The organism is Streptomyces sp. PA03-3a, assembly GCF_033792735.1.
Taxonomy (GTDB): Bacteria; Actinomycetota; Actinomycetes; order Streptomycetales; family Streptomycetaceae; genus Actinacidiphila.
In genome coordinates this window covers 1-226,457 of record NZ_JARAVM010000007.1, presented here as the reverse complement: position 1 = coordinate 226,457, position 226,457 = coordinate 1, and the positions used below count along the sequence as shown (strand labels likewise).

Annotated in this window: 205 protein-coding genes, 4 tRNA genes, 3 pseudogenes and 1 riboswitch (1 of these 213 running past the window's edge); of the genes and pseudogenes, 123 read left to right on the top strand and 89 right to left on the bottom strand. The window is 72.6% G+C overall.

Features of this window, described 5'->3' with window-relative positions; translation table 11 throughout:
* Both PV342_RS11370 and PV342_RS11365 read left to right on the top strand, forming a co-directional pair.
* A protein-coding gene (locus PV342_RS11370) for a LysR family transcriptional regulator (protein WP_361002559.1) crosses the window boundary here: on the top strand, positions 1 to 537 show its 3' portion. 360 nt of this gene lie to the left of the window's left edge; 537 of the gene's 897 nt are visible here — the last part of the coding sequence; its start codon lies beyond the left edge, outside the window; it ends in the stop codon at positions 535 to 537.
* A gap of 103 nt (positions 538 to 640) precedes the next feature.
* On the top strand, positions 641 to 1,168 hold the full coding sequence (locus PV342_RS11365) for an NUDIX domain-containing protein (RefSeq protein WP_400799660.1): 528 nt from the start codon (positions 641 to 643) through the stop codon (positions 1,166 to 1,168).
* Positions 1,169 to 1,223: 55 nt separating this feature from the next.
* Here PV342_RS11365 and PV342_RS11360 read toward each other — a convergent pair whose 3' ends face one another.
* From PV342_RS11360 to PV342_RS11345, 4 genes are all read right to left on the bottom strand, one after another.
* A complete protein-coding gene (locus tag PV342_RS11360; RefSeq protein ID WP_400799663.1) occupies positions 1,224 to 1,883 on the bottom strand; it encodes a pyridoxamine 5'-phosphate oxidase family protein in 660 nt (219 codons plus the stop codon).
* Between the two features lie 39 nt (positions 1,884 to 1,922).
* Complete coding sequence (locus PV342_RS11355) at positions 1,923 to 3,362, bottom strand: globin domain-containing protein (protein ID WP_400799666.1); 1,440 nt, start codon at positions 3,360 to 3,362, stop codon at positions 1,923 to 1,925.
* Positions 3,363 to 3,616: 254 nt separating this feature from the next.
* Positions 3,617 to 4,249, bottom strand: coding sequence for an HAD family hydrolase (locus PV342_RS11350; RefSeq protein WP_400799668.1), 633 nt, complete (start codon positions 4,247 to 4,249; stop codon positions 3,617 to 3,619).
* Positions 4,210 to 5,163 carry a LysR family transcriptional regulator gene (locus tag PV342_RS11345; protein WP_392607382.1) on the bottom strand — a complete coding sequence of 318 codons (954 nt, stop codon included), beginning with the start codon at positions 5,161 to 5,163 and terminating at the stop codon, positions 4,210 to 4,212. The genes PV342_RS11350 and PV342_RS11345 overlap by 40 nt, the downstream gene beginning before the upstream one ends.
* An 84-nt stretch (positions 5,164 to 5,247) precedes the next feature.
* On the opposite strand from PV342_RS11345, the gene PV342_RS11340 reads away from it, so the two are divergent.
* Positions 5,248 to 6,123: a GNAT family N-acetyltransferase gene (locus tag PV342_RS11340; RefSeq protein ID WP_500316830.1), complete on the top strand. Its 876-nt coding sequence runs from the start codon at positions 5,248 to 5,250 to the stop codon at positions 6,121 to 6,123.
* Between the two features lie 391 nt (positions 6,124 to 6,514).
* Here the strand turns inward: PV342_RS11340 and dnaB are convergent, their stop codons facing one another.
* Positions 6,515 to 7,990, bottom strand: coding sequence for a replicative DNA helicase (gene dnaB / locus PV342_RS11335; protein ID WP_018558172.1), 1,476 nt, complete (start codon positions 7,988 to 7,990; stop codon positions 6,515 to 6,517).
* Positions 7,991 to 8,425: 435 nt separating this feature from the next.
* On the opposite strand from dnaB, the gene PV342_RS11330 reads away from it, so the two are divergent.
* Entirely contained in the window at positions 8,426 to 9,769 is a 1,344-nt protein-coding gene (locus PV342_RS11330; RefSeq protein WP_400799673.1) for an MATE family efflux transporter, read from the top strand.
* An 82-nt stretch (positions 9,770 to 9,851) separates the two neighbouring features.
* On the opposite strand, the gene rplI is transcribed toward PV342_RS11330, so the two are convergent.
* The 4 genes from rplI to rpsF form a co-directional block, all read right to left on the bottom strand.
* Entirely contained in the window at positions 9,852 to 10,301 is a 450-nt protein-coding gene (gene rplI / locus PV342_RS11325; RefSeq protein ID WP_018558170.1) for a 50S ribosomal protein L9, read from the bottom strand.
* Positions 10,302 to 10,318: 17 nt separating this feature from the next.
* Positions 10,319 to 10,555, bottom strand: coding sequence for a 30S ribosomal protein S18 (rpsR, locus tag PV342_RS11320; RefSeq protein WP_026250812.1), 237 nt, complete (start codon positions 10,553 to 10,555; stop codon positions 10,319 to 10,321).
* Between the two features lie 44 nt (positions 10,556 to 10,599).
* Positions 10,600 to 11,181, bottom strand: coding sequence for a single-stranded DNA-binding protein (locus tag PV342_RS11315; protein ID WP_018558168.1), 582 nt, complete (start codon positions 11,179 to 11,181; stop codon positions 10,600 to 10,602).
* A 61-nt stretch (positions 11,182 to 11,242) separates the two neighbouring features.
* A complete protein-coding gene (gene rpsF / locus PV342_RS11310) occupies positions 11,243 to 11,533 on the bottom strand; it encodes a 30S ribosomal protein S6 (protein ID WP_018558167.1) in 291 nt (96 codons plus the stop codon).
* Positions 11,534 to 11,824: 291 nt separating this feature from the next.
* Between rpsF and PV342_RS11305 the strand changes: the two genes are divergently transcribed.
* The 3 genes from PV342_RS11305 to PV342_RS11295 all read left to right on the top strand — a co-directional run bounded on the left by PV342_RS11305 (position 11,825) and on the right by PV342_RS11295 (position 14,544).
* On the top strand, positions 11,825 to 12,160 hold the full coding sequence (locus PV342_RS11305; protein ID WP_018558166.1) for a hypothetical protein: 336 nt from the start codon (positions 11,825 to 11,827) through the stop codon (positions 12,158 to 12,160).
* A 173-nt stretch (positions 12,161 to 12,333) separates the two neighbouring features.
* Positions 12,334 to 13,455 (top strand): lipid II:glycine glycyltransferase FemX, encoded by a 1,122-nt coding sequence (locus tag PV342_RS11300; protein ID WP_089225421.1) that lies wholly within the window; start codon positions 12,334 to 12,336, stop codon positions 13,453 to 13,455.
* A 57-nt stretch (positions 13,456 to 13,512) separates the two neighbouring features.
* On the top strand, positions 13,513 to 14,544 hold the full coding sequence (locus tag PV342_RS11295; RefSeq protein WP_089225422.1) for an alanine racemase: 1,032 nt from the start codon (positions 13,513 to 13,515) through the stop codon (positions 14,542 to 14,544).
* 13 nt (positions 14,545 to 14,557) lie between these two features.
* On the opposite strand, the gene PV342_RS11290 is transcribed toward PV342_RS11295, so the two are convergent.
* Positions 14,558 to 16,105: a glycosyltransferase family 87 protein gene (locus PV342_RS11290; protein ID WP_500316825.1), complete on the bottom strand. Its 1,548-nt coding sequence runs from the start codon at positions 16,103 to 16,105 to the stop codon at positions 14,558 to 14,560.
* A gap of 142 nt (positions 16,106 to 16,247) precedes the next feature.
* Positions 16,248 to 18,986 carry a transglycosylase domain-containing protein gene (locus PV342_RS11285; protein ID WP_500316823.1) on the bottom strand — a complete coding sequence of 913 codons (2,739 nt, stop codon included), beginning with the start codon at positions 18,984 to 18,986 and terminating at the stop codon, positions 16,248 to 16,250.
* Positions 18,987 to 19,333: 347 nt separating this feature from the next.
* On the opposite strand from PV342_RS11285, the gene PV342_RS11280 reads away from it, so the two are divergent.
* The 4 genes from PV342_RS11280 to PV342_RS11265 all read left to right on the top strand — a co-directional run bounded on the left by PV342_RS11280 (position 19,334) and on the right by PV342_RS11265 (position 23,121).
* Complete coding sequence (locus PV342_RS11280; RefSeq protein WP_018558161.1) at positions 19,334 to 19,984, top strand: PadR family transcriptional regulator; 651 nt, start codon at positions 19,334 to 19,336, stop codon at positions 19,982 to 19,984.
* 23 nt (positions 19,985 to 20,007) lie between these two features.
* Positions 20,008 to 21,090 carry an inositol-3-phosphate synthase gene (locus tag PV342_RS11275; RefSeq protein ID WP_361000397.1) on the top strand — a complete coding sequence of 361 codons (1,083 nt, stop codon included), beginning with the start codon at positions 20,008 to 20,010 and terminating at the stop codon, positions 21,088 to 21,090.
* A gap of 99 nt (positions 21,091 to 21,189) precedes the next feature.
* On the top strand, positions 21,190 to 22,479 hold the full coding sequence (locus PV342_RS11270; RefSeq protein ID WP_400799690.1) for an MFS transporter: 1,290 nt from the start codon (positions 21,190 to 21,192) through the stop codon (positions 22,477 to 22,479).
* A gap of 132 nt (positions 22,480 to 22,611) precedes the next feature.
* Positions 22,612 to 23,121 carry an LppU/SCO3897 family protein gene (locus PV342_RS11265; protein ID WP_500316821.1) on the top strand — a complete coding sequence of 170 codons (510 nt, stop codon included), beginning with the start codon at positions 22,612 to 22,614 and terminating at the stop codon, positions 23,119 to 23,121.
* Between the two features lie 84 nt (positions 23,122 to 23,205).
* On the opposite strand, the gene PV342_RS11260 is transcribed toward PV342_RS11265, so the two are convergent.
* Complete coding sequence (locus PV342_RS11260) at positions 23,206 to 24,621, bottom strand: CCA tRNA nucleotidyltransferase (RefSeq protein WP_329186722.1); 1,416 nt, start codon at positions 24,619 to 24,621, stop codon at positions 23,206 to 23,208.
* Positions 24,622 to 24,782: 161 nt separating this feature from the next.
* Here PV342_RS11260 and PV342_RS11255 point away from each other — a divergent pair, with 161 nt between their 5' ends.
* The 7 genes from PV342_RS11255 to trxA all read left to right on the top strand — a co-directional run bounded on the left by PV342_RS11255 (position 24,783) and on the right by trxA (position 34,178).
* Complete coding sequence (locus tag PV342_RS11255; protein ID WP_500316819.1) at positions 24,783 to 27,185, top strand: DUF6049 family protein; 2,403 nt, start codon at positions 24,783 to 24,785, stop codon at positions 27,183 to 27,185.
* A gap of 33 nt (positions 27,186 to 27,218) precedes the next feature.
* Entirely contained in the window at positions 27,219 to 29,273 is a 2,055-nt protein-coding gene (gene murJ / locus PV342_RS11250; protein ID WP_400799699.1) for a murein biosynthesis integral membrane protein MurJ, read from the top strand.
* Between the two features lie 120 nt (positions 29,274 to 29,393).
* Entirely contained in the window at positions 29,394 to 31,130 is a 1,737-nt protein-coding gene (locus tag PV342_RS11245) for a protein kinase family protein (protein WP_400799702.1), read from the top strand.
* A gap of 19 nt (positions 31,131 to 31,149) precedes the next feature.
* Complete coding sequence (gene sigM, locus PV342_RS11240; RefSeq protein WP_400799705.1) at positions 31,150 to 31,842, top strand: RNA polymerase sigma factor SigM; 693 nt, start codon at positions 31,150 to 31,152, stop codon at positions 31,840 to 31,842.
* On the top strand, positions 31,839 to 32,705 hold the full coding sequence (locus tag PV342_RS11235) for an RsmA family anti-sigma factor (protein WP_500316817.1): 867 nt from the start codon (positions 31,839 to 31,841) through the stop codon (positions 32,703 to 32,705). Before sigM ends, PV342_RS11235 begins: the two co-directional genes overlap by 4 nt.
* A 109-nt stretch (positions 32,706 to 32,814) precedes the next feature.
* Positions 32,815 to 33,801 carry a thioredoxin-disulfide reductase gene (gene trxB, locus PV342_RS11230; protein ID WP_400799710.1) on the top strand — a complete coding sequence of 329 codons (987 nt, stop codon included), beginning with the start codon at positions 32,815 to 32,817 and terminating at the stop codon, positions 33,799 to 33,801.
* Between the two features lie 47 nt (positions 33,802 to 33,848).
* Positions 33,849 to 34,178, top strand: a complete 330-nt coding sequence (gene trxA / locus PV342_RS11225; protein ID WP_018558151.1) for a thioredoxin — start codon at positions 33,849 to 33,851, stop codon at positions 34,176 to 34,178.
* Between the two features lie 56 nt (positions 34,179 to 34,234).
* Here trxA and PV342_RS11220 read toward each other — a convergent pair whose 3' ends face one another.
* From PV342_RS11220 to rpmH, 9 genes are all read right to left on the bottom strand, one after another.
* Positions 34,235 to 34,852 (bottom strand): GNAT family N-acetyltransferase, encoded by a 618-nt coding sequence (locus PV342_RS11220; RefSeq protein ID WP_018558150.1) that lies wholly within the window; start codon positions 34,850 to 34,852, stop codon positions 34,235 to 34,237.
* A gap of 305 nt (positions 34,853 to 35,157) precedes the next feature.
* Positions 35,158 to 36,267 carry a ParB/RepB/Spo0J family partition protein gene (locus PV342_RS11215; RefSeq protein ID WP_386989996.1) on the bottom strand — a complete coding sequence of 370 codons (1,110 nt, stop codon included), beginning with the start codon at positions 36,265 to 36,267 and terminating at the stop codon, positions 35,158 to 35,160.
* A complete protein-coding gene (locus tag PV342_RS11210; RefSeq protein ID WP_078619815.1) occupies positions 36,264 to 37,313 on the bottom strand; it encodes a ParA family protein in 1,050 nt (349 codons plus the stop codon). The genes PV342_RS11215 and PV342_RS11210 overlap by 4 nt, the downstream gene beginning before the upstream one ends.
* Positions 37,314 to 37,564: 251 nt before the next feature.
* Entirely contained in the window at positions 37,565 to 38,281 is a 717-nt protein-coding gene (gene rsmG, locus PV342_RS11205; RefSeq protein WP_361000432.1) for a 16S rRNA (guanine(527)-N(7))-methyltransferase RsmG, read from the bottom strand.
* 103 nt (positions 38,282 to 38,384) lie between these two features.
* Positions 38,385 to 38,882, bottom strand: a complete 498-nt coding sequence (locus tag PV342_RS11200) for a Jag family protein (RefSeq protein ID WP_400799715.1) — start codon at positions 38,880 to 38,882, stop codon at positions 38,385 to 38,387.
* 15 nt (positions 38,883 to 38,897) lie between these two features.
* The gene (yidC, locus tag PV342_RS11195; RefSeq protein WP_391576824.1) at positions 38,898 to 39,947 is read right to left on the bottom strand and encodes a membrane protein insertase YidC; all 1,050 of its coding nucleotides are present in this window, start codon (positions 39,945 to 39,947) and stop codon (positions 38,898 to 38,900) included.
* A 2-nt stretch (positions 39,948 to 39,949) separates the two neighbouring features.
* Entirely contained in the window at positions 39,950 to 40,270 is a 321-nt protein-coding gene (gene yidD / locus PV342_RS11190) for a membrane protein insertion efficiency factor YidD (RefSeq protein ID WP_037731476.1), read from the bottom strand.
* Positions 40,267 to 40,641, bottom strand: a complete 375-nt coding sequence (gene rnpA, locus PV342_RS11185; protein WP_078619814.1) for a ribonuclease P protein component — start codon at positions 40,639 to 40,641, stop codon at positions 40,267 to 40,269. Before rnpA ends, yidD begins: the two co-directional genes overlap by 4 nt.
* 26 nt (positions 40,642 to 40,667) lie before the next feature.
* Positions 40,668 to 40,805: a 50S ribosomal protein L34 gene (gene rpmH / locus PV342_RS11180; protein WP_003975051.1), complete on the bottom strand. Its 138-nt coding sequence runs from the start codon at positions 40,803 to 40,805 to the stop codon at positions 40,668 to 40,670.
* A gap of 383 nt (positions 40,806 to 41,188) precedes the next feature.
* On the opposite strand from rpmH, the gene dnaA reads away from it, so the two are divergent.
* The 12 genes and pseudogenes from dnaA (at position 41,189) to PV342_RS11120 (ending at position 56,976) form a co-directional block, all read left to right on the top strand.
* The gene (dnaA, locus tag PV342_RS11175) at positions 41,189 to 42,928 is read left to right on the top strand and encodes a chromosomal replication initiator protein DnaA (protein WP_400799721.1); all 1,740 of its coding nucleotides are present in this window, start codon (positions 41,189 to 41,191) and stop codon (positions 42,926 to 42,928) included.
* An 838-nt stretch (positions 42,929 to 43,766) separates the two neighbouring features.
* A complete protein-coding gene (gene dnaN, locus PV342_RS11170; protein WP_329186736.1) occupies positions 43,767 to 44,897 on the top strand; it encodes a DNA polymerase III subunit beta in 1,131 nt (376 codons plus the stop codon).
* Between the two features lie 79 nt (positions 44,898 to 44,976).
* A pseudogene (gnd, locus tag PV342_RS11165) lies at positions 44,977 to 45,858 on the top strand (phosphogluconate dehydrogenase (NAD(+)-dependent, decarboxylating)); the annotation flags it as partial.
* A 32-nt stretch (positions 45,859 to 45,890) separates the two neighbouring features.
* Positions 45,891 to 47,021, top strand: a complete 1,131-nt coding sequence (gene recF, locus PV342_RS11160; protein ID WP_400799723.1) for a DNA replication/repair protein RecF — start codon at positions 45,891 to 45,893, stop codon at positions 47,019 to 47,021.
* Positions 47,018 to 47,563 (top strand): DciA family protein, encoded by a 546-nt coding sequence (locus tag PV342_RS11155; RefSeq protein WP_018559215.1) that lies wholly within the window; start codon positions 47,018 to 47,020, stop codon positions 47,561 to 47,563. The genes recF and PV342_RS11155 overlap by 4 nt, the downstream gene beginning before the upstream one ends.
* Before the next feature lie 269 nt (positions 47,564 to 47,832).
* Positions 47,833 to 49,875, top strand: a complete 2,043-nt coding sequence (gene gyrB / locus PV342_RS11150) for a DNA topoisomerase (ATP-hydrolyzing) subunit B (protein WP_018559214.1) — start codon at positions 47,833 to 47,835, stop codon at positions 49,873 to 49,875.
* Between the two features lie 43 nt (positions 49,876 to 49,918).
* On the top strand, positions 49,919 to 52,528 hold the full coding sequence (gyrA, locus tag PV342_RS11145) for a DNA gyrase subunit A (RefSeq protein ID WP_018559213.1): 2,610 nt from the start codon (positions 49,919 to 49,921) through the stop codon (positions 52,526 to 52,528).
* A gap of 6 nt (positions 52,529 to 52,534) precedes the next feature.
* Positions 52,535 to 53,251: a DUF3566 domain-containing protein gene (locus PV342_RS11140; protein WP_433421844.1), complete on the top strand. Its 717-nt coding sequence runs from the start codon at positions 52,535 to 52,537 to the stop codon at positions 53,249 to 53,251.
* A gap of 53 nt (positions 53,252 to 53,304) precedes the next feature.
* Positions 53,305 to 53,378, top strand: a tRNA-Ile gene (locus tag PV342_RS11135).
* 155 nt (positions 53,379 to 53,533) lie between these two features.
* The gene (locus tag PV342_RS11130; RefSeq protein ID WP_018559211.1) at positions 53,534 to 53,674 is read left to right on the top strand and encodes a DLW-39 family protein; all 141 of its coding nucleotides are present in this window, start codon (positions 53,534 to 53,536) and stop codon (positions 53,672 to 53,674) included.
* A gap of 165 nt (positions 53,675 to 53,839) precedes the next feature.
* Positions 53,840 to 55,744, top strand: a complete 1,905-nt coding sequence (locus tag PV342_RS11125) for a VWA domain-containing protein (RefSeq protein ID WP_400799728.1) — start codon at positions 53,840 to 53,842, stop codon at positions 55,742 to 55,744.
* The gene (locus PV342_RS11120; RefSeq protein ID WP_400799731.1) at positions 55,741 to 56,976 is read left to right on the top strand and encodes a hypothetical protein; all 1,236 of its coding nucleotides are present in this window, start codon (positions 55,741 to 55,743) and stop codon (positions 56,974 to 56,976) included. The genes PV342_RS11125 and PV342_RS11120 overlap by 4 nt, the downstream gene beginning before the upstream one ends.
* Here PV342_RS11120 and PV342_RS11115 read toward each other — a convergent pair.
* Together PV342_RS11115 and PV342_RS11110 are read right to left on the bottom strand one after the other, a co-directional pair.
* Positions 56,962 to 58,212: a serine/threonine-protein kinase gene (locus PV342_RS11115; protein WP_400799734.1), complete on the bottom strand. Its 1,251-nt coding sequence runs from the start codon at positions 58,210 to 58,212 to the stop codon at positions 56,962 to 56,964. The genes PV342_RS11120 and PV342_RS11115 overlap by 15 nt on opposite strands.
* Positions 58,205 to 58,771, bottom strand: coding sequence for a helix-turn-helix domain-containing protein (locus tag PV342_RS11110; RefSeq protein WP_400799737.1), 567 nt, complete (start codon positions 58,769 to 58,771; stop codon positions 58,205 to 58,207). The genes PV342_RS11115 and PV342_RS11110 overlap by 8 nt, the downstream gene beginning before the upstream one ends.
* A 111-nt stretch (positions 58,772 to 58,882) precedes the next feature.
* On the opposite strand from PV342_RS11110, the gene PV342_RS11105 reads away from it, so the two are divergent.
* The 3 genes from PV342_RS11105 (at position 58,883) to PV342_RS11095 (ending at position 64,098) form a co-directional block, all read left to right on the top strand.
* Positions 58,883 to 58,955 (top strand) — tRNA-Ala (locus PV342_RS11105).
* Positions 58,956 to 59,080: 125 nt separating this feature from the next.
* On the top strand, positions 59,081 to 62,440 hold the full coding sequence (locus PV342_RS11100) for an AfsR/SARP family transcriptional regulator (RefSeq protein WP_500316809.1): 3,360 nt from the start codon (positions 59,081 to 59,083) through the stop codon (positions 62,438 to 62,440).
* Between the two features lie 56 nt (positions 62,441 to 62,496).
* Positions 62,497 to 64,098: an MFS transporter gene (locus PV342_RS11095; protein ID WP_500316807.1), complete on the top strand. Its 1,602-nt coding sequence runs from the start codon at positions 62,497 to 62,499 to the stop codon at positions 64,096 to 64,098.
* 96 nt (positions 64,099 to 64,194) lie between these two features.
* Here the strand turns inward: PV342_RS11095 and PV342_RS11090 are convergent, their stop codons facing one another.
* Positions 64,195 to 64,962 (bottom strand): DUF5324 family protein, encoded by a 768-nt coding sequence (locus PV342_RS11090; RefSeq protein ID WP_018559201.1) that lies wholly within the window; start codon positions 64,960 to 64,962, stop codon positions 64,195 to 64,197.
* A 218-nt stretch (positions 64,963 to 65,180) separates the two neighbouring features.
* Between PV342_RS11090 and PV342_RS11085 the strand changes: the two genes are divergently transcribed.
* Positions 65,181 to 65,708 (top strand): peptidylprolyl isomerase, encoded by a 528-nt coding sequence (locus tag PV342_RS11085; RefSeq protein ID WP_329191117.1) that lies wholly within the window; start codon positions 65,181 to 65,183, stop codon positions 65,706 to 65,708.
* A gap of 71 nt (positions 65,709 to 65,779) precedes the next feature.
* Positions 65,780 to 66,634: a rhomboid family intramembrane serine protease gene (locus tag PV342_RS11080; protein ID WP_400799751.1), complete on the top strand. Its 855-nt coding sequence runs from the start codon at positions 65,780 to 65,782 to the stop codon at positions 66,632 to 66,634.
* A gap of 241 nt (positions 66,635 to 66,875) precedes the next feature.
* Here PV342_RS11080 and crgA read toward each other — a convergent pair whose 3' ends face one another.
* Complete coding sequence (crgA, locus tag PV342_RS11075) at positions 66,876 to 67,130, bottom strand: cell division protein CrgA (RefSeq protein WP_018559198.1); 255 nt, start codon at positions 67,128 to 67,130, stop codon at positions 66,876 to 66,878.
* A 136-nt stretch (positions 67,131 to 67,266) separates the two neighbouring features.
* Between crgA and PV342_RS11070 the strand changes: the two genes are divergently transcribed.
* Genes PV342_RS11070 through PV342_RS11045 form a run of 6 tightly spaced genes read left to right on the top strand, consistent with a single transcriptional unit; the run spans position 67,267 to position 71,839 of the window.
* Positions 67,267 to 68,034: a DUF881 domain-containing protein gene (locus tag PV342_RS11070; RefSeq protein WP_391576813.1), complete on the top strand. Its 768-nt coding sequence runs from the start codon at positions 67,267 to 67,269 to the stop codon at positions 68,032 to 68,034.
* Positions 68,035 to 68,036: 2 nt separating this feature from the next.
* On the top strand, positions 68,037 to 68,768 hold the full coding sequence (locus PV342_RS11065) for a class E sortase (RefSeq protein ID WP_500316869.1): 732 nt from the start codon (positions 68,037 to 68,039) through the stop codon (positions 68,766 to 68,768).
* Positions 68,769 to 68,808: 40 nt separating this feature from the next.
* Complete coding sequence (locus PV342_RS11060; RefSeq protein ID WP_018559195.1) at positions 68,809 to 68,985, top strand: hypothetical protein; 177 nt, start codon at positions 68,809 to 68,811, stop codon at positions 68,983 to 68,985.
* Entirely contained in the window at positions 68,982 to 69,617 is a 636-nt protein-coding gene (locus PV342_RS11055; protein ID WP_400799756.1) for an aminodeoxychorismate/anthranilate synthase component II, read from the top strand. The genes PV342_RS11060 and PV342_RS11055 overlap by 4 nt, the downstream gene beginning before the upstream one ends.
* Positions 69,618 to 69,621: 4 nt before the next feature.
* A complete protein-coding gene (locus tag PV342_RS11050; protein ID WP_500316805.1) occupies positions 69,622 to 71,082 on the top strand; it encodes a class E sortase in 1,461 nt (486 codons plus the stop codon).
* Between the two features lie 31 nt (positions 71,083 to 71,113).
* Entirely contained in the window at positions 71,114 to 71,839 is a 726-nt protein-coding gene (locus PV342_RS11045) for a class E sortase (protein ID WP_500316803.1), read from the top strand.
* Between the two features lie 210 nt (positions 71,840 to 72,049).
* On the opposite strand, the gene pknB is transcribed toward PV342_RS11045, so the two are convergent.
* From pknB to PV342_RS11015, 6 genes are all read right to left on the bottom strand, one after another.
* Positions 72,050 to 74,044, bottom strand: coding sequence for a Stk1 family PASTA domain-containing Ser/Thr kinase (gene pknB, locus PV342_RS11040; protein WP_400799765.1), 1,995 nt, complete (start codon positions 74,042 to 74,044; stop codon positions 72,050 to 72,052).
* A 151-nt stretch (positions 74,045 to 74,195) separates the two neighbouring features.
* Positions 74,196 to 75,656, bottom strand: coding sequence for a peptidoglycan D,D-transpeptidase FtsI family protein (locus PV342_RS11035; protein WP_018559190.1), 1,461 nt, complete (start codon positions 75,654 to 75,656; stop codon positions 74,196 to 74,198).
* Positions 75,653 to 77,065 (bottom strand): FtsW/RodA/SpoVE family cell cycle protein, encoded by a 1,413-nt coding sequence (locus tag PV342_RS11030; protein ID WP_400799771.1) that lies wholly within the window; start codon positions 77,063 to 77,065, stop codon positions 75,653 to 75,655. The genes PV342_RS11035 and PV342_RS11030 overlap by 4 nt, the downstream gene beginning before the upstream one ends.
* Before the next feature lie 25 nt (positions 77,066 to 77,090).
* The gene (locus PV342_RS11025; RefSeq protein ID WP_361000586.1) at positions 77,091 to 78,641 is read right to left on the bottom strand and encodes a PP2C family protein-serine/threonine phosphatase; all 1,551 of its coding nucleotides are present in this window, start codon (positions 78,639 to 78,641) and stop codon (positions 77,091 to 77,093) included.
* A gap of 57 nt (positions 78,642 to 78,698) precedes the next feature.
* Complete coding sequence (locus tag PV342_RS11020; protein ID WP_018559187.1) at positions 78,699 to 79,223, bottom strand: FHA domain-containing protein FhaB/FipA; 525 nt, start codon at positions 79,221 to 79,223, stop codon at positions 78,699 to 78,701.
* A gap of 10 nt (positions 79,224 to 79,233) precedes the next feature.
* Positions 79,234 to 80,088, bottom strand: a complete 855-nt coding sequence (locus tag PV342_RS11015) for an FHA domain-containing protein (RefSeq protein ID WP_500316801.1) — start codon at positions 80,086 to 80,088, stop codon at positions 79,234 to 79,236.
* A 363-nt stretch (positions 80,089 to 80,451) separates the two neighbouring features.
* On the opposite strand from PV342_RS11015, the gene PV342_RS11010 reads away from it, so the two are divergent.
* From PV342_RS11010 to PV342_RS10980, 7 genes are all read left to right on the top strand, one after another.
* Positions 80,452 to 80,535, top strand: a tRNA-Leu gene (locus PV342_RS11010).
* A gap of 604 nt (positions 80,536 to 81,139) precedes the next feature.
* A complete protein-coding gene (locus PV342_RS11005; protein ID WP_400799778.1) occupies positions 81,140 to 82,084 on the top strand; it encodes a hypothetical protein in 945 nt (314 codons plus the stop codon).
* The gene (locus PV342_RS11000) at positions 82,081 to 83,547 is read left to right on the top strand and encodes a peptidoglycan-binding protein (protein ID WP_500316799.1); all 1,467 of its coding nucleotides are present in this window, start codon (positions 82,081 to 82,083) and stop codon (positions 83,545 to 83,547) included. The genes PV342_RS11005 and PV342_RS11000 overlap by 4 nt, the downstream gene beginning before the upstream one ends.
* On the top strand, positions 83,544 to 84,284 hold the full coding sequence (locus PV342_RS10995) for an ABC transporter ATP-binding protein (protein ID WP_400799783.1): 741 nt from the start codon (positions 83,544 to 83,546) through the stop codon (positions 84,282 to 84,284). Before PV342_RS11000 ends, PV342_RS10995 begins: the two co-directional genes overlap by 4 nt.
* Entirely contained in the window at positions 84,281 to 85,513 is a 1,233-nt protein-coding gene (locus tag PV342_RS10990) for an ABC transporter permease (protein ID WP_400799786.1), read from the top strand. Before PV342_RS10995 ends, PV342_RS10990 begins: the two co-directional genes overlap by 4 nt.
* Positions 85,514 to 85,563: 50 nt before the next feature.
* A complete protein-coding gene (locus tag PV342_RS10985) occupies positions 85,564 to 86,130 on the top strand; it encodes a SigE family RNA polymerase sigma factor (protein WP_400799789.1) in 567 nt (188 codons plus the stop codon).
* Positions 86,131 to 86,146: 16 nt separating this feature from the next.
* The gene (locus PV342_RS10980; RefSeq protein ID WP_400799792.1) at positions 86,147 to 86,866 is read left to right on the top strand and encodes a hypothetical protein; all 720 of its coding nucleotides are present in this window, start codon (positions 86,147 to 86,149) and stop codon (positions 86,864 to 86,866) included.
* Positions 86,867 to 87,183: 317 nt separating this feature from the next.
* On the opposite strand, the gene PV342_RS10975 is transcribed toward PV342_RS10980, so the two are convergent.
* Positions 87,184 to 87,705 carry a MarR family winged helix-turn-helix transcriptional regulator gene (locus PV342_RS10975; RefSeq protein ID WP_400799797.1) on the bottom strand — a complete coding sequence of 174 codons (522 nt, stop codon included), beginning with the start codon at positions 87,703 to 87,705 and terminating at the stop codon, positions 87,184 to 87,186.
* A 160-nt stretch (positions 87,706 to 87,865) separates the two neighbouring features.
* Here PV342_RS10975 and PV342_RS10970 point away from each other — a divergent pair, with 160 nt between their 5' ends.
* Positions 87,866 to 88,441 carry a TerD family protein gene (locus PV342_RS10970; RefSeq protein WP_089227558.1) on the top strand — a complete coding sequence of 192 codons (576 nt, stop codon included), beginning with the start codon at positions 87,866 to 87,868 and terminating at the stop codon, positions 88,439 to 88,441.
* Between the two features lie 95 nt (positions 88,442 to 88,536).
* On the opposite strand, the gene PV342_RS10965 is transcribed toward PV342_RS10970, so the two are convergent.
* Positions 88,537 to 89,151: an FMN-dependent NADH-azoreductase gene (locus PV342_RS10965; protein ID WP_329186768.1), complete on the bottom strand. Its 615-nt coding sequence runs from the start codon at positions 89,149 to 89,151 to the stop codon at positions 88,537 to 88,539.
* 114 nt (positions 89,152 to 89,265) lie between these two features.
* Between PV342_RS10965 and PV342_RS10960 the strand changes: the two genes are divergently transcribed.
* Positions 89,266 to 89,655: a winged helix-turn-helix transcriptional regulator gene (locus tag PV342_RS10960; RefSeq protein ID WP_018559180.1), complete on the top strand. Its 390-nt coding sequence runs from the start codon at positions 89,266 to 89,268 to the stop codon at positions 89,653 to 89,655.
* Between the two features lie 27 nt (positions 89,656 to 89,682).
* Here the strand turns inward: PV342_RS10960 and PV342_RS10955 are convergent, their stop codons facing one another.
* Together PV342_RS10955 and PV342_RS10950 are read right to left on the bottom strand one after the other, a co-directional pair.
* A complete protein-coding gene (locus PV342_RS10955) occupies positions 89,683 to 90,120 on the bottom strand; it encodes a MarR family winged helix-turn-helix transcriptional regulator (RefSeq protein WP_400799802.1) in 438 nt (145 codons plus the stop codon).
* 56 nt (positions 90,121 to 90,176) lie between these two features.
* Complete coding sequence (locus tag PV342_RS10950; protein WP_500316793.1) at positions 90,177 to 92,648, bottom strand: ATP-binding SpoIIE family protein phosphatase; 2,472 nt, start codon at positions 92,646 to 92,648, stop codon at positions 90,177 to 90,179.
* Between the two features lie 153 nt (positions 92,649 to 92,801).
* Here PV342_RS10950 and PV342_RS10945 point away from each other — a divergent pair, with 153 nt between their 5' ends.
* From PV342_RS10945 to PV342_RS10935, 3 genes are all read left to right on the top strand, one after another.
* The gene (locus PV342_RS10945) at positions 92,802 to 94,220 is read left to right on the top strand and encodes a DUF2252 domain-containing protein (protein WP_400799808.1); all 1,419 of its coding nucleotides are present in this window, start codon (positions 92,802 to 92,804) and stop codon (positions 94,218 to 94,220) included.
* Between the two features lie 79 nt (positions 94,221 to 94,299).
* Entirely contained in the window at positions 94,300 to 95,130 is an 831-nt protein-coding gene (locus PV342_RS10940; RefSeq protein ID WP_386990049.1) for a hypothetical protein, read from the top strand.
* A gap of 49 nt (positions 95,131 to 95,179) precedes the next feature.
* Positions 95,180 to 95,512, top strand: a complete 333-nt coding sequence (locus tag PV342_RS10935) for a rhodanese-like domain-containing protein (RefSeq protein ID WP_386990051.1) — start codon at positions 95,180 to 95,182, stop codon at positions 95,510 to 95,512.
* Between the two features lie 29 nt (positions 95,513 to 95,541).
* On the opposite strand, the pseudogene PV342_RS10930 reads toward PV342_RS10935, so the two are convergent.
* Positions 95,542 to 96,674 (bottom strand): annotated as a pseudogene (locus PV342_RS10930) (acyl-CoA dehydrogenase family protein).
* A gap of 203 nt (positions 96,675 to 96,877) precedes the next feature.
* Here PV342_RS10930 and PV342_RS10925 point away from each other — a divergent pair.
* The 3 genes from PV342_RS10925 to PV342_RS10915 are packed head-to-tail and all read left to right on the top strand — an operon-like array spanning position 96,878 to position 99,698.
* The gene (locus PV342_RS10925) at positions 96,878 to 97,561 is read left to right on the top strand and encodes a DUF5819 family protein (protein WP_361000513.1); all 684 of its coding nucleotides are present in this window, start codon (positions 96,878 to 96,880) and stop codon (positions 97,559 to 97,561) included.
* A complete protein-coding gene (locus PV342_RS10920) occupies positions 97,558 to 99,021 on the top strand; it encodes an HTTM domain-containing protein (protein ID WP_500316790.1) in 1,464 nt (487 codons plus the stop codon). Before PV342_RS10925 ends, PV342_RS10920 begins: the two co-directional genes overlap by 4 nt.
* Positions 99,018 to 99,698 (top strand): TrmH family RNA methyltransferase, encoded by a 681-nt coding sequence (locus PV342_RS10915; protein ID WP_329186778.1) that lies wholly within the window; start codon positions 99,018 to 99,020, stop codon positions 99,696 to 99,698. The genes PV342_RS10920 and PV342_RS10915 overlap by 4 nt, the downstream gene beginning before the upstream one ends.
* Before the next feature lie 43 nt (positions 99,699 to 99,741).
* On the opposite strand, the gene paaN is transcribed toward PV342_RS10915, so the two are convergent.
* Complete coding sequence (gene paaN, locus PV342_RS10910) at positions 99,742 to 101,418, bottom strand: phenylacetic acid degradation protein PaaN (protein ID WP_329186779.1); 1,677 nt, start codon at positions 101,416 to 101,418, stop codon at positions 99,742 to 99,744.
* Between the two features lie 131 nt (positions 101,419 to 101,549).
* Here paaN and PV342_RS10905 point away from each other — a divergent pair, with 131 nt between their 5' ends.
* The 3 genes from PV342_RS10905 to PV342_RS10895 are packed head-to-tail and all read left to right on the top strand — an operon-like array spanning position 101,550 to position 104,452.
* Positions 101,550 to 103,070 carry a 3-hydroxyacyl-CoA dehydrogenase gene (locus tag PV342_RS10905; protein ID WP_500316788.1) on the top strand — a complete coding sequence of 507 codons (1,521 nt, stop codon included), beginning with the start codon at positions 101,550 to 101,552 and terminating at the stop codon, positions 103,068 to 103,070.
* A gap of 2 nt (positions 103,071 to 103,072) precedes the next feature.
* Complete coding sequence (locus tag PV342_RS10900; RefSeq protein ID WP_018559168.1) at positions 103,073 to 103,690, top strand: TetR/AcrR family transcriptional regulator; 618 nt, start codon at positions 103,073 to 103,075, stop codon at positions 103,688 to 103,690.
* A gap of 33 nt (positions 103,691 to 103,723) precedes the next feature.
* Positions 103,724 to 104,452: an alpha/beta hydrolase family protein gene (locus PV342_RS10895; protein WP_400799824.1), complete on the top strand. Its 729-nt coding sequence runs from the start codon at positions 103,724 to 103,726 to the stop codon at positions 104,450 to 104,452.
* Positions 104,453 to 104,495: 43 nt separating this feature from the next.
* Here the strand turns inward: PV342_RS10895 and PV342_RS10890 are convergent, their stop codons facing one another.
* Positions 104,496 to 105,038, bottom strand: coding sequence for an Lrp/AsnC family transcriptional regulator (locus tag PV342_RS10890; protein WP_078619887.1), 543 nt, complete (start codon positions 105,036 to 105,038; stop codon positions 104,496 to 104,498).
* Positions 105,039 to 105,187: 149 nt separating this feature from the next.
* Between PV342_RS10890 and pdhA (PV342_RS10885) the strand changes: the two genes are divergently transcribed.
* The 9 genes from pdhA (PV342_RS10885) to PV342_RS10845 all read left to right on the top strand — a co-directional run bounded on the left by pdhA (PV342_RS10885) (position 105,188) and on the right by PV342_RS10845 (position 114,178).
* Positions 105,188 to 106,288 (top strand): pyruvate dehydrogenase (acetyl-transferring) E1 component subunit alpha, encoded by a 1,101-nt coding sequence (gene pdhA / locus PV342_RS10885; protein WP_329186784.1) that lies wholly within the window; start codon positions 105,188 to 105,190, stop codon positions 106,286 to 106,288.
* Positions 106,285 to 107,310, top strand: a complete 1,026-nt coding sequence (locus PV342_RS10880; RefSeq protein WP_391576789.1) for an alpha-ketoacid dehydrogenase subunit beta — start codon at positions 106,285 to 106,287, stop codon at positions 107,308 to 107,310. Before pdhA (PV342_RS10885) ends, PV342_RS10880 begins: the two co-directional genes overlap by 4 nt.
* Positions 107,310 to 108,650 (top strand): dihydrolipoamide acetyltransferase family protein, encoded by a 1,341-nt coding sequence (locus tag PV342_RS10875; RefSeq protein ID WP_386990069.1) that lies wholly within the window; start codon positions 107,310 to 107,312, stop codon positions 108,648 to 108,650. Before PV342_RS10880 ends, PV342_RS10875 begins: the two co-directional genes overlap by 1 nt.
* A 28-nt stretch (positions 108,651 to 108,678) precedes the next feature.
* Entirely contained in the window at positions 108,679 to 109,593 is a 915-nt protein-coding gene (locus tag PV342_RS10870; RefSeq protein WP_400799830.1) for an NTP transferase domain-containing protein, read from the top strand.
* A complete protein-coding gene (locus tag PV342_RS10865; protein WP_500316785.1) occupies positions 109,590 to 111,014 on the top strand; it encodes a molybdopterin molybdotransferase MoeA in 1,425 nt (474 codons plus the stop codon). The genes PV342_RS10870 and PV342_RS10865 overlap by 4 nt, the downstream gene beginning before the upstream one ends.
* Before the next feature lie 44 nt (positions 111,015 to 111,058).
* Positions 111,059 to 112,081 (top strand): potassium channel family protein, encoded by a 1,023-nt coding sequence (locus PV342_RS10860; protein ID WP_400800066.1) that lies wholly within the window; start codon positions 111,059 to 111,061, stop codon positions 112,079 to 112,081.
* Positions 112,082 to 112,091: 10 nt separating this feature from the next.
* On the top strand, positions 112,092 to 113,063 hold the full coding sequence (locus PV342_RS10855; RefSeq protein ID WP_361000540.1) for an NAD(P)H-quinone oxidoreductase: 972 nt from the start codon (positions 112,092 to 112,094) through the stop codon (positions 113,061 to 113,063).
* A gap of 77 nt (positions 113,064 to 113,140) precedes the next feature.
* Positions 113,141 to 113,497: a hypothetical protein gene (locus PV342_RS10850; RefSeq protein WP_392613910.1), complete on the top strand. Its 357-nt coding sequence runs from the start codon at positions 113,141 to 113,143 to the stop codon at positions 113,495 to 113,497.
* A gap of 117 nt (positions 113,498 to 113,614) precedes the next feature.
* Positions 113,615 to 114,178, top strand: coding sequence for a bacterial proteasome activator family protein (locus tag PV342_RS10845; RefSeq protein WP_386990081.1), 564 nt, complete (start codon positions 113,615 to 113,617; stop codon positions 114,176 to 114,178).
* Between the two features lie 107 nt (positions 114,179 to 114,285).
* Here PV342_RS10845 and PV342_RS10840 read toward each other — a convergent pair whose 3' ends face one another.
* Positions 114,286 to 116,049 carry a Stk1 family PASTA domain-containing Ser/Thr kinase gene (locus tag PV342_RS10840; protein ID WP_500316783.1) on the bottom strand — a complete coding sequence of 588 codons (1,764 nt, stop codon included), beginning with the start codon at positions 116,047 to 116,049 and terminating at the stop codon, positions 114,286 to 114,288.
* A 245-nt stretch (positions 116,050 to 116,294) separates the two neighbouring features.
* On the opposite strand from PV342_RS10840, the gene PV342_RS10835 reads away from it, so the two are divergent.
* Positions 116,295 to 117,845, top strand: coding sequence for a protein kinase domain-containing protein (locus PV342_RS10835; protein ID WP_386990085.1), 1,551 nt, complete (start codon positions 116,295 to 116,297; stop codon positions 117,843 to 117,845).
* 31 nt (positions 117,846 to 117,876) lie between these two features.
* Here PV342_RS10835 and PV342_RS10830 read toward each other — a convergent pair whose 3' ends face one another.
* The 3 genes from PV342_RS10830 to PV342_RS10820 form a co-directional block, all read right to left on the bottom strand.
* Positions 117,877 to 118,905, bottom strand: a complete 1,029-nt coding sequence (locus tag PV342_RS10830; protein ID WP_500316781.1) for a phosphotransferase — start codon at positions 118,903 to 118,905, stop codon at positions 117,877 to 117,879.
* The gene (locus PV342_RS10825; RefSeq protein WP_500316780.1) at positions 118,902 to 119,270 is read right to left on the bottom strand and encodes a pyridoxamine 5'-phosphate oxidase family protein; all 369 of its coding nucleotides are present in this window, start codon (positions 119,268 to 119,270) and stop codon (positions 118,902 to 118,904) included. Before PV342_RS10825 ends, PV342_RS10830 begins: the two co-directional genes overlap by 4 nt.
* Before the next feature lie 91 nt (positions 119,271 to 119,361).
* On the bottom strand, positions 119,362 to 120,162 hold the full coding sequence (locus PV342_RS10820) for a carbon-nitrogen family hydrolase (RefSeq protein ID WP_018559153.1): 801 nt from the start codon (positions 120,160 to 120,162) through the stop codon (positions 119,362 to 119,364).
* Positions 120,163 to 120,294: 132 nt separating this feature from the next.
* Between PV342_RS10820 and PV342_RS10815 the strand changes: the two genes are divergently transcribed.
* Entirely contained in the window at positions 120,295 to 121,125 is an 831-nt protein-coding gene (locus PV342_RS10815; protein ID WP_361000551.1) for a maleylpyruvate isomerase family mycothiol-dependent enzyme, read from the top strand.
* A 15-nt stretch (positions 121,126 to 121,140) separates the two neighbouring features.
* Here PV342_RS10815 and PV342_RS10810 read toward each other — a convergent pair whose 3' ends face one another.
* The 3 genes from PV342_RS10810 to PV342_RS10800 form a co-directional block, all read right to left on the bottom strand.
* Positions 121,141 to 122,445, bottom strand: coding sequence for an MFS transporter (locus PV342_RS10810; protein ID WP_386990090.1), 1,305 nt, complete (start codon positions 122,443 to 122,445; stop codon positions 121,141 to 121,143).
* Positions 122,445 to 123,125 (bottom strand): GntR family transcriptional regulator, encoded by a 681-nt coding sequence (locus tag PV342_RS10805; RefSeq protein WP_329186796.1) that lies wholly within the window; start codon positions 123,123 to 123,125, stop codon positions 122,445 to 122,447. The genes PV342_RS10810 and PV342_RS10805 overlap by 1 nt, the downstream gene beginning before the upstream one ends.
* A gap of 93 nt (positions 123,126 to 123,218) precedes the next feature.
* Positions 123,219 to 123,917 (bottom strand): response regulator, encoded by a 699-nt coding sequence (locus PV342_RS10800; RefSeq protein ID WP_361000557.1) that lies wholly within the window; start codon positions 123,915 to 123,917, stop codon positions 123,219 to 123,221.
* Positions 123,918 to 124,227: 310 nt separating this feature from the next.
* On the opposite strand from PV342_RS10800, the gene pdhA (PV342_RS10795) reads away from it, so the two are divergent.
* The 5 genes from pdhA (PV342_RS10795) (at position 124,228) to PV342_RS10775 (ending at position 129,974) form a co-directional block, all read left to right on the top strand.
* Entirely contained in the window at positions 124,228 to 125,379 is a 1,152-nt protein-coding gene (pdhA, locus tag PV342_RS10795; protein ID WP_018559148.1) for a pyruvate dehydrogenase (acetyl-transferring) E1 component subunit alpha, read from the top strand.
* Positions 125,380 to 125,381: 2 nt separating this feature from the next.
* Complete coding sequence (locus tag PV342_RS10790; protein WP_400799853.1) at positions 125,382 to 126,356, top strand: alpha-ketoacid dehydrogenase subunit beta; 975 nt, start codon at positions 125,382 to 125,384, stop codon at positions 126,354 to 126,356.
* 52 nt (positions 126,357 to 126,408) lie between these two features.
* Positions 126,409 to 127,806, top strand: coding sequence for a dihydrolipoamide acetyltransferase family protein (locus PV342_RS10785; RefSeq protein WP_400800069.1), 1,398 nt, complete (start codon positions 126,409 to 126,411; stop codon positions 127,804 to 127,806).
* Positions 127,807 to 127,910: 104 nt separating this feature from the next.
* On the top strand, positions 127,911 to 128,105 hold the full coding sequence (locus PV342_RS10780; protein WP_018559145.1) for a hypothetical protein: 195 nt from the start codon (positions 127,911 to 127,913) through the stop codon (positions 128,103 to 128,105).
* Between the two features lie 51 nt (positions 128,106 to 128,156).
* The gene (locus PV342_RS10775; RefSeq protein WP_500316778.1) at positions 128,157 to 129,974 is read left to right on the top strand and encodes an NHL domain-containing thioredoxin family protein; all 1,818 of its coding nucleotides are present in this window, start codon (positions 128,157 to 128,159) and stop codon (positions 129,972 to 129,974) included.
* 16 nt (positions 129,975 to 129,990) lie between these two features.
* Here the strand turns inward: PV342_RS10775 and PV342_RS10770 are convergent, their stop codons facing one another.
* From PV342_RS10770 to PV342_RS10755, 4 genes are all read right to left on the bottom strand, one after another.
* Positions 129,991 to 130,212: a hypothetical protein gene (locus PV342_RS10770; protein ID WP_018559143.1), complete on the bottom strand. Its 222-nt coding sequence runs from the start codon at positions 130,210 to 130,212 to the stop codon at positions 129,991 to 129,993.
* A gap of 132 nt (positions 130,213 to 130,344) precedes the next feature.
* A complete protein-coding gene (locus tag PV342_RS10765) occupies positions 130,345 to 131,634 on the bottom strand; it encodes a M18 family aminopeptidase (protein ID WP_329186814.1) in 1,290 nt (429 codons plus the stop codon).
* Between the two features lie 95 nt (positions 131,635 to 131,729).
* Positions 131,730 to 133,559 (bottom strand): acyl-CoA dehydrogenase, encoded by a 1,830-nt coding sequence (locus PV342_RS10760; RefSeq protein ID WP_500316777.1) that lies wholly within the window; start codon positions 133,557 to 133,559, stop codon positions 131,730 to 131,732.
* 109 nt (positions 133,560 to 133,668) lie between these two features.
* A complete protein-coding gene (locus PV342_RS10755; protein WP_500316775.1) occupies positions 133,669 to 134,745 on the bottom strand; it encodes an AI-2E family transporter in 1,077 nt (358 codons plus the stop codon).
* A gap of 136 nt (positions 134,746 to 134,881) precedes the next feature.
* Here PV342_RS10755 and metG point away from each other — a divergent pair, with 136 nt between their 5' ends.
* Positions 134,882 to 136,609, top strand: a complete 1,728-nt coding sequence (metG, locus tag PV342_RS10750; protein WP_500316774.1) for a methionine--tRNA ligase — start codon at positions 134,882 to 134,884, stop codon at positions 136,607 to 136,609.
* On the top strand, positions 136,609 to 137,154 hold the full coding sequence (locus tag PV342_RS10745) for a hypothetical protein (RefSeq protein WP_400799868.1): 546 nt from the start codon (positions 136,609 to 136,611) through the stop codon (positions 137,152 to 137,154). Before metG ends, PV342_RS10745 begins: the two co-directional genes overlap by 1 nt.
* A 115-nt stretch (positions 137,155 to 137,269) precedes the next feature.
* On the opposite strand, the gene aspS is transcribed toward PV342_RS10745, so the two are convergent.
* Entirely contained in the window at positions 137,270 to 139,039 is a 1,770-nt protein-coding gene (gene aspS, locus PV342_RS10740) for an aspartate--tRNA ligase (RefSeq protein ID WP_361002947.1), read from the bottom strand.
* A gap of 108 nt (positions 139,040 to 139,147) precedes the next feature.
* On the opposite strand from aspS, the gene PV342_RS10735 reads away from it, so the two are divergent.
* From PV342_RS10735 to PV342_RS10720, 4 genes are all read left to right on the top strand, one after another.
* A complete protein-coding gene (locus tag PV342_RS10735) occupies positions 139,148 to 141,256 on the top strand; it encodes an ATP-binding SpoIIE family protein phosphatase (protein ID WP_500316773.1) in 2,109 nt (702 codons plus the stop codon).
* A 21-nt stretch (positions 141,257 to 141,277) separates the two neighbouring features.
* Positions 141,278 to 141,721, top strand: a complete 444-nt coding sequence (locus tag PV342_RS10730; RefSeq protein WP_018559133.1) for an SseB family protein — start codon at positions 141,278 to 141,280, stop codon at positions 141,719 to 141,721.
* A 105-nt stretch (positions 141,722 to 141,826) separates the two neighbouring features.
* Entirely contained in the window at positions 141,827 to 142,780 is a 954-nt protein-coding gene (locus PV342_RS10725) for a pirin family protein (protein ID WP_361002941.1), read from the top strand.
* 232 nt (positions 142,781 to 143,012) lie between these two features.
* Complete coding sequence (locus PV342_RS10720; RefSeq protein ID WP_026251013.1) at positions 143,013 to 143,252, top strand: DUF397 domain-containing protein; 240 nt, start codon at positions 143,013 to 143,015, stop codon at positions 143,250 to 143,252.
* A 22-nt stretch (positions 143,253 to 143,274) separates the two neighbouring features.
* On the opposite strand, the gene PV342_RS10715 is transcribed toward PV342_RS10720, so the two are convergent.
* Positions 143,275 to 143,760, bottom strand: coding sequence for an ATP-binding protein (locus tag PV342_RS10715; protein WP_500316771.1), 486 nt, complete (start codon positions 143,758 to 143,760; stop codon positions 143,275 to 143,277).
* Between the two features lie 193 nt (positions 143,761 to 143,953).
* Here PV342_RS10715 and PV342_RS10710 point away from each other — a divergent pair, with 193 nt between their 5' ends.
* Together PV342_RS10710 and PV342_RS10705 are read left to right on the top strand one after the other, a co-directional pair.
* Positions 143,954 to 144,823, top strand: coding sequence for a Sco1979 family transcriptional regulator (locus tag PV342_RS10710; RefSeq protein WP_089227505.1), 870 nt, complete (start codon positions 143,954 to 143,956; stop codon positions 144,821 to 144,823).
* Between the two features lie 140 nt (positions 144,824 to 144,963).
* On the top strand, positions 144,964 to 145,311 hold the full coding sequence (locus tag PV342_RS10705; protein WP_400799881.1) for an STAS domain-containing protein: 348 nt from the start codon (positions 144,964 to 144,966) through the stop codon (positions 145,309 to 145,311).
* Between the two features lie 31 nt (positions 145,312 to 145,342).
* Here PV342_RS10705 and PV342_RS10700 read toward each other — a convergent pair whose 3' ends face one another.
* Positions 145,343 to 145,765 carry a CBS domain-containing protein gene (locus PV342_RS10700; protein WP_018559127.1) on the bottom strand — a complete coding sequence of 141 codons (423 nt, stop codon included), beginning with the start codon at positions 145,763 to 145,765 and terminating at the stop codon, positions 145,343 to 145,345.
* Positions 145,766 to 145,885: 120 nt separating this feature from the next.
* Here PV342_RS10700 and PV342_RS10695 point away from each other — a divergent pair, with 120 nt between their 5' ends.
* Positions 145,886 to 146,155: a DUF1876 domain-containing protein gene (locus PV342_RS10695; RefSeq protein WP_400799884.1), complete on the top strand. Its 270-nt coding sequence runs from the start codon at positions 145,886 to 145,888 to the stop codon at positions 146,153 to 146,155.
* Between the two features lie 27 nt (positions 146,156 to 146,182).
* Here PV342_RS10695 and PV342_RS10690 read toward each other — a convergent pair whose 3' ends face one another.
* Positions 146,183 to 147,358, bottom strand: a complete 1,176-nt coding sequence (locus tag PV342_RS10690; RefSeq protein ID WP_400799887.1) for a magnesium and cobalt transport protein CorA — start codon at positions 147,356 to 147,358, stop codon at positions 146,183 to 146,185.
* A 556-nt stretch (positions 147,359 to 147,914) separates the two neighbouring features.
* Here PV342_RS10690 and PV342_RS10685 point away from each other — a divergent pair.
* Positions 147,915 to 150,461 (top strand): SpoIIE family protein phosphatase, encoded by a 2,547-nt coding sequence (locus tag PV342_RS10685; RefSeq protein WP_500316768.1) that lies wholly within the window; start codon positions 147,915 to 147,917, stop codon positions 150,459 to 150,461.
* Positions 150,462 to 150,681: 220 nt separating this feature from the next.
* Positions 150,682 to 152,328, top strand: coding sequence for a glycosyl hydrolase family 18 protein (locus PV342_RS10680; RefSeq protein WP_500316766.1), 1,647 nt, complete (start codon positions 150,682 to 150,684; stop codon positions 152,326 to 152,328).
* A 93-nt stretch (positions 152,329 to 152,421) separates the two neighbouring features.
* Here the strand turns inward: PV342_RS10680 and PV342_RS10675 are convergent, their stop codons facing one another.
* The 5 genes and pseudogenes from PV342_RS10675 to PV342_RS10655 all read right to left on the bottom strand — a co-directional run bounded on the left by PV342_RS10675 (position 152,422) and on the right by PV342_RS10655 (position 157,355).
* Positions 152,422 to 153,909 (bottom strand): cellulose-binding domain-containing protein, encoded by a 1,488-nt coding sequence (locus PV342_RS10675; RefSeq protein WP_400799896.1) that lies wholly within the window; start codon positions 153,907 to 153,909, stop codon positions 152,422 to 152,424.
* Between the two features lie 188 nt (positions 153,910 to 154,097).
* Positions 154,098 to 154,850: an energy-coupling factor ABC transporter ATP-binding protein gene (locus tag PV342_RS10670; RefSeq protein ID WP_329186837.1), complete on the bottom strand. Its 753-nt coding sequence runs from the start codon at positions 154,848 to 154,850 to the stop codon at positions 154,098 to 154,100.
* Entirely contained in the window at positions 154,847 to 155,608 is a 762-nt protein-coding gene (cbiQ, locus tag PV342_RS10665; protein ID WP_386990116.1) for a cobalt ECF transporter T component CbiQ, read from the bottom strand. Before cbiQ ends, PV342_RS10670 begins: the two co-directional genes overlap by 4 nt.
* Positions 155,609 to 155,610: 2 nt before the next feature.
* Positions 155,611 to 156,626: pseudogene (locus PV342_RS10660) on the bottom strand (energy-coupling factor ABC transporter permease).
* A gap of 165 nt (positions 156,627 to 156,791) precedes the next feature.
* Positions 156,792 to 157,355 carry a histidine phosphatase family protein gene (locus PV342_RS10655; RefSeq protein WP_386990118.1) on the bottom strand — a complete coding sequence of 188 codons (564 nt, stop codon included), beginning with the start codon at positions 157,353 to 157,355 and terminating at the stop codon, positions 156,792 to 156,794.
* 297 nt (positions 157,356 to 157,652) lie between these two features.
* Here PV342_RS10655 and PV342_RS10650 point away from each other — a divergent pair, with 297 nt between their 5' ends.
* Positions 157,653 to 157,874 (top strand): CbtB domain-containing protein, encoded by a 222-nt coding sequence (locus PV342_RS10650; protein WP_406266615.1) that lies wholly within the window; start codon positions 157,653 to 157,655, stop codon positions 157,872 to 157,874.
* 16 nt (positions 157,875 to 157,890) lie between these two features.
* A complete protein-coding gene (locus tag PV342_RS10645; RefSeq protein WP_400799906.1) occupies positions 157,891 to 158,679 on the top strand; it encodes a CbtA family protein in 789 nt (262 codons plus the stop codon).
* 50 nt (positions 158,680 to 158,729) lie between these two features.
* Here PV342_RS10645 and PV342_RS10640 read toward each other — a convergent pair whose 3' ends face one another.
* The 7 genes from PV342_RS10640 to PV342_RS10610 all read right to left on the bottom strand — a co-directional run bounded on the left by PV342_RS10640 (position 158,730) and on the right by PV342_RS10610 (position 166,078).
* Positions 158,730 to 159,977 carry a Tm-1-like ATP-binding domain-containing protein gene (locus tag PV342_RS10640; RefSeq protein WP_500316763.1) on the bottom strand — a complete coding sequence of 416 codons (1,248 nt, stop codon included), beginning with the start codon at positions 159,975 to 159,977 and terminating at the stop codon, positions 158,730 to 158,732.
* A gap of 40 nt (positions 159,978 to 160,017) precedes the next feature.
* Positions 160,018 to 162,138, bottom strand: a complete 2,121-nt coding sequence (locus tag PV342_RS10635; protein ID WP_400799912.1) for a SpoIIE family protein phosphatase — start codon at positions 162,136 to 162,138, stop codon at positions 160,018 to 160,020.
* Positions 162,139 to 162,304: 166 nt separating this feature from the next.
* Entirely contained in the window at positions 162,305 to 162,832 is a 528-nt protein-coding gene (locus PV342_RS10630) for a universal stress protein (protein ID WP_500316761.1), read from the bottom strand.
* Between the two features lie 100 nt (positions 162,833 to 162,932).
* A complete protein-coding gene (locus tag PV342_RS10625; RefSeq protein ID WP_500316759.1) occupies positions 162,933 to 164,015 on the bottom strand; it encodes an ABC transporter ATP-binding protein in 1,083 nt (360 codons plus the stop codon).
* A complete protein-coding gene (modB, locus tag PV342_RS10620; RefSeq protein WP_400800072.1) occupies positions 164,012 to 164,833 on the bottom strand; it encodes a molybdate ABC transporter permease subunit in 822 nt (273 codons plus the stop codon). Before modB ends, PV342_RS10625 begins: the two co-directional genes overlap by 4 nt.
* A 29-nt stretch (positions 164,834 to 164,862) precedes the next feature.
* The gene (modA, locus tag PV342_RS10615) at positions 164,863 to 165,654 is read right to left on the bottom strand and encodes a molybdate ABC transporter substrate-binding protein (protein WP_500316757.1); all 792 of its coding nucleotides are present in this window, start codon (positions 165,652 to 165,654) and stop codon (positions 164,863 to 164,865) included.
* Positions 165,655 to 165,691: 37 nt separating this feature from the next.
* On the bottom strand, positions 165,692 to 166,078 hold the full coding sequence (locus tag PV342_RS10610; RefSeq protein WP_400799924.1) for a TOBE domain-containing protein: 387 nt from the start codon (positions 166,076 to 166,078) through the stop codon (positions 165,692 to 165,694).
* A 231-nt stretch (positions 166,079 to 166,309) separates the two neighbouring features.
* On the opposite strand from PV342_RS10610, the gene PV342_RS10605 reads away from it, so the two are divergent.
* The 4 genes from PV342_RS10605 to PV342_RS10590 all read left to right on the top strand — a co-directional run bounded on the left by PV342_RS10605 (position 166,310) and on the right by PV342_RS10590 (position 168,761).
* Positions 166,310 to 166,693 carry a hypothetical protein gene (locus PV342_RS10605; protein ID WP_500316755.1) on the top strand — a complete coding sequence of 128 codons (384 nt, stop codon included), beginning with the start codon at positions 166,310 to 166,312 and terminating at the stop codon, positions 166,691 to 166,693.
* A 21-nt stretch (positions 166,694 to 166,714) separates the two neighbouring features.
* A complete protein-coding gene (locus PV342_RS10600) occupies positions 166,715 to 167,119 on the top strand; it encodes a pyrophosphohydrolase domain-containing protein (RefSeq protein WP_386990137.1) in 405 nt (134 codons plus the stop codon).
* A gap of 149 nt (positions 167,120 to 167,268) precedes the next feature.
* Positions 167,269 to 167,667 (top strand): DnaJ family domain-containing protein, encoded by a 399-nt coding sequence (locus PV342_RS10595; RefSeq protein WP_400799931.1) that lies wholly within the window; start codon positions 167,269 to 167,271, stop codon positions 167,665 to 167,667.
* 146 nt (positions 167,668 to 167,813) lie between these two features.
* Positions 167,814 to 168,761: a YhjD/YihY/BrkB family envelope integrity protein gene (locus PV342_RS10590; protein WP_400799934.1), complete on the top strand. Its 948-nt coding sequence runs from the start codon at positions 167,814 to 167,816 to the stop codon at positions 168,759 to 168,761.
* On the opposite strand, the gene PV342_RS10585 is transcribed toward PV342_RS10590, so the two are convergent.
* Together PV342_RS10585 and PV342_RS10580 are read right to left on the bottom strand one after the other, a co-directional pair.
* Entirely contained in the window at positions 168,731 to 169,174 is a 444-nt protein-coding gene (locus tag PV342_RS10585; protein ID WP_400799937.1) for a DUF7144 family membrane protein, read from the bottom strand. The two genes, PV342_RS10590 and PV342_RS10585, sit on opposite strands and share 31 nt — an antisense overlap.
* 26 nt (positions 169,175 to 169,200) lie before the next feature.
* Positions 169,201 to 169,686: a hypothetical protein gene (locus PV342_RS10580; protein WP_500316752.1), complete on the bottom strand. Its 486-nt coding sequence runs from the start codon at positions 169,684 to 169,686 to the stop codon at positions 169,201 to 169,203.
* 95 nt (positions 169,687 to 169,781) lie between these two features.
* Here PV342_RS10580 and PV342_RS10575 point away from each other — a divergent pair, with 95 nt between their 5' ends.
* The 6 genes from PV342_RS10575 (at position 169,782) to PV342_RS10550 (ending at position 175,962) form a co-directional block, all read left to right on the top strand.
* A complete protein-coding gene (locus PV342_RS10575) occupies positions 169,782 to 171,074 on the top strand; it encodes a hypothetical protein (RefSeq protein WP_500316750.1) in 1,293 nt (430 codons plus the stop codon).
* A 117-nt stretch (positions 171,075 to 171,191) separates the two neighbouring features.
* The gene (locus PV342_RS10570; protein WP_500316748.1) at positions 171,192 to 173,006 is read left to right on the top strand and encodes an APC family permease; all 1,815 of its coding nucleotides are present in this window, start codon (positions 171,192 to 171,194) and stop codon (positions 173,004 to 173,006) included.
* A gap of 61 nt (positions 173,007 to 173,067) precedes the next feature.
* Positions 173,068 to 173,805 carry a response regulator transcription factor gene (locus tag PV342_RS10565; protein WP_500316747.1) on the top strand — a complete coding sequence of 246 codons (738 nt, stop codon included), beginning with the start codon at positions 173,068 to 173,070 and terminating at the stop codon, positions 173,803 to 173,805.
* Complete coding sequence (locus tag PV342_RS10560) at positions 173,802 to 175,310, top strand: sensor histidine kinase (RefSeq protein WP_500316745.1); 1,509 nt, start codon at positions 173,802 to 173,804, stop codon at positions 175,308 to 175,310. The genes PV342_RS10565 and PV342_RS10560 overlap by 4 nt, the downstream gene beginning before the upstream one ends.
* Positions 175,311 to 175,357: 47 nt before the next feature.
* Positions 175,358 to 175,756: a hypothetical protein gene (locus PV342_RS10555; protein ID WP_500316744.1), complete on the top strand. Its 399-nt coding sequence runs from the start codon at positions 175,358 to 175,360 to the stop codon at positions 175,754 to 175,756.
* On the top strand, positions 175,753 to 175,962 hold the full coding sequence (locus PV342_RS10550; RefSeq protein WP_329186862.1) for a hypothetical protein: 210 nt from the start codon (positions 175,753 to 175,755) through the stop codon (positions 175,960 to 175,962). The genes PV342_RS10555 and PV342_RS10550 overlap by 4 nt, the downstream gene beginning before the upstream one ends.
* Before the next feature lie 65 nt (positions 175,963 to 176,027).
* Here the strand turns inward: PV342_RS10550 and PV342_RS10545 are convergent, their stop codons facing one another.
* Positions 176,028 to 177,242, bottom strand: a complete 1,215-nt coding sequence (locus PV342_RS10545) for a threonine synthase (protein ID WP_500316743.1) — start codon at positions 177,240 to 177,242, stop codon at positions 176,028 to 176,030.
* A 102-nt stretch (positions 177,243 to 177,344) separates the two neighbouring features.
* Between PV342_RS10545 and cbiE the strand changes: the two genes are divergently transcribed.
* Together cbiE and cobM are read left to right on the top strand one after the other, a co-directional pair.
* Positions 177,345 to 178,583 carry a precorrin-6y C5,15-methyltransferase (decarboxylating) subunit CbiE gene (gene cbiE / locus PV342_RS10540; RefSeq protein ID WP_400799961.1) on the top strand — a complete coding sequence of 413 codons (1,239 nt, stop codon included), beginning with the start codon at positions 177,345 to 177,347 and terminating at the stop codon, positions 178,581 to 178,583.
* Positions 178,580 to 179,350, top strand: a complete 771-nt coding sequence (gene cobM / locus PV342_RS10535; protein ID WP_400799966.1) for a precorrin-4 C(11)-methyltransferase — start codon at positions 178,580 to 178,582, stop codon at positions 179,348 to 179,350. Before cbiE ends, cobM begins: the two co-directional genes overlap by 4 nt.
* Before the next feature lie 602 nt (positions 179,351 to 179,952).
* Here cobM and PV342_RS10530 read toward each other — a convergent pair.
* Positions 179,953 to 181,053 (bottom strand): cobalt-precorrin-5B (C(1))-methyltransferase, encoded by a 1,101-nt coding sequence (locus PV342_RS10530; protein ID WP_500316742.1) that lies wholly within the window; start codon positions 181,051 to 181,053, stop codon positions 179,953 to 179,955.
* 21 nt (positions 181,054 to 181,074) lie between these two features.
* Here PV342_RS10530 and PV342_RS10525 point away from each other — a divergent pair, with 21 nt between their 5' ends.
* On the top strand, positions 181,075 to 181,833 hold the full coding sequence (locus PV342_RS10525; RefSeq protein WP_386990162.1) for a cobalt-precorrin-6A reductase: 759 nt from the start codon (positions 181,075 to 181,077) through the stop codon (positions 181,831 to 181,833).
* A gap of 16 nt (positions 181,834 to 181,849) precedes the next feature.
* Here PV342_RS10525 and PV342_RS10520 read toward each other — a convergent pair whose 3' ends face one another.
* Genes PV342_RS10520 through cobG form a run of 3 tightly spaced genes read right to left on the bottom strand, consistent with a single transcriptional unit; the run spans position 181,850 to position 185,312 of the window.
* Positions 181,850 to 183,346, bottom strand: coding sequence for a precorrin-2 C(20)-methyltransferase (locus tag PV342_RS10520; RefSeq protein WP_500316741.1), 1,497 nt, complete (start codon positions 183,344 to 183,346; stop codon positions 181,850 to 181,852).
* Positions 183,343 to 183,975, bottom strand: a complete 633-nt coding sequence (locus tag PV342_RS10515) for a precorrin-8X methylmutase (protein WP_386990166.1) — start codon at positions 183,973 to 183,975, stop codon at positions 183,343 to 183,345. Before PV342_RS10515 ends, PV342_RS10520 begins: the two co-directional genes overlap by 4 nt.
* Positions 183,972 to 185,312 carry a precorrin-3B synthase gene (cobG, locus tag PV342_RS10510; protein WP_400799977.1) on the bottom strand — a complete coding sequence of 447 codons (1,341 nt, stop codon included), beginning with the start codon at positions 185,310 to 185,312 and terminating at the stop codon, positions 183,972 to 183,974. The genes PV342_RS10515 and cobG overlap by 4 nt, the downstream gene beginning before the upstream one ends.
* A 127-nt stretch (positions 185,313 to 185,439) precedes the next feature.
* A riboswitch (cobalamin riboswitch) is annotated at positions 185,440 to 185,524 on the top strand.
* A 52-nt stretch (positions 185,525 to 185,576) separates the two neighbouring features.
* Here cobG and cobN point away from each other — a divergent pair.
* Entirely contained in the window at positions 185,577 to 189,188 is a 3,612-nt protein-coding gene (cobN, locus tag PV342_RS10505; protein WP_400799980.1) for a cobaltochelatase subunit CobN, read from the top strand.
* Positions 189,189 to 189,192: 4 nt separating this feature from the next.
* On the opposite strand, the gene PV342_RS10500 is transcribed toward cobN, so the two are convergent.
* A complete protein-coding gene (locus tag PV342_RS10500; protein ID WP_361002834.1) occupies positions 189,193 to 189,930 on the bottom strand; it encodes a DUF4142 domain-containing protein in 738 nt (245 codons plus the stop codon).
* 222 nt (positions 189,931 to 190,152) lie between these two features.
* Here PV342_RS10500 and PV342_RS10495 point away from each other — a divergent pair, with 222 nt between their 5' ends.
* From PV342_RS10495 to ppk2, 3 genes are all read left to right on the top strand, one after another.
* Entirely contained in the window at positions 190,153 to 190,617 is a 465-nt protein-coding gene (locus PV342_RS10495) for a DUF4442 domain-containing protein (protein WP_400799986.1), read from the top strand.
* A gap of 174 nt (positions 190,618 to 190,791) precedes the next feature.
* The gene (locus PV342_RS10490) at positions 190,792 to 192,261 is read left to right on the top strand and encodes a PstS family phosphate ABC transporter substrate-binding protein (RefSeq protein WP_500316866.1); all 1,470 of its coding nucleotides are present in this window, start codon (positions 190,792 to 190,794) and stop codon (positions 192,259 to 192,261) included.
* Between the two features lie 132 nt (positions 192,262 to 192,393).
* Entirely contained in the window at positions 192,394 to 193,290 is an 897-nt protein-coding gene (gene ppk2, locus PV342_RS10485; RefSeq protein WP_018559086.1) for a polyphosphate kinase 2, read from the top strand.
* Here the strand turns inward: ppk2 and PV342_RS10480 are convergent.
* Positions 193,200 to 193,856 carry a YncE family protein gene (locus PV342_RS10480; protein ID WP_500316738.1) on the bottom strand — a complete coding sequence of 219 codons (657 nt, stop codon included), beginning with the start codon at positions 193,854 to 193,856 and terminating at the stop codon, positions 193,200 to 193,202. The two genes, ppk2 and PV342_RS10480, sit on opposite strands and share 91 nt — an antisense overlap.
* A gap of 326 nt (positions 193,857 to 194,182) precedes the next feature.
* Complete coding sequence (locus PV342_RS10475; protein WP_500316737.1) at positions 194,183 to 194,662, bottom strand: hypothetical protein; 480 nt, start codon at positions 194,660 to 194,662, stop codon at positions 194,183 to 194,185.
* A 232-nt stretch (positions 194,663 to 194,894) separates the two neighbouring features.
* Between PV342_RS10475 and PV342_RS10470 the strand changes: the two genes are divergently transcribed.
* From PV342_RS10470 to PV342_RS10450, 5 genes are all read left to right on the top strand, one after another.
* On the top strand, positions 194,895 to 195,701 hold the full coding sequence (locus PV342_RS10470; protein ID WP_500316736.1) for a MerR family transcriptional regulator: 807 nt from the start codon (positions 194,895 to 194,897) through the stop codon (positions 195,699 to 195,701).
* Positions 195,698 to 196,573 carry a hypothetical protein gene (locus tag PV342_RS10465; RefSeq protein WP_500316734.1) on the top strand — a complete coding sequence of 292 codons (876 nt, stop codon included), beginning with the start codon at positions 195,698 to 195,700 and terminating at the stop codon, positions 196,571 to 196,573. The genes PV342_RS10470 and PV342_RS10465 overlap by 4 nt, the downstream gene beginning before the upstream one ends.
* A 211-nt stretch (positions 196,574 to 196,784) precedes the next feature.
* The gene (locus tag PV342_RS10460; protein WP_361002819.1) at positions 196,785 to 197,588 is read left to right on the top strand and encodes a putative protein N(5)-glutamine methyltransferase; all 804 of its coding nucleotides are present in this window, start codon (positions 196,785 to 196,787) and stop codon (positions 197,586 to 197,588) included.
* A gap of 335 nt (positions 197,589 to 197,923) precedes the next feature.
* The gene (locus PV342_RS10455) at positions 197,924 to 198,385 is read left to right on the top strand and encodes a transglycosylase SLT domain-containing protein (RefSeq protein WP_326573924.1); all 462 of its coding nucleotides are present in this window, start codon (positions 197,924 to 197,926) and stop codon (positions 198,383 to 198,385) included.
* A gap of 166 nt (positions 198,386 to 198,551) precedes the next feature.
* Entirely contained in the window at positions 198,552 to 199,355 is an 804-nt protein-coding gene (locus PV342_RS10450; RefSeq protein ID WP_400800002.1) for a maleylpyruvate isomerase family mycothiol-dependent enzyme, read from the top strand.
* Here the strand turns inward: PV342_RS10450 and PV342_RS10445 are convergent.
* Positions 199,352 to 199,930, bottom strand: a complete 579-nt coding sequence (locus tag PV342_RS10445; protein WP_400800005.1) for a histidine phosphatase family protein — start codon at positions 199,928 to 199,930, stop codon at positions 199,352 to 199,354. The two genes, PV342_RS10450 and PV342_RS10445, sit on opposite strands and share 4 nt — an antisense overlap.
* Positions 199,931 to 199,955: 25 nt before the next feature.
* Entirely contained in the window at positions 199,956 to 200,900 is a 945-nt protein-coding gene (locus PV342_RS10440) for a GlxA family transcriptional regulator (RefSeq protein ID WP_037731625.1), read from the bottom strand.
* A gap of 70 nt (positions 200,901 to 200,970) precedes the next feature.
* Between PV342_RS10440 and PV342_RS10435 the strand changes: the two genes are divergently transcribed.
* Positions 200,971 to 201,927: an NADP-dependent oxidoreductase gene (locus tag PV342_RS10435; RefSeq protein ID WP_500316731.1), complete on the top strand. Its 957-nt coding sequence runs from the start codon at positions 200,971 to 200,973 to the stop codon at positions 201,925 to 201,927.
* A gap of 27 nt (positions 201,928 to 201,954) precedes the next feature.
* Here PV342_RS10435 and PV342_RS10430 read toward each other — a convergent pair.
* Positions 201,955 to 202,029, bottom strand: a tRNA-Pro gene (locus PV342_RS10430).
* A gap of 93 nt (positions 202,030 to 202,122) precedes the next feature.
* Between PV342_RS10430 and PV342_RS10425 the strand changes: the two genes are divergently transcribed.
* From PV342_RS10425 to PV342_RS10415, 3 genes are all read left to right on the top strand, one after another.
* Positions 202,123 to 202,848, top strand: coding sequence for a Clp protease N-terminal domain-containing protein (locus PV342_RS10425; RefSeq protein WP_500316730.1), 726 nt, complete (start codon positions 202,123 to 202,125; stop codon positions 202,846 to 202,848).
* A gap of 67 nt (positions 202,849 to 202,915) precedes the next feature.
* Positions 202,916 to 204,172: an SLC13 family permease gene (locus tag PV342_RS10420; RefSeq protein ID WP_500316864.1), complete on the top strand. Its 1,257-nt coding sequence runs from the start codon at positions 202,916 to 202,918 to the stop codon at positions 204,170 to 204,172.
* Positions 204,173 to 204,177: 5 nt separating this feature from the next.
* Positions 204,178 to 204,663: a universal stress protein gene (locus PV342_RS10415; protein WP_400800078.1), complete on the top strand. Its 486-nt coding sequence runs from the start codon at positions 204,178 to 204,180 to the stop codon at positions 204,661 to 204,663.
* 7 nt (positions 204,664 to 204,670) lie between these two features.
* On the opposite strand, the gene PV342_RS10410 is transcribed toward PV342_RS10415, so the two are convergent.
* From PV342_RS10410 to PV342_RS10370, 9 genes are all read right to left on the bottom strand, one after another.
* Positions 204,671 to 205,786 carry a CU044_5270 family protein gene (locus PV342_RS10410; protein WP_400800012.1) on the bottom strand — a complete coding sequence of 372 codons (1,116 nt, stop codon included), beginning with the start codon at positions 205,784 to 205,786 and terminating at the stop codon, positions 204,671 to 204,673.
* On the bottom strand, positions 205,783 to 206,412 hold the full coding sequence (locus PV342_RS10405) for an RNA polymerase sigma factor (protein WP_449707486.1): 630 nt from the start codon (positions 206,410 to 206,412) through the stop codon (positions 205,783 to 205,785). Before PV342_RS10405 ends, PV342_RS10410 begins: the two co-directional genes overlap by 4 nt.
* 46 nt (positions 206,413 to 206,458) lie before the next feature.
* Positions 206,459 to 207,310, bottom strand: coding sequence for a class II glutamine amidotransferase (locus PV342_RS10400; protein ID WP_386998040.1), 852 nt, complete (start codon positions 207,308 to 207,310; stop codon positions 206,459 to 206,461).
* Between the two features lie 64 nt (positions 207,311 to 207,374).
* The gene (locus tag PV342_RS10395; protein WP_500316727.1) at positions 207,375 to 209,801 is read right to left on the bottom strand and encodes a SpoIIE family protein phosphatase; all 2,427 of its coding nucleotides are present in this window, start codon (positions 209,799 to 209,801) and stop codon (positions 207,375 to 207,377) included.
* 111 nt (positions 209,802 to 209,912) lie between these two features.
* Positions 209,913 to 210,467: a hypothetical protein gene (locus PV342_RS10390; protein ID WP_400800024.1), complete on the bottom strand. Its 555-nt coding sequence runs from the start codon at positions 210,465 to 210,467 to the stop codon at positions 209,913 to 209,915.
* Complete coding sequence (locus tag PV342_RS10385) at positions 210,464 to 211,933, bottom strand: sensor histidine kinase (protein WP_386998029.1); 1,470 nt, start codon at positions 211,931 to 211,933, stop codon at positions 210,464 to 210,466. Before PV342_RS10385 ends, PV342_RS10390 begins: the two co-directional genes overlap by 4 nt.
* Before the next feature lie 7 nt (positions 211,934 to 211,940).
* Positions 211,941 to 212,621 carry a response regulator gene (locus PV342_RS10380; protein ID WP_361002781.1) on the bottom strand — a complete coding sequence of 227 codons (681 nt, stop codon included), beginning with the start codon at positions 212,619 to 212,621 and terminating at the stop codon, positions 211,941 to 211,943.
* A 17-nt stretch (positions 212,622 to 212,638) separates the two neighbouring features.
* Complete coding sequence (gene murJ, locus PV342_RS10375; protein ID WP_500316726.1) at positions 212,639 to 214,318, bottom strand: murein biosynthesis integral membrane protein MurJ; 1,680 nt, start codon at positions 214,316 to 214,318, stop codon at positions 212,639 to 212,641.
* Positions 214,315 to 215,523, bottom strand: a complete 1,209-nt coding sequence (locus tag PV342_RS10370; RefSeq protein WP_500316725.1) for a lipid II:glycine glycyltransferase FemX — start codon at positions 215,521 to 215,523, stop codon at positions 214,315 to 214,317. The genes murJ (PV342_RS10375) and PV342_RS10370 overlap by 4 nt, the downstream gene beginning before the upstream one ends.
* Positions 215,524 to 215,736: 213 nt before the next feature.
* On the opposite strand from PV342_RS10370, the gene PV342_RS10365 reads away from it, so the two are divergent.
* Together PV342_RS10365 and PV342_RS10360 are read left to right on the top strand one after the other, a co-directional pair.
* Positions 215,737 to 216,948 carry a L,D-transpeptidase gene (locus tag PV342_RS10365; protein WP_400800032.1) on the top strand — a complete coding sequence of 404 codons (1,212 nt, stop codon included), beginning with the start codon at positions 215,737 to 215,739 and terminating at the stop codon, positions 216,946 to 216,948.
* A gap of 86 nt (positions 216,949 to 217,034) precedes the next feature.
* Positions 217,035 to 217,964 carry an SDR family NAD(P)-dependent oxidoreductase gene (locus PV342_RS10360; RefSeq protein ID WP_400800035.1) on the top strand — a complete coding sequence of 310 codons (930 nt, stop codon included), beginning with the start codon at positions 217,035 to 217,037 and terminating at the stop codon, positions 217,962 to 217,964.
* A 25-nt stretch (positions 217,965 to 217,989) separates the two neighbouring features.
* Here PV342_RS10360 and PV342_RS10355 read toward each other — a convergent pair whose 3' ends face one another.
* Positions 217,990 to 218,955, bottom strand: coding sequence for a DUF1152 domain-containing protein (locus PV342_RS10355; RefSeq protein ID WP_400800038.1), 966 nt, complete (start codon positions 218,953 to 218,955; stop codon positions 217,990 to 217,992).
* Positions 218,956 to 219,065: 110 nt separating this feature from the next.
* On the opposite strand from PV342_RS10355, the gene PV342_RS10350 reads away from it, so the two are divergent.
* From PV342_RS10350 to PV342_RS10340, 3 genes are all read left to right on the top strand, one after another.
* A complete protein-coding gene (locus tag PV342_RS10350) occupies positions 219,066 to 219,926 on the top strand; it encodes an alpha/beta fold hydrolase (RefSeq protein WP_500316722.1) in 861 nt (286 codons plus the stop codon).
* A 439-nt stretch (positions 219,927 to 220,365) separates the two neighbouring features.
* On the top strand, positions 220,366 to 222,042 hold the full coding sequence (locus tag PV342_RS10345) for an LCP family protein (protein WP_400800044.1): 1,677 nt from the start codon (positions 220,366 to 220,368) through the stop codon (positions 222,040 to 222,042).
* Positions 222,043 to 222,144: 102 nt separating this feature from the next.
* Positions 222,145 to 222,555 carry an ester cyclase gene (locus PV342_RS10340; RefSeq protein ID WP_386998017.1) on the top strand — a complete coding sequence of 137 codons (411 nt, stop codon included), beginning with the start codon at positions 222,145 to 222,147 and terminating at the stop codon, positions 222,553 to 222,555.
* 101 nt (positions 222,556 to 222,656) lie between these two features.
* Here the strand turns inward: PV342_RS10340 and PV342_RS10335 are convergent, their stop codons facing one another.
* Positions 222,657 to 223,709 carry an alpha/beta fold hydrolase gene (locus tag PV342_RS10335; RefSeq protein ID WP_391576718.1) on the bottom strand — a complete coding sequence of 351 codons (1,053 nt, stop codon included), beginning with the start codon at positions 223,707 to 223,709 and terminating at the stop codon, positions 222,657 to 222,659.
* A gap of 228 nt (positions 223,710 to 223,937) precedes the next feature.
* Here PV342_RS10335 and PV342_RS10330 point away from each other — a divergent pair, with 228 nt between their 5' ends.
* From PV342_RS10330 to PV342_RS10315, 4 genes are all read left to right on the top strand, one after another.
* Positions 223,938 to 224,162, top strand: coding sequence for a hypothetical protein (locus tag PV342_RS10330; protein WP_018559058.1), 225 nt, complete (start codon positions 223,938 to 223,940; stop codon positions 224,160 to 224,162).
* Positions 224,163 to 224,258: 96 nt separating this feature from the next.
* Entirely contained in the window at positions 224,259 to 225,152 is an 894-nt protein-coding gene (locus PV342_RS10325; RefSeq protein ID WP_500316719.1) for a DUF4232 domain-containing protein, read from the top strand.
* A 196-nt stretch (positions 225,153 to 225,348) separates the two neighbouring features.
* The gene (locus PV342_RS10320) at positions 225,349 to 225,792 is read left to right on the top strand and encodes a GntR family transcriptional regulator (protein WP_179280066.1); all 444 of its coding nucleotides are present in this window, start codon (positions 225,349 to 225,351) and stop codon (positions 225,790 to 225,792) included.
* A 13-nt stretch (positions 225,793 to 225,805) separates the two neighbouring features.
* Positions 225,806 to 226,457: ABC transporter ATP-binding protein (locus PV342_RS10315; RefSeq protein ID WP_500316862.1), on the top strand; the 652-nt coding region annotated here is incomplete at its 3' end.

Below are 226,457 nucleotides of genomic sequence, written 5' to 3'. Positions count from 1 at the left end.
ATCGCGCTGGCCGGGGAGGACGAGGCCCTGGCCGGCCTCGCCGCGGGCCACCACGACCTGTCCATCGGCACCGTCAGGCCGCGCGACCGGCTGCTGACCGCCACCGCCCTGTGGGACGAGGAGCAGATACTCGTGGCCGCCCCCGCCTGGCAGGAGCGGATCGGCGGCCCGCTCGCGGTGCGCGCCCACGGCGCACGGGTCCTCGACGACATCCCCGTGATCTCCTACGACGAGGGCATGCCGCTGATCGACCACTACTGGTCGGCGGTCTTCGACGCCACCCCCGCCATCGTCCCCGCCGTGGTCGTGCCCGACCTGAGGGCCGTCCTGGAGTGCGTGGTCGCCGGGGTCGGCATGGCCGTCCTGCCCCGCTATCTGTGCTGTGAGGCGATCACGGCAGGTGCCGCCAAAGCGCTGCTGGAGCCGCCGGTGCCGCCTCTGCGCACGTACTTCGTCTCGGTGCGCGCCGGGACACTCGCGCTGCCGCACATCGCGCGGGTGCACGAGCAGCTGATGCGCTCCTCCGCCGCCTGGTGACCGCGCGCCCGGCGTACGGCGGGTGACCTCCGCGAGAACGGGACCTTCCGATTCGCCGTCCCGGAGGCGTTTGCCGCCTCCCGCGCCGCGGCAGATCTCAGGCATGCCCCCGGACATCGAAGGACCTGCCACACCCGGTGCACCGACCGCCCCGGCCACCCGGCCTGTGGTCAAGCGCACCGCCCGTGCCATCCTGCTCGACGGCGACTCCCTCGTGCTCATCAAGCGCACCAAGCCCGGGCTCAACCCGTACTGGGTCACCCCCGGCGGCGGCGTCGAGGCCGAGGACGGCACCATCGTCGAGGCGCTCCACAGAGAGCTGGACGAGGAGCTCGGCGCCAAGGTCACCGATGTCGTCCCGGCCTTCGTCGACACCGTCGAGCACATCGGCGAGGACGGCTCGCACGGGGTGAAGGTGCAGCACTTCTTCGTGTGCCGGCTGGCCTCCATGGACCCCTCACGGCGGCACGGCCCGGAGGTGGACGAGCCCTCGGGCACCTACGACGTGGTCCGTGTGCCCTTCAGCCGGGTCGGACTCGCCTCCGTGGAGATCGTGCCGCTCACCCTGCGGCACTACCTCGACGGCAACATCGAAGGGGTGCTGGGACTGCTCTCGGCCGACCTGGGCTGACCCGGTCCTGCACCGGTGCCGACCCGGGGCTGCCCCGGGTCGGCCCGAGGCGCCCTCAGGCACCGAACCAGCCCGGACGGGCGCCTCCGGCCCGCCCCGTGCGCGCCTGCGCGGCGTCGGCGGCCGCCCCGAAGTAGTCCCCGCCCTTGCGCCGCGCGTCGTCGGTCCCCCAGGCCCGGCCGCCCTGCAGGGGCACCCTCGCCATCCGCGGGATGTGCTTCGAGCAGTGGACGTACGCCTCCTCGACGGTCACCCGCACCCACAACTGCGGCCTGCGGCCGGGCACCGCGTCCACCGGGAGCGAGGGGTACAGGGCGCGCATCGCGCCGTCGGGGACGGTCCGCGCGCGGCCGTTGACGTGCAGCCCGATCCGGTCCCGGGTGAAGTCGATCATCAGGATGCCCACGTGCGGGTTCTCGCGTATGTTGCCGAGCGAGGCCGTCACACCGTTCCCCCGGTACTCGGGGTAGACCAGGGTGCGCTCGTCCAGGACGGTCAGGAAGCCGGGCGGGCCCGCTCTGAAGGTGCTGTCGCACTCCCCCCGGGCGTCCGCCGTGGACAGGAAGAACATCTCCTGCCGCTCGGTGAACTCGCGCATCCGCGGGTTGAGGTGGTCCAGCACCTGCTCGGCGTAGAAGCGGTCCGCGCGGTCGGCCGTGCCCATCTCCTCCTGGACGCGGTGCTCTCCCGCACTGCCGGGACGTTCCTGCGGCAACGTTTCTCCTCGTTGGGGGGTGGGGGCGTGGGGGCCGGGTCATGGACCTGCCGCGACCAGTTCCTCGATCAGGTCGTGCCGGATGCGCTGGGAGGGCATGCCGCCGCGTACGAGGGTGTCGACGCCGCTGCGGATCATGCCGGGCGGCCCGCTGAGGTACGCGTCGTACTCGGGCCAGGGGCCGTACTGCTGCACGATCTCGGGGAGCGGTCCGTGCAGCCCTCCTTCGCCGCGGCCGTGGGAGACCACGGGGCGCACCGAGAGCCAGGGGTGGCTCCGCGCGAGCCCCAGCAGGGTGTCCAGGTCGTACAGGTCGTGGTCGCTGCGGGCACCGTAGAAGACGTCCATGGCCCGGCGGCGGCCGTGCTGGGCGACGTCCTCGACCAGGGCCTTGATGGGGGCGATGCCGGTGCCGCCGCCCAGGCAGAGCAGCCCGTTGTCGGCGCTGTGGTCCACGACCATGGACCCGCCCGGGGGGCCGAGGCGCAGGACGTCGCCGGGCCGGGCGCGATGGACCAGCGCCCCGCTGACCCAGCCGGCCGGGACGGCCTTCACATGGAAGACCAGCAGGCCGTCCGAGCGGGGCGCGCTGGCGAAGGAGTAGTGCCGCCAGACCCGGGGCCACCAGGGCGTCTCCAGGGTCGTGTACTGGCCGGCGAGGAAGGGGTAGGGCTGGTCGGGGCGGACGCTGACCACCGCGATGTCGGACGTGCGCGGTTCGTGGCTGACGACCTCGGCCTGCCACCAGGGCGGCGCGTGCTTCTCGTCGGCCGCCGCCGCGTCGATCATGATCTGCGAGATCGCCGTGTAGGCGCGCACCCAGGCGCCCTCGACCTCGTCGTTCCAGACCGCCGAGGCGTACCGGGTCAGGGCCCCGATCAGACATTCCCCCACGGCCGGATAGTGCTCGGGGCGCGTGCCGTATTTGCGGTGGCCGCGGCCCAGGTGGGACAGGTATTCGGTGAGTATCTCGGCGTCGTCTATGTGTTCCGCGGCGGTGAGGAGCGCTTTCAGCAATCGATCGCGCTGCGCGTCCATCGCGGCGGGAAAGAGTTCGCGCAACTCCGGATGCCGTATGAACAAAAGTGCATAGAAATACGACGTCGTCTTGTCGGCGACGGGCGCGACCTCTTCCATCGTCCGCCGGATGAGCTGCGCGTCCGCGCTCGGCTGCCGGGACCGCGGCCGGACCCCCGCCCGCGGCGGGGGCTGCTGGGCCGGCGGCTCCGGATGGTGCCGCGCCCCGGCGGCGTCCTGCGCGGGGCCGGGCCGCGGCAGCGCGGGCCCCGGGTCGCCGTTCCGCCCGGCTCCCGTGCCCACCGGCCGTATCGGCCGTACGGGGCGGCTCGGCGCGGCCGCGCCGTCGCCCTCGCGGTGGGGTCTCGGCCCGTCAGGGGGTGTGTGCGGCTCGAACCATCCGGAGGAGCCGGCCCCGGCTCCCTTGCCCGGTTCGGCCGCGTTCGTGATCAGAGCGTCCATGGTCAGCTTCGCCTCGAGCTTCTCCCGGTCGGTTTCCGTACGTCGGCCACACATCCTGCGCGGAAAGCCTGCCAGGGCTTCACGCCGCCCGGGCAAATAGCCGGAAGTACGGGAAACAGCGGGACCGATCCCGTTAAGCTCAGCCGAATGTGAAGCCCCGCTGTCGCGGAACCCTGTCGACCCTACCCCGAGTCACTGTTTTCACAACCGTCACTCAATTCCGTGACGATCATCACCGTTCAATCGTCACGTATTCAGCCCATGACCAGCGCATATGCTTCACGCAAATCGCGTCCCGTGTACGCATGGCTCGCCAGCCCGCTCACGTGGTGGTCCCCGTTGACCGCGACCGACACCGGCACCGCGGCGAAGAGCGCGGTGTCCGAGAGGGAGTCCCCGTACGCCACGCACTCCCGGCGGCTCACCCCGTACCGGGCGCACAGCTCGTCCGCGGCCGTCACCTTCGTCTCCGGCAGCAGGATGCCCGCCACGTCCAGTCCCACCGCCGCGCCGAAGGGGAACTCCGGGAAGACCGACGCCCGCACCTCGTGCGCCCCCCACTCCAGCAGCCGGCGCACGAAGAAGTCCGGGGAGAGCGACACCACCGCGCAGTGCTCCCCGCGGGCGGCGATGTCCGCCCACACCTCCCGTATCCCGGCCAGCCACGGGGCGCCCTCGAACGCCGTCGCCACCTGCGCCGGGGTGAGCGCCCGCCACAGCTCGTACGCCCGCTCCGCGTAGCCCGGCGGGTCCAGCAGGCCGCTGCCGAGCGCGTGCTCCAGCTCGCGGAACTCCGCCACCAGCCCCAGCTCCCGGGCGAGTTCCATGCTCGCTGAGGAGCCGTGCATCAGCGTCCCGTCCATGTCGAAGATGTGCAGCCGTCCCATGCGGTCCCTCCCTCGTCCCCCGCCGCCCGGCCGGTCCCCGGCGGCGTCCCTCCGAACAGCCGGGCGGCGTCCTCCGCCACCCCGCGGACCGCCGGTCTGCGGTCCGCCGTCCGCCAGGCCAGCGCGACCGTGCAGCGCACGTCCCCGGCCAGCGGCACGATCACCACGTTCGACCGCGCGTAGTGCTCGTCGGTCGACGTGCTCGCCAGCGCGCACCCCCGGCCCGCCGCCACGAGTTCGAGCGTCTCCTCCAGCGACCCCGACGGCACCGTCCCGGCGACGTGGGCGACGCCCACGGCCGACGGGTGGCGAAAGCCCGCGTAGGCCGCGTCCCCGGTCCGCGGCACCACCCAGGTCCTGCCGCCCAGTTCGGCGGGCGCGACCTCGCTCCGGCGGGCCAGCGGGTCCGTCGCGGGCAGCGCCACACAGCGCCGGTCGCTGGAGACGGTCACCATCCCCAGGCCCGGGGCGTCCAGCGGGGGCCACACGATGGCCAGGTCGCAGTGCCCGTCCAGCAGCCCGCAGGAGGGGTCGTCGAAGTCGTAGCGGCGCAGCCGCACGTCGCCGGTGACACGGGCCTGCACCAGGTCCAGCAGTTCCCGGGTGCGGCCGGCCGCGGCCTCGCCCAGGAAGCCCACGGTGAACGGCCGGGACGCCCCGTCCAGCAGCCCCTCGAGCTCGTCCGCGGCGTCCACCGCGGCCACCGCGTGGGCCAGGATCCGGCGCCCCAGGTCGGTCAGTTCGGCCCTTTCGCGGTTGCGCACCAGAAGCGGCCGCCCCGCCGCGGCCTCCAGCCGGCGCACCGACTCGCTCACCGTCGGCTGCCGTACGTCGAGTTGCCGCGCGGCCGCCGAGAACGAGCCCGTACGCGCCACCGCCACGAACGCCCGCAGGCCGGGCAGGGTCAGCGTCACCCCGGGAGGATAACCAGGCACCGGCCGATGGCCATAGGGGAAAACTATGGCCGCCCTCCGCCGCCGCCACGGCACGCTGCCCGTATGACATCCCCGACGGCCCCCGTGCGCCGCCTCACCCCCGCCGACCTCCCCGCCTGCAGCGCGCTGGCCGTCAGCCGCGACTGGGGCGCCGAGGAGCACAAGTGGCGCTTCCTGCTCACCCACGGCACCGGCTACGGCGTCGACGCCCCCGACGGCGACGGCCTGGCCGCCACCACGGTCCTCACCCGCTACGCGGGCGGCCTGGCGGCCGTCAGCATGGTCCTCGTGGCGGCCCGGTACGAAGGGCGGGGCCTGGGACGGCGCATCATGAGCCACGTCCTGGCCGAGGCGGACGACGACACCGTCACCCTGCACGCCACCGAACGCGGCCGCCCGCTCTACGAGAAGCTCGGCTTCCGGGCGACGGGCACCGTCGTCACGCACCGCGGCCGCTTCACCCCGCCGGCGCCGGCCGGGAACACCCGGAGCACCGGTCCCAGCGCCGGGGAGCCGCGGCCCTTCACCGAGGCCGACCTGCCGGCCCTGCTCGCCCTGGACGCCGAGGTGTTCGGCGCCGACCGCTCGCCCCTCCTGCGCGACCTGCCCCGGTTCGCCGAGCGCGTCGTGGTCGCCGAGGAGGACGGTGTCCTGACCGGCTACGCGTCCGCCTGGCTGAACGCCGACACCCTGGTCGTGGGTCCCGTCGTCGCCGGGGACGCCGCCGGGGCCCGGCGGCTGATCACCGCGATCGCCCGGGACGCCGGCACCGCGGTCCGTCTCGACCTGCGCACCGGCATCCCCGACGGCCTCGACGGCTGGGCCGCGGAACACGGCGTTGCCCCCGTCTTCCCCAACACCCTGATGATGCTGGGGGACCGCGACCTGCCCGGCGACGAACACCGCCGCCACGCACCGCTGATGGTGGCCCTGGGCTGAGCCCGGCGGGCCCGCGCGGGCCCGCCGTCCGGCCCTTGGGCCGCGCGTCACCCCGCGAGGCGGGCCTCGATGCCGTCGAGCCGGAAGTCGAGGCCGATCCGGAAGGTGGGGTCGGCGTCCAGGTGGGCGGCATCGCGCACCACCGTGGCGAGCGCGGGGCCGGCCGGTGGCGAAGGTCCGCTCCGGATACGGCCCGAGCGAGGCCTGCCAGCGCTTCTCGTCCGTCCCGGTGGCCCGCTCGGCACGCCGCTCGGCGACCTCCCGGCGCACGAAACGCTGACGGCGCCGGACGCCGCCAGGAAGATGCTCTCGTTCTTCCGGCCCGGCTGACTCGACCCCGGCACGACCGGGCGCGGCAGCGGCCGTTGGAACACCCCGCGGGGGTCGCGGATCAGGTCTGGGCCATGTCCACGAAGCGCGAGTAGTGGCCCTGGAAGGCGACGGTGATGGTGGCCGTCGGGCCGTTGCGGTGCTTGGCGACGATCAGGTCGGCCTCTCCCGCGCGCGGGGACTCCTTCTCGTAGGCGTCCTCGCGGTGCAGCAGGATCACCATGTCCGCGTCCTGCTCGATGGAGCCCGACTCACGCAGGTCGCTGACCATCGGCTTCTTGTCCGTACGCTGCTCGGGACCACGGTTCAGCTGCGACAGCGCGATGACCGGCACCTCGAGCTCCTTCGCCAGGAGCTTGAGGTTACGGGACATGTCGGAGACCTCCTGCTGACGGCTCTCGGGGCGGCGCGAGCCGCCCGCCTGCATCAGCTGGAGGTAGTCGATGACGACCAGGCGCAGGTCGTTGCGCTGCTTGAGCCGGCGGCACTTGGCGCGGATCTCCATCATCGACAGGTTCGGCGAGTCGTCGATGTAGAGGGGGGCCGCCGAGACGTCGGGCATGCGGCGGGCCAGCCGCGTCCAGTCGTCGTCGGTCATGTTGCCGGAGCGCATGTGGTGCAGGGCGACCCGGGCCTCGGCGGACAGCAGGCGCATCGCGATCTCGTTGCGGCCCATTTCGAGGGAGAAGAAGACGCTGGGCATGCCGTTGGTGACCGAGCAGGCACGGGCGAAGTCCAGCGCGAGCGTGGACTTGCCCATCGCGGGCCGGGCGGCGATGACGATCATCTGACCCGGGTGCAGGCCGTTGGTGAGGGAGTCCAGGTCGGCGAAGCCGGTCGGCACACCGGACATCTGGCCGCTGCGCGAGCCGATGGCCTCGATCTCGTCGAGGGCTCCCTCCATGATCTCGGAGAGCGGGAGGTAGTCCTCGCTGGTGCGCTGCTCGGTGACGGCGTAGATCTCGGCCTGCGCGGAGTTGACGATCTCGTCGACGTCGCCGTCCGCCGCGTATCCCATCTGCGTGATGCGCGTACCCGCCTCGACGAGCCGGCGCAGGACCGCGCGCTCGTGCACGATCTCCGCGTAGTACTCGGCGTTGGCGGCCGTCGGCACCGCGTTGACGAGGCTGTGCAGATAGGGGGCGCCGCCGACCCGGGCGAGCTCGCCGCGCTTGGTCAGCTCGGCCGCCACGGTGATGGGGTCGGCGGGCTCACCGCGGGCGTAGAGGTCGAGGATCGCGGCGTAGACGGTCTCGTGGGCGGGCCGGTAGAAGTCGGCGCCCTTGAGCACCTCGACGACGTCGGCGATGGCGTCCTTGGACAGCAGCATGCCGCCGAGCACCGACATCTCGGCGTCCAGGTCCTGCGGCGGTACGCGCTCGAAGCCGGACGCCCCGCGGTCGTCGTCGCGGTCCCGGTCGCGGTCCCGCTCGTCCTTCCGGCGGAAGCGGGAGACGGGCAGACGGTCGCCGGGACCGTCCGGCGGGAACGGCGGCTCGCTCCCCCAGTGGTCGTCCGCGGGTTCGGGCTGGCTCACCCCCTGCCACCTCCTCCCCTCCGGCGCGGACCGCTGCGTCGTGTCCCTTTTCCTACGCCACGGCTCTGACATTCAGCCGCCGGACACACCTGTGGCACGTCGGGCGACGCCCCACGGTAGGGGTCCGCGGGGCTCACAGCCAAGACGGTTATCCACAGGGGCTGGGGATGACCTGTTGAAGAACCGCCCCTACCTGTGGAGAAGCCCGCTCCAGCTGTGTACAGGGCGGGGGACAGCGCGGTGGACAAGCACACAATCACCCAATGATCACGCCGCTGACCTGCGCTTTCTTCATCCACCCACTGTGGACAAGAAAAACTTGCCCGCTCGGCCCAAGATCACGACAAACGGCACGGAGGAGATCACCCTGCGCAGCGGAAAGTAAGAGGCAGTATCATCTTGCATCCCTTACATGTGGATGATTACCCTGACCGGGTGCCCCAGGTCGCCGAACTCTCACCCCAGCAGACCGTACGCCGCCACGACCGCGAGATCATCGGTCTCGCGCTGCCCGCTTTCGGCGCACTCGTCGCCGAACCGCTCTTCCTCCTGGCCGACAGCGCGATCGTGGGCCATCTCGGCACGTCGCAGCTCGCCGGCCTCGGCGTCGCGGGTGCCCTGCTCACCACCCTCGTCGGCGTATTCGTCTTCCTCGCGTACGCCACCACGGCCGCCGTCGCCCGCCGGGTCGGCGCGGGCGACCTGCCCGCGGCGATCCGCCAGGGCATGGACGGCATCTGGCTCGCCCTCCTCCTCAGCGTCGCCGCGGTCGCGGTCGCGATCCCCGCGGCGCCCGCCCTGACCGACCTCTTCGGCGCCTCGGGCACCGCCGCGCCCCACGCCGTCACCTACCTGCGGATCAGCGCCCTCGGCATCCCCGCGATGCTCGTCGTCCTGGCGGCCACCGGTGTGCTGCGCGGGCTGCAGGACACCCGTACCCCGCTCTACGTCGCCGTCGGCGGCTTCGCCGTGAACGCCGTGCTCAACGTGGCGCTGGTGTACGGCGCCGGCCTCGGCATCGCCGGTTCGGCCTGGGGCACCGTGATCGCCCAGAACGCGATGGCGGCCGTCTACGTCGGCGTCGTGGTCCGCGGGGCGCGGCGGCACGGCGCCTCCCTCCGGCCCGACCTCGCCGGCATCCGCGCGTGCGCCCAGGCCGGGACACCCCTGCTGATCCGCACGCTGAGCCTGCGGGCCGTCCTGATGCTCGCCACCGCCGTCGCGGCCGGGCTCGGGGACGCCTCGATCGCCGCCCACCAGATCACCACCACCCTCTGGTCGCTGGCCGCCTTCGCCCTCGACGCCATCGCCATCGCCGGCCAGGCCATCATCGGCCGCTACCTCGGCGCCGACGACACGGCCGGGGCCCGGGCCGCCTGCCGCCGCATGGTGCAGTGGGGCATCGCCTCGGGCATCGTCATCGGTCTCGTCCTGGCCGTCTCCCGGCCGCTGATCGCCCCGCTGTTCACCTCGGACCCGGCCGTGCGCTCCGAGCTGATGACCGTCCTGCTGGTGGCGGCGCTCTCCCAGCCGGTCTGCGGTGTGGTCTTCGTCCTGGACGGGATCCTCATCGGCGCGGGCGACGGCACCTATCTGGCCTGGTCGATGGTCGTCACCCTGGCCGTCTTCGCCCCGGTCGCCCTGGCCGTACCGGCCCTGGGCGGCGGACTCACCGCCCTGTGGTGGGCGATGGGGCTGATGATGCTCACCCGGCTGGCCGCCCTCCACTGGCGCGCCCGCTCGGGGAAGTGGGCCGTCACCGGCGCCGTTCGCGCCTGAACCGCGGCCCCTCCCCGGACGGCAAGACGCCGGGCCCGGAACCTCGCGGTTCCGGGCCCGGCGTTCACGCGGTGCGTGCGGGTCAGGCGGCGACGACCTCGACGTCGAGAGCGGCCTCGACCTCGGGGTGCAGACGCACCGACACCTTGTGGGAGCCCAGCGTCTTGATCGGGGAACCGATCTCGATCCGGCGCTTGTCCACGTCCGGACCGCCCGCGGCCTTGACGGCGGCGGCGATGTCGGCCGGGGTCACCGAACCGAACAGCCGGCCGGCGTCGCCCGCGCGGGTCGACAGCTTGACCTTGACGCCCTCGAGCTGCGCCTTGAACGCGTTGGCCTGCTCGACGGTCGCGATCTCACGGATCCGGCGCGCGCGGCGGATCTGCTCGACGTCCTTCTCGCCACCCTTGGTCCACGCGATCGCGAAACCGCGCGGGATCAGGTAGTTGCGGGCGTAACCGCTCTTGACCTCGACGACTTCGCCGGCGGCACCGAGGCCGCTGACCTCGTTGGTGAGGATGATCTTCGCCATTGCTCGGTCACCCTTCCTTAGCGAGCGGTCGAGGTGTAGGGCAGCAGCGCCATCTCACGGCTGTTCTTCACGGCCGTGGCGACGTCACGCTGGTGCTGGGTGCAGTTGCCGGTGACCCGGCGGGCACGGATCTTGCCGCGGTCGGAGATGAACTTCCGCAGCAGGTTCGTGTCCTTGTAGTCGACGTACGTGATCTTGTCCTTGCAGAACACGCAAACCTTCTTCTTAGGCTTGCGAGCAGGCGGCTTCGCCATTGTCTCTCTCCAGTGTGATCAAGAAGTTTGGTGCGCTGCCGCCCTTAGAAGGGCGGCTCGTCCGAGAAACCGCCGCCGCCACCGGAGCCACCGCCCCAGTTGCCGCCGCCGCCCTGGCCGCCACCGGCAGGAGCGCCGGTCGCCCACGGGTCGCCGTCGGGCGCGCCGCCCTGGCCGCCACCGGAGCCACCGCCCCAGTTGCCGCCCTGGCCGCCACCGCCGCCGTAGCCGCCCTGGCCGCCGCGCGAGGCGCCGCCGCCACCGCTGGCGCGGGTGACCTTGGCGGTCGCGCTGCGCAGGCTGGCGCCGACCTCGTCGACGTCCAGCTCGTAGACCGTCCGCTTGACGCCCTCGCGGTCGTCGTACGAGCGCTGCTTCAGACGGCCCTGCACGATGACGCGCATGCCCTTCTGGAGCGACTCGGCCACGTTCTCCGCCGCCTGCCGCCAGACCGAGCACGTGAGGAAGAGGCTCTCGCCGTCCTTCCACTCGTTGGTCTGCCGGTCGAAGGTGCGGGGAGTGGACGCGACACGGAACTTCGCGACCGCCGCACCCGAGGGGGTGAAGCGCAGCTCGGGGTCGTCGACGAGATTGCCGACGACCGTGATGACGGTCTCGCCTGCCATGGTGAGTGACCTCTCGGCTTTGCTTGGCTTCTCGGTTTCCCGACTGCCTGAGCCGTCAGGCTCAGTGGGTCTCGGGACGAAGGACCTTGGTCCGGAGGACCGACTCGTTCAGGTTCATCTGACGGTCGAGCTCCTTGACGACCTCAGGAGTGGCGTTGAGGTCGATGACCGAGTAGATGCCCTCGGGCTTCTTCTTGATCTCGTACGAAAGACGACGACGGCCCCAGGTGTCGACCTTCTCGACCTTGCCGCCCGCGTTGCGGACGACGCCGAGGAAGTTCTCGATCAGCGGGGAGACAGCACGCTCCTCGAGATCGGGGTCGAGGATCACCATCACCTCGTAGTGACGCATGTGGAACCCACCTCCTTTGGACTCAACGGCCACGGCGTTTCCGTGGCAGGAGGGTTTGCATCGCGTCGCAACGGTATCGCGGCCCACCGACAAGGCCCGCGGCGTTCCGGGGATCGATCCCCGGAGGCCCTGCGGGACCGTCGTGTGGGCCTGCACAGACACCGGTGCAGACGGTACACACTACCCGCCTCGTGGCTTCCGGTTGAAATCCGCCCTCGGAAGCCCGCAATCTGTACACATCGGGTGTGTCCGGCGCTACGATGCGCCACCTCTCCATCACGGAGGTGCCTCATGGCACAGGCAGTGCGACCCACGACCGGCAGCCGTCTCTACCAGCGAGTCCTCAGCACCCTCAACTCCGACGGCAGGCCCCACCCGGTCGAGAACACCCTGGCCGTCGTGACCCTCGTACTCGGCCTGGCCGCCGCCATCGCGGCGTTCTGGGACCACCTCCACCTGCTCAGCTCCTGGGCGGGGCTGGTGGGCATCCTCGTGGGCGCCTTCGGCCAGTACCGCTCCGCCACCACGGCAGAGCGCTTCTTCTTCATCATCGGCATGGGACTGGCCGCGATCGGCTTCTACCTCGGCATGGCCCACGGCGGCCTCTTCGGCGGCGTGGTGTCGTAGGCCGTGTCCGGCCCGGGGCCCGCCGTCGCCCGGCCGTCCACCCGGCACCCGCCGGGCGAAGCCGCGGACCGAGTTGTCCACAGCCCTCGTGGGGGCGTTCACCGTTCGCAGTAGGCTTCGGCGAAGTAATGCAGTCAGCAATGCCGTAGCCGCAGCGATGGGGAGCGCCCCGCATGAGCTTGACCCTGAGGACCATCAGTCGGGAACAGCACCTGGCGTACATCCAGAGCCTGCCCTCGGCAAGCCACTGCCAGGTTCCCGCCTGGGCGGACGTCAAGACCGAGTGGCGCTCGGAGAACCTCGGCTGGTTCGACGACAGGACCGGCGAGCTGGTCGGCGCCGGCCTGGTGCTCTACCGGCAGCTGCCCAAGGTGAAGCGCTACCTCGCCTACCTCCCCGAGGGCCCGGTGATCAACTGGTACGCCCCCAACCTGGAGGAGTGGCTGCGCCCGATGCTGGCGCATCTGAAGCAGCAGGGCGCCTTCTCCGTGAAGATGGGCCCGCCGGTCGTCATCCGCCGCTGGGACGCGGCCGCCATCAAGTCCGGCATCGCCGACCCGGACGTCAAGCGCCTGCGCGACGTCGAGGCGACGGTCATCGAGCCCCGCGCCTTCGAGGTGGCCGACCGGCTGCGCCGCATGGGCTGGCAGCAGGGCGAGGACGGCGGCGCCGGCTTCGGTGACGTGCAGCCCCGCTACGTCTTCCAGGTCCCGCTGGAGAACCGCAGCCTGGACGACGTCCAGAAGGGCTTCAACCAGCTGTGGCGGCGCAACATCAAGAAGGCCGAGAAGGCCGGCGTCGAGGTCGTCCAGGGCGGCTACGACGACCTTCCCGTGTGGCAGCAGCTCTACGAGGTCACCGCCGAGCGCGACCGCTTCCGCCCGCGGCCCCTCTCCTACTTCCAGCGCATGTGGCAAGTCCTCAACACGGAGGACCCCAACCGCATGCGGCTGTACTTCGCCCAGCACGAGGGCGAGACCGTCGCCGCCGCGACCATGCTCGTCGTCGGCCGGCACGTCTGGTACTCGTACGGCGCCTCGGCCAACCACAAGCGCGAGGTCCGGCCGAGCAACGCCATGCAGTGGCGGATGCTGCGGGACGCCTACGCCCTCGGCGCGAGCGTGTACGACCTGCGCGGCATCAGCGACTCGCTCGACGAGAGCGACCACCTCTTCGGTCTCATCCAGTTCAAGGTGGGCACCGGCGGGCAGGCTGCCGAATACCTGGGCGAGTGGGACTTCCCCCTCAACAAGCTGCTGCACAAGGCCCTCGACATCTACATGTCCCGTCGCTGACCCACGTGCACGTGCCCGACTGACCGCAGACACCGCAGAAAGGTCCCCGTTCCGGCCATGGCGCTCACCCTGTACGTCGACACCGCGCGCTGGCGTGCGCACCAGCAGTCCGTGGCGGAGCAGTTCCCCGGGCTGGTACCCGTCTGCAAGGGCAACGGGTACGGCTTCGGCCACGAGCGCCTGGCCGAGGAGGCGATCCGGCTCGGCTCGGACATCCTCGCCGTGGGCACCACGTACGAGGCCGCCCGGATCAAGGACTGGTTCGGCGGGGACCTGCTGGTGCTGACCCCGTACCGGCTCGGCGAGGAGCCGGTGCCGCTGCCGGACCGCGCCATCCGCTCCGTGTCCTCCGTGGAGGGCGTGCGCGGCCTGGTCGGCGCCCGGGTCGTCATCGAGGTCATGAGCAGCATGAAGCGCCACGGCGTCGGCGAGGACGACCTGGTCAAGCTGCACTCGGCCATAGACGACGTCCGCCTGGAGGGCTTCGCCATCCACCTGCCGCTGGACCGGACCGACGGCTCCGACGCGGTGGAGGAGGTCCACCGCTGGATGGAGCGGCTGCGCGCGGCCCGGCTCCCGCTGCACACCATGTTCGTCAGCCACCTGAAGGCAGGCGAGCTGACCCAGCTGCGCAACCAGTTCCCGCAGACCCGCTTCCGCGCCCGGATCGGCACCCGGCTGTGGCTCGGCGACCACGAGGCCACCGAGTACCGGGGCGCCGTCCTGGACGTCACCCGCATCGCCAAGGGCGAGCGCTTCGGCTACCGCCAGAACAAGGCGTCCGAGGACGGCCACCTGGTCGTCGTGGCGGGCGGCACGTCTCACGGGGTGGGCCTGGAGGCCCCCAAGGCCATGCACGGCGTCATGCCGCGCGCCAAGGGCGTCGCCAGGGCCGGCCTGGCCACCATCAACCGCAACCTGTCGCCCTTCGTGTGGGCCGGCAAGCAGCGCTGGTTCGCCGAGCCCCCGCACATGCAGGTGTCGATCCTCTTCCTACCGGGCGACGTGGCGCCCCCGGCGGTCGGCGACGAGCTCGTGGCGCACCTGCGGCACACGACGACGCAGTACGACCGCGTCGTCGACCGCTGAGCCCCTCCCGGGGTCAGTGGGGCGAGGCCGGCGGCGCCGGGTCCACGCCCCACTGCACCGGGCGCGCCTCGCCGTAGCCGTAGCCGTCCTCAGGTCCGCCCTGCAGCGGCGCGGCGTGCCGCGGCTGGTGCGAGGGCCGCCCGAGCACGAACGCGTCCTGAGCCCCGTCCAGCACGCCCCCGGAGGGGTCGTCCGAGCCGTCCCGGCGGACCGGGTCGCGCTCGGGGAGGACGATGTCGCGGACGACGACCGCGCACAGGTACAGCGTCCCGATCAGGTGCGCCGCGATGGCCAGGTGGTAGCCGTCCTGCGGCAGGCCCTTGCTGTTGCCGCCCGTCGTGTACGCCAGGTACGACCAGATCCCGAGGAAGTACATGACCTCGGCGGCCTGCCAGATCAGGAAGTCCCGCCAGCGCGGCCGGGCGAGCGCCGCGAGGGGGACCAGCCAGAGCACGTACTGCGGTGAGTAGACCTTGTTCGTCAGGATGAAGGCGGCCACGACGAGGAAGGCCAGCTGCGCGAAGCGCGGGCGTCGAGGGGCGTACAGGACCAGTCCGGCCATGCCCGCACAGAACAGCAGCATCAGCGCGATGGCGTAGGTGTTCGCGGCGTCCATGCTGCTGTGGGTCTGCTGGGAGATGATCAGCCAGATGGAGCCGTAGTCGACGCCCCGTTCCTGGCTGAAGGTGTAGAACTTCGCCCAGCCATCCCAGGCGAGCACCATCACCGGAAGGTTCACCACGACCCAGGCCGCGGCGGCACCGCCCACGGCCGCGCCCCAGGCCTTCAGCTTCCCGGCCCTGAGGCACAGCAGGAACAGCGGCCCCAGCAGCAGCAGCGGGTAGAGCTTGGCGGCCGTCGCCAGCCCGATCAGGATGCCCGCGGCCAGCGGCCGGTTGCGCGACCAGAGCATCATCCCGGCCGCCGCGAGGGCGACCGCGAACAGGTCCCAGTTGATCGTCGCGGTCAGCGCGAACGCGGGTGCCAGCGCGACCAGCAGCGCGTCCCACGGGCGGCGCCGGTTGGTCCGGGCCGTGCAGACCGCGATGACGGCCGTGCAGACCAGCAGCATCCCGGCGTTGACCAGCCAGTACACCTGCTCCCGGTGCTGGATCGTGCCGCCGTGCGGGGTCAGCCAGGAGGCGACCTCCATGAAGAGCCCGGTCAGGACCGGGTACTCCAGGTAGCCCATGCCGCCGGAGACCGTGTCCGGGATGCGGTCGAAGTACGGGACCAGGTCGTCGGCGAAGCCCCGGCCGTAGTACAGGTGCGGGATGTCGGAGTAGCAGGCGTGGCTGTACTGGGCGTTCGCCCCGAAGAACCAGCCGCTGTCGTAGCACGGCACCTTCTGCACCATGCCCAGCGCGAACATCCCGATCGCGACCAGCACGACGACGCGCAGGGGGTTCCACCAGCCCCGCCGCCCCACGGCCGCGAAGCGGCCGAGCGGGCCGCCGATGACCTCGCTCCCGGCCACCGCGACCGGATCCTCGCGGGTCGGGGGCACGACCGCCTCGGCCTCCGAGGCCTCGTGGTGGGGGTCTTCGCGCACGATCGTCATGGGCCACATCCTGCCCTACATCTTTGTGCGCGGAGCGTCGGATCCCCACGACGCCTCCCAGCCGCCCGGGAACGGCCGCGGCCGCGGAGGGCACGATGCCCTCCGCGGCCGCGGACCGACTGCTCTGCTCAAGGCGGGGCGGTCAACCGCCCGGGCCTCCGAGGAGCCCGCCGTTGTTGCCACCGCCTCCGTTGCCCTTGCCGGTGGTACTGGACGACGGGGTCGACGAGGGCGTCCCACCCGTGCCACCGTCCGTGGTGCCGCCGTCGGTGGTACCGCCGGCGTCCTGGCAGTCCCACTGCCAGGGCTTGCAGTTCCCCGACTCGGTCGGGGTCGGCGGTGCCTGCGGCCGCGAAACGGTCGGGGTCGGCGTCGAGGACGGCGTCTCGCTCGGGGTGGCCGAGACCGAGGGGGTCGGGCTGGCGGCGCCACCACCGTAGACGACCTTGCCGAGCGGTTCCGGCGTCGGGAACGACTGGACCGGCTTGCCCTTCATCGCGTCCACCATGTAGTCGTGCCAGATCTCGGCCGGGAACGACGCACCGTGGATCTTGTCCTTGCCGTACGTCCCGTACATCTCCAGGAACTTGCGGTCCTTGGCCTTCGCGTCGTCGTTGAAGCGGAACATCACGATGGACGTGGTGAGCTGAGGCGTGTAACCAACAAACCACGCCGACTTGTTGCCGTCGGTGGTACCCGTCTTGCCGGCCACCTCGCGGCCCGGAAGCTGGGCCGAGGTGCCAGTACCGCTCTGGACGACGGTACGCAGCACGTCGGTCACGTTGTCCGCGACGGCCCGGGGGAATGCCTGTTTGGGCGCGGACTTGTGCTCGTAGACGTTCACACCCTCGTGCACGGCCTTCCTGACCGAGTACGGGTCGTTCTGCTTCCCGCGGTTGGCGAAAGTGGAGTAGGCGTCGGCCATGCGAATGGCACTCGGAGTCGAGGTACCGATGGAGAAGGTCGGGCTGTTGGTGGTCGCCAGGCTGCCCTCCAGGAGACCTGCCTTGAGCGCCGCCTCCTTCACCTTGTCCGTGCCGACGTCCATGCCCAGCTGCACGTACGGCGAGTTCGCCGAGACGCGCATGGCCTCACGCAGCGTGATGTTGCCGTACGACTCGTTGTCGTCGTTCGTCTGGAGCCACTGGCCTTCCTTGCCCTCCCAGACACGGCCGTCGTAGTACCTGATCTTCAGCTTGTTCTTGCCGTTGTAGATGCTCTTCGGCGAGACGATCGTCCGGTCCTGCAGGTCGTCGCCGTCGGTCCAGTCAGCGTTCCGCTTGCCGTAGGTCATACCTGCGGCGAGGACGAACGGCTTGAACGTCGATCCGACACCCGCGCCGGTCTCGTCGGCGTTGTTCGTGAAGTGCTGCGTCGCGTTCACACCACCATAGATAGCGACGATCTTCCCGTCCTTCGGGTCCACCGAGGCTCCGCCGAACTGAACGTGCTTGTCGACACCGCCCGCGCGCTTGAGGTTCTCGTTCTTCTTGCGGACCTTCTTCACCGCGTCCTCCAGCTGCTCCACCTTCTTCTTGTTGAAGGTGGTGTAGATGCGGTAACCGCCCAGCTGAAGCTTTTCCTGCGTGATCTTTCCGTCGCTGTTGTTGATGACGGTCTTGTTGGCGAGGCCGACCAGGTAACCGATCTGGCCGCCGAGCTGCGCGTCGTTCTGCGGCTTCAGCGGCTTGGGGAACCCCTTGGCGATCCACTTGTCGTGTTCCGCCTTGGTCATCCGGCCGTCCTGCAGCTCCTGGTCGAGAATCCAGGCCCAGCGGTCCGTAGCGCGCTTGGTATTGGCCTCGGCGGTCGCGGAGCTGTCGATGTCGGTGTTGCCGTAGGGGTCGTAGTAGGTGGCGCCCTTGAGCAGCGAGGCGAGGAACACACACTGGCTCGGGTTGAGCTCCACGGCGTCGACGCCGTAGTAGGAGCGGGCAGCGGCCTGCAGACCGTAGGAACGGCGACCGAAGTAGGAAGAGTTGAGGTAGCCCGCCATGATCTCCTTCTTGTCGACCGTGGCACCCACCTTCACCGAGATGAACAGCTCCTTGAACTTACGGCTCACCGTCTGCGACTGGTCGCCGAGACGGGCGTTCTTCACGTACTGCTGGGTGATGGTGGAACCACCCTGCGTCTCGCCGCCCTTGGCCATGTTGACCAGGGCACGAGCGATACCCATGGGGTCGACTCCGGAATCGGTCTCGAAAGTCTTGTTCTCCGCGGACATGACGGCGAACCGCATCTCCTTGGGGATCTCCGAATAGCCCAGATTCTGCCGGTTGACCTCACCGCCGGTCGCCACCATCTCCTGGTCGTTGTCCCAGAAGTAGACGTTGTTCTGCGCCTTGGCGATGTCACTCTCCTTGGGGATGCCCACCATCGCGTACCCGACGCCGGCGACGGCGACCAGGCTTCCGAAGAAGAACAGGCACAGTCCGGAGACGAGCTTCCAGGACGGCATCCAGCGACGCCATCCGTCCTTCCCCCAACGGGGGTAGTCCACGATGCGCTTCTTCGGGGGCTGGCCCCCGCCACGCCCGCCCTGCGCGTCCGTGGCGGACCGACGGCGGCCGCCCTTCTGCGAGGACTGGGCGGCACGGCGTGCCGCGGCACGCCCCTGGTACGGCGGCTCGGCCCCCCGGGCCCGGCCGCCGGTGCTCGCGCGGCCCCCCGTCCCCGCCCCCGCATCCTGGCGGGGGGGTTGTCCCATTCCCTGGCGCGGGCCGTGGCCCTGCCCCGAACCGGTTCCATGCGGCTGCGGCCTCGGCGGCCCAGCGGCCCGCCGACCGCCTGGCGGCGGGGGCTGCTGCTGCGCGCCGCGCCGGGCGGCTGCCCGGCCGTCGCCGGGCGACTGCGGCGGCTTGCGACGGTGCTCGCTCATGAACAGCTACTCCTAGGACAGGCGGAATCGCCTGAAAGCGGCAGTTGATTTCCGGTCCCCCCGGCGTGCGATACCCGCACTGCACCAGGGACAAGGACGCTCACTGAGGTCACACGGTTCCCGGTGCTCTGCATGGCGAACAGAGTACGCATGGCCAAAAGAGGTTCTAGCCAGATGTTCATCACATTCCGGGCGGTTGACGGTGAACAGATTTCGTGATGTGACGCCGGTCACCGTGAGCCGTCTTGCCGTACCCCGGAACTCGTTCTATCGTCTCGATGTATCGAGTCGATACATCACGGCGAGATAAGAGGCGACGACGGCACGGACGGGAGGGAGACGAGGGCATGAGCAAACGCTCCGGCATCCTCGAGTTCGCCGTCCTGGGCCTGCTGCGCGAATCCCCGATGCACGGTTACGAGCTGCGCAAGCGGCTCAACACCTCGCTCGGTGTGTTCCGCGCGTTCAGCTACGGCAGCCTCTACCCCTGCCTCAAGACACTGGTCACCCAGGGCTATCTGGTCGAGGAGACCGGCCCTGAACCCGATCCGCTCGCCGCGCCGCTGGCCGGCCGACGGGCCAAGATCGTGTACCGGTTGACGGCGGCCGGCAAGGAGCACTTCGAAGAGCTCCTCGCCCACTCCGGGCCTGACGCGTGGGAGGACGAGCACTTCGCGGCTCGTTTCGCCTTCTTCGGCCAGACGTCCAGGGACGTACGGATGCGTGTCCTCGAGGGGCGGCGCAGCCGCCTCGAGGAGCGCCTGGAGAAGATGCGCGCGTCCCTCGCGCGTACCCGTGAGCGGCTCGACGACTACACGCTCGAGCTGCAGCGGCACGGCATGGAGTCGGTGGAGCGTGAGGTCCGCTGGCTGAACGAGCTGATCGAGACCGAGCGGGCGGGGCGCGGCAAGCAGCCCCCGGCCGCTCCGTCCGCCGATGCCGAGCAGGACAACCAACAGGAAAACGGCGGACCCGGCACGCGCCGGGGACCCGCGTGACGATCAAACAGGGAGCAACCGGAATGGGTTCGGTTCGCGTAGCCATCGTTGGCGTGGGCAACTGCGCCGCTTCGCTGGTGCAGGGTGTCGAGTACTACAAGGACGCCGACCCGGCCAGCCGCGTGCCTGGCCTCATGCACGTGCAGTTCGGCGACTACCACGTGCGTGACGTCGAGTTCGTCGCTGCCTTCGACGTCGACGCGAAGAAGGTCGGTCTCGACCTCGCGGACGCCATCGGTGCCAGCGAGAACAACACCATCAAGATCTGCGACGTGCCGCAGAAGGGCGTGACCGTCCAGCGCGGCCACACCCTGGACGGTCTCGGCAAGTACTACCGCGAGACCATCGAGGAGTCCGCCGAGGAGCCGGTCGACGTCGTGCAGGTCCTCAAGGACCGCCAGGTCGACGTGCTCGTCTGCTACCTGCCCGTGGGTTCCGAGGACGCGGCGAAGTTCTACGCGCAGTGCGCCATCGACGCCAAGGTCGCCTTCGTCAACGCCCTCCCGGTCTTCATCGCCGGCACCAAGGAGTGGGCGGACAAGTTCACCGAGGCCGGTGTGCCGATCGTCGGTGACGACATCAAGTCGCAGGTCGGCGCCACCATCACGCACCGCGTGCTCACCAAGCTCTTCGAGGACCGCGGTGTCATCGTCGAGCGCACCATGCAGCTGAACGTCGGCGGCAACATGGACTTCAAGAACATGCTCGAGCGTGATCGCCTGGAGTCCAAGAAGATCTCCAAGACGCAGGCCGTCACCTCCCAGATCCCCGACCGCGACCTGGGTGAGAAGAACGTCCACATCGGCCCCTCGGACTACGTGGCCTGGCTGGACGACCGCAAGTGGGCGTACGTCCGCCTCGAGGGCCGTGCCTTCGGCGACGTCCCGCTGAACCTGGAGTACAAGCTCGAGGTCTGGGACTCCCCGAACTCCGCGGGTGTCATCATCGACGCGCTGCGCGCGGCGAAGATCGCCAAGGACCGCGGCATCGGCGGCCCGATCCTGTCGGCGTCCTCCTACTTCATGAAGTCCCCGCCGGTGCAGTACTTCGACGACGAGGCCCGCGAGAACGTGGAGAAGTTCATCCGCGGCGAGGTCGAGCGCTGAACAGCGGCTTAACCCCCGTCACCACTCGTCGTACGACGCGACCGCGCAGGCCCCCGGGTATGACACCCGGGGGCCTGCGCGTCATGTGAGGCTGTGCGCATGCCCGTTGTCCGTGATCTCCGTGTGCTGCTGCGCTTCCGGGACTTCCGCCGTCTGCTGGCGGTGCGGTTGCTGTCCCAGCTCTCCGACGGGGTCTTCCAGGTGGCGCTGGCGGCCTACGTGGTCTTCTCCCCGGAGAAGCAGGCCTCACCGGCCGCCATCGCCTCCGCTATGGCGGTCCTGCTGCTGCCGTACTCGCTTCTGGGGCCGTTCACGGGCGTCCTGCTGGACCGCTGGCGGCGCCGGCAGGTCCTTCTCCACTGCAACCTGCTGCGGGCGGCGCTCTCCCTCGGCACGGCTGTGCTGATGCTGCTGCGCGTTCCGGACTGGCTCTTCTACCTGTCCGCCCTCTCGGTCACCGGCATCAACCGCTTCGTGCTCGCCGGCCTTTCGGCCGCCCTGCCCCGCGTCGTCGACGGGGAACGTCTGGTCATGGCGAACGCGCTCTCCCCGACGGCGGGCACGCTCGCGGCCACGGCGGGCGGCGGGGCGGCCTTCCTGATGCACCTGGTGGTGCCCGAAGGCGTCCGTTCCGACGTCATGGTCGTGGTGCTGGGCGCCGTCCTCTATCTCTGTGCCGGGCTGACCGCGCTCACCCTGGGGCGGGACCTGCTGGGGCCGGATCCGTCCCGCGTCCAGCCGCGGGTGGGCGAGGCGCTGCTCAGCACCTTCCGCGGCCTGGTGCACGGCCTGAGGCACCTGCGCCGGCGACCTCGCGCGGCACGCGCCCTGGCCGCGATGACGGCAATGCGCTTCTGCTACGGCGGGCTGACGGTGACGGTGCTGATGCTGTGCCGCTACGCATGGTCGGGGTCCGACGGTACGGATCACGGCACGACGGACGGCCTCGCGCTCCTCGGCCTGGCGGTCGCCGTCTCGGGTGCCGGCTTCTTCACGGCGGCCGTCGTCACCCCCTGGGCAACGGGCCGCTTCGGCACCTTCGGATGGATCACCGTCTGCGCGGGTTCGGCGGCCGTCCTGCTTCCCGCGCTGGGCCTGCCCTTCGAGCCGGCCCCGGTACTGGCGGCGGCCTTCGTGCTGGGGCTGGCCACCCAGGGGGCGAAGATCGCCACGGACACCGTGGTCCAGTCCTCGATCGACGACGCCTACCGGGGGCGGATCTTCTCCATCTACGACGTGCTGTTCAATGTCGCCTTCGTCGGCGCCGCGGCCATCTGCGCTCTGGTCCTCCCACCGGACGGCCGCTCCGCGGGCCTCCTCCTCGGACTCTCGGCGATCTACGCCGCGGTGGCGTTCGGCACCGCCAGAACCCCGCGACGTTTCACGTGAAACATGAAGATCAATCCGACTCCGCCTGTTTCACACGAAACAACCGCCCCGGCGGATGGCCTGTCCGACCCCTCGAGTAGCGTTCGCGCGTTCACAGGAACTGACAGGTTCATCCCAGGGAGGGGAACAACCATGGCGACTCCGCCACCCCACGACACGAACTACCCGACCCCGCAGGGCCAGCCCGGCGCCTTCCCGCCGCCGCAGGGCCAGCCCGGCGCCTTCCCGCCGCCGCAGGGCCAGCCCGGCGCCTTCCCGCCGCCGCAGGGCCAGCCCGGCGCCTTCCCGCCGCCTGCCGCCCCGCCGCGGCGCGGCAGGAACATCGGCAAGCGCATCATCGGCGTGATCATCACCATCGTGGTCATCATCGGCGTGCGGTTCGCCTTCTCCCAGTTCGACCAGACCGACGCCGAGACGTCGAAGGTCGGCGGCTGCCTCCACAACAAGGGCACGGACAAGAGCCCGGACCTGGTGGACGTCGACTGCTCCTCCGGCGACGCCCAGTTCAAGATCGTCAAGAAGTTCGGCGACTCGACCGACCAGAAGCAGTGTGAGTCCGTCACCGAGTCGGACGTCTACTACACCCAGTCCGGGACCGACTTCAACAACGTCGTGCTCTGCCTGCAGAGCATCACCAAGTAATGGGGTCGCCGTTATGGCCGAGGGGGTCATGTTTCACGTGAAACATGACCCCCTCGATGCGTCCGGTGCCCGGACGGAGTGCGCTCAGACCTGCGCGGCCCACCACTCCTTCAGCGCTGCCACGGCGGCCTCCTCGCCCAGCGGGCCGTTCTCCAGACGCAGCTCCAGCAGGTGGTTGTACGCCTTGCCGACCTCGGGCCCCGGGGAAATACCCAGGATCTCCATGATCCGGTTGCCGTCCAGGTCCGGCCGGATCGCGTCCAGCTCCTCCTGCTCCTTCAGCTGCGCGATCCGCTCCTCGAGCCCGTCATAGGTTCGCGCCAGGGCCGCGGCCTTGCGCTTGTTGCGGGTCGTGCAGTCGGAGCGGGTCAGCTTGTGCAACTGGTCGAGCAGCGGTCCGGCGTCCCGGACGTAGCGCCGGACGGCGGAGTCGGTCCACTCCCCGGTCCCGTAGCCGTGGAAGCGCAGATGCAGCTCCACCAGCCGGGCGACGTCCTTGATGATGTCGTTGGGGTACTTGAGCTTGGTCAGCCGCCCCTTGGTCATCTTGGCGCCGACCACCTCGTGGTGGTGGAAGGAGACTCGCCCGTCGGACTCGAACCGCCGGGTGCGCGGCTTGCCGATGTCGTGCAGCAGGGCGGCAAGGCGAAGGACGAGGTCCGGCCCCTCGGTCTCCAGCGCCATCGCCTGGTCCAGGACGGTCAGCGTGTGGTCGTAGACATCCTTGTGGCGATGGTGCTCGTCCCGCTCCAGGCGCAGCGCCGGCAGCTCCGGGAGGACCCGTGCGGCCAGGCCGGTCTGCACCAGCAACTGCAGGCCCTTGCGGGGGTGGTCGGAGAGGATCAGCTTGTTGAGCTCGTCCCGGACGCGCTCGGCGGAGACGATCTCGATGCGGTCGGCCATCTCCGTCATGGCCGTGACGACCTCGGGTGCCACCTCGAAGTCCAGCTGGGCGGCGAAGCGCGCGGCACGCATCATCCGCAGCGGATCGTCGGAGAAGGACTCCTCCGGGGTGCCCGGAGTACGCAGAAGCCGCTGTGCGAGGTCGCCGAGCCCGCTGTAGGGGTCGACGAACTCCGCCTCCGGCAGCGAGACCGCCATCGCGTTGACGGTGAAGTCCCGGCGGACCAGGTCCTCCTCGATCGTCTCCCCGTAGGAGACCTCCGGCTTGCGCGAGGACCGGTCGTAGGCCTCGGACCGGTACGTGGTCACCTCGATCTGGTAGCCGCCCTTGCGGCACCCGACCGTGCCGAAGGCGATGCCCACCTCCCAGACGGCCTCCGCCCACCCGCGGATGATCTTCAGTACCTGGTCGGGCCGGGCGTCGGTGGTGAAGTCGAGGTCGTTGCCGAGCCTGCCGAGCAGGGTGTCGCGGACCGAGCCGCCGACGAGGGCAAGCCGGAATCCGGCGTCCTGGAAGCGGCGACCGAGGTCCTCGGCCACCGGCGCGATCACGGGCGCGGACTTCAGGGTCTGGGGGGCGTTGTTGGCATTCGGCACAACAGAAAAGGGTACGTGCCCATGCGCCCCGCGGCGGACCGGTTTACCGGCTCCCGTGATCATGGCCGAGGCCCTCTCGCCCCCGGACTGTATCGATCTTGTGGCCCACTCACAGCACTTAGGGTCATCGAGCATCGTTACCATTCCAGGACGCACATCCGATGACGACGAGGGACGGCCAGCGCGTGGGCGAGGCGGCACAGCACCCCGGAGGAACTCCGGCCCGTTCGAGGCTGCGCCGGGCCACGGCGCTGCTCGTGGGCGCCACCCTCTTCACCGGCCTGGTCCAGGCCCGTACGGCCCCCGCGGCGTACGCGGAGACCTCCAGCGGCCGGACCGTGGACGTGTCGGTGAACTCGCTGTCCCCCACCGCCCCGGCCAAGGGCGACACCCTCACGGTGACGGGCACCGTCACCAACAAGAGCAAGCACACCGTCAGCGGCGCCCACGTCGGCGTGGAGATCGCCCCCCAGGGCCCGCTGGACAGCCGCAGCGCCATCAACGACGTGTCCACCAGTGCGCCCCACACCCTGGCCGACGGCGGGGAGATCGCCGGGCACACCGTCCCGGTCGACGACCTGCCCGCCGGCATCAGCCGCAGTTTCACCCTGAAGGTGCCGGTCAAGGATCTCGGCCTGGGCGCGGACGGCGTCTACCAGCTCGGGGTCTCCCTGACCGGGCAGACCCGTGACCGCGGCTACGACGAGTACCTCGGCATCGAGCGGACCTTCCTCCCCTGGTACCCCGACGGGGATGCCAAGCCGACCCGCTACACCTTCCTGTGGCCGCTGATCGACCGCCCGCACCTCGCCGTGCGCAGCGAGAGCGACGACCAGCAGAGCCCGATCTTCCTCGACGACGACCTCGCCGGGGACCTGGCGCCCGGCGGCCGTCTGCAGCAGATGGTGGCCCTCGGCCGGGATCTGCCCGTCACCTGGGTCATCGACCCGGATCTGCTCTCCACGGTCGACGCGATGACGCGCCGGTACCAGGTCGCCGGCCCCGGCGGTGATCTCGATCACACCACGGCGGGCACCGGCACCGAGAACGCGAAGCGCTGGCTGAGCAGCCTCAAGGAGACCGTGGTCGGGAAGGAGGTCGTCGCGCTGCCCTTCGCCGACCCCGACATCGCCTCCATCGCCCACCGCGGCAAGAGCGTCCCCGGCACCCTCAACCACCTCAAGACCGCCACGGAACTCGCGACGACCACCGTCGAGGTCGTCCTCAACGGCCAGGTCACCCCGGACACGGACGTCTCCTGGCCCGTCGAGGGCGCCGTCGACCGCTCCATCGTCGCCGTGGCCACCTCGGCCGGCGCCGACAAGGTGATCGCCAGCAGCGACAGCCTCGGCGAGCCCGGCGGCCTCAACTACACCCCCACCTCGGCGCGGCCCATCGGCGGGGGCACCACGGCGGTCGTCGCCGATTCCGGGCTCTCCAAGGCTTTCCGGGGCGACATGACGTCGGCCGGTTCCTCGACCCTCGCGATCCAGAAGTACCTGGCGCAGACCCTGATGATCACGATGCAGGCGCCCGACCGGCAGCGCAGCGTCGTGGTCGCCCCGCAGCGGATGGCCAAGGCCTCGCAGGCCCAGGCCATGGCCCAGGCCATCACGGAGGTCGCCGGCAGCGGCTGGGCGGAGACCGCGGACTTCTCCGCGGCGGCGAAGGCCACCCCCGACCCGAGGGCCAACCGCAAGGTCCCCGGCACCGGCGCCTACCCCAAGCGTCTGCGCAAGCAGGAGTTGAGCACCGCGGCCTTCCGCCAGATCCAGGCGACCCAGGGCGAGCTCGACGACTTCATGGCCCTGCTGAGCAAGCCCGACCGGGTGCGGACCCCCTTCGGCAACGCGCTGATGCGCTCGATGTCCACCGAGTGGCGCGGCTCCTCCCACAGGTCGGCCGCCTACCGCACGGCCATCTCCGACTACCTGTCCGACCTGATGAGCCTGGTGTACCTGCTCCCCAAGACCGGGACGCTCACGCTCTCGGGCCGCAGCGGCACCATCCCGGTCACCGTGAAGAACGAGCTCGGCCAGACGGTGAAGGGCCTGGAGCTGCGTCTCACCTCCAGCCAGGGCAACAGCCTCGACCCGGGCGACGCGCAGCCCGTGACCGTCGAGGGCGGCCACACCCGCTCCCTGAAGTTCGAGGGCACCGCCGCCCGCAACGGCCTGAACACGATCACGGCCCAGCTCTACACGGCCGACGGCGCCAAGTTCAGCACGCCCATCACCTTCCAGGTGGATGTCACCTCCATCACATCCTCCGTCATGCTGGTGATCGCCGCCGGGCTCCTGCTGCTCGTGCTGGCGGGTGCCCGGATGTACCACCAGCGCAAGCGCCGCGCGGCGTCCGGGGGCGGGGACGACGACGCCGACCCCTCCGGGGACGACGCGGACCCGTCGGCCGACGGGGAGACGGGCGAGGACGAGGACGACGCCGGTGAAGGCACCATGGGTGACCGGGACGGCGTCCGTGACGAGCAGCCGGGTGACCTGGCGCCGGACACCTCCCCGGAAAGTACGGACCCGTCCGGGACGGGTGAGAAGGTGGACCGATAGCCAGCGAGCCATGGCCGATGAGGTGGGGCAGAGATGAACGCACCGTACGACGGTGAGCGCGAACGGGAAGCCGGGGAGCGGTTCCCCGAGCAGCACCCTGCCGCGCCCGACCCGTACCTGCAGGACACCTACGCCCGCGATCCGTACCGGCGGCAGGATCCGACCGTTGAGGACCCGGTGGGCGAGGCGCTCTACGACCGCGCCGCGCACCCGCCGGCCCAGCCGCATGCCTACGGGCCGCCGTACGCGCACCAGGAGCCGTACCGCATGCCGTACGCCGACGACGCCAACACGCGGTACGTCGGCGTCGACGAGCTGGTCTCCAACGCGCCGGACGAGGACGGCAGGCCCGCCCGGCCGGACGAGTACGCCCACCTCTTCCGCGACGAGCCGGTGGAGACCGCCCCCGCGGAGCCCGAACCCGCGGCGGCGCCCGCGGCCGGGAAGTCCGGCGGACGGGCCGGCAGCATCCTCAAGTCCAGCGCCCTCATGGCGGCCGGCACCCTCGTCTCCCGGGTCACCGGATTCCTGCGCACCCTGGTCATGGCGGCCGCGATCGGCGTCGGCACCCTGAACGACGGCTACCAGGTCGCCAACACCCTGCCCACGATGATCTACATCCTGGTCGGCGGCGGCGCGATCAACGCGGTCTTCATCCCGCAGCTCGTACGCGCCATGAAGAACGACGAGGACGGCGGCGAGGCGTACGCCAACCGTCTGCTCACCCTGGTCGCCGTCGGTCTGGCGGCCGTCACCGCCGTCTGTGTGGTCGCCGCACCGCTCTTCATCCGGGCGATGTCCCACGACATCGCCTCCGACCCGGTCAGGTTCGAGGTCGCGGTCACCTTCGCCCGCTACTGCATCCCCACCATGTTCTTCATGGGGGTGCACGTCGTGCTCGGGCAGATCCTCAACGCCCGCGGCCGCTTCGGCGCGATGATGTGGACCCCGGTCCTCAACAACGTCGTCATCATCGCCACCTTCGGCGCCTTCATCTGGGCCTTCGGCTCGTTCACCAGCACCGGTGTCTCCTCGCAGACCATCACCCCCGAGGGCGTCCGCCTGCTCGGCCTCGGCACCCTGCTGGGCCTGACCGTGCAGGCCCTGGCGATGGTCCCCTACCTGCGTGAGGCCGGATTCCGGATCAGGCCGCGGTTCGACTGGCGCGGCCACGGCCTCGGACACGCGGCGAAGCTGGCCAAGTGGACCTTCTTCTTCGTCCTCGCCAACCAGATCGGCCTGATCGTCCTCACCCAGTTCGCCACGGCGGCCGGTTCGACGGCCGAGCAGGGCGGCCACGAGGGCACCGGCATCACCGCCTTCAACTACGCGCTGCTCCTGTGGCAGATGCCGCAGGCCATCATCACCGTCTCCGTCATGACGGCCGTGCTCCCGCGGATCTCCCGCGCGGCGGCCGACGGGGACGCCGCCGCGGTCCGCGACGACCTCTCCTACGGCCTGCGGACCTCGGGCGTGGCCATCGTGCCCGCCGCCTTCGCCTTCCTCGCGCTCGGCCTCCCCATCGCCACCCTGCTCTACAGCAGCTCCGGTGAGGGCGCGGTGAACATCGGCTTCGTGCTGATGGCCTTCGGGCTGGGCCTGATCCCCTTCTCGGTGCAGTACATCGTCCTGCGCGGCTTCTACGCGTACGAGGACACCCGCACCCCCTTCTACAACACCGTCATCGTCGCGATCTGCAACGCCACCGCGGCCGCCGCCTGCTACTTCCTGCTGCCCGCCCGGTGGGCGGTGGTGGGCATGGCCGCCGGCTACGGACTGGCCTACGCGATCGGCGTCGGAGTGGCGGTCAAGCGGCTGCGCAGGCGCCTCGGCGGCGACATCGACGGCAAGCGCGTCGTCCGCACCTACGCCAGGCTCTTCGGCGCGTGCATCCCCGCCGCAGCGGGTGCCGGGGCCGTCGTCTACGGTGTCTGGCACTCGCTGGGTCACGGCGCTGCCGCCTCGTTGCTGTCGCTGGTGCTCGGCGCCGCTGTGCTGGGCGGAATCTTCTTCATCGCCGCCAAGCGCATGCGCGTCGAGGAGATGACGGCCATGGTCGGCATGGTCAGGGGCCGGCTGGGCCGCTGACGGCGCGTACCGCGCAACCTTCGGGGGCCGTCGTGTGTCGTGCATAGCGGTGGACTGTTGGCACAATTGTCCTCGGCTGTGTTGTCAGATCTTGCAACGGATGGGGAGGCAGGAACGACGGTGGCGGAACGGAGCACGGCTGCCGTCGGAGTGGCCAACGAGGGCGGCGACAAGCAGCTCGCCGCCCAAGCGGAAAGTGCCACGGCCGACGAGGCGACGGACCGAAGCGAAGAGCAGGACGCGCCACAGCAGACCCCCCCTGAGGAGACAGCACCGACCAATTCCGAGCCGCCCGAGCTCCACAGCGGCCACAAGCTCGCCGGGCGCTACCGCCTGGAGGAGTGCCTCACCCGTGCCGACGGCTTCAGCAGCTGGAGGGCCGTCGACGAGAAGCTGCGCCGGGCCGTGGGCATCCACACCCTGCCCGCCGACCACAGCCGGGCCCGCTCGGTGCTGGCGGCGGCCCGCTCCGCGGCCCTTCTCGGCGACCCGCGCTTCGTGCAGGTCCTCGACGCGGTCGAGGAGAACGACCTCGTCTACGTGATCCACGAGTGGCTCCCTGACGCGCGGGAACTCACCACCCTGATCGCCGCCGACCCGCTGGAGCCGCACGAGGCCCACCAGATGGTCAACCAGATCTCCCAAGCCATGGCCGCCGCCCACCGCGAGGGCCTGGCCCATCTCCGTCTCGGCCCCGACGCGGTCCTGCGCACCGAGGCCGGCCAGTACCGCATCCGTGGTCTGGCGGTCGCCGCCGCGCTGCGCGGCATCTCCTCGGAGCGCCCGCAGCGCGAGGACACCGAGGCCATCGGGGCCCTCCTGTACGCCTCGCTCACCCAGCGCTGGCCGTACCCGAAGGACGAGCACGGGCTCACCGGCCTCCCCAAGGACGTCGGCCTCGTCGCGCCCGACCAGGTGCGGGCGGGCGTCCACCGCGGGCTGTCGGAGGTCGCCATGCGCGCCCTCGTCAACGACGGGGCGACGGCCTCCCGCGAGCCGGAGCCGTGCACCACCCCCGAGGAACTGGCCAAGGCCGTCGCCGCGATCCCAAAGATCCGGCCGCCCGAGCCGACCATGACGTCCTTCTCGGGCACCACGTACCAGCAGGGCTCCTACCGCCAGAACTCCGGGGGGCCCACGTCCCCCGGCGTCACGACGGTCCTCCCCTCCCCGCCGCCGCCGGCCCTGCCCGGCCGCACCGGCAAGGCCCTCAAGTGGTCCGTGTCGGCCCTCCTCATCGTCGCTCTGGGCCTCGGCAGCTGGCAGCTCGCGGAGACGCTCATGGACCGCGAGCACCAGGCGAAGTCCGGTGGCACCTCCACGTCCCACAACACGGGCGGCGAGGGGGGCAGCGACAACGGCGGCGCGAACCAGGTGACGCTGAAGCCGCTCCCCGTCCAGGGGGCGGCCGAGTACGCGCCCTACGGCGGGGCCCAGCACCCGAACGACGTCGATGCCACGTACGACAGCAAGACGTCCACGTACTGGCGCACGAACAGCTTCGCCGACGGCCCCGAATTCGCCCCCTCCGTCAAGAAGGGCGTCGGCATCGCCTACGACCTGGGAGCGGCGAGGAAGCTCGGCCAGGCGTCAATAGAGTTCTACTACGGCGGCGACCACACGACGGTCACCCTCTACGCGGCCGACTCGCTGGCCTCCACGGCCGAGCCGGGCCAGCTGAAGAAACTGGCCACCGTCACCACCGACGGCAAGGCGGCGAAGCTCACGCTGAAGGCACCCGTGGAAACGCGTTACGTCGTGGTCTGGCTGACCGCTCTCCCCTACTCGGAGACCGACGGATACTCCGGCGCCGGCCACAAGCAAGCCATCACCAATGTGAGGTTCGAGGGGCAGTAGCCCCGCGGGGAGGGGGACGGTGGCCACGCAGGGCACGGGCGGGGAGATCAGCGACAGCGACCTCCTCGCCCGCCATGTCGCGGGGGACCCGAACGCGTTCGGGGAACTCGTCCGCCGGCACCGCGACCGGCTCTGGGCGGTGGCGCTGCGGACCCTGGGGGACCGCGAGGAGGCCGCCGACGCCGTGCAGGACGCGCTCGTCTCGGCCTTCCGCTCCGCCCACACCTTCCGCGGGCAGTCGGCCGTCACGACCTGGCTGCACCGCATCACCGTGAACGCGTGCCTCGACCGGGCCCGCAAGGCCGCCTCGCGCCGTACCGCCACGGTCACAGACGAGAAGCAGTTCGAGGAACTGCTCGAACCGCACGAGTCCGCCGCCGCCCCCGCCGAGCGGGGCGAGCTGCACCGGGAACTGCTGCGGGCGCTCGCGACGCTCCCCGTGGAACAGCGGGCGGCCCTGGTTCTGGTCGACATGCAGGGCTACCCCGTGGCCGAGGCCGCCGCCGTTCTCGACGTGCCGGCGGGGACGGTCAAGAGCAGATGCGCCCGAGGCAGAGCACGGCTGCTGCCGCTCCTGTCCCACCTGCGGGACGCGCCGGGGAGTAGGCGAGATCGGGCAGGGGGAAGGAACCGGACGGAGAACGCATCCGTCCCAGAGACGGAGACCCGGCCGGGCCACGGCTTCACACAGGGCGGAGGTGGACACCCATGACGTCGACGACGGGTACGGACGAGCACCCCGAGGTCGCCGAGATCTCGGCACTCACCGAGGGCATCCTCCCGCCCGAGCGCTCGGCCGACGTCCGCGGGCACATCGACGGCTGCGCGCTCTGCGCCGACGTACGTGCCTCACTGGACGAGATCCGCGGGCTGCTGGGCACGCTGCCCGGCCCGCCGCGGATGCCCGCCGACATCGCCGGCCGGATCGATGCCGCGCTCGCCGCGGAGGCGCTGCTCGCCTCGGCCGGCGATGCCGATGTTTCACGTGAAACAGAAGCCGCGGGACCTCCTCGTGTTTCACGTGAAACATCCGCGCCGGTCGCCGGACGGCCCTCCGGCCGCGGCGCCGGCCCCAGCGGCCCCGGCCGCCCCGGCGCCCGATCCCGCCGCCGCTGGGGGAAGGCGGTCCTCGTCGCCGCCTCCGCGGCCGTCGTGGTCGGCCTCGGCTCCTTCCTCGCCCAGTCCACCTGGGACGCCGGGGGAACGGCCGACCGTCAGTCGTCGGCGGACTCCGGCGTGGGTGCCAAGGCTGACGCCGACACGCTCGGCGTGCAGGTACACGATCTGCTGACACGCGGCACGAGCAGCCGCCCGGAGAGCAAGCCCTCCCAACAGTCCCCGATGGTCGGTATGGAGAGCGCCACGCCGTCGTGTGTCCTGGAGGCCGTGGACCGCCGGGAGGCCCCTATCGCCGTCCGACGGGGCAGGTACGAGAGCATGGACTCCTATCTGGTCGTGCTGCCGCACAAGGGCGACCCCGCACTGGTGGACGCCTACGTCGTGGACGCCTCGTGCACCAGCGCACAGCCGGCCGCCACGGGCACCCTCCTCCGTGAGGAGACATACCCTCGCTAGCGCCACGCCGACGGGAATGCCCGGACCGTAGGATCCGTTAGGCGGGATGACAATGGTCCCGCCGCCGAGGCACCCGGCGAATCGGTACAGCAGAGACGAGGAAGAACCCGTGAGCGACGTCCGAAACGTGATCATCATCGGTTCCGGGCCGGCGGGATACACAGCCGCGCTCTACACCGCCCGCGCCTCCCTCAAGCCCCTGGTCTTCGAAGGTGCGGTCACGGCCGGCGGTGCCCTGATGACCACGACCGAGGTGGAGAACTTCCCGGGCTTCCGTGACGGCATCATGGGCCCCGACCTCATGGAGAACATGCGGGCCCAGGCCGAGCGCTTCGGTGCCGAGCTGATCCCGGACGACATCGTCGAGGTCGACCTCGAGGGCGACATCAAGACCGTCACCGACTCCGCGGGCACCGTCCACCGGGCGAGGGCCGTCATCGTCGCCACCGGTTCCCAGCACCGCAAGCTCGGGCTCCCCAACGAGGACCAGCTCTCCGGTCGCGGTGTCTCCTGGTGCGCCACCTGTGACGGCTTCTTCTTCAAGGACCACGAGATCGCCGTCATCGGCGGTGGCGACACCGCCCTGGAGGAGGCGACCTTCCTCTCGCGCTTCGCCAAGAGCGTGCAGGTGGTTCACCGCCGGGACACCCTGCGCGCCTCCAAGGCCATGCAGGAGCGTGCCTTCGCCGACCCGAAGATCTCCTTCCTCTGGGACAGCGAGGTCGCCGAGATCAACGGTGACGGCAAGCTCTCCGGCCTGGTCCTGCGGAACACCAAGTCCGGCGAGACCTCCGAGCTGCCGGTCACCGGACTGTTCATCGCGATCGGCCACGACCCCCGGACCGAGCTGTTCAAGGGCGTCCTCGACCTGGACGAGGAGGGCTACCTCAAGGTCGAGTCGCCCAGTACGCGTACGAAGATCCCCGGTGTCTTCGCCGCGGGTGACGTCGTGGACCACACCTACCGCCAGGCGATCACCGCCGCGGGCACCGGTTGCTCCGCCGCCCTGGACGCCGAGCGCTACCTCGCCGCTCTGAGCGACGCGGGCAGCGAGCACACCCGCGAGCCCGAGCAGACCGCCGCCGCGGTCGTCTGACCGCACCGAAAAATCAACTACCCGTCCTACACACCGAGGAGACAGCCGTGGCCGGCAACACCAAGACCGTGACCGATGCGACCTTCGACGAGGAGGTCCTGTCGAGCGACAAGCCCGTGCTCGTCGACTTCTGGGCCGAGTGGTGCGGTCCGTGCCGCCAGATCGCCCCGTCCCTCGAGGCGATCGCCGCGGAGCACGGCGAGCAGATCACCATCGTCAAGCTGAACATCGACGAGAACCCGGTCACCGCCGCCAAGTACGGCGTCATGTCGATCCCGACCCTCAACGTCTACAAGGGCGGTGAGGTTGTGAAGACCATCGTCGGCGCCAAGCCGAAGGCCGCCATCGAGCGCGACCTGGCCGACTTCATCGGCTGAGCACCGCAGACGGATGCGAAAGGGCCCGCCCCCGTGAGGGGCGGGCCCTTCGTCGTTCACAGGGGGCGCAGCGCCGGTTCCTTCTGCACGGCGCCGAGCAGCCGGTCGATCGCCATCTCGACGTCCTCCTTCCAGGAGATCGTCGTCCGCAGTTCAAGCCGCAGCCGCGGGAACCGCGGGTGCGGCCGCACCGTCTTGAAGCCGACGGCCAGGAGGTGTTCGGCGGGCAGGACGCACGCGGGCTCCTCCCAGCGCGCGTCACCGAAAGCCTCGATCGCCCGGAAGCCCCGCCGCACCAGGTCCTTGGCCATCGTCTGCACCAGCACCCGGCCCAGCCCCTGTCCCTGGAAGCCCGGGAGGATCCTGGCGGTCATCAGCTGGACCGCGTCGGCGGAGACGGGGCTCGTGGGGAAGGCCGTCGAGCGCGGCACATAGGCCGGCGGAGCGTAGAGCACGAAGCCGGCGGGCACCTCGTCCACGTAGACGACACGGCCGCAGGATCCCCACTCCAGCAGCACCGCGGAGATCCAGGCCTCCTTCTCCAGCTCCGGCTTGCCGGCCTGGACGGCGGCTTCTCCGCTTACCGGGTCGAGTTCCCAGAAGACGCACGCACGGCAGCGGTTGGGGAGATCCGGGAGGTTGTCCAGCGTGAGCGGAACGAGCCGACGGCCCATGAGGTCTGACCCTCGTTTCTGTCGTGGACCCAACTGCCGACGAAGCCACCCACGGCGCCCAGCCCGAGCCCCGCTGCGAGAAGGGCGGCCCTCTGCCAATCGTGCTCCACTCCAACGCGCCGCACCGATCGCATGAGCCCCTCCTCGGAGGTAGTGCTCCATCCCGTACGCATCGTATCCGCGGGCGGACAAGTCCGACACCGGAGCAACGCGAACGGCCCAGCAAAAAAGCGGGTCACATCCCTCTCGGGATGCGACCCGCTCCGAAGTCGTGGTCCGTCACAGGACGGTGAGGAGCTCGGCGGTCACTCCTCCTCGTCGGTCTCCTCGGTGAGCGACCGCTGGAGGACCGTGCCCTCGCCCGGCGCCATCGAGCCGAGGATGCGCTCCAGATCTTCTATCGAGGCGAACTCCACGACGATCTTCCCGCGCTTCTGTCCCAAGTCCACCTTCACCCGGGTCTCGAAGCGGTCCGAGAGCCGAAGCGCGAGATCGGTCAGGGCCGGGGCCATCCGCTTGGCGGCCCGGGGCGCGGGCGCCTTCCGGGCAGGCTGGGACTCGGAGTTCATCACATGCACGATCTCCTCGACCGCGCGCACCGAGAGGCCCTCGGCCACGATCCGGCTGGCGAGCCGGTCCTGGTCCTCCACGTCCTCCAGGGCGAGCAGGGAGCGGGCGTGCCCAGCGGAGAGCACGCCGGCCGCCACACGCCGCTGTACGGGCGCGGAGAGCTTCAGCAGGCGAAGGGTGTTGGAGACCTGGGAGCGGGACCGGCCGATGCGGTCGGCGAGCTGCTCGTGAGTGCAGGCGAAGTCCTTGAGGAGCTGGTCGTAGGCGGCCGCCTCCTCCAGCGGGTTCAGCTGGGCACGGTGCAGGTTCTCCAGGAGGGCGTCCAGGAGAAGCTTCTCGTCGTCGGTGGCCCGCACGATCGCGGGGATGGCCTCCAGGCCCGCCTCACGGCTGGCCCGCCAGCGCCGCTCGCCCATGATGAGCTCGTAGCGCTCCGACCCGACCTGACGGACGACGACCGGCTGCAGAAGGCCGACCTCCTTGATGGAGGTGACCAGCTCGGCCAGCGCGTCCTCGTCGAAGACCTCTCGCGGCTGCCGCGGGTTGGGGATGATCGCGTCCAGCGGCAGTTCCGCGAAGTACGCCCCCGCCACCATGGGCGGCTCCTGGGGTGCGATGGCCTCCGGCGTTTCACGTGAAACCGGGATCGTCGCGGTTCCCTCACGGCCCTGCTGATCCACCAGGGCCGCCACCTTGGCGGCGGCGACACCTCGTTCCGGCGCCAGGACCGGCGTGGCGGTCGCCGCCGTCGCCACCGCGGTCGCGGCTGCCGCGTCGGCACCGTTCGGTGCGGCGGGAATCAGCGCGCCGAGACCACGGCCGAGTCCTCTGCGTCGCTCACTCACTGGTTCCCCTCCGAGGTGTTCAGCTCTTTGAGCTCTTGGGTGCGTCCCAGGCCACGCATGGCCATCTCGCGTGCCGCTTCAAGGTACGACAACGCTCCACTCGAACCCGGATCGTAGGTCAGCACCGTCTGACCGTAGCTGGGGGCCTCCGAGATGCGAACCGAGCGCGGGATGCTCGTGCTCAGCACCTCCTTGCCGAAGTGGGTACGGACCTCCTCGGCGACCTGCGAGGCGAGCCGGGTCCGGCCGTCGTACATGGTCAGCAGGATGGTGGAGACATGGAGCTTGGGGTTGAGGTGGCCTCGGACCAGCTCCACGTTGCGGAGCAGCTGTCCCAGGCCCTCCAGTGCGTAGTACTCGCACTGGATCGGGATGAGAACCTCGGCGCCGGCCACCATGGCGTTGACGGTCAGCAGACCGAGCGAGGGCGGGCAGTCGATGAGGATGTAGTCCAGCGGCTGCTCATAGGCCTCGATGGCCCGCTGCAGCCGGCTCTCCCGGGCCACCAGGGAGACCAGTTCGATCTCGGCACCCGCCAGGTCGATGGTGGCGGGAGCGCAGAAGAGGCCCTCCACGTCCGGCACCGGCTGGACGACATCGGAGAGAGGCTTGCTCTCCACCAGCACGTCGTAGATGGACGGGACCTCGGAGTGGTGGTCGATCCCGAGGGCGGTGGAGGCGTTGCCCTGGGGGTCGAGGTCGACGACCAGCACCCGGGCCCCGTGCAGGGCCAGGGAGGCGGCCATGTTGACCGTGGTGGTGGTCTTGCCGACCCCACCCTTCTGGTTGGCGACCACGACCACTCGGGTCTGGGGTGGGCGGGGGAGTCCTTCACCGGCCCGCCCCAGTGCCTCCACGGCCAGTTGGGCGGCGCGGCCGATGGGGGTGTCGTCCATCGGGGGCGGTGTTTCACGTGAAACATCGTCCCCGAACGGCTCGGTGCGGGGACCGGGGACCGGATCGGTCATCGGTCCCGCGATGTTGGCGTCGGACCGCAAGGATTCACTCTCCTCGACTACAAGCTCGCAATGAACAGAGCCTGCCATGCTTTCGGGGTCGCGAACCAGTGAGGACCGTTCTCCTGTGGATGAATCCACCGGTTGAGTCACCGAATGGGTCATCTCGGCGGTCCGATGAGAGAGCGATTCGGCCGCGGCACGGGCCCGGCCAAGGATTCCTGGAAGCAGAAAGCGCCGTTTCACGTGAAACACGATGCGCAGCGCCGCGACCGTTTCCTACACGACACTCCGGATTATGTACGTATGGCCGTTTGTATGGAGCACAGCGCGGGCCGCGGTCAGTGCTGGCGGCGACGGCTCGCCCGGGCCGCCTTGGCCCGCCGGGTCGCCCCGCGCACACCTCCGGGGCTCTCCCCCGCGAGCACCCGCACCACGGTCGACAACGGTTCCACGATCCCCTCGCCGACCTGCACCACGGAGGTCTCCACCGCCCCGAGGCGGCTCAGTGCGGCACGCGCGGCCTTCAGCTCCTCCTCGGCCGTGTCCCCCTTGAGGACCGTCATCTCCCCGTGCGGACGCAGCAGCGGAAGCCCCCAGCCGGCGAGCCTTTCCAGCGGTGCCACGGCACGCGCCGTCACCACGTCCACCGGCGGCACCTTGCCGACCATCTCCTCGGCGCGGCCACGCACCACCACGACGTTGGACAGCCCCAGCAACCGCACGGCCTCCTCGAGGAAGGTCGTCCGGCGCAGCAGCGGTTCCAGCAGGGTGATGCTGAGGTCCGGCCGGGTCAGTGCCAGCGGAATGCCCGGAAGCCCCGCGCCCGAGCCCACGTCGCAGACCGAGACGCCCTGGGGGATCACCTCGGCGAGCACCGCGCAGTTCAGCAGGTGGCGCTCCCACAACCGGGGCACCTCCCGCGGACCGATCAGCCCGCGGCGCACGCCCGCGTCGGCCAGCAGTTCCGCGTACCGCACCGCGTCCGCGAAGCGCTCCCCGAACACCTCACGTGCCGCCTCCGGCGCCGGGGGAAGCTCCGCCGCTGCCTCCGTCACGAGAACCGTCCTTCCGTTGTTACGGGCTTTCACCAGGCTGACAAGGTTCGGCCCCGCCTGCGAACAGACGGGGCCGAGTGAGTACCGCTGAGACCGGGGGAGGTCAGGAAGCCGGGAGAACGACCACCCGGCGCTCGGGCTCCTCGCCCTCGGACTCGCTGCGCAGCCCCGCGGCGGCCACGGCGTCGTGGACGACCTTGCGCTCGAAGGGCGTCATCGGCTTGAGCTTGATTGGCTCGCCGGAGCCCTTGACCTCCTCGGCCGCCTTCTCGCCCAGCTCCGTCAGCTCGGCCCGCTTCTGCGCCCGGAAGCCGGCGATGTCCAGCATCAGCCGGCTGCGGTCGCCGGTCTCCCGGTGGACCGCGAGCCGGGTCAGTTCCTGGAGCGCCTCCAGCACCTCGCCGTCCCGGCCGACGAGCTTGTTCAGGTCGCGGCTCGACGAGTCGCCGACGATGGAGACCGAGGCCCGGTCTCCCTCGACGTCCATGTCGATGTCACCGTCGAGGTCGGCGATGTCCAGCAGCCCCTCGAGGTAGTCGGCCGCGATCTCGCCCTCCTGCTCGAGGCGGGTGAGCGCGTCCGTGGTGTTGCCGTCCGTCACGGCGGGACTCCTCTGCTACTTCTTCTTCGACAGGTTCGGCTTGTCCGCGCCGCTGCTCGGCTTGGGCTTGGGCTTGGTGCTCGCGGCCGCCCCGCCTCCCGGCTTGGGCTTGGTGCCACCCGCACCGGCCGGCTGCGCGGGGCCGCCCGTCTGGCGCTGGGACTTGGTCTGGCGCTTGGGCTGGGAACGCTTCACCGGCGCCGCGTCCTGCGGCTCCTGGGCGGCGGCGGGCTCGACCTTCAGCTTGCCCTTGGCCTTCAGTCGCTCTTCGCGCTGCTTGAAGGCGAGGCTGCCAGGGGTCGGGTTCCGGCGGATGACGAACATCTGCTGCCCCATGGTCCACACGTTGGTGGTCAGCCAGTAGATGAGGACACCGACGGGGAAGTTGATGCCGAAGACGGCGAACATGATCGGGAAGACGTACATCAGCATCTTCTGCTGCTGCATGAACGGCGTCTTCACCGTCATGTCGACGTTCTTCGTCATCAGCTGGCGCTGCGTGTAGAACTGCGAGGCCGACATCAGGACGATCATGATGACCGTGACCACGCGGACGTCGGTGACCGAGGCGCCCAGCGAGGCGAGCTTGTCGGCGCTGTCGGTGAACTTCGCGGCGAGCGGGGCACCGAAGATGTGCGCCTTCTGGGCGCTGTTGACCAGGTCCTGGCTCATCACGCCGACCTGCTTGCCCTGAGCGATGTAGCTCAGCACGTGGTACAGCGAGAAGAAGAAGGGGGACTGCGCCAGGATCGGAAGGCACGAGGAGAGCGGGTTGGTGCCCGTCTCCTTGTACAGCTTCATCATCTCTTCGGACTGACGCTGCTTGTCGTTCTTGTAGCGCTCCTGGATCGCCTTCATCTTGGGCTGGAGCGCCTGCATGTTCCGGGTCGACTTGATCTGCTTCACGAACAGCGGGATCAGGCAGATCCGGATCAGGACCACCAGGGAGACGATCGACAGGCCCCAGGCCAGGCCGCCGTCCTTGTCAAAGACGAGGCCGTACAGCGAGTGGAACTGGACAATGATCCACGAAACGGCATCGTAGAGGGGGTTCAAGATCCCCACGGTCAGGCTCCTTGGGCATGAGGCGTCTCGACGGGCTCGGGAGTAACGGACCCGCCCGGTGCGTCACCCCGGAGGGCTTCGCGCAGGCGAGCGTGCCACGGCGGGCGCTTGCGCGGCGGGACATGGTCCACACCGCCCAGCGACCACGGGTTGCAACGCAGGATCCGCCACGCGGTCAGGGCAGTGCCCTTGATCGCGCCGTGCCGATCGATCGCCGTATACCCGTAGTGCGAACACGAGGGGTAGTACTTGCAGACCGGACCGAGCAACGGGCTGATGGTCCACTGGTAAATCTTGATCAAGGCCAGCAACGGGTACTTCATAGCGCCACCCCCAGGAGCCTCCCGAGGGCGGCATCCAGGTCTCGGGCCAGCTGTGAATGGTCTGCGTCACCCGCACCGGGCAGCGCTCGTACGACTACCAGGCTACCGGGGGGCAGCACGGACAGACGTTCGCGGACCAGGTGACGAAGCCGACGCTTGACCAGGTTCCGGGTCACCGCGCCACCGACGGCCTTGCTCACGACGAAACCCGCACGCGCCGGGGAGGCAGTCCCCCCCGCTGCGTGCGGGTCCCTTGTGTCACTGTCGGTGCGCAGGTGGACGACCAGGAGTGGACGTCCGGCCCGGCGTCCTCGACGCACCGCGATCGCGAAGTCCTGCCGCCGCCTCAGCCGATTCTCGGTGGGCAGCACGACTCACACCTCGCGCTTCGGTGCGATCAGGCGGACAGGCGGGCGCGGCCCTTGCTGCGGCGGGTCGCGAGGATGGCGCGGCCGGCACGCGTACGCATACGCAGCCGGAAGCCGTGGGTCTTGGCGCGACGACGGTTGTTCGGCTGGAAGGTGCGCTTGCTCACTCGGGGGCTCCAGGATGAATCGTGTGTGGGCGTCGCCTGGCTGTCACCGTGCGCCCACGAGAGAACTCGCGGAACATTCAGGTGTGCACCGCTTGACGATCACCTGAGTGATCCTCGCCCATCGGTAGGCAGGCGGCAGCAGCCATCGACAACTCGACCTGGTTACGGTACGCGGGGCCGCGCCGTCAGGTCAAACCAGCACCGGCGACGGACGTGGAGCGCCGCCATCCGGACGTGGTTTTGCACACCCTGTGGACAACGACTTGAACCAGGCAGGCCGCGCTGACTACCGTGGCTGAACTCCGAAACATTCCCGTCCGTCCCAAGAACCACACCTTCGTGGGACCCATCGGCACCAACCAGCGACCGAGAGAGCGTGCACTGTGGCTGACGTAACTGCCGATCTTGCCTCAGTGTGGCCCAGGGTCCTGCAGAAACTGCTCGCCGAGAGCGACGACATCAAGCCGAAGGACGCGGAGTGGCTGCAGCGGACCCAGCCGCTGGCGCTCGTCGCGGGCACGGCCGTGCTGTCGGCCCCCAACGAGTTCGCCAAGAGCGTGCTGGAGGGACGGCTCCTCCCGCTGATCACCGATGTCCTCAGCCGTGAGTTCGGTCACCCCGTGGGCATCGCCATCGCCGTCGCATCCGGCGCCGAACCGGAGGCGGCCCCCGCGCCGCCGGCCCCGGTCGCCCCCGAACCGCAGCCCCAGGCCCAGCCGCAGCCCCTCGGGTACGGGGTGGAGCCCCCCCGGTACGGCGAGCGGCCGCACGGCTACGGCGAGGTCCCGCGGATGCGCCCGGCCTACCCCGAGCACGCGGTCGGGCCCGGCGCCGGTGCCGGCGGCTGGCCGCCCCATGACCCCGAGGACCGCTGGCAGCAGCAGCGGTTCGGCGACTACCAGGAGCGCGAGCCGTACCAGCCGCCCGCCTCCCGCTACGAGATGCCCCCGGCCCACCAGGCCCCCGCTCGCCCGGAGCCGGCACCGCCGCAGATGCCGACCATGCCGACGCCGCGCACCGGTGGCGGCAGTGGTGCCGGTTCCCCCTCGGGCGCCGGGACGGGAACGGGCGGCTCCGGCGGACCGGCCGAACCCACCGCGCGGCTGAATCCCAAGTACCTCTTCGACACCTTCGTCATCGGCGCCTCCAACCGCTTCGCGCACGCCGCGGCGGTCGCCGTCGCCGAGGCCCCGGCCAAGGCGTACAACCCGCTGTTCATCTACGGGGAGTCCGGCCTCGGCAAGACGCACCTGCTGCACGCGATCGGGCACTACGCGCGCAGCCTCTACCCGGGCACGCGGGTGCGCTACGTGAGCTCCGAGGAGTTCACCAACGAATTCATCAACTCCATCCGCGACGGCAAGGCGGACGCGTTCCGCAAGCGCTACCGCGACATGGACATCCTGCTCGTCGACGACATCCAGTTCCTCGCGAGCAAGGAGTCGACGCAGGAGGAGTTCTTCCACACCTTCAACACCCTGCACAACGCCAACAAGCAGATCGTGCTCTCCTCGGACCGGCCGCCCAAGCAGCTGGTGACGCTGGAGGACCGGCTGCGCAACCGCTTCGAGTGGGGTCTGATCACCGACGTCCAGCCGCCCGAGCTGGAGACCCGGATCGCGATCCTGCGCAAGAAGGCGGTGCAGGAGCAGCTCAACGCCCCGCCGGAGGTGCTGGAGTTCATCGCCTCCCGGATCTCGCGGAACATCCGCGAGCTGGAGGGCGCGCTGATCCGGGTGACGGCCTTCGCGAGCCTCAACCGGCAGCCGGTGGACCTGCAGCTCACCGAGATCGTGCTGAAGGACCTGATCCCGGGCGGGGAGGACTCCGTCCCGGAGATCAGCGGGCAGGCGATCATGGCGGAGACGGCCTCGTACTTCGGGCTGGACGTGGAGGACCTCTCCGGCTCCTCCCGCAGCCGGGTGCTCGTCACGGCCCGGCAGATCGCCATGTACCTGTGCCGTGAGCTCACGGACCTGTCGCTGCCCAAGATCGGCGCCCTGTTCGGCGGCCGCGACCACACGACCGTCATGCACGCGGACCGCAAGATCCGCTCCCTGATGGCCGAGCGGCGGTCCATCTACAACCAGGTCACCGAGCTCACCAACCGCATCAAGAGCTGACGCGGGAGCCCTCCCGCACGCCTTCTCGTCCGTCCACAGCGCCCCGGGCCAACTCCCGGGGCGCTTCTCGTTGTTCGAAAGCGCCGGCCGCGGCCTGGGGACAGGAACGTCTCTCCACAGGACGGGGCGGTTTTCCCCCGTCCACAGCCTGGGGATGCCCGAGTTGTCCAGAACGTGTCCACAGGCGAGGCCGGCGGACACGCATTCGGGCTGCTGGGGGCCATGTGGATTTGTGGGCAACAGGGATCCACAGACTGTGGACGTTCCGGCCGCCCACAGGGCCGCCCTCCCGGTTGTCCACCGCTCGCCCACAGGATGGGGCACGTTGTCCCCAGCCGGGGGCCGCTTCTCCACAGTCCTGTCCACTGTTCGGCAACGGAACGCACCCGCTCACCGGTCGGAGTGAACCGCATCACACCAACGTGGTGGGTTGGGCTGGGGAGAACCCGGGTATTCCTGGGGACAGCGCTGGGGAGAACCGGGGGTCTCCTGTGCATCGCGTGTGCACAACTTTCGGCCGTCCACAGATCGGGCCGGTTGTCCACGGGCTCCGCCCACAGGCGCGGTGGACAAAAAACAGGGCCTGACCTGCACCGGAACCACTTATCCACGGTATCCACACCCCCTATTACTACGACCAGGGATAGTTACCGGGGAATCTGCTTCGAAGTGGGTCCTGTGCACAACCGAGCCGCGGGCCGCCGGCCTCCCCGCCCCCCGGCTTGACCCCAACCCGCACCGCATGTCCGCGGCGGCTGTCAGACTGTTCCCGGCAAGAGGGCCAGCAGGGCCAAGAGAGTCGGCCACAGACAGCCAGCAACAGCAGGAGGCGGTTCCGGTGAAGATCCGGGTGGAGCGCGATGTACTCGCGGAGGCAGTGGCCTGGGCGGCCCGCAGTCTCCCGGCCCGTCCCCCGGTGCCGGTCCTGGCGGGCCTGCTGCTGAAGGCCGAGTCGGGCCAGCTGAGCCTGTCCGGCTTCGACTACGAGGTCTCGGCCCGGGTGTCCGTCGAGGCGGACGTGGAGGAGGACGGCACCGTCCTCGTCTCCGGCCGGCTGCTCGCCGACATCTCGCGCGCACTTCCCAACAGGCCTGTGGAGATCTCCACCGACGGCGTGCGGGTCACCGTCGTGTGCGGCAGTTCGCGATTCACACTCCACACCCTGCCTGTGGAGGAGTACCCGGCGCTGCCCGCGATGCCGACCGCCTCCGGCACCGTCCCCGGCGAGGTCTTCGCCGCTGCCGCCGCCCAGGTCGCCATCGCCGCAGGCCGCGACGACACCCTGCCGGTGCTCACCGGTGTGCGGATCGAGATCGAGGGCGACACCGTCACCCTGGCCGCCACCGACCGCTACCGCTTCGCGGTCCGCGAGTTCCTGTGGAAGCCGGAGACCCCGGACATCTCCGCGGTCGCCCTGGTGCCCGCCAAGACGCTGCTGGACACCGCCAAGTCCCTCACCAACGGCGACTCGGTCGCCATCGCCCTGGCCGGCTCCGGCGCGGGCGAGGGCCTGATCGGCTTCGAGGGCGCGGGCCGCCGCACCACCACCCGCCTGCTCGAGGGCGATCTGCCGAAATACCGGACGCTCTTCCCGACCGAGTTCAACTCCGTCGCGGTGATCGAGACCGCCCCCTTCGTCGAGGCCGTCAAGCGCGTGGCCCTGGTGGCCGAGCGCAACACGCCGGTCCGGCTGAGCTTCGAGCAGGGCGTGCTGACCCTGGAGGCTGGTTCCAGCGACGATGCACAGGCTGTGGAGCGGGTGGACGCGAAGCTGGAGGGCGACGACATCTCGATCGCCTTCAACCCCACGTTCCTGCTGGACGGCCTGAGCGCGATCGACTCGCCGGTGGCGCAGCTGTCGTTCACCACCTCGACGAAGCCCGCGCTGCTCAGCGGCCGTCCGGCCGTCGACGCCGAGGCCGACGACGCGTACAAGTACCTGATCATGCCGGTCCGGCTGTCCGGCTGACGCGAGGCCTGTCCGGTCGCGTCGCCCTGCGGGAGCCGACGTAGGCTCGACGTAGGTCAGGCAGGCTTCGAACGAAGGATCAACGATGGAGCTCGGTCTCATCGGTCTCGGCAAGATGGGCGGGAACATGCGCACGCGCATCCGCCAAGCCGGTCACACCGTCATCGGCTACGACCGCAACCCGGATCTCGCCGATGTCCACAGCCTGCAGGAACTTGTGGACAAGCTCGCGGCCCCGCGTGTGGTGTGGGTGATGGTGCCGGCCGGCGCCGCGACCCAGTCGACGATCGATGAGCTCGGTGAGCTGCTCTCCCCCGGTGACGTCGTCGTCGACGGCGGCAACTCCCGCTGGACGGACGACGAGAAGCACGCCGAGGAGCTGGCCGCCAAGGGCATCGGCTTCGTCGACTGCGGCGTCTCCGGCGGCGTCTGGGGCCTGGAGAACGGCTACGCGCTGATGTACGGCGGCGAGGCCGAGCACGTCGAGAAGGTGCAGCCGGTCTTCAACGCCCTCAAGCCGGTGGGGAACTTCGGTTCCGTGCACGCGGGCAAGGTCGGTGCCGGCCACTTCGCGAAGATGGTCCACAACGGCATCGAGTACGCCATGATGCAGGCCTACGCCGAGGGCTGGGAGCTGCTGGAGAAGGTCCACTCGGTCACCGACGTGCGCGAGGTGTTCCGCTCCTGGCAGGAGGGCACCGTCATCCGCTCCTGGCTGCTCGACCTGGCCGTCAACGCCCTCGACGAGGACGAGCACCTCGACAAGCTCAAGGGCTACGCCGAGGACTCGGGCGAGGGCCGCTGGACGGTCGAGGCCGCCATCGACAACGCCGTGCCGCTGCCCGCGATCACCGCGTCCCTCTTCGCCCGCTTCGCGTCCCGCCAGGACGACTCCCCGCAGATGAAGATGATCGCCGCGCTCCGCAACCAGTTCGGCGGCCACGCCGTCGAGAAGCACTAGTCGCACCCACGGGAAGGAGGCGGCGCGCAGCCATGCACGTCGCGCATCTGTCGCTCGCCGACTTCCGCTCCTACGCCCGGGTCGAGGTCCCGCTCGACCCGGGCGTCACCGCCTTCGTCGGCCCCAATGGCCAGGGCAAGACCAATCTGGTCGAGGCCATCGGCTACCTGGCGACCCTCGGCAGCCACCGGGTCGCGAACGACGCCCCGCTGGTGCGGATGGGCGCGGACCGGGCGATCGTGCGGGCGTCCGTGGTGCAGGGCGAACGGCAGCAGCTGATCGAGCTGGAGATCAACCCGGGACGCTCCAACCGGGCCCGGCTCAACCGTTCCTCCCAGGTCCGCCCGCGCGACCTGCTGGGGATAGTCAGGACGGTGCTCTTCGCCCCCGAGGACCTGGCCCTGGTCAAGGGCGACCCGGGGGAGCGCAGGCGCTTCCTGGACGAACTGCTCACGGCCCGGGCACCACGGCTGGCGGGCGTCCGCAGCGACTACGAGCGGGTCCTCAAGCAGCGCAACACCCTGCTGAAGTCCGCCGCCGTGGCCCGCCGCCACGGCGGGCGCGGGGGCGACCTGTCCACGCTCGACATCTGGGACCAGCACCTGGCCAAGGCCGGAGCCGAGCTGCTGGCCCAGCGCCTGGACCTCACCCACGCCCTGCAGCCGCTGGCGGACAAGGCGTACGAGCAGCTGGCACCGGGCGGCGGCCCGGTCGTCCTGGAGTACCGCAGTTCGATCGGCGAACGGATCGCCGGGGCGTCGGGCCGCGAGGAGCTGTACGGACTGCTGCTGGAGGCCCTGGGCGAGGCACGCAGGCAGGAGATCGAGCGGGGGGTGACCCTGGTCGGCCCGCACCGGGACGACCTCTCCCTCAAGCTGGGCCAGCTCCCCGCCAAGGGGTACGCGAGCCACGGCGAGTCCTGGTCCTACGCGCTGGCGCTGCGCCTGGCCTCGTACGACCTGCTGCGTGCCGACGGCGGTGAGCCGGTGCTGGTGCTGGACGACGTCTTCGCCGAGCTCGACGCCCGGCGCCGGGCCCGGCTGGCGGAGCTGGTGGCCCCCGGTGAGCAGGTCCTGGTGACGGCGGCGGTGGACGACGACGTGCCGGACGTGCTGATCGGTGCCCGGTACGCGGTGGAGGACGGCGGCGTGGAGCGGGCATGACGGATCAGCAGCAGCCCGGGCAGGGGACGGGCGCCGGGGACAAGCCGGTGACCGGCGTCGACCTGGCCAGGGTCGCGCTGCGCGCCGCCAAGGAGCAGGCCCGCGCGAGGGGCGCGGCCGCGCAGCAGAAGAAGCAGGCCCGGCGCGGAGGGTTGCGCAGCGGTGCGCGGGCGGACGGGCGGGATCCGCTGCCCCTGGGCGCCGCGATCAGCCGGCTGATCACCGAGCGCGGCTGGGAGGCCCCGGCGGCGGTGGGCGGCGTGATGGGCCGCTGGCCGGAGCTGGTGGGCGACGACGTGGCCCTGCACTGCCAGCCCCAGCGGTACGACGAGGAGGAGCGGGTCCTCACCGTGCAGTGCGACTCCACGGCCTGGGCGACGCAGCTGCGGCTGCTCGCCCCGACGCTGGTGGCCAGGCTGAACGCCGACCTCGGGCACGGCACGGTGAAACTGATCAAGGTCCTGGGGCCGGGGGGACCGGTGCGTTCGTACGGGCGGCTGCGTGCTCCCGGGAGCCGCGGGCCGGGCGATACGTACGGATAGGCCGGAAACCTGCTGTGCGTAATCGGGTCGAAGCCCTGTGCGCCCGCGTGAGCCGTTCTGAGACCCGGTCCGCGTGTGGGGAGTCGGCAGGAGGTACTTCAGTCGGGCACACGGGAACTCAGGTACCGCCAAAGCCCCATCTATGTCGGCGCTACCGGTAGACTGATGGCAGTACCGCCCGCCCCTGGCCTCCGGCACCGGGGGACCCCAGCGGGACCAGTCGAAGATGTCGAGTGATGAAGCCGGTTCCGCCCCGCGGGACCCGGCTCATGCTGTGCCAGAAAGGGCGCTTCGTGGCCGATTCCGGCAACCCCAACGAGATCAATACGTCCGCAGCTGACGGCTCCGCCGCGCCCGCCCCAGGCGCGGCGTACGACGCCAGCGCGATCACCGTCCTGGAGGGCCTGGACGCGGTTCGCAAGCGCCCGGGCATGTACATCGGCTCGACGGGCGAGCGCGGCCTGCACCACCTGGTGTACGAGGTCGTCGACAACTCCGTCGACGAGGCGCTGGCCGGTCATGCGGACACCATCAACGTCACGATCCTCCCCGACGGCGGCGTGCGCGTCATCGACAACGGCCGCGGCATCCCCGTGGACATCGTGCCGTCCGAGGGCAAGCCCGCCGTCGAGGTCGTGCTGACCGTCCTCCACGCCGGCGGCAAGTTCGGAGGCGGCGGCTACGCCGTCTCCGGCGGTCTGCACGGCGTCGGCGTCTCCGTGGTGAACGCCCTGTCGACGAAGGTCGCGGTCGAGGTCAAGCGTGAGGGCTTCCGCTGGACCCAGGACTACAAGATGGGCGTCCCGACCGCCCCGCTGCAGAAGAACGAGGAGGTCTCGGAGAACGGCACCTCGGTGACCTTCTGGGCCGACGGCGACATCTTCGAGACCCTCGAGTACTCCTTCGAGACGCTCTCGCGCCGCTTCCAGGAGATGGCCTTCCTGAACAAGGGCCTGACCATCTCGCTGACCGACGAGCGCCCCGAGCACGCGGACGTGGAGAACGAGGGCCAGCCGCGCTCGGTCACGTACCACTACGAGGGCGGCATCGTCGACTTCGTGAAGTACCTCAACTCGCGCAAGGGCGAGACGGTCCACCCGTCGGTGATCGACATCGACGCGGAGGACAAGGAGCGGATGCTCTCCGTCGAGGTCGCGATGCAGTGGAACACCCAGTACAGCGAGGGTGTCTACAGCTTCGCCAACACCATCCACACCCATGAGGGCGGCACCCACGAAGAGGGCTTCCGCGCCGCGCTGACCACCCTGGTCAACAAGTACGCGCGCGAGAAGAAGCTGCTCCGTGAGAAGGACGACAACCTCACCGGCGAGGACATCCGCGAGGGCCTGACCGCGATCATCTCGGTCAAGCTGGGCGAGCCGCAGTTCGAGGGACAGACCAAGACCAAGCTCGGCAACACCGAGGCGAAGACCTTCGTCCAGAAGGTCGTGCACGAGCACCTGACGGACTGGCTGGACCGCAACCCCAACGAGGCCGCGGACATCATCCGCAAGTCGATCCAGGCGGCCACCGCCCGTGTCGCCGCCCGCAAGGCGCGCGATCTGACGCGCCGCAAGGGCCTGCTGGAGACGGCGTCGCTGCCGGGCAAGCTGAGCGACTGCCAGTCCAACGACCCCGCCAAGTGCGAGATCTTCATCGTCGAGGGTGACTCCGCCGGCGGCTCGGCCAAGTCCGGCCGCAACCCGCAGTACCAGGCGATCCTCCCGATCCGCGGCAAGATCCTGAACGTGGAGAAGGCGCGGATCGACAAGATCCTGCAGAACACCGAGATCCAGGCGCTGATCTCGGCCTTCGGCACCGGTGTGCACGAGGACTTCGACATCTCGAAGCTGCGCTATCACAAGATCATTCTGATGGCCGACGCCGACGTGGACGGCCAGCACATCAACACCCTGCTGCTGACCTTCCTGTTCCGCTTCATGCGGCCGCTGGTCGAGGCGGGCCACGTGTACCTCTCCCGTCCCCCGCTCTACAAGATCAAATGGGGCCGGGACGACTTCGAGTACGCGTACTCCGACTCCGAGCGCGACGCCCTGATCGAGCTGGGCCGCCAGAACGGCAAGCGCGTGCGCGAGGACTCGATCCAGCGCTTCAAGGGCCTCGGCGAGATGAACGCCGAGGAACTGCGGGTCACCACGATGGACGTCGACCACCGCGTGCTCGGCCAGGTCACCCTGGACGACGCGGCCCTCGCCGACGACCTGTTCTCGGTGCTGATGGGCGAGGACGTCGAGGCCCGGCGCTCCTTCATCCAGCGCAACGCCAAGGATGTCCGCTTCCTCGACATCTGAGTCGGCCCCCATCAGCCGCCGCCCGAAAGGACTTTGACCAGCAATGGCCGACGAGAACCCCCCCGTCCCCGGCGGGGAGAACCCCACCCCTGCCACGCCCGAGGGCCCCGAGGGCGCAGCCGCGGTGACGGACACCATGCGTATCGAGCCCGTGGGCCTCGAGACGGAGATGCAGCGCAGCTACCTGGACTACGCGATGTCCGTCATCGTGTCCCGCGCGCTGCCCGACGTCCGGGACGGCCTCAAGCCCGTCCACCGCCGTGTGCTGTACGCGATGTACGACGGCGGCTACCGCCCGGAGCGCGGCTTCTACAAGTGCGCCCGCGTCGTCGGTGACGTCATGGGTACCTACCACCCGCACGGCGACTCCTCGATCTACGACGCGCTGGTGCGCCTGGCCCAGCCGTGGTCGATGCGCATGCCGCTGGTCGACAGCAACGGCAACTTCGGTTCCCCGGGCAACGACCCGGCCGCCGCGATGCGGTACACCGAGTGCAAGATGGCTCCGCTGTCGATGGAGATGGTCCGGGACATCGACGAGGAGACCGTCGACTTCCAGGACAACTACGACGGCCGCAACCAGGAGCCGACGGTCCTGCCGTCGCGCTTCCCCAACCTGCTGATCAACGGCTCCGCCGGCATCGCGGTCGGCATGGCGACCAACATCCCGCCGCACAACCTGCGCGAGGTCGCCGAGGGTGCCCAGTGGTACCTGGCCAACCCCGAGGCGTCCAACGAGGAGCTGCTCGACGCGCTCATCGAGCGCATCAAGGGCCCCGACTTCCCGACCGGCGCCCTGGTGGTGGGCCGCAAGGGCATCGAGGAGGCGTACCGCACCGGCCGCGGCTCCATCACGATGCGCGCGGTGGTCGAGGTCGAGGAGATCCAGGGCCGGCAGTGCCTGGTCGTCACCGAGCTGCCGTACCAGGTCAACCCCGACAACCTGGCGCAGAAGATCGCCGACCTGGTGAAGGACGGCCGGGTCGGCGGCATCGCCGACGTCCGGGACGAGACCTCCTCCCGGACCGGGCAGCGCCTGGTGATCGTGCTCAAGCGCGACGCCGTCGCCAAGGTCGTGCTGAACAACCTCTACAAGCACACCGACCTGCAGACGAACTTCGGCGCCAACATGCTGGCGCTGGTCGACGGCGTGCCGCGCACCCTGTCGCTGGACCAGTTCATCAAGCAGTGGGTGACCCACCAGATCGAGGTCATCGTCCGCCGGACGCGCTTCCGGCTGCGCAAGGCCGAGGAGCGCGCCCACATCCTGCGCGGTCTGCTGAAGGCCCTGGACGCCATCGACGAGGTCATCGCACTGATCCGGCGCAGCGCCACGGTCGACGTGGCGCGAGAGGGCCTGATGGGCCTGCTGGAGATCGACGAGATCCAGGCCAACGCGATCCTGGAGATGCAGCTCCGCCGCCTGGCGGCCCTGGAGCGGCAGAAGATCGTCCAGGAGCACGACGAACTCCAGGCGAAGATCAACGAGTACAACCGCATCCTGGCCTCCCCCGAGCTGCAGCGCGGCATCATCAGCACGGAGCTGACGGCGATCGTCGAGAAGTTCGGCGACGACCGGCGCTCGGCGCTGGTGCCCTTCGACGGCGACATGTCCATTGAGGACCTGATCGCCGAGGAGGACATCGTCGTCACGATCACCCGCGGCGGCTATGTCAAGCGCACCAAGACGGACGACTACCGCTCCCAGAAGCGCGGCGGCAAGGGCGTGCGCGGCACGAAGCTGCGGGAAGACGACATCGTCGACCACTTCTTCGTCAGCACCACCCACCACTGGCTGCTGTTCTTCACGAACAAGGGCCGTGTCTACCGCGCCAAGGCGTACGAGCTGCCGGACGCCGGCCGTGACGCCCGCGGGCAGCACGTGGCGAACCTGCTGGCCTTCCAGCCGGACGAGCAGATCGCCCAGGTGCTGGCCATCCGCGACTACAACGCGGCGCCCTACCTGGTGCTCGCCACCCGGTCGGGCCTGGTGAAGAAGACCTCGCTGAAGGACTACGACTCCCCCCGCTCCGGCGGTGTCATCGCGATCAACCTGCGGGAGACCGACGACGGCAGCGAGGACCTGCTGATCGGCGCCGAGCTGGTCGGTCCGGCCGACGACCTGCTGCTGGTCAGCCGCAAGGCGCAGTCCATCCGGTTCACCGCGACGGACGAGTCGCTGCGCCCGATGGGCCGTGCCACTTCGGGTGTGAAGGGCATGAGCTTCCGCGAAGGGGACGAACTGCTCTCGATGAATGTCGTGCGACCGGGTACGTTCGTCTTCACCGCCACCGACGGCGGGTACGCCAAGCGCACCAGTGTGGACGAGTACCGGGTCCAGGGGCGCGGCGGACTCGGCATCAAGGCGGCCAAGATCGTCGAAGACCGGGGCTCCCTGGTCGGGGCGCTGGTGGTGGAGGAGACCGATGAGATCCTCGCCATCACCCTCGGCGGCGGCGTGATTCGCACCCGTGTCAACGAGATCAGGGAAACCGGGCGTGACACCATGGGCGTCCAACTGATCAACCTCGGTAAAAAGGATGCAGTTGTGGGCGTCGCCCGCAATGCCGAGGCGGGGGCGGAGGCCGAAGAGGTCGTCGCCGCCGAAGAGGCCGAGGGCGAGCAGCCCGTGGCCGCCGAGTCGGAGGAGTAGAAGACCGTGAGTGGAGCCGAGGGCGCCGCGGGTGGGACGGGCGCGGACGGAGGGCAGCCGATGCCGGCCGCCCTTCCGGACGCGATCGGCGGTGCCCCTGGCCCACGTACGGACAACGGCCCGCACCAGGGGGGAATCACCGTGACTGACACCCGTCCATCGCAGCACCAGCACGCCGTGCACCAGCAGACCTACGGGGGCGCGCCCGGCGCCCCGGTCGCCGAGCAGCCGCCGCAGCCCCAGCACCAGCCGGAGGGGCCGCACCAGCCGCCTCAGGCGTACGCGCCGCCGGCCGGGGGCCCCGCGACCGCGGGCGTCCGCCAGCCGCGTCCGGCGGCCCGTACCGTCCCGCGTACGCGCAAGGCGCGGCTGCGGGTGGCGAAGGCCGACCCGTGGTCGGTGATGAAGGTGAGCTTCCTGCTCTCCATCGCGCTGGGCATCTGCACGGTCATCGCGGTCGCGGTGCTGTGGATGGTGATGGACGCCATCGGCGTCTTCACGACGGTGGGCGGCACGCTCAGCGAGGCCACCTCGTCCGGCTCGGACGGCGGCTTCGACCTGGTGTCGTTCCTGTCGATGTCGCGCGTGCTGACCTTCACGGCGGTCATCGCGGTCATCGACGTCGTGCTGGCCACGGCGCTGGCCACGCTCGGGGCCTTCATCTACAACATGTCGGCCGGCATGGTGGGCGGCGTGGAGCTGACGCTGGCGGAGGACGAGTAACCGATTTTGGGCCACGGCCCCGTGTGCGCTAATCTTTCAACGCAACGCAGCGCGGGGCTATAGCTCAGACGGTTAGAGCGCTTCCCTGATAAGGAAGAGGCCACAGGTTCAAGTCCTGTTAGCCCCACCGCGTGAACGGCCCGTACGGATCATCCGTACGGGCCGTTTCCTTGTCCGCGTCGGCGGAGTTGGATCCGGTGGCAGGTCACCGTTCGATATCGACCGGTGTGTATAGTCGGGCCCGTCGGAGGACCCCCAACGCAAGAAGGACGAGGTCGCGCGGTGAAGAAGTTTCTCCTGGTCGCACTGGCCGCCATCGGCGGTCTCCTCGTGTACCGCCAGATCCAGGCGGACCGCGCCGAGCAGGACCTGTGGACGGAGGCCACGGACTCCGTTCCGGCGGGTTCCGGCGCGAGCGTCTGAGACGGCACAGCCCGGACGAAGGATTCCCGAGGCCCCGATCACGATGTGGTCGGGGCCTCGTCATGTTCGCGTCGTTGTTGCCCGACCGTGACGTGATCCGCTTGTATTTGCTGTCGCAAATCAATAGCTTCGCTGAGGCCGGAGATGTGCGAGGGGGAACAGCACATGCGACGAGGAAATGCGCTGCCACGCGGGCTTGCGGGGCCCCTGGGGGCCGTGTGCGGGCTCGCGGTGCTGGGCGCCCTGCTGGGCCCGGCCGGGACGGCGCAGGCCGCCGGCGCGGCGGCCGGCGCTGCCGGCGACGGCAACCGCGACGGACTGGTCATGGTGCTGGACTCCTCAGGCTCCATGGCGGGCGCCCGTATGGCGGCGGCCGGGCGGGCCGTCGGAGCCGTCGTGGACGCGCTGCCGGACGGCTACCCCACGGGACTGCGGGTCTACGGCGCGGGCAAGGAGCACGGCTGCGACGACACCCGGCTGCTGGAGCCCGTGCGGCCCCTGGATCGGGAGGCCCTGAAGCAGGCCGTGGCAGGCGTGCGGCCCAAGGGGGACACCCCCATCGGGCTGTCGCTGCGGAAGGCGGCCGCCGATCTGCCCGAGGGCGGGCGGCGGACGATCGTGCTGGTCTCCGACGGCGAGGACACCTGCGGGGCGCCCGAACCCTGCGAGGTGGCGGCACGGCTCGCCGGGCAGGGGGCGGACCTGCGGATCGACACCGTCGGCTTCCAGGTGCGGGGCGGCGCCCGCGAGCAGTTGGAGTGCATCGCCGCGGCGGGTCACGGCAGCTACTACGACGCCCCCGACGCCGCCTCGCTCGTGCGGCAGTTGACGCGGGCCTCCCGGCTGAGCGCGGACGCGTACCGCCTCCAGGGCCGGCGCGTGACCGGCGGGACGGGTGCCACCGGTGCTCCGGCCCTGTCCCCCGGCCAGTACGTCGACGACATCGGGCCCGGCGAGACCCGCTGGTACGCGGTGACCCTGGACGCGGCCTCCACCGCCGACCTGGCGGTGACCGCGGTGCCGCGGCCGGGTGTGAGGGCCGCGTACGGGGACGGTGTCGAGCTGCGGCTGGCAGGTACGGGAAGGTATCCCCTCACCTGCGGCTCGGACGCGGCGCACTTCGGGCAGGACGAGGGCGCGATGGTGATCGGCGGCGCCGTCAGCCGGATCCCCACTGACGACCGGGACGGTGCCTGCGACAAGGCCGGGCGCTACGTGCTGTCCGTGCACCGCACCAGCGCCGCCGGCTCCGACCGGGCCCGCTGGCCCCTGGAGTTGCGGTACGGCTCGGAGCGGCCGTTCCCGGCGGGCGCCACCCCGGCACCGGCCGCGACCCGCTACGGGGACCCGCCGGCGGCTCTTACGGGCGCACCGCACGACGTCGAGGGCGGTACGGGGTTCAACGACGCCCGCAGGCTCGGCACGGGCGTCTGGCGCGACACGCTGCTGCCCGGGCAGACGCGCTTCTACGCGGTGCGGGTGGGCTGGGGACAGCGTCTGACCTACTCCGCCGACTTCGCCAACGAACCGCTCCTGGAGGGGGGTTCCACGGCATTCTCCTTCGTGGCGACGGCTGCGTACGGGCCGGGACGGCAGCCGCTCGGCGATGCCTCCGGGGCCTCGCAGCGCCGCGGCTACTACGGGCGGCCGCTGTCCGTGGGGCTCGGCACCGTGCCGGTGACGTGGACCAACCGCTGGGCCGCGGGCGGAAGCGCCCGGGGCGCCCGTACGGCGGGCGAGCACTACGTCGCGCTGTCGCTCGGTCCGGGTGCGGCGGGGCTGGCGCGGAACGCGGCGGTGCGGGTCGTTCTCCGCGTGGACGTGACGGGTACGGAGCTGGCCGGGCCGGAGTACGGGGCATCGGCGCGCGGCGAGCCGGGCGCCGGCCGGGGCGAGGGGGAGCGGGCGGCCGCCGGGGACACGGACAGCACCGCGGGCGGCGCCCCCGCGGACACGGGAGGCTTCATGACGGCGGGCGACGCGGTCGCGGCGGCCGCGGGCGGCGCGGTGGCGCTCGCCGGGGTCGCGGCGGTGGTCCTGCTGGGCCGCAGACGGAGGGACGGGGCATGATCCGCAGGGCACTCGCATCGGCCGCGGCGCTCGCGCTGCTGGCGGGAGCGGCGGGATCGGCGTCCGCCGACCCGGCGGTCCCGGCCTGGCAGCCGCAGGGCGAGCCGATACAGGGGCGGGCGAGCACCGCGGACGCCCCACGGCTCGAACCGGGCGTCCTGTACCGGGACACCCTGGCGGCGGACGAGGGCGGCAGGAACTACGCCCTCGACCTGGACGCGGTGAGCTCGTCCTACGTCGCCGTCTTCGCGCTGCCCCGCCCGGGCACCGAGGTGGCGTACGGGGACGGCATCGAGCTGACGCTGACCAGCACCGACGGCACCCGCTGCGACAGCGGCCACCGGACGTTCTCGGCCGACGGGGCGGCGCGGCCGATCGGCACCTGGGTCAAGCGCACCATCGCCGAGGACGGGCCGTGCCAGGAGGCGCACGCGTACGTTCTGGAGGTGACGCGCACGTCGAAGGGCACCTCGGACGCCGCGCCCTGGCCCCTGCAGATCCGCCTCACCGACGAGCCGGGGCTCACCGACGGTGCCGCGCCGGGCCCCGCCCTCAGCCCCGGCACGCGGACGCCGGTGCCCGCGAGCGGCACCGCCCGCGCCACCGACGGGGGCGCGGACTTCGTGCACGCCGGGGCTCTGGGCAATGGGGTCTGGAGGGACGAGGTGCTGCCCGGTCAGACGCGCTTCTACCGGGTGCCGGTCGGCTGGGGACAACAGGCCTGGGTCGCGGCGGACTTCGCCAACGCGGATGTGACGAAGCCGGGCGGCTACAGCGGCTCCGGTGTGCGCGTGGAGGTCTACAACCCCCGCTGGGCCTTCATCGGCACCGACACCGCCTCCTACTCGGGCGAGCAGACCTCCGTCACCGCCACGACCGGCCGGGTCGCCTACGCCAACCGCCTCGAGAGCGGCGACGCCGTGACGGCGGCCCGTTTCGACGGCTCCTACTACCTGGCGGTGTCGGTGCACCCGGAGGTCGCGGGCTTCGTCGACGGGGCCGTCCCGGTCACCCTGCGGGTCGACGTCGAGGGCACCGCGCGGCCCGGGCCGTCGTACGACGGTGACCCCGGCGAGGACCTGGGCCTGCCCGGTGAGCCCGGTGCGGGGAACCCGCTGCTGCGGGCCCTCGGCTTCGCGGCGCTCGGCGCCGGCACCGTGCTGCTGCTGTCGCTCGCGGTCTGGACCGTGGCCGCGCGGCGCCGTCCAGCCGAGGTCTCAGGAGGACGCTGACAGCGCCCAGAAGCCGAAGGCGAGGCAGAGGGCCGCGACCAGCAGCATCGGCACGACGACCCTGGCGGGAGGGCCGGGGCGACGCGCGGGTGCCGGCGCGGCGGCATGGGCGGCGGTCACGGCCGGGGCGACGGCCGGGGGCGGTGGTACCGGCGGAGCGAGGGGGGCGGCGGGAGCGGCCATCGCGGGGCCGGCACCCGTCGTGGCACCCGTCGTGGTGGCCGTGTACGGACGGGTGGGCGCCGGGGCGACCGGCGCCCGCGTCGGCGGTGTGGGAGGCGTAGGGGCCGTCCCGGCCGGCCGTGGCGCGGGCGGCGGCAGGCGGAAGCTCCCGGTCTCCTCCACGGACGGCGCCGGATCCACCGGGCCGTCGGGGGAGAAGCCCGCGGGGAGCGGCCCGATCTGGTCGAAGACCTCGACGGCCTCCTCGTCCGGCTCCGGGTCCGGCAGCAGCTCGACCGCCGCAGCCAGGGCCTTGCGGGCGCCCGAGGCGGTGCGGAAGCGGGCCTCCGGGTCCGGCTGCAGCAGGGTGCCGATCACCTCCCACAGCGGCCCGGGAACGCCCTGCGGGGCCCGGGGCATGCCGTGGGCGTACTGGGTGACGACCGCCTCCGCGTCGGGTTTGCTGCCGCTGAGCAGATAGAGGGCGACCAGCCCCGTCGCGTACAGGTCGGCGGGGAAGTCCGGCTCGGCGCCGAGGAGCTGCTCCGGGGCGAAGTAACCCGGGGTGCCCACCACATAGTCGGCCGCGGTGAGTCGGGGCTCCCCCTTGCGCATGGCGATCCCGAAGTCGGACAGGCGCAGGTGCGGGCGCCCGGTGCCGGTCGCCTCCATCAGCAGGTTCGCGGGCTTGATGTCCCGGTGCACCACGCCCTCGGCGTGCACCGCCGTCAGACCGGACAGCAACTGGTCGAGCAGGCCGCTGACATAGCGCGGCGGGAGCGGGCCGTAGTCGCCGATGAGGTGCGACAGCGAGCCGCCGCGCACCAGGTCCATGGTGAACAGCACCTTGTCGTCGTCGGCCGCCCAGCTCGTGGGGGCGAGCACGTACGGGTGGTCGATGCGCAGCGCCTGCTCGCGGACGAAGCGCAGCAGGGCGTGGGCGTCCCGCTGCAGCAGCACCTTGGCCGCCACGTAGCGCCCGCGCCGCCGGTCCCAGGCGCGCCACACCTCGCCCACCCCGCCGCGGCCGATCGGATCGACCAGTTCGTACCGGCCCGCGAAGACCTCACCCATGGTGTGCGTCCGCCCCCCGCTTCCGCGCCTCGTAGTCCCGGACCGCCGCGTCGGACGGGCCGGCACCGTACACCTGGAGGAACTCTGCCAGTTGGGGGTGGCGGTGGGCGAGGGAGTCGGCCGCCTCGGCGATCTCGGCCGGTGAGGCGACCGTGTGCAGCAGCGCGCGGACCTCGTGGACGACCCGGCGTGCGGGCGGCAGCGGCGTTCCGGTCGCGCTCTGGGTGGTGCCGAGCAGCGGGGAGCCGGCCGATCCCCGGATCTCGTCCATCCGCGGCACGGCGTCCGCCGCGGTCACCGCTCCTGCGGACACCTCCGAGGCGAGGTCCTGCAGCGCCTGGAGCCGCTGCACCACCGCGGGGTTGCCGATCTTCGCGCGCTGTCCGCTCATCAGCTGGGACAGCATCGGCGCCGACAGCCCCAGCACCCCCGCCAGCCGCGCCTGGTTCAGCCCCAGGGTCTCCATGAGCCGGCGGAACAGCACGCCGAGCGGCTCGCCGTACCAGGTGCGCTGCATGTCCTGGACGCGGGTGGTGGCGTCCGGCTGCGAGGTGTCCATTGCGGGCTCCTGACGGGGGACCTTTGCGGCCGCGAACTTGCCCGTCATCCTACGGACCCCCGATACTCGGTCGGTGATCGTCTCCGCAGCCGGTACGCTGGTCTGCGGCACGGGGCCTTAGCTCAGTTGGTAGAGCGCCGTCTTTGCATGGCGGATGTCAGGGGTTCGACTCCCCTAGGCTCCACACCGTCCGACCGGGCCGGGAACCTCATCGAGGTCCCGGCCTGTCGTGTGTCCGGAGCCGGGTGCGGGGTCGCCCTTCCGGTCCTTGCGGGAGCGCCGGAGTGAATCTGGGGCAGAATCGGCGGCGTGCGTTTCGGCATTCTGGGGGAGACGAGAGCGCTGCGGGACGACGGGGGCACCGCCTCCGTCGGAGGCCCGGGACGGCGGGCGCTGCTGGCGATGCTGCTGCTGGAGGCGGGCCGGATCGTCAGCACCGAGCGGCTGATCGACGGGCTGTACGGGGACGAGCCGCCGGCCGGGGTCGGCAATGCGCTGCAGTCCCAGGTCTCACGGCTGCGCGCGGCCGTCGGCGTGCCGATCGAGCGCCCTCCCGGGGGCTACCGGCTGGTGGTCGCCCGGGACGAGGTGGACGTGCACCGCTTTGAACGCCTCGCGGCCGAGGGCCGGGAGGCGCTGGCCGCCGGTGAGCCGGGGAAGGCCGCGGGTCTGCTGCGCGGTGCGCTGGACCTGTGGCGGGGCTCCGCCCTGGCGGACGTGGGCGAAGCTCCCTTCGCGCGGGCGCAGGCGACACGGCTGGAGGAACTGCGGATCGCGGCGGTGGAGGACCGGATCGCGGCCGAGCTGGCTCTGGACGCACGGCACCACCGGGAACTCGTCGCCGAGCTGCAGGAGCTGGTCGTCCGTTATCCGCTGCGGGAACGGCTGCGGGCCCAGTTGATGCGCGCGCTGTACAGCTGCGGCCGCCAGTCCGAGGCGCTGCGGGTGTACGAGGACGCGCGGCGCGAGCTCGCCGAGTCCCTCGGCGCGGACCCCGGCCCGGAGCTGGCCCAGGCCCATCTGGCGGTGCTGCGCGGCGAGCCGGGCCCGGCTCGTCCCGCGCCGGCCTCCGTCTCCGGGGGCGCGCCGGATGGCGGGGCGTCGGTTGTTTCACGTGAAACACCGTCCGCGGGCGACCCGGCCGCGTCTTTCCTCCGGTACGGCCTGCCCGCCCAGCTGACCAGCTTCATCGGACGTGAGGAGGAGCTGGCACGGATCGGCGAGCGGCTCGCCGACGTCCGGCTGGTCACCCTGATCGGCCCGGGCGGCGCGGGAAAGACGCGTGTCGCCGTGGAGGCGGCCGGACGGCACAGGGGGGAGGTCTGCTTCGTGGACCTCTCGGGGCTGACCCATGGCTCCGAGGTGCCGCAGGCGATCGCCGGGGCCCTGGGCCTGCGGGAGGCGGGCCCGCTCGCCGGGGCCGCGGGGCGTGAGGCAGCCGGCCCGGAAGGCGCTCCGCTCGCCCGCCTGGCGGCCGCCCTGGCCGACCGGGACCTGCTGCTCGTGCTGGACAACTGCGAGCACCTGATCGCCGACGCGGCCCGGATCACCGCGGAGCTGCTGGCCGCCTGCCCGCGGGTAAGGGTGCTGGCGACCACCCGGGAGGCGCTCGGCGTCAACGGCGAGACGCTCTGCCCGCTGGAACCGCTGCCCCTGCCGCTGCCCGGTGCGCCGGAGAAGGACGTGCTCGGCTCCCCCGCCGTCCGGCTGTTCCTGGAGCGTGCTGCCGCCGTGAGCCCGTCCGGTCGGCTGCCCGACGCCGAGGCCGCCGCCCGGATCTGCCGTGCCCTGGACGGCGTCCCGCTCGCCATCGAGCTGGCCGCCGCCCGCCTGCGGTCGCTGTCGGCCGCCGACATCGCCGCCCGGCTCGGGGATGGGCTCGCCGGGCCGGGTGACCGCTTCAGGCTGCTCTCCCGGGGCAGTCGCACCGCCCAGCCGCGCCAGCGGACCCTGCGCGGTGTCGTGGACTGGAGCTGGGAGCTGCTGCCCGAGGACGAGCGCACCGTGCTGCGCCGCGCCTCCGTCTTCGCCGGGGGCTGGACCCTGCCGGCCGCCGAGGCGATCTGCGCGGGGCCGGTGGACGGTCCGGCGGGCGGGGAGAGTATCGACGCCGAGGACATGCTCGATCTGCTCGCCTCCCTCGCCGACAAGTCGCTGCTGGTGGTGGACCGTCCGGACGGGGACAGGGACGGGGACGGGGACGGAGAAGGCGCGGGCGGTGTCCGCTACCGGCTGCTCCAGACCATCAGGGCGTACGCCGCCGAACGCCTGGCGGAGACGGGCGAGTCGGAGGCGCTGCGTGAGGCGCACGCCGCGTACTTCCTCGATCTTGCGCTGACCGCCGACCCGTGGCTGCGTCGCGCCGAGCAACTGCAGTGGCTGCGCCGCCTCACCGCCGACCACGACAACCTGCACGCCGCGCTGCGCGGTTCGGTGGCCGCGGGCGACACCGCCCTGGCGCTGCGGCTGCTCGCCGCCCTGTGCACGTACTGGATGCTGCGCGGCATACGGTACGAGGGCGCCCGGCCCGCCCGCGAACTGCTGGCGGCGACCGGGCCCGGCGGGCCGCCGGGGCTGGCGGAGGAGTACGCGCTGTGCGTGATCACCGCCGCCTCCGTCACCGCCGACCAGGCCGAACTCGCCGTCCACCTGGCGGCCGCCACGGACGTCGTCGCCGGGCTCGGCGGGATGGCCCGCCGCTACCCGGTGCTGAACCTGCTCTGGGCGCCCTTCGCCGGGGTGCCGGACGACGAGACGTACGCCCGGTACGCGACGAGCGCGGCGACCCTCGTCGAACCCTGGCAGCAGGCACTGGTCCACGTCGGCTCGGGATTCCGCGCGTGGATGGTCGGCGGGGACATCGCCGCCGCCGACACGGAGTTCGGCCGGGCCCTCGCGGGGTTCCGCGCCCTGGGCGACCGCTGGGGGGCCACGATGGCCCTCACCCAGCTCGCCTGGCTGTCCGGCGCCCGCGGTGACGTGGCGCGGGCCGTGGGGCTGATCGACGAGGCCCTCGGCCACGCCGCCGAGCTGGGCGCCACCGAGAGCGTCGCCGAACTGCTCGGGGAGCGCGGCAGATGCGGTCTGCGGGCCGGACGGTACGAGCAGGCCCGGGCCGACTTCACGCGCGGTCTGGAACTCGCCCGCGGCTGCGGCGCCCGGGAGATGTTCGCCGGGGCCCACCTGGGCCTCGGCGAGTGCGCCCGGCTGACCGGCGACCTCGTCGAGGCGCGGCGGCTGTCGGGGCTGGCCCTGTCCGAGTCGCTGGACGGCTGGTACACCGGCGAGAGCGCCCGCGCCGAGGCGTACATCGCCCTCGGCAGGATCGCCCTCGAGGAGGGCGGCACGGCCGCCGCCCGCGGGTATTTCCGTGAGGCGGCCGACGTGGAGCACGGAGCCCGCGACCTGCCGCTCGCGGCGAACCTCGCCGACGCCTTCGCCGGGCTCGAACTCGCCGAGGGGGAGCCGGCTCGGGCCGCCGAACTCCTGGGCCTGGGCCGCGCGCTGCGCGGTCCGCAGGTGCCGGCCGGTCCCGACGCCGCCCGCACCGGGGACGCCGTGCGGGACGCCCTCGGCGAACCGGCCCACGACGAGGCGCTGGCGCGCGGTGCACGGCTTCCCTCCGACCGGGCGCTGCGGGCGCTGACCGCGCTGACCGGGCACCCGTAGCCGCCGGTCAGCGCGCGGTGCGTGGGCGGTCAGCGTCCACGCGCACCGTGTCGGCCATGACGAATCCCGCAAGCACACACGACGCCGCGGCCTCGGCCCCCGCGGCCCCCGCCCGGCACCGGTGGGCGGCACTCGCCGTCTGCTGCCTGGCCGCCATGCTCCTCGGCGTCGACAACAGCGTGCTCAACTACGCCATCCCCTCGCTGCTGCGGGACATGGGCCCCTCCGGCACCGAGATCCTGTGGATCTCCGACGTCTACGGCTTCGCCATGGGCGGCCTGCTGGTCGTCATGGGCAACCTCGGCGACTGGCTCGGCCGCAAGCGGATGATGCTGCTGGGCGCCGCCGCCTTCGGTGTGGCGTCGCTGCTCACCGCCTACGCCCCCACTCCCGGGACACTGATCGCCGGCCGCGCGCTGCTCGGCGTCGCCGGGGCGGCGATGGTCCCCTCCACGCTCTCCGTCGTTCGGCACGCCTTCACCGATCCCAGGGAGCGCACCACGGCGATCGGGATCAGCAGCGGCGTCGGCGCCGCGAGTTTCGCGCTCGGCCCGGTCGTCGGCGGCCTGCTGCTGGACCACTTCTGGTGGGGCTCGGTCTTCCTGATCAACGTCCCGCTCATGGCCGTCGTCCTGGTGGCCGGTGTCCTGGTGCTGCCCGAGTCCCGCAACCCGCGCCCGGGCCGGCTCGACTGGATGGGTGTGCCGCTGTCGGTCGTCGGTGTCGTGGGCGCCGTCTACGCGATCAAGGAGGGCTTCCGGGACGGCGCGGACCACGCGCCCGTGTGGATCGCCGCGTCGGTCGGGGCGGCGGCCCTGACGCTGTTCGCCCGCCGCCAGGTGCGCGTCGAGGAACCCCTGATCGACCTGCGGCTGTTCCGCAACCCGGCCTTCAGCGGCGCGGTCGGCTCCAACCTGGTCATGATCTTCGCCTCGTCCACGCTGTCGCTCGCCTTCTCCCTGTACTTCCAGGTCGTCCGCGGCTGGTCGCCCCTCACCGCGGGGCTGGCACTCCTCCCCGGCCCGCTGGCCGCGGCCTTCGCCGCTCCGGCGGCCACCGCGCTGATCCCCCGGCTGGGCCGGGCCCGGGTGGTGGCACTCGGGCTGGTGCTGCTGTCCGCGAGCACCGCGGCGCTCGGCTCGCTGTCCTCGCCGGGGACGCCGTACTGGGGGCTGCTGGCGCCGCTGGTCGTCAACGGCGCGGGCATCATCCTGATCGTCTCCGTCACCAACGACACGATTCTGGCGAGCGCCCCCAAGGCGCGGACCGGCGCGGCCGCCGCCGTCTCGGAGACCGCCATGGAGATGGGCGGCTCGCTGGGCATCGCGGTCCTCGGCTCGCTGCTCGGCGCGGTCTACCGCGACGCCCTCGTCCTGCCCCCTGGGCTGCCGGCGGGCACCGCGGACTCCGCCCGGGAGTCGGTCGGCGGGGCCGCCGAGGCGGCCGCGCGGGTACCCGGGGCGGACGGGATCGCGCTGCTGACGGCCGCGAAGGACGCCTTCTGCCACAGCGTGCAGGTCACCGCCGTGGTGGGGGCGGTGCTGCTCGCCGTGGGCGCCGTCGCGGCGCTGTACACCCTGCGCGGGGTGCCGGCGGAGATCCCCGACCCGGAGGCCGAGGAGGAGGTCCTGCCGCCGGCCGTGCCGTCCCGACGGTGACCTGCGACGCGTACGGCGGAGGGCGGCGGACCCGTCACGGGTCCGCCGCCCTTCTGCCTGCCGTGTCGCACCGCCGCCGGTGCCCGGGCCGTCACGTCACGGGTAGGTGTCCCCGCGGTCGCGGCGGTCGTCGGCGTCCGACTCGGCCTGCTTGGCCTGCACCTCCGGGTCGAGGGCGTCCACCGGTGAGCCGTCGACCTTGCCGAACGAGGCGTCTGCCTCGACGCCGCCGTTGAGGGAGGCGCGGTCGGCGACCTCGGTGGCGGGCGCGGGCTCCACCAGCCAGTCGGGGTTGGTCTGCTTGCTCCACCACTTCCAGGCCGCGAAGCCAGCCCCGGCGACGAGGCCCGCCAGCAGCAGGCCCTTGGCGAACCGCCCGTTGCGGGCCCGGCGCTCGCGGCGGCGCTCCAGCTTGCGGATGTCGTCCGCCGTGACGTGGCTGCGCAGCACGGCGACGGCGGCGGCGCTGCGGGCGGCCGCCTCCTCCGCGGCCGGGGCCGCGACACTGCGCACGGTGGTCACCGCCTGGCCCATCCGCGGCGCCGTGAACTCCGCCGCGAGACGGGCGGTGTCACGGGTGCGCCGGGCGGCGGTCCCCACCTTCTGCTGGACGCCCGGCGGCACCGCCGCCAGGGCTTGGTCGAGACGCGCCGCCAGGTGCGCGTCGTACTGAGACCGGGCCGCCGCGCGCGCCTGCCGCCCGGCCGCCGACACCCGCGGTGCCAGGTAGATCCTGGCCTCGTCCGCGTAGTGCACGGCGTTGACCTTCGCTGTGTCGGCGTACGGCGCCACCACGTCCGCGGCGTGCCGCACGCTGTCCCTCGTCCTCTCGGCTGCGTCGCGCACGCTGTCGATGCGGGTCACGAGAACCTCCTCCTCGGTGGCGTTCGGTTTTCGCCTTTCCACCCGGTTTGAAATCATGCCCGCCGCCGCTGGGTACGGCATGTGCGTACGGGCATCCGGGTCAAGGGGGGCCTTCACCGACGATGCCACCGGAGGACCTGCGGCGCGACAGGTGCCTGCGGGATGCCGCGGCATGCGAGGATTTGCCCCTGTCAGTGAGGACTATGGAAGGCAAGATCGTGGCCGAGCAGCTCTACGCCACCCTGAAGACCAACCACGGGGACATCACCGTCCGGCTGCTGCCGAACCACGCGCCGAAGACGGTCAAGAACTTCGTGGAGCTCGCCGAGGGCGGCAGGGAGTGGACGGACCCGCACACCGGCCGGACCTCCCACGACCCCCTCTACGACGGCACGGTCTTCCACCGGGTCATCTCGGGTTTCATGATCCAGGGCGGCGACCCGCTGGGCAACGGCACCGGCGGTCCCGGCTACCAGTTCCCCGACGAGTTCCACCCGGACCTCGGCTTCACCAAGCCCTACCTCCTGGCCATGGCGAACGCCGGCCCGGGCACCAACGGCTCGCAGTTCTTCATCACGGTCGCGCCGACCGCGTGGCTCACCCGCAAGCACACGATCTTCGGCGAGGTCACCGACCCCGCCAGCCAGAAGGTCGTGGACTCCATCGCGACCACCCCCACCAATCCGCGCACCGAGCGTCCGCGGGAGGACGTCGTGATCCAGAGCGTCGTGATCGAGCGTCGCTAGCCTCCCGGGAACCCGAACGCCCCGCCCGTGCGTATGACGGGCGGGGCGATTCCGCTGCGAAGGGCTGAGACATGACCGACCAGGCCGTCCGCTGCTACCGGCACCCGGACCGGGAGACCGGGATCCGCTGCTCGCGCTGTGAGCGGCCGATCTGCCCGGAGTGCATGATCAACGCGTCGGTCGGCTTCCACTGCCCGGAGTGCGTGCGGGAGGGCCGTCGCGCGGCCCAGGCCGCGGAACCCCGTACGGTGGCGGGCGGCCCGGTCGCCGGGGACCCCCGGCTGGTCACCAAGATCCTGATCGGGCTGAACCTGCTGGTCTTCCTGCTCGCGCAGGTCGAGGGCAGGTCGTTCGTCAACGCGCTGGGGCTCTTCACCCCGTGCTACGTCCCCGGCAGTGTGCAGTGCGGCGTGGCCGGCGGACCCGGTGAGTGGTACCGGCTGGTGAGCTCGATGTTCCTTCACCAGGAGTTCGCGCACATCGCCTTCAACATGCTCTCGCTGTGGTGGATCGGCGGTCCGCTGGAGACGCTGCTCGGCCGGGCCCGCTACACCGCGCTCTACCTGATCGCGGGGCTGGGAGGCAGCGCGCTGGTGGTGCTGCTGGCCCCGGAGACGCTGACCCTGGGCGCCTCGGGCGCGATCTACGGGCTCTTCGGCGCGACGGCCGTCTTCGTGAAGCGGCTGCGGATGGACATGCGGCCGGTCCTGGTCCTGCTGGGGCTGAACCTGCTGTTCACCTTCACCTGGGGCGGCATCAGCTGGCAGGCGCACATCGGCGGTCTTGTCGTCGGCGTGATCATCGCCGTCGCGATGGCGTACGCGCCTCGCTCGCGCCGGGCGCTGGTCCAGTGGGGGACGTGCGCGGCGATGCTGGTGGCCGTGGCGGTCACGGTGTGGGCCGGGGTCGCGAATATCTCCGCGTAGGCCGTAACGCGCAGCGTTGATCAGACGTTATCCACAGAGAGGCGGAAGCCTCCTGTGCATCTTGTGGGCAAGCCGTGCGGGTACCCGTCCACACCATCTCTGACCTGCAAGATCAATGAAAGACCGGTGGTCCGTACATCGGACCACCGGTCCCACCGGTGTCAACCGGCTGGTGGTTATCCACAGATCATGCGACCTTTTCAACACTGTGGATGACGCCTGTGGATAACTGTGCGAGCTGCTACTTCCACTGCGTGGACACGACGAACCCGCCCGCGATGAAGCCGAAGCCGACCGCGATGTTCCAGTTGCCCAGTTGCTCGATCGGGAAGCTGCCCTGCGTCACGTAGAAGACCACGATCCACGCCAGGCCGACGAGGAACAGCGCCAGCATGAGCGGAGCCACCCAGCCGCGGCCGGACTGCAGCTTTATGGGGGTGGTCTTCTCCGGGGGCGGAGTGAAGTCGGCCTTCTTGCGGATCCGTGACTTCGGCACGAGGGACTCTCCTGTCGATGCGCTGCGTAACCGCGCGTGTGACGTCTTGTGTGAGCGGCCGGACGACTGGAGGGACCATGTCTCCGGGCGTCCGTTAGCGTAGTGCTTCCTCGGGTTGGAAGGAGATAAGGCTACGGTGAGCAATCCGGTTGACGTCTCCCCAGCCCGCCGATCCGCCCGGTCTGTGGTGCTTCGTGTGCTCAGCGCCGGGGTGTTCGCCATGGCGGGTCTGCTGTTCTGGATGAGTTTCGACACCGCCAAGGGCCTGGACATCCGCACCGACGACCCGCTGCTGCGCCTGTCGGACCGCGTCCAGGAGAAGAGCCGCCAGAACGAGCAACTGGACAACGAGCTCGCCGGGGTGCGCAAGGACGTCGACGGACTCGCCCACACGGACAGCGGCGTCAGCGACGCCGCCCGGAAGCAGCTGGCGCGGCTCGGCGCCGAGGCCGGCACCGTCAAGCTCACCGGTCCCGCCGTCTCCGTCACCCTGAACGACGCGCCGCCGGACGCGACCCCGCTCGTCCCGGGCGTGCCGGACCCGCAGCCGAACGACCTCGTCATCCACCAGCAGGACCTGCAGGCCGTGGTCAACGCCCTGTGGGCGGGCGGCGCCTCCGGCATCAAGGTGATGGACCAGCGGCTGATCTCCACCAGCGCGGTGCGCTGCGTCGGCAACACCCTCATCCTTCAGGGGCGCGTCTACTCCCCGCCGTACACCATCACGGCCGTCGGCGACCAGGAGAAGCTGCACAAGGCGCTGGACGCGAGCCCCGCGATCCAGAACTACCTGCAGTACGTCCAGGCCTACGGGCTCGGCTGGAAAGTCGAGGACGACCGACGGGTGACTCTTCCCGGCTACTCCGGCACAGTGGATCTGCGGTACGCCAAGCCTGTGGGGTGAGCATGCGCCTGGTGGTGCGGACGCTGAGCGAGTTGTGCATCACCGTGGGCGCGCTGATCGTGCTCTTCGTCTGCTACGTGCTGTTCTGGACCGGCGTGCGGGCGGACCGGGCGATGGACGGGGAGATCGACCGGCTGGAGGACCGCTGGGCGACCGGGCCGGTCTCCGTGGCCGAGCCGTCCCCCGGGGGCACTGACGGTCCCTCCCCTTCGGCCTCCGCCACCGGGTTTCCCGAGCCGTCCGCGCCGGCCGTGGCGCCGTACCGGGACGGCAGGGCCTTCGCGGTGATGTACGTCCCGCGGCTGGGGCGCTCCTGGCACAAGCCGGCGCTGGAGGGGAGGGGCACCGGCACCCTGAAGAAGGGGCTCGGCCACTACGCGAACACCGCCCGGCTCGGCGCCGTGGGCAACTTCGCCGTCGCCGGCCACCGCCGCACCTACGGCGACCCGTTCAAGGACTTCCCCAGGCTGCGCAAGGGCGACGAGGTGGTCCTGACCGACGGGCGCACCTGGTACACCTACGAGATCGACCGCGCACCCTACCGCACGGTCCCCATCGACGTCGCTGTGATCGATCCCGTCCCGCGGAAGTCCGGATACACCGTTCCGGGCCGCTATCTGACCCTGACCACCTGCGATCCCGAGTGGGGCCACAGCCACCGGCTCATCACCTGGGGGCACCTGGAATCCACACAGCCCGTGGAGGACGGTATGCCGGAGGGCTTGTCGGGCTAATCTTGGGCGAGGCACGGCACGGAAGGCAGGAAGGCGGCGCATGTACGGCTGGATCTGGCGGCATCTGCCGGGCAACGTGTGGGTGAAGGCTCTCCTTTCGCTGGTGCTGGTCGTCGCCGCCGTCTACATGCTGTTCCAGTACGTCTTCCCATGGGCGGAGCCGCTGCTGCCGTTCGGGGACGTCACCGTCGACGAGGGGATGCCGGCCGGCCGATGAGCGCGCGCATCCTCGTCGTGGACAACTACGACAGCTTCGTCTTCAACCTGGTCCAGTACCTGTACCAGCTGGGCGCCGAGTGCGAGGTGCTCCGCAACGACCAGGTGGAGCTCTCCCACGCCCAGGACGGCTTCGACGGCGTCCTGCTCTCGCCCGGCCCCGGCACCCCCGAGGAGGCCGGCGTCTGCGTCGACATGGTGCGCCACTGCGCCGCCACCGACGTCCCGGTCTTCGGCGTCTGCCTCGGACTGCAGTCCATGGCGGTCGCCTACGGCGGCGTGGTGGACCGGGCGCCCGAACTGCTGCACGGCAAGACCTCCCTGGTGACCCACGAGGGCCACGGGGTCTTCGCCGGGCTGCCGACGCCGTTCACCGCGACCCGCTACCACTCGCTGGCGGTCGAACGGGACACGGTGCCGGAGGAGTTGGAGATCACCTCCTGGACGGAGAGCGGCATCATCATGGGACTGCGGCACCGCAGCGCCCGGGTGGAGGGCGTCCAGTTCCACCCCGAGTCGGTGCTCACCGAATGGGGGCACCGGATGCTCGCCAACTGGCTCGTGGAATGCGGCGACAAGGGAGCCGTCGAGCGTTCCGCGGGCCTCGCGCCTGTGGTCGGAACCAGGGCGTGACTGCGTGACCGCGCATCGGCACTTCGGTGACACCGCCGAATTCGCCGCCGCGGTGGAGGGCTTGGCCGACCCGCTCAGCGACCCGCTGCCCCACACCGCCCGGCACGCGGCCCGGCCCGCGCAGGAAGCCGCGGCGGAGCCCGCCGGGGAGTCGCTCACGGAGCCTTCCGCCGAGCCCGCCACGACGTCGCCCGCCACCGCGCAGCCGGTCGCGCCCCAGGCCTCGGTCCCGGGCCGGCGGACGTACGAGCAGGGCGTCCAGGGGTCCGTGCGACCCGCCTACGAGGCGCCGCCCGCCGTTCCGTGGCCGTCCGCGTCGCCCGCGCCCGTGCCCGCGCCGGCTCCAGAGGAGCCGCCCGAGCCGCGCCCCCGGCACAGGGGGCCGGCCGAACAGCCGTACACCGAGGGGGCCAGGCCCGTCCGGCGCCCTCTCACCGACGAGGAGCGGGCCGCCGCGCGCCGACGCGTCGCGGGGGCGCCCGGGGACACCATGGCGATGCCCGCGGTGACCGGGCCGGAGCCCCAACGGGAGCGCGACCCCGGGGACCCGGAGCGGGAGAAGGCGGCCCAGCCGTCCCCCGACGCCCTGGCTCCCGAGGGCGGCGGCCGTGCCGCCCGCCGGAAAGCGGCCCAGGAGGCCGCACGGCGCGGTGGCAGGGGACGGAGGCGTTCCGGTCCCGCCGCGGCCTCCCAGGCCGCCACAGAGGCCGCCACGGCCCCCATGGCGTCGAGCCCGGCCGCCCCGAGGTCCCGCATGGAGGCCCGGCGCGCGGCGCGCGCGGCCAAGGAGAGCCCCGCGGTGATCGCCAGCAGGGTCGCCGGCGAGCTGTTCATCACCCTGGGCGTGCTGATGCTGCTCTTCGTCACCTACCAGCTGTGGTGGACCAACGTCCTCGCCCACCAGCAGGCCGGCGGCGCCGCCAACAACCTGCAGAAGCAGTGGGAGGGCGAGAAGGGGCCGAACCGCGATCCCGGCGCCTTCACCCCCGGGCAGGGCTTCGCGATCATGTACATCCCCAAGCTGGACGTGAAGGCGCCGATCGCCGAGGGCATCGACAAGCACAAGGTGCTGGACAAGGGCATGATCGGCCACTACTCCGGCGAGCTGGAGACGGCCATGCCCTGGGACAAGAAGGGCAACTTCTCCCTCGCCGCGCACCGCAACACCCACGGCGAACCGTTCCGCTACGTCAACAAGCTGGTGGCGGGGGACAAGGTCGTGGTCGAGACCGAGAGCACGTACTACACGTACGAGGTCACGAGCATGCTGCCCTCGACCCCGCCCTCCAACATCTCGGTGATCAAGCCGATCCCCGTCGGATCGGGCTTCACCAAGCCCGGCCGCTACATCACACTGACCACGTGCACACCGGAGTTCACCAGCAAGTACCGGTTGATCGTCTGGGGCAAGATGGTCGAGGAACGGCCGCGCAGCAAGGGCAAGCCGGACGCCCTGGTCGAGTAGGCCAGGTACGGACGCACACAGATCGGGGCAAGTGGTGACGACCACGCAGCATGACCGCGCCCGGGAGGCCGTGCCGACCCGGCGCCGCCTCTCGTGGCTCGCCGCCACCGTCAGCCTGATCGGTGAACTCCTCATCACCGCGGGCGTGATCCTGGGCCTCTTCGTCGTCTACTCCCTGTGGTGGACGAACGTCCTGGCCGACCGTGCCGCCAAGCAGGACAGCGACGCCATACGGCGCCAGTGGGCCGACAGCGCCCCGGGCAAGCTCGACACCAAGGGCGGCATCGGCTTCCTCCACGTCCCCGCCATGGGCAAGGACTACGAGGTCCTGGTGACGAAGGGCACCACCACGAAGGTGCTCAACGAGGGCGTCGCCGGCTACTACACGGACCCCGTCGAGTCGGCCATGCCCTGGGACAAGAAGGGCAACTTCACGCTCGCCGCGCACCGCGACGGCCACGGCGCCAAGTTCCACAACATCCACAAGATCAAGGACGGCGACCCGATCGTCTTCGAGGACCGCGACACCTGGTACGTCTACAAGGTCTACAAGGTGCTCCCCGAGACCTCGAAGTTCAACGTCGAGGTCATCGACCAGATCCCGAAGGAGAGCGGCAAGAAGAAGGCCGGCCGCTACCTCACGCTCACGACCTGCACCCCGGTCTACACCTCGCGCGACCGCTACATCGTGTGGGCCGAACTCGTCCGCACCCAGAAGGTGGACGCCCAGCGGACGCCTCCGGCGGAGCTGGGCTGAGGCGAAGGCGAAGGCGCCTTCGCCTTCGCCGGCGCGCGCGAACGGAAGGGGCCGCGGACACCGAGTCCGCGGCCCCTTCCGTGTCCGGGCGCGGGGCCGGGCAGCGGGGGCGGGCGAACGGCCCCGGACCCTCGCGGGCAGTAATGAAGCGGGGAGGCGGTCACCGTGGTGACCGCCTCCCCGCTTCGTCAGGCGTGGTGACCGGCTGCGTCAGCCGCCGCCGCCTCCGTTGATGAAGCCGCCGCCTCCGTTGTTGCCGCCGTTCGGGTTGTCCTGGGCGAAGAGCGTCAGGGTGTCACCCGGCTTCACCGGGGTGCCGGGCAGCGGGAACTGGTTGGTCACGATGGCGCCGTCGTTCTGCGAGGAGTTGCCGACGAAGTTGATCTTCAGACCGAGTTCGTTGGCCTGGGCTTTGGCATCCCCGAGCGTCCCGTTCCTCAGCTCGGGCATCTGGCTCGTGGACGGGGGCTTGGCGACGAACAAAGTCACCGAGCTGCCGGCCGTGAGCTTGCTGCCACCCCGCGGGTTCTGGTCGACGATCTTGCCCTGTGGCTGGTCCGCCGACTCACGGTCCTGCGTGGTGACCTTCAGTCCTTGGTCCTCAAGGGTCTTCTTGGCCTGCGCCACGTCCTGGCCGATCACGTCGAGGACCACGACCTCTTCGGGCGCCACGGCCACGGTCAGCGTGATCGTCGTGCCCTTGGCACGCTTCGAGCCGCCCTTGGGGTCCTGCTTGAGGACGGTGCCCTCGTCCTCGCTGGAGGTCTGGGACTGCTTGTCGACCTCGAAGCCCGCGTCCTTCAGCTCGCTCTCGGCGTCGTCGAAGGAGTCACCGGTGACATCCGGGACGTCGACCTTCTCGGTTCCCTTGGAGAGCTGCAGGGTGACGGTCTGGTCCTTGGGGATCTTGCTGTTGACCTCGGCCGACTGCTTGCAGACCTTGTCCTTGGGCTGGTCGGCACAGAAGACCGGGTCGCCGAAGGCGATGGTGATCTCGCCGTTCGCCGCCTTGGTCTCGGCTTCGGACTTGGAGTCGCCGACGAACTGCGGGACGCTCACCGTGCCGCTGCCCTCGTTGCCGCCGAACATCGCCTTGCCCATGAAGATCGCGCCGATCAGGACCAGGACGGCCGCGACGACCAGCAGGATCGTGGACGTGTTGCTCTTCTTCGGCTTGCGCCGGCCGCCGCCGCCCTGGGGCTGGTCGTAGCCAAAGCCGCCGTCGTCGTCCCGCATGGGCGGCAGCATCGAGGTGCCGGCGTCCTGCTGGGGCGGGAGGGCCGTGGTGGGTGCGTCGTTGCCGTAGCCGCCGTAGCCGCCGCCGTTGTATCCGACGGAGCCCAGGGCGACCGTCGCGGCGACGGGCTGGCCGTCGAGGCAGGCCTCGATGTCGGCGCGCATCTCGTCGGCGGACTGGTAGCGGTAGTCCGGGTCCTTGGTCAGCGCCTTGAGGACGATGGCGTCCATCGCCGGCGAGACCTCGGGGTCGTAGATGCTCGGCGGCTGCGGCTCCTCGCGCACGTGCTGGTACGCCACCGCCACCGGGGAGTCGCCGACGAAGGGCGGTCGCACGGTGAGCAGCTCGTACAGCAGGCAGCCCGTGGAGTACAGGTCGGAGCGCGCGTCGACGCTCTCGCCCTTGGCCTGCTCCGGGGAGAGGTACTGGGCGGTGCCGATCACGGCCGCGGTCTGCGTCATGGTCATGCCGGAGTCGCCCATGGCGCGGGCGATGCCGAAGTCCATGACCTTGACCTGACCGTTCCGGGTCAGCATCACGTTCGCGGGCTTGATGTCGCGGTGCACGATGCCGGACCGGTGGCTGTACTCCAGGGCCTGGAGGATGCCGATGGTCATCTCCAGGGACCGCTCCGGCAGCAGCTTGCGGCCGGAGTGGAGCAGCTCGCGCAGGGTGGACCCGTCCACGTACTCCATGACGATGTACGGGATGGAGACCCCGTCGACGTAGTCCTCACCGGTGTCGTACACGGCGACGATCGACGGGTGGTTCAGCGAGGCGGCCGACTGGGCCTCACGGCGGAACCGGGCCTGGAAGGACGGGTCGCGGGCGAGGTCCACCCGGAGCGTCTTCACGGCGACGGTGCGGCCGAGCCGGGTGTCATGGGCGATGTACACCTCGGCCATGCCACCGCGGCCGAGCACCGAGCCCAGCTCGTACCGGCCGCCGAGGCGACGCGGCTCTTCCATAGCGCTTGCCCTTCCTAAACCGTCCGTGTGGCTGCTCGGGCATACCGTACCCGCCGCCGCGTGCCGATCCCGGTCCTCGCCGGTAGCCGATATACGACCGGTATCGCGACGTGCGACTTAACGCACATCCATGGATACGGTGTGACCGGCATCACTTGTTCAGCACGGCCTCCATGACACTCTTGGCGATTGGCGCGGCGAAGCCGCCGCCAGAGATGTCGCCGCGGTTCGCGCTGGCGTCCTCGACCACGACGGCGACGGCGACCGGGGAGCCCTTGTCGGTCTTCGCGTATGAGATGAACCACGCGTAAGGACTCTCACTGTTGTCGATGCCGTGCTGGGCGGTACCGGTCTTTCCACCGACCGTGACGCCCGGGATCCGGGCGTTCTTGCCGGTGCCCTCCTCGACCACGGTCTTCATGATGTCCTGCAGCTTCTGCGCGTTTTCGGCGCTGAGCGGCTGCGAGAACTCCTTCGGCTTGGTTTGCTCGACGATCGCGTTGTTCGGCGCCCGCAGCTGGCTGACCATGTACGGCTCCATCAGCTTGCCGTCATTGGCGATCGCGGAGGCGACCATGGCCATCTGCAGCGGGGTGGCGGCCGTCTCGAACTGGCCGATGGACGACAGGGCCGTCTGCGGCTTGTCCATGGTCTTGGAGATGTTGCTCGCCTCGGCGCGGACCGGAACGAAGAGCTGCTGGTTGAAGCCGAACTTCTCGGCCTCTTCCACCATCTTGTCGCGGCCGAGGTCGGCGCCGATCTTGCCGAAGACCGAGTTGCAGGAATACTGGAGCGCCACACGCAGGGTGGCGTTCTTGCAGGGGATGTTCCCCTCGTTCTCCAGCGGTGTGGTGGTGTTCGGCAGGATGTAGGGCACCGGCGAGTCCGTCGCGTCGTCGACCCCGCTGTACAGGCCGTTCTCCAGTGCCGCGGCGGCCGTGACGACCTTGAAGGTCGAGCCGGGCGGATAGGTCTGGCGCAGCGCCCGGTTGAGCATCGGCTCGTCCGGGTTGTTCTTCTTCTGCAGGGAGTTCCAGGCCTTGCCGTCCTTCTCCGAGTTGCCGGCGAAGGACGTGGGGTCGTACGACGGGGTGCTGGCCAGCGCCAGGATGGCGCCGGTCCGCGGGTCGATCGCGGCGACCGCGCCCTTCTTGTTGCCGAGGCCCTTGAAGGCGGCGCGCTGTGCCGCGCCGTTCAGCGTCGTGACGACGTCGCCGCCCTGCTTCTGCTTGCCGGAGAGGATGTCGACGGTGCGCTTGAAGAAGAGCCGGTCGTCGTCGCCGGTGAGGATCGAGTCGTAGATCGACTCGAGTTGGGTGGAGCCGAAGGCCTGGGAGGCGTAGCCGGTGACCGGCGCCCACAGGGGGCCGTTCTTGAAGGTGGCCTTGTACTTGAAGTCGCTGCCGTTGGTCTCGGTGTGGCCGGTGATCGCCTTGCCGTCGACGATTATGTCGCCGCGCGGGGTGGCGTACTGGTTGATCGCGACGCGGCGGTTGTGGGTGTTCGTCTTGAGCTCGTCTGCCTGGACGAACTGGAGGTAGTTCGCGCGGACGAGCATGGCGAGGACGAGCAGGCCGCAGAAGATGGCCACCCGCCGCAGGGGCTTGTTCACTGGACGCGCACCACCTGGGTCGGTTCGGCATCGGGGGACGTGGGGGTCGGGGCGGGCCTGCGCGCGGTGTCGCTGATCCGCAGCAGGATGCCCACGAGGGCCCAGTTGGCGATCACCGACGAGCCGCCGGCCGCGACGAACGGCATCGTCATACCGGTCAGCGGGATGAGGCCCATGACGCCGCCGGCGACGACGAAGACCTGGAGCGCGAAGGCTCCGGACAGGCCGATCGCCAGCAGCTTCCCGAAGGGGTCACGGGCCGCGAGCGCGGTGCGGACGCCCCGCTCGACGATCAGCCCGTAGAGGAGCAGGAAGGCCATCAGGCCGGCCAGTCCCAGCTCCTCGCCGACGGTGGCGAGGATGAAGTCGGAGTTGGCGGCGAAGCCGATCAGGTCGGAGTTGCCCTGGCCGAGGCCGGTACCGAGGATCCCGCCGGAGCCGAAGGACATCAGGGCCTGGGCGACCTGGTCGCTCGTGCCGTTCTTGAAGGCCGCGAACGGGTCCAGCCAGGCGTCGACGCGCTCCTGGACGTGGGGTTCGAAGGTGGCCACGCCGACGGCGCCGACGGCGGACATCAGCAGACCGAAGACGATCCAGCTGGTGCGCTCGGTGGCGACGTACAGCATGACGACGAAGAGGCCGAAGAAGAGCAGTGACGTACCGAGGTCGGTCTCGAAGACCAGGATCAGGATGCTCAGGGCCCAGATCACCAGGATCGGGCCGAGGTCGCGGCCGCGCGGCAGGTACAGGCCCATGAACCGGCGGCTGGCGAGGGCCAGCGCGTCCCGCTTCACCATCAGGTAGCCGGAGAAGAAGACCGCGATGATGATCTTCGCGAACTCACCGGGCTGGATCGTGCCGACGCCGGGGATCCTGATCCAGATCTTCGCACCGTTCACCGGCGGGAAGAACATCGGCAGGATCAGCAGTATCAGCGCCACCACCATCGAGATGTAGGTGTAGCGCTGCAGGATTCGGTGGTCCTTGAGGAAGGCCAGCACCGCGACGAACAGGGCGACGCCCACGGCCGAGTACAGCAGCTGCTTCGGGGTGTCCGGGCTGAACGACCCGAACAGGGCCTCGGCGCGCTGGTGGAGCCGGGGGGACTGGTCGAGCCGCCAGATGAAGACGAGGCCCATGCCGTTGAGCAGGGTCACCAGCGGGAGCAGCAAGGGGTCGGCGTACGGGGCGAACTTGCGTACCGTGAGGTGCGCCACTCCGGCCAGCGCGGCCAGCCCGAGACCGTAGCCGAGCATGCCCGAGGGCAGCTCGTCGGTCATGGCCAGCCCGACGTTCGCGTACGCGAAGACCGGGATCAGGACCGCGAAGACGAGGAGCGCGAGCTCGGTGTTCCGGCGGCTCGGTGCGCCGACGGATGTGATGGTCGTGGTGTTGGTGACAACGCTCATGCTGGACTGACGCCCCTCCTGCTCACTAGCTGCCGCTGGGGCACTGTTGGGCCAGCGACTGGTCCTCGTCGGAGAGGGTGGGGCTGGTCGACGGGCTGCTGGAGGGGGTCGTGCTGGGCTTGGGGGAGCCGGACGCGTCCGAGGACGGGCTGCCGGTCGTCTTGCCGGTGGCGGTGTCGGCGCCCTTCTGCTCGTCCTTCTTGGCCTTCTCCGCCGCGGCTGCCTCGGACTTGTCGATGGCTTCCTTGGTCTGGCAGACCTTCGCCTGGTGCTCGAGCTCGTTCGCCGTCCTGCGCGCGTCGGCGAGGTCGCTGGCGGCGATCGTGGCCGTGACGTACTTGCGCTGGTTCTGCGGCAGGTACTTGAGTTCGATACCGGGGCGGTCCTCGTGGACCTTCGACAGGTTCACCCAGGCCAGCTTCTGCTCGATGCCCTGGTAGATCGCCGCGTGGTCGCCCTTGACGCCCACGTAGTACTGCGTCTGGGTCCAGCGGTACGCGCCGTACAGGCCGCCGCCGACGACACCGAGGACGACCAGCAGGATCAGCGAGCGCTTGAGCCACCGGCCGCGCTTGCGGGGCTTGCCCAGCTCCGCGTCGTCGAACGCGCCGAAGCCGTCCGCCTGGGCGCCGATCTGCGGGTCACCGCTGCCGGGCGGGCCGAAGGAACCCTCGGGGGCCGGCGGGCGGCCGAGCTCGGAGGCGCGGCCGGCCGGGGTCTGCAGGTGCCGCGGGTCGGACACCGGCAGGTGGTGCCGGCTGTCGGCGACGGCGCCCACGACGACGGGCGTGTCGTGCAGCTGCGCGGCCAGGGTGTCGCCGTCGTCGATGTCCAGGACGTCGGCGACGATGCACGTGATGTTGTCGGGGCCGCCGCCGCGCAGGGCGAGCTGGATCAGCTCCTGCACGGTCTCGGCGGGCGCCTGGTACCCGGCGAGGGTGTCCTCGAGGGTCTGGTGACTGACGACGCCGGACAGGCCGTCGGAGCAGATCAGGTAGCGGTCGCCGGCCCGGACCTCGCGGATCGACAGGTCGGGCTCCACCTGGCCGCGGCCGTCCAGGGCGCGCATCAGCAGCGAGCGCTGCGGGTGCGTGCCGGCCTCCTCCTCGGTGATCCGGCCCTCGTCGACGAGCCGCTGCACCCAGGTGTGGTCCTGGGTGATCTGGGTGAGCACCCCGTCGCGCAGCAGGTACGCGCGGGAGTCGCCGACGTGCACCAGACCGAGCCGTTGGCCGGTCCAGAGCAGGGCGGTGAGCGTGGTGCCCATGCCCTCCAGTTGCGCGTCCTCCTCGACCATGACGCGCAGCTGGTCGTTGGCCCGCTGCACGGCGGTGGCGAGGGAGGTGAGGATGTCCGAGCCGGGGATGTCGTCGTCGAGGGGGACGAGGGTGGAGATCACCTCGGAGGAGGCGACCTCACCGGCGGCCTGGCCGCCCATGCCGTCGGCGATGGCGAGCAGCCGGGGGCCGGCGTAGCCGGAGTCCTCGTTGCCCTCCCGGATCATTCCCTTGTGCGAGCCGGCGGCGAAGCGCAACGACAGAGTCATGCGCACCTCGCCCGTCGGCTCCGGGTACATCCGCACGCTGCCCACCCTCTCGCTCGCGCTCGCTGGCTGTGCTCGCCCATTGTGCGACTACTTCCGCAGCTCGATGACGGTCTTGCCGATGCGGATCGGCGCACCGAGCGGGATCGGGGTCGGCGTGGTGAGCCGGTTCCGGTCCATGAAGGTGCCGTTGGTGGATCCCAGGTCCTCGACGATCCAGTTGCCGTCGCGGTCCGGGTAGATCCTGGCATGACGGCTGGACGCGTAGTCGTCGTCGAGCACGATCGTGGAATCGTGCGCCCGGCCCAAGGTGATCGTCTGGCCCTGGAGCGCGACCGTGGTACCCGCGAGCGAGCCCTCGGAGACCACCAGCTTGGTGGGGGCGCCGCGCCGGGCCCGGTTGTTGTTGTTCTGCTGCTGACGGCCCTGCGCAGCCTGCTGCGCCTGCTGGCGCTGCTGCGGAGGACGTGTCTGGGCCTCGCGGCGCCCGGCCGCGCGCTGGGTCACCCGGGTCCCGAACAGGTCGCTGCGGATGACCTGCACGGCCACGATGACGAACAGCCACAGTACGGCGAGGAAACCCAACCGCATGACCGTGAGGGTCAGCTCTGACATTGCCCCCGCTTCACCCTTCGGCTTGCCGGTACACGATGGTGGTACTGCCCACGACGATCCGTGAACCGTCGCGGAGCGTAGCGCGCTGGGTGTGCTGTCCGTCCACCACGATGCCGTTCGTGGACCCGAGGTCCACGACCGTGGAGGGCGATCCCGCCCTGATCTCGCAGTGGCGGCGGGACACACCGGGGTCGTCGACCCGGACGTCGGCCTCGGTGCTGCGGCCGAGGACCAGGGTCGGACGCGAGATCTGGTGGCGGGTGCCGTTGATCTCGACCCAGCGGCGTACGTTCATGCCCGCGCCACCGGGGGCCGTGGGGCCTCCTCCGGGGAGCCGGGTGACCGGCGCGGCGCCGGCGGGCGGACCGGCCGGCATCGGCGGCGGTCCCGCGGGGCGCTGCGGGGCCTGCTGCGGGTAGCCGTAGCCACCGCGGCCGGCAGGGGACTGCTGTTGCTGCTGGTACTGCTGCTGGTACTGCTGCTGGGACTCGCTGGAGGCGAGAGTGCGGCTGCGCACCCGGTACAGGCCGGTGTCGAGGTCGTCGGCCTTCTCCAGGTTCACCTTGATGTTGCCCATGAAGGTGTAGCGCTGCTGCTTGGCGTAGTCGCGGACCATGCCGGCGAGCTCCTCGCCGAGCTGGACGGCGTACGGGCTCAGGCGCTCGTAGTCGGAGGTGCTGAGCTCGACGATGAAGTCGTTGGGGACCACGGTGCGGTCCCGGTTCCAGATCGTCGCGTTGTTGTCGCACTCGCGCTGCAGGGCACCCGCGATCTCCACGGGCTGGACCTCGGACTTGAACACCTTGGCGAAGGTGCCGTTCACGAAGCCCTCGAGACGCTGCTCGAACTTCTTGAGTACTCCCACGGTGCACCTCCCTCCTCGAGGTCCTGCGGTCGCCACGGCGGTCCGCCGTGATCTTCCGGTCCGATCCTTCCGGTACTGCTTACTGATCGTATCCACGCACTGGGAAAACCGCTGGTTCCCTGGACGGTCCCAGGGGACCGGTGTCAACAGTGCCACGGTCCGCGGCCGCTCCCCCACAGGGATGGTAGAGGCGGCCCATGCCAGTGTCCCGCAACAGAGGACGGTTCCCCTCGCTCGGGGGTGCCCGGAAACGGATGTGATTCCACCCTGAGCAGCGTGCTAATGTTCTCGATGTCGGAAGGCGCCGACGCACCGGACGGGGAAGACCCCAAGGTGTGAAGGACGGCAGAAGACAACACCCATGCGCGGGTGGCGGAATAGGCAGACGCGCTGGATTCAGGTTCCAGTGCCCGAAAGGGCGTGGGGGTTCAACTCCCCCCTCGCGCACAGCGGAGTACCGAGACGGGCTCCCGACAGTGACGAAAGTCGCGGTCGGGGGCCTGTTTTGCGTGTCGCGGCGGCAGCGGTTCGGGGCGGTTCGGTGAGCGGTCGCGTAACCGCAACTTCGGCTCGCGGACGACCGGGCGTCGCCGAACGGCACGGGGACGGCGGTGCGGACGGTGCAGAAGAGTTGTCGAAGAGTGATCTTGGGCACTCCGGCGCCCGGTTCGAGATGTCCCATTGATGTCCAGGTGTCGCCGGGACGGTGCTGTGCGCTCCGGGCGGCCGTGGAGTCCGTCGGGCAGCCGGGCGAAGGACCCCGCGTGGCGGGCGGCGGCGTGATCGTGGGCGGAGGTCCCGGTCCCCGGTGGGGGCCGTACGGCGAGGCCGGTCCGTATCATGAGCATATGCTCCTTCTTTTGTGGCGAGATCGGGCGAAGTGCCCGCGGCGCGCGTCCTGACGGCATGCGCGCGACGGCGGGACCGCCCGCGTCGTGACCTGGGTCACATCGCGGAGGGCGGCTATGCCGTCGGGAGTGCTTACCGGGTTCAGGACATCGACGGAGTGCACAGCAGCGTGTGATCCCTGAGATCGAAGTGATGGAACGACATGGCTCACATACGTATCGCGGGTGCGTTCTGGCCGGTGGCGGCCGCAGCCGGTGTGCTCGTGCTCGCCGGGTGCTCCCAGGGCGACGGCGGATCCGCCGCGCCCGCAGGGTCCGCCAGGTCCGCCGGCTCCGGTGACCGCGCGCCGTCGCCCTCGACGGGCGGGGTGGCGATTCCCGAGGGCGCCGACGAGGTGACCCGGCAGATCTACGTGTCGGAGAACGCCATCGCCGCGTGCATGCGGAAGAAGGGCTTCACCTACACCCCGCGCGTGTCGGGCTTGGCGGCCGCCGCCAGTCCGGTCGACGGGCAGGACTACGAACGGGCGAAGACGTACCGGGAGAAGTTCGGCTTCGGCTTCTTCGCGCCGGCCGTCTACCCGGACGACCCCACTGTTGTCGGCAGCAGGGCCCACGAGGCCCAGGACGTCAGCCCGGACAGGGCGTACCTCGATGCGCTGCCCCCGGCGCAGCGGAAGGCCTACGACAAGGCGATGGGTTCCGCGAAGCAACTCGCCAGCGGGAAGAAGGTGATGCTCCCGGGGTGCGTGAAGGACGGCATCGAGAAGGGCTACGGGCCGGAGAAGTCGCAGGCCGAACTGGATCGTGAGCATGCCGCCGACGAGGAGCGGGACCGGGCCGCGAAGCAGGCGCTCAACGGGGATCCCACGTTGGTCTCCCTGGCGCAGCGGTTCGCGTCCTGCCTGCGCGACGAGGGCATCGCCGTCACGACGACCCAGCCGACGGCCATCGGGGACATGGTGAAGTTCGCGACGGTCAAGACGCTCCCGCAGGACGGCGTTCAGAAGATGGACCAGGACGCGGCCAGGGCCGAGCTCGCCCGGGAGATCGGGATCGCACTGAAGGACCTGGAGTGCGGCAAGGAGTTCCGGGCCGCCTACTTCCCCGAGCTCGCCAAGCACTCCTTCTCCGGGATCGGCGGATGAGCCGGCGCCCGCCGGGCGGCCCGAGGGGGCGCGGCAGGCAGGTCGGGTTGATCGTGGGCGTGGTCGCGCTCGTCGGCGCGGGCGGCTGGTTCGCCGGTACGCAGATGCAGTCGCCGGCCGACGCCGCCGCCTCGCGCCGGCCGCCTGAGGCGGGTCCGGTCACCGTCGCCGTGGAGCGCCGGAAACTGACCGCGACCGTGATCGCGCAGGGCGGGGTGGAGTTCGGGGCACCGCACGCGGTGTCGCTGTCCGGGTCCGTCGGGTCCGCGGGCGGTTCCGGGGACGCCGAGGCGGCCCAGCGGGTCACCAAGCTTCCGCAGACCGGTGCCACGCTGCGCGAGGGCAGCGTGCTGATGCAGGTGAGCGGCCGTCCGGTGTTCGTGCTGCGCGGCTCGGTCCCGATGTACCGGTCCCTCGGCCCGAGCAGTTCGGGAGACGACGTCCGGCAGTTGCAGAGTGCGCTGCGCAGGATCGGGCACGATCCGGGGGCCGTCAGCGGCAACTACCGTCAGGGCACCGGTTCGGCGGTGACCCGCTGGTACCGGAGCAAGGGGTTCGTGCCGCAGCAGCCCGGCGTCGCCGACCAGCAGCAGCTGGGCGACCTGGAGGCCGCCGTCACCGACGCGCAGCGCGCGGTCCTCGCGGCGCGGGGCGGCGGGGGCGACGCGGGCAGCGACGGCGGAGGCGACGGCGGCAAGGGCGGTTCCGGAGCGTCGGGCTCCCCGGTCTCCGGTGAGGCGTCCGCCCTCGAACTGCGTGCCGCGCGCCAGCGACTGGACCGGGCGAACGCGGCGCTGAGCGCGTTCACCGCCACGTACGGCACCAAGGTCCCGGCGGGCGAGGTCGTCTTCCTGCCGGAACTGCCGGTCCGGGTCGACAAGGTCAAGGTGCGCCTCGGTGACACACCGGACGGCGAGGTCGCCACCCTGACGAGCTCCGACGTGGTGGTGCGGGCCGTCGTGCCCGGGGCCGACGGCGCCGTGCTGCGCGAGGGCATGGCGGTGCGGATCGAGGCGGCGGACGGTACTCGGGTGCGCGGCGTCGTGGCGCAGGTAGGCGGCGCCGGAGGGCAGGCGGATACCGGAAAGGACGCGGAGGGCACCGGCGGAGAGGAGAAGGAGGAGGACGGGACCGGGTCCGAGCCCGATGCCGGCCCGGGCGCCGATCCGTCCGCTCCGGTGCAGTTGGTGGTCTCCGTACCCGATCCCGGCCCCTTGAAGGGCCAGTCGGGCGGCACCGCCGAGGTGACCATCGAGGTGGGCGCCTCGGAGGGCGCCGTGCTGGTGGTGCCGGTGGCGGCGGTGCACACCAGCGCGGACGGCAGGGCCCGGGTGCGGGTGGAGCGTGACGGCGGGGTCGTGAACGTCCCCGTCACCGTGGGGCTGTCGGCCGCGGGGCAGGTCGAGGTGAGGGCGGACGGCGGTTCGCTGGACGAGGGCGATCGGGTGGTGGTCGGACGGTGAGGATCAGACCCGTACCGCCCCGCCCGGCCCCCGAGGAGGCACCGGACGAGGGCACCGTGATCAGGCTCAGCGGCCTTGGCCGGGTGTTCGACTCCGACCCGCCGGTGCACGCGCTGCGCGAGGTGGATCTGGAGGTCAGGAGGGGGGAGCATCTGTCGATCGTCGGCCCCTCGGGGTCGGGGAAGTCCACGCTGCTCAACATCCTTGGCCTGCTGGACCGGCCCACCTCGGGCGGCTACTGGCTGGACGGGGTGCTGACCAACGCCCTGGGCGACCGGGAGCGGACCGCGCTGCGCGGCAGCCGCATCGGGTTCGTGTTCCAGTCCTTCCACCTGCTGCCGTACCGGACGGTGGACGAGAACGTCATGCTCGCCGAGACCTACCGGGCCCCGCGCCCGGGCCGTGGCCGCCGCACGCGGGCCGAGCGGGCCCGGGCCGCGCTGGCACGGGTGGGCCTGGCGCACCGCTTCGGCTTCCTGCCCGCACGGCTGTCCGGCGGCGAACGGCAGCGGGTGGCCATCGCCCGCGCCCTGATGGGCGAGCCGGCCCTGCTGCTGTGCGACGAGCCGACCGGCAACCTCGACAGCGAGAACACCGAATCGGTGCTGGGGCTCTTCGGTGAACTCCGGGCCCAGGGAATGACGTTGCTGGTGATCACCCATGACGACGCCGTCAGCGCGCACGCGGACCGGCGGGTGCGGATCCGTGACGGCAGGCTCCGTCAGGAGGGCGCATGAGGGCCCGGCGCCGGGGCGGGCACGAGCGTCCGTGGATGGACCCGCGGGACCTGTGGTCGGAGTCGCTGGCCGGGGTGCTCGCCCGCCCGGTCCGGTCCGCACTGACCACGCTGGGCACGGTGCTGGGCATCGGCACCCTGGTCATCACCATCGGCGTCGCGGCCACCGCGGCGAACCAGATCGCCGGCCGCTTCGACGCCCTCACCGCCACCTCGGTGACCGTCGTGGCGCCGCCGGTGGCGAGCGGTCCCCCGCTGGTCGAGTGGTCCGGTGTCGAGGCCGTCGAGCGGCTCGCGGGAGTGGAGTCCGCCGCCGCGCTGTCCGACTCCGACGGCAGCGCGGACGTCCAGGTACGGGCGAACGACGTGGTCGCGCCCGGGGCCCTGACCGAGCAGACCCTGGCGGTCGTCGCGGCCACCCCGGCGCTGCCGGAGGCGGTCCGGGGCGCGATGGCCACCGGCCGGTTCTTCGACGGCGGGGACATCGCGCGCCACGACCGGGTCGCCGTCCTCGGCGACCAGGCCGCGCGGCTGCTCGGCATCGACGACGTACGCGACGCTCCCGCGGTCTTCTTCGAGGGGCAGTCGTACACGGTGATCGGCGTGCTCGGAGGTTTCCGGCGCGAGACGCGGCTGTCCGCCTCGGTGATCCTGCCGCCCACCACGGCGGCGGACCGGATGGGCCTGAAGGACGTGACCCGGGTCCTGGTCAACACCTCGCTCGGCGCCGCCCGGCAGGTCGCCCGGCAGGCCCCGATCGCCCTCGCCCCCGGACACGAGGAGGCGCTCACCGTGACCGCGCCGCCGGACCTGTCCAAGGCCAGGAAGGGAGTCGAGGGCGACGTCAACGGGCTGTTCCTGGTGCTCGGGCTGGTCTCGCTGGTCGTGGGGGCCATCGGCATCGCCAACGTCACCCTCGTCACCGTCATGGAACGCACCGGCGAGATCGGGCTGCGACGCGCTCTCGGCGCGTCCAGACGTCAGGTGGCCGGGCAGTTCCTGGCGGAGTCCACCACCATCGGGCTGCTCGGCGGCGTCGTCGGCGCGGCCCTCGGGGTGGTGGTCGTCGTGTGCGTGGCGGCCGTGAAGCACTGGACACCGGTGCTGGACCTGGGCCTGGCCCTCGGTGCCCCGGTGGCCGGCGCCCTCGTGGGGCTGCTGGCAGGCCTCCACCCCTCGCTGCGCGCCGCCCGCATGGAACCCGTCGACGCCCTCCGTGCGCCCTCGTGAGGCCGGCGGAAGTCGGGCGGAGGGCCCTTTGGACGAAGACCGATGCGGCGATGGCGAGCGGGGACGACACGGTGAACGGCGCGGAGGCGGATTTCGAGGAGTTCGTCTCCGCGCGCGGCCAGCGGCTGCTCAAAGTCGCCTGGCTGCTCACGGGGGACGCTCACCTGGCGGAGGACCTCCTGCAGACGGCACTGGCGAAGGTCTGGCCGAAATGGGGGTCCATCGCCGACGGGAATCCGGAGGCGTACGTTCGTAAGGCCCTGGTCAACACCCATCTGTCGTGGTGGCAGCGGCGCTGGCGCGGCGAGGTACCCCACGCACACGACCGTCTGGCGACGCTGGCGGGCCCTGGTGCGGGGGCCGTCGACGACTTCGCCTCCGTGGATCTGGAGCAGTCGTTGTCGGACGTCGTACGGCTGCTGCCGCCTCGGCAGCGGGCTGTGGTCGTATTGCGGTATTTCGAGGATCTGAGTGTGGAGGAGACCGCACGAGTGCTGGGCTGCCGGCCCGGCACGGTGAGGAGTCACACGTTGAAGGCGCTGGCCATGCTGCGCGCCCGGCTGGCGGCCGCTCCGGCCCTGGTGGAAAGCGGTGAGCGGCATGCACAGCGATCCTGAGAGGGAGCCGCGGGAGATGGAACGGGATCTCCCGGTCCTCCTGGAACGCATCCTGCCCCAGCTGGCCCTGCCCTCCGACCGGATGGCGCAGGTCAGGCGGCGGATTCAGCGGCGCAGGCGGCGCAGGCGGCTGGCCGCGACCGCCTCGGTGCTCGCCGTGGGATGCGCCGTCGTCGCGACCGTCCTCTCGCCGGCGGCCCTCGGCCCGGGGGAACACCGTGCCGTACCGGCCGCCGCTCCCACGGGGGATCCGGGGTTCGAGCGGGTGCGCCTGGACGACCCCCTGGAGGGAGTGACCGTGTACCTGCCGGCGACCTGGCACACTCTGTCCGTCAGGGACGACCGCGGGGCCGCGGTCGGCTTCGTGTCGTCCCAGACGCTCCGTGCACCGGGAAACGGCACGTGTCCCGGCATCACCGACGCCGTGCTGACGGTGTGCCCGCCCCTCACCCAGCTGGACGCGAACGGTGTGCTGATCACGTTCCTGCGGAGTGACGAGAACAGGACCGGCGACGCCGGGTCGTTGGCGCGAGGGGTTCCCGTCCCCGCCGACGGGAACTGCCGTGCTGTCGGCGGCGACCGCCAGATGACGGGCTGGGGGCACAGCCGGACGCCCGGCTCAGCCGAAGGCCCGGACATGAAGATCGACGTCTGTCTGAAGGAACCGTCGCAGCTGACGCTCGTGACAGTGGCGAAGGCTCTGACGCTGCTGGGCGTCTCGACGGACCAGGGGTGACCGCCCGGCCGCCGGGGCAGCCGCCGGTGTCGCGGGTCCGGTGCGGCGCGTTCGCGGAGAGTTCGTCTTCCGTCCCTACCGTTCCTGACGTCTCACTGTGCACACGGGAGGGGAATCAGGGTGGGGAGGACTCGAAGGGGGGCGTCGCGGCGGCGGTTGCCGTGGTGGCAGCAGCGGGTGGCCCGGGGCGGTGCTCATGCCCGCCGACGCCATGGGCGGTGTCGGGCCGACCGCCGGGAAGCTCGGGTTGGCCGGGGAGTACCCGCAGGTCGGCGGCTTCCAGCCGTCGTCCAGACCGGCCCACGCCGGCGGAGGTGTCACCAGCCGACGTGATGGGCGTCCCGCTCGCCGACGGGGGGCTCGCCGCCGGCCTCGGCGAAGGCCTGGAGTGCCTGGACGAGGTGGCGGCGCTGCCCCGGGGGCATGGCGTCGACGATGCGGGCGATCTCGGCGCGGCGGCGCTCCGTGACGTCGTTCACGGTGCGCCGCCCGGTCGCCGTCAGCGAGATGACCGTCGTGCGCCGGTCGGTGGGGGAGGCGCCGCGCGCGACCATGTCGACCGCCACGAGGCGGTCCAGCATGCGCAGCGCCGTGGAGGGCTGGACGCCCAGTTCCGCGGCGAGCTGCGAGAGGTTGAGCGCCCCGTGGCTCTCGAGGACCACCAGCATGCGCAGTTGGGGCAGGGTCAGCGCCTCCTCCACCGCGGCGAGCGAGCGGGCGGAGACCGCGACGAGGAGCCGGGACGCGGTCAGCAGGGCGCTGACCATCTCCTCGGCGGTGCTCCCGGGGTCGTCGGCGCCGGAGGGGGAGTCGGACGATGCGCGGGAGCCGGTGGCCATGCGTCCTTTCTACCGCTCCCGCGGTCGTCGTACGGGTGTGTACGGCACTCAGGTGAACGGGTGCGGCGCCGGGAACCCGCGCCCCGGGAGATCCGTTGAGCCATTGGGCAAAGGAATCGTCAAGGGGCGCGGCCCGCGCCGGAATGAGCAGGGAGATCCCATGGGTGTCAGCCTTTCCAAGGGCGGCAATGTCTCGCTGACGAAGGAGGCCCCGGGACTGACCGCGGTCACCGTCGGTCTGGGCTGGGACGTCCGTACGACCACCGGTACCGACTTCGACCTCGACGCGAGCGCGCTCCTGGTCAACGCCGAGAGCAAGGTCGTCTCCGACAAGCACTTCGTGTTCTTCAACAACCTGAAGAGCCCGGAGGGCTCGGTCGAGCACACCGGCGACAACCTCACCGGCGAGGGCGAGGGCGACGACGAGCAGGTCAAGGTGAACCTGGTCACCGTGCCGGCCGAGGTCGAGAAGATCGTCTTCCCGGTGTCGATCTACGACGCCGAGACCCGCCAGCAGTCGTTCGGCCAGGTGCGCAACGCCTTCATCCGCGTGGTGAACCAGGCTGACAACAACGAGCTCGCCCGCTACGACCTGTCCGAGGACGCCTCGACGGAGACGGCGATGGTCTTCGGCGAGCTGTACCGCAACGGCGCCGAGTGGAAGTTCCGCGCCGTCGGCCAGGGTTACGCCTCGGGCCTGCGCGGCATCGCGCAGGACTTCGGCGTCAACCTGTGAGGTAGCCGTACGCCCGGGTGTACGGGCGGATACGACGCGGGGGCCGCGTGGCGCACGCCACGCGGCCCCCGCGCGTTCTCCGGGCGGGCGCGACGTCAGGCGACGCGCGCCGCGAGCTCCTTGGCCTTGGCGGCGGCCTGCTCGTGGGCCTTGGTGCGGGAGAGGTCGGAGGCCTCGATGAGGCCGGACATCGCCGGGACCGCGCGGGCAAGGGTGAGCTCGGGGACGATGAACTCGACGTTCGTGATGCCGAGGCAGCCCTGCAGGACCTTCTCCAGGTAGTTGGTCACGAACTCGAAGTCCTCACGAGGGGTGCCGGGGCCGTAGCCGCCGCCGCGGCTGGCCACGACGACGACCGGCGTGTCCGCGGCGGTGGGCTGCTCGCCCGCGGTCCGGCCCAGGATGATCACCTGGTCGAGCCAGGCCTTGAGGGTGCTGGGGATCGAGAAGTTGTACATCGGCGCGCTGATCAGCAGGGCGTCGGCCCGTTCGAGTTCGTCGGCCAGCTCGCCGCGCAGCGGGTGCTCGGCGCCGGCCACGTAGTGGGTCGCGTCGAGGTGCGGCACGGGCTCGGCGTTCAGGTCGCGGTAGATCACGACGCCGCCCGGGTGCTGGGCCTCCCACTCCTTGCGGAAGGAGTTCGCCACGTCCCGGGACGCGGAGGTCTCGGAGGGCCAGATGGACGAGTCGATGTGCAGCAGCGTGGGCATGGGGGTGCCTCCACTTCCGTAAAGTTCGGAGTGAAAAATTCGTACGCAGCTAGTGATATCACAGGGCCTTACTTTTCTGCAGCACGTGACGGCAAGCCGGGTACCCTTGTGCCCATGGGACAGGGGACTGAGCCGGCCGCGCACGACGCGGAGCCGTGCGCCAAGGTCGACGTCGGGCTCACCCGCGTCTTCGGGATCCTCGGCAAACGCTGGAGCGGCCTGATCGTGGCCGTCCTCACGCAGCGGCCGGCGTACTTCGTCGAACTGCGCCGGGCCATCCCCAAGATCAGCGAACGGATGCTCTCCGACCGGCTCACGGAGCTGGCCGAAGCGGGCATCGTCGTCCGCGAGGTGGATCCCGGGCCCCCGCTGCGGGTGAGCTACCGGCTCACCGAGGCGGGCGAGGCGCTCGGGCCGGCTCTGGGGGAGCTGGGGTCGTGGGCCGAGAAGTACCTCCCCGGCGGTGCCGCCGAGTGCACCGAGGGCGCGGAGGCCTGCCGCTGAGGGCGGTGGCGTCCGGCTGACGCCCCGTCAGCCCTGCTGTCCGGCGGCGTCGTTGTAGCGGGTCAGGTAGGCGGCGAACCGCGCAAGGTCCGAATCGTCCCAGTCCGCCAGCCGCCCGCGCACGGTGTGCCGCGCCGCGCGGGTCGCCTCCGCGAGCACGGCCGCGCCCGCCGTCGTCGGCAGCAGCACCTGGACGCGGTGGTCGGCGGGGTCGGGGCGCCGCTCGACGAGGCCCAGCCGCTCCAGGGTGGCGATCTGGCGGCTGACCGTCGACTTGTCGAGCAGGAACGCCTGTGCCAGGTCCGTGGCCCGGCAGTGCCGGCGCTCGCTCATGTGGGCCAGCAGTGTGTACGCGACCAGCGACAGCTTCGGGTGCATGCGGGCCGCCGCGGCGCGTGCCCGGCGGGCGAACGCGGTCATCTCGCGATGGATCGTCTCGACGGAGGCGTCGTTACCGGCCTGCATGCTTGTAGGTTACATCTGAGTGGATCGGAGTGGTTTCCACCGATTCGTCCCCACGGTCAGCCGGGCAGCGCCAGCTCGAACCAGACGACCTTGCCGACCGCCTTGCGGCTGGTGCCCCAGCGCCGGGAGAGGTTGCTGACCAGGGCCAGGCCCCGGCCCTCCTCGTCGTCGGCGTCCGCGCGGCGCAGCTGTGGCAGGTTGTGATCGTCGTCGCTGACCTCGACCAGCAGCTTGCCGACCCGCATCAGCCGTAGCGACACCTCGTGCGAGGCGACCCGCAGCGCGTTGGTCACCAGCTCGCTGACCAGCAGCTCGGTCAGGTCGCTGAGCCCGTGCAGCCCCCACCGCGCCAACTGCTCGCGGGTGAGCGCGCGGGCCCGCCGTACGTCGGAGAGGTCCATCGCCAGCCGCCACTCGGCGACGTCCTCGGACGGGATGCCCTGGAAGTTGGCGACCAGCAGCGCCACGTCGTCGCGGCGGTCGTCGGAGTGGACACGGCTGAGGATCTGCTCGCAGACGTCCTCGGGGGTCTGCTGCGGCTCGATGACGTTGGAGCACAGTGCCGCCAGGCCGGCGTCTATCCCCTGGCCGCGCACCTCGACCAGGCCGTCGGTGCACAGCACCAGCCAACTGCCGTCCGGGACCGGGATCTCGACCGTCTCGAAGGGCACGCCGCCGACGCCGATCGGGGCGCCCTTGGGGATCTGCAGCAGTTCGCTGCGGCCGTCGTGCCGGGCCAGTACGGGAGGGATGTGGCCCGCGTTGGCCAGCGTCAGGGAGCGGTGGATCGGGTCGTAGACCGCGTACACGCACGTCGCGAGGTGCTCGGCGCCGAGGCGGTGGGCGAGGTTGTCCAGGTGCCGCAGCAGCTGCGCGGGCGGCAGGTCGAGCGCGGCCATCGTGATCACGGAGGTGCGGAACTGGCCCATCACGGCCGCCGACAGCAGACCGTGGCCCATGACGTCGCCGACGATGAGCGCCACGCGCCCGCCGGGCAGTTGGATGGCGTCGAACCAGTCGCCGCCGACCTGGGCCTGGCGGTCACCGGGCATGTAGTGGTGGGCGATCCGCACCCCGGGGATACGGGGCGGGCGGGTCGGCATCATGCTGCGCTGCAGGGTCGCGGCGGCGCGCGACTCCAGCCGGTGCAGGCGGGCGTTGTCGAGGTGCACGGCGCCCCGGGCGGCGACCTCGGCGGCGGTCGCGGCGTCCTTGGCGTCGAAGGGGCGGCGTCCGGGGTGGCGCAGGAAGCACATCCGCCCCAGCACGGTGCCGCGCGCGGTGAGCGGTACGACGACCATCGACCGCTCGGGAAGTAGCGGGCCGAGCCCGGGGACACCCAGGTCGAGCGCGATGTCCCGGGCGAGCGCGGGGTCTATCACCGGTACGAGCAGCGGCTCGCCCAGCCGTGGGGTGGAGTCGGCCGGCAGCGGGATCAGCTCGCCCTCCGGCAGGGCGGCCGCCCAGGCCCCGGGGGTGGTGTCGGTGTGGGCCACGGCGACCCGGCGGGCGATGATCGTGTCCCCGGACAGGTCGTCCTTCGGCGGTTCGGTGTCGGAGAACAGCTGGTCGACGACGAGGACGGCGGCGAAGTCGGCGAAGCGCGGCACGGTGACGGCGCACAGCTCGCGGGCGGTCGTCTCCAGGTCGAGGGTCGTGCCCACCTTGGCGCCGGTCTCCCGCAGCAGGGCCAACTGCTCGTCCAGTACGTGGCCCGGGGCGAGCGAGGGGCCGGGGGTGGTGGTCGCGGGGACCGGCGCCGGCGCCGGGACGTCGGCGCGCGGGCCGGGCAGCAGCTCCGGGTGCGCGGCGGGCCGGGTGGGGCGGGCGGTGCGGCCGGTGGCGGGGTTCACGGGGTCCGGGGCCACGGTCGTGCCGTACTCCTCGGGGAGCACCGGGAGCAGCACCGTGCCGTCGACCTCCACCGCCGGGTAGCCCAGGGGCACGATCTGGCGGACGATCCGGTCCAGCCGGCCCGCGCTGACCCGGGGCAGCACCGAGCCCAGCCGGCCGGTCAGGTGCTCGGCGTGCGCGGGGTCGGCGACCGGGGCGAGGCGCGGGGTGATGCGGACGGCGCCGCGGGCGGTGGTGCCGTCGGCGGTGTAGGGCAGCAGATGGTCGCCGAGCGCGAGGCGCGGCCCGGTGTCGCGCAGCGGACGGGCGTTGGCGGCGATCACCAGCAGGCTCCGGCCGGCCGGCTCCATGATCCGGTAGGACCACCACACCACGTCCTTGACGCCGCCGTCGCGGTCGGTGGTGGGCAGCGCGCCGGCCCAGGCGGACCGGGTGAGGTCGTCCAGCACCTCCAGGGCGTCCTGCTCGCCCGGGTGCCGGCCCGCGGTGTGCGGCAGCAGGCCGGCCGCCGGCCGGCCGAACACGGCCTCCCAGCGGTGGCCGAAGAGTTCCTCGGCACCGCGGTTCCAGTACGAGACGTCGCCGTCGGGACCGACGCAGAGCACGGCGAGGCGCACGAGCGCGGAGACGCCGGTGGCTGCGAGCGGGGTCGTGGTCGTGGGAAGCCTGGTCATCTCGTCCAACGTCGGGCACCTGAGGTTCGGCTGCGGTACGGCGCGGAAGGCTGAAAGAGCATCAGGGTCGGGTTTGCACCGTCCAGGGAAGCATGAAACATCGGACGCGGTCCGGTAAATGGCTAGATTGCCCCCAGGAGTGACCAACCGGGCATGGCCCATGGGGAGGGAGAGCACGTGGCGCACAGGCTCCCGCACATCGCGGGGTTCCGGAGATGGCCGCACGACGGTGCGCCCAAGCAGGAGGGCAAGGCGCTGCGGGAGGCGGTCCCCCGAGAGGCGCACGCGGCGTTCGCGCCGGGCCCCGACCGGCCGGGCGCGGTCGAGGCGGTGCGGGAGTCCGGGCTCGGGCGCATCCCGGAACTCGTCCCGCTGCGGGTGGGGAGGATGACGTCGAGCCCCTTCGCCTTCCTGCGCGGCTCGGCCGGGCTGATGGCCGCCGACCTCGCGGGCGCCCCGGTCACCGGCATCGGCGCCCAGATCTGCGGTGACGCGCACGCCGCCAACTTCGGCCTGTACGGCGACCATCTGGGCCGGCTGGTCATGGACATCAACGACTTCGACGAGACCGTCCACGGCCCCTGGGAGTGGGACGTCAAGCGCCTCGCCACCTCCCTGGTGCTGGCCGGGCGCGAGGCCGGGGCCGACGAGGACGCCTGCCGGGGCGCCGCCTTCGACGCGGTCGGCGCGTACCGACGCACCATGCGGCTGCTGGCGAAGATGCCGGTGCTGGACGCCTGGCACGCCATCGCCGACGAGGAACTGGTCGCGCACGCCGACGCCCGCGATCTGGCGGGCACGCTGCGCCTGGTGGCCGGCAAGGCGCGCCGCAACACCAGTGCCAAGTTCGCGGCGCGGGCGACGGAGGAGGTCGAGGGCGGCGGCCGCCGCTTCGTCGACGCGCCCCCGGTGCTGCGCCGGGTGCCGGACGAGGAGGCGGCGGCGGTCGCCGCGGCCCTGTCGGAGGCCGGCTACCTGGCGACGATCGGCGAGGACCGGCGGCCGTTGCTGGCCCGGTACGCGGTGCACGACGTGGCGTTCCGGGTGGTCGGTACGGGCAGCGTGGGCACCCGCTCCTACGTGGTCCTGCTGCTGGACCACCTCGGGCAGCCGCTGGTGCTCCAGGTGAAGGAGGCCCGGCCCTCCGCCCTGCTGCCGTACCTGGGCAAGGCCGGGTTCGACGCCCCCGCGGTGGAGCACGAGGGGCGGCGCGTGGTGCTCGGCCAGAAGCGCATGCAGGTCGTCAGCGACAGCCTGCTGGGCTGGGCCGACGTGGACGGACGGCCGTACCAGGTGCGGCAGTTCCGCAACCGCAAGGGCAGCGTCGACCCCGCGGAGCTGGAGTCCGGGTTGATAGACGACTACGCGCGGATGACGGGCGCGCTGCTGGCCAGGGCGCACGCGCACTCCGCGGACCCCCGGCTGATCGCGGGCTACTGCGGCAAGGGCGAGCAACTGGACGAGGCGGTGGCGGCCTTCGCGGTGGCGTACGCCGACCGGACCGAGGCGGACCACGCGGAACTGGTGGCGGAGGTGCGGGCCGGGCGGATCGCGGCGGAAGAGGGCATGTGAGGCGGCGGGCGCCGGAGCGCCGGCGGCTACCAGGCCGTAGCCTGTGACCGGCGCCCCCCTCTCCTCGTAGGCTGGACCGGTGACGAATTCCCCCGGCACCGAGTCGGCCCCCGGCACCGAGTCGGCCGCTGCATCCTCTTCCGAGCCCCAGGACCGCCTGGCCCAGGCGGTCCGCGCCGCCGAGCGCGCCCTGATCGAGTTCGAGATCGCGGTGGAGACCTTCAGGGTGGAGGTCGAGAACTTCTCCCGGCTGCACCACCAGAAGCTCGGCCCGATGTACGCCCGGCTCGACGAGCTCGACGCGCTGATCGCCGAGGCGGTCGCGGCGAAGAGCGGCTCCCGCGAGGACATCGCCCGCGCCTGGGAGGCCCGGGCGCTCGTGATGCCGATGCCCGGGGTGGAGGAGCTCTTCGACGGGCTGCTCGGCTCGGACGGGGTCCGGCCCCAGGAGGACCCGAACCCGCCGCGCCGCGTCCGGCCGGGCAAGGAGGCGCAGCGGCTCTACCGCGAGCTGGTCCGCAAGGCCCACCCGGACCTGGCGCAGGACGAGGCCGAGGTCGAGCGGCGCAGCGAGTTCATCGCCCGGGTCAACGAGGCCTACACGTACGCCGACGAGCAGCGGCTGCGCGAGCTGGCGGAGGAGTGGGAGGCCGGGCCGGTTCCCGAGGAGGCGCAGCCGAGCGAGGCCGAGGTGCTGTACGCGCGGCTGGAGTGGCTGGCGCAGCGCAAGGAGCAGCTGGCCGTGCTCGCCGCCGAGCTGGAGAACAGCGCGATCGCGCAGATGATGAAGCTGTCGCCGGACGACCCGGACGGGCTGCTCAACGAGATCGCGGAGAACCTCCTCAACCAGGTCGCCAACCGCGAGGCCCGGCTGGCGGAGCTGGTGCGCTCCGCACAGGGCCCCGCGTAGCCGGTCGGGTACGTTCGACCTGCACGCCCTGACCGAAGGAGTCCGTTCCATGTTCTACGCCCAGCTGCCCGCGGTGGACGCCGCGCAGGTCCCCGCCGACGGCTACCTGCTCGACGTACGGGAGCACGACGAGTGGGACGCCGGGCACGCCGAGGGCGCGGTGCACATCCCGATGGGCGAGGTCGTCGCCCGTATCGGGGAGCTCCCGGCGGACCGCCGGGTGCACGTCGTGTGCCGGGTCGGCGGCCGCTCGGCGCAGGTCGCCCAGTACCTGATCGCGCAGGGCCTCGACGTGGTGAACGTCGACGGCGGGATGCTCGGCTGGGAGGCCGCGGGCCGCCCGCTGGTGACGGACGGCGCGGGCCCGGCGCACGTGCTCTGAGCGCCCAGGGAGGCCGTTCCGCGGGACGCTCAGGCCTCGGCGGCCGGCAGGTCGCCCCGTTCCTCCTCGTGGGCGGCGGCGAGGCCGAGGGAGAGCTCCAGCTGCTTGGCCCAGGCGTGGTAGCGGTGCAGCGGGTAGTCGGTGCCGGCGCCGAAGCCGCCGTGCAGGTGCTGCGCGGTCTGCACGACGCGCCGTACGCCCTCGGAGGCCCAGATCCTGGCGACCGCGACGTCGGCGGGGTCCAGCCGCCAGGCGGCCTGCCAGCAGGTGACCTCCATCGTCCGCAGGTCGGTGTAGCGGTCGGCGGACTGCACGGCCACGGCCTGGAAGGTGGCCGGCGGGTGCCCGAACTGCTCGCCGGGAGGTGTGGGCGCCGGTCATGGGCAGGACGGCGCCGCCGAGCCCGAGCGCCAGGGCGCAGGTGCCGGTGGTCAGCAGTCGGCGCAGCCGGTCCCAAGCGCCGTCGGCGGTGATCACGTCGCCCGCGGGGACGCGGACGGCGTCCAGCCGGAGCTACGGCGTGGCGCTCACCGCTCGTCGAGATCTGCTCGGCCGCGGTGACCGCCTCGCGTGGCACGACGGCGACGACGGTGCGGCCGCCGGCGGCGGAGGCCGGGACCAGGACGTGGTCGGCGTACGGGGCCCAGGGGACGGCGGTGTGGGACGCCGTCGAGCAGCCAGTCGCGGGGGGCGGCGGCTCCGTCTGTGTGGCGCTGGGAGTCCCCGTCCGCGGGCCGTGCGGTGACGGCGAGCTCCGCGCCGTCGTGGCCGGTGCGGCCCGCCGAGGCGACGGTCGGCACCAGGTCGCCGCGGTCCACCGCGGCAGCAGCCGGTCGCGCAGCTCCTCGGGGCCGTCGGCCTGCACGGCGAGCGCGGCGGCGCAGGTCTCCAGCAGCGGCACCCGGGCCGGTACGGCCCCGGCCTCGCGCAGCACCAGGAACAGCGCGACCGGGTCGAGGCCGGCCCCTCCGTACGTCTCGTCGAGCACCAGGCCGAGGAGGACGGCCGAGGCCAGGCGGCGCCACAGCGGGCGGTCGAAGTCCTCCGCGACCGCCCCGGCGGTCAGCGCGGGGCTCGGCACGGCCTCGGGGGCCACCCCGGAGAACACCGCCCGAGCCGCCTCGACGGCCGCCAGCTGCTCCTCGCTGAAGCTGAAGTCCATGGCCCGGCCTCCCGGAAGCCTCGATTCTGACGGTGTGTCAGATCAGGGGGGCTGGGCGGGGAAGTCCACATCCCCGTCGCCTTCGCCCGCCTCCCCGTGCCCCGGCCGTGGCCCGTGCTGACCGGGACGGCTGTACCGCACGCGTGGGGCATGAGTACCGTTCCGTGCTGAGCGGAACACGGGGAACAGGAGCGGAGACCACGATGGAGCCACCCGAGGAGTCCGGGGGACCGGCCGCGATAGCCACGCTGTCACCGCCCGCGCGGACCGTGGTCGCGCTGGCGCTGGCCGCGGCCGCGGTCGGCGTAGCAGTGCACCTCCTCATGGTCTTCCTGCACGTCGCGCCGCCGAACACCGCCACCAAGAAGCACGGCGAACTGGTCGGCAGCTATGTCTATCCCGAGTTCGAGCAGAACTGGAAGCTCTTCGCGCCCAATCCGCTCCAGCAGAACATCCACGTCTGGGCGCGTGCCGAGGTGCGCAAGGACGACGGCGGCAGCCAGGTGACCGGCTGGGTCGACCTCACGGCCATGGACATAGCCGCGATCAGGCACAACATCGCGCCCAGCCACACCGAGCAGAACCAACTGCGCCGGGCGTGGAGCTTCTACGCCGCCTCCCACGGTGAGAAGGACAAGCCCATCGGCCTGCGCGGCGAGCTGAGCAGGCAGTACCTGCAGCGCATCGTGGAGGACCGGTTCGGGCCCCGGCTCAACGGCGGCGACGTCGTCCGCCTGCAGGTGCGGAGCGGCACCACAGCGGTCGCGGCCCCCACCTGGAGCCCCGAGAAGATCGACACGCGCACCACCTTCCAGGTGCTGCCCTGGTGGAGCTCGGACGTTGCGGACCAGGCGGACGAGGACGAGGGCGGGGAGGACGCGTCGTGAGCGAGGCGCTGAACGAAGCCGCGCAGGGAGCCCCGCGGGGAGCCCACCCGGCCCCGAGCCACGAAGCCGTACGCGGCGGGCCGGTCCCCGCCCCCGGCCGCACGGCGGCCCCGGCGCCGGTTCCATCCCCCTTCGCCGGGGTGCTCGACTCCGCCGCGGGCGGTCTGTCGCGCGGGCTGGCCCGGATCACCGGCACCACCGTCGGCCGCTACCAGGCCGCCGTCGTACGCATCGGCATCTCGCTGACCTGGCTGCTGTTCCTGCTGCGCGAGTGGCCGCACCGCCACGAGCTCTACGGGCCGGACGGCGCCTGGAGCTGGGACCTGGCGGACCGGCTCGTCGCCGGCAACCACGCCTTCACCCTGCTGCTGTGGGGCAGGGCCGACGTCTGGTTCGAGGTCGTCTACACGGGCGCGATCCTGGCGAGCGTGATGCTGCTGCTCGGCTGGCGCACCCGCACGGCCTCGCTGCTGTTCATGATCGGCGTGCTCTCCCTGCAGAACCGCAGCGTCTTCGTCGGCGACGGCGGAGACAACGTGATCCACCTGATGGCGATCTACCTCGTCGTCACCCGGTGCGGGCAGGTCTGGTCGCTGGACTCCCGCCGCCGGGCCAGGGGGCGGGAGGGCGACGGCGCGGGGATCGCGCTGTGGATCGTCCTCGGGCTCGTGCTGGCCGTGGCGCAGATGCTCGGCCGCACCGGACTGACCTGGACCGACGGTCTGCTGCCCTGGCTGGGCTGGACGCCGTTCCTGTGGGGGTTCCTGCTGCTCCAGGCCGTGTGGTGGGCGGTGCGGCGGTACGCGCCGGGCGAGCCGCGCACGGTGCTCGACATCCTCGCCAACATCCTGCACGGCGCCGGTCTGATGGTGATCGTCGTCGAGGTGTGCCTGATCTACTCCACGGCGGGCTGGTACAAGGTCCAGGGCTCGCGCTGGCAGGACGGCACGGCGCTGTACTACCCGCTGCACCTGGACGACTTCAGCCCCTGGCCGGGGCTGTCCCACGCGATGGCCGCCAGCGGCCTGATGGTCATGGTGATCACCTACGGCACGGTGATCGTCCAGGTCGCCTTCCCCTTCACGCTCTTCAACCGCCGGGTCAAGAACGTGCTGCTCGCGCTGATGATGGTGGAGCACGCCTCGATCGCGGTCGTCCTCGGACTGCCCTTCTTCTCGCTGGCGATGATCGCCGCCGACGCGGTCTTCCTGCCCACCGGTTTCCTGCGCTGGGCGGGCGACCGCGTGGCGCGCCCGCTGCGGCGCGGCGGCGGAGCCGGCGCGGCGGCGGACGGCGCCGGGGAGCCGGCGGACGCCCGGGTGCGGGACGCGGAGGACACGGACGACGCGGAGAAGGCGAAGGACGCGGAGAGGCCGAAGGAAGCGCCTGCGCGGGCGGTCGCGGGGCCGCGAGGGCCGGGACCGGACGGCGAGCCCGCCCCCTCTAACCTCGTGGTGTGAGCACCAGCCAGGACGACGCGGCCGAGCCGCTGCAGTACGACGACGGCTTCGGCCCCGAGATCGGGGTCGGGCCGCATCCGCGACCCTGGCCCGAGGGCCCGCGCTACGACCCCGAACTGCTCGCGCACGGCGACCGCCGCAACGTGGTGGACGAGTACCGCTACTGGACGCGGGAGGCGATCGTCGCCGACCTCGACACCCGGCGCCACGACTTCCACGTCGCCGTCGAGAACTGGCAGCACGACTTCAACATCGGTTCCGTGGTGCGCACCGCCAACGCCTTCCTGGCCAAAGAGGTGCACATCGTGGGGCGGCGCCGGTGGAACCGGCGCGGCGCCATGGTGACCGACCGTTACCAACACGTGCGCCACCACCTGGACGTCGCGGCGCTGGCCGCGTGGGCGGCCGCGGAGGACCTGCCGATCATCGGGATCGACAACCTCCCCGGCGCCGTGCCGCTGGAGACCACCGAGCTGCCCCGGCGCTGCGTGCTGCTCTTCGGGCAGGAGGGGCCCGGTCTGACCGACGAGGCGTGGAAGCACTCCGCGGCGGTCTGCTCGATCGCCCAGTTCGGCTCCACGCGGTCGATCAACGCGGGAGCGGCGGCGGCCATCGCGATGCACGCCTGGATCCAGCGCTACGCGCGGGTGGGGACGGAGCAGCCCCGTCCGGAGTGACAGGGCTTCTCCGGGCGGGGCTGTCGTCGGTGAGGCGGCCGGATCAGGCCTGGCGGCGGACCTCGATGACCCGGAAGCGGCTCGCGACGAAGGCGCCGTCGCACAGGGCCGCGTTGGCGGCGGGGTTGCCGCCGGAGCCGTGGAAGTCGGAGAAGGCGGCCGTCTGGTTGACGTACACCCCGCCGGTCAGGTTGAGCGAGAGCTGGGCGGCCTCCTCCAGGCAGACCTCCTCGATCTGCCGCTCCACCTCGCCGGAGGTGGTGTACGCGCCGACCGTCATGGCGCCCTTCTCCCGCACGGTGCGGCGCAGCAGGTCGACCGAGTCCTTGGTGGAGTCCATGGCGACCGCGAAGGCGACCGGGCCGAAGCACTCCGACATGTAGGCGGCCTCGTCGTCCGGCTTGGCGCCGTCCAGCTTCACGATCACCGGGGTGCGGACCACGGCGTCCGGGAAGTCGGGGTGCGTGACCTCGCGGGAGGCGAGCGCGACCTCGCCGAGCGACGCGGCGGCCTCCAGGCGGGCCTTCACATCGGGGTTGACCAGGGCGCCCAGCAGGGCGTTGGCCCGGGCGTCGTCGCCGAGCAGCCCGCCGACGGCGGCCGACAGATCGCCCACGACCTCGTCGAAGCCCTTGTGGCCGTCGTCGGTGGCGATGCCGTCCCGCGGGATCAGCAGGTTCTGCGGGGTGGTGCACATCTGGCCGCTGTACAGGGACAGGGAGAAGGCCAGGTTGGACAGCATGCCCTTGTAGTCGTCCGTGGAGTCGACGACCACGGTGTTGACGCCGGCCTTCTCGGTGAAGACCTGGGCCTGGCGGGCGTTCTCCTCCAGCCAGTCGCCGAAGGCGGTGGAGCCGGTGTAGTCGATGACGCGGATCTCGGGGCGCAGCGCCAGCGTCTTGGCCAGGCCCTCGCCGGGCCGCTCGGCGGCCAGGCAGACCAGGTTCGGGTCGAAGCCGGTCTCGGCGAGCACCTCGCGGGCGATCTTGACCGTCAGCGCCAGCGGGAGCACCGCGCGCGGGTGCGGCTTGACCACCACCGCGTTGCCGGTGGCCAGGGAGGCGAAGAGGCCCGGGTACCCGTTCCAGGTGGGGAAGGTGTTGCAGCCGATCACGAGCGCGACGCCGCGCGGCACGGCGGTGAAGTCCTTGCGCAGGCTCAGCGGGTCGCGCTTGCCCTGCGGCTTGACCCACTCGGCCGTGCCGGGGGTGCGCACCTGCTCCACGTAGGCGTACGCGACGGCCTCGAGGCCGCGGTCCTGCGCGTGCGGGCCGCCGGCCTGGAAGGCCATCATGAAGGCCTGGCCGGAGGTGTGCATGACCGCGTGGGCCATCTCCGTGGTGCGCGCGTTGATCCGGGCCAGGATCTCCAGGCAGACCAGGGCCCGGTTCTCGGGGCCGGCCTCGCGCCAGGCGGGCATCGCGGCCTTCATCGCGGGGAGGAGCACGTCGACGTCCGGGTGCGGATACTCCACGCCCAGGTCGATGCCGTAGGGGGACACCTCGCCGCCGGTCCAGCCGTCGGTACCGGGCTGGTCCAGGTCGAAGCGGGTGCCGCGCAGGGCGTCGAACGCGGCCTGGGCGGTCTCGCCGTCCGCGTATGCCTTCGGGTGCTCGGGGTACGGGGACCAGTACTCGCGGGTACGGATCGCCTCGAGCGCCTTGTCGAGCGTCTCGCGGTGCGCTTCGACCGACGGGACAGCGGTGAGATCGGCAGCCATGGGGCCAACTCCTCGTCGAGCTGGATTGGGGTGGGCAGGGTGCTGGCTTCACCGCTAGATTAACCGAATGTTCGGTCGGGACAAGGGGGCCGACCCAAGCTGTGGACAACCGGCGAGGAGCAGTGGCGGCGATGAGCGCTCTTGACCGATCCAGCACGGTCGCGGTGGTGGGCACGGGGACGATGGGCCAGGGGATCGCCCAGGTCGCACTGGTGGCGGGGCATCCCGTGCGCCTCTGCGACGCCGGGCCGGGCCGGGCCGAGCAGGCCGAGCGGGCCATAGGGGAACGGCTGGACCGGCTGGTGGAGAAGGGCCGGCTGTCCGCCGGCGAGCGCGACGCGGCCCGCGGGCGGCTCTCGGCCGTCCGCGAGATCGAGGAACTGGCGGGCGTGTCGCTCGTCGTCGAGGCGATCCTGGAGGACCTGGGCGCCAAACAGCAGCTCTTCACGGCGCTGGAGTCGGTGGTCCCCGAGGACTGCCTGCTGGCCACCAACACCTCCTCCCTGTCGGTGACCGCCGTGGGCGGCGCGCTGCGCCTTCCGGGGCGCTTCGTGGGCCTGCACTTCTTCAACCCCGCCCCGCTGCTCCCGCTGGTAGAGGTGGTCTCCGGCGCCGCGACGGACGAGGCGGCCGCCAGGACCGCGTACGACACCGCCGCCACCTGGGGCAAGACGCCGGTGCGCTGCACCGACACCCCCGGCTTCATCGTCAACCGGGTCGCGCGCCCCTTCTACGCCGAGGCCTTCCGGCTCCACGAGGAACGGGTCGCCGACCCCGCCACCATCGACGCGGTGCTGCGGGAGAGCGGCGGCTTCCGGATGGGCCCCTTCGAACTCACCGACCTCATCGGCCAGGACGTCAACGAGGCCGTCACCCGCTCGGTGTGGGACTCCTTCTTCCAGGACCCCAGGTTCACCCCCTCGCTCGCCCAGCGGCGGCTGGTGGAGTCCGGGCGGCTCGGCCGCAAGAGCGGGCAGGGCTGGTACGACCACGCCGAGGGCGCGGCCGCCGCGGCCCCCCACACCGCCGGGCCGGAGAAGCCGCCCGCCGAGGTCACCGTGTGCATGGGCGGCCGCGGCCCGGCCGCGGTGCTGCCCCGGCTGATCGCCGAGGCGGGGATCGAGGTGCTGGACGGCGAGGTCGCCGACCCGGACGACGGGTTCATCGAGCTGCCCGGCGGCGGCCGGCTCTACCTGGCGGACGGCGGACCGGCCACCACGGGCCCGGCCGTCGACTACGTGCAGTTCGACCTCGCGCTGGACTACCGGGTGGCCACCCGGGTCGCCCTCGCGCCGTCCGACTCCGCGCGCCCGGAGACCGTGCAGGCGGCGATCGGCCTGTTCCAGGCGCTGGGCAAGAAGGTCAGCGTCATCGAGGACGTCCCGGGCATGATCGTCGCCCGTACCGTGGCGATGCTGGTGGACTTCGCCACCGACGCGGTCGCGCGCGGGGTGGCCTCGCCGGAGGACGTCGACTCCGCGATGCGGCTGGGCGTGAACTACCCGCGCGGTCCGCTGGCCTGGGGCGAGGAACTGGGCTTCGAGTGGGTGCGCGAGGTGCTGCGCAACCTGCACCAGGCGTACCCCGGCGGGCGGTACGCGCCGTCCCGTCCGCTGAACCGCCGCGCGGCGGTCGAGGGGAGACTGCTCTAATCATGACCATGGCACAGCGCGACGGCTCCGCCCCCAAGAGGGACACGTACACCCCGGACTCGCTGCTGGCCGTGGCCGTGGCGGTCTTCATCGAGCGCGGTTACGACGGCACGTCCATGGAGCACCTGTCACGGGCCGCCGGCATCTCCAAGTCCTCGATCTACCATCATGTGCGGGGCAAGGAGGAGCTCCTGGAGCGCGCCGTCGGCCGTGCCCTGGACGGGCTCTTCGGCATCCTGGCGGAGCCCGGGGCGAGCGGCGGGCGTGCCGTGGAGCGGCTGGAGTACGTCACGCGCCGCACCACCGAGGTGCTGATGGCGGAGCTGCCCTACGTCACGCTGCTGCTGCGGGTGCGCGGCAACACCACGGCCGAGCGGGCGGCCATGGAGCGCCGCAGGGAATTCGACCATCGGGTCGCCGACCTGCTGAAGTCGGCCGTCGCGGAGGGGGACCTGCGAGGTGACGTGGAGCCCAGGCTCGCGACCAGGCTGCTCTTCGGAATGATCAATTCCATAGTCGAGTGGTACCAGCCGCACGCGGCCGGTACCAGGGAGCACGACGACGCCGCGGTCGTGGACGCCGTCGTGCGGCTGGCCTTCGACGGGTTGCGCGTCTCTTGACGCTGGTCCAGACCAACCGTCACGCTCAGGGCTATGTCCCTCACCTTGCGTGCCCGTCTGTGCGCCGCCTCGGCGGCCGTCCTGCTGCTCGCCGGGTGTGGAGGCGGTGACGGCGACGGGCGGGCCGCCGACGCCGCACCGCCGGAGGACTTCGGCTGCCTGACGGCCGCGCAGGCGAAGGCCGGCTCCGTCGGCTACGACGACACCGGCGGCAACCCCGTGGACGCCTGGCTCGGCGGCAGGGGCGACACGGCCGTCCTGCTGATGCACCAGGCGGACGGCGACATGTGCCAGTGGATGCCGCAGGCCGGCCTCCTGGTGAAGGACGGCTACCGCGTCCTGGTCGTCGACTCCAACGGCAGCGAGGTGCCCGAGGTCGTGGGCGGCGTGGCGTTCCTGCGCGCCCAGGGCGCGCGGCACGTGCTGCTGATGGGCGCCTCCAAGGGCGGCACGGCCGTGCTGGAGGGTGCTGCGTCGGCCGACCCGCCGGTCGACGCCGTGGTCTCGCTCTCCGCACCCGAGACCTACGGGACGATGGACGCGAGCTCCGCGGTGCCCCGGCTGACCGTGCCCGTGCTCTACATGGCGGCGGCGGGCGACACGGCGTTCGCGGAGTCGACCGAGGCGCTGAGCAAGGCCACGAAGAAGGCGGCCGAGAACCGGCTCGACATCGTCGGCGGACCCCAGCACGGCGTGGGCATGCTCACCTACGACCCCCATTGGGCCACCGTGACGGCCTTCCTGAAGAAGTACGCCGGATAGCCGGGCGGAGGATGGGCGGGCGGGTCCGCGGGCGGGCCCGGCGTCAGTCGGTCAGCACCCGGTCGGTCTCCTCGAAGACCAGCAGCGTGCGGCTGCTGAGCACTTCCGGCACCGCCTGGATGCGGGTCAGCACCAGCTCCCGCAGGCTGCGGTTGTCGGGGGTGTGGACGAGCAGCAGCACGTCGAAGTCCCCGCTCACCAGGGCGATGTGGGCGACCCCGGGAAGCTCCAGCAGCTTCTCCCGCACGGTGCGCCAGGAGTTCTGCACGATCTTCAGGGTGATGTACGCGGATGCCCCGTGACCTGCGCGTTCGTGGTCGACCCGGGCCGTGAAGCCGCGGATGACCCCGTCCTCGATGAGGCGGTTGATCCGGGCGTAGGCGTTGGCTCGGGACACATGGACGTGCTCCGCCACCGACCGTATGGACGCCCGGCCGTCCTCCTGCAGGTAGCGCAGGATCGCGCGGTCGATGGCGTCCAGCGGACGCACCGCCGCCGGACCGGTGTCCGGTGCCGCTGCCTGCGGTCCCGGGGCTCCGCCCCGAGAAATTTGGGAATCCGTCACGCCCCCGAGCCTCCCTAGCATGGACGTACTGGCTCCATCTCAGGGTGTGGAGAACCGTTTGTCCACAGGCAGGACACACCTGTAGCCAAAATGCCTCCGGCGACCGAACAATCGGTAGGGGAGCGATACCCGCTCCACCGATCGAACACGCCCACGAGGAGGTGCTCGCGATGACCGTCCTGGACCAGCACGTCTGGCAACCCCGCACCGACCCGGCGCCGCTGCTGCCCGACCCTGAGCCGTACCGACTGCTCGGCACCCCCGAGGCAGGCGCGCTCGACGCCGGACTGCTGACCACGATGTACGGACAGCTGGTGCGCGGCCGCCGCTACAACCGGCAGGCCACCGCGCTCACCAAGCAGGGCAGGCTCGCCGTCTACCCCTCCAGCACCGGCCAGGAGGCGTGCGAGGTCGCCGCGGCGCTCGCCCTCGAGCCCCGGGACTGGCTGTTCCCCAGCTATCGCGACACCCTCGCCGCCGTCGCCCGCGGCGTCGACCCCGTCGAGGCGCTGACGCTGCTGCGCGGCGACTGGCACACCGGCTACGACCCGCGCGAGCACCGGGTCGCCCCGCTCAGCACTCCGCTGGCCACCCAGCTGCCGCACGCCGTCGGCCTGGCGCACGCCGCCAGGCTCAAGGGCGACGACGTGGTGGCGCTCGCCATGGTCGGCGACGGAGGCACCAGCGAGGGCGACTTCCACGAGGCGCTGAACTTCGCCGCCGTGTGGCGCTCCCCCGTCGTCTTCCTCGTGCAGAACAACGGCTTCGCCATCTCGGTGCCGCTCGCCAAGCAGACCGCCGCCCCGTCGCTGGCCCACAAGGCCGTGGGCTACGGGATCCCCGGTCGGCTCGTCGACGGCAACGACATCGCGGCCGTCCACGCCGTGCTCACCGAGGCCGTGGCCCGCGCCCGCGAGGGCGGCGGGCCGACCCTGGTCGAGGCGATCACCTACCGCATGGACGCCCACACCAACGCCGACGACGCCACCCGCTACCGCGAGGACGCCGAGGTCGAGGCCTGGCGCGAGCACGACCCGATCGCGGTGCTCGAACGCGCGATGCGCGAGCGCGACCTGCTCGACGAGGCGACGGTCCGCGAGACCGAGCAGGACGCGGAGCGGATGGCCGCCGCGCTGCGCGAGCGGATGAACGAGGACGCGGTCCTCGACCCGATGGACCTGTTCGCACACGTCTACGCCGAGCCCACCCCGCAGCTGCGCGAGCAGGCCGCGATGCTGAGGGCCGAGCTGGAGGCCGAGGCACAGTCATGAGCACCGCCACCACCGCGACCCCCGTGGCCGCCGGACGCAAGCCGGCCACCATGGCCCAGGCGCTCAACCGCGCGCTGCGCGACTCCCTCGCCGAGGACCCCTCCGTCCACCTCTTCGGCGAGGACATCGGCACCCTCGGCGGTGTCTTCCGGATCACCGACGGCCTCGCCAAGGAGTTCGGCGACAGCCGCTGCACCGACACCCCGCTCGCCGAGGCCGGCATCCTCGGCACGGCCGTGGGCATGGCGATGTACGGCATGCGCCCCGTGGTCGAGATGCAGTTCGACGCCTTCGCCTACCCGGCGTTCGAGCAGCTGGTCAGCCACGTCGCCAAGATGCGCAACCGCACGCGCGGCGCCATGCCGCTGCCGCTGACCATCCGCGTGCCCTACGGCGGCGGCATCGGCGGCGTCGAGCACCACAGCGACGCGTCCGAGGCCTACTACGCGCACACCCCAGGCCTGCACGTCGTCACCCCCGCCACGGTGGCGGACGCCTACGGGCTGCTGAGGGCCTCGATCGCCTCCGACGACCCGGTGATCTTCCTCGAGCCGAAGCGGCTGTACTGGTCCAAGGCCGACTGGTCGGCGGACGCGCCGGAGGAGGTGGCCCCCATCGGACGGGCCGTCGTCCGCCGCGCCGGCCGCTCCGCCACCCTGATCACCTACGGCCCGTCGCTCCCGGTCTGCCTGGAGGCGGCCGAGGCCGCCGTGCAGGAGGGCTGGGACCTGGAGGTCGTCGACCTGCGCAGCCTGGTGCCCTTCGACGACGAGACGGTCAGCGCCTCGGTGCGCCGCACCGGCCGCGCGGTCGTCGTCCACGAGGCCTCCGGCTTCGGTGGCGTGGGCGCCGAGATCGCCGCCCGGGTCACCGAGCGCTGCTTCCACCACCTGGAGGCCCCGGTCCTGCGGGTCGCCGGCTTCGACATCCCCTACCCGCCGCCGATGCTGGAGCGGCACCACCTGCCCGGTGTCGACCGCATCCTCGACGCGGTCGGGCGCCTGCAGTGGGAGGAGGCGTGATGGCCGTCGTCCGCGAGTTCGCCCTCCCCGACCTGGGTGAGGGGCTGACCGAGGCCGAGATCGTGCGCTGGATGGTGCGGGTCGGCGACGTCGTCGCCATCGACCAGCCGGTCGTCGAGGTCGAGACGGCCAAGGCCGTGGTCGAGGTGCCCTGCCCCTACGGCGGCGTGGTCACCGCACGCTTCGGCGAGGAGGGCCAGACCCTCGACGTCGGGCGGCCGCTGCTGACCGTCGCGGTCGGCTCCCCCGACGGGCAGACGCCCGCCGCCCCGGCCGCCCCGGCCGACGGCGACTCCGGGTCCGGCAACGTGCTGGTCGGCTACGGGACCAGCGGCCCCGCGGCCCGCCGCCGACGGGTGCGTCCGGCGCCGGGTGTCCCCGCGCCCGCCGCATCCGCCCCCGCGACCGCTCCGGCTCCGGTGCCCGCTTCCGCGACGGTGGCCGCCGTGCCGGTCCGGCACGAGGGTCCCGTGGCCGTCATCTCCCCGCTCGTGCGGCGCCGGGCCCGTGAGCACGGTCTCGACCTGCGCGTGCTGACGGGTTCCGGCCCCGACGGGCTGATCCTGCGCTCCGACGTGGAGCGGGCCATCACGGCCGTGTCCACGGCGCCGGTCACCGCGGCCGCCCCCGCGGCGTCCGCGGCCCCGGCCGAGGGCACCCGCATCCCGCTGCGCGGCATCCGCGGCGCCGTGGCCGAGAAGCTCGGCCGCAGTCGGCGGGAGATCCCCGACGCCACCTGCTGGGTGGACGCCGACGCGACGGAACTGCTCGCGGCACGGGCGGCGATGAACGCCGCAGGCGGTCCCAAGGTCTCCGTCCTCGCGCTGTTCGCGCGGATCTGCGCGGCGGCCCTCGCCCGCTACCCGGAGCTGAACTCCACGGTGGACACCGGGCGCGGCGAGATCGTCGTGCTGCCGGAGGTGCACATCGGCTTCGCGGCGCAGACCGATCGCGGTCTGGTCGTGCCGGTCGTGCGGGACGCCCACCGGCGCAGCACCGAGGAGCTGTCGGCGGAGATCGGGCGGCTCACCGAGGCGGCCCGCTCCGGCGCGCTGACCCCGGCCCAGCTGACCGGCGGCACCTTCACGCTCAACAACTACGGCGTGTTCGGTGTCGACGGCTCCACGCCGATCATCAACCACCCCGAGGCCGCGATGCTCGGCGTCGGCCGGATCACCCCCAAGCCGTGGGTGCACCAGGGCGAGCTGGCGGTGCGCCAGGTGGTCCAGCTGTCGTTCACCTTCGACCACCGGGTGTGCGACGGCGGCACGGCGGGCGGCTTCCTCCGCTTCGTCGCGGACTGCGTGGAACAACCGGCGGTACTGCTCCGGGCGGTGTGAACACATCACGGTGGGCGATACTCCGGGCATGACTCCGGAGCCGCGTGAGCCGCGGGACCACCCATCGCCGCCTTCGTCGTACGAGCGGCCCCACGACGCGGTCGTCCTCGCCGGCGGCGCCGCCAGGCGCCTCGGCGGGGCCGACAAGCCGGGACTGCCCGTCGCCGGTCGCGCGCTGATCGACCGTGTCCTGGACGCGTGCGCGGGCGCGGCCACCACCGTGGTCGTCGGCCCGCGCCGTCCCACCGTCCGCCCGGTGGCCTGGGCCCGCGAGGAACCGCCGGGCGGGGGCCCGCTGCCCGCGCTCGCCGCCGGGCTGCGCCAGGTCACCGCGGACGTCGTGCTGGTGCTCGCCGCCGACCTGCCGTTCCTGTCCCGTGCCACGGCGGACGCCCTGCTCGCCGACCTGCGCAGCGGCGCGGACGGCGACGACGGGGTCGTGCTCACCGATCCCGACGGCCGCGACCAGACGCTGGCGGCCGTATACCGCACGGAGGCACTGCGCCACCACCTGGCGCTGATCGCCGCCGAGCACGGAACCCTCACCGGGCTGCCGTTGCGTCTGCTCACCGGTGAACTGGCCCTGCGGAGGCTGCCCGACCCCACCGGGCAGGCCTCCTTCGACTGCGACACCTGGGACGACCTCTCCACAGCGCGGGCCCGTATCAGGGAGCATGGGGGCGTGTTGGATGAATGGATCACCGCAGCCAAGTCCGAACTCGGCATCGATCTCGACGTCGACATCCGTATGCTCCTCGACCTCGCCCGGGACGCCGCGCACGGTGTCGACCGCCCCGCCGCGCCGCTGACCACCTTCCTGGTGGGCTACGCGGCGGCCACGGCGGGCGGCGGCGAGCAGGCCGTCGCGGAGGCCGCCAGGCGCGCCGCCGCGCTGGCCGAGCGGTGGGCGAAGGAAGCGGAGAGCGGGGACCCGGGCGCATGAACCTGCCGGGTGCGGCGGGCGGTGCCCGCGACACCGGTGCCGGGGACGCCGCCGACGCCGAGTTGGACGCGGCGCTGGCCCTGGCCAACGGGCGGGCCGTCGGCCGGCACGACCCCGCGCAGCCGCCTTCCGGCGGCGGCGGCCCCGACGGCGCTGCGTCGTCCCTTCCCCGCCCCCACGGCGGGGCCCGGGGCGGGATTCACGGCGCCGCCCGTGGTGCCTCCCACGGCTCCCCCCACAGCGGTCGCCACGACCTGCCGTGGCCGCGGGCCCGGCACATCGCCGGGTCCGCCGCGGGCCCGCTGGGACGGCTGGCGCTGCCGCTCGACGCGGCGCTGGGACACGCGCTGGCCGAACCGCTGACCGCGCTCACGGACCTGCCCTCCTTCGACACCTCCGCGATGGACGGCTGGGCCGTCGCGGGCCCCGGCCCGTGGCGCACGGAGGGCAGCGTCCTGGCCGGGCAGCGGTCCACCACCGCGCTGCTCGACGGCCATGCCACGGTCATCGCCACCGGCGCCGCGCTGCCCCCCGGCGCGACCGCGGTGCTGCGCCGGGAGCACGGGCGGATCAGCGCGGACGGGCTGCTGCACGCCACGCGGGGCGGCCCCGGGCCAGGGCAGGACGTGCGGCCCCGCGGCCAGGAGTGCCGCGGCGGCGACGAGTTGCTGGCCGCCGGGGTACTGGTCACGCCCGCGGTGCTCGGCCTGGCCGCGGCGGCCGGTTACGACGAACTGGCCGTCACCGCGAGGCCGTCGGTGGAGATCCTCGTCCTGGGCGACGAGTTGCTGGACGCCGGCGCGCCCGGCGCCGGCCGGGTGCGGGACGCGCTCGGCCCGCTGCTGCCCGGCTGGCTCACCGCGCTCGGGGCCGGCACGGTCGGCGCCCGGCGGCTGAAGGACGACGCCGGCCTGCTGCAGGACGCCGTCACCGCCTCGACCGCCGATCTCGTCGTCACCACGGGCGGCACTGCGGGCGGTCCGGTGGACTTCGTCCACCCCGTACTGGAGCGCATCGGCGCGCGGTTGCTCGTCGACGGCGTCGCGGTCCGCCCCGGGCACCCCATGCTGCTGGCCGAACTGCCGGGCGGCGGAAGGCTGGTGGGCCTGCCGGGGAACCCGCTGGCGGCCGTCTCCGGGGTGCTGACCCTCGCCGTCCCCCTGCTGCGCGCGCTCGCGGGCCGCCCGGCCCCGGTGGCGTACGAGGCCCGGCTCACCGGAGACGTGCACGGCCACCCCACCGACACCCGCCTGGTGCCGGTGGTCCTCGACGAGGAGTCGCAGGCGGCCCCGCTGCACTTCAGCGGCCCGGCCATGCTCCGCGGCATCGCGACGGCCGACGGCATGGCCGTCGTGCCGCCCGGCGGGGCGGTGAAGGGCGACCGCACGGCCGTCCTGGAGACGGGCTGGGGGCGGCTGTGAGAGACACCGGCCGCGGTCGTGGCGCCGTACGGGCGGGCGCCGACATGGTGCACCTGCCCCACAAGAACGCCGTCGGGCCCCTGCGCCAGGTGGTCCGGCGTCTCGTGCTGGCCCTGCTGGTCATGGCGCTGACCGTGCTGATCGTGTACATCGACCGCGCCGGCTACCACGACAACGCCGGCGGTTCGATGTCGCTGCTGGACTGCGTCTACTACGCCACCGTCACCCTCTCCACCACGGGCTACGGCGACGTCGTCCCGTACAGCGCGAGCGCCCGGCTGACCAATGTGCTCCTGGTGACGCCTCTGCGCGTGCTCTTCCTGATCATCCTCGTCGGCACCACTCTCGAAGTGCTCACCGAGCGCACCCGCGAGCAGTACCGGCAGCAGCGCTGGAGGTCCCTCGTGCGCGACCACACCGTCATCGTCGGATACGGCACCAAGGGCCGTTCGGCGGCCAGGACGCTGACCGGGCACGGCGTGCCGGCCCAGCGGATCGTGGTGGTCGACCCGGATCACAAGGCGGTGGAGTCCGCGGTCTCCGCGGGTTTCGCGGGCGTCACCGGCGACGCGACCCGCAACGACGTGCTCCTGCGGGCGGAGATCCAGCGGGCCAAGGAGCTGATCATCGCCGCGCAACGGGACGACACCGCCGTCCTGGTGGCGCTCACGGCCCGCCAGCTGAACAAGCGGATCAACATCGTCGCGTCCGTGCGCGAGGAGGAGAACGCCCCGCTGCTCCGCCAGTCCGGCGCCAACGCCGTCGTGACCAGCTCCGGCGCGGCCGGCCGGCTGCTCGGGATGTCGATGCTCAGCCCGAGCGCCGGCGAGGTGATGGAGGAGCTGATCAGCTACGGCAGCGGACTGGACCTGATCGAGCGTCCCGTCACCAAGGCGGAGGCCGGGCGCGACCCGCGCGAGGTCGGTGACCTGGTGGTGGTCGTCAAGCGCGGCCACCGGCTGCTCGACCACGACAACCCCGAGGCGAGCCCGCTGCAGTTGACCGATCGGCTCATCGTCATCCACAGGACGAGTCAGGACGACCCGTCGCACGTCCCGCAGGGGTAGCGTCGGCGGCATGCATGCGATCACCATCCCCGAACCCGGCGGTCCCGACGCGCTCGTCTGGGCCGAGGTCCCCGATCCCGTACCCGCCGAGGGCGAGGTGCTGGTCGAGGTCGCCGCGACCGCCGTCAACCGTGCCGACCTGCTGCAGCGGCAGGGCTTCTACGACCCGCCGCCGGGCGCGTCCCCCTACCCGGGCCTTGAGTGCTCGGGCCGAGTCGCCGCCCTCGGCCCCGGGGTGAGCGGCTGGTCCGTGGGCGACGAGGTGTGCGCGCTGCTCGCGGGCGGCGGCTACGCGGGCAAGGTCGTCGTCCCCGCCGGGCAGCTGCTGCCGGTGCCCAAGGGGGTGGGGCTCGTCGAGGCGGCGGCCCTGCCGGAGGTGGTCTGCACCGTCTGGTCCAACGTCTTCATGATCGCCCACCTGCGTCCCGGCGAGACGCTGCTGGTCCACGGCGGCTCCAGCGGCATCGGCACGATGGCGATCCAGCTGGCCAAGGCGGTCGGTGCCAAGGTCGCGGTCACCGCGGGCAGCGAGGACAAGCTCGCCAAGTGCCGCGAGCTGGGCGCGGACCTCGGGATCAACTACCGCGAGCAGGACTTCACGGCCGAGGTCCGCAAGGCCTTCGGCGGGGCCGACGTCATCCTCGACATCATGGGCGCGAAGTACCTGGGCCGGAACGTCGAGGCCCTCGCGGTCAACGGCAGGCTGGCCGTCATCGGGCTCCAGGGCGGCGTCAAGGGGGAGCTCGACCTCGGCAGGATGCTCGCCAAGCGGGCCGCGATCACCGCGACCTCGCTGCGCGGACGGCCGCTGGAGGAGAAGGCGGCCATCGTGGCGGCGGTGCGGGAGCACGTCTGGCCGCTGCTGGAGTCCGGGGTGGTGCGCCCGGTCGTGGACCGCACGCTCCCCGTGCGCGAGGCGCCGGAGGCGCACCGGCTGGTCGAGGCCAGCACCCACGTCGGCAAGGTGCTGCTCACGCTCTGAACCGCCGCCGGGCGGCCGGTACGGCCCTCGCGCGGGCACGACTGGCCGCCCGTGACGCTCCGTGTGACGCTGGAAGCATGGAGTTGCGGAAGGTGGTCGTGGCGGCGACGGTGACCGGAGTCGCCCTCCTGGTCACCGGCGCGGCCGCGCCGCCCCCGCCCCACCCGGCGGCGTCCTCCGGGCTGGCGGGCAGCGAGTCCGGTGAGGGGCGCAGGCACCCCGGGCGGGCGGAGCCGCCGCAGACCCCGGGCGCCGGCGAGGAACGGCCCCCGGCGAACCTCCCCGTCCACGTCGAGGAGCCGCAGGACCAGGGGCCGGCCGCCGTCCGGGCACCGGTGGGGCGGGTGCTGGAGGTGCTGCCGCTCGGTGCGGGACTGGTGCTGATCGGGCTGGGACTGGGCTTCCTCGCTCTGCGGCTGCGCCGTGGCCGCTGAGCCCCTCGCGCCACGCACCGGGCCGGCCCGGCGGCGGACGGCTGCGGCCGGGAGGGGTAGCGCGGGGTGGTGGGGGGCACACCTTCCGGAGAGGCGCCGGTGCGCGACAATGGCGGCATGGAGATGCCGATGAACGAACGGTCGCAGGAGAGCCCGCAGGTCCTGGTCGTCGGCCCGGACGGGTTGGCCCTCGGCGGCGGCGGACACGCCGACCGCGCCGGAGAAGGCGACGAGCAGCGCGAGGTTCCCGTGACGGAGATGGTCGAACAGCCCGCGAAGGTCATGCGGATCGGCAGCATGATCAAGCAGCTCCTGGAAGAGGTCAAGGCCGCGCCCCTGGACGAGGCGAGCCGGGTGCGCCTGAAGGAGATCCACCACAGCTCCGTGAAGGAGCTCGAGGCGGGGCTCGCCCCCGAGCTGGTCGAGGAGTTGGAGCGGCTCTCGCTGCCCTTCGCCGAGGACGGCGTGCCGAGCGACGCCGAGCTGCGGATCGCCCAGGCGCAGTTGGTGGGATGGCTCGAGGGCCTCTTCCACGGCATCCAGACCGCCCTGTTCGCCCAGCAGATGGCCGCCCGTGCCCAGTTGGAGCAGATGCGCCGCGCGCTGCCGCCCGGTGTCGGCCACGAGGGCGACGAGGAGGGGACCGTCCCGGGCGGGGCCCGCACGGGCCCGTATCTGTGAGCCGGCGGGACCAGGACGGTACGTACGCGTAGGTACAGACGGCGGGGACCCGTGGGGTCACCCGCCGTCCGTCGTTGCCATGCGGGCGTCCGGGGGACGCCGGGGGGTCAGCCGCCCTGGCCGGTGGAGACCCAGATGGTGATCTTGTCCTTCTCCGGCTTGAACGCGCCGTAGGTCTTGGGCTTCTGGTCGACGACCGCGCCCTTCCCGTAGATCTGCTCGTTGCGGTACTTGATCTCGTAGTCCCAACCGGCCGCGTCCATGCAGGACTTGACCGAGTCGACGTACTTGGTGAAGAAGTCCGGCATCACCACGGCGTCCGGGTCGTCGCCCAGGTAGCTCTTGGTGGCCTCGGAGCAGCGCGAGGCGTCGATGGTCCGGGTCTGGTCGGCCTGGCTGACGCCCGGCGCGGGCTCGTCGTCCGCCGGGCGCGAGGGGGTCTCCCTGCGGTCGGTGGCCGTGACCGAGGCGCCGGGCCGGGAGTCGTAGGTGGGAGTGCCGCCGGTGCCGCCGGTGTCACCCTTCTCGCCCTGCTCGCCCATGGCCATGGCGATGATGACGACCGCGACCACGGCGATCACGGCGACCGTGGCGCCGATGGCGACGACCGCCGTCGAGGCGCCGCCTCCCCTGCGGCCGCCGCCCGCCGGGGTGCCCGGGCGCATCGTGTAGGGCGGGGTGGCGTGCTGCTGCGCGGCCTGCGGGTGTGCCGGGTGGGGCGTGTGCGCGTTCTGCGGGTAGCCGTAAGCGGGGCCGGGCGGCGGGGTGTGGGCGCCGCCCCCCTGACCGCCGGTGCCCCAGCGCTGCGGGGACTCCTGCCGCGGCTGCGCGTACGGAGGCGGGGCCGGGGCCTGGTAGGGGGTCTGCACGTGCGGCGGCGGGGTCCCCAGGTCCCCCTGCACCGGCGGGAAGACCGCGGAGGAGACCTCCTCGCCGCGGCCGCGCGGGCGCGGCCCGCCACCGATGATCAGCGGCGTGGTCGCCCCGCCGCGGCCCGGCGCCGCGACCCGCTCCGCCTCGTCGCGCATGGCGTCGGCGGTGGGGAAGCGCTCGGCCGGGTTCTTCCTCAGGGCCCGTGCGACGAGCGCGTCGACGCCCGGCTGCACCGCCCGGTTGAGCGCCGACGGGGCCGGCGGGACCTCCTGCACGTGCTGGTAGGCGATGGACAGCGGGGAGTCGCCGTCGAAGGGCAGCCGCCCGGTGAGCAGCTCGAAGAGCAGGCAGCCCACCGAGTACAGGTCGGAGCGCTCGTCCACGCCCCGCCCCAGCGCCTGTTCCGGCGAGAGGTACTGCGGGGTGCCGACGACCATGCCGGTCTGCGTCATCGACGAGACGCCGGACTGCATCGCACGGGCGATGCCGAAGTCCATCACCTTCACCACGCCGCGCTTGGTGAGCATCACGTTGCCGGGCTTGATGTCCCGGTGGACCAGGCCCATGCTGTGGCTCTCGGAGAGCGCGGCGAGCACGTCCGCGGTGATCTTCAGGGCCTTCTCGGTGGGCATCGCGCCGAACTGCGCGACGTCCTCGTCGAGCACGTCGCGCAGGGGCTTGCCCTCGACGTACTCCATGACGATGTACGGCACGAGCGCGCCGTCGACGGTGTCCTCGCCGGAGTCGAAGACCGAGACGATGTTGGTGTGGTTGAGCTTGGCGACGGCCTGCGCCTCGCGCCGGAACCGCTCGCGGAACGACTGCTCCCGGCCGAGGTCCGTGTGCAGCGTCTTGACGGCCACCGGACGGTCCAGCACTGTGTCGTGTGCCAGGTGCACGGCGGCCATGCCACCCTGTCCCAGCAGGTCGCGCAGTACGTAGCGACCGTTACCGACCGAGCGCCCCGAATGAGTTCCCCGCGTGCCGTCCCCGCTCATCCGTACCCGTCCCCTTGACGTTCCCCCTGGGCGCACCGCGCGTACGCACAAGACGGTTGTCCCGATCCTGCCAGCCCAGTCTGCCCGACGGCCTGGACAGGTCAAGTTCGTTGACCTGTTCGTCACCGGATGCGTATGAATCCCTTCATCGGGGGCACGGGTGCCACGGGAGCGCGTCCCACACGGAACGCGGTAGCGTGGTGCGCCGGAGGACCCTGTACGGCGACGATCGACGGCGAGGACTGATGGCACAGACGACAGCCGCCGGGGGCCCTGACGAGCCCTCTGCCGACGGCCGGGGCGTGCCCGACTCGCCCGAGCTGTGGGGCGCCGCGGGCCTGGTGGGCGACGGCCGCTACCGGCTGACCGGGCGTCTCGGACGCGGCGGCATGGCCGAGGTCTTCGCGGCTGAGGACGTGCGCCTGGGGCGGACGGTGGCCGTCAAGCTGCTCCGTTCCGACCTCGCCGAGGACCCGGTGTCCAAGGCCCGCTTCACGCGCGAGGCGCAGTCGGTCGCCGGGCTCAACCACCATGCGGTGGTGGCGGTGTACGACTCGGGCGAGGACGTCACGCCGGGTGGCACCGTGCCGTACATCGTGATGGAGCTCGTCGAGGGCCGCACGATCCGCGACCTGCTGCTGGGTTCCGACCAGCCGCCGCCGGTCGACCAGGCGCTCATCATCGTCTCGGGCGTGCTGGAGGCGCTGGCCTACAGCCATGCGCACGGCATCGTCCACCGGGACATCAAGCCGGCGAACGTGATCATCACCAACACCGGCGCGGTGAAGGTGATGGACTTCGGCATCGCGCGGGCGCTGCACGGCGCCTCGACCACGATGACGCAGACCGGCATGGTCATGGGCACCCCGCAGTACCTGTCGCCGGAGCAGGCGCTCGGCAAGACGGTGGACGCCCGCTCCGACCTGTACGCGACGGGCTGCCTGCTCTACGAACTCCTCGCGCTGCGGCCCCCGTTCACCGGTGAGACCCCGCTGTCGGTGGTCTACCAGCACGTCCAGGACGAGCCGCGCCCGCCGTCCCAGCTCAGCGACCGGGTGCCGCCGGAGTTGGACGGGCTGGTGCTGCACGCGCTCGCCAAGCACCCGGACGACCGTTTCCAGACCGCCGAGGAGATGCGCGGCGTCGTCCAGTACGCGCTGGGCATGCTGAGCGAGCGCGGTGGCCACACCGGCACCTGGAACACCGGTTACGTGCCCGCGCCGAACGCCGCCCCGACCGCCCCGATGGGCGTCTCCCCGCAGTACGGGCAGCAGAACCCGCACAACACGGCGGAGTTGCAGCCGCCGCTGCTGCTCGGGCCGCCCGGCGGCGACGGCGGTGACCACGGTTACAACGGCGCGAGCCCCCCGCACGGCGGCGGCCGCTGGGCCAAGCCGGCGCTGTTCGTGGTCGCGGCGGTGCTCGCGGTCGCGCTCGGCATCTACTTCGCCGTCTCCCAGACCGGTGGCAAGAAGCCCCCGGCGGAGAAGGTGACGCCGACGCATTCGCAGCCGGAGAAGCCGACGTCGCAGCCGACCCGGGACGACTCCACGCAGGAGACGCAGGAAGGCACCGGCGGCGTCACAGAGAAGCCGTCGTACAACTCGACTCCCTCCTACACGCGGCCGACCTCCGAGGCTCCCGCCACGTCCGAGGCGCCGACCAAGGAGCCGAGCGCCCCCGCCAGTTCCGCGCCGCCCACGCCGACGCCGACCGAGCCGACGCCGACCGCGTCCGAGAGCGGCGGTACCGCCGGCACCGAGGGCGCCGCGGACGCCGGCGTCACAGGCGGCTGACCGGCCGGTGGCCGGCCCGCTGACCTCCGGGTCAGCCCGTGAAGGCCTCCAGCACGGCCTCGTACGCCGCGGTCCACCAGACGACCAGGGCGGACGAGGCCGGGAAGAGGGGGTCGGTCCTGCGGTCGTCGAGGACGTAGCGCCAGCGCAGCATCCAGAAGTCGTTGAGCCGCTCCCACCACACCCGGTGCACGGCGGCGGCCAGTTCGTCCTCCGCCACGCCCGCGGCGCCGCGGTAGGCGCCCGCGTACGCGCGGATCTTGTCGAGGTCCAGGGCGCCGCCGGGCTGCACGAAGAAGATCACGGCGGCCCGTACGGCCTCCTCGGCGCGCGGCCGCACGCCGAGCCGGTCCCAGTCGACGATGGCGACGGGTTCGTCCTCGCGGTAGAGCAGGTTGAGCGGGTGGAAGTCGCCGTGCACCCATCCGGACACCGGGCCGGCGGCGTCGGGCGGGCGGCGGTGGGCGTGACGTTCCAGCAGGGCGCGGCGCTCCAGCAGTCGGTGCTCGGCGAGTTCGTCGAAGGTCTCGCGCGGCGCGCGGGCGCGCACCCGGCGCAGCAGCGCGGCGATCAGCGCGTAGGTCAGTTCGGGGTCGGCGCTGGCGTGCCGGCCCGGCTCGGGGGCGGGCTGCACCTGGGCCAGGGTGGTGTGGACGAGTCCGAGCAGCGCGCCGAGGCGGCGGGAGTCGGCGGTGGTGAGTTCGCCGCCCGCGCGGTGCCGTCCCTCCACCCACGGATAGAGCGCGAAGCGGCGCCCGCCGACCACGGCGACGGTGCGCCCGTCCGCGTCCGGCACCGGCGGCGCGACGGGCAGGCCCACCTCGTCGAGCCGCTGGGTCGCACGGTGCTGGCGGGCGATGACGGCGGAGTCGGAGGTGGCGCTGTCGACGTACAGCTTGAGGAAGTAGCGGCCGCTGGTGGTGGCCAGCCGGAATCCCCGGTTCAGTAAGCCCTGGGCAACGGGTTCGCAGGACAGCGGGGCGCCGGCGTCCTTGTATCGGCGCAGCAGGGTGTCCAGTGTCCCGGCGGAGGGCGGCGCCGTCGCCGAACTCCCGATCACCAGGGTGATGCTAGATCATTCCGGTGGTGGACTCGCGGGTCGAGTCGTACGTACACATGGCCCGGCTCCACGCTTGTATCGTTTTGACGATCTCTGCCGAAGAGCGCCTCTTGTGCCGACGACGGGTGGAAGGCGCGCGCCGTCCCGAGGAACTGCACCGCCCAGCCCGCTTCGAGGTCGTCCGCCTGGTAGGCCACGACCGTGCCGTCCACACCCCATGAGCGGTCGGTGCGGATCAGCACGGAGTCGTCGGCGACGACGTGCCGGGCCACGGCGATGTACGGCAGGGCCCCCCGCGTCAGCGCCAGCCGCCCGTACCGAACCCTTCCCAGCAGCGCCAGCGCAGCGCGCCCCTCGAATTCCATGGGAACCACCCTGCCGGTCCGGCCCCCCGCAGGCGCAGAGCACTCCGCCCCCACCTCCGGGGCCGATGGTCCCTGATGGGGCCATACCGCCTCAACCGGCCGAATCCGGCACCGGCAGGCCCAGCACGCGGTCGCGCAGCACCGGGAAGTCCGCCCGGGTCTTCGCCACCAGGCCCGGGTCGAGTTCGGCGGTGAGGACCTCCTCCCCCGGCCCGGCCTCGGCGAGGACGGCGCCCCAGGGGTCGACGACGACGCTGTGGCCGGCCAGCTCCACCCCGGCGTGGGTGCCCGCGGTGCCGCAGGCCAGCACATAGGCCTGCGATTCGATCGCGCGGGCGCGGGCCAGCAGCGTCCAGTGCTCGCGGCGCCGGGCGGGCCAGCCGGCCGGGACGACCAGGACGGTGGCGCCCGCGTCGACGAGCAGCCGGAACTGCTCGGGGAAGCGCAGGTCGTAGCAGGTGGCCAGGCCCACGGGGACGCCCTGGACGTCGCCGGTGACGATGCGGTCGCCGGCGCTCATGAGCACGGCCTCGCCACGGTCGAAGCCGAAGCGGTGGATCTTGCGGTAGGTCGCGCGCAGTTCGCCGTCGGGGGAGAAGAGCAGCGAGGTGTTGTACAGCGCGCCGTCGGGGGCGCGCTCGACGATCGACCCCGCGTGCAGCCAGACCCCCGCGTCGAGCGCCGCGGCGCTCATGACCTCGGCGGTGGGACCCCGCAGCGGCTCGGCCTCTGGCTGGAAAAGATCGGCCGCGAAGGCGCCGACGGGCCACAGTTCGGGCAGGACGACCAGGTCCGACCCGGCCTGTCCGCGGACGAGCGACGCGACCCGTTCGCGCCGGGCGTCCACCGCTTCGCCGGGGTCGACGTCGATCTGGAGCAGGGAAACGCGCACAGTGCCACCGCCCATGAGTTCGGCACGTTCTTACGGGCCTACGATCGTCACACGAAAGCACTCCCGTGGTGTCACTGCGCAGCGTAATTTAAGGCGCACACCACGACCGCGCTCCGACCGTCGAGGGGTCCCGTGACCGGCACCGTCCACAGCCAGATCCAGCCGTACATCGACGCCTGGACCCACTCCATAGAATCCATAGCCGAGTTGGTCCGTCCCGTTCCGGCGGGCGCCTGGAACCGGCCGACCGAGTGCCCGTACTGGTCCGTGCGCGACGTCGTGTCGCACGTGATCGGGTTCGAGTGCGAGCTGCTCGGAGATCCCCGGCCGATCCACACGCTCCCCAGCGACCTGCGGCACATGACCACGGAGCACGCCCGTTACGTGGAGGTGCCGGTCGACAAGCGGCGGCACCACACCGCGCCGGAGGTCGTCGGCGAACTCGACTACACCATCATCCGCCGCTCCCGGCAGCTGCGGAACGAGACCCGTGGCGCGCAGGACACCGTCCGCGGACCCATGGGCAGGGAGACGACCCTCGAGGAGCTGCTGAAGTGGCGGGTCTTCGACGTGTGGGTGCACGAGCAGGACCTGCGCCGGGCACTGGGCGAGCCGGGCAACCTCGACTCGCCGGGCGCGGTCGTCGCCCGGGACCACATCCTCTCCGAGCTGCCGAAGGTGGTCGCCGAGCGCGCCGGCGCCCCGGCGGGCTCCGCTGTGGTGTTCGACGTCCACGGTGAGCTGGAGTTCATGCGGACGGTCCGGGTCGACACCGAGGGCCACGGCTCGATCGACGGCAGCGTCTCGCTGGGTCCCGCGGTCACGCTGACCCTGGACTGGGAGACCTTCGTCCGGCTGACCTGCGGCCGCACGCGTGCGGCCGCCGTGGAGGACCGGCTCAAGACCGAGGGCGACCGGTCGCTGGCCGACGCGATCCTCGCGAACATCGCCGTCACGCAGTGACGCCGGGGGGAGCGTTCATGTCCCGGCGGGGACGTGGACGCTCTCGACGCGGCTGACGGCGATGCGCTGCCGCTCCAGCCGCGCGGCCGGGCCGCGCAGCCGCAGGATCTGCGCCAGGCCCAGGGCCTGGAGGACGAAGACGCTGCTCCAGGCCACCCGGTAGTCGTCGCCGCTCGCGTCCAGCAGGACGCCGATGGCCAGCAGCGCGGCCATCGAGGCGGTGAAGCCGCCGATGTTGACGATGCCGGACGCGGTGCCGAAGCGCTCGGGAGGGTTCGCCGGGCGGGCGAAGTCGAAGCCGATCATCGACGCCGGCCCGCAGGTGCCCAGCACGACGCAGAGCAGCACCAGCAGCCACAGCGGCGCGTGGTCCGCGGGCCAGGCCAGGACCACCGCCCACATCACCGCGGTCGCCCCGACGACGCCCAGGGTGAGCGGCATCCGGGCCCCGTGGTGGCGGCCGATGATCTGGCCGAAGAGCATCCCGAAGACCATGTTCGCGATCACGACCACCGTCAGCAGGGTGCCCGCGGTCTCGCGGGACAGCCCCTGGTCCTCCACCAGGTACGGCAGTCCCCACAGCAGCAGGAAGACCATCCCGGAGAACTGGGTGGTGAAGTGCGTCCACATCCCCAGCCGGGTGCCGGGCTCCCGCCAGGCGGCGGCGATCTGCCGCTTCACGTAACCGCGCCCCGGGTGCTCGGGGGGCGCCGGCTCGAAGCCCTCGGGGTGGTCCTTCATGAAGGCCAGCACGAGGACGAGGACGAGCGCGCCGCCCAGCGCCGTGCCCACGAAGGTCGGGGTCCAGCCCGCGGAGTGCAGCAGCCGCGCGAGCAGCACGGTGCTCAGCAGGTTGCCCGCGACGCCGAACAGCGCGGCGCCCTGCGCGATCATCGGCCCGCGGCGGGCCGGGAACCAGCGCGAGCCCAGCCGCAGCACGCTCACGAAGGTCATGGCGTCGCCGCAGCCCAGCACCGCGCGGGCGGCGAGCGCCGGGCCGTAGGCGTGGGAGAGGGCGAAGCCGAGCTGGCCCGCGGTGAACAGGACGATGCCGATGCTCAGCACCTTCTTGGTGCCGAGGCGGTCGACCATCAGGCCCACCGGTATCTGCATGCCCGCGTAGACCAGCACCTGCAGGATCGAGAAGGTGGACAGCGCCGAGGCGCCGATGTGGAAGCGCTCCGCGGCGTCGATGCCGGCGACGCCGAGGCTGGTGCGGTGTACGACCGCGACCGTGTAGACGAGGGTGCCGATGCTCCAGACGGCGACCGCCCTGGTGCCGCCGGGCGGTTCACCGCTGGTGGTGCCGCTCGTTGTCATTACTCCCCCCGGGCCAGGTGGCTCACCCAGCTGACGTGCCGCTCGACCAGCGTGGCCGCCGAGGCGCTGTCCCCCGCGCGCAACGCCGCGAGGATCTCGGTGTGTTCGGCGACGTTCTTGGCGATGCGGCCGGGCTCGGCGTGCATCGTGGCCACTCCCATCCGCAGTTGACGGTCCCTCAGCTGGTCGTACAGCTGGGAGAGGATGCGGTTGCCCGCGGCGCGCACGATCTCCGCGTGGAAGCAGCGGTCGGCCGCCGCGAAGGCGGCCAGGTCGCCGGTGGCGGCGTGGCCGCGCTGCTCGTCCAGCAGCTCCTCCAGCCGGTTCAGCAGCCGCTCCGGGGCGGGCACCGCCTTCATCACGGCGTGGCGCTCCACGAGCAGCCGGGTCTCCACGACGTCGGCGATCTCCTGCGCGGAGACCGGCAGCACCAGGGCGCCCTTCTTCGGGTAGAGCTTCAGCAGCCCCTCGGCCTCCAGGCGCAGCAGGGCCTCGCGGACGGGGGTGCGCGAGACGCCCACCGCCTCGGCCAGCTCGCCCTCGCTCAGGAGGGTGCCGCCCTCGTAGCGGCGGTCGAGCACCGCCTGCTTGACGTGGGTGTAGACCCGCTCGGCGGCGGGCGGCTGCTTGGCGGCCTGCTCGGCGGTGGTGCCGGCGGTCGCGACGGGGCTTCGGGTCATGATGCGCACATCATAGATACAAGACGTATGCGCAGGCAGTGCGCGTCCGGCATACGGACTGGTACGTGTTTCGCCGTGGCGGGCCGCGCGTGGTCAGGATCCGGGCGGCCCGGGACCCGCTCCCGTGCCCGTCCCCGTGGAGCCGCCGCTGCGCAGCCGCGCGACGTAGGCGGCGGCCTGGGTGCGCCGCTGCATGCCGAGCTTGGCGAGCAGGGACGAGACGTAGTTCTTGACCGTCTTCTCGGCGAGGTGCAGCCGGTCGCCGATCTGCCGGTTGGTGAGCCCCTCGCCGATGAGGTCGAGGATCCGCTTCTCCTGGTCGGTCAGATCGGCGAGGCGGCCCTCCTGGCGTTCCCCGCCGCCGCGCAGCCGCTCCAGGACGCGCGCGGTGGCGACCGGGTCCAGCAGCGACCGGCCCCGGGCGACATCCCGTACGGCGCCGACCAGGTCGCTGGCGCGGATGTCCTTGAGCACGTAGCCCGAGGCGCCCGCCATGATGGCGTCGAAGAGGGCCTCGTCGTCCGCGTAGGAGGTGAGCATCAGGCACGCGATCCCCGGCTGGGAGGAGCGGATCTCCCGGCACACCTCGACTCCGCTGCCGTCCGGCAGCCGGACGTCCAGGACCGCCACGTCGGGGCGGACGGCGGGGATCCGGGCCAGCGCCTCGGCGGCCGTGCCGGCCTCGCCGACGACCTCGATCCCGTCCTCGGCGGCGAGGAGCTCGTGCACCCCGCGCCGGACGACTTCGTGGTCGTCCAGTAGGAAAACCGTGATTCCCGACTTTTCGGTCACAAGTTCAGCGTTGCACACGCGACCCGCGCCGACCTCTTACGCAGAATCGATCCTCGGGATACCGTGCCGTTGTCCCGGTGGCCTGCGAGAACGCCCATTTACTAGGAAATCCAAACAAAACCGCAGGTAGAACACCCTTCGCGCGAAAGCGGAAGGTGTGGGTAACGTTCACTTCGCAGGGCCTCCTGCCGGGTCGACCAACACTCCCGGCTCGGCCGTGCCGCACACACCCCGTGCGCCGCGACGAGTCGGGCAGGAGCCGCACTGGCCGCCGGCGGATCCCGGGGGCCGGACAGACGGAGGAGCAAGCGTGAGCGTGAAAAGCACTGCCGCGAAGCCCCGTACGCCCCGTACGGGCGCGCGCGGTGGAGCGAAGCGCCGTGAGGGCGAGCCGGAGCTGGTACAGCTCCTGACCCCCGAGGGCGAGCGCGTCCAGCACAGTGAGTACTCCATCGACCTGAGCCCCGAAGAGCTGCGTGGTCTGTACCGGGACATGGTCCTGACCCGCCGCTTCGACGCGGAGGCGACGTCCCTGCAGCGGCAGGGCGAGTTGGGTCTGTGGGCGTCCCTGCTGGGCCAGGAGGCCGCACAGATCGGCTCGGGGCGGGCCACCAGGCCGGACGACTACGTCTTCCCCACCTACCGCGAGCACGGCGTCGCCTGGTGCCGCGGCGTGGACCCGGTCAACCTGCTCGGGATGTTCCGCGGGGTGAACCACGGCGGCTGGGACCCGAACGAGAACAACTTCCAGCTGTACACGATCGTGATCGGCTCCCAGACGCTGCACGCGACCGGCTACGCCATGGGCATCAGCAAGGACGGCGCGGACTCCGCCGTCATCGCCTACTTCGGCGACGGTGCCTCCAGCCAGGGCGACGTCGCGGAGGCCTTCACCTTCGCCGCCGTCTACAACGCTCCCGTGGTCTTCTTCTGCCAGAACAACCAGTGGGCGATCTCCGAGCCCACCGAGAAGCAGAGCCGCGTCCCGATCTACCAGCGCGCCGCCGGCTTCGGCTTCCCCGGCGTGCGGGTCGACGGCAACGACGTCCTCGCGGTCCTCGCGGTCACCCGCGCCGCCCTGGAGCACGCCCGCTCCGGCCAGGGCCCGATGCTCGTCGAGGCCTTCACCTACCGCATGGGCGCCCACACCACGTCCGACGACCCCACCCGCTACCGCCTCGACGAGGAGCGCGAGCAGTGGGAGCACAAGGACCCGATCCTGCGGCTGCGCAGCTACCTGGAGAAGGACGGCATCGCCGACGAGGCCTTCTTCGCCGGTGTCGAGGCGGAGAGCGAGGCGCTCGGCAAGCGGGTCCGCGAGGCCGTGCGCGCCATGCCCGACCCCGACCCGATGTCGATCTTCGAGAACATCTACGCCGACGGGCACGCGCTCGTCGACGAGGAGCGCGCCCAGTTCGCCGAGTACCAGGCGTCGTTCGCGGACAGCACGGAGGGTCACTGACCATGGCAACGATGACCATCGCCAAGGCCCTCAACGAGGCGCTGCGCAAGTCCCTGGAGACCGACCCCAAGGTCGTCCTCATGGGTGAGGACATCGGCAAGCTCGGCGGCGTCTTCCGGATCACCGACGGGCTGCACAAGGACTTCGGCGAGCAGCGGGTGATCGACACCCCGCTCGCGGAGTCCGGCATCGTCGGCACCGCGATCGGCCTGGCCCTGCGCGGCTACCGGCCCGTCGTGGAGATCCAGTTCGACGGCTTCGTCTTCCCCGCGTACGACCAGATCGTCACCCAGCTCGCCAAGATGCACGCGCGCGCCCTGGGCAAGATCAAGCTCCCGGTCGTCATCCGCATCCCCTACGGCGGCGGCATCGGCGCCGTCGAGCACCACAGCGAGTCGCCCGAGGCGTACTTCGCGCACACCGCCGGACTCAAGGTCGTCTCCCCGTCGACCCCGCAGGACGCCTACTGGATGCTGCAGCAGGCGATCGACTCCGACGACCCGGTGATCTTCCTCGAGCCCAAGCGCCGCTACTGGGACAAGGGCGAGGTCGACGCCGACGGCATCCCCGCCCCGCTCCACAAGGCCCGCACGGCCCTGGAGGGCACCGACCTCACCCTGGCCGCGTACGGCCCCATGGTGAAGGTCTGCCTGGAAGCGGCCGCCGCGGCCGCCGAGGAGGGTCGTAGCCTGGAGGTCGTGGATCTGCGGTCGCTGTCCCCGCTGGACTTCGACGCCGTCCAGGCGTCGGTGGAGAAGACCCGCCGCCTGGTCGTCGTGCACGAGGCGCCGGTGCAGCTCGGCATGGGCGCGGAGATCGCGGCCCGCATCACCGAGCGGTGCTTCTACCACCTCGAGGCCCCCGTGCTGCGGGTCGGCGGCTTCCACGCGCCGTACCCGCCGGCCCGGGTGGAGGAGGAGTACCTGCCCGGCCTGGACCGGGTGCTGGACGCCGTCGACCGCTCGCTGGCGTTCTGAGGAGAGGGTTGTGACGACAGTGGCAGCACCGCAGCGCTTCCGTGAGTTCAAGATGCCGGACGTCGGCGAGGGACTCACCGAGGCCGAGATCCTCAAGTGGTACGTCAAGCCCGGCGACACCGTCACCGACGGCCAGGTCGTCTGCGAGGTGGAGACCGCCAAGGCCGCGGTCGAGCTTCCGATCCCGTTCGACGGGGTGGTGCACGAACTGCGCTTCCCCGAGGGCGAGACCGTCGACGTCGGCACCGTGATCATCGCGGTCGACACCGGCGAGGGTGACGCCGGCGAAGCGGCCGCCGAGGCCGCCGCGGAGCCGGCCGCCGCGCCGGCCCCCGCCGCGGAGCCGGAGCAGAAGCGTCAGCCCGTGCTGGTCGGTTACGGCGTCGCCGCCTCGTCGACCAAGCGCCGGCCCCGCAGGCAGCCCGCCGTGCCGGCGCAGACCCCTGCCCGGCAGGCCGTCCAGGGCGAGCTGAACGGCCACGCCCCGGCCGCGGTGGCCCCGGTCCCGGCGGCCGCCGCCTCCTTCGCCCCCGCCGAGGTGCGCCCGCTGGCCAAGCCGCCGGTGCGCAAGCTCGCCAAGGACCTGGGAGTGGACCTGGCCACGGTCGCCCCGACCGGGCCGCAGGGGACGATCACCCGCGAGGACGTCCAGAGGGCGGTGGCCCCCGCCGCCGCGCCGGCCGCCCCCGCGCAGGTGCCCGTCGCCGCGCAGGCGGTACCGGCTCCGACCGCCCCGGCCGCCGCAGGCGCGCTGGAGACCCGCGTCCCGATCAAGGGCGTCCGCAAGGCGACGGCCGCGGCCATGGTCGCCAGCGCCTTCACCGCGCCGCACGTGACCGAGTTCGTCACCTTCGACATCACCCGGACCATGCGGCTCGTCCAGGAGCTCAAGACCGACCCGGCCTTCGCCGGGCTCAAGGTCAGCCCGCTGCTGCTGGTCGCCAAGGCGCTGCTGGTCGCGGTCCGCCGCAACCCGGAGATCAACGCCGCCTGGGACGAGGCCAACCAGGAGATCGTCCACAAGGGCTACGTCAACCTGGGCATCGCCGCCGCCACCCCGCGCGGCCTGATCGTCCCCAACATCAAGGACGCCCAGGCCAAGACCCTGCCCGAACTGGCGTCCGCCCTCGGTGACCTGGTCGCCACGGCACGTGAGGGCAGGACCTCGCCGGCCGACATGCAGGGCGGCACGGTCACCATCACCAACGTCGGCGTCTTCGGCGTCGACACCGGCACGCCCATCCTCAACCCCGGGGAGTCCGCGATCCTCGCCTTCGGCGCGGTCAAGGAGATGCCCTGGGTCCACAAGGGCAAGGTCAAGCCCCGCCAGGTCACCACGCTCGCGCTCTCCTTCGACCACCGCCTGGTCGACGGCGAGCTCGGCTCCAGGTTCCTCGCCGACGTCGCGGCGGTCCTGGAGTACCCGAAGCGCCTGATCACCTGGGCCTGAGCCGCCCGGACACGGCAACGGGAAGGGCCCGGACGTTTGTGCGTCCGGGCCCTTCCCGCGCGTGTCGCCCCCAACCCGGCGGCGATCTGTGACGTCATACGGCCATGGCGGTATCCATCTCCGTGGTCCTGCTCCTGGTCGTGATCACGCTCATCCTGCTCCGGGCGAAGTCGCTGAAGGTCTCCCACGCGATCCTGTGCGTCCTTCTCGGCTTCTGCCTCGCCAGTTCCAGCCTCGCCCCCACCATCCACTCCGGCCTGGTCGCCACCACGGACGCCGTGAGCGACCTGCGCCCCTGAGCCCGTCCTCGCCGTGATCGGGCGCGGCACGGCGGATGGCACCCTTGAAGCATGAACGATTCCGCCTCCGCGTCCGCCACCAAGCCCCGCCGTGCCCGTGTCCGCGCCCCCGAGCTGGTCGGGAAGGGCGGGTGGCTCAACACCGGGGGCAGGGATCTCACTCTCGCCGACCTGCGGGGCAAGTGCGTCATCGTTGATTTCTGGACCTTCTGCTGCATCAACTGCCTGCACGTCCTGGACGAGCTGCGCGAGCTGGAGGAGAAGCACCGCGACACCCTGGTGATCGTCGGCGTGCACTCGCCGAAGTTCGTGCACGAGGCGGAGCACGACGCGGTCGTCGACGCCGTCGAGCGGTACGGGGTGCACCACCCGGTGCTGGACGACCCGGAGCTCACGACGTGGAAGCAGTACGCCGTGCGCGCGTGGCCCACGCTGACCGTGATCGACCCGGAGGGGTACGTCGTCGCCCAGCACTCCGGGGAGGGGCACGCGCACGCGCTGGAGGCGCTGGTCACCGAGCTGGAGGCCGAGCACGCGGCGAAGGGGACGCTGCGCCGCGGGGACGGCCCGTACGTGGCCCCGGAACCGGTGGCGACGGACCTGCGGTTCCCGGGGAAGGCGCTGCGGCTGCCGTCGGGGAACCTGCTGGTGTCGGACTCGACCCGGCACCAGCTGGTGGAGATGGAGCCGGACGGGGAGACCGTCGTACGGCGGATCGGCGGCCCGGGGGACTTCAACGAGCCGCAGGGGCTGGCGCTGCTGCCGGACGGCACCGTGGTCGTCGCGGACACGGTGGGCCACCGGCTGCGGACGTTCGACCCGGCGAGCGGGGCCCTGGAGACGGTGGCCGGCACCGGCAGGCAGTGGTGGCAGGGGTCGGCGACCTCGGGCCCGGCGCTCGGGACCGACCTGTCGTCGCCGTGGGACGTGGCGTGGTGGGACGGCAGGGTGTGGATCGCCATGGCCGGCGTCCACCAGCTGTGGGCGTACGACCCGGCGGACGGGACGGTCGCCGTGGCGGCGGGCACGACCAACGAGGGGCTGGTCGACGGACCGGCGGAGGAGGCGTGGTTCGCTCAGCCGTCGGGCCTGGCGGCGGCGGGCGACCGGTTGTGGGTCGCGGACTCCGAGACCAGCGCGCTGCGCTGGGTGGAGCGGAGCGCGGACGGCGCGGGGTACGCGGTGCGTACCGCCGTCGGCACCGGGCTGTTCGACTTCGGTCACCGCGACGGGGCCGCGGAGCAGGCGCTGCTGCAGCATCCGCTCGGGGTGACCGCGCTGCCCGACGGTTCGGTCGCGGTGAGCGACACGTACAACCACGCGCTGCGCCGCTTCGACCCGGCGACCGGCGAGGTCACCACGCTCGCCACGGACCTGCGGGAGCCGTCCGGCGCGGTGCTGGACGGCGGGGAGATCGTGGTGGTGGAGTCCGCGCGCCACCGTCTGACGCGGCTGCGCCTGCCGGAGGACGCGGTGCGGGTCGAGGGCGCGGCGCACCGCACGCAGCGGCCCGCGACCGATGTGGCGCCGGGGCCGCTGCGGCTGGACGTGGTGTTCTCCGCCCCGGCCGGCCAGAAGCTCGACGAGCGCTACGGCCCGTCGACGCGGCTGCTGGTCGGCGCGACGCCCCCGGAGCTGCTGCTGGAGGGGGAGGGCAAGGGCACGGACCTCTTCCGCGACGTCGTCCTGAACGGCGACGTCGGCGAGGGGGTGCTCCACGTCTCCGCGATGGCCGCGTCGTGCGACGACGACCCGGACAACGAGTTCCCGGCCTGCCATGTGCACCAGCAGGATTGGGGTGTCCCCGTCCGGCTGACGCCCGAGGGGGACACCCGGCTGGCCCTGGTGCTCGCCGGGATGGACGCCTGACGCGCCCGCACGTCCGTCACACGTGCGGGTAGTTGCGGGCCCGCTCGTCCATCACCGGCATCGGCTCCACGACGCGGCGCTTCTTGAAGATGCTGATGTACGCGGCCAGGCCGATGACGCCGACCGCCATCATGATCAGGCCGACCAGGTCCAGATTGACGCCGGCCATGTGCCAGTCGGTCGCGAAGGTGAGGATGGCCCCCACCGCGATCAGGCCGATGCAACCGCCGATGCCCATGATGTCCGCCTCCGAACTGGGTTGGGTCTACGGACTCGTAGAACCCGTGTACCCCGGGGCGGCGAACTCATGACCGCCGGATGCCGGTGAAGTCCGCTCCTGGGGGGCGGACTTCACCGGCGGGGCCGCGGTTCAGCCCTCCAGGAACGCCTTCAGGGCGCCGGCCAGCAGGAACGGGTCGTCGGCGCCGCACAGTTCGCGCGCGGAGTGCATCGAGAGGATCGGCACGCCGACGTCCACGGTCGTGATGCCGTGCCGGGCGGCGGTGATGGGGCCGATGGTGGTGCCGCAGGGCATGGCGTTGTTGGAGACGAAGGACTGCCAGGGCACACCGGCCCGCTCGCAGGCGGCGGCGAAGATGCCGCGGCCGGTGCCGTCGGTGGCGTAGCGCTGGCTGACGTTGACCTTGAGGATCGGGCCGCCGTTGGGCATCGGGCGGTGCGTCGGGTCGTGCTTCTCGGCGTAGTTGGGGTGGACCGCGTGGCCGGTGTCGGCGGAGGCGCACACGGTGCCGGCGAAGGCCCGGGCGCGGTCCTCGTAGCTGCCGCCCCGGGCGAAGACGGAACGCTCCAGGACGTTGCCGAGGAGCGGGCCGAGGGCGCCGGTGTCGGACTCGCTGCCGGTCTCCTCGTGGTCGAAGGCGGCCAGCACGGGGATGCAGGGCAGGTCGGCCCCGGCGACGGCGGCCAGGGCGGCGGTGCCGGCGTGCACCGAGAGCAGGTTGTCGAGCCGGCCCGCGGCCAGGAACTCGCGGTCGCGGCCGAGGTAGGCGGGCGGCTGGACGTCGTGGGTCATCAGGTCCCAGCCGACGACGTCGGCGGCGGCCACGCCGCTCTCCTCCGCGAGGAACGCGATCAGGTCGCCCTCGTTGACCTCGCCCAGGCCCCAGACGGGCTGCATGTGGCGCTGCTTGTCGAGCTTGAGGCCGTTGTCGTTGACACCGCGGTCGAGGTGGACGGCGAGCTGCGGCACCCGCAGCAGCGGCCGGTCCACGTTGACCAGCGTCGTCGTCCCGTCACGCAGCACCAGCCGACCGGACAGACCGAGGTCGCGGTCGAGCCAGGTGTTGAGGAGGGCGCCGCCGTAGATCTCGACGGCGATCTGGCGCCATCCGAAGGAGCCGGAGTCGGGACGCGGCTTGACGCGCAGGTTGGTGGAGTCGGTGTGCGCGCCGACCACCCGGAAGGGGGTGGCGGGTCCTGCGCCCTCGGGCACGTACCAGGCGATGATCGCGCCGCCCCGCAGCACGTACCTGCCGCCGGCCTCGGCGCCCCACGCCTCGGTCTCCGCCACCTGCTGGAATCCGGCCTTCTCCAGACGCTCGGCGGCGCTCGCGACCGCGTGGTACTGCGACGGGCTGGCGGTGAGGAAAGCTGCGAGGTCGTCGGTGTGGCCGCGGCCGAAGTGGGGCTGAGGGTTCATGCTTCAAGCATAAGGACGCGCGACGGCCCGCTCCCCGTGGGAGGAGCGGGCCGTCTTCGCCGTACCGGTCCCGGCCGGAACCGGTCAGGGCCGGGTCAGAACGCCTCTTCCGGCAGGTCCATGACGTCGAGGGTGACGCCGTCGGCGACGGACCGCGCGACGGACACCTGGGGCAGGACCTCGGCGGCGAAGTGCCTCGCGGCGGCGATCTTGCCGGTGTAGAAGGCGGTGTCCTTGGCGGAGGCGCCGGCGGCCAGCTTCGCGGCGGCGACGGCCGCACCCTTGAGCAGCAGGTAGCCGACGACCACGTCGCCGGACGCCATCAGCAGGCGGGTGGTGTTCAGGCCCACCTTGTAGATGTTCTTGACGTCCTGCTCGGTGGCGGCGAGGTCGCTCAGCATCTTGCCGACGATGGCCTCCAGGTCCACGGCGGCCTTGGCGAGCTGCTCGCGGGCCGCGGAGAGCTCCTCGCCACCGGTGGCCTCGGCGAGGAACTTCTTGATCTCCTCGGAGAGGGCGGTGAGCGCGGTGCCCTGGTTGCGGACGATCTTCCGGAAGAAGTAGTCCTGGCCCTGGATCGCGGTGGTGCCCTCGTAGAGGGTGTCGATCTTGGCGTCGCGGATGTACTGCTCGATCGGGTACTCCTGCAGGAAGCCGGAGCCGCCGAAGATCTGCAGGGACTGCGCGAGCTGCTCGTAGCCCCTCTCGGAGCCGTAGCCCTTGACGATCGGCAGGAGCAGGTCGTTGAGCGCCCCGAGGCCCTTCTCCTCCTCGCCGGCCGCCTCGGCGGCGGCGATCGCGTCCTGGACGGAGGCGGTGTAGAGGACCAGGGCGCGCATGCCCTCGGCGTAGGCCTTCTGCGTCAGCAGCGAGCGGCGCACGTCGGGGTGATGGGTGATGGTGACCTTGGGCGCGGACTTGTCCATGAACTGCGCGAGGTCCGGGCCCTGCACGCGCTCCTTGGCGTACTCCAGCGCGTTGAGGTAGCCGGTGGAGAGGGTGGAGATCGCCTTCGTGCCGACCATCATGCGGGCGAACTCGATGATGCGGAACATCTGGCGGATGCCGTCGTGCTTGTCGCCGATGAGCCAGCCCTTGGCGGGGTGCTTGTCGCCGAAGGTCATCTCGCAGGTGTTGGAGGCCTTCAGGCCCATCTTGTGCTCGACGTTGGTGGCGTAGACGCCGTTGCGCTCGCCCAGCTCGCCGGTCTCGAAGTCGAAGAGGTACTTGGGGACGAGGAAGAGGGACAGGCCCTTGGTGCCGGGGCCGGCGCCCTCGGGGCGGGCGAGGACGTAGTGGAGGATGTTCTCCTCCATGTCGTGCTCGCCCGAGGTGATGAAGCGCTTCACGCCCTCGATGTGCCAGGAGCCGTCCTCCTGCTCGACGGCCTTGGCGCGGCCGGCGCCCACGTCCGAGCCGGCGTCCGGCTCGGTGAGGACCATGGTGGAGCCCCAGGTCTTCTCGACCGCGATCCCGGCGATCTTCTTCTGGACCTCGTTGCCCTCCTCGAAGAGGATGCGGGCGAAGGCCGGGCCGGAGGAGTACATCCACAGGGCCGGGTTGGAGCCGAGGATCAGCTCCGCGTACGACCAGATCAGGGACGGCGGTGCGGTGGTGCCGCCGATGCCCTCGGGCAGGCCCAGGCGCCAGTACTCGGAGGCCATGAAGGCCTTGTAGCTCTTCTTGAAGGAGTCCGGCACCGGGGCGGTGTTGGTCGACGGGTCGAAGACCGGCGGGTTGCGGTCGGCGTCCGCGAAGGAGTCGGCGAGCTCGTTCTCCGCCAGGCGCGCGACCTCGGACAGGATGTCCTTGGCGGTCTCGACGTCCATGTCGGTGAACGGGCCGGTCCCGTACAGCGTGTCGCGTCCGAGGACCTCGAAGAGGTTGAACTCGATGTCGCGAAGGTTTGACTTGTAGTGGCCCATGGCGACGGCTCCGTCGGGGTCGGTCGGACGGCGGGAAAGGTGCCAGTCCTCGCAGCTTTATCACTTACCGATCGGTAATGATGCTACCCGTCGGTAATAAAAACAACCCCTACCCGGCCGGATGTGACGGAGGACCTTCGACGTCCGGAGGAGTCCCCGTCTCCCGGTGCCGCAGTTCGTCCAGGGACCCGAAGGCGGCCGCCGCGATCGGCACCGCGAGCAGCATCCCGAGGATGCCCGCCAGGCTCGCCCCCGCGGTGATCGCCAGCAGGACCAGCGCGGGGTGCATGTGCACCGTGCGGCTCTGCACGATCGGCTGCAGCACGTGCCCCTCCAGCACCTGCACGGCCAGCACCACGCCCAGGGCCCACAGGCCGATCACCCACCCCCGGTCCGCGAGCGCGACGAGCACCGCCGCCGCGCCGGAGATGAGCGCCCCCAGGTACGGGATGTAGGCGCCGACGAAGACCAGGGCGGCCAGGCCGGCCGCCCCCGGGACCCGCAGGATGAGCAGGCCGATGCCGATCAGCACGGCGTCGATCAGCGCGATCACGGTCGTTCCCCGCATGAAGCCCTGGACCGCGGCGAAGGCGCGGTGGGCGATCCGCTCCAGCAGGGGACCGGTGCCGTCCGGGGCGGCCTCGCGCAGCAGCGCGGGGAAGCGGGCGCCGTCGCGCAGGAAGAAGAAGGTCAGCAGCAGCGCCAGCACGGCGGTGGCGATGAGCTGCCCCACGATGCTGATCCCGGACACCACCCCGGAGGCGGCGCGGGCCCCGTACTTGGTGGCGAAGGACTTGAGGCTGTCGATGGTGTCGTTCAGCGAGGCCCCCGACGCGCCCAGGCGCGGCAGAAGTTTCCGGGCCGCCTCCTTGAGCGAGGCCACGATCTCGTCCCCGGTCTCCAGCAGGCTGTGGACGACCACGAACCCCACGCCCGCGACGAAGACCACCAGCGCCACGCAGGTCAGCGCCGCGGCCGCCGACCGCTGCACCTTGGCGGCCCGCAGCCGCCGGTGGAGCGGGCCCAGCAGGGCGCTGCCCAGCAGGGCCAGCAGGACGGGCGTGACCACCGCCGCGAAGGTGACGACGAGCCAGACCACGAGCGCGCCCACGCCGGCCACCAGCAGCACGACGGCGCACCACGCGGCCGTCCGTCGCGCGGATGCCGGCAGAAGGGGCGCGTCCACCTGCCCAGCGGATCACGGGGGGCCCGCTGTCCGCATGCCGGAAAAGGCGAACGGGTGGCCCGCGGCGGTCGGATACGATATTGACGGTCCGTAGAGGAATTCCTCACCCGCAGTAGCGACTTGGGAGCAGCCGGCAATGGCTCGACACCTCATCACCAGCGCCCTTCCGTACATCAACGGGATCAAGCACCTGGGCAACATGGTGGGGTCCATGCTCCCGGCCGACGTCTACTCCCGGTATCTGCGCCAGCGCGGCCAGGAGGTCCTCTACATCTGCGCCACCGACGAGCACGGCACCCCGGCCGAGCTCGCCGCGCAGGAGGCCGGGCTGCCGGTCGCCGAGTTCTGCGCCCAGCAGCACGACGCGCAGAAGGCGGTCTACGACGGCTTCGCGCTCTCCTTCGACTACTTCGGCCGCAGCTCCTCGCCGCAGAACGTCGAGATCACCCAGGCCATCGCGCGCGAGCTGAAGCAGAACGGCTTCATCGAGGAGCGCGCCATCCGCCAGGTGTACTCCCTGGACGACGAGCGCTTCCTGCCCGACCGCTACATCGTCGGCACCTGCCCGCACTGCGGCTACGACAAGGCCCGCGGCGACCAGTGCGAGAACTGCACCCGCGTCCTGGACCCGACCGACCTGATCGAGCCGCGCTCCGCGATCAGCGGCAGCAGCCGGCTGGAGGTCCGCGAGACCAAGCACCTCTTCCTGCTCCAGTCCAAGCTCTCCCACGAGGTCGAGGCCTGGGTCGACGAGCACGGCAAGGACTGGCCGACGCTCGCCTCCTCCATCGCCCGCAAGTGGCTGACCGAGGGCCTGCAGGACCGCGCCATCACCCGCGACCTGGACTGGGGCGTGCCGGTGCCGGCCGACACCTGGCCGGAGCTGGCGGCCGAGGGCAAGGTCTTCTACGTCTGGTTCGACGCCCCGATCGAGTACATCGGCGCCACCAAGGAGTGGTCGGACGCCGCGCCCCAGGGCGAGGCGCGCGACTGGCGCTCGTGGTGGTACGACGTCGACACCGAGGTCCGCTACACCGAGTTCATGGCCAAGGACAACGTCCCCTTCCACACCGTGATGTTCCCGGCCACGCTGCTGGGCACCCGCGACAAGTGGAAGAAGGTCGACTTCGTCAAGGCCTTCAACTGGCTGAACTACTACGGCGGCAAGTTCTCCACCTCGCAGCGGCGCGGCATCTTCACCGACGCCGCCCTGGAGATCCTGCCCGCCGACTACTGGCGCTACTTCCTGATCGCGAACGCGCCCGAGTCCGACGACACGTCCTTCACGTGGGAGCACTTCGCGGCCTCGGTCAACAAGGACCTCGCCGACACCCTCGGCAACTTCGTCAACCGCGTGCTGTCCTTCTCCCGCAAGCGCTTCGGTGACGAGGTGCCGGCGGGCAAGGAGGCCGGGGAGGCCGAGCGGCGCCTCGGCGAGCAGATCGCCGAGCTCCTCGCCGAGTACGAGCGCCACATGGAGGACCTGCAGTTCCGCAAGGCGGCGCAGGCGCTGCGCGCCCTGTGGAGCGCCGGCAACTCCTACCTGGAGGAGAAGGCCCCCTGGCTGGAGATCAAGACGGACGCCGACGGCGCCGCCCTGACCCTGCGCACGGCCATGAACCTGATCCACCTCTACGCGGTCGTCTCCGAGCCCTTCATCCCGGCCACGGCCGCCGCCATGCGCGGTGCCTTCGACCTGGCGGACGACACCGCCGTCTGGGTCACCCCCGAGGAGGCCCGCGCCCTGGCCGCCGTCCCGGCCGGGACGTCCTTCAGCGTGCCGCCGGTGCTCTTCGCCAAGATCACCGAGGAGGACCTGGAGTCCTACCGGGAGCGCTTCGGCGGGGAGCCGGAGGCCGCCTGATGCCCGCCACGACCAGGGACAGGTCCCCGCTGGTGCTGATCCTCGCGGTGGGCCTGACCCTGGTGCTGGTGGTGGCCGGGGTGATCCTCGCCGTCTCCCTGACCGGTTCGGACGACCGCCGCTCCGGCGCCGCCCCGGGACCGGACGGCGCGTGCCGCGGCAGCAACGTCACGCTGGAGCAGGCCGCGGGGCGCTTCGGCCTGCGGCTGCCGGACGACCCGCAGGACGTGCACTACCTCGCACAGGGCGGCGGGCTGTCCGGTCAGCACGACCTCCAACTGCGCTTCCGCACCACGGCCGCCGGCCTGAAGCAGTTCCTCTCCGCATCCGGCTTCGGCGCGCTCGGCCCCGACGTCCAGGCACTGCGCGTGGGCGAGCCCCCCGCCGACCCCTGCCGCCGCGCCGCCGGCGGCCTCGCGCACGCCCGCTACGCCGGCGACCACGTGCCCGCCGCCGCGGGCCACGGCGCCTACAACCGCGGTGTCGCCGTCGACGACAGCGACCCCGCCCACCCGGTGGTCGCGCTCGTCGCCCAGGACGGCTGAGCGTCGGGCCCGTCGCCTCGCTGACGGTGGGGCGGCGCGCGACCCGGGTATGACGCCGAAGGGCCCGGAACCGCGAGGTTCCGGGCCCTTCGGCGTCATACCCCGCGGGCGGGGGTCAGGCCTTCTTCTCCGGGGGCAGCCGCAGCGCGAGGTGCAGCTCCTTCAGCCGCGCCTCGTCGACCGTGCTCGGGGCGCCCATGAGCAGGTCCTGGGCGTTCTGGTTGAGCGGGAAGGCGATGGTCTCGCGGATGTTGGGCTCGTCCGCGAGGAGCATGACCATGCGGTCGACGCCCGGGGCGATGCCGCCGTGCGGCGGGGCGCCGAAGTGGAAGGCGCGGAGCATGCCGCCGAACTCGTGCTCGACGGTGTCCCGGTCGTAGCCGGCGATCTCGAAGGCCTTGTACATGATCGCGGGCTCGTGGTTCCGGATGGCGCCGGAGGACAGCTCGACGCCGTTGCAGACGATGTCGTACTGCCAGGCGAGGATGTCCAGCGGGTCCTTGGTCTCCAGCGCCTCCAGGCCGCCCTGCGGCATGGAGAACGGGTTGTGGGAGAACTCGACCTGGCCGGTGTCCTCGTTCTTCTCGAACATCGGGAAGTCGACGATCCAGCAGAAGCGGAAGACGTTCTCCTCGAACTGGCCGGCCCGCTTCGCGGCCTCGACCCGGACGGCGCCCATGATCTTGGAGACCTCGTCGAACTCGCCGGCGCCGAAGAAGATCGCGTGGCCGGGCTTGGCGTCGACGGCGGTGAGCAGCGCCTTGACGTCGTCCTCGGTGAGGAACTTGGCGATCGGGCCGGTGAGGGTCAGGTCGTCGCCGACCCGGACCCAGGCCAGGCCCTTGGCGCCCTGCTCGACGGCGTAGTCGCCGAGGTTGTCGAAGAACTTGCGCGGCTGCTCGGCGGTGTCGGGCACCGGCAGGGCGCGGACGTGCTTGCCGGCGAAGGCCTTGAAGCCGGAGTCGGCGAAGACCGGCGAGACGTCCACCAGTTCCAGGCGGGCGCGCAGGTCGGGCTTGTCGTTGCCGTACTTGACCATCGACTCGCGGAACGGGATCCGCGGGAACGGCGAGGTCACGTGGCGGCCGCCGCCGAACTCCTCGAAGAGGTCGGTCATGACCTTCTCGATGACCCCGAAGACGTCCTCCTGCTCGACGAAGCTCATCTCGACGTCGAGCTGGTAGAACTCGCCGGGCGAGCGGTCGGCGCGGCTGTCCTCGTCGCGGAAGCAGGGCGCGATCTGGAAGTAGCGGTCGAAGCCCGCGATCATCAGCAGCTGCTTGAACTGCTGCGGGGCCTGCGGCAGCGCGTAGAAGGTGCCCGGGTGCACGCGGGAGGGCACCAGGAAGTCACGCGCGCCCTCGGGGGAGGTCGCGGACAGGATAGGCGTGGCCAGCTCGTTGAAGCCGAGCGCCGTCATCTCACGGCGCAGGAAGCTGATGACCTGGGTGCGCAGCATGATGTTGCGGTGCATGCGGGCACGGCGCAGGTCGAGGAAGCGGTTGGTGAGCCGCATCTCCTCGTTCGCGTTGTCCTCCGGGAAGACCGGGAACGGCAGCTGGTCGGCGGCGCCGAGCACCTCCAGTTCGGAGACCTCGACCTCGACCTCGCCGGTGGGCAGGTCGGGGTTGACGTTCTCCCCCGAACGGGCGACCACGCGTCCGTCGACGCGGAGCACCGACTCCTTGGACTGGTGGCTCAGTGCCTCGTACGCGGGCGAGCCCGGGCGGGCCACGAGCTGGACCACCCCGTAGTGGTCCCGGAGATCGACGAACAGGATGCCGCCCAGATCCCGGCGATTGTGCAGCCAACCACTCAGGCGCACTTCCGCGTCTACGTCGGTGGCGCGCAGCTCACCGCAGGTGTGGGACCGGTACCGATGCATCGTTCATCCAAGTCGTCTGATTTCGGGGATGAGGCCTCCCCAGTCTACGGGGGTACGCGCGCCCGACCCCATTCGTATGAAAGCGGCGAAGAACCATAAACTATGCGAATGCGCATCGAGGACGTGCTGGCCTCGCTCGGCACGGGCGTCTGGCGCTGGGACAGCGCCACCGACATGGTGGAGCTCGACGCCGTGAGCGCCGGGCTGATAGGGCTTCCGCCCCGGCCGCAGAAGGTCCACTCGGGGGTGACCAGGGCCTGCTACCACGCCTCCGACTACGTGGACATGTCGGCGGCGGTCGCCCTGGCGATGGCCGAGGGCACCTCCTCGGAGTCCCTGCTGCGCGTGGTCCGGGAGGACGGACGGGTCGTCCGCACCGTGGTGATGCGCACCTTCGGGCTCCCCTCTGCCGCCGGCCGGCCGGAGGAGATCATGGGCACGCTGCAGGAGGCGCCCGCGGCGCACGCGATCGCCGGCGCGGGCACCGGCACCCGGCCCACCGGGGCGGCACCGGCCGCCCCCGCGGACTGGCGGCGGTCCCGCGAGGCCTTCCTGCTGGACGCGGGCCGGGCGCTGGCGGAGGCGGACAGCACCGAGGAGGTGCTCCGCGTGGCGGCCCACCTGTCCATGCCGGGGTTCTCCCCCGACGGCCTCGCCGTCTTCGGTGTCCAGGGCGAGCGGCTGCGCGCCATCGGGTTCCACGGACAGCAGCCCGGCGACGAGGTGCCCTTCCTGGACATGCCGCTCGCCGCGGAGTACCCGGCGGCGGTGGTGGTGCGCACCGGCCGTGCGGTCTATCTGCCGAGCCCGCGGGCGTACGAGGAGCGCTTCCCGGCCACATGGCCGCTGGTGCGGGACTTCGGGCGGTCGTCCTGGGCGTATCTGCCGCTGGTCGCCGCGGGACGCACGATCGGCGCGTGGATGGCCTGCTTCCGGGAACGCGTCGCCTTCACCCCGGACGAGCGGTCGGTGCTGACCACCGTCGCCCGGATGCTCGCCCAGGCGCTGTCCAGAGCGCATCTGCACGAGTCCGAGCGGGAGCTGTCCGACGGGCTGCAGCGCGCGATGCTGCCGCGACGGCGGCCGTACGTCGAGGGGATGACGCTGACCGCCCGCTATGTGCCGACCGGTGGCGGACTGCAGGTGGGCGGCGACTGGTACGACGTGATCGACCTGCCGTCGGGGCGCACGGCGCTGGTCGTCGGCGACGTGCAGGGCCATGACGTCCGCGCGGCGGGGGTGATGGGGCAGTTGCGCATCGCCCTGCGCGCGTACGCGGCCGAGGGGCACCGCCCTGACGCGGTGATGTCCCGGACGTCCCGCTTCCTGGCCGGGCTCACCGAGTGCTCCGCCGAGAGTGAGGACGCCCGCTTCGCCACCTGCCTCTACATGGAGGTCGATCCGGTGGACGGGACCCTGGACGTGGTGCGGGCCGGGCACCTGGACCCCGTCGTGCGGCTCGCGGACGGCACGACGATCGTGCGGCGCACGGCCGGCGGCCTGCCGCTGGGGATCGCCCCCGACTCCGACTACCCGACCACGCGGCTCGCCCTGGAGCCCGGCGAGACGATGCTGATCTGCACGGACGGCCTGATCGAGACCGGTGGCCACGACCTGGACTCCGGGTTCCAAAGGCTCCGCCCGGTGCTGGAGGACGCGGTCGACGACGGGCTGGAGGCGCTCGCCGACGCCCTGGTGGAGATGGTGCACGGCCTGGCCTCGCACCATCTGACCGGCCCGCTCGCCGACCGCCGTGAGGACGACGTCGCGCTGCTGCTGGTGCGGCGCGACCCCGTGGGGGCGCACCGCGAAGCCCCGGTGCGGCGCAGCGTGCTCACCGTCGCCCAGACCGACGCCCGTCAGCTGCGGGCGGCCCGGGAGGAGGTCCGCGCGCTGCTGCACGACTGGACGTCCGGCGACCAGGTGGACGCGGCCGTGCTGCTGGTGTCGGAGCTGGTCACGAACGTGCTGCTGCACACCGACGACGACGCGGTGCTGGGCGCGCAGCTGCTCGGCGTCCCGGGCGTCCGGCGGCTGCGGGTCGACGTGACCGACCGCAGCGACGGGATGCCGCACCGCCGCACCCCGGGCGAGATGGCCGCCTCCGGTCGCGGACTGCTGCTCCTGCAGGAGATGGCGGACGCCTGGGGCGTGGATCCGCTGGGCGACGGCAAGGCGATCTGGTTCGAACTCCACGAGGCTCCCATGGCGGGCTAGCGGCCCGATACGCTGTGTGCCGTGTACGGCTACGACCAGAACGGGATGGCAGGGGCCGCGCCGCCGATGGGCGGTGCGCCGATGGGTGCGAGCTACCCCGAGCCGTCACCGCCCTCGCTGGCGGACGCGGTCCGCGCCTTCACGACGGGCTCGATGTCGGCCGAGGACTTCCAGGCCGTCTTCGCCACGTCCAAGGTGTACTGCCCGCGCGGTGACAACCCCGGTTTCCTGGCGCTGCACGACACGCAGCAGCCAGTGATCCCCATGTTCTCCTCGCTGAAGCAGCTGCGGCGCTACGCCGGCAAGGAGTCCAAGTACTTCGTGATCACGGGTGCCGAGGTGCTGGACCTGCTGCCGACCGGCTACGGCTTCGTGCTGGACATGGAGGGCGAGCACCGGATGGTGTTCGACGCGAAGGCGGTCGAGCAGATGGTGGAGTTCACCATGCGGCGGATGTACGGCTGATACGGCCCTGATCCCACGGAAACCGGACAAAGGCCGGGGAATGGTTGCGGGAAGTTCAGAGTTCAACTATGTTGAACGTTGAACAATCCGAGGAGGATCCTGGCCATGCCCGCAGTGACCGTCGAGAACCCGTTGACCCTGCCGCGCGTTCACGCCCCCGCCGACGCGGTGCAGCGGCGTGCGCTGCAGGTGACCACCGCCCCCAGCGGCTTCGAGGGGGAGGGCTTCCCCGTCCGTCGCGCCTTCGCGGGCATCGACTACAAGAACCTCGACCCGTTCATCATGATGGACCAGATGGGTGAGGTGGAGTACGCGCCCGGAGAGCCCAAGGGAACGCCCTGGCACCCGCACCGCGGCTTCGAGACCGTCACCTACATCATGGACGGCGCCTTCATCCACCAGGACTCCCACGGCGGCGGCGGCACCATCACCGACGGCGACACGCAGTGGATGACCGCCGGCAGCGGCCTGCTCCACATCGAGACCCCGCCCGAGGCGCTGGTCATGAGCGGCGGCCTGTTCCACGGTCTGCAGCTGTGGGTCAACCTGCCCGCCAAGGACAAGATGATCGCGCCGAAGTACCAGGACATCCGCGGCGGCAGCGTCAGGCTGCTGGCGTCGGAGGACGGCGGCGCGCTCATCCGGATCATCGCCGGTGACATCGACGGGCATCAGGGCCCGGGCGCCACGCACACCCCGATCACCATGCTGCACGTCTCGGTGAACCCGGGCGCCCAGCTCACGCTGCCCTGGCGCGCGGACTTCAACGCCCTGGCGTACGGCCTGTCCGGCCGCGGCACCGCGGGCCCGGAGGGCCGGGCCTTCCGGATGGGGCAGGCGGTCGTCTTCGGACGCGGGGACTCCCTCACGATCCGTGCCGACGAGACCCAGGATTCGCGCAGCCCCAACTTCGAGGTCGTCCTTCTGGGCGGGCTGCCGATCCGTGAGCCGATGATGCAGTACGGCCCGTTCGTGATGAACACCCACGCGGAACTCGCCCAGGCCTTCGACGACTTCAAGGCCGGCCGGCTCGGCACCGTTCCCGCCGGTCAGGAGTGACGTAGGCGGCTCCGGGTACCTCCGGCATTAAACGGCCCCGTCCGGGAATCCGATTCCCGGGCGGGGCCGTCGCATGCGGTGGGAGCAATTCCGTCGGGCGGTTCGTTGGCTCTTCATTGGCCGCTGCATTCACCCTGAGTGACTGCACGTGCACTTGCACGTGCAGATGCACGTGACTTCGTCTCTGGCTATCATCTCCCCTGTCCTGCACGGCACTTATCTGGAGAGAAGCATGCGCCACACGTACAACGGCATGGCCGCGTCCGATCTCCGAGGAGTGGTGTGGCAGAAGAGCCGGCACAGCAATGCGAACGGACAGTGCGTGGAGCTGGCCGCGCTTCCGGACGGGGAAGTGGCCGTGCGCAATTCGCGTTTTCCGGACGGACCCGCGCTGATATATACGAAGGCGGAGATCGAATCCCTCATCGTGGGGATGAAGAACGGGGAGTTCGATCATTTCGTGGCGAACTGACCGCGGTCGTCCCCGCCACGGCTCAATGTGACGGGCCGTCGTGCTGTCCGGGCATGCGGAAGAGGGCCCAGACGACTTTCCCCGCGGTGGTCAGGGGATGCCAGCCCCAGGTCTCGCTGAAGGACTCCACCAGATGCAGCCCGCGCCCGGACTCGGCCACGAAGTCGGGGGCCTTGGCGACGGGCCCGTGGCTGCTGGGGTCACGCACCGCGCAGACTACGCGCGTTGACCATCTGACCAGGCTGAGCCTGACGCACCCGTGGGCCGCGTCCTGGGGCAGTGCGTAGCGCAGGGCGTTCGTCACCAGTTCCGAGGCGACCAGTTCGATGCCGTCCTGGAGTTCCTCGAGATCCCAGGCGCGGAGGGTCGTCCGCGCGAATCTTCGTGCGTCGCCGACCGCTTCGAAACGCGGCGGCAGCGGGCACGAGGTGGCGCTCGATGACGAAAGGCGCTCCGGAACCAGCCCGTCCCATAAGGGCTGCAGCCCGGCCGAGCTCTCAGTCCACATGCGCACCACCCGGTATCGGCACGTACGTCATCGTCCCGTACGGCCGGTGGCCGATGCAAGGGGCGGATGCACGTGCATTTGCATGACGCGAGGCAGGTGGGGCGGAAGTGACGATCGAGAGTGACCGATCGAGTACTGAACGCAGCACGAAGATGGCAGACTGCTGGATGCCACGGGGAGAAGGTAGGCGCAAATGACCACAGTGCAGTCGGGGAGCGGATCCATGGTGCGCCGCATCCTCCTTGGCTCGCAGCTGCGCAGGCTCCGCGAGGCGCAGGGCATCACCCGTGAGGCCGCGGGCTACTCGATCCGCGCGTCGGAGTCGAAGATCAGCCGCATGGAGCTCGGGCGCGTGAGCTTCAAGGAGCGCGACGTGGCCGACCTGCTCACCCTCTACGGCATCACCGACGACGCCGAGCGCACCGGGCTGCTCGGGCTGGTGCGCGAGGCGAACGTCGCCGGCTGGTGGCACGGCTTCGGCGACGTCCTGCCGGCGTGGTTCCAGACGTACGTGGGTCTGGAGGAGTCCGCCTCGGTCATCCGCTCCTTCGAGACGCAGTTCGTGCACGGCCTGCTGCAGGCCGACGACTACACCCGCGCCGTCATCGAGCTGGGTCACCCGGACGCCCCCGCCGACGAGGTGGAACGCCGGCTCGACCTGCGGCACAAGCGCCAGAAGCTGCTCACCTCGGAGCTCGCCCCGCAGATCGTGGCAGTGATGGACGAGGCCGTGGTGCTCCGCAGGTTCGGCGGGCGGGAAGTGATGCGGGCTCAGCTCGCGCACCTGGTCGAGGCCTCGGAGCAGCCGAATGTGACGGTGCAGTTGCTGCCGCTGGAGTTCACCGGGTACTCCGCGGGCGCCAGCGGCACCTTCACCCAGCTGACCTTCCCGGAGTCCGACGTCCCCGACGTCGTGTACGTCGAGCAGCTCACCGGGGCGATGTACATCGACAAGCGCGAGGAGGTCGACCAGTACCGCGTCGTCATGGCGAAGCTCCGCGCGGACAGTCTCTCCCCCGAGGCCACCCGGGACCGGCTGAACGCCGTCCTCCGGGACATCTGAGCGCACCCCGGCGGCAACGCCGGGTGCCGCCCTTCCCCCCTCTGAACAGGGGGTTTGCGGCTTTCGTAGATCTCACTCGATCGAGTGAAGTGGACCTTGGCGCGTTGGTCGGCTCATCGGCCCGGTGATCTCATGCTGCGGTGAGCCCGTACCTGCGTACCCGCACGATCGACGGGTGCGTCGTGGCCGAACTCAGCGGGGAGATCGACATCGTCGCGGCAATGGAGATCACTCCGCCGCTCGACGAGCTGACCCGCTCGCCCGGCCAGGGCCTTGTCGTCGACCTGGGTTCCGTCGACTTCATCGACTGCTCCGGACTCGCCGTGCTCTGCCGGGTCCGCAGCCGGGTCCGCGGCAACGGCGGGCGGGTGCAGTTCGTCTGCTCCCGGCCCCCGACCCTCAAGGTCCTGCGTGCCACCGGGCTGTTGAACGCCCTGCGGCCGGTGCCGAGCGTGGACGAGGCGCTCGCCCGGATCGGGCGGCCGTGACCGCCCCGTCCACACTGCCGTGGGTCGCGACCTAGTCGCAGCAGACGGCCGACACGAACTCGGCGACCCGTTCCTGGGGCAGGTGGCGGGCCACGTCCGCCTCGCTGATCATGCCGATGAGGCGGTGCGCGGGATGGTCGATCACCGGCAGGCGGCGCACCCGGTACTCCTCCATCAGCTCCAGCACCCGCTCTATCTGCTCGTCGCCCTCGATGATCTGCGGCCGTCCCATGGCGAGCTCCCCGCAGGTGACCTCGGACGGGTCGCGCTTCTCGGCGACGCACTTCAGCACGATGTCGCGGTCGGTGAGGATGCCGACCAGCACGTCGTCGTCCCCGCAGATCGGCAGCGCGCCGATGTCCTGCTCCCGCATGATCCGGGCTGCGTCGGTGAGGCTCTCCCGCTCCCCCACGCACATGGCGCCGGGGTGCATGATGTCCAGTGCGGTGGTCATGACGGCGCCTCCTTGGGGCGTGGACCGATTTCCTTTGGCTCCATCGTCACCCTGGTGGAGTAGTTCCGCGATAGGGAGCACGCTGGAAGGAGACATCGGGACCGCTGGAGGTGTTCCGTCATGCAGACCCTCGTCGGATGGCACATAGAGATGGACTTCCGGGAGGACGGCGCGCGGACGAAGGCCGCCGCGCTGCTCCGGCTCCCGGACGGCACCGAGGTCAGGTCGCACGGTCACGCCAGCCGGCACCCCTCCGACCCCGAGCAGGAACGGGTCGGTGAGGAACTGGCGGCGGCCAGGGCGCTCAACGACCTCGCCCGTCAGCTCCTCGGCAAGGCGGCGCACGAGATCGAGGAGGTCACCCGGGTGCCTGCGCATCCCAGGATCTGAGCCGGGCGGCGCGCCGGCCGCGCGCCCTCACAGCCAGCCGCGGCGTTTGAAGACCAGGTAGAGGCTGACGCAGACCACGCCCATCAGCATGATCGCGAAGGGGTAGCCGAGCAGCCAGTGCAGCTCGGGCATGTGGTCGAAGTTCATGCCGTAGATCGTGCCGACGAGCGTGGGCGCGAACAGGATGGCGGCCCAGGCGGAGATCTTCTTGATCTCCTCGTTCTGCTCGAAGCCGGCCTCCGCCAGCGCCCGCATCTCGGCGTTCTGCTGCTGCGCGACGAGGGTCGCGTTGAGGGTGAGCAGGTCGCCGAGCGCCTGCCGGAAGCCGTCCACGCGCTCGATGGTGTGTGTGACGTGGTCGGCCACGTCGCGCAGGTAGCGCTGCAGCTCCTCGTCCGTGCCGTACTTCACGAAGCCCGCCTGCAGACCGTCCAGCATGGGGACGAGCGGGCGGGTGGCGCGCTGGAACTCCAGCACCTCCTGGGAGAGCTCGTAGATCCGGCGGGAGACCTGGGGGTCGCCGCCGAAGACCTGGATCTCGCTCTCCTCCATGTCCTTCTCGACCCCCGCGACGACCGGTGCGTAGCCGTCGACGACCGTGTCGAGTATCGCGTAGAGCACCGCCTCGGGCCCGAGCGTCAGCAGCTCGGGGTTGCTCTCCATGCGGCGCCGTACGGCGGACAGGTCGGGGGCCGCGCCGTGGCGGACGGTCAGGACGAATCCGGGGCCGACGAAGATGTGCAGCTCCGCGAAGTCGACCTCCTCCGGGGCGTCCAGGTAGCGGGCGGCGCGCAGGACGACGAAGAGGGTCTCGCCGTACCGCTCCAGCTTGGGGCGCTGGTGGGCCTGGATCGCGTCCTCCAGGGCGAGCGGATGGAGGTCGAACTCCTTCGCCAGCGAGACCAGCTCGGCCTCGCTCGGCCGGTAGAGCCCGATCCACGCCATCGCGCCCGGCTCCGCGCGCAGCTGCGCGTACGCATCGGCGAGCGAGGAGGGCGTCGCGATGCGCCGGCCGTCGCGGTAGAGGGCCGCGTCCATCACGCTGCTCACACCGGCGACCGCGGTGTCCGCGATCCTCGGCTCCAGGGGGGCCTCGCCCTCCCCGGCCGGCGGTGCGGCGGGCCGGGGCGGACGGGCGGTCCTGGCCCTCTCCTTCGCCGAGTTACTCAGTGCGCGCAGGGCTCGCAGTCGTCGCCCGGACACCGGCAGCACCCCCTTCGGGCCTTGCGAGCAGGGTAGCCCGAGCCCGCCCGGTAGGGGCCGCACCGCGACCGGGCCGGTACAGGTCCCCGGCCCGGCACCGGTCGCCTTCGGGACGCGGGGTCGGGCGTCTGCGTGCTCACGCGCGCCGCCGCGGCCGGGCGGGGGGTCTCCGGCGCCTGTGTTCCCGCCTCCGGCCTGACCGGTGATACGGCCGTACGCACGCGGGGCGCTGACCGGGGCCGACGAGTAACCTGATTCGCGGGGGACACGGGGGCCGTACTCCGGAGGTCTCGATGGACGTCCCGGTGCCGTTCGGCCGGATTCTCCTCGCACCGCCCTCCCCCCAGGGGGCCGCCGCCCGCCCCGAGAACCCGTCCCCGCCGGGCAATGCTCCCGAGGCCGCCCGCCCGCCCCTCCCGGACCGGCCGGGAGCTCCGGCAGGCAGCCGGTCCGCTGCACCGCCTCCCGTGACCCCGTGAGCGGCGTTCGCCGAGTGGGAAGAACAAGAAAAGGGTGTGCGGAGCGTAACGTGCGGGCGGATACGGAGTGGCTGGCCATGGGGACTCCCGAGGAACGCGTGGACGCGGGCGTGGCGGACGCCGTCACGTTGCTCCTCGACGCCCATGGGAGCCTGCTGACCTGGCCTCCCGCCGCCGAGCGGCTGCTCGGCCGGCGTGCGGTGGACGTCGTCGGCACCCCCGCGGTGGAGCTGCTCGCCCCGGAGGACGCGGCGCGGCCGCCGGAGATCGCCGAGCGCTGCAGCACCGAGGGAGGCTGGACGGGTGTGCTGCGGCTCCGCCGCGACGACGGCACGAGGGTCACGCTGGGTGTACGGGTGGTCGGGCTCCCCGAGGGCATCGGCGGTTCGTCCGCCCGCTGGATGGTCCTGGCGGCGGAGTCCCGCAGCACCGCCCGCTCGACGGCGTCGGGGATGACCCCGGCGATGATGGAGCGGATCGTCGGCCAGACGCCGATCGGGCTGGCCGTGGTCGACACCGAACTGCGCTGCGTCTGGTCGAACGCGGCACTGGAGCGCTTCGGCGGCGGTCCCTCCCAGGGGCGGCTGGGGCGGCGGCTCGCGGAGATCCAGCCGGGCCTGAACGCCACGGTCCTGGAGGCGCAGATGCGCCAGGTCCTGGAGACGGGCGTGCCGGTGATCGACTACGAGCACGTGGGGCGGTTCCGCACCGACCCGCGCCGCGAGCAGGCCCATGCGATGTCCTTCGTGCGGCTGGAGGACGAGCGCGGCGTCCCGGTGGGCGTGTGCTACTCGGTGGTCGACATCAGCGACCGCTGGCGGGCCCGTAAGCGGCTGTCGCTGCTGGACCGGGCCAGTGAGCACATCGGGCGCACCCTGGACGTGATGCACACCGCGCAGGATCTGGCGGACGTGGTCGTGCCCGACCTCGCCGACTACGTGGCCGTGGAGCTGCTGGAGTCGGTCATCAAGGGAGCGGAGCCGCAGGCCGGCCCGCTGGGCGACGCGGTCACCGTGCCGCTGCGCCGCGCCGGGATGCGGTCGGCGCGGCAGGGCGAGCCCGAGCCCGCCTTCGGCATCGGGGCGGTCTCCGCCTATCTGGAGGACACCCCGCCGATCCGGTCCCTGACCGACGGCACCTCCTGGATCAGCTCCCGGCTGGATCCGCTGGGGCTGGAGTGGGCCGCCGGCCCGGCCGGCGTCCGGGCGCTCCACTTCGGCGAACTCGGGCTGCACACGGCGATGGTGGTGCCGATCCGGGCCCGCGGGGTCACCCTCGGTGTGACCCTTTTCTTCCGGGTGCGCCGCGCCGACCCCTTCGACGGGGAGGATCTGCGCCTGGCGGAGGAGGTCGTGGCCAGGGCCGCGGTCTGCCTGGACAACGCGCGCCGCTACACCCGTGAGCGGGACGCGGCCCTCGTGCTGCAGCGCAGCCTGCTGCCGCACACCTTCCCCCCGCAGGACGCGGTGGAGGTCGCCACCTACTACCGGCCGGCGGACGAGCTGTCGGGCGTGGGAGGCGACTGGTTCGACGTCATCCCGCTGTCCGGGGCGCGGATCGCGCTGGTGGTGGGAGAGGTGGTGGGCCACGGCATCGAGGCCGCCGCGACGATGGGCCAGTTGCGGACGGCGGTGCGGACCCTGGCCGACCTCGACCTGCCGCCGGAGGAGCTGCTGGCGCACCTGGACGACCTGGTCGTCCAGGTCTCGCGGGAGGCCGGGGAGTCGGCGACCGTCGGGGTCGGCGGCAGCGCGCTGGGGTCGAGTTGCCTGTACGTGACGTACGACCCGGTCAGCCGGCACTGCGTCATGGCCAGCGCCGGGCACCTGCCGCCCGCCGTGCTCCGGCCCGCCGGCGAGCGGTGCGGGGCCGAGTGCGGGGAGGCCGTCCGCTTCCCCGAACTGCCCATCGGCCCCGCGCTGGGCCTGGGCGGACTGCCCTTCGAGGCGACCGCGTTGCAGATGGAGGAGGGCAGCGTCCTCGCGCTGTACACGGACGGGCTGGTCGCCCCGGTGGAGGGCGTGGACGAGGGGCAGGACAGCGGGCGGACCCGGCTGCGGGCGGCCCTGGAGGCCGATGAGGCGTCGCTGGACGCGCTGTGCCGCGGCGTCGTCGACGAGCTGGCCCCGGCCCGTCCGCACGACGACGTGGCGCTCCTGCTGGCAAGGACCCGGTGCCTGGACATCGGCCGGGTCGCCTCCTGGGACCTGGCCACCGACCCCGCGGTCGTGGGCCGGGCCCGCGAGCTGTCCACCCGGCAGCTGGAGGACTGGGGTCTGGGCGATCTCGCGTTCACCACCGAACTGGTCGTCAGCGAGCTGGTCACCAACGCGATCCGGCACGGTTCGGGTCCGATCCGCCTGCGGCTGATCCTGGAGCGCGCGCTGATCTGCGAGGTCTCCGACGCCAGCAGCACGTCGCCGCATCTGCGGCACCCCCGCACCACGGACGAGGGCGGCCGCGGGCTGTTCCTGATCTCGCAGTTCGCCCAGCGGTGGGGTACCCGCTACACCGACGACGGGAAGATCATCTGGGCCGAGCAGTTCCTCGACGGGCACGGCCCCGACGTCGGTGTGGACATCGGCATCGGCTTCGACGCGGTCACCATGGGCGGACCGGCCTGAGGCCGGACTCCGCCGCCCGCTCTCCGTCGTTCACCCGTACGCCCCGGCGCCTTCGCCGGGCGTCGCGCCGTGAGCCGGGACGCCGATATGGTCCAGACCTATTGACCATCTGGTCCAGACCTTTCTACCCTGCGAGGGAACTGTGGTGGGCATGACATCAGTCAATCGCCCGCCAGGCGGCACTGGTATCCCCGTCGGCCCCCCACTCGAGGAGCACCCCTTGAGCACTGGAGACACCCCCCGCACTCCACGCACCAGACGCCTCAGGACCACAGCGGCCGCGGGACTCACCGCGCTGCTGCTCCCGTTCGCGGCGCTCGTCGGCCTGGCCACGCCGGCCCATGCCGCGGGTACCACCGCCACGTACACCAAGACCCAGGACTGGGGCACGGGGTTCGAGGGCAAGTGGACGGTCACCAACGGCGGTTCGTCGCCCATCAGCAGCTGGACCGTCGAGTGGGACTTCCCCTCCGGCACGGCGGTGACCTCGGCGTGGGACGCCGACGTCACCGGCTCCGGCACGCACTGGACCGCCAAGAACAAGAGCTGGAACGGCACGCTGGCCCCGGGCGCCAGCATCAGCTTCGGCTTCAACGGCTCCGGCAGCGGCAGCCCGAGCGGCTGCAAGCTCAATGGCGGCTCCTGCACCGGCGGTGGCGCCGGGGACCCGACACCCACGCCGACGCCCACACCCACGCCCACCCCGACGCCCACGCCGACCCCGACGCCGACCCCCACCGGCCCCGCGGGGAGCAAGATCCGCCTCGGCTACTTCGCCGAGTGGGGCGTCTACGGCCGCAACTACCACGTCAAGAACCTGGTCACCTCCGGCTCGGCGAGCAAGCTGACCCACATCAACTACGCCTTCGGCAACGTCACCAACGGCCAGTGCACGATCGGCGACTCCTACGCCGACTACGACAAGGCCTACACCGCCGACCAGAGCGTCGACGGCGTCGCCGACACCTGGGACACCGGTGCCCTGCGGGGCAGCTTCAACCAGCTGCGCAAGCTGAAGAAGCAGTACCCGAACATCAAGATCCTGTGGTCGTTCGGCGGCTGGACCTGGTCCGGCGGCTTCGGCCAGGCGGCCGCCAACCCGACCGCCTTCGCCAACTCCTGCTACAACCTGGTCGAGGACCCGCGCTGGGCCGACGTCTTCGACGGCATCGACATCGACTGGGAGTACCCCAACGCCTGCGGTCTGTCCTGCGACACCAGCGGGGCCTCGTCCTTCAAGACGCTGATGTCCGCGCTGCGGACCAGGTTCGGCTCCAACAACCTGATCACCGCCGCCATCACGGCCGACGGCACCAACGGCGGCAAGATCGACGCCGCCGACTACGCGGGCGCCGCCCAGTACGTGAACTACTACAACGTGATGACGTACGACTACTTCGGCGCCTTCGACGCGGACGGGCCGACCGCCCCGCACTCCCCGCTCACCTCCTACAGCGGCATCCCGATCGCCGGCTTCTACTCCGACGCGGCGATCCAGAAGCTGAAGGGCAAGGGCATCCCGTCGAACAAGCTCAACCTGGGCATCGGCTTCTACGGCCGCGGCTGGACCGGCGTCACCCAGTCCGCTCCGGGCGGTTCCGCGACCGGTGCCGCCCCGGGTACCTACGAGGCGGGGAACGAGGACTACAAGGTCCTCAAGAACACCTGCCCGGCCACTGGCACCGTCGCGGGCACCGCGTACGCGCACTGCGGCAACAACTGGTGGAGCTACGACACCCCGGCGACCATCGCGGGCAAGATGGCCTACGTCAAGAACCAGGGCCTCGGCGGCGCGTTCTTCTGGGAGTTCAGCGGCGACACCGGCAACGGTGAGCTGATCACCGCGATCAACAACGGTCTGAGCTAGCGATTCGGGAGCCCGGCCGTACGGGCCGGAGGGGCGGGTTCGCGACCGCTCCTCCGGCCCGCTCGTGTCCGGCGCGTTCGTGTCCGGGGCGCGTCAGGCGGTGGCGCAGGGCGCGCCGTCGAGGGTGAAGCCCGAGGGCGGTGAGGTGGCACCGTACCGTGTGCCGACCAGGCCGAAGGTGACCGGTTCGCCCGCCCGCACCCACCTGTTGTAGCCCTTGGCCCGGGCGGTGACCGTCCCGCCGCGCTGGAAGAAGTCGGCGTCCCACATCTGCGTCACCCGGCGGCCGTCGGAGTACCGCCAGCCGACCGTCCAGTCGCGCAGGTCCTCGCGGGCGGTCAGGGTGACCGAGGCCTGGAAGCCGTCGTACCACCGGTCGGTCACCTCGTAGGCGATCGTGCAGGACGGCGGTGCCTCCACCGGTGCGTTCCGTGCGGGCGGCGCGGCGGAGGACGGGGTGCGGCGGGCGGCGGGGATGGTGTGCTCGGCGGCCGAGGGCACGATCTCCTCGGGGAACGGCGCGCTCTCGGAGGGCTCGGGAGCCCCGGAGGCGCCGGACGCGCCCGGTGACCGCAGCGGGGGGAATCCGGGACCGTCCGGGGCGGCGCCGTCGTTGCCGCCCTGGGCCGTCGGCGCGGCCTGGGCGGACCGGGGGGCGGAGTCGTCGGCGGTGACCACGACCGTCACGCAGACCACGGCGGCCAGCACCGCGGCAGCGGCGGCCACGGCGGCCCTGCCCCGGGGTGTCCGGGTCCGCGTCCGCGCCGAGCGGGCGGCACGGGCGGCACGCCGCGACGGCCGGGGCGGAACGGCTCCCCGTCCGGCCGCCCGGCGCCGGGCCTCCAGGTAGGCGGGACCCGCCCAGCCCAGCACCCCTTCGGCCAGCGCCTCGGCCGGGCCGCCGCCGAACGGGGTCAGGCACACGGCGGCCCGCGCGCAGTCGGCGCACCCGCGCAGGTGCCGGCGCAGGTCCTCGGGCGCGGCCTCGACGGGCATCCGGGTGGCCGCGTCCAGCAGCCTGGCGTACCCCTGGCACTCGTCGGAGGGCGGCTCCTCCTGGTGGGCGCGCAGGCAGCGGTCCCGGAAGTCCTCGCGGGCCCGGTCGATCTCCCGTTCCGCGGCGGCGGCGTCGATGCCCAGCGTGCGGGCGGTCACCGCCACGGGGCGGCACTCGACCTCGGTGGACCACAGCAGTGCCGCGTCCGCCTCCGCCATGTCCCGCAGCCCGCGCAGGGCCAGCGGCTCCGGGCGCGGTGCCCTGCCCCGGCGGGCGGCGCGTTCGGCGTTGAGCCAGATGCGGAACTCCGGATGCAGGCTCTCCCCCTCGCCCCGGGCCTGCCAGTCCGCGGCGGTGTCCCGTACGGCGGTCAGCAGCAGCGGCAGCAGGGGCAGCGGCAGCGGTCCCGGCGCGAACCCGGGGTCCATCACGTCGGGTACCTGGTCCAGGCCGCGTTCGAACGCGTCGGCGGCCAGGCGTCCGCCGTCCTCGGGGGAGAGCGTGCACAGCTGGGCGAAGCACAGCGCTTCCGCCCAGTACTCGGACAGCGGTACGGCCTCCGGGACCGGGGCTGCGGCAGTCATGGGCGGTGAACCAACCTTCGGCGTCGGGAGGCGGCTGCGCCTGCGCCTTGTGGTGCCGGGAGCCTTTCACGCTTTCCACACAAGTAGCAAGGTGTGACTTCGTTTGCCGAAGGGGGAGTTGGGGCGAGAGCAGGGCTGTGCGCCGCTGCGCGGCCATGAACGCCGCCGAGCGGTTCGACGCCCGCGGATCAGCCGCGGACGGTGACCGAGCGGGGGTCGAAGCCGTACGGGAGCTCGAGGCGGTGGGCGCGCATCAGGGTGTCGTCGGAGAGGAGTTCCTGGGTGCGGCCGTCGGCGACGACGGTGCCGCCGCTGAGGACGACGGAGCGCGGGCACAGCTCCAGGGCGTACGGCAGGTCGTGGGTGACCATCAGGACCGTGACGTCCAGGGAGCGCAGGATGTCGGCGAGTTCGCGGCGGGAGGCGGGGTCCAGGTTGGAGGAGGGCTCGTCCAGGACGAGGATCTCCGGCTCCATGGCGAGGACGGTCGCCACCGCCACGCGGCGCCGCTGGCCGAACGACAGGTGGTGCGGCGGCCGGTCTGCGAACTCCGCCATGCCGACCCGCTCCAGCGCCTTGCGGACGCAGGCCTCCAGTTCGGCGCCGCGCAGACCGGCGGCGGCCGGGCCGAAGGCGACGTCCTCGCGGACGGTGGGCATGAAGAGCTGGTCGTCCGGGTCCTGGAAGACGATGCCGACCCGGCGCCTGACCTCCGCCACGTGCTTGCGGTCGCCGACCGGGAGCCCGGCGACGGTGACGGAGCCGGCCCCGGCCTCGAGGATGCCGTTCAGATGCAGCACGAGCGTCGTCTTGCCGGCGCCGTTGGGGCCGAGGAGGGCGACCCGCTCGCCGCGCGCGATGGTCAGGTCGACGCCGAACAGCGCCTGGTGGCCGTCGGGGTAGGCGTAGGCGAGGCCCTTGACCTCGAGTGAAGCGGTCACAGGAACCATCCCATCAGGCAGACCGCCAGCGCGGCGGCCGGGAGCACGGCCGCGTACGACCACTGGGCGCGTGAGGCGGTCACATCGTCGATCACCGGCATGCTGCCGGCGTAGCCGCGGCTGATCATCGCCAGGTGGACGCGTTCGCCGCGTTCGTAGGAGCGGATGAACAGGGCGCCCGCGGACTTGGCGAGCACGCCCCAGTGGCGCGGGCCGCGCGCCTCGAAGCCGCGCGAGAGGCGGGCGACGCGCATCCGGCGCATCTCGTCGGTGATGACGTCCCCGTAACGGATCATGAAGGAGGCGATCTGCACCAGCAGCGCCGGCAGCCGCAGCCGCTGCAGGCCGAGGATGAGTTCGCGCAGCTCGGTGGTGGAGGCCAGCAGCACGGAGGCGGCGACGCCGAGGGTGCCCTTGGCGAGGATGTTCCAGGCGCCCCACAGGCCGTGCACGCTCAGGGACAGACCCAGTACCTCGGTGCGCGGGCCCTCGGCGACGAAGGGCATGAGGACGGCGAAGGCGACGAAGGGCACCTCGATCAGCAGCCGCCGCAGCAGGAAGCCGGCCGGGACGCGCGCCACGACGGCGACCGTGGCCAGCAGTACCGCGTACAGGCCGAAGGCCCACACCGCGGAGCGCGGCGTGGACACGACGACCAGGACGAAGCAGAAGACCGCGGCGATCTTGCACTGCGGGGGCAGCGCGTGCACCGGCGAGTGCCCGTGCCGGTAGAGCCGGTGGGCGTGGCCCGCGCCCACCGTCAGCCCTCGTCCGCGCGCGGCCGGCGGCGGACGATCCAGAAGACGCCGGTGCCGAGCGCCAGGGTGGCGCCGACACCGATGACACCGGCGAGGCCGCCGGAGAGCCGGGCGTCGCCGACGTCCTTGGTCTGGTAGTCCGCCAGCGGCGAGTCCTTGGCCGCGTGGTCCTCGGCCTTCTTGTCGATGCCGTGGTCGGCGGCGACCTTCTCCAGCCCGTCGGGGCTGGCCGAGGCGTAGTAGCTGACGAATCCGGCGAGCGCCAGGGCGGCGATCAGGCCGGCGATCCACAGCGGCCGTATGCCGCCGCGCTTCGGGGTGTCGGTCACGGCCGCCATCAGACGGTCGCCTCCTTGAGTTCCAGCGGGCGGCGCAGGTCACGGGCGCCGTGGACGAGGTCGGGGCGGACGGCGATGACGGCGCCCACCGTCGCGGCGGTGATCACCGCCTCACCGATGCCGATCAGGACGTGCACGCCGACCATGGCGGTGAAGACCTTGCCGAGCGAGACGTCGGTCGTCCCGCCCAGCGCGTAGATCCCGGTGAAGGCGACCGCCGCGGCCGGGACGGAGACCAGGGCCGCGACGAAAGCCGCGCCGGTCACCCCGCCGCGCCCGTTCGGCAGCACCTTGACCAGGGCGCGGAAGAGGGCGTAGGCGACGACCACGGTCACGATCGCCATGTCGGTGATGTTCACGCCGAGGGCGGTGAGGCCGCCGTCGGCGAAGAGCACGCCCTGGATGAGCAGGACCACGGACACGCACAACACCCCTGTATAGGGGCCGACGAGTATCGCCGCGAGCGCTCCGCCGAGGAGGTGGCCGCTGGTGCCGGCGGCCACCGGGAAGTTGAGCATCTGGACGGCGAAGATGAACGCGGAGACGAGTCCGGCCAGCGGCGCGGTGCGCTCGTCCAGTTCGCGTCGCGCACCGCGCAGGCTCACCGCCACGGCTGCCGCCGCGACGGCACCGGTCGCCACCGAGACCGGGGCGTCGATGAATCCGTCGGGTACATGCATGGAGAGCTCCGCTCCGGGGTCGCATAGGAAGTCGAACGCTCAATCATAGAGTCCTGTTGCGACACGTTTGCAAGAGCCTGCATGGCGCTGGAGCGCATCACCCGCGTGTGTCCGCTCGCACTTCATCCCGCTTCATCCCGCTTCAGCCGCGCTTCCGGTGCCCGGTCAGCCCAGCGGGCGCCCCGCCCGCAGGTTCCAGCGTCCGGACCGCCCGCTGAATTCCGTCGCCGTCAGCGGGGGCACGTCGATCCGCCAGAAGGACGCCTCCGGCGCACCCAGGGCCCGTACCGCGCAGGCCCGGACGATCTCCGGTTCGACGACGGCGAGCACCCGGCCCGGCGTGGCGGCGAGCCCGTCGAGCCAGCCGCCGACGCGGGCGCACAGCTCGCGCAGCGACTCGGCGTCGTGCGGCGCGGCGTCCGGGTCGGAGAGCCAGGCGGCCACCGCCTCCGGTTCCTCGGCGCTCACCTCGGCGAGGGTGCGTCCCCGCCAGCGGCCCAGCGCCCAGCCCGCGGGCGCGGTCTCCTCGGCGGCGAGGCCGAGCGCCTGCGCGGTCGCGCGGCAGCGCACCGTGGGCGAGACGGGCACCGGTACCGCGGAGGGCAGCGAACCGGCCAAGGCGCGGGCGGCGGCGAGCGCCTGCTCGTCCGGCGGCACGTCGTCGTCGAAACGCGCCTCTCGCAGCGCCGCGTTCACCACCGGTGAGATCAACGTCACCCGGGTCGTCATGCACCCTCCTCGTTCTCCGGCGATCCCCTGGAATCGCCGACTGCCGCCCCGCACCGGGCCTGTCTGCGGCACCGAAGCGGCTCCCGCGCATGCCGTGGCGTGAACGCGCGCCCTTGGCCGGATCACCGGATCGCGGTACCGTCACGACGACATTCACGACGACACGGCGGAAGTCCGGTGCAAATCCGGCACGGTCGCGCCACTGTAAGCCCAGCCCAGCGCCAGGCGAGTCAGACCCGCAGTCGTCCGACAGAGCTCCACCGACCGGGACGCGAGTTCCCACCAGGAGGTCATGCCATGGCGCAGTCCGCCGCCTCGCCGGCCATAACCCCTTCCGCCGCCCCCTTGACGCTGCCGATCAGGGCGATCCTGCCCTGGGCGGTCTTCTTCGGCGTCCTGATGCTGGTCCTGCTCTACTTCGTGGGTGCCGAGCAGGGGGCCACGTCCCTCATGTCCGGTGAGAACGTCCACGAGTGGCTGCACGACGGGCGCCACCTGCTCGGCTTCCCCTGCCACTGACAGGGGCGCCGCACCGATGAACCCCGCCAACCCCGTCAATTCGGTCACCGTCAGACAACTGCTGGTGCGGGGCATGCTGGCCGGCCTCGCCGCCGGCGCGCTCGCGCTGGTCGTCGCCTACCTGCTGGGCGAGTCCCGGGTCGACGCCGCCATCGCGTTCGAGGAGTCGCACGCCCACGAGCACGGCGGCGCCGAACCGGTCAGCCGCGCCCTGCAGTCCAGCGCCGGTCTGGCCACCGGCCTCCTCGTGTACGGCGTGGCGCTGGGCGGCATCGCCGCGCTCGCCTACTGCTTCGCCCTCGGGCGGATCGGCCGCTTCGGCGCCCGGCCGACGGCGATGCTGCTGTCGGCCGCGGCGCTCGTCGCGGTCTACGTCGTGCCCTTCCTGAAGTACCCCGCCAACCCGCCGGCCGTCGGCGACCCCGACACCATCGGCGAACGCACCACGCTGTACTTCCTGATGATGCTGCTCAGCGTGCTGCTCGCGATCGCCACCGTGATCCTGGGCAGGCGCCTCGCGCCGCGCCTGGGCAACTGGTACGCGACCGTGGCCGCCGGCGTCTTCCTCGTCGTGACCGTGGGGCTCGCGTACGCGCTCCTGCCCGGGATCAACGAGGTGCCGGAGCACTTCCCGGCGCAACTGCTGTGGCAGTTCCGTCTGGCGGCGCTGGCGATCCAGCTGACGCTGTGGACCTCCTTCGGGCTGGTCTTCGGCCACCTGGCCGGACGCCTGCTGGAACCTGCCCCGGCCGCCGCCTCCGCGGGGCGCGACGCCGTGGGCGCGGGCACGGCGGCCTCCGTCTAGGGCCGCCGTCCGGGCCCGCCGCACCGTACGCACGACCGCCCGTACGACGCTCAGCGCGTCGTGCGGGCGGTCGCGTGCACGGAGGAGACGAGCCCGTGCAGCCGGTCCGCCGCGGCGCGGCCGAAGGCGGGGTCGTTGAGGTGCGTGTCGTACTCGGCGACCTCCACCCGGCTGCCGCGCAACTCCTCGCGGAGGGTGCGGAACAGCACCCCGTCCACCGCCCGGTCGTGGTACGGCCCGCCCGGCGCCCCGAGGGTGGACAGCCCGCGCAGCGGCAGCAGGAGCGTGGCCGGGCCGGTGGCCGCGCGCAGCTTCGCGGCGACCTGACGGCCGAGTTCGGCGCACTCGGCGGCTGAGGTGCGGATCACGGTCACCGACGGGTTGTGTACGTGGACGTGACGGGCCCGGAAGCGGTCCGGCAGCGAGGCGAGCGGGCCGAACTTGACCATGTCGAGCGCTCCCGGGCTCACCACCTGCGGCAGCCCGGCGCGGCCCGCGGCGCGCAGCCGGTCGGGCCCCGCGCCGAAGGCGCCGCCCACCAGCTCGTCGGCGAGCTCGCTGAGCGTCAGGTCGAGCACCCCGCTGAACATGCCCTCCCCGGCGAGCGACTCCAGGGAGCGGCCGCCGGAGCCCACGGAGTGGAAGACCAGCACCTCGTAGCCGAGTTCGGTGAGCCGCGCCCGGGCGGCGTCGACCCCGGGGGTCGTCACCCCCGCCATGCTCGCCGCCACCAGCGGCCGGTCCCCGGCGGGCGCGGCGGGCGCCCCGGCGAAGCCCCTGGCCATCCCGGCGATGGCGTCGGCCGCGTTCGCCAGGATCGGCGCCGACACCCGGTTGACGCCCGCGATGTCGACGACGCTGTACATCATGGCGATGTCGGTCGCGCCGACGTACGGGGAGACGTCGCCCGCGGCCATCGAGGAGACCATCAGCTTCGGCACGCCCAGCGGCAGCTCCCGCATCGCGCGGGTGGCGATCGAGGTGCCGCCGCTGCCCCCGATGGCCAGCACGCCGTGCAGCCTGCCCTCGTCGTGCAGCCGGCGCACCACCCGGGCCGCCCCCTCGGCCATGACCGTCACCGCGGTGCCGCGGTCGCCCGCCCTGCGCAGCCGTTCGGCGTCCGCACCCACGGCGGAGGCCACGACGGAGCGGGGGATGTCGGGGGTCACCAGGGGCTCGCCGGCCACGCCCGCGTCGATCAGCACGACCTCGACGGCGGCGCGCAGGAGGCGATCCCGCAGCCAGCCGTACTCGGTGCCCTTGGTGTCCAGCGTTCCCAGCAGCGCAACCACCGGCATGGACACCAGTGTTGGGTCCCAAGCTGGAAGTGACAAGGCCTCATGACGGGGGCACGGGACGCAGCAGCAGGAGCGCGGTGTCGTCGGTGCGGTCGGCGGCACGGCCGTCGTAGTGGACGAGGGCCTCGGCCAGTTCGTCCAGCGGGAGCCTGCCCCGGGAGGACAGCGTCACGGCCAGGGCGGCGATGGCCTCGTCCAGGTCGCCGCCGGGGGTCTCGATGAGCCCGTCGGTGTAGAGCGCGAGGACCGCGCCGGGGGGCAGCGTCATCGTGCTCGTGGGGTACTCGGCGCCCGGGTCGATGCCGAGCAGCAGTCCGGTCGGCCGGCCCAGGATGTCGGTGCGGCCGTCGGGGAAGCGCAGCAGGGCCGGCGGGTGGCCCGCGGAGGCCATCCGCAGGACGCCCTCCGTGAGCTGGAGGTGGGCGTAGAGGCAGCTGGTGAAGAGCCCGGTGTCGAGTTCGTCCAGCAGCCGGTTGGTGCGGGACAGCACCTGGTCGGGGGTCGCGCCGGCGGTGGCGTGCGCGTGCACCGCGGTGCGCACCTGGCCCATCAGGGCGGCGGCGTTGACGTTGTGGCCCTGGACGTCGCCGATGACGGCGGCGACGCAGGTGTCGTCCAGCCGGATCAGGTCGTAGAAGTCGCCGCCGACCTCCATGCCGGTGGTCGCGGGCAGGTAGCGGGCGGCGACCTCCAGCCCGGGCAGGGCGGGCAGGGTGTGCGGCAGCAGCCCCGACTGCAGGCTGTGCGCGAGGTGGTGCTTGGCGTCGTAGATCCGCGCCCGGTCCAGGGCCTGGGCGATCAGCCCGCTGAGCGAGGTCAGCGCGGCCCTTTCGTCGGCGGGGAAGGAACGCTCCCGGGCGAACGCGAGGACGCAGGCGCCCACGGGGCGGCCGGAGGCGATCAGCGGCAGGAAGGCCCAGGCCGCCATGTCCGACAGCAGTTCCATGCCCTGGTAGGCCCGGACGAGGTCCTCGGGGGAGCCGTAGAAGCTGGGGACGCCGGTGTTCAGGGCCCGGGTCGCCGGGAGGCGCGCGGTCAGCGCGGTGCCGTCCAGGGCCGCCATGACCTCGGGCCGGTAGCCGCGGTCGCCGATCACGCGCAGCCGGCCGCCCTCCGCGACGCACAGCACGAAGGCGTCGGCGCCGATCGCGGCCGGGAAGAGGTCCGCGACCAGCCGGACGACGTCGTCCACGCCGACGGCCTCGGTGAGGGCCGTCGCGAGGTGCATGAGGTGGTAGATCGCCCCGATCCGGATCGGCACCCCGGCCTCGTCGTACGGGGCCGCCTGCGGGGAGGGGCCCGCCTCCGCGTCGGTGGGGGAGATCCGCACGCTGACCCCGGTCGCGTCCGGGTAGAGCTGCACGAGCAGCCAGTGGTCGGGCGGCCTCAGGGCGGTGAACGAGACCGGCTGCCCGCTGAGTACGGCGGCGCGGTAGCGGTCCTCGTGGGCGGGGTCCCGCAGCCAGCGCAGGCTCTCCCAGGGGAGGGAGCCCACGAGCCGCTCGGCGGGCACGCCGACGAGCTCCGCCGCGCGGGGGCTGACGTAGGTGATCCGCCCGTCGAAGTCGAGCGCGCAGGCCCCCTCGGGCAGCCGCCGGGCCCAGTCCGCCGCCGCGAGGGCCTCGTCCGGGTGCACCGGGACCGCCCGCGCGGTCCGCAGCACCCGCGGCTCGGGCCCGGGCAGGATCGGCTCCCCGCCGGCGCCGGCCCGTACGAGCTGGTCGGAGAGCCGTTCACGGGCCTGCTCCAGCAACGCGCGCTCCGCGGGCGGCGCCTCGGCGGGGCGGGGACGGGACCAGATCAGCACCAGGGTGCCGAGCACGGCGCCGGTGTCGGTGTCGGTGAGCGGGGCGGCGACCATGGACAGGTCGTAGGGCATGACCAGCGCCGTGCGCGGATAGCGGTCGGCCAGCTCCTCCCGGGAGCCGACCCGGATCGTCCGGCCCTCCCGTACGGCGTCGGCCACCGGGGTCGACCGCTCCATGGGCAGCCGCGACCACGGCATCGACAGCTCGCGCGGCGCCCCGGTGATGACCTCCATCCCCAGCGCGCGGCCCTCGGGCATCAGCAGGAAGACCGCACCGACATGGGCGCCCGTCTCGCGCACCACTTCGGCGAGCACCTGGTCCAGCAGCTCCCGCGCGGGGGCAGTCACCACCATGTGTGGCTCCACCATCGGGCCGACACCACCTATAAGGGGACGATACGCCCCCGTCCGCCCCGTCTCCTCCCGCCGGTTCGAAGGGTGGTGTCCCGCACGGGACCGGTCGGGGGGCCGCGGCGGTGGGTGCGCCGGCGGTGGCGCTGCCGGCCTGGTCGGCGAGGGTTCAGCGCAGGGGCGCGGCGGTGTGCAGGGGCAGCCGCCAGGTGTTGCGGCGGTGCATGTCCTCGAGGACCCCGTGGAGCGGGGAGCGGGGTACGGCGAGCACCGGGCAGACCGCGTGGGCGAGGCAGTGCCGGGCCACCGGGGGGCTCAGCAGCCGGCGCAGCCGGCCGCGTCGCCCGGCGCCCACCACCAGTACGTCGTCCGGGCGGTTCGCGACCTGGGTCAGCGCCCACCCCGCGGGCCCGCGGACGGTCAGCGCGCGCAAGGGGAGGTCCTCCGGGAGCCGGCCGAAGGCGGACTCGACGGCGTCGAGCAGCCGCCGCCGGGCCCGGTCCTGCCCGGCGTCCAGCAGTGGGGGGCAGGAGGAGCGCCGGTAGGCGAACTCCCCGCCCGGCGGTTCCCAGGCGAGCACGGCGACGAGCACCGCGCCCGTACGGCGTGCCTCGGCGGCGGCCCGGTGCAGCGCCGTGAGGCTGCCGAGGGAGCCGCTCAGCCCCACGACCACGCGGTGGTGTCCGGCGTCATCCATGTCCTCGATGGAAGACCCGGGCGCGGCGCCCGCGGGGGCTCCTTGTCGTCCCCTTGTCGCCGGTCGGCGTACTCCTGACGCCGCCCTGACCAGGCGGGCCTCAGTCCGGGTAGGCGTGCGTCTGGGCCGCCTTGACGGTGGCCCACACCTCGGCGCCGGGGTGCAGCCCGAGTTCCGCGGTGGCCACCGCGGTGAGGTCGGCGGCGAGCGGGAGTTCTCCCCGGACGTCCACGCGGATCTGGTCTCCGTGCGACTCCAGGCCGGCGACCCGGCCCTGCCACATGTTCCGGGCGCTGGAACCGGTGGGGCGCTCCCGGTGGAGGGTGACGGCGCCGGGCGGGAAGGCGACGAAGGCCGGGCCGGACAGTTCCTCCGTGGTGGTGATGGCGGGTCCGCCGTCGATCCGTACGGTGTGGCCGTCGGCGCGGCCCCGGTAGAGGTTGAGGCCGACGAGGTGCGCGATGTAGTCGGTGCGCGGGCGGCGGGCGATCTCGGCGGGGGTGCCCTCCTGCACGCAGCCGCCGTGCTCGATGACCACCAGCCGGTCGGCCAGCACCATGGCGTCCAGCGGGTCGTGGGTGACCAGGACGGCCACCGCCTCGAAGTCGGCCAGGTGGCGGCGGAGTCCGGAGCGGACCTCCAGACGCGTGCGGGCGTCGAGCGCGGCCAGCGGCTCGTCCAGGAGCAGCAGCCGGGGCCTGGTCGCCAGCGCCCGGGCGAGGGCGACGCGCTGCGCCTGGCCGCCGGAGAGCCGGCGGGGCCGGGCCCCGGCGTGCTCGGCCAGGCCCATGCGCTCCAGCCACTCGGCGGCCTCTGCGCGGGCGCGCGCCTTGGGCACGCCGCGGCAGCGCGGACCGAAGGCGACGTTGTCCAGCGCCGACAGGTGCGGGAAGAGCAGGTAGTCCTGGAAGACCACGCCCACCGGCCGGGTCTCGGGAGGCGTCCCGTCCAGGGCGGCGCCGTCCAGCCGCAGGTGGCCGGCGGTCAGCGGGGTCAGCCCGGCCAGGGCCCGCAGCGCGGTGGTCTTGCCCGCGCCGTTGGGGCCGAGGAGGGCGAGCACCTCGCCGGGGCCGGCGGTGAGCGTCACGTCGAGGCGGAAGGCGCCGCGGTCGACGACCAGCCGGGCGTCCAGGCCCTGCGGGGCCGGGCCGCCGGTGGTGGCGGTCTTCTCCAGGGAGGTCATGGCGTGGTCATCCAGCGGTCGCGCAGTCCGGCCAGGACGGCGATCGAGACGGCGAGCAGCACCAGGCTGAGCGCGATGGCGGCGGCCGGGTCGCTCTGCAGGGCGAGGTAGACGGCGAGCGGCATCGTCTGCGTACGGCCGGGGAAGTTGCCCGCGAAGGTGATGGTGGCTCCGAACTCGCCGAGCGCCCGTGCCCAGGCCAGGACGGCTCCGGCGGCGATGCCGGGGGCGATCAGCGGCAGCGTCACCCGGCGGAAGGCGGTGAAGCGGGAGGCGCCGAGGGTGGCGGCGGCCTCCTCGTAGCGCGGGTCGGCGGCCCGCAGGGTGCCCTCGACGCTGATGACCAGGAACGGCATCGCGACGAAGGCCTCCGCGATGACGACGCCCGCCGTGGTGAAGGGCAGCGTCACCCCGAACCACTGGTCCAGCCACCGCCCGGCGATGCCGTTGCGGCCCAGCGCCAGCAGCAGCGCCACACCGCCGACCACGGGCGGCAGCACCAGGGGCAGCGTCACCAGGGCGCGCACCAGCCGGCGCCCGGGGAACTCGGTGCGGGCCAGCAGCCACGCCAGGGGCACGCCCAGCACCAGGGTCACCGCTGTGGCGAGGGTGGCGCAGATCAGGGAGAGCCGCAGCGCCTGCCACACCCCGGGGCTGGTCAGCTGCGCGGGCAGTTCGCTCCACGGGGTGCGGACCAGCAGCCCGGCGAGCGGCAGCACGAGGAAGACGAGACCGAGCAGGGCGGGCAGCAGCAGCGGCAGGGGCACCGGGGAGCGGTGGCCCTGCCGGCGGGCGGCGCGGCGCGGCCGGGACTCCAGGAGTTCGGGCACGCCGCCGCTGTGGCCGGTCACGGGGTGAGGAATCCCGCCTCGGTCAGCACCTTCCGGCCCTGGCCGGACCGGACGAGGGCGATGAAGGCCTCGGCGGCCCCGGCGTTGGGAGCGTCCTTCAGCAGGACGATGGGGTAGTCGTTGACGGCGCCGGCGGACTCGGGGAACTGCACGCCCTCCACCTTGCCGGCGGCGGCCTGCACGTCGGTCTTGTAGACCACGGACGCGTCGACCTCCTTCAGCTGCACCTTCGTCAGGGCGCTCTTGACGTCCTGCTCGTAGGAGACCGGGGTGAGCCTCAGGCCGGCGCCGTCCAGCGCCTTCTGCGCCGCGGCGCCGCAGGGCACCTCCTTGGCGCACAGCGCGACCTTCAGCCCCGGCTCGGTGAGGTCCTCGAGCGTCGCGACGTCCTCGGGGTTGCCCGGGACGACCGCGATCTCCAGCTGGTTGCGCACGAAGGTGGCGGGCTCGCCGGCCGCGCTCTTCGCGTCGGTGACGATCTGCATGGTCTTGGGGGAGGCGGCGGCGAAGACGTCGGCGGGGGCGCCGGAGGTGATGCTGGCGGCGAGCGCGTCGCTGCCGCCGAAGCTGAACGTGACCTTGGTGCCGGGGTGTGCCGCCTCGAACTCCTCGCCCAGTTCGGTGAAGCTCTCCTTGAGGGAGGCGGCGGCGAAGACGGTGACCGTGCCCTTCACGTCGCCCGCGGAGGACGCGCCCGCCGAGGACGAACAGGCGCTGAGGGCCAGCAGCAGCGCGGTTCCTCCGACGGCCGGCTGAAGGGTCCGGCGGTGCGTGGGACGGGTCGTCACAGGACTGCTCCTCCGAGGCTCGATCTCTGCGGTGGCTCTACGGTGTCTCGACGACCACGTTGGTCGACTTGATGACGGCGACCGCCGGTGCGCCCGGCTCGAGCTTCAGCTCCTCGGCCGACTCCCGGCTGATCATGGACACCACGCGGAACGGGCCGGCCTGGATCTCGACCTGCGCGGAGACGTCGCCGAGGATCACCTCGGTGACGATGCCCGCGAAACGGTTGCGGGCCGAGGAGCCGGTGCGCTCGCGCTCCGTGCGGTTGAACTCCCGGGCGAAGGCTGCCAGATCGGGGCCCTCGATGATGCGCCGGCCCTGCTCGTCGCGTTCCGCGCGCAGCCGCCCGGCGTCGACCCAGCGCCTGAGGGTGTCGGCGCTCACGCCCATCAATGCGGCCGCCTCGCCGATCCGGTAGGTGTGCATGACTCGATCATAGTGACGCAGATGCAAGTGAGAAGCCCTTTGTTTGATTGCATCAGCCGGGTTTCGCGACGCCTAGGGTCGCATCTGCGTTTCCGAGACCTTCGAGGGCGGGTACGGTCATCGGGGGAGGTGGAAGCCCGTGACCGGGCTCGTCCTGAGCGGCGAAACCTGGCCCGCCCTGCCCCGCTCACCGTTCCCGACCCGCGCGCCTGGCCCCGGCACACGGCCCGGGTGAGCTTCGAGCGCCGGACCGGCGGCGTGCAGCACCACCGTTTCGAGGGCCCGTTGCTCCACGAGGTGCTGTGCTCGGCCGGTCCCGGCTCCGACCCCGGACGCCGCAAGGACCGAATGCGCTTCCTCATCGCCGTCACCGGGGCGGACGGTCACCACGCGCCGCTGTCCTGGGCCGAGATCGACCCGGACCTCGGGCAGGCCCGCGTCCTGCTCGCCACCCGCATCGACGGCACCCCGCTGGACGCGCGGGGCCCGCAACCGGTGCTGCCCCAGGACCGCTGCGGGGCCCGGCACATCAGCGGCATCACCGCCGTCCGCGTGGACGGCGGGTACGGCGGGTACGGCGGGCGCCCGGCGGCGGAAGGCGACGAAGGCGTGTGAGCGGGCACTACGATCGGCGGAATGCGCCCCTCCCCCGCCGGCCTGGTCCGTGAGTTCCACACCGCCTTCGGCCTCGACGCCCGTCCCCGTCCGACCGAGATCACGCCCGAGTACGCGGCGCACCGGCAGGACCTGCTGGCCGAGGAGGTGGCGGAGGTCGCCGAGGCCTCGGAGAACGGTCCCCTGGACCACCTCGCGCACGAACTGGCCGACGTGGTCTACGTCGCGTACGGCACCGCGCTGGTGCACGGCATCGACCTGGACGCGGTCATCGCGGAGATCCACCGCGCCAACATGAGCAAGCTCGGCCCCGACGGGCGCCCGACCCTGCGGGCCGACGGCAAGGTCCTCAAGGGCGAGCACTACCAGGCCCCGGACGTCGCGGCGGTCCTGCGCGCCCAGGGCTGGGCCCCCGCCGGGGAGTGATGCGCCGGCGCGGCGTGTGCGGCCGTGAGCCGTGCCGCTTCGCCGGCCGGAGCCCGTGGACGTCGCTCCGCAGGGCGCGCGGGCCGACGTCCGGGGACGGCTCACCCCGGCCCTCCCCCTCCGCCGCGGTGGGAGGGAGAATCAGGGGCATGACGGAGCGCAAGCCACCGGGCGTCCCCTTCGAGTCCTGGGTCGACAAGCAGATCCGGGAGGCCACGGAACGCGGCGCCTTCGACAACCTGCCCGGGGCCGGGAAGCCCCTGGCCTCCCTCGACAGGCCCTACGACGAGCTGTGGTGGATCAGGGAGAAGATGGCCCGCGAGGGGCTGTCCCACCTCCCGGCGAGCCTCAAGCTGCGCAAGGAGGTGGAGGACGCGATGGACGCCGCCTCCCACGCCCCCTCCGAACACGAGGTGCGCCGCATCGTCGAGGAGGCCAACGAGAAGATCCGCGCGGGCATCCGCACCCCGATGGACGGTCCGCCGCTCAACCTCGTCCCGTACGACGTGGAGGACGTCGTCGCACGGTGGCGCGCGGAGCGCGACTGAGTCACCCGCGCCGTTGCGTCGAGGCCCGCCCAGAGCCCTGGTGACCGGGCAGCGGGACGGACGGCTCGCGGCGGTTCCGGTGACCTCCCGTTCCGCGCCGCGGGCCCCCGGTTGCGGGGTCCGGCGGGCTGAAAAATAGTCGGACTGTGAAAGGGCGGCCACGGGTCAGCATCCCGGAGGGGCTCCGTGCGCGGTTCGCGGACCTGCCGGGGCGGGCGCGCGCCCTGCGGGATGACACCGAGCGGCGGTTCCCCATCGTCACCCGGCTCGCCGCCCGGCTGCTGAGCGTCAACGTGCTCGACGCGGCCACCCGGTTGGCCGCCCAGGCCTTTCTGACCGCCGTGCCGCTGCTGTTCGTCATCGCGTCCCTCGCCCCGGAGAGCGTGCGCAAGGAACTCCTCGACTCGCTGGTGCGGGTGCTGGGGCTCTCCGGTCCCTCCCGTGAACAGCTGCGCTCGGTCTACGAGTCGGATCCGGGGAGCCTGCGCCAGACGGTGGGGGTGGTGGGCATCCTGATGGCCCTGCTGTCGGCGACGGCCTGCAGCCGGGCGATGCAGCGGGTGTGCGAACGCGCCTGGCACCTGCCGAAGTCGGCGGCGCGGATCGCGGCCTGGCGCTGGTTCGCCTGGGTGTGCGCGGCGCTGGTCTACCTGGCGATACAGGGTCCGCTGCGGGAGGGCTTCGGCGCGGGCCGCTGGCTCGGTGTCCCGCTGTCCCTGGTGAGCGCGGTGGGGATCTGGTGGTGGACCCAGCACCTGCTGCTGGGCGGCCGGATCGGCTGGCGGCCGCTGCTGCCGGGGGCGCTGCTCACGGCGGTGCTCCTGGAGGCGGCCGTCTTCGCCGCGCCGCTGTACGTGCCGAAGGCGCTCAACCGCAGCCTGCAGGCGTACGGCTCGCTGGGGTCGGTGTTCACCCTGCTGTCCGGGCTGATCGCGCTGTGCGTCGTGGCGACCGTCTGCCTCACCGTGGGCGCGGTGTTCCACGGCGACGAGTCGGCGGCCGGGGCGGCGCCCGCCGTGCCCGCCGCGCCCGGCCCGCCGGGGGAGGGCCGGGCGGGCGGCGGTCAGGCGGCCGGTGAGCGCTCCGGCCTGTAGTGGGAGAGCGCCCAGATGATGAAGATGTCGAGCGCGATGAGGATGATCGACCAGAACGGCAGGTAGGGCAGGTACAGGAAGCTCACGATGATGCCCAGGCCCGCCAGGACGACACCCGTGATCCGTGACCAGAGCGCGGCGCCGCTGAGGAGTCCGGTGCCCGTGACCACCAGGAGCACGCCGAGGACCAGGTGGATCCATCCCCACGCGGTCAGGTTGAACTTGTAGACGTAGTCGCCGATCCGCGCGTACACGTTGTCCGCGGCGATCCCCGAGATGCCCTGGAAGATGGCCAGGACGCCGTCGACGAGCAGCAGGACGCCGGCGAAGATGACGCCGCCGTGCGCCCACGCGCTGTGGTTGCCGCTCTTGGGCGCGGGTGCGGGTGTCGGTGTGGTGCCGGTGGCTGCCATGGCTGCCTCCTCGCGGTGATGGTGCTTCAGTGCCGCAGCGCCCGCTCCACCTGGGCCTTGACCGTGCCCGTCAGGTCGCGGTTGCTGCGTACCGTGGCCTCGCCGGACTTCTGCGGGGCCACGTCCGCGACGTTGACCACGGCGGCGTCGAGGAGGTTCCCGCTGGTGTCGCGGAAGGTCACCTCGACGGTGTACGTGGCCTGTTTGTCGCCGCTGTTGGTGGCCGTGACCGTGGTGGTGGCCTTGCCGCCCTCGACGGTCACGGGGTCGAGCCTGACGTCGTCCTTCGCGTTGACGCCGTTCTTGATCTTCGCCAGCTGGGACTGCGCGGCGGCGGTCGCCGAGGCGACGGCCTCCGCGCCCTCGGACACCAGCGAGGACGCGGCGGACGCGGCCTTCGACGCCTTCTCGGCGGGGGTGCTCTCGTTGTCCGAGCAGGCGCTCGCCGCCAGCGCGGTGGTTGACAGAACGACCGCCGCGCACATCGCACGGCCCCGGTACGGCCTCGTCATTCACTACCTCCACAGTGTCATGCGCCTCAAATGGCACATAATTCACAATACGGATTGAATTGCCGTGTCGCGTGGTGAAGAGAGGCGGCGGTGGCATGGCGGGTGCAACGCCCGAAGGGCGTGACGATCTCGCCGAACTGCGCGCCCGGCTGTCGGCACTGGAGGCGCGGGAGACCGTTCCCGCAGGCGCCGGACCACAGGCCCCGCCGCCTCACCGGCGACCCGTCCGGGCGTTCTTCTCGGCCCTGTTCATCGTGGTGGCCTGCGTCTTCGTGCCGCTGAGCGCGCTGGCCGTCTGGGTGGACTCCGAGGTCGGCGACACCGGCCGCTACGTCGCCACCGTCGCGCCCCTGGCGAGCGACCCCGCCGTGCAGGACGCCGCCGCCAACCGGATCACGTCCGTGGTGATGCAGCACATCGACGTGAAGAGCCTCCTGGACGAGGTCGCCCCGCAGGACCGCCCCCGACTCGACCAGCTCCTCGGCCGCGTCTCCGGCCCGCTGACCAGCGGCATCGAGAGCCTGGTGCACTCGACGGCGGAGAAGGTCGTGCGCAGCGACGCCTTCGAGAAGGTCTGGACCGACGCCAACCGCCGGATCCACGGCTCGCTGGACAAGGCGCTGACCGGCCAGGGCGGCGGCGCGGTCAAGCTCACCAACGACACCGTGGCCGTCGACCTCGCCCCCGTCATCGACCAGGTCAAGCAGCGGCTGGTCGACGGGGGCCTGACCATCGCCGCGAAGATCCCCGAGGTCCACACCGACTTCACCGTCGTCCGCTCCGAGAAGGTCGGCAAGATCAGGACCGCCTTCCGGCTCCTGCAGCTCGCCGGCTTCTGGCTGCCGATCGTCACCGTCGTCCTCGCGGCCGCGGGCGTGCTGCTCGCCCTCCGACGGCGCCGCGCCCTGGTCGCCGCCGCGCTGGGCTTCGCCGCCGCCGCCCTCGTACTCGGCGCCGCGCTGACCGTCTTCCGGGCGATCTACCTCGACGCGCTGCCCGCGAGCGTCGACCAGCAGGCCGCCGGGACGGTCTACGACACCCTGATCCGCTTCCTGCGCCAGACCGTCCGCGCCGTGTTCGTGCTCGGTGTCGTCGTCGCGCTGGGCGCCTGGCTGAGCGGGCCCGGGCGGTACGCCCGCCGCACCCGCGGGGTGTGGGAGTCGGTGCTGGGCGGCGCGGGCGACGCGGCGCACCGGGTGGGGCTGCGGACCGGCCCCGTCGGCCCCTGGCTGGTGCGCCACAAACCGCTGGTCGGCTGGATCGTCGTGGCGGCCGCGGCCCTCGCGCTCGCCTTCTGGTCCTACCCGACCGGCTGGGTCGTCCTCGGGCTGGCACTCGCCGTCGTCCTCGTCCTCGCCGTCGTGGAGTTCCTGGCCAGGCCCGACTGACCGCTCACCCGATCGGCCGCCCCGCGCTGCGCCGGGAAGGCCGCCGCCGGAGGCTGACGGGAGGGCCCGCCGGCGGAGGAGACCAGGGATGAGCCAGACGCAGCCGGCGGGCCGCCGATGACCTTCGGTCTGGCACGCCGCCAGGTGCGGCCGCGGGTGCCGCTGCGGCACGGCGAAGGGGACCGCTCCCTGCTCACCAGCACGCAGGGGCTCGCCGCGCTGTCGCTGGACGCCCTCAGCTCGGTGGCGTACGGCCCGGAGGCCATCGTCCTCGTGCTGATCGCCGCCGGGACCGCGGCGCTGACCGTGACGCTGCCCGTCATGCTGGTCATCGCCGGGCTGCTGGTCGTCCTGGTCATCTCGTACGGGCAGGTCATCGCGGTGCACCCGGACGGCGGCGGCTCCTACGCCGTGGCCAAGAAGGACCTCGGGGCACGGGCGAGCCTGCTGGCGGCGGGCAGTCTCGTCGTCGACTACGTGCTCACCGTCGCCGTCAGCCTCGCCGCGGGCGCCGCCAGTCTCGCCTCCGCGTTCCCCTCGCTCACCCCCTACCTGCTGGAGATCTGCCTCGGCGGGCTGGCCCTGCTCACCCTGGTGAACCTGCGCGGCGTCGCCGACAGCGCGCGGGTGCTGATGCTGCCCGCGGCGCTGTTCGTGCTGTGCATCGGCGGGATCGTCGTCGCCGGGCTGCTGCGCGCCCACCCCGCGGCGGTCGTCGGCAGCGCGCAGCCCGTCCACGCGACGGAGGCGCTGAGCGTGCTGCTGGTCCTGAAGGCCTTCTCCTCCGGCTGCTCCGCCCTGACCGGGGTGGAGGCCATCGCCAACTCCGTGCCCGCCTTCCGGCCGCCCAAGGTGCGCCGCGCCCAGCGCACGGAACTGATGCTCGGCGTCCTGCTGGGACTCATGCTGATCGGGCTGGCGTTCCTCATCCGCCGGGACGAGGTCGCCCCGCGCGGCGGCGTGACCCTGCTGGCCCAGCTGACCGCCGGCTCTTTCGGCACGGGATGGCCGTACTACGCCAGCAATCTGCTGGTCACCCTCGTCCTCGGACTGGCCGCCAACACCAGCTTCGGCGGCCTGCCGGTCCTGATGAGCCTGCTCGCCCGCGACAACCGGCTGCCCCACGTCTTCGGGCTGCGCGCCGAGCGGCCGGTCTACCGCTACGGGGTCGTCGCCCTGGCGGTCGTGGCCGCGCTGCTGCTCGTCGCCGTCGACGCGCAGACGCAACGGCTCATCCCGCTCTACGCCGTCGGGGTGTTCACCGGCTTCACCATCAGCCAGACCGGGCTCGTCCGGCACTGGGCGGGGGCGCGCCCGCGCGGCTGGGTGCCGCGTGCGGCGCTCAACGGACTGGGCGCCCTGCTGACCGCGCTGGCCGGGGTGATCCTGGTGACCACCAAGTTCACCGAGGGCGCCTGGATGGTCGTCGTCGTGGTGCCGCTGCTGATGCTGCTCTTCGCCCGCATCGAGCACTACTACACGGAGGTCGGCAGGGAACTCGCCCTCGGCACCGTCCCCGACCGGCCGCGACGCACCGACAGCCTGGTCATCGTCCCCCTCGGCGGGGTCAGCCGGCTCGCCCGGCACGCGCTGACCGCGGCCATCGCCCTCGGCGACGAGGTCGTCGCGGTCACCGTCGAACCCGACCAGGCCAAGGCGCGCGAACTGCTCGACACGTGGGCCCGCTGGCAGCCCGGCGTCCGCCTCGACGTCCTCGAGAGCCCGCACCGCTCACTGGTGCTGCCGATCCTCTCCTACGTCCGCCGCATGTCGCAGGACGGCCGCCAGATCGCCGTCCTCATCCCCGAGATCCAGCCGCGCCACGCCCGCTACCGCATCCTGCAGAACCAGCGCGGCATCCTCCTCGCCACGATCCTGCGCTCCCGCACCGACGCCGTCGTCTGCCTCCTGCCGTACCGGCTGGACATCTGACGCCGCGAGGAGCCCCGGGGGGCCTCCTCGCGGGCACGGTGATGCGCCTACCATCGCCGCCGTGAGAACCGAAGCGCACCCGGGCGGCCGGGTCCTGGTCGCCGACGACGACGCGGCCATACGCCGGTCCCTGCAACGGGGGCTGCGCCTGGAGGGCTTCTCGGTGAGCCTGGCCGACGGCGGCAGGGCCGCGCTCGCCGCCGTCCGCGACGGGGCGCCGGACGTGGTCGTCCTCGACATCTCCATGCCCGACCTCAGCGGGATCGAGGTGTGCCGCACGCTGCGCGAGGAGGACGACGACGTTCCCGTCCTGATGCTCTCCGCCCTGGACGAGGCCGCCGACCGGGTCGCCGGACTGCAGGCGGGCGCGGACGACTACCTGGTGAAGCCGTTCGCGCTGCAGGAACTGGTGCTGCGGCTGCGGGCGCTGCTGCGCCGCCGTCCTCCCGCCGCCGGCGGGCGGGTACGCGCCGGGGGCCTGGTCGTCGACCCCGCGACGCGGGAGGCCCGGCTCGACGGGGAGCTCCTGGCGCTGACCCGGCGGGAGTTCGAGCTGCTGGAGGCCTTCGCGCGCAACGCGGGCCTGGTGCTGACCCGCGACCAGCTGCTGGACCGGGTCTGGGGCTACGACTTCGACGTGCGCACGGACGCCGTGGACACCTTCGTCAGCTATCTGCGGCGCAAGACGGAGGCGGGCGGGAGGCCGCGGATCCTGCACACGGTGCGCGGCGTCGGCTTCGTCCTGCGGGACGACGGGGACGGCCGGGACGGCCGGGACGACCGTGGCGGCCCGGCATGAGGCTGTCCACAAGGGTCGCGCTCGCCGTGGGCGTGGTGGTCCCGCTGCTCGTCCTCGCCTCCGGCGTGCTGCTGATCCGGCTGGTCGCCGCCGACCTGCACGCCCAGCAGGACGCCCACCTGCGCGAGCGCGCCGCGGCCGTCGCGACGGACGCCAAGGCCCTGCTGCGGGCCACCGCCGCGGACCGTCCGGCGGCCGAACAGGCGCGTACGCGGAGGCTGTTCAGCTCCGCGCTCGACGTGGGCATCCGGCTGACCGGCCCCGAGGGCACGGTGTCGGGCGGTCCCCAGCCGGACGCGTCCGCGGCGCTGCCCGCCCGGGCGCCCTCACCGGTCACGATCCGGGCCGGCGGCGCCCGCTGGCGTGTGCTGTCGGTGCCCGTGAACGGGAGCCGCAAGGGCGTCCGGGGCACCCTCTGGCTGTTCTCGCCGGACGCGGCCACGAAGACCCAGGTGCAGCAGGTGCGCCGCCGCGTGGTGACGGTCGCGCTGCTGGCCGCCCCCGTGTCCGCGCTGCTGGCCTGGGCCGCGGCGGGCCGCGCCGTCCGCCCGCTGCGCCGGCTCCAGCAGCGCGCGAGCGGCCTCGACCCGCGCGTCAGCTCCGTACGTCTGGACCACGCCCCGACCCGGATCACCGAGGTCGACGACCTGGCGCGCACTCTGCAGACCGTGCTCGCCCGCTACGACGAGCAGGCCGCCAGGACCGGCGAGGCGCTCGCCACCGCCCGCTCCTTCGCCGCGGCCGCCTCCCACGAGCTGCGCAACCCGCTGATGAGCATGGGCACCAACCTCGACGTCCTCGCCGGTCACCCGGACCTGCCGGCCGCCGAACGCCACGAGATCGTGGACGACCTGGGTGCCGAACACGCCCGGGTGCTGGGCCTGCTGGTCATGCTGCGCGCCCTCGCCCAGGGCGACCTGGTAGAGGAGGACGCCTTCGGACCGGTCGACGCGGCCGAACTCGTCGACGCCTCCGCCGCCGGCCTCAGGCGGCGCCACCCCGGGGCGAGGGTCGAGGTGACGGCCGCGCCCGGGCTCCTCGTCCACGGCTGGGAGCAGGGACTTCGGTCCATGACGGACAACCTGCTGACCAACGCCGCCGTCCACGGCGCCGCTCCGGGAGGGCGGCCCGACGTCGAGGTGACGCTGCGGCGCAGCCGGGACGAGCACGCCCCGGCCCTCGTCCTCACCGTCGACGACCACGGGCCCGGCATCCCGCCCGGGGCGCGGGCCGCCGTCTTCGCCCGCTTCCACCGGCGCGCGGACAGCCCCGGCTCCGGGCTCGGACTCACCCTGGTCGCCCAGCAGATCGCACTGCACCGGGGGACGATCGCCGTGCTCGACCGGCCCGACGGCGCGCCGGGCACCCGCTTCGAGGTGCGCCTGCCGCTCGGCGGCGTCCGCGACGGCGGGCAGCCGACGCTGCCGCTGCCGCGCCGCGACTGGCTGTCCGGGCGGGCGGGGGAGCCGCGGGAGCCACAAGGTTTCCACAAAGACGCCCCCTAACGTCCGTCGCGAAGGCGCTCCGCGCCTCCGACCCGAAGGAGGACGTCATGCGACACCGCACCACCGTCGTGGCCCTGGCCACCGTCGTTACCCTGCTGGGCCTCGCCGGCCCGGCCACCGCCGACGGCAAGGGCACCCCCGCCCCGGCCGCCACCCCCACCGGGGACGGCGCCAAGGGCCTGTGCAAGCGCGCCGGGAAGATCGACGCGCGCATCGACCGGGCACTGAAGCGGCTGAACGGGCCCGTCACCCGTCGCGGTTCGATCGAGCGGCTGGAGAAGCGGGTCGCCAACGCGCGGGCCGCCGGGCACGACGAGATCGAGACCTACCTCAACGACCGGCTGACCTTCCGCACGTCCCTGCTGCCGACATTGGAGAAGCGCCGCACCGACCTCGCGCGGGTCCGCAGCTGGTGCGACTCCCACGCCAACGGCGCCGCCTCGTGACCCGCCGCCTCGCGGCGCTCGCCGCGGCCGCGGCGGCCTGCGCGGGACTGCTGACCGCCTGCGGTCCGTCCGGCGGCCCGGCCTCGGCCCCCACCGCCCCGGCGGCCGGGGCCCCGTCGGCACCCGCGGACTTCACCCGCATCGTCGACGACGCGGAGAGCGCCGCCGCCGCGGCGGACGCCGACGCGGCACGCGGCGACGGCTGACGCGAGCCCGCCCGCCCCGGCACGCGGCCCCGCCCGCGAGCGACCGCGGCCGCCCCGCTCCCGACTCAGGGTCCGGAGGCGGACTCCAGGCGGCGGCGGACGGTGTCCCAGTCCGGGGCGGGCGGGGGCACGCGCTGGGTTCCCACCGCGATGTCCTTGAAGCCGCTGGACGTGGACACGCACACCACGGGCCCGTCGAAGCGGTCCGCGCCGTACTGGCGCAGGCCGGCCAGCCCGGCCGCGGCGGACAGCTCCGTCCACAGGCCCGCGCGGGCCAGTTCGCGGCGGGCCCCGGCCAGTTCGGGGTCGGCGACGAGCAGGGCCTCCCCGCCGCTGTCGCGTATCGCCCGGACACCGCGGTAACCCCCCACCTGACAGGCGATGGAGTACGCGTCCGTCGCGCCGACCGGCACGGTGACCGCGGGCAGGCCCCGGCGGATGGCGGCGGCGAGCGGGCCGCCCGCGGCGGGCTCGCAGCTGAACAGGCGCGGGACGGCGCAGGCCAGGCCGAGGCGGTGGAGTTCGGCGAAGCCCTTGGCGACGCCGAAGAGCAGTTCCCCGTACCCGGTGGGGACGAACACCGCGGCGGGCACCCCGACTTCGCGGAAGACCTCGTACGCGACGGTCTTGTATCCCTCCGCGCCGAAGGGGTGCCCGGTATGCGTCGGGGTGAGGCTGCTCACCGGGTGGAGCCCGTACTCCTCGTGGACGCGCCGCATCAGCGGCCGGCGCGCCTCCACGGGCACGGGCAGTACCTCGGCGCCGTAGGCGTGCAGGAAGGAGACGACCGCCGGCGGCGGCTGCGGGGAGGTGAGGACGACGCAGCGCAGCCCGGCCCGGGCGGCGTACGCGGCGGCCGAGGCACCGTGGTTGCCGGAGGAGGCGACGACGACGCCGGGCGCGCCGCAGGCGACGGCCGCGCTGACCGTGCAGCGGTTGAGACGGTCCTTGTGGCTCCACGTCGGATTGCGCGACTCGTCCTTGACCAGCACCCCGTCGCCCAGGTCGACCAGCGGGGTGCCGCCCTCGCCCAGCCCCGGCGCCGCGAGCGGCGGCAGCAGCGGTGCCCAGCGGTCCAGGCCGTGCCGGGCGGCGGTGGCGCCCGGGGAGGCGAACAGGCCCTCCGGGACGCGGTCGTAGGCGTAGTCGACCTCGACGGGGTAGGAGACGCCGTCCGTGCTCGTGCGCGGGCAGCCCTCCGTCAGCGGCGGCCACAGGGGGTAGCCGACGGCTGGGTCACCGAGCGAACGCTGGCCGACGGCCAGGGAGTCGGTTGCCACGAGTCCGAGGGTAGTGGCCCCGGGCCCGGGGCTCACCTGGCACGTCACGTAGAGTGCGGCTTCTGTGCCCGACCGTTCCCGCCGACTCCCGAGGTGACCGTGATGGACGACGACGCGTCCGCCCCCGTGGCCGTCGTCGGTATCGGCGCCGACGGCTGGGCCGGACTGACCGCGGCGTCGCGGGAGGCGCTCACCGGTGCCGCGGTCGTCGTCGGCGGCCCGCGCCAGCTCGAACTGCTGCCCCCCGAGGTCACCGCCGAGCGGGTCGCCTGGCCGTCGCCGCTGCGGCCGGCCGTGCCAGGGCTGATCGCCGCCCACGCGGGGCGCCGGATCGCGGTATTGGCCAGCGGCGACCCCATGTTCCACGGCATCGGGCGGACGCTCGGCGAGGTGCTGGGCGCGGAGCGGCTGCGGGTGCTCCCGCACCCCTCGTCGGTGTCGTACGCCTGCGCGCGGCTCGGCTGGGCCGTGGAGGACACCGATGTGGTGAGCCTGGTCGGGCGGCCGCTGCCCGCGCTGGCGGGCGCGCTGCACGACGGGCGCCGGGTGCTGGTGCTGAGCCGGGACGCGGACACCCCCGCCGCGGTGGCCGGGCTGCTGCGCGAACGGGGCTACGGCGCGAGCAGGTTGCGGCTGCTGGAGCAGCTGGGCTCGGCCCGCGAACGGATCGTGGACGGCACCGCCGGCGACTGGCCGCACCCGCCCGGCGATCCGCTGAACGTCGTCGCGGTCGAGTGCGCCGCGGACCCCGCCGCACCGCGGCTGGGCCTGGTCCCCGGGCTGCCGGACACGGCGTACGAGCACGACGGGCAGCTCACCAAGCGCCACGTACGGGCCGCGACCCTCGCCGCGCTCGCGCCCGCGCCCGGCGAGCTGCTGTGGGACGTGGGCGGCGGTTCGGGCTCGATCGCCGTCGAGTGGATGCGGGCGCACCGCACCTGCCGCGCGGTCACCGTGGAGCGCGACGCCGTCCGCGCGGAGCGCATCGGGCGGAACGCGGTCGCGCTCGGCGTCCCGGCGCTGCGGGTGGTGACCGGGGCCGCCCCGGCGGCGCTGGACGGACTGCCCGTCCCCGACGCCGTCTTCGTCGGCGGCGGGCTCACCGCGCCCGGCCTCCTGGAGGCCTGCTGGGCGGCCCTGCGCCCGGGCGGGCGGCTGGTCGCCAACACCGTCACGCTGGAGTCCGAGGCCCTGCTCGCCCGCTGGTACGCACGGTACGGGGGCGAGCTCGTCCGGCTCGCCGTCGCGCACGCCGCCCCGGTCGGCGGCTTCACGGGCTGGCGCCAGGCCATGCCCGTCACCCAGTGGTCCGCCGTCAAACCCGCGGGAGCGCAGCCATGACCGTCCACTTCATCGGCGCCGGACCCGGCGCCGCCGACCTGATCACCCTGCGCGGCCTGCGGATCCTGGCGGCCAGCAAGGTGTGCCTGTACGCGGGGAGCCTCGTTCCCCGCGAACTGCTCGCCGAGTGCCCGCCGGACGCGCGGCTGGTGGACACGGCGCAGCTCACGCTCGACCGGATCACCGAGGAGCTGGTCCGCGCCCACGAGGAGGGCCACGACGTGGCCCGGCTGCACTCGGGCGACCCCTCCGTGTTCAGCGCCGTCGCCGAGCAGATGCGCCGTCTCGACGCGGCCGGAGTTCCGTACGAGGTCGTCCCCGGCGTCCCCGCGTTCGCGGCGGCCGCGGCGGCCCTGAAGCGGGAGCTGACGGTGCCGACCGTCGGCCAGACCGTCATCCTCACCCGGGTCGCGCAGCAGGCCACGCCCATGCCGGAGGGCGAGGACCTGGCGACCCTGGGCCGCAGCGGTGCGCTGATGGTGCTGCACCTGGCGGCCCGCTACGTCGACCGTGTGGTGGCCGAACTCACCCCGCACTACGGGGCGGACTGCCCGGCGGCCGTCGTCGCGATGGCCTCGCGCCCCGACGAGCTGGTGCTGCGCGGGACGCTCGCGGACATCGCGGACCAGGTGAAGGCGGCCGGTGTGGTCCGTACGGCGGTCATCATCGTGGGCCGCACGCTGGGCGCGGAGCAGTTCCGCGACAGCCACCTGTACTCGGCGGAGCGCGTCCACCGCCACGCGACGGAGTGCGGCGCCTCCTCGTAGGGGGCAAGGGTGGTGGGTCGGCTTTCCCGCCGTCTCGCTCCCTTCGGTCGCAAGGATGCGGGCTGCGGATCGGGAGGGTGGGGGCGCCCTCCTCGGCGGTGTGCGGGTGGGTTCGTGGTGGGGCTCAGGCCCGGAGCGGGGCCGGTTGTTCATTGGCTGCCGGTCTCGTCGCCGTCCGCGGGTGCAGATGGCCGGTTGCGACGCCCACCGTTCGTGGGCGGCGCGCCCGACGTGACCGGCGTCTTCGGGTGCTTCCCCGACATCGGGCTCTGTTCCGCCGACATAGCGGCGAAAGCGAGCCCGATGTCCCGCCCGCCCTTCGGCAGCACCCCGAAGCAGCGGCAGTCGCCGGATACGGCGGGCGCGCCCACCACGGGCAGTGGGCGTGGAAGCGGCCATCTGCACCCGCGGACGGCAACGAGACCCGCGTCACCGGAAAGGCACCCCGCTCCGGCGCCTGAACCCGCACCACGAAGCCACCCGCACACTGCGGCGAAGCCCCGGACCGCCACCCTCCCCATCCGCAGCCCGCATCTTCGCGACCGAAGGGAGCGAGACGACGAGACAGGCGGCCACCCGCCGACACCGCCCCACCCGCACCGTCAGCCCGCGCGGCCGACGATCGTCCCGGCGCGGTCGATGCAGAGGACGTCGACCGCGACGGGCGCCTCGCGGAGGACGCCCATGGCGGTGCGGCGGGCGGCCTCGGCGACGAGGTCGCCGAGCGGGACGCCGTGGGCGAGGCACGACTGCACGGCCTGCAGGCCGGTGTTGGCGGTGGCGACGGCCTCGGCCAGGGCCTCGTCCGCGCCGCCGCGACGGGCCAAGTCGGCGAGGAAGGCCTTGTCGACCTGGGAGCGGGAGGAGTGCAGGTCGAGGTGGCCCGCGGCCAGTTTGGAGAGCTTGGCGAAGCCGCCCGCGATCGTGAGCCGCGGCACCGGGTGGCGGCGCAGGTACTTCAGCACGGCGCCCGCGAAGTCCCCCATGTCGAGCAGCGCGTCCTCGGGCAGGCCGTGCACGGCGACGGCCACCTTCTCGGAGGTCGACCCCGTGCAGCCCGCGACGTGCGTGCGGCCGGCCGCACGTGCCACATCCACCCCGCGCCGGATGCTGTCGATCCAGGCCGAGCAGGAGTACGGCACCACGATGCCGGTGGTGCCGAGCACCGACAGCCCGCCGAGGATGCCGAGCCGCGGGTTCCAGGTGCGGCGCGCCAACTCCTCGCCGCCGTCTATGGAGACGGTGATCTCGGCGTCGCAGACGGCGCCGTGGCGGGCGGCCACCTCCGCGAGGTGCTCGCGCATCATCATGCGCGGGACGGGGTTCACGGCGGGTTCGCCGACGGCCAGCGGGAGGCCGGGGCGGGTGACCGTGCCGACACCCGGACCGGCGCGGAAGACGACCCCGCTGCCCGGGGCGCCGTGGCGCACCGTGGCCCGGACCAGGGCGCCGTGGGTGACGTCGGGGTCGTCGCCGGCGTCCTTCACGACGCCGGCCATGGCCCGGCCGGGGCCGCGCTCCTCCACCGCGAGGGCGAAGGCGGGCCGCTGCCCCTTGGGCAGGGTGATCGTCACCGGGTCGGGGAACTCGCCGCCCAGCAGGGCGGTGTACGCGGCGGTGGCGGCCGCCGTCGCGCAGGCGCCGGTGGTCCAGCCGTGCCGCAGCCCGGTCCGTTCCAGCTGGGCGCTCCGGCCGCCGCTCACCGCGCACCGTAGGGTGCGAGGATGACCGGCAGACAGCGGCACGTCCTCGTCCTGGGCGGCACCACCGAGGGGCGCCGCCTCGCGGAGGCGCTGGCCGCCGACCCGGCGGCGTGGCGGGTGACCAGCTCGCTCGCGGGACGGGTGGAACGGCCGCGGCTGCCGCCCGGGGAGGTGCGCACCGGCGGTTTCGGCGGCCCGGCGGGGCTCGCGGCGTGGCTGAGCGCGCACGCGGTCGACGTGGTCATCGACGCCACCCATCCTTTCGCCGGGACGATGTCCTTCAACGCCGCCGAGGCGGCCTCGGCCACCCATGTTCCCCTGCTCGCCCTGCGCCGCCCCGGCTGGGTCGCCGGTCCCGGGGACCGCAGGCACCCGGTGGCCTCGCTGGCCGAGGCTGCGCGCGTGCTGCCGGGGCTCGGGCGGCGGGTCTTCCTCACCACGGGCCGTACGGGGCTGGGGGCCTTCGCCGGAGTCACCGACCTGTGGTTCCTGGTGCGTTCGGTGGACGCCCCGGAACCGCCGCACCCGCCGCTGATGGAGGTGCTGCTGGACCGGGGCCCGTTCACCCTGGGCGGGGAGCTGGAGCTGATGCGCCGGCACCGCGTGGACGTGCTGGTCACCAAGGACAGCGGCGGCACCGCCACCGCGCCCAAGCTCGCGGCCGCCCGCGAACTGGGCCTGCCCGTGGTCGTCGTGGAGCGCCCGCCCGTCCCCGGGGGTGTGCCCGTCGTCCCGGACGTGCCGGGCGCGCTGGAGTGGCTCCGCGCGCGCACGGCCTGAGCCGGGGGCCCCGGCGTCAGGCCGGGTACCGCCGGGGCGTCCACACCACCGTGGTGCCGTCGCCGCGCCGTACCGTCCTCGTCTGCGAGGAGCCGACCAGCAGCACGCACCGCATGTCGACGGTCGCCGGGTCCAGGTCCTCCAGTGTCGTGACCCGTACGGCCTGCTCGGGGCCGCCGACGTCCCGCGCGACGACCACGGGCGTACCCGGCACACGGCCCTCGCGCAGCACCTTCAGCGCGTTCTCCAACTGCGTCCGGCGGCTGTGGGAGGCCGGGTTGTAGAGGGCGAGCACGAGGTCGGCGGACGTGGCGGCGCGCAGCCGCTCCTCGACGACCGTCCAGGGCTTGAGCCGGTCGGAGAGCGAGACGACCGCGTAGTCGTGGCCGAGGGGCGCGCCCGCGAGCGCCGCCGCCGACTGGGCGGCGGTGATGCCGGGCACGACCCGCACCCGGACGCCGAGGTAGGGCTCGGCGGAGGCGGCCTCCAGCACGGCCGTGGCCATGGCGAAGACGCCCGGGTCGCCCGAGGACACCACGGCGACCCTCCGCCCGCGCCGGGCGAGGTCGAGGGCGAACTCGGCGCGTTCGGCCTCGACACGGTTGTCGGAGGCGTGCCGCGGCTGCCCGGGACGGACCGGCACCCGGTCCATGTAGGTGGTGTAGCCGACGAGTTCGTCGGCCCCGGCGAGCGCGGACCTCGCCTCCGGCGTCAGCCACATCGGCCCGGCCGGGCCGAGCCCGACGACCACGACCTCGCCGTCCTCCGGGGACGGTTCCGCGGCGGGTCGCTCGTCGACGCGGCTGGGCAGCACGGCGACGGCGAAGTAGGGCACGGACTCCGGGTCGACGTGGGCCAGCATCTCCCGGCGCTCGGCGTCCATCGTGGCCCGCTCGACGTAGTGCGCGTCCTCCAGCCGCCCGGCCGCCTCCAGGGCCCGGCGCACGGCGGGGAAGGTGCGGCCGAGCTTCATCACGGCCGCCGCGTCCGCCGTCGCGAGGCGCGCGGCGAGCTCCTCCTCCGGCAGGGTGCCGGGCAGGATCGTCAGCACCTCCTCGCCCTCCACCAGGGGCCGCCCTATGCGGGCGGCGGCGGCGCTGACGGAGGTGACGCCGGGGATCACCTCGGCGGGGTAGCGGTCGGCGAGCCGCTTGTGCATGTGCATGTACGAGCCGTAGAAGAGCGGATCGCCCTCCGCGAGCACGGCGACGGTGCGCCCGGCGTCCAGGTGCGCGGCGAGGAGTTCCGCGGACTCGGCGTAGAAGTCGTCCAGCGCTCCCCGGTAGCCGCCGGGGTGGTCGGTGGTCTCCGTCGTCACCGGGTACATCAGCCGCTCCTCGACCTGCTCGGGGCGGATGTGCGCCGCGGCGATGGAGCGGGCGATGCTGCGGCCGTGCCGGGCGCAGTGGTACGCGATGACGTCGGCGGAGCGGATGACCTCCACGGCCCGCACGGTCATCAGGGAGGGGTCGCCGGGGCCGAGGCCCACTCCGTAGAGACGGCCGGTGGTCATAGGATTTCGCTTTCCGTCGCAAGGGCGTTGAGGGCGGCGGCCGCCAGGGCGCTGCCGCCGCGCCGGCCCCGCACCACCAGGTGCTCCAGACCGGAGGGGTGCGCGGCCAGGGCGTCCTTGGACTCGGCGGCGCCGACGAAGCCGACGGGCACGCCGATGACCGCGGCCGGACGCGGTGCGCCCGCCTCGATCATCTCCAGCAGCCGGAACAGGGAGGTCGGGGCGTTGCCGACGGCGACGACGGCGCCTTCCAGGCGGTCCCGCCACAGTTCCATGGCGGCGGCGCTGCGGGTGGTGCCGAGTTCGGCGGCGAGCGCCGGGACGGCGGGGTCGGAGAGGGTGCAGACCACCTCGTTGTCCGCGGGCAGCCGCTTGCGGGTGACGCCGCTGGCGACCATCTGCACGTCGCAGAGGATCGGCGCCCCGGCGCGCAGCGCGGCGCGCGCGTCCGCGACCACCGACGGGCTGTAGGCCAGGTCCCGTACGAGGTCGGTCATGCCGCAGGCGTGGATCATGCGGACGGCGACCTGCGCCACGTCCGGTGGCAGACCGTCGAGTTCCGCCTCGGCGCGGATGATGGCAAAGGACTGACGGTAGATCTCCGGTCCGTCCTTCTCGTACTCGATCACGTCGTCCTCGGGGGTGGTGGGGTGCTGGTGCGGCGGGCGGTGTCCAGGGCGGCGGGCAGATCCGCCGCGGACAGGTCCGCGGCGGTGGCGTCGGAGGCGGCGCCGGCCACGGCGACGCGGTAGCGGCCGTCGGCGCCGGCGAGCACGTCGACCCACGAGCCGTCCGGGTGGCCGCAGCGGCGTTCGCAGCCGGAGAAGTGCGCGGGCAGCAGGCGGTGCCCCGGCTCGGGGGCGGCGTCGCGCAGTGCGGCCCCGGCGTCGGCGCGGACGTCCGCCTGCGACTTGGCGCATCCCGGGCGTCCCGCGCAGGCGGTCACGCCGCGCCACGGGGACTCCTCGCCGGTCAGGAGGCCGGCCGCGGCCAGGCGGTCCAGCGCCTCCCGCGCGGCGGCGCGCGGCAGGCCCGGCAGGACGACACCGCGCCAGGGGGTGACCCGCAGCTCCCCGGCGCCGGTTCCGGCGATCCGCGCGAGCAGCCGCCAGGCCCCGGTGGTGAGCCGGCCCAGGCGTACGCCCACGGACAGCGCGCAGGTGGTTCCGTCGGGGTGGGGAACGAGGCCGAGCGGGGGCGGGCCGCCGGCGGTGGCGTCCGGGGGCCCCGCGGGCGGGGCGCCTTCCGCACGGAGCAGCGCGGCGATCGCGGTGCCGTCCGGGTCGATGTCGGCGATCCGCCAGGCACGGGCGCCGCGTTCGGCGGCGAGCGTCAGGAAGGCCTCCGCGGCGCGCACCGCCCAGCGCGGCGCGTCGGCGGCCGGTACCAGCGCGACGGGCCGTCCCGCGAGGCGGAGTTCGGCCGTGGCGCCGCCGGGCCGCGCGATCAATGTCACATCGGCGCCGAGCGCGGCGGTGTCGCCGCGGCCGTCGTCGAGGGCGAAGAGGAAGCGCCCCGAGAGCCCGGCGGCGGCCGGGCTCGCGCACAGCAGGGCGTCCATGTCCCGTATCAGGCCGCGCAGGTCGCCGTGGCCCCGGCCGTCGAGTCCGGCGAGCGGGGAGGCGACGAGGTTGCGGGCCCGTTCGTGGGCCCACGAGGGCAGCAGTCCGGCCTCGCCGAGCAGTGCCGCCAGCTCCGTCCCCGCGCCGGGGTCGCGGAGCCCGCGCACCTGCAGGTTCCCGCGGGAGGTGAGGTCGATGCGGCCGTCGCCGAGGCGGTCCGCGGCGGTCGCCGCAGCCTCGGCCTGACGTAGCGTCAGCAGGCCGCCGGGGACGCGGATCCGGGCCAGGGCGCCGTCGTCGGCGGCGTGCAGCCGCAGTGCTCCGGGGCAGGCGTCGTCGCGTCCGCGCCCCGCCGTCGCTGCGGCGAAGGCGCCGCTCACGGGGGGATCGGAGGGCGACGGCATGGCCGCGAGCATACCTGCGGGTACTCCGGGGACGTGTGGCCCGAGGGGTCCTTCCGGCAGGCCCAGCGCTTACTATGCTGCGCGGGCAGGCCACCCAGCCGCGCCCACGCCATCGACGGCATCAGCGGAGGAAACCGGTGCGATTCCGGTGCGGTCCCGCCACTGTCACCGGGGTCGGCGCGCGAACGCCGGGCCCTGGGAGCCAGGAACTCCCGCCGTCCTCCACCGGCCCGGGGCGCGGACCCCGAGGAAGGCACGTCCGACGTGATCCTGCTGCTGTCGACCTCCGACACCGACCTGCTCAGCGCCCGCGCCGCGAACGCCGCCGGCGGCCCCGTCCCGTTCCGCTTCGCCAACCCCGCCCGGCTGCCGCAGGAGGACCTGCCCGGCCTCCTCGACGGCGCCGAACTGGTCGTCGTACGGCTCCTCGGCGGGCGCCGTGCCTGGGAGGAGGGCCTGGACGCCCTCCTCGCGGGACCCCGGCCGGTGGTCGTGCTCACCGGTGAACAGGCCCCGGACGCACAGCTGATGGAGCTGTCCACCGTCCCCGTCGGGATCGCGGCCGAGGCCCACGCGTACCTCGCGCACGGCGGCCCGGCCAACCTGGGGCAGCTGGCCCGCTTCCTGTCCGACACGGTGCTGCTCACCGGCCACGGCTTCGAGCCCCCCGCCTCCGCGCCTTCCTGGGGCAGGCTGGAGCGCGCCGCCGCGGTGGCGGACGGCCCGCTGGTCGCCGTGCTCTACTACCGGGCCCACCACATGAGCGGCAACACCGCCTTCGTGGAGGCCCTCTGCGCCGCGGTCGAGCAGGCCGGCGCCCGGGCGCTGCCGCTGTACGTGGCCTCGCTACGCGCGCCCGAACCCGAACTGCTCGACGCCCTGCGGGGCGTGGACGCCGTCGTCACCACCGTGCTGGCGGCCGGTGGCACCCGCCCGGCCGACGCCTCGGCGGGCGGCGACGAGGAGGCCTGGGACGCGGGCGCGCTCGCCTCGCTGGACGTGCCGGTGCTGCAGGCGCTCTGCCTGACCTCCTCCCGCGAGGTGTGGGAGGGCAGCGACGAGGGACTGTCCCCGATGGACGCCGCGACGCAGGTCGCCGTCCCCGAGTTCGACGGCCGGCTGATCACCGTCCCGTTCTCCTTCAAGGAGATCGACGAGGACGGCCTGCCCGTCTACGCCCCCGACGCCGAGCGCGCCGCCCGTGTCGCGGGCATCGCCGTCCGCCACGCACGGCTGCGGCACATCCCGGTCGCGGAGCGCCGTCTGGCGCTCGTGCTGTCCGCGTACCCGACCAAGCACTCCCGCATCGGCAACGCGGTGGGGCTCGACACCCCCGCCAGCGCGGTCGCCCTGCTGCGCCGGCTGCGCGCCGAGGGCTGGGACTTCGGGCCCGGGGAGGAGATCCCGGGCCTGGTCTCCGGTGACGGCGACGAGCTGATCCGGGCCCTGATCGACGCGGGCGGCCACGACCAGGACTGGCTGACCGAGGAGCAGCTAGCCGCCAACCCGGTCCGCATCCCGGCCGCCGACTACCGCCGCTGGTTCGCCGCGCTGCCGCGGGAGCTGCGCGATGCGGTGACGGAGCACTGGGGGCCGCCGCCCGGCGCGATGTTCGTCGACACCAGCGCCGACCCCGAGGGCGAGATCGTGCTGGCGGCACTGCGCCGCGGCAACCTGCTGATCCTCATCCAGCCTCCGCGCGGCTTCGGCGAGAACCCGATCGCGATCTACCACGACCCGGACCTGCCGCCCTCCCACCACTACCTCGCCGCCTACCGCTGGATCGCCGCCGCCGAGGCCGACGGAGGCTTCGGCGCGGACGCGGTGATCCACCTGGGCAAGCACGGCAACCTGGAGTGGCTGCCCGGCAAGAACGCGGCCCTGTCCGCCGCCTGCGGTCCCGATGCCGCCCTCGGCGACCTGCCGCTGATCTACCCGTTCCTCGTCAACGACCCCGGCGAGGGCACGCAGGCCAAGCGCCGTGCCCACGCCACCCTCGTCGACCACCTCGTGCCGCCGATGGCCCGCGCCGACTCCTACGGCGACATCGCGCGCCTGGAGCAACTGCTCGACGAGCACGCCGCGATCGCCTCCATGGACCCGGCCAAGCTGCCCGCCGTCCGCGCCCAGATCTGGACGCTGATCCAGGCCGCCAAGCTCGACCACGACCTGGGCCTGGAGGACCGGCCGCACGACGCGGAGTTCGACGACTTCCTGCTGCACGTCGACGGCTGGCTCTGCGAGATCAAGGACGCCCAGATCCGCGACGGTCTGCATGTGCTGGGCCAGGCCCCGACCGGTGCCGAGCGGGTCAACCTGGTGCTCGCGATCCTGCGCGCCCGGCAGATCTGGGGCGGTACGGCCGCGCTGCCGGGCCTGCGGGAGGCCCTCGGCCTGGACGAGTCGAAGGCGACACGGCTGACCGCCGACGCCGCCGAGGAGCAGGCCCGTGCCCTGGTGCAGGCCATGGAGGACGCAGGCTGGGCGCCGGAGTCCGTCGCCCAGGTCGCGGGGGGCCTGCCCGAGGACGTCGCCCGCGTCCTGGACTTCGCCGCCCGGCAGGTCGTGCCGCGGCTGGCCCGTACGACGGACGAGGCCGAGGCCGTCGTGCACGCGCTGAACGGCGGCTTCGTGCCCGCGGGCCCCTCCGGCTCGCCGCTGCGAGGCCTGGTCAACGTGCTGCCGACCGGCCGCAACTTCTACTCCGTCGACCCCAAGGCCGTGCCGAGCAGGCTCGCCTGGGAGACCGGCCAGGCCCTCGCCGACTCTCTGCTGGCCCGCTACCGCGAGGACAACGACGGCACCTGGCCGCAGTCGGTGGGCCTGTCGCTGTGGGGCACCAGCGCGATGCGCACCGCGGGCGACGACGTTGCCGAGGCGCTGGCGCTGCTGGGCGTGCGGCCGGTGTGGGACGACGCGTCCCGCCGCGTCACCGGGGTCGAGGCCGTCCCGGCGCAGGAGCTGGGCCGTCCGCGCGTCGATGTCACCCTGCGCATCAGCGGCTTCTTCCGGGACGCGTTCCCGCACGTCGTGGGCTTGCTGGACGACGCCGTGCGGCTGGTCGCCGGTCTCGAGGAGCCGGACGGGGCCAACTTCGTGCGCGCCCACACGCGCGCCGACCTCGCCGCCCACGGCGACGAGCGGCGGGCCACGACCCGCATCTTCGGCTCCCGGCCGGGGACGTACGGGGCGGGCCTGCTGCAGCTGATCGACAGCCGGGACTGGCGCAGTGACGCCGACCTCGCCGAGGTCTACACCGTCTGGGGCGGCTACGCCTACGGGCGAGGCCTCGACGGGCGCCCGGCCCGCGAGGAGATGGAGACCGCCTACCGGCGGATCGCGGTGGCCGCGAAGAACACCGACACCCGCGAGCACGATATCGCCGACTCCGACGACTACTACCAGTACCACGGCGGCATGGTCGCCACCGTCCGCGCGCTGACCGGCCGTGCCCCCGAGGCGTACATCGGCGACTCCACCCGGCCGGAGACGGTGCGCACCCGCTCCCTTGCGGAGGAGACCTCCCGGGTCTTCCGGGCCCGGGTCGTCAACCCCCGCTGGATCGCCGCGATGCGGCGGCACGGCTACAAGGGCGCCTTCGAACTGGCCGCCACCGTCGACTACCTCTTCGGCTACGACGCCACGACCGGCGTCGTGGCCGACTGGATGTACGACAAGCTGGCCCGCACCTACGTCCTGGACCCGGAGAACCGCGCCTTCCTCCAGGAGGCCAACCCCTGGGCCCTGCACGGCATGGCGGAGCGGCTGCTGGAGGCGGAGTCGCGCGGCATGTGGGCCGAGCCGGACCCCGAGGTCGTCGCGCAGCTCCGCCAGGCCTTCCTGGAGACCGAGGGCGACCTGGAGGGCGGGGAGTAGGCCGTCAGCCGATGGTCGGCGCGGCCGAGGTGGGCGCCGAGGAGGGCGGCGCTCCCGAGGGGTTGACGATGAGCGTCGGCTCGCCCGGTACGGGGGTCGGCGCGACCAGGTCCCTGGGGTCCGTGGTCGGGCTCGCGGTGGTCTGGGCGACGATCTGCGGGAAGTCGACCAGCCCGGTCTGCTCCATGACGGTGATGTGGTCCAGCACGGTGTCGTTGGCCTGGTCTGCCAGCTGCCGCACGAGGCTGTTCATGGTCGTGGAGCGGACCTTGGCGATCGTGTTGAAGATCTGGCCGTGGGTCAGCCGCAGGATGTTGGCGAGCTTGCTGTCGAAGTCGCCCCCGGAGGCGGAGGAAAGGGTGCCGAGGAAGCCCATCTGCTGCGGCGTGGGCTGGTTGGGCAGCGGGATGCCGAGCTGGGTGGCCACCGTGCGGTCGGCGCTGTCCAGCGCGGTGTGCCCGTCGATGAGGTGCCGCCCGGCGGTCTTGACCGCCTGTGTCGTGCCCTTCTGCTCCGCCATCTGCCCGGCGGGGAACTCCCACAGTCCGGCGAGCCGCACCTTGACGACGAACTCCCGGTCGAGGGGCGTCAGCGGGCCGTACGGGGTGGTCACCGCCTGTGCCTCGGGGGTGGACGCCGCGACGTTCGCCCCGGACATCGCCGGGTACACGAGCGCGGCGATCGTGCACACCAGCGCCACGGCGACCAGGGCGGTCGCCGCCGTGAACCGGTTGGCCTTCATCGCGCCTCCATGGTCGGGATGCGTAGCGTCTCCGGACGGTAGGGCCCGTCGCGCCGGGACGGTACTCCTGCGTGATTTCCCTGACCGGGGGCGGGGGTTGTTGGTACGGTGCAAACTTTCGCCTGTGCAAATGTTGGGGGTATGTCTCCCTCGCCCCGGCTCTTGGGCGGGGCGACGGTTCCCCGTAACGCGGACGTCGGCCCGGAGCGCGAGCCTGGGGGGATGGATGCCACCGCGCTGGCGCGATCCCTGCTGGAACCCGTCCCGGCCCACCGCACCGCCGGGATCCAGGTGCTGCGGGCCGCGGACTGCGCCGCCGAGGTGGCGCTGGACACCCCGTACGGGCTGACCGGCGTGATCGGCAGCCTGCACTCCAGCGGGCTGATCGCCCTGCTGGACGCGGCGGGGCTGGCCGCCGTGGTCGCCGCGGTCGGGGCCCCGCGCGAGTTCGACGGCGTGGTGCCCCTCGGGGCCGCGGCGACGGTCGAGTTCCTCGCCCCCGCGCGCGGCCGGCTGGTGGCCTCCTGCGCGCTGGGCGAGTCCGCGCGGCGCGCGCTGCGGGAGGTGCTGTCCGGGGCCGGCGACCGGGCGCGGCTGGCGACGGTCGTGGAGATCAGGGACGCGACGGGCGCCGTGGTGTGCCGCGGCGGCTTCGACTGGAGCGTCCGCCGGGTCTCCCGCGCCTGACGGGAAACGCCCGGCGAACATCTGACGGCGGGACAGGGACGGCGCCGCCGGGGCGCGCAGCGCGCCGTACGGTGACCGCACTGCAGGAGAGACCGGCGGGGAGCGGGGCGAGAGGTGGGCGACTGGCTGAGCGCCGACAACGTGGTGGCGGTGCTGACCGCGCTGCTCGGTCTGATGGTCTCCGTCGGCGTGGTCTGGTACGAGCGCCGCGTCCCGCGCCGCCGGCGCATCGGCTACCGCGTGCAGATGGACACGCCCATCGGCAGCGACGACCCCGACGGCGGGGGCGGCGGCCGCAGCGTACGGCTCGGGATCTTCGACGACCTCCCCGACATGTCGGACGCCACCTTGGTCCTGATCCGCGTCGAGAACGACGGCGGCGAGGCCGTCACCGACTCCGACTACACCAACCGCGACCCCGACCGCGCGCTCACCGTCGTCTTCGCCGGCCGCACGGTACGGGGCGTGGCCGTCACCGAGGCCGACGCCGGGGCGCTGATGGACCACTTCGCCCCGGCCGGGGGCACCGGCGGCGTACGGCACCAGGGCAACGTGATCCACCTGCCGCGCGTCCCCCTCAACCGGGGCCAGCACTTCAAGCTGCTCGTGCTCCTGACCGGCGGCCATGTCGGCGGCGGGGTCCGGATCAGCGGGGGCGTCCGCGACGGCGTGGTGGTCCCCAACAAGGCCATGCCGGTCGACTCCAAACCACCGCTGTTCAGCCGGGCCGCCCGGTGGCTCACCATCATGCTCACGCTCTGCGTCACGGTCCTGGCCGCGATCATCGTGGTGCGCGAGGACCCGCCGCCGCCCATCGGCTGCGCCACCGGGCGGCTGACCGTCACCGGCTCCACGGCCTTCGCCTCGGTCATGGACGAGCTCGCCCGCCGCTACGCCGCGGACTGCCCCGACACGCGGATCACGGTCGACGCGCACGGCAGCAACGAGGGCGTCCGCGAGCTGGCCGACGCCAGGGACCCCGGAGTGGTCGCCCTCTCCGACGGCCCCAAACCGGACGGCAACCCCCGCCTGGACGAGAACCGCGTCGCCGTCTCCGCCTTCGCGCTGGTCGTCAACGACGACGTCCCCGTCAGGGACCTGACCATCGACCAGATACGCCGCGTGTACAGCGGCTCCGTCGTCAACTGGAGCCAACTGGGCGGCCCCGACCTGCCCGTCCTCCTCGTCAGCCGCAACGCCGACTCAGGCACCCGCGACCTGTTCCGCCGCCACGTCCTCGGCGGCCGCGGCGAGCCCGCGTTCACCTCACGCGACTGCCGCAACCGCAACTCCCCCGAGGACAAGGTCGTCCGCTGCGAGCTGGACAGCACCGACCAGGTCCTGAGGACCGTCGCCCGCCTCCCCGGCGCCATCGGCTACGGCGAGCTGCGCGCCGCCACCGCCTCGCCGGGCCTGCACACCCTGGCCATCAACGGCCGCACCGCGACCCCGGCCGCCATCGGCGACCGCAGCTACCCCTTCACGGAGATCGAGTACGCCTACACCTACGACCGCCCCGCCACGGGCTCCCTCGCCGCGAGCTTCCTCACCTACATGATCCGCGGCGCCGGCCAGGACGTGGTCAGGTCCCACGGCCACCTGCCCTGCCACAGCCCCGAGGGCCTCGACCGCTGCCGCCCCTGACGGCCCGCGGGCGAGATGTACCCGGGCCCGTCACGTGGGGTTCGCCGGGGCATGGGGCGGGGCGGCGGGGGGCGGCGTTACCGTGGGGTCAGACGTACGCGCGTTCGCGCGGACCCGGAGGTGAGAGGCGAGATGACGACGCTCCCGCACCCCGCGGACCTGGATCTGCTCGCCGGGATGCAGGTCGACTACACCGACCAGGACGACCCCGTGCTGATCCGGCCGGACGGCTCCCCGGTCGAGACGTGGCGCGAGAACTACCCGTACGACTTCCGCATGGAGCGCAAGGAGTACGAGTGGCACAAGCGGCTCCAGCAGATAGAGCTGCTGAAGCTGCAGAGCTGGATCAAGGAGACCGGCCGGCGGCTGGTGATCGTCTTCGAGGGGCGTGACGCGGCCGGCAAGGGCGGGACGATCAAGCGCTTCACCGAGCACCTGAACCCGCGCGGGGCGCGGGTGGTGGCACTGGAGAAGCCGACCGAGCGCGAGCGCGGGCAGTGGTACTTCCAGCGGTACGTCGAGCATCTGCCGACCGCGGGGGAGATCGTGCTCTTCGACCGGTCCTGGTACAACCGGGCCGGCGTGGAGCGGGTCATGGGCTTCTGCACGGAGGACGAGTACCAGCGGTTCATGCGGCAGGCGCCCGCGTTCGAGCGGATGCTCGTCGACGACGGCGTCGACCTGGTGAAGTTCTGGTTCTCCGTGTCGCGCGACGAGCAGCGCACCCGCTTCACGATCCGCCAGGTGGACCCGGTGCGGCAGTGGAAGCTCAGCCCGATGGACCTGGCGTCCCTGGACCGGTGGGACGACTACACCGAGGCCAAGGTCACGATGTTCCGGGAGACCGACACCGAGCAGGCGCCGTGGACGGTCGTGAAGAGCAACGACAAGAAGCGGGCCCGCGTGGAGGCGATGCGCAGCGTGCTCGGCCGCTTCGACTACGGCGACAAGGACGAGGAGGTCGTGGGCGTGCCCGACCCGAGGATCGTCGGCGCCGCCGCGAACCTGCTCGAGGCCGGCGAGGCCTGAGCCCCCCGGGGTGGACGATCCGTCCACCCCGGGTCCCGGATCTGGACGCGTCGTCCCCCGAACGCGGCTGGGGCCGCCCCCGTGCACCCGGGGCGGCCCCAGCCGCTTCCTCGGCCTACTTGGTGAAGTACACGGGCGGCACCGTCACCTTGGTCGCCGTAGGTGAACCAGACCTTGCCGCCGGCGAAGGCGATGTACCGCGGGCCGTACAGGTCGGGGACCGTGTAGCGGGCCTTGAGCGTGAGGGTGGCCGCGTCGAAGGCCATGACCTCGTGGACCTCCCGCGCCGCCGCGTACACGGTGGTGCCGTCGTCGGACACCGTCAGGTCCGTGACCCCGGCGACCCCGCTCACCGAGTCGACGAGGTTGCCGGCGTAGTCGGTGGCCAGGATCTTCCCGGCCGTGCTGTCGCCGACGAAGACGCGCTGGAGCGCCCCGTCCACGACGATGCCGCCGGGTGAGGCGACGGTGGCCGTGGCCGCCGAAGCGGGCCCGGCCGCGGCGACGCCCAGCGCCACCGAACTGAAGAGGACCGCGAGCGTCGTCGCGGCCGAGATGTTGCGCATGCGCACGGTTCTGATGACCCCCACAAGGAATCCCGGATCCGGGAGACGGGAGCGCCGCGCGGCTTCCGGACGTGACCGCAGGCGTGCGGCGACGCGCGGGGCGCGACTGCTCCTACAGGACATGGCACGGACAAGGGAAGAGCGGGTACCCCCCGGTGACCTGCATCCCCGCTGTCGGCAAGACGGAACGCTACGACATGCCTACGACAGCGGGCCACCGCATTGACGGCCCTCGCCGATCCGTTACCGCCGCTTCGCCAGGAGATGGGGACACCGTGCCCGATTCGATGCCCGGCGCAGTACAACCTTCCTGTGGAGCCGGGAGTTCAGTCGCCGGCGACCCGCACGGTGACCGTCCACTCCCGCAGGCCCAGGCAGGCCACCTGGTCCGGGGCGGTGGGCGAGGCGCACAGCGGCTGGGTGGAGGTGAGCCGCGCCGTGCCGGGGGAGGTGGCGCGGTAGGCGGCGATGGTGTCGCCGCGGGGGGCGCCGATGCCCGCGTTGGTGGGGGTGAGGGCACTGCCCTCGCTGGTCACGGAGGACCACGGGCGGTCGGGCGTGCCGTGGAGGGTGACGCGGACGGTGCCGCCGGCGGTGAGGCAGACGGTGCGGCCGGTGTCCTCGGCGGTGAGCGCGGCCTCGGCCGTGCAGGCCCCTCCCGTACCGTTCCCGTCTCCGGGACCGGCGGTGCCGGTGCCGCTCGGGGAACTGCTGGGGCTGCCGTCCGCGGGGCCGCCGGACTGCGTGCCGCAGCCGGCCAGCAGGAGTGCGGTCGCCGCGACGGCCGCGGCTGTCGTATGACGCATGGTTGGCCTCCTTTCCGCTTTGACGTGTCACAGTCGCAAAAGGCTCCCGCCGCCGCGTCGCCGGTGACGGCGGTCCGAAGGGTGCCCGCGTCGTCGGGGTAGCGCGGGCCGGTTCGGCCGGTGCGCCGGCGACCGCCGCCCTGGCAGGATTTTCCCAGGTTTCCCCCTGTGTGTCCGGCCCGTCCCGTCCGCTCCTTGACCTTGTCGCGGCGTCAAGGTCTCTACTGGGCTCATGCGCATCGGAGAACTCGCCGCCCTCGCCGGGGTCACCACCCGCACCGTGCGGCACTACCACCGCGTCGGGCTGCTGCCCGAGCCCGCGCGCCGGGTCAACGGCTACCGCGACTACGGCCTGCGCGACGCCGTCGAGCTCACCCGCATCCGGCGCCTGACGGAACTCGGCCTCGGCCTGGACGAGGTCAGGGACGTGCTCGCCGACGACGCGGGCAAGGAACTGCACGAGGTGCTGGCGGAACTCGACGCGGACCTCGCCCGGCAGGGGGAGGCCATCCGCTCGCGCCGGGCCCGCCTCGCCGAACTCCTCGAGCAGGCCGGGGCCGGTGGCGGACTGCCCGCCGAGGCCCCCGTCTCTCCTGAACTGGCCGCGCTCTTCGCCGAGATGGCCCGGACCTCCGCGGAGCTGGCCGGACCCGAGCCCACGATGGCCGTGAAGGAACGCGAGCTGCTCGCGCTGCTGGACACGGCGGCCACCCCCGAGGCCCGGAGCTGGCTCACCGGCCTGCTGCGCTCCATGGGCTCTGACCCCGGCGCGATGCGCCGCGCCTACGAGGTGTACGCGCGGATGGACGAGCTGGCCGGGGCGGCCGTGGACGACCCGAGGGTCGCGCAGGTGGCCCGGGCGATCGCCGACTCCGTCCCGGACGAGGTCGCCGCCGCGATCGACGTCTCCGGCGAGGACCTCGCGACGGCCGGCGGCGCGGAGGACGGCTTCATGGCGGCCTTCTTCGACGACCACGCCCCCGCCCAGGCCGAGGCCGTACGGCAGGCGATCCGGCTGATGCAGGAGCGTGCGCGGTGAGCCGCCGGGGGGCGTGGGCGCTGGGCGCCCTGGTGGCGGCCGAGGCCGTGCTCGCCGCGTGCCTGGTGGCGGGAGTGCCGGTGCCGGAGCCGGTGCTCTGGGGCGCGGAGTTGTGCGTGACCGCCGTACTGCTGTGGCGGCTGCCGCGTGCCGTGCGGGCCCACCGGGACGCGCGGCGGCGGGGCCTGACGCGCCGCGCCGCCGCGTGGACCGCCGTGCGGGACACCGTCCCGGCGCCCGCGCGGCGGCTGATCCGCCATGAACTCGCCCTGTCGGTGAGCCTGGTGCGCTGGATCGCCCGCCGGCCGCACGGAGTGGGGGAGGGCGCCGCGCCCGTCCCGTACACCGGGGCGCAGACCGCGACGATGTACGGCTTCCTCTTCGTCTCCGTCGTCGAGACGGTGGTGCTGGCGCTGGTCGTCCCCTGGCCCGTGGTGCACGCCGTCACGCTCGTCCTCGACGTGTGGGGCTGCTTCTTCGTGCTGGCCCTGCACGCGGCCTGCGTGGTGCGCACGCACGTCGTCGGGGCGGACGGCTCGCTACGGCTGCGGTACGGCGCCCTCGTCGACATCCGCGTACCCGCCGGGCGGATCGCGGCGGCCCGTGTCGACCGCCGCTTCCCCGGCGGACGACTCGTCACGCTCGCCGGGGACGGCACCGTCGACCTGGTAGTCGGCGGCCAGACCACCGTCACCGTCGAACTGACCGAGCCCGTCACCTTCCTGCGCCCCCTCGGTGCGCCCGTGGAGGCCCGCGTCCTGCGGTTCCACGCCGACGACCCGCGCGCCGCCGTCGCCGCCCTGGGGGTGGGCGCGGTACCGGGGGCTCGGGTAACCTTGCCGTCCCCAGCAGTGGACGTACCGAGGAGGTGAGACCCATTACCGCCATGTCAGGTTGGGTGCTCTCCTCCGGCGGCCCCGCGCTCCGGACGACCTAGGCCGTCGAGAGCGCCCCGCGGCGCCCCGAAAGGCCTCCATGTCCTCCGCTTCGCCCGTTCCCTCCGGACCGTCTTCCTCCGGTTCCTCTTGTTCCGGACCCTCTTTCTCCACCTCCTATTCCTCCGGTTCTCCCGGCGCCTCCGCCGTGCCCCTCGCCGCGTCCGTCGCGCCGGTCGTCTCCGCGCTCCGGGCGGCCGGGTGCGTCTTCGCCGAGGACGAGGCACGGCTGCTCGTCTCCGCCGCCCGCACCCCCGGTGAGCTCGCCGCCATGGTGGAGCGCCGGGCGGCCGGCCTCCCGCTCGAACACGTCCTGGGCTGGGCCGAGTTCTGCGGTCTGCGGATCGCCGTCGGCCCCGGGGTCTTCGTCCCGCGCCGCCGTACGGAGTTCCTCGCCCGCGAGGCGGCCGCGCTCGGGCACGCCCTGGGCCGGCCCGGTGCCGTCGTCGTCGACCTGTGCTGCGGCTCCGGCGCGGTGGGCGCCTTCCTGGCCGCCGCGCTCGACCGTCCCGTTCTGCACGCGGCCGACATCGACCCGTCGGCGGTCGCCTGCGCCCGCCGCAATCTCGCTGCGGCGGACGGCGACGTCCACGTTCACGAGGGCGACCTCTACGACCCCCTCCCCGCGGGGCTGCGCGGCCGTGTCGACGTGCTGGTCGCGAACGTGCCGTACGTCCCCAGCGACGCCGTCGCCCTCCTTCCCCCCGAGGCCCGCGACCACGAGCCCCGCGTCGCCCTCGACGGCGGCGCCGACGGCCTCGACGTCCTGCGCCGGGTCGCCGCCGCCGCGCCCGAGTGGCTCGCTCCCGGCGGCCGACTCCTCTTCGAGACCGGTGAGGAGCAGGCCCCGGCCGCCGTCGCCGCGGTCGCCCGGGCCGGGCTGGAGGCGCGGGTGGCCGTGTCGGAGGAGCTGTACGCGACCGTCGTGATCGCCTCGGCCCCTACGGCGTAGCGGGGCGGGGCCCCGCGCGGCCGGAAATCCTCGCCGTGCGTGAATCCGTCGTTTCCCCGAGTGAATAATCGCCCAGAAAAGTGACGCGGGCCACATGGCCCGCGTCACTCAATGGGCGATTTGTCCGTGTCTGCGTGTGACGTGGCCGATATGACGTGTGCCACTTTCGGGGTCTCTTAGTAGACCGCGCCCCGGAATCCCCTTCCCGCGCCTGAGCGGCAGGACTTTCGTCCCTGGTCCCACAACTAATCCCGTTAGTAACAGGGGTGCATTGACCTCGGGATTTAAGTCGGCCAACAATTCATGGCGTACCCCACGGAAGAGGAATTACTCGAATGCAGATCTCCGCTATGTCGAAGCTCAACCGCGTCGCCAAGGCCAAGAAGATCTCCCTCGGCTGCGCTGCCGCGAGCGTCGCCGTCGTCGCCGGTGGCGTGGCCATGGCCCCCACCGCCTCCGCCGCCACCACGGCGCAGTCGGGCTCCGTCAACACGTGGATCAACGAGTCCCTGCAGGTGATGCGCGCCAACGGCATCCCGGGCACGTACAACGGGATCTACAAGAACCTGATGCGCGAGTCCTCGGGCAATCCCAACGCCATCAACGGCTGGGACTCGAACGCCGCCAAGGGAATTCCCTCCAAGGGTCTGATGCAGGTGATCGACCCGACGTTCAAGGCCTACCACGTCCCCGGTACCTCGTGGAACATCTACGACCCGGTCGCGAACATCACCGCCGCCTGCAACTACGCGGCCCACGTCTACGGCACGATCGACAACGTCAACTCGGCGTACTGATCGCGCGCAGCGCATTCCCTGGGGACGCCCCCGGCGGCCACGGCCGCCCGGGGGCTTCCGCCTTTTCGTTCCCGTCATTCCGCGGCCTTTCCGGTCGCGCTTTCGCACAGGGCTTTCCCGTCGCGGGCCTGGACAGGCGAACGGCGCTGGTCCACGCTGTCCGACCATGACCGTCGCCCCTGACCGCCCGCCGGCCGAGGCCGAGGCCCTGCACGCCGCCGCCGAGGACATAGCCGCACTGCTCCGCGCGTGCCCGGACACCTCGGTGCCGATACCCGGTGCCGAGTGGACGGTCGGCGAGGCCGCGGCACACCTGGTGCTCGCGGGCGAACTCATGGCGGCGCTGGCCGAGGGCCGTGAGAGGCCGTACGGCGACGGCACCCCCGGCAGCCTCGCCGCGGAGAACGCCGCCTCCCTGGCCGCCTTTCCCGAGCGCGACGGCCCGGTCCTGGCCGAGGGGATCGTGCGGCACGCCCGCGCGTTCACCGAAGCGGCCGCGGTACGCGCGCCCGGCACGGCGGTGATCACCCCGCTCGGTCCCATGGACCTGGCCACGCTCGGCTCGTACCTGCTCACCCACATGCTCGGCCACGGCTATGACATCGCGGTCGCCCTGCGCCGGCCCCACATGGTCGACCGCGAGCGGGTGGCCCGCTGCATGCCCTTCCTCAGGGCGGCCATGCCCCGGGTCGTCGACGCGCGGGCGGCGGCCGGCTTCTCCGCCTGCTACGCGCTGCGCGTCCCCGGGATCACCCGTTTCGCCGTGACCTTCACCGACGGCGCCGCCGATGTCACGGACGAGCCGCCGCGCCGCCCGGACTGCACCATCACCACCGAGCCGGTCACCTTCTTCCTGATCGCCCTCGGCCGCCGGGGCGCCACCGCCGCCATGGCCCGCGGCAGGATCGCCGCCTGGGGCCGCCGCCCCTGGCTCGCCCCCCGCTTCCCCACCCTCTTCACCGCGCCTTAGGGCCCCGCCGGTCCCCCGCCCGGGACCGGCCAGTCGCCGGGCAGGGTGTACGTCCAGCCCGGCTGCCAGACGAAGGGGGCCCGGAGGCTCTCCCCCAGCGGTACCCCGCCCAGCAGGCAGGCCAGGGCCCAGCGGTTGGCGGAGTGGGCGATCAGCAGGACGCGCCGGCCGTCCCACCGTGCGGCCAGGTCGTGCAGGAGCGCGTCCGTGGCGGCGAGGACCTGCCGGTAGCTCTGGCCGCCGCCGGGGAACGGCTCGTCGACGCGCCGCAGGCGCTGGGCCGCGACGAGTTCGGCCGGCCCGCCGTTCAGCGCGCCGTAGTCGCACTCGCGCAGCCGGGGGTCCCGGTGGACCGTGGGCCGCCCGTCGGGGAAGGCGAGGGCCGCTGTCTCCACGGCACGGTGCAGGTCGGAGGTGTACACCGCCGCGATGTCCTGGCCGCGGCGGCGTTCGCCCAGCTCCCGGGCCTGCCTGCGGCCCCGCTCCGACAGCCGTCCGGGGAGCCGTCCGGTGGCGATGCCCGCCTCGTTGTCGGTGGTCGTGGCGTGCGTCTCGTAGATCAGCTCCACTGCCATCGGGGCCTCCCCCGGGTCGGGTGCGTCAACGGGTGGCGGCGGCCCGGAAGGTGCGCCGGTAGGCGAGGGGGGAGACGCCGATGGCGGCGTGGAGGTGCTGGCGCAGCGAGGTCGCGGTGGCGAATCCGACCTCGCCCGCGATGCGGTCCACCGGGAGGTCGCTGGACTCCAGCAGGTGCCGGGCCCGGCTGACCCGCTGCTGGATGAGCCACTTCCCCGGGCTCGTGCCGACCTCGTCCCGGAAGCGCCGGGCGAAGGTCCGCAGGCTCATCCGCGCGTGGTCCGCGAGGTCGTTCAGGGTGAGCGGCAGGTCGAGATGCTCCAGTGCCCACTGCCGTGTCGCCGCCGTGCCGGTGTCGGTCGGCGCGGGGACGGGCTGCTCGATGTACTGCGCCTGACCGCCCTCCCGCCAGGGCGGTACGACGCAGACGCGGGCGACGAAGTTGGCCACGGCGCTGCCGTGGTCGGCGCGCACCAGGTGCAGGCAGACGTCCACGCCGGAGGCGGCGCCCGCCGAGGTGAGGATGTCACCGTCGTCCACGAAGAGCACGTCCGCGTCGAGCGCCACCCCGGGGAACATCCGCCGGAAGTGGTCGGCGAGCGCCCAGTGGGTGGTGGCGGGGCGGCCGTCGAGGAGCCCCGCGGCGGCGAGCGCGAAGGCCGCCGTGCAGATGGAGACGATGCGCGTGCCCGGCCGGATCATGCCGAGCGCGGCGGCGACGGGGGCGGGGAGCTTTTCGGTGATCCGCCTCATCTCGTACGGCGGGATCACGACGGTGTCCGCGGTGGCGAGCACCTCGGGGCCGTGCTCGACGGCGACCGAGAAGTCGGAGTCGGTGCGCACAGGGCGGCCGTCGACGGTGCAGGTCAGCACCTCGTAGCGGTCCCCGGCCGAGCCGAAGACGCGGTTGGGGATGCCCAGCTCGAAGGGATAGACGCCGTCGAGGGCGAGGACGACCACACGATGCATGGCACGATCTTATCGGAGGATGGCTATCAGGCCATTTTCCTCCGTGCCGCCGGTCGGCAGGCTGGAGCGCATGAACGACACGACCCCTCGCACCATGCGCGCGATCACCCAGGACGTCCTCGGCGGCCCCGAGGTCCTGCGGGAGGCGGAGCTGGAGCGTCCGGCCCCGGGCATCGGGCAGCTGCTCGTCCGCGTCCACGCCGCCGGCCTCAACCCGACCGACACCAAGCACCGGCAGTCCGGGCTCTTCCTCGGCAACCCGCCCTTCGTCCTCGGCTGGGACGTCTCGGGCGTCGTGGAGGAGACCGGGCTGGGGGTCGCCCTCTTCCAGCCCGGCGACGAGGTCTTCGGCATGCTCCCCTACCCGTACGGCGCCGGCTCCCATGCGGAGTACGTCACCGGTCCCGCCCGCGCCTTCGTGCGGAAGCCCTCCGCCATGAGCCACGAGGAGGCCGCCGCGGTCCCACTGGTGACGCTCACCGCCTGGCAGGCCCTCGCCGACGTCGCCGCGGTGCGGCCCGGGCAGCGGGTGCTCGTCCACGCGGCCGCGGGGGGCGTCGGCCATGTGGCCGTCCAGATCGCCAAGTCCCTCGGCGCGTACGTCATCGGCACCGCGAGCGCCGCCAAGCACGACTTCCTGCGCGGCCTCGGCGCCGACGAACTGGTCGACTACCGCACGACCGACTACGCCGAGGCCGTCCGCGACGTGGACGTCGTCCTCGACCCCCTCGGCGGCCCCGAGTCCGTCCGCTCCCTCGGAACCCTGCGCGACGGCGGGCTGCTCGTGACCCTCCTGCCGATCGGCGTGCCGGAACTGCGGGCCGAGGCCGAGCGCCGAGGGGTGCGCGCCACCGGCATGCTCGTCGAGGCCGACCACGCCGGCATGGCCGCGGTCGCCCGCCTGATCGAGGAGGGCGCCCTGCGCGTCACGGTCGCCGGCACCTTCCCGCTGGCCGAGGCCGCCAAGGCGCACACGTCGCTGGAGACCGGGCGGACGACGGGCAAGCTGGTCCTCACCGTGCGCTGAGGGCCGCGACGAGGGCGGGGCGGTACGGGCACCGGGGCAGGGCTCGAACCTGCGTCCACCCGGTCCCGAGCCGGGCGCTCCACCAACTGAGCTTCCCGGTGCCCGTACGGCCCGACGACGGGGGCACCACCGGTTCATCGTCCCGATCGTCAACTTCTGGTTGACGCGCGAGCAGCGTCAACCTATCGTTGACGCATGACGCAGCAGATCCGGCTCGACGACCTGATCGAAGCCATCAAGAAGGCCCACCCCGACGCCCTCGACCAGCTCTCGGACGCCGTCATCGTCGCCGAGCACCTCGACGAGGTCGCCGACCACCTCATCGGACACTTCGTCGACCAGGCCCGGCGGTCCGGCGCCTCCTGGACCGACATCGGCAAGAGCATGGGCGTGACCAAGCAGGCCGCCCAGAAGCGCTTCGTCCCCAAGGACCCCGGCGGCTTCCCCGACCTCGATCCCTCGCAGGGCTTCTCGCGCTTCACCCCACGGGCCCGCAAGGTCGTCATGGTCGCCCACGGCGAGGCCAAGGCCGCCGCCAACCCCGAGGTCCGCCCCGAGCACCTCGCCCTCGGGCTGCTGAGCGAGCCCGACGCCCTCGCCGCCCGCGCCATGACGGCCCAGGGCGTCACCGCCGACGCCGCCCGCACCACCCTCACCGCGGCCCTCCCCGAGGCCGTGTCCGAGGTCCCGGAACTCATTCCGTACGACCTCGCCTCCCGCAAGGTCCTCGAACTCACCTTCCGCGAGGCCCTCCGCCTGGGCCACAACTACGTCGGCACCGAGCACCTCCTCCTCGCCCTCCTCGAACTGGAGGCGGGCGACGGCCCGCTGACCTCCCTCGGCCTCGACAAGGCCACCACCGAGAGCCATGTCGCCGCGGCGCTCGCCGAGATCACGGGCGGCACGCACGCGGAGGGGTGAGCGTCGCCCCGGGTGGGGCGTGGTTCCATGAGGGGCCATCACTGCCCCACCCAGGAGGAACGGAACCCTGAACACCACGACCGCGGAGGCGCTGTCCGTCGCGCTGCTGCTCCTCGTGCTCGCCGGGGCGGTGATCCGGCCGTTCGGGCTTCCGGAGGCGGTGCTCGCCGTGCCGGCCGCCGCGGTGGCCGTGGGGAGCGGGGCGATCCCGCTGGAGCACGCGCGGGAGGAGGCGGCGCGGCTGGGGCCGGTGATCGGGTTCCTGGCGGCGGTGCTGGTGCTGGCGCGGCTCTGCGACGAGGAGGGGCTGTTCCGGGCCGGCGGGGCGTGGATGGCCCGGGTGGCCGCGGGCCGGCCGCGGCGGCTGCTCGGCGCGGTGTTCGCGCTGGCGTCGGCGGTGACGGCGGTGCTGAGCCTGGACGCGACGGTGGTGCTGCTGACCCCGGTGGTGTTCGCGACCGCCGCCCGCCTGGGGGTGCGGCCGAAGCCGCACGTGTACGCCTGCACGCACCTGTCCAACACCGCCTCGCTGCTGCTGCCGGTCTCGAACCTGACGAACCTGCTGGCGTTCGCGGCCAGCGGGCTGAGCTTCACCCGCTTCGCCGGGCTGATGGTGCTGCCGTGGCTGGTCGCGATCGCCGTGGAGTACGTCGTCTTCCGCCGCTGGTTCCGCGGCGACCTGGCGGCCGCCGTCCCCGTCCCGGACGGTGCCGGAACGCCGCCGCTGCCGGTGTTCGCGCTGGTCACGGTGGTCTGCACGCTGGCGGGCTTCGTCGTCACCCCGGCGCTCGGGATCGATCCCGCATGGGTGGCCGCGGCCGGGGCGCTGGTGCTGGCCGTACGGGCGGTGGCACGGCGGCGGATGACGGTGCGCGCCGTGGCGGGGGCGGCCGGGGTGCCGTTCCTGGCGTTCGTGCTGGCGCTGGGCGTGGTGGTCCGGGCGGTGGTCGACAACGGGCTCGCCGACGTGCTGGGCCGGATCGTGCCCGGGGGCACCGGGCTGGCCGCGCTGCTCGGCGTCGCGGCGCTCGCCGCCGTCCTGGCCAACCTGATCAACAACCTGCCCGCCGTGCTGGTCCTGCTGCCGCTGACCGCGCCCGCCGGGCCCGGCGCCGTCCTCGCCGTGCTGCTCGGGGTGAACATCGGCCCCAACCTGACCTACGCGGGCTCTCTGGCCACCCTGCTGTGGCGGCGTATCGTGCACCAGCACGAACACGACGTGGATCTGAAGGAGTTCACCGTCCTCGGCCTGCTCACCGTGCCTGCGGCACTGGGCCTGGCGGTGGTGGCACTGTGGGGTTCGCTGTACGTCCTCGGAGGCTGATGTCCGTGATCGTGACCGCCTGGATCGCCGAAGGAACCTGGCCCGCCTGCGTCGACGCCGTCCGCGTCCACGCGCCGGAGGCCGCCGACGTCGTGCTGCTGCACGTCAGCGGCCCCGACGTCCCCGGTCTGGCGCACGCCGCCTACGCCGGGCTGCTGGGCCGCGGGCACCCGGAGCACGATCCGGGAACCCGGCTGGAGGGCCTCGGCGCCGACTCCGCGGGACGGCTGCTGGACGCCGCCGCCCGGCGCCTGGGCCGTCCGTGCCGGCGGGAGGAGCGGTCGGGGCGGGTGGAGCGGGAGGTGGTCGCCGCCGCGGGCGGGACCGATCTGCTGGTGATGGCCCGTGACGGCGACCTCGCGCGGCTCGGGCCGCGGAGCCTGGGCCCGGCGGCGCGCTTCGTCGTGGACCACGCGCCCTGCCCGGTCCTCCTGGTGTGGCCCGCGGCCGCGCCGGACGTGGCGACCCTCCCCCCGCCCCCGCCCCACTGACCGAGGCTCAGCCAGTGGCGCCGGGCAGCTGCTTGATGCCGTCGACGACGGAGCGGGTCAGCACCGCGGTGGTGAAGACGACCGTGCCGCGCGGCATGACCCCGTCCGGGTCCCGCTCGGCCTGGACGGTGCGCTCGCCGAGGAAGACGTGGGTCTTCGGGTCGAAGATCCACTCGGTGCGCTCTCCGGTTGTCTTCTCCAGCCGGGCCACCGCGACCCCGTGCCGGCCGGCGGCGTCCACGGCGTCGTCCACGGCGACCACGCCGGGGATCTTGGCGGCGGCCTTGTAGAGCGCGGTGGTCAGCCCGGCCGGCGGGTAGCTCTCGCCCAGCAGGTCGCCGATGGTCGTGAAGGCTTCCTGGTCGGGGCTGTTGCCCATGCCCTTCGTCTCCTTGTAGATCTTGGCCAGGAGCGCGTCGGGGTCGGTGGGCAGGGTGGTGAGGTAGTCGTAGCTCGGCGCGTTCAGGGTCGGCTCGGGCACGTTGCCCTGCTCGTCGGTGCCCGCCAGGGTGATGCCCTCCGGGCCGGTGGTGCCGGGCTCGATCAGCCAGCCGTCCCGGCCGTCGCGGGACTCCCAGACCTGGCGCCGGTGCAGCGGGGTGCCGGCCAGGCTGGTCGTGCCGTGCACGTGCCGCACGACGGTGCCGGCCGACTTCGACTCGATGTAGACGTACTGGCCGTCCCCCACCGGCGCGGCGGGCGACTCGGCGGCGGCCAGCGAGACGGTGTCCAGCAGGTGGGCGGCGCCCTTGGGGTCCGCGGTGCCGAGGTGGGTGGTCAGGGCGGGGCCCGCGGCGGAGGTGCCGGAGCCGCCGCCCGGGCCGCTGCCCTCCGCACCGCCGAACACGAACAGGCCGGTCGCCAGGGCCCCGGCCAGCACCCCGGCGGTCAGCGGGACGAGGACCATACGGCGCAGGAAGGGGTTGCGGCGCGCGGCCGGACGGGCGGCGGTGGCGGCGGTGGCGGCGTCGGCGGTGTACGGCTCGGTGCTCGTGCCGAGGTCCTCGTGGATCCGGGTCATCAGGCGCTCCTTGTGCAACTGGTGACGGCCCGCCGGCAGGTCCCGCTCCACGCGCGGCAGGAGACGGGCGGTCTCCTCCCATTCCGAGGGATGGGCGTTCATCGGATTCCTTCCTGTGCGGGCCGGACCGCGTTCGCGCGGTCCCCTTCTGTCTGTCGGCGGCGGCCGGCGGGTTCCGTCTCCGCGTCGGCGAGTTTGCGCAGTCTCGTACGGGCCCGGGACAGCCGGGAGCGCACGGTGCCGACCGGGACGCCGAGGGCCTCGGCGGCCTCGGCGTACTCCAGGCCCTCCCACAGGCAGAGCGTCAGCACCTCGCGCTCGGGGCGGCGCAGCCGGGCGAGGGCGGTGAGCACGGCCGAGAGGCGGCGCCGGTCGTCGACCCGGCCGGCCACGAGGTCGGCGTGGTCCGGCACTTCGAGGGCGGCCGTACCGGCCAGCGCCCCGGCGGCGACCGCGGCCCGGTAACGGCGGTTGCCGCGGCAGTGGTTGCGCGCGATGTTGGTGGCGACGCCCAGCAGCCACGGCCGCAGCGAGCCCCCTTCGGGGTCGACGCGGTCCCGCAGCCGCCAGGCTTCCAGGAAGGTGGCCGACATGACGTCCTCGGCGACCGACCAGTCGGCGGTCAGTCTGAAGGCGTGGTTGTAGACGGTACGGGCGTACGCGTCGAACAGCTCCGCGAAGGCGGCGGGGTCCCCGTCCCGTACCCGGGTTCGTACATCAGTGGTCACCTCTGTGGGCTGTCCGTCCGTCCCCCGCGGGTTCCCGTGACCCGCGTCACGCCGCGACGCCCTCGGGCGCCGCGGGCTCGAAGGGCATCAGCTCGTCCTGCCCGGGCCGCACCACCCCGAAGGTGCTCTCGGGGACCTCGTGCCAGGCGTCCGGCAGATCGCCCAGCGGCTCGGACACCACGAGCCGGGTCTCCTCCGACACGCCCTGCAGGAACCACAGGTCGGGGTGGAGTTCGCGCAGCGAGTCCACCCTGCTGCTGTAGAACAGCGACCGAGACGTGCGCTCGCTGGAGTAGCGGAACGCCCACAGGCTCTCCCCGTCGGTGACCGCCACCGTCATCTGGACCGGGAACTCGACCCCGTGCTCGTGGCCGGTCCGCTCCACCAGCCCGGCCATCCGCGCCACGGCCCCGGGCACGTCCTGGTCGAGGCCGAAGGTGAGCGCGAGGAAGAACATCACCTCGGAGTCGGTCGAGCCCTCGATGCAGGAGAACAGCGCCGGGTCGATGGCGAGCGAGAGGTCGCGGCGCAGCCGGTGGAAGTCGGTGATCGCGCCGTTGTGCATCCACAGCCAGCGGCCGTGCCGGAAGGGATGGCAGTTGGTCTGCTGGATCGCGGTGCCCGTCGATGCCCGTACGTGGGCGAAGAACAGCGGCGAGGTGACGTGGCGCGAGATCTCCCGCAGGTTGCGGTTGTTCCAGGCGGGCCCGATGTCCCGGATGATCGCCGGGGTGTCCAGGTGGTCCGTGGCGTACCAGCCGATGCCGAAGCCGTCCCCGTTGGTGGTCTCGACCCCCATGCGGGAGTGCAGGCTCTGGTCGATCAGGGAGTGCCGCGGTTTGTAGAGGATGTTGTCGAGCAGCATGGGTGTGCCCGAGTAGGCGAGCCACCGGCACATGTGCACCATTCCCTTCCTCGTCCGCCGTCCTCGTCGGCCGCCCGTCCTGGCGCGTCGTGCGTTCTCAGGCCTCGGCCAGGGGGACCTCCGCCCAGATCGTCTTGCCCTCCTGGGCGTGCCGCGTCCCCCAGCGCTCGGTGACCTGCGCCACCAGCATCAGTCCGCGGCCGCCCTCGTCGAAGACCCGGGCCCGGCGCAGATGGGGCGCGGTGCCGCTGCCGTCGGAGACCTCGACGATGAGGGTGGAGTTGTGGATGACGCGCAGCCCGATGGGCGGGGTTCCGTACCGGATGGCGTTGGTGACGAGTTCGCTGACCACCAGCTCCACGGTGTAGGCGATGTCGTCCATCCCCCATTCCGCCAGCCGTCCGATGACCTCCGCGCGGATCCCGGCGACCGCGGCGGGCTCGGCGGGCACGTCCCAGGTGACGACCTGGCACGCGTTCAGCACCTTGGTGCGGGCGACGACCAGGGCGACGTCGTCGTCCGGGGGGTCAGGGACCAGGGCCACCAGGTTGTCGCAGACGGACTCCAGGGAGCGGTCGGGCCGGGTGAGCGCCTGGCGCAGCCCCGCCATGCCGGTGTCGACGTCCCGGTCCTCGGTGGCGATGAGGCCGTTGGTGTAGAGCACCAGGAGGCTGTCCGGGTCCAGTGCGATCTCGACGGTCTCGAAGGGCAGTCCGCCCAGCCCGAGCGGCGGTCCTGGCGGCAGGTCGAGGAACTGCGCGGCGCCGTCCGGCGTGGTCAGCACGGGCGGGGGGTGTCCCGCGCTGGCGGCGGTGCACAGCCGGGAGACGGGGTCGTAGACCAGGTACAGGCAGGTGGCGACGAGGTCGGTGACGACGTTCTCGCCGTCGCTGTCGCCGACCTCCTCCCCGGCGAGGTGCACGACCAGGTCGTCGAGATGGACGAGCAGCTCGTCGGGCGGAAGGTCGACGTCGGCGAGGGTCCGCACCGCCGTCCGCAGCCGTCCCATGGTGGCGGAGGCGCGCAGTCCGTGGCCGACGACGTCGCCCGCGACCAGCGCGACCCGGGCCCCGGACAGCGGGATCACGTCGAACCAGTCGCCGCCCACCCCCGCGCCGCTGCCCGCGGGCAGGTAGCGCGAGGCGACCTCCACCGCCTCCTGGCGGCCGAGCCGCTGGGGCAGCAGGCTGCGCTGGAGGGCCAGGGCGGTGGCCCGTTCGCGGGTGTAGCGGCGGGCGTTGTCGACGGCGACCGCGGTCCGGGCGCCGATCTCCTCGGCGACCTGCAGATCGTCCTGGTCGAAGGGGTCGGGTCTGCGGTGCCGGGCGAGCACGGCGACGCCGAGGGTGATGCCGCGGGCCCGCAGCGGGATGACCATCACCGAGTGGATGCCGTGCCGGCGCAGCATCTCGGCCCGTCCGGAGTCGCCCGCGGCCCAGCTGTTGATGGCGCGGTCCACGGTGACGTGCAGCGAGGCGCGCCCGGTGATCAGGGAGCGGGCGGGCGGCGAGTCCTGCGGGTAGCGGTCCAGTTCCCCGGTCGCGGTCACCGACTCGGGCATGCCGGGGAGGACGGACTGCTGGGCGGCGCGGCGGAGGGCGACCCCGGGGTCGCCGGGCTGCGGCTCCACCCCGCGGAACAGCGGGTCGAGCAGGTCGACGGTGGCGAAGTCGGCGAGGTGGCCCACCACCACGTCGGCCATCTCCTGGGCGGTGCGGGCCACGTCCAGGGTGCTGCCGACCCGGGTGCTGACCTCGTTGAGCAGGGCGAGCCGCTCCCGCGCCACGTACTGCTCGGTGGTGTCGACCGCGGTGAGCTGGACGCGCGGGGTGCGCCGCAGGGGGTCGGCGAGCGGGGAGAGCGTGATCGTCCAGATGCGCGGCGCCGATGCCACCCGGGAGCGGATGCGCAGGTGCAGGTCGTGGGACTCGCCGGTGGCGAGGACGTGCCGGACGCCCTCCTCGACGGCCTCCCCCGCGCTGCCCGGCAGGAACTCCGAGGGGCGTCTGCCCCGCATCTGCTCCTCGGTGCGTCCGGCCTCGCGCTGCATGCCCCTGCTGGTGCGCAGCGTCCGCAGCTCGTTGTCGAAGATCGCCATGGGCAGGATGGCCTGGTCGAAGGCCTCCTCGACCACGCTGTCCACCGCCCCCCAGTGGCGCCGGTCCATCGGGGAGACCACGATGAGCCGCTGCGGCCGGCCGCGGCCGTCCAGCGACGGGTAGACCCGCACGGACACGTCCAGGTGGCGCCCGTCCCGGCGGCGCAGTACGGATCTGCCGCCCCAGCCGAAGGGCATCGCGAGGAACCACTCGGTGGACCGGGCGGCGTCCGAGCCGAGCAGCCGGCTGGCGGGCTGTCCCACGACCTCGTCGTGCCCGTACCCCAGCAGCCGCTCGGCCTCGCTGCTCCAGCCCGTGACGACCCCGTGGGCGTCGATGACGGCCGTGGCCGGAATGCCCGGCTCGGCACGGGGAGGGAGGCCGCCGTCGAAGTCGTCGTCGAGGCTGGAATCTCGCATCGCCATTCGTCGCCGTTCTCGCCCGTCCTCTTCCGGCCCCGCCAGGACGCGGCCGTCCGGGCCCACCTCCACTTCTACCGCTCATGGCGCGCGCCCGCAGTTCGGCGCCGGTCGCGGTCAGCGCGCGGGGGCCGTGCCGGGCAGGGCGCCGCCGCAGCGGGCGGCCGGGAGGGTGCCGTCGCTGCCGGCCAGGACGATCGCGGCGGTGTCCTCACGGCCCTCGGCGTAGGCGGCGGTGCAGACGACCTGGCGCGCGGCGTCGTCCTTCAGAGGCCGGACGGGGAACGGCAGCGTGACCCGCACGGTGCCCCGGGACGACGTGACGTCCACCGGCCCGGCGGAGGGGGGCAGCCCGGTGCCGAGTCCCGCCTCGCTCTCCTGGGGCTCGGGCCCGTCCAGCAGCACCGCCACGACCTGCGCGGTCGGCACCGGCGGGGCCTGCGCGTCGTCGCCGGTCGCGCGCAGGACCGGGGTGATCAGGCCGTCGGGGGAGAGGAAGAACAGCGTCAGCCGGTTCGGTGCCCCGGGGAAGGCCTCGACGGTGGCCGGGCCGCCCGCCTCGACGACCCCGGAGCCCGGGACCGCGCAGCCGGCCAGCAGCGCCGCGGCCGCGCAGACGAGGGCCGGGACGTCCCGGCGGCCGGCGGCGGCCGGGACGGACCGCGGTCTCACGGCGCCGCCTCCCCGTCCCGGCGGGGGATGGCCAGCGGCATCCGCACGGTGAGGACGGCACCGCCGTGCGGGCCGTTGGCGGCGCGGACCGTGCCGCCGTGCAGCCGGACGTTCTCCCGGACGATGGCCAGGCCCAGACCGCTGCCCGCGGAGCGGGTGCGGGCCGCGTCGGCCTTGTAGAAGCGGTCGAAGATGTGCGGCAGGACGTCCGGGGCGATGCCGGGGCCGCTGTCGGCGACCTCGACGGCGAACCGGGCCCGGCCGCCGTCGGACGGCTCCTCGCTCAGCCGGATGCGGACGGGGGCGCCGCCGTGCCGCAGCGCGTTCCCGACGAGGTTGGCCACCACGACGTCGAAGCGCCGCGGGTCGAGCCGGGCGCGGATGCCCGGGGGCAGTTCGGCGGCCACCCGCGCGGGGTCCGTCCAGCGCCGGGTAGCCAGGGTCCTGCGGATGGTCTCGGCGACGTCGACCTCGTCGGCGTTGAGCTCGGCGGCCTTCGCGTCGAAGCGGGAGATCTCGATCAGGTCCTCGACCAGGACGGCGAGTTTGCCGGTCTCCGCGCTGATGAGGCGGACGGCGGCCGCGGTGTCCGGGGCGAGCCGCTCGGCGTCCTCGTCGAGCACGTCGGTGACGGCGAGCATCCCGGCCAGCGGGGTGCGCAGTTCGTGCGAGACGTCGGAGGCGAAGCGGCGGGCCCGTGCCTCGGCGCGGCGCAGCTCGGTGACGGAGCGCTCCAGTTGCAGCGCGGTGTCGTTGAAGGTGTGGGCCAGGTCGGCGAGTTCGTCGCTGCCCTTGGCGGGGATGCGGGTGTCGAGCTCGCCGCGTCCGATGCGCTGTGCCGCCGTGCGCAGGTCGCGGACCGGGCGGAGCACGCTGCGGGCGGCGAGCAGGGCGGGGACGAGGGCGACGAGCAGCGCGGGCAGGGCTCCGTCGCGGGCGGAGGTGAGCATCGCCCGGATGTCGTCCTCCTCCGCGGCCAGCGGCATCACGGCGTAGAGCACGAGCCCGGTGGGGCGGGCGGACAGCCCGGTCCTGAAGACGGTCGGCACGGCCATGGTCAGCCAGGGGGTGCCGTCCTTGTCGACCCGCTGGAAGACGCCCCGGGGACTGGCCAGCGCGGCGCGGCGCAGTTCGGGCGTGATGACGGTGGAGACGGGGCTGGTGCCGGAGGAGACGCGGATCGATCCGTACTCGGCGAACACCACCCAGGTGCGCGGCTTGCCCTTGCGCGCGATGTCGCGCAGCACCTCCTGGAGGGCCGCGCGGTCCATCGGGAGCGTGGTGCCGACGGTGGCCGCCTGCTCGCGGAAGGAGGAGACGGCGGTGTTCTGGACCTGTTCGAGGACGGCGTTGCGCGCCTCGCGGTACGTGAGGGCGGCGGTGGTGCCCGCGCTGACCGCGGCGACGAGCAGAAAGGCCAGCACCAGTCGGCTGCGCAGCCCGATCCGGGCCCTGCGGCGGATCACCGGCGGCTCACAGGGGCCCGAAGCGGTAGCCGAAGCCGCGCAGCGTCTGTATGTAGCGGGGGCTGCCGGGCACGTCCTCGATCTTGTTGCGCAGCCGCCGGACGCAGGCGTCGACCAGCCGGGCGTCCGCGTGGTAGCTGTGCTCCCACACGTGCTCCAGCAACTGCTGGCGGCTGAAGACCTGTTCGGGGGCGGCGGAGAGGAAGAGCAGCAGCTTCAGCTCGGAGGGCGCCAGTGCCAGCCGCTGTCCGGACTTGGCGACACCGAGCCCCGCGCGGTCGACGGCGAGGTCGCCGTGGAACTCGACTGCCGGGCGCCCCCCGGGCTCCTCGATGCGCCGCAGCACGGCCCGGATGCGGGCCTCGATCACCTCGGTGCGGGCGGGTTTGACGATGTAGTCGTCGGCCCCCGCCTCCAGCCCGACGACGACGTCGAAGTCGTCGCCGCGGGCGGTGAGCATGATGATCGGCAGCTGACTCGTCTCGCGCACCTGGCGGCAGACCTGGACGCCGGTCATGCCGGGCAGCATCAGGTCCAGCAGCAGCAGATCGGGCTGGAACTCGCCGAGGGCGGTGAGCCCGGCCTCGCCGGTCGCGGCCGTCCGGACCTCGTGACCGCGGCGGCGCAGGCCCAGTTCGACACCCTCGCGCACGGAAGGGTCGTCTTCGATCAGAAGGACGCGTGGCATGAGCGGAGTATCGCAACTCATCGTGCGCCGCGCCGCAGTTTGCCGAGCAGTGCCCGCCGGGCGGCCTCGACCTCGGTCAGCCGCAGCGGGCTGGCCGCGGCCGAGAAGACCAGTACGACGACGGCGGCCCCGGCCGCCGCGGCGGCGAGCGGTCCGAGGTCCGCGGCGAGGGCCGCAGTGGTCCGGCCCAGGGCCGCGGCGGGCACCGCTGCGAGCAGCAGCCGGGCCAGCGCGCCCGCGGTCGGCGAGCGCCACGGCCCGCGACCGCCGCCCGGCGCCGCCAGCCTGCGGGCCAGCACGTGCGCGGTGACCGCCCATCCCGCGAAGAGCGCCACGGAGTACGCCCCTGCCATGCCGGTTACCGCCCAGCGCGCGGGCAGCAGCAGGTAGGCCGTGACGGACAGGCCCGCGTTGAGCCCGGAGACCACCAGGTTGAGCAGGAAGGGGGTGCGGGTGTCGCCGAGCGCGTAGAAGGTGCGCGACAGCACGTACTGCCCGGAGAAGGCGACCAGGCCGGGGGCGAAGGCCACCAGAGCGTTCGCCATGACCGCGACGTCGGCGGCGTCGGTCCTGCCGTGCTCGAAGACCAGCGCCATCGCCGGCCCGGCGAGCGCCAGCAGCGCGCACGCGGCGGGCACCACCAGCGCCGAGCTGCTGCGCAGCGCGTACGAGACGTCGCGGCGCACCCGCGCGCGGTCGCCGTCGGCCGCCGCCGCGCTCATCCGCGGCAGCAGGGCGGTGACCAGCGAGACCGTCACGATGCCGTGCGGTACGGCCCACAGCAGATAGGCGTTGTTGTACGCGGTGAAGCCGGCGCCGCCGTCGATGCCGAGGGCCGCGGCGCGCTGTCCCGCGGAGGTGGCGAGCCGGGTCACCACCCAGTAGGCGACCTGGTTGGTGAGCACCAGCAGCACCAGCCACCCGGCGGAGCGCAGCGGCCGGGACAGCCCGCTGCCCCGCCAGTCGAACCGCGGCCGCCAGCGGAAGCGCGCCGCCCGCAGGGACGGCACCAGCGCCAGCGCCTGCACCGCTATGCCGGCCGTGGTGCCCCAGCCGAGCAGCGCGGTCTCGCCGGAGGTCAGCCCGCCGCCGGTGCCGGCCGTGGCCAGGTAGAGGCCGAAGACGGCGATGACGACCAGGTTGTTGAGGACGGGCGTCCACATCATCGCGCCGAACCGGCCGCGGGCGCCCAGGACTTGGCCGAGCAGCGTGAACAGGCCGAGGAAGAGGATCTGCGGCAGGCAGGAGCGCGCGAAGGCCACCGTCGTCGCCGCCTGCGCCCCGGTGTAGCCGGTGTACGCGGCCACGATCGCGGGCGCGGCGAGCACGGCCGCCGTCGTGATCAGCAGCAGTGCCGCGGTGCACACGGTCAGCAGCCGGTCGGTGTAGGCGGCGCCGCCGTCCTCGTGCTCCTTGGCGGCCCGCACCAGTTCGGGTACGAACACCGCGTTGAGCGCGCCGCCCAGCAGCAGCATGTAGACGATCGTGGGCACCGAGTTGCCGACCGAGTAGCCGTCGGCGGCCAGGCCGACGCCGAGCGCCGCGGCGACGGTCGCGGACCGTACGAAGCCGGTCGCGCGGGAGACCACCGAACCCGCGGCCATGAGGGCGCCGCTGCGCAGCACCGAGCCGGTGGCGGGGGCCCCGGCCGGGGCGGCCGTCCCGTCGGCCGGCCGGGCCGCCGCGGGGGCGCTCACCGGCGGGCCAGGTAGAGCTGGAACGCCCGGTAGAGCGTGTGGTTGGCGGTACCGTCCAGGGCCGTCTCCCATTCCCCCAGGGTCTCGACGACCTGCCCGCCGGTTCCCAGCTTCCAGCGCGTGAGGCCGAACGCCCGGTCCTCCGGGTCGAGTGTGGAGGGTACCCCGCGCATGTCGTACTCCAGTGCGCCCTGTTGGTGGGCGTCCTGGAGCATCCGCCACTGCAGGGCGTTGGAGGGGCGGACCTCGCGGCGGTGGTCCGCCGAGGCGCCGGTCTGGTACCAGGCCCTGCGGCCCACGGTGATCATGGTGTGGGCGGCGAGCACCTCTCCCTCGTGGCGGGCGAGGTAGAGCCTCATCCTGCCCGGCTGCTCCGCGTTGAGGGCCGCGTACTGGCGCTGGTAGTACTCCAGCGAGCGGCCCAGCCGGAAGCCGTCGCGCTCCTCGGTGATCCGCAGCAGACGGAAGAACTCGGGGAGGTCGGCCGCGCCGCCCACGGTCACCTCGACGCCGGACTTCAGCGCCTTGCGTATGTTGCGGCGCCACTCCTGGTTGAGCCCGGACCACAGGTCGTCGGCGCTGCGGCCGGCCAGCGGGACCCGGAGGACGTGGCGGGGCTGGGCGTCCGCGTCCCCGCCGCCGTCCGGCCCCTCGCCGCCGCAGCGCCGCCAGCCGCGGGCCCGCAGCCGCTCGGCCACGACCGTGCCGAGCGGGTCGACCTCGCACGCCAGGACGTCGGACAGGCGCCGGCCGAGGCCGGTCGCGGACTTCAGCGCGGCGGCGTCCCAGCGGCGGTGGGCGGGCGAGGGGCCGATGCGCACGGCGAAGGCGCCGAGTCCGCGCAGGTGGCGCAGGAGCGGCGTCAGCCAGGCGTCGATGTCGGGGTCCGACCAGTCGGTGACCGGCCCCTCGGGCAGATAGGCGAAGGACTTCCGCGTCCCGGGGAACTGCCGCAGCAGCACCAGCGCGACGCCGCGTGGTTCACCGCGTCCGGAGCCGTCCCCGGAGCCGTCCCCGACGCCCCAGCCGAGCAGCCGGGGCCGCCATCCCGGCTTCACCAGCGCCCACGACGGGCACTGGAGGAAGCTCGGGCCGAGCGCCTGACCCGTCCGGGACGCCAGGAACGAGCGGTACGTATCCGCGCTGACCGGTCCGAGCCAGGCCTGCCGGGGGCCGCAGCCCGCCGTCACGAGCAGTGCCGACACTGCGCCTCCCTGAGGTGTGGTCGAGTGGGGACACAGGAAGGCTCACAGCCCCTCGTGACCGCGCCGAGCGGCGAATGTGACCGGACCATGACCGTTTCCCACCAGCTGCCGTCATACGGCTCCCAGGCGCTCCACCAGGGCTTCTCGCGGCCTAGAGTCCCCGGGGTCCGGCCGTTTCCGGCCGTGCTCTCCCCGTCCTTCCCGGAGGTCTCCGTGTCCCCGAAACGTGTGGGTCCGATACGCCGGCCCCGCCTGCGCACCGCCGCCGTCGCGGCCGCCCTGCTGTCCGCCGTGCTCACCGCCTGCTCGGGCGCCGCCCCGGCGGCGACGCAGGCCGCCGGCGACACGGAGCAGCGCGAGGAGCGGGCGGCGACCGTCACCGTCACCCCGCACGGCGGGCGGGTACGGGCCGGCGAGCCCGTCCGCGTCACGGCGAAGGGCGGCACCCTCACGGCGGTCACCGTCGCCGGGCCGCACGGCAAGGCGCTGACCGGCACCCTGTCCGCGGACCGCCGCACCTGGACCTCGGACCGCAACGTCGTGCCCGGCGCCTCGTACACCGTCGAGGCCGGGACCCGCACCCCGGGCGGCACGACCGGCAGGAGCGAGTCGAGCTTCACCACGGCCGCGGCGCGCAAGGTCAACAAGGTGGACTGGCGGCCCGGCGACAGCACCACGGTCGGCGTCGCCCAGCCGATATCCCTCGTCTTCGACAACCCCGTGACCGACAGGGCCGCCGTGGAGCGGCAGCTGAAGGTGACGACCTCCGACGGCACCGAAGGCTCCTGGGGCTGGCTGACCGACTACTCGGGCCGGGACCGGGTCGACTGGCGGCCCCGGGAGTACTGGCGGCCGGGCACCGAGGTCACCCTGGACGCCCGCCTGGACGGCACCGACTCCGGGCGGGGCGGCTGGTTCGTCCGCGACTACGAGGCCTCCTTCACCGTCGGCGCCCGGCAGGTCGTCGAGGTCGACCTCGACCGCAAGCGGCTCACCCTGCGGCGCGACGGCCGTACGGTGCGCACGGTCCCGGTCTCCGGCGGCACGCCCGGACCGAACACCGGCTCGTGGCGCGGCACGGCGGTGGTGCTGGCCAAGGAGGGCACCGTCCGGATGAACTCCGAGACCGTCGGCCTCGGCGACGCCTACGACGAGACGGTCCACGACTCGATCCGGCTCACCTGGTCCGGGATGTACGCGCACGCCGCCCCCTGGAACGCCGCGTTCTTCGGCCGGGCCAACCGCAGCCACGGCTGCGTCGGCATGAGCGACGCCGACGCGGACTGGCTGTACTCCCAGATCCGGGTCGGCGACCCCTTCGAGATCAAGGGGTCGGAGGCCAAGGGCACGGTCGCGCCGAACAACGGCTTCGGCGACTGGAACGTGAGCTGGGACCGCTGGCGGGAGAAGAGCGCGCTGCACTGACCGCCGCCCGGGGGCGCCGCGGACGGCCGGCGGTGGTTGCCTGGAAGGGGGCGGCGCCACCGCCCCGCCGAGAGGAAGGCAGCGCCATGACCGGCTCCGGCTTCACCGCACAGTCCACCGCCGCCGAGGTCGTCGGCGGCATCGACCTCACCGGCCGCCGCGCCGTTGTCACCGGCGCGGCCTCCGGCATCGGCCTGGAGACCGCCCGCGCCCTGGCCGGCGCCGGCGCCGAGGTCACCCTCGCGGTACGGGACACCGCCGCCGGCGAACGCGCGGCCGCCGGCATCGCGTCCGGCGGCGCCGGGCGGGTGCTGGTCGCGCCGCTCGACCTCGCGGACCAGCGCTCCGTGGCGGCCTTCGCCGCCGCCTGGCACGGCCCCCTGCACGTCCTCGTCAACAACGCCGGGGTCATGATGACCCCGCAGACGCGCACGCCCGAGGGCTGGGAACTGCAGTTCGCGACCAACCACCTCGGGCACTTCGCGCTCGCCACCCGCCTGCACCCGGCCCTCGCCGCCGCGGGCCGCGCCCGCGTGGTCTCCCTCAGCTCGGTCGCCCACCTGCGCAGCCCGGTGCACTTCGACGACGTCCACTTCCGCGACCGCCCCTACGACGCCGGCCTCGCGTACGCCCAGTCCAAGACCGCCAACGTCCTCTTCGCGGTGGAGGCCGGCCGGCGCTGGGCCGCCGACGGCGTGACCGTCAACGCCGTCCACCCCGGGGCGGTGCTGGGCACCAACCTGTCCCGGCACCTCACCCGCGAGGCGCTGGACGCCGCCGCGTCCGGTGGCCGCACCTTCAAGACCCCGCAACAGGGGGCCGCCACCGTCGTGTACGTCGCCACCGCGCCCGGGCTGGAGCGCGTGGCGGGACGCTACTTCGAGGACTGCGCCGAGGCCCACCGCCACATCCCCGGGACCTCCGGCGGCGTGGCCGACCACGCGCTGGACCCGGACGCGGCCGCGCTGCTGTGGCGGATGTCGCTGGACTGCCTCGCGGCGGACGTGCGCGGCTGACCGCCACCGGCGGGGGCGGGGACGGTCAGTGCGGGAAGGTCCGCGGCGGCCGTTGGCGCGGCAGTTCGTCGCGGAACTCCTCGACGATCGAGCTGATCTGACGGGTGAGCTGCGTCCGTTCCAGCCGGTCGAGATAGAGGTTGCGGGCGGCCAGTCCCACCGCGTCCACGCAGAAGTACATCGCCATCAGCGGGTTGACGAACAGCTCGCTGTGCCTGGTGCGTTCCGTGAACCGCACGTCGCCGAAGTCGCCGCGCACCGCGGCCGCGACCGAGCCGTGGACGATGCTCGGGTGCTCCGGGGTCGCCTCCTGGGCGTGCGCGACCGCGTCGAGGTAGAGCCGGCCCTCGCGGCTGTCGCGCGACAGCGAGAACGCGCCGAGGTACGCCCCGTCCCGCTCCAGGGCGGCCAGGTTCTCCAGCACCAGGGAGTGGTTCACCCCGTGGTACGCGTCCACGCCGAAACCGAGGCAGGCCACCAGGCGCTGCGGTACGCCAGTGAGCCCGCCGACCGCGGCGAGGCTCGCCATGTCCTCCTCGGGAGTGCCGAGTCCGCTCTCGTCGCCGCGCATGAGGATGTCGGTGCCGCCGTCGACCAGCACGATCGCGTCGACCCCGCCCAGGTGGCCGATCAGCGCCCGGTACGCGGCCCGCAGGGGTGCGACGCCCGTACGGCACAGCGCGTACACGGTCGAGGGCAGACCCTGCGACTCCAGCCAGCGGGCGAGGGTCCGTTCGGGGAAGTAGTCGCCGCGGGCCGCCGTCGAGGGGCGCACGGCGGCGACGTCGTGGTCCAGCCACACGTCGGGGTCCAGGCCGTACAGGTCGGCGAAGGAGAGGTTGGCGAGGTGGACCTCCTTGCCGGCCTCGCGCAGCGCCAGCGCGATCGGCAGCCCGGCGTACACGTCGAAGCCGCCGCCGGCCCCGGCGACGAGGATCCGCCGCGCTTCGCGCAGCCGGGTGAACAGGGCGGGTTCGAGGAGGGAGAACACCGGGGGACGGTAGCAGCGGGCGGTGCGTCGGGGCAGCGGATTTCCGCGCCCGCGGCGGGCGTTCGCCCGGTCCCGGTGGGGTGTCGGTGACGCGGCCTAGACTCGGCCGGATGGTGACGGAGACGGATATCGCACTCGCCGACGGGCGGACGCTGCACGTGTACGACACCGGGCCGGGCGGCCGGGAGGACGGTGCCGGAACGGCCGTCCTGTGGCACCACGGCACGCCCAACATCGGCACGCCACCGGAGCCGCTCTTCGCGGCCGCCGCCGAGCGCGGCCTCCGCTGGGTGGGCTACGACCGCCCCGGGTACGGCGGTTCGACGCCCCGTCCGGGCCGGGACATCGCCTCGGCGGCCGGGGACGCGGCGGCCGTGGCCGACGCGCTGGGCATCGGCCGCTTCGCGGTCATGGGCCACTCGGGCGGCGGCCCGCACGCGCTGGCCTGCGCCGCCCTGCTGCCGGACCGGGTCCTGGCGGTGGTCTGCGGGGCCGGCCTGGCGCCGTTCGGCGCGGAGGGGCTCGACTGGTTCGCCGGGATGGGGCCCTCCGGCGCGGCGGAGCTCGGTGCCGCGGTCCGGGGGCGGGCGGCGCTCGAAGCGCGGCTGGCCTCCGACGACTTCGACCCCGAGCTCTTCACCCCCGAGGACCACGCCGCGCTGGCGGGCGCGTGGGCGTGGCTCGGCGACGTCGCGGGCAAGGCGCTCGAGGGCGGTCCGGGCGGCATGGTCGACGACGACCTCGCCTATGTGGCGCCCTGGGGCTTCGACCCGGCCGGCATCACCGCGCCCGTCCTGGTCCTGCACGGCGGGGCGGACCGCATCGTGCCCGCCGCGCACGGTGCGTGGCTGTCCCGGCGGTGCCCGGACGCGGAGCTGTGGTCGCCTCCCGGCGCCGGGCACATCTCGGTCCTCGCCTCGGCGACGGACGCGCTGGACTGGCTCGCCCGGCGGGCCGCCGGGCGGGGCTGAGCGCGCGCCGGCGTCGTCCACAGGCTGTGGACGACGCCGGGCGAGGCGGGGGAGCGCGGGGCGCGGGCGACGACGGCGACCGGCACGTCGCTCGTCGCGTCGCCGCGACGAGCGCGCGCCAGGACGGCACCGCGGCGGGTCAGCACCGCGGGTGAGCGCCGCCGTGTCCGGCCGCTCGGTACGCATGAAAAGCCCCCGAGGGCGGCTTGCCGGTGGAATGCGTGACGGCCCGGCGGGGCCGGTTCGGCCGCCGCGGAAATCCCGTGTGCTTCCCCGGCTCGCAAGGGAGTTGACCGCGCCAGGACAACCATCTGCCGTATTCGGATGTCTGAACGGTTGCCCCGGGCCGGCCGCGGGGTGGACCCAAACCCACACAGGCGACGACCGGGCGCACCGCGGGGGGCGGCGCCCCGGGCGTGGACGGAGGACCCGTACGACCGTGGACAGGCACGACGGCAGCGACATCGACCCCGCGGACCAGTGGGTCCTCGACCCCGAGACCGGTGACTACCGGCTGCGGCTGGACTCCGACACCCCTCCGGCCCCCACGGTGCCCCGGCAGGGCGGCCGGCGTGCGCGCCGCGAGGAGCGGCGGCCCGACCCGGCACCGGGCGACCGCCGCCGCGCCGGGGCCCCGGCGTCCCGCAAGGCGAAGCGGTCCACGAAGCGGAAGGCCCTGATGTGGACCGCGGGCACGCTCGGATTCGTGCTGCTCGCGGGCAGCACCGGCGCCTACTTCCTCTACCGGCACTTCGACGGCAACATCGCCACCGTCGACGTCGGCACGGCCGGCAGCAAGCAGGTGACCAGCAAGGACGCGGTGAACATCCTGGTCATCGGCACGGACAGCCGGGAGGGCCTGGGCGCGAAGTACGGTGACGCCGGCAGCCCCGGCCACGCCGACACCACGATCCTCTTCCACGTGTCGAAGGACCGGTCGAACGCGACCGCGATGAGCATCCCGCGCGACATGGTCACCGCCATCCCGGACTGCCCGACCAAGCAGAAGGACGGCTCCACCAAGACCATCCCCGGAACACCGGTACAGGGGTCCAAGCCGCGCTTCAACGAGAGCCTCGGCCAGGCGGGCCGCGACCCTGGCTGCACCATGCGGACCGTCACGAAGATCACGGGCATACCCGTCGACCACTTCATGATGGTCGACTTCGAGGCCGTGAAGACCCTGTCCACCGCCGTCGGCGGCGTGCCGGTCTGCCTCAAGCACGCCATCGACGACACGGACGAGCGGGGCCAGGGCTCCCACCTGAAACTGCCCGCGGGGGCGCACCGGGTCCAGGGCGAACAGGCCCTGCAGTTCGTCAGGACCCGCCACTCGCTCAAGAACGGCAGCGACCTGGACCGCATCGCTCTCCAGCAGCAGTTCCTCGGGTCGATGATCCGCGAGATGAAGTCCGGCGACACGCTCACCGACCCCCGCAAGCTCTTCAAGCTGGCGAACGCCGCGACCAAGGCGCTCACCGTTGACACCGGCATCGGCGGCGTCGGGAAGCTCACCGACCTCGCCCGGGACTTGAGCCGGGTCGACCCCAAGCACATCACCTTCACGACGCTGCCCGTCAAGGACAACCCGACCGAGGGCAGGTTCCACGCGACGGTCGTGGTGGACGAGACCAAGGCGCCGGCGGTCTTCTCGGCGATCAAGAAGGACGTCTCGCTGACCGAGGTCAGGAAGAAGAAGTCCGCGGCCGCCGACGCCAGGCTGCGGGGCGCCAAGGCCGACCCGTCGGAGGTCCGGGTGCTCGTCCACAACGGGGGCGGTCCCCAGGGCGCGGCGCAGGCGACCCTGGAGTGGCTGCAGAACACCGAGGGCGTCAGCCACTCCACCAACGGGGGCAACGCCCCCGGGGGGAAGCGGGACCGTACGATCCTGGAGTACGCCCCGGACCAGGCCGACCAGGCCAGGGCGCTGGCCGCCATGATGGACCTGCCCGCCGCCGCCCTCCGTCCCGGCACCGCCGACGCCGAACCGGGCGCCGACATGACGCTCACCCTCGGCCGGGACTTCAGGGGCCCCGGGATTCCGCTCGGCGACCCGGACGAGCCGCCGGCCGACATCCAGAAGGCGCAGGCGGACAAGAAGGAATGCGTCGGCTGAGCCGCCGCGGTCCCGGCAGGCCGCTTCGCCGTGCCGCGCCTACGGTGGAAAGGAGGAAGGGGCGCCCCGCGCGCCCGAGATCGCGACCGCAAGGAGCGCGGCATGTCCCGCAGCGACAACATCTCCGTCCTGGAGGGCTTCGGAACAGCGGTGAACAGCGGCCATCTCGACGAACTCGGCGCATTCGTCGCGGCCGGATCGGTGGACCACGACCCCGCCCCGGGCCAGGGGCCCGGGCCGGAGGGCTACGAGGAGATGTTCGGCGAGATGCGGCGGGCGTTCCCCGATCTGCACGTCGAGGTCGAGCACGTCATGGCCACCGACGACGAGATCGCCTTCGCGTACACCATCACCGGCACGCACCTCGGTGAACTGATGGGCCACGCCCCGACAGGGCGCACCGTCAGCTACCGGGGCATGCAGATCAGCCGGTTCGAGGACGGGAAGATGGTCGAGCGCTGGGGGAGCAGCGACCAGCTCGGCATGCTGCGCCAGCTCGGCCTCACCCCCTGACCGACGCGTCTCGGTCCCGGGTCGCCGGCGGCAGGCGGAGTTCGAACAGCGCCCCGCCCGCCGGGGCCGAGCCCCGCGGCCCCCGTCGCCTCGGGGCCCGATCAGAGCCGCCCGACGTCCACCACGGCCTGCGCGAAGGCCGCGGGCGCCTCCTGCGGCACGTTGTGCCCGATGCCCTGCAGCGTGCGGTGCGCGTACTTCCCGGTGAACTTGGACCGGTAGGCGGAGCCGTCGCCCGGCGGGGTGAACGGATCGACCGCCCCGTCGAGGGTGATCGTGGGCACGGTGATGACGGGCCCGCGGGCGAGCCGCGCCTCGATGTCCGCGTGGCGCGGGTCGCCCTCCGTCAGCCCCAGGCGCCAGCGGTAGTTGCCGATGACGATGGGGACGTAGTCCGGGTTGTCGAAGGCGGTCGCGGTGCGCTCGAACGTGGCGTCGTCGAACCCCCAGGTCGGGGAGTTGAACTTCCACACGAGCCGGGCCAGATCGTCCCGGTAGCGCTCCAGCCCCTTACGGCCCCGCTCCGTTGAGAAGTAGTACTGGTACCACCACGCCCATTCCGACTTCGGCGGCAGCGGCTGCTTGTTCGCCTCGCGGTTGGTGATCAGGTAGCCGGTCACCGAGACGAGCCCCTTGACCCGCTCCGGCCACAGCGCCGCGATGATGTCCGCGGTCCGCGACCCCCAGTCGAAGCCGGCGAGGACCGCCTTCTTGATCCCCAGGGCGTCCATGAGCGCGACGATGTCCAGCGCGAACGCCGCCTGCTGGGGGTCGCGCGGTGTCGAGCGGGACAGGAAGCGCGTCGTCCCGTGGCCCCGCAGATAGGGGACGACGACCCGGTAGCCCTTCGCCGCCAGCAGCGGTGCGACGGCGACATAGCTGTGGATGTCGTACGGCCAGCCGTGGAGCAGGATCACCGCGGGGCCGTCGGCCGGTCCGGCCTCCGCGTAGCCGACGTCCAGGACCCCGGCCTCCACCTGCTTCAGCGGGCCGAACGCCGCCGCGTCGCCGGGCCGTTCCTTGCCGGGCGCCATGGGCGGCGCCGGCTTGTTCTCGTCCGGTCCGGTCGTCGCGCACCCCGTCGCGAGCCCGGCCACTGTGGCCGCGACCGCTCCCGAGCCGACGATCGTGCCGAAGGTCCGCCTGTCGATCATCCGAGGCCTTCCGTGGGATGCGGGCGCGGGCACTGAGATAGGCCATGCCCCGTACGGCACAGCCCGCGTCGCCGGAGGGCCGAATGTCATCCCCATGGCACAGGCCCCGGCGGGCACGGTGAGGGCCGGACGGGTGAAGTCGGGGTCACGGCGCAACCGGCGGGCGCGGCGCGGCAGTCCTGCACGGCGAGTCCGGTCGACACCGTCCGAGATCCGAGAGGAAACACCATGAACCTTCTCGATACTCCGCATCAGTCACCGGGTGGTGTCCCGCTGGGGGCCCATCTGGACGCCGTCGACGCGCGCTGGATCGAGCTCCACGCCGCGCTCATCGCGGCTGGGGTGCCCCCGCTCCCGGGGGACAGCGACGCCGTGCACACCATCGCCCGGCAGCTCGACGACGCCACGGTCGGCGCCGTCGTCGCGTGGATCGACAGCGCCGCCTCCCGCTGACCGCCGTCCCGCACGCCGCACTTTGTGACCGTCGTGTGACGGGAATTGTGGCCTCCGCCACGGCCGGGAACGGGAGGGCCCTGATGGGGTCGCCGGATGCGCTCCCCCGCCCTCCTCCTCCCGGCCGTGCTCGCCGGCACCCTGTTCCTGGCGACGGCCTGCGACGTACCGCACGGGGACGGCCGCCCCTCGTGCGCCTCCTCGGTGGTCCCGGTCGCCCCGGCGTCCGGGGCCGCCGAGGGGGGCGGCGACGTCGAGATCACGGCGGTGGGCGCCCGGCCCGCCCACTGCACCGGCCCCGCCGCGTTCCACGTCGCCTTCCGCGTCACCAATCACTCCGGTGAACCCCTCACGTACACCGTCACCTTCGGGCTGACGACCGGTGCGGGAGAGGCTCTGGCGAACGTGCCGCACACCGTGCCCGCTGTCCCGCCCGGCCGGACCGTGCGGGGCGAGGCCGGCCTCGGCGCACCGCTCGCGCCGCGGTCCGGCGGCGAACGGGTGCGCGTCGTCAAGGTCAGGAGCGTCCCCGCGGACGAGGCGCCGGCCCCGGGAGGCGCCTGCCCGACCTCCGGGCTGCGCCTGACCGCCGACGACGGGGACGCCGCCATGGGGCTGCGCGTGGTGGGACTCCGCCTGGAGAACTGCTCGTCCGGTGTGCGGCGCGTCGAGGGCTATCCGCTGGTCCGGCTCCTCGACGAGGAGCGGAAGCCCGTCACGGACGTCGAGGTGTTCCGCGGCAGCGGCGGCGTCGCCCTCGTGACCGGCTTCGACGACCCGCCCCGCCCGGTCACCCTGGCACCGGGCGAGAGTGCGACGGCCGGCCTGATGTGGCGCAACACCGTCACCGACGGCACACCCGTCGACGCGCCCTACGCGAGGGTGCGGGCGACACCCGGCTCCCCTCCGGTGACGCTGACCCCGGAGTTCGACCTCGGCACCACGGGGAAGCTCGGCGTCAGCGCCTGGAAGGCCGCGCCGGCCCCGTGAACCGCTGAACTCCCCCCGTCCGCACGAAGGCTCCGGGCCGCCCGCCCGGGGCCTTTGTGCTGTCCGGGACCACGCGCTTCCCCCGCATCACGATTGTCACGGTTCTGTCCCGAGGGGCACCGGGGCGGCCGCTCTGTTTGACACGGCTCGCGTCGCCCTCCCATCATCATTCCACTAATCGAGTAACTAAAGGGTGTTGAACCTCGTGGAGTTTCGCATCGACCGGCGCAGCGGGATCGCCGCGTACCAGCAGATCGTGCAGCAGACCAAACAGGCCCTCCGGCTGGGCGTCCTGATGCCGGGGGACCGGCTGCCCACCGCCAAGGAGGTCGCCGAGAGCAGCGCCGTCAATCCGAACACCACGCTCAAGGCGTACCGCGAACTGGAACGCGAGGGTCTGGTCGAGCCGAGGCCCGGCCTCGGCACCTTCATCCGCCGCTCACTGGCCCGCCCCCAGGCGGGCGCCGACTCCCCGCTGCGGGTGGAGCTGGAGGCGTGGATGACCCGGGCCCAGGAGGCGGGCCTGGAACGGGAGGACGTGGCCGCGCTGGTCGCGGCGGTCCTGGAGGAGCGGTACGCCGGTATCCCGGCGGCAGGCGGAACACCGGAAGGTCGGGAGAAGAGGATGACCAGTGCGTGAGACCACGGACCCCATGGACATGGGCGGTCCTTTGGAGGAGTCGGCGATCGAGGCTCATGGGGTGGGGCGGAGGTACCGTCGGGGCTGGGCGCTGCGGGACTGTTCGTTCCGGTTGCCGGCGGGGCGGATCTGCGGGCTGGTGGGTCCCAACGGTGCGGGCAAGACGACGCTGATGTCGATCGCGGCGAATCTGCTGGAGCCGACAGAGGGCACCTTGACGGTGTTCGGGGCGGAGCCGCGGTCGGCGGAGGCGGGGCGCCGTACGGCGTTCCTGGCGCAGGAGAAGCCGTTGTTCAAGCGTTTCACGGTGGCCGAGACGCTGCGGCTGGGGCGTGAGCTGAACCCGGGCTGGGACCAGCGGGCCGCCGAGCAGATCGTCCGCGCGGGCAACGTGCCCCTGCACGCGAGGATCGGCACCCTTTCCGGCGGCCAGCGCACCCGGGTCGCCTTCGCGCTGGCCTTCGGCAAGCGGCCCGACCTGCTGCTGCTCGACGAGCCGATGTCCGACCTGGACCCGCTGGTGCGCCACGAGATGATGAGCACCTTGATGGCGGAGGCCGCCGAGCACGGCACCACGGTGCTGATGTCCTCGCACATGCTCAGCGAGTTGGAGAGCGTGTGCGACTTCCTGCTGGTCATCTCCACCGGTGGCCTGCGCATGGCCG

Bases quoted from the DNA above. Each gene is read 5' to 3' on its own strand.
- PV342_RS10890 (WP_078619887.1), bottom strand. From the start codon at position 105,038: ATGCTAGGGAGGCTCGGGGGCGTGACGGATTCCCAAATTTCTCGGGGC.
- PV342_RS10495 (WP_400799986.1), top strand. From the start codon at position 190,153: ATGGATGCCACCGCGCTGGCGCGATCCCTGCTGGAACCCGTCCCGGCC.
- PV342_RS10745 (WP_400799868.1), top strand. From the start codon at position 136,609: ATGCCCGCCACGACCAGGGACAGGTCCCCGCTGGTGCTGATCCTCGCG.
- PV342_RS11095 (WP_500316807.1), top strand. From the start codon at position 62,497: ATGACGAATCCCGCAAGCACACACGACGCCGCGGCCTCGGCCCCCGCG.
- PV342_RS10500 (WP_361002834.1), bottom strand. From the start codon at position 189,930: ATGAAGGCCAACCGGTTCACGGCGGCGACCGCCCTGGTCGCCGTGGCG.
- PV342_RS11280 (WP_018558161.1), top strand. From the start codon at position 19,334: ATGAGCAAACGCTCCGGCATCCTCGAGTTCGCCGTCCTGGGCCTGCTG.
- PV342_RS10395 (WP_500316727.1), bottom strand. From the start codon at position 209,801: ATGGCGATGCGAGATTCCAGCCTCGACGACGACTTCGACGGCGGCCTC.
- PV342_RS11005 (WP_400799778.1), top strand. From the start codon at position 81,140: ATGGCTCACATACGTATCGCGGGTGCGTTCTGGCCGGTGGCGGCCGCA.
- PV342_RS10810 (WP_386990090.1), bottom strand. From the start codon at position 122,445: ATGACAACGAGCGGCACCACCAGCGGTGAACCGCCCGGCGGCACCAGG.
- PV342_RS11125 (WP_400799728.1), top strand. From the start codon at position 53,840: ATGCGACGAGGAAATGCGCTGCCACGCGGGCTTGCGGGGCCCCTGGGG.
- PV342_RS10525 (WP_386990162.1), top strand. From the start codon at position 181,075: ATGACCGGCAGACAGCGGCACGTCCTCGTCCTGGGCGGCACCACCGAG.
- PV342_RS10895 (WP_400799824.1), top strand. From the start codon at position 103,724: ATGTCCCTCACCTTGCGTGCCCGTCTGTGCGCCGCCTCGGCGGCCGTC.
- PV342_RS10710 (WP_089227505.1), top strand. From the start codon at position 143,954: ATGACCACAGTGCAGTCGGGGAGCGGATCCATGGTGCGCCGCATCCTC.
- PV342_RS10965 (WP_329186768.1), bottom strand. From the start codon at position 89,151: ATGCCCACGCTGCTGCACATCGACTCGTCCATCTGGCCCTCCGAGACC.
- aspS (WP_361002947.1), bottom strand. From the start codon at position 139,039: ATGCATCGGTACCGGTCCCACACCTGCGGTGAGCTGCGCGCCACCGAC.
- PV342_RS10445 (WP_400800005.1), bottom strand. From the start codon at position 199,930: ATGGCAGTGGAGCTGATCTACGAGACGCACGCCACGACCACCGACAAC.
- rplI (WP_018558170.1), bottom strand. From the start codon at position 10,301: ATGGCGAAGATCATCCTCACCAACGAGGTCAGCGGCCTCGGTGCCGCC.
- PV342_RS10330 (WP_018559058.1), top strand. From the start codon at position 223,938: ATGAACCTTCTCGATACTCCGCATCAGTCACCGGGTGGTGTCCCGCTG.
- PV342_RS10835 (WP_386990085.1), top strand. From the start codon at position 116,295: ATGGCACAGACGACAGCCGCCGGGGGCCCTGACGAGCCCTCTGCCGAC.
- PV342_RS11290 (WP_500316825.1), bottom strand. From the start codon at position 16,105: ATGACGATCGTGCGCGAAGACCCCCACCACGAGGCCTCGGAGGCCGAG.
- PV342_RS11060 (WP_018559195.1), top strand. From the start codon at position 68,809: ATGTACGGCTGGATCTGGCGGCATCTGCCGGGCAACGTGTGGGTGAAG.
- PV342_RS10990 (WP_400799786.1), top strand. From the start codon at position 84,281: ATGAGGGCCCGGCGCCGGGGCGGGCACGAGCGTCCGTGGATGGACCCG.
- PV342_RS10600 (WP_386990137.1), top strand. From the start codon at position 166,715: ATGCGCCCCTCCCCCGCCGGCCTGGTCCGTGAGTTCCACACCGCCTTC.
- gyrA (WP_018559213.1), top strand. From the start codon at position 49,919: ATGGCCGACGAGAACCCCCCCGTCCCCGGCGGGGAGAACCCCACCCCT.
- PV342_RS10640 (WP_500316763.1), bottom strand. From the start codon at position 159,977: ATGCCGGTGGTTGCGCTGCTGGGAACGCTGGACACCAAGGGCACCGAG.
- PV342_RS10685 (WP_500316768.1), top strand. From the start codon at position 147,915: ATGGGGACTCCCGAGGAACGCGTGGACGCGGGCGTGGCGGACGCCGTC.
- PV342_RS10340 (WP_386998017.1), top strand. From the start codon at position 222,145: ATGTCCCGCAGCGACAACATCTCCGTCCTGGAGGGCTTCGGAACAGCG.
- PV342_RS11020 (WP_018559187.1), bottom strand. From the start codon at position 79,223: ATGTCAGAGCTGACCCTCACGGTCATGCGGTTGGGTTTCCTCGCCGTA.
- PV342_RS11275 (WP_361000397.1), top strand. From the start codon at position 20,008: ATGGGTTCGGTTCGCGTAGCCATCGTTGGCGTGGGCAACTGCGCCGCT.
- PV342_RS10480 (WP_500316738.1), bottom strand. From the start codon at position 193,856: ATGCGCAACATCTCGGCCGCGACGACGCTCGCGGTCCTCTTCAGTTCG.
- PV342_RS10765 (WP_329186814.1), bottom strand. From the start codon at position 131,634: ATGAACCCTCAGCCCCACTTCGGCCGCGGCCACACCGACGACCTCGCA.
- metG (WP_500316774.1), top strand. From the start codon at position 134,882: ATGGCTCGACACCTCATCACCAGCGCCCTTCCGTACATCAACGGGATC.
- PV342_RS10955 (WP_400799802.1), bottom strand. From the start codon at position 90,120: ATGCAGGCCGGTAACGACGCCTCCGTCGAGACGATCCATCGCGAGATG.
- cobM (WP_400799966.1), top strand. From the start codon at position 178,580: ATGACCGTCCACTTCATCGGCGCCGGACCCGGCGCCGCCGACCTGATC.
- PV342_RS11065 (WP_500316869.1), top strand. From the start codon at position 68,037: ATGCGCCTGGTGGTGCGGACGCTGAGCGAGTTGTGCATCACCGTGGGC.
- PV342_RS10985 (WP_400799789.1), top strand. From the start codon at position 85,564: ATGGCGAGCGGGGACGACACGGTGAACGGCGCGGAGGCGGATTTCGAG.
- PV342_RS10860 (WP_400800066.1), top strand. From the start codon at position 111,059: ATGGTGCACCTGCCCCACAAGAACGCCGTCGGGCCCCTGCGCCAGGTG.
- PV342_RS10715 (WP_500316771.1), bottom strand. From the start codon at position 143,760: ATGTGGACTGAGAGCTCGGCCGGGCTGCAGCCCTTATGGGACGGGCTG.
- rpsF (WP_018558167.1), bottom strand. From the start codon at position 11,533: ATGCGTCACTACGAGGTGATGGTGATCCTCGACCCCGATCTCGAGGAG.
- PV342_RS10790 (WP_400799853.1), top strand. From the start codon at position 125,382: ATGGCAACGATGACCATCGCCAAGGCCCTCAACGAGGCGCTGCGCAAG.
- PV342_RS10770 (WP_018559143.1), bottom strand. From the start codon at position 130,212: ATGGGCATCGGCGGTTGCATCGGCCTGATCGCGGTGGGGGCCATCCTC.
- PV342_RS11285 (WP_500316823.1), bottom strand. From the start codon at position 18,986: ATGAGCGAGCACCGTCGCAAGCCGCCGCAGTCGCCCGGCGACGGCCGG.
- PV342_RS10475 (WP_500316737.1), bottom strand. From the start codon at position 194,662: ATGCGTCATACGACAGCCGCGGCCGTCGCGGCGACCGCACTCCTGCTG.
- PV342_RS10555 (WP_500316744.1), top strand. From the start codon at position 175,358: ATGCGACACCGCACCACCGTCGTGGCCCTGGCCACCGTCGTTACCCTG.
- PV342_RS10410 (WP_400800012.1), bottom strand. From the start codon at position 205,786: ATGAACGCCCATCCCTCGGAATGGGAGGAGACCGCCCGTCTCCTGCCG.
- PV342_RS11235 (WP_500316817.1), top strand. From the start codon at position 31,839: ATGACGTCGACGACGGGTACGGACGAGCACCCCGAGGTCGCCGAGATC.
- PV342_RS11055 (WP_400799756.1), top strand. From the start codon at position 68,982: ATGAGCGCGCGCATCCTCGTCGTGGACAACTACGACAGCTTCGTCTTC.
- PV342_RS10490 (WP_500316866.1), top strand. From the start codon at position 190,792: ATGGTCTCCGTCGGCGTGGTCTGGTACGAGCGCCGCGTCCCGCGCCGC.
- PV342_RS10675 (WP_400799896.1), bottom strand. From the start codon at position 153,909: ATGACTGCCGCAGCCCCGGTCCCGGAGGCCGTACCGCTGTCCGAGTAC.
- PV342_RS10450 (WP_400800002.1), top strand. From the start codon at position 198,552: ATGACCGTCGCCCCTGACCGCCCGCCGGCCGAGGCCGAGGCCCTGCAC.
- recF (WP_400799723.1), top strand. From the start codon at position 45,891: ATGCACGTCGCGCATCTGTCGCTCGCCGACTTCCGCTCCTACGCCCGG.
- PV342_RS10785 (WP_400800069.1), top strand. From the start codon at position 126,409: ATGCCGGACGTCGGCGAGGGACTCACCGAGGCCGAGATCCTCAAGTGG.
- PV342_RS10980 (WP_400799792.1), top strand. From the start codon at position 86,147: ATGGAACGGGATCTCCCGGTCCTCCTGGAACGCATCCTGCCCCAGCTG.
- PV342_RS11295 (WP_089225422.1), top strand. From the start codon at position 13,513: ATGGCGCTCACCCTGTACGTCGACACCGCGCGCTGGCGTGCGCACCAG.
- rpsR (WP_026250812.1), bottom strand. From the start codon at position 10,555: ATGGCGAAGCCGCCTGCTCGCAAGCCTAAGAAGAAGGTTTGCGTGTTC.
- PV342_RS10360 (WP_400800035.1), top strand. From the start codon at position 217,035: ATGACCGGCTCCGGCTTCACCGCACAGTCCACCGCCGCCGAGGTCGTC.
- PV342_RS10700 (WP_018559127.1), bottom strand. From the start codon at position 145,765: ATGACCACCGCACTGGACATCATGCACCCCGGCGCCATGTGCGTGGGG.
- PV342_RS10970 (WP_089227558.1), top strand. From the start codon at position 87,866: ATGGGTGTCAGCCTTTCCAAGGGCGGCAATGTCTCGCTGACGAAGGAG.
- PV342_RS10625 (WP_500316759.1), bottom strand. From the start codon at position 164,015: ATGACCTCCCTGGAGAAGACCGCCACCACCGGCGGCCCGGCCCCGCAG.
- PV342_RS10775 (WP_500316778.1), top strand. From the start codon at position 128,157: ATGAACGATTCCGCCTCCGCGTCCGCCACCAAGCCCCGCCGTGCCCGT.
- PV342_RS10960 (WP_018559180.1), top strand. From the start codon at position 89,266: ATGGGACAGGGGACTGAGCCGGCCGCGCACGACGCGGAGCCGTGCGCC.
- PV342_RS10805 (WP_329186796.1), bottom strand. From the start codon at position 123,125: ATGACCCGAAGCCCCGTCGCGACCGCCGGCACCACCGCCGAGCAGGCC.
- PV342_RS10440 (WP_037731625.1), bottom strand. From the start codon at position 200,900: ATGCATCGTGTGGTCGTCCTCGCCCTCGACGGCGTCTATCCCTTCGAG.
- PV342_RS10695 (WP_400799884.1), top strand. From the start codon at position 145,886: ATGCAGACCCTCGTCGGATGGCACATAGAGATGGACTTCCGGGAGGAC.
- PV342_RS10975 (WP_400799797.1), bottom strand. From the start codon at position 87,705: ATGGCCACCGGCTCCCGCGCATCGTCCGACTCCCCCTCCGGCGCCGAC.
- PV342_RS10825 (WP_500316780.1), bottom strand. From the start codon at position 119,270: ATGGAATTCGAGGGGCGCGCTGCGCTGGCGCTGCTGGGAAGGGTTCGG.
- PV342_RS10575 (WP_500316750.1), top strand. From the start codon at position 169,782: ATGGCGGGTGCAACGCCCGAAGGGCGTGACGATCTCGCCGAACTGCGC.
- PV342_RS11220 (WP_018558150.1), bottom strand. From the start codon at position 34,852: ATGGGCCGTCGGCTCGTTCCGCTCACGCTGGACAACCTCCCGGATCTC.
- cbiE (WP_400799961.1), top strand. From the start codon at position 177,345: ATGGACGACGACGCGTCCGCCCCCGTGGCCGTCGTCGGTATCGGCGCC.
- PV342_RS10845 (WP_386990081.1), top strand. From the start codon at position 113,615: ATGGAGATGCCGATGAACGAACGGTCGCAGGAGAGCCCGCAGGTCCTG.
- PV342_RS11115 (WP_400799734.1), bottom strand. From the start codon at position 58,212: ATGGGTGAGGTCTTCGCGGGCCGGTACGAACTGGTCGATCCGATCGGC.
- ppk2 (WP_018559086.1), top strand. From the start codon at position 192,394: ATGACGACGCTCCCGCACCCCGCGGACCTGGATCTGCTCGCCGGGATG.
- PV342_RS10425 (WP_500316730.1), top strand. From the start codon at position 202,123: ATGACGCAGCAGATCCGGCTCGACGACCTGATCGAAGCCATCAAGAAG.
- PV342_RS10780 (WP_018559145.1), top strand. From the start codon at position 127,911: ATGGCGGTATCCATCTCCGTGGTCCTGCTCCTGGTCGTGATCACGCTC.
- PV342_RS10720 (WP_026251013.1), top strand. From the start codon at position 143,013: ATGCGCCACACGTACAACGGCATGGCCGCGTCCGATCTCCGAGGAGTG.
- PV342_RS10610 (WP_400799924.1), bottom strand. From the start codon at position 166,078: ATGCACACCTACCGGATCGGCGAGGCGGCCGCATTGATGGGCGTGAGC.
- PV342_RS11305 (WP_018558166.1), top strand. From the start codon at position 11,825: ATGGCACAGGCAGTGCGACCCACGACCGGCAGCCGTCTCTACCAGCGA.
- PV342_RS11025 (WP_361000586.1), bottom strand. From the start codon at position 78,641: ATGTACCCGGAGCCGACGGGCGAGGTGCGCATGACTCTGTCGTTGCGC.
- PV342_RS11080 (WP_400799751.1), top strand. From the start codon at position 65,780: ATGACCGACCAGGCCGTCCGCTGCTACCGGCACCCGGACCGGGAGACC.
- PV342_RS10735 (WP_500316773.1), top strand. From the start codon at position 139,148: ATGCGCATCGAGGACGTGCTGGCCTCGCTCGGCACGGGCGTCTGGCGC.
- PV342_RS10595 (WP_400799931.1), top strand. From the start codon at position 167,269: ATGACGGAGCGCAAGCCACCGGGCGTCCCCTTCGAGTCCTGGGTCGAC.
- PV342_RS10645 (WP_400799906.1), top strand. From the start codon at position 157,891: ATGAACCCCGCCAACCCCGTCAATTCGGTCACCGTCAGACAACTGCTG.
- PV342_RS11355 (WP_400799666.1), bottom strand. From the start codon at position 3,362: ATGGACGCTCTGATCACGAACGCGGCCGAACCGGGCAAGGGAGCCGGG.
- PV342_RS10455 (WP_326573924.1), top strand. From the start codon at position 197,924: ATGCAGATCTCCGCTATGTCGAAGCTCAACCGCGTCGCCAAGGCCAAG.
- PV342_RS10935 (WP_386990051.1), top strand. From the start codon at position 95,180: ATGTTCTACGCCCAGCTGCCCGCGGTGGACGCCGCGCAGGTCCCCGCC.
- PV342_RS11270 (WP_400799690.1), top strand. From the start codon at position 21,190: ATGCCCGTTGTCCGTGATCTCCGTGTGCTGCTGCGCTTCCGGGACTTC.
- PV342_RS10840 (WP_500316783.1), bottom strand. From the start codon at position 116,049: ATGAGCGGGGACGGCACGCGGGGAACTCATTCGGGGCGCTCGGTCGGT.
- PV342_RS10945 (WP_400799808.1), top strand. From the start codon at position 92,802: ATGGCCCATGGGGAGGGAGAGCACGTGGCGCACAGGCTCCCGCACATC.
- PV342_RS10725 (WP_361002941.1), top strand. From the start codon at position 141,827: ATGCCCGCAGTGACCGTCGAGAACCCGTTGACCCTGCCGCGCGTTCAC.
- PV342_RS11265 (WP_500316821.1), top strand. From the start codon at position 22,612: ATGGCGACTCCGCCACCCCACGACACGAACTACCCGACCCCGCAGGGC.
- PV342_RS11210 (WP_078619815.1), bottom strand. From the start codon at position 37,313: ATGGCAGGCTCTGTTCATTGCGAGCTTGTAGTCGAGGAGAGTGAATCC.
- cobG (WP_400799977.1), bottom strand. From the start codon at position 185,312: ATGCCGTCGCCCTCCGATCCCCCCGTGAGCGGCGCCTTCGCCGCAGCG.
- PV342_RS10470 (WP_500316736.1), top strand. From the start codon at position 194,895: ATGCGCATCGGAGAACTCGCCGCCCTCGCCGGGGTCACCACCCGCACC.
- PV342_RS10905 (WP_500316788.1), top strand. From the start codon at position 101,550: ATGAGCGCTCTTGACCGATCCAGCACGGTCGCGGTGGTGGGCACGGGG.
- PV342_RS10580 (WP_500316752.1), bottom strand. From the start codon at position 169,686: ATGACGAGGCCGTACCGGGGCCGTGCGATGTGCGCGGCGGTCGTTCTG.
- PV342_RS10950 (WP_500316793.1), bottom strand. From the start codon at position 92,648: ATGACCAGGCTTCCCACGACCACGACCCCGCTCGCAGCCACCGGCGTC.
- PV342_RS10635 (WP_400799912.1), bottom strand. From the start codon at position 162,138: ATGGTGGTGACTGCCCCCGCGCGGGAGCTGCTGGACCAGGTGCTCGCC.
- PV342_RS11110 (WP_400799737.1), bottom strand. From the start codon at position 58,771: ATGGACACCTCGCAGCCGGACGCCACCACCCGCGTCCAGGACATGCAG.
- PV342_RS11300 (WP_089225421.1), top strand. From the start codon at position 12,334: ATGAGCTTGACCCTGAGGACCATCAGTCGGGAACAGCACCTGGCGTAC.
- PV342_RS10520 (WP_500316741.1), bottom strand. From the start codon at position 183,346: ATGACCACCGGCCGTCTCTACGGAGTGGGCCTCGGCCCCGGCGACCCC.
- PV342_RS10880 (WP_391576789.1), top strand. From the start codon at position 106,285: ATGAGCACCGCCACCACCGCGACCCCCGTGGCCGCCGGACGCAAGCCG.
- PV342_RS10900 (WP_018559168.1), top strand. From the start codon at position 103,073: ATGACCATGGCACAGCGCGACGGCTCCGCCCCCAAGAGGGACACGTAC.
- PV342_RS11155 (WP_018559215.1), top strand. From the start codon at position 47,018: ATGACGGATCAGCAGCAGCCCGGGCAGGGGACGGGCGCCGGGGACAAG.
- PV342_RS10925 (WP_361000513.1), top strand. From the start codon at position 96,878: ATGGAGCCACCCGAGGAGTCCGGGGGACCGGCCGCGATAGCCACGCTG.
- PV342_RS10435 (WP_500316731.1), top strand. From the start codon at position 200,971: ATGAACGACACGACCCCTCGCACCATGCGCGCGATCACCCAGGACGTC.
- PV342_RS10630 (WP_500316761.1), bottom strand. From the start codon at position 162,832: ATGGATGACGCCGGACACCACCGCGTGGTCGTGGGGCTGAGCGGCTCC.
- PV342_RS10335 (WP_391576718.1), bottom strand. From the start codon at position 223,709: ATGATCGACAGGCGGACCTTCGGCACGATCGTCGGCTCGGGAGCGGTC.
- PV342_RS10855 (WP_361000540.1), top strand. From the start codon at position 112,092: ATGCATGCGATCACCATCCCCGAACCCGGCGGTCCCGACGCGCTCGTC.
- PV342_RS10350 (WP_500316722.1), top strand. From the start codon at position 219,066: ATGGTGACGGAGACGGATATCGCACTCGCCGACGGGCGGACGCTGCAC.
- PV342_RS11350 (WP_400799668.1), bottom strand. From the start codon at position 4,249: ATGGGACGGCTGCACATCTTCGACATGGACGGGACGCTGATGCACGGC.
- PV342_RS10875 (WP_386990069.1), top strand. From the start codon at position 107,310: ATGGCCGTCGTCCGCGAGTTCGCCCTCCCCGACCTGGGTGAGGGGCTG.
- PV342_RS10850 (WP_392613910.1), top strand. From the start codon at position 113,141: ATGGAGTTGCGGAAGGTGGTCGTGGCGGCGACGGTGACCGGAGTCGCC.
- PV342_RS10865 (WP_500316785.1), top strand. From the start codon at position 109,590: ATGAACCTGCCGGGTGCGGCGGGCGGTGCCCGCGACACCGGTGCCGGG.
- PV342_RS10325 (WP_500316719.1), top strand. From the start codon at position 224,259: ATGCGCTCCCCCGCCCTCCTCCTCCCGGCCGTGCTCGCCGGCACCCTG.
- PV342_RS10650 (WP_406266615.1), top strand. From the start codon at position 157,653: ATGGCGCAGTCCGCCGCCTCGCCGGCCATAACCCCTTCCGCCGCCCCC.
- PV342_RS10655 (WP_386990118.1), bottom strand. From the start codon at position 157,355: ATGACGACCCGGGTGACGTTGATCTCACCGGTGGTGAACGCGGCGCTG.
- PV342_RS11000 (WP_500316799.1), top strand. From the start codon at position 82,081: ATGAGCCGGCGCCCGCCGGGCGGCCCGAGGGGGCGCGGCAGGCAGGTC.
- murJ (WP_400799699.1), top strand. From the start codon at position 27,219: ATGAACGCACCGTACGACGGTGAGCGCGAACGGGAAGCCGGGGAGCGG.
- PV342_RS10585 (WP_400799937.1), bottom strand. From the start codon at position 169,174: ATGGCAGCCACCGGCACCACACCGACACCCGCACCCGCGCCCAAGAGC.
- PV342_RS10560 (WP_500316745.1), top strand. From the start codon at position 173,802: ATGAGGCTGTCCACAAGGGTCGCGCTCGCCGTGGGCGTGGTGGTCCCG.
- PV342_RS10870 (WP_400799830.1), top strand. From the start codon at position 108,679: ATGACTCCGGAGCCGCGTGAGCCGCGGGACCACCCATCGCCGCCTTCG.
- gyrB (WP_018559214.1), top strand. From the start codon at position 47,833: ATGCTGTGCCAGAAAGGGCGCTTCGTGGCCGATTCCGGCAACCCCAAC.
- PV342_RS11340 (WP_500316830.1), top strand. From the start codon at position 5,248: ATGACATCCCCGACGGCCCCCGTGCGCCGCCTCACCCCCGCCGACCTC.
- PV342_RS11255 (WP_500316819.1), top strand. From the start codon at position 24,783: ATGACGACGAGGGACGGCCAGCGCGTGGGCGAGGCGGCACAGCACCCC.
- paaN (WP_329186779.1), bottom strand. From the start codon at position 101,418: ATGGCTGCCGATCTCACCGCTGTCCCGTCGGTCGAAGCGCACCGCGAG.
- PV342_RS10760 (WP_500316777.1), bottom strand. From the start codon at position 133,559: ATGGGCCACTACAAGTCAAACCTTCGCGACATCGAGTTCAACCTCTTC.
- PV342_RS10570 (WP_500316748.1), top strand. From the start codon at position 171,192: ATGACCTTCGGTCTGGCACGCCGCCAGGTGCGGCCGCGGGTGCCGCTG.
- PV342_RS11030 (WP_400799771.1), bottom strand. From the start codon at position 77,065: ATGAGCGTTGTCACCAACACCACGACCATCACATCCGTCGGCGCACCG.
- PV342_RS10380 (WP_361002781.1), bottom strand. From the start codon at position 212,621: ATGCCACGCGTCCTTCTGATCGAAGACGACCCTTCCGTGCGCGAGGGT.
- pknB (WP_400799765.1), bottom strand. From the start codon at position 74,044: ATGGAAGAGCCGCGTCGCCTCGGCGGCCGGTACGAGCTGGGCTCGGTG.
- PV342_RS11120 (WP_400799731.1), top strand. From the start codon at position 55,741: ATGATCCGCAGGGCACTCGCATCGGCCGCGGCGCTCGCGCTGCTGGCG.
- pdhA (WP_329186784.1), top strand. From the start codon at position 105,188: ATGACCGTCCTGGACCAGCACGTCTGGCAACCCCGCACCGACCCGGCG.
- PV342_RS11315 (WP_018558168.1), bottom strand. From the start codon at position 11,181: ATGGCAGGCGAGACCGTCATCACGGTCGTCGGCAATCTCGTCGACGAC.
- yidD (WP_037731476.1), bottom strand. From the start codon at position 40,270: ATGAAGTACCCGTTGCTGGCCTTGATCAAGATTTACCAGTGGACCATC.
- PV342_RS11365 (WP_400799660.1), top strand. From the start codon at position 641: ATGCCCCCGGACATCGAAGGACCTGCCACACCCGGTGCACCGACCGCC.
- PV342_RS10400 (WP_386998040.1), bottom strand. From the start codon at position 207,310: ATGTGCCGGTGGCTCGCCTACTCGGGCACACCCATGCTGCTCGACAAC.